The 165,781-nt window shown below is 71.4% G+C and carries 138 protein-coding genes and 5 pseudogenes (1 of these 143 only partly in view); 79 read left to right on the top strand and 64 right to left on the bottom strand.

Annotated elements, in window-relative coordinates; genetic code table 11:
* Nucleotides 1-67: 67 nt before the first annotated feature.
* The 3 genes from ACIREI_RS37975 to tap all read right to left on the bottom strand — a co-directional run bounded on the left by ACIREI_RS37975 (nucleotide 68) and on the right by tap (nucleotide 3,344).
* Nucleotides 68-382, bottom strand: coding sequence for a hypothetical protein (locus ACIREI_RS37975; protein ID WP_403343146.1), 315 nt, complete (start codon nucleotides 380-382; stop codon nucleotides 68-70).
* A 124-nt stretch (nucleotides 383-506) separates the two neighbouring features.
* Nucleotides 507-1,064, bottom strand: coding sequence for a telomere-protecting terminal protein Tpg (gene tpg / locus ACIREI_RS37970; protein ID WP_403343143.1), 558 nt, complete (start codon nucleotides 1,062-1,064; stop codon nucleotides 507-509).
* Between the two features lie 9 nt (nucleotides 1,065-1,073).
* Complete coding sequence (gene tap, locus ACIREI_RS37965; protein ID WP_403343140.1) at nucleotides 1,074-3,344, bottom strand: telomere-associated protein Tap; 2,271 nt, start codon at nucleotides 3,342-3,344, stop codon at nucleotides 1,074-1,076.
* Between the two features lie 234 nt (nucleotides 3,345-3,578).
* On the opposite strand from tap, the pseudogene ACIREI_RS37960 reads away from it, so the two are divergent.
* Nucleotides 3,579-3,899 (top strand): annotated as a pseudogene (locus tag ACIREI_RS37960) (hypothetical protein); the annotation flags it as partial.
* Between the two features lie 10 nt (nucleotides 3,900-3,909).
* Here the strand turns inward: ACIREI_RS37960 and ACIREI_RS37955 are convergent.
* Together ACIREI_RS37955 and ACIREI_RS37950 are read right to left on the bottom strand one after the other, a co-directional pair.
* On the bottom strand, nucleotides 3,910-4,818 hold the full coding sequence (locus ACIREI_RS37955) for a hypothetical protein (protein WP_403343173.1): 909 nt from the start codon (nucleotides 4,816-4,818) through the stop codon (nucleotides 3,910-3,912).
* 322 nt (nucleotides 4,819-5,140) lie between these two features.
* Nucleotides 5,141-5,596: pseudogene (locus ACIREI_RS37950) on the bottom strand (LysR substrate-binding domain-containing protein); the annotation flags it as partial.
* 146 nt (nucleotides 5,597-5,742) lie between these two features.
* Between ACIREI_RS37950 and ACIREI_RS37945 the strand changes: the two are divergent.
* Together ACIREI_RS37945 and ACIREI_RS37940 are read left to right on the top strand one after the other, a co-directional pair.
* Nucleotides 5,743-6,351: pseudogene (locus ACIREI_RS37945) on the top strand (PrpF domain-containing protein).
* A 107-nt stretch (nucleotides 6,352-6,458) separates the two neighbouring features.
* Complete coding sequence (locus ACIREI_RS37940) at nucleotides 6,459-7,712, top strand: SLC13 family permease (protein WP_403343137.1); 1,254 nt, start codon at nucleotides 6,459-6,461, stop codon at nucleotides 7,710-7,712.
* Nucleotides 7,713-8,209: 497 nt separating this feature from the next.
* Here the strand turns inward: ACIREI_RS37940 and ACIREI_RS37935 are convergent, their stop codons facing one another.
* Nucleotides 8,210-9,199 carry a helix-turn-helix transcriptional regulator gene (locus ACIREI_RS37935; protein WP_403343135.1) on the bottom strand — a complete coding sequence of 330 codons (990 nt, stop codon included), beginning with the start codon at nucleotides 9,197-9,199 and terminating at the stop codon, nucleotides 8,210-8,212.
* A 93-nt stretch (nucleotides 9,200-9,292) separates the two neighbouring features.
* Between ACIREI_RS37935 and ACIREI_RS37930 the strand changes: the two genes are divergently transcribed.
* Together ACIREI_RS37930 and ACIREI_RS37925 are read left to right on the top strand one after the other, a co-directional pair.
* Nucleotides 9,293-9,691, top strand: coding sequence for a VOC family protein (locus ACIREI_RS37930; protein WP_403343133.1), 399 nt, complete (start codon nucleotides 9,293-9,295; stop codon nucleotides 9,689-9,691).
* Between the two features lie 369 nt (nucleotides 9,692-10,060).
* Nucleotides 10,061-10,834: a DDE-type integrase/transposase/recombinase gene (locus ACIREI_RS37925; RefSeq protein WP_403343170.1), complete on the top strand. Its 774-nt coding sequence runs from the start codon at nucleotides 10,061-10,063 to the stop codon at nucleotides 10,832-10,834.
* On the opposite strand, the gene ACIREI_RS37920 is transcribed toward ACIREI_RS37925, so the two are convergent.
* Nucleotides 10,729-11,544 carry a phosphotransferase gene (locus ACIREI_RS37920; protein WP_403343130.1) on the bottom strand — a complete coding sequence of 272 codons (816 nt, stop codon included), beginning with the start codon at nucleotides 11,542-11,544 and terminating at the stop codon, nucleotides 10,729-10,731. The genes ACIREI_RS37925 and ACIREI_RS37920 overlap by 106 nt on opposite strands.
* Nucleotides 11,545-11,702: 158 nt before the next feature.
* Between ACIREI_RS37920 and ACIREI_RS37915 the strand changes: the two are divergent.
* A pseudogene (locus ACIREI_RS37915) lies at nucleotides 11,703-12,101 on the top strand (transposase); the annotation flags it as partial.
* A gap of 399 nt (nucleotides 12,102-12,500) precedes the next feature.
* Here ACIREI_RS37915 and ACIREI_RS37910 read toward each other — a convergent pair.
* Nucleotides 12,501-13,073 (bottom strand): IS5 family transposase, encoded by a 573-nt coding sequence (locus ACIREI_RS37910; protein WP_403343127.1) that lies wholly within the window; start codon nucleotides 13,071-13,073, stop codon nucleotides 12,501-12,503.
* A 58-nt stretch (nucleotides 13,074-13,131) separates the two neighbouring features.
* Between ACIREI_RS37910 and ACIREI_RS37905 the strand changes: the two genes are divergently transcribed.
* Nucleotides 13,132-14,028 carry an aminoglycoside phosphotransferase family protein gene (locus ACIREI_RS37905; protein ID WP_403343124.1) on the top strand — a complete coding sequence of 299 codons (897 nt, stop codon included), beginning with the start codon at nucleotides 13,132-13,134 and terminating at the stop codon, nucleotides 14,026-14,028.
* A 380-nt stretch (nucleotides 14,029-14,408) separates the two neighbouring features.
* Here the strand turns inward: ACIREI_RS37905 and ACIREI_RS37900 are convergent, their stop codons facing one another.
* The gene (locus tag ACIREI_RS37900; RefSeq protein WP_403343121.1) at nucleotides 14,409-14,816 is read right to left on the bottom strand and encodes a hypothetical protein; all 408 of its coding nucleotides are present in this window, start codon (nucleotides 14,814-14,816) and stop codon (nucleotides 14,409-14,411) included.
* A 553-nt stretch (nucleotides 14,817-15,369) separates the two neighbouring features.
* On the opposite strand from ACIREI_RS37900, the gene ACIREI_RS37895 reads away from it, so the two are divergent.
* Entirely contained in the window at nucleotides 15,370-16,398 is a 1,029-nt protein-coding gene (locus tag ACIREI_RS37895; protein ID WP_403343118.1) for a DUF6215 domain-containing protein, read from the top strand.
* Between the two features lie 618 nt (nucleotides 16,399-17,016).
* Here the strand turns inward: ACIREI_RS37895 and ACIREI_RS37890 are convergent.
* The 3 genes from ACIREI_RS37890 to ACIREI_RS37880 all read right to left on the bottom strand — a co-directional run bounded on the left by ACIREI_RS37890 (nucleotide 17,017) and on the right by ACIREI_RS37880 (nucleotide 19,426).
* The gene (locus tag ACIREI_RS37890) at nucleotides 17,017-17,601 is read right to left on the bottom strand and encodes a hypothetical protein (RefSeq protein ID WP_403343116.1); all 585 of its coding nucleotides are present in this window, start codon (nucleotides 17,599-17,601) and stop codon (nucleotides 17,017-17,019) included.
* Nucleotides 17,602-17,725: 124 nt separating this feature from the next.
* Entirely contained in the window at nucleotides 17,726-18,484 is a 759-nt protein-coding gene (locus ACIREI_RS37885) for a hypothetical protein (RefSeq protein ID WP_403343113.1), read from the bottom strand.
* A 261-nt stretch (nucleotides 18,485-18,745) separates the two neighbouring features.
* Nucleotides 18,746-19,426, bottom strand: a complete 681-nt coding sequence (locus tag ACIREI_RS37880) for a DUF402 domain-containing protein (protein WP_403343111.1) — start codon at nucleotides 19,424-19,426, stop codon at nucleotides 18,746-18,748.
* A 300-nt stretch (nucleotides 19,427-19,726) separates the two neighbouring features.
* Here ACIREI_RS37880 and ACIREI_RS37875 point away from each other — a divergent pair, with 300 nt between their 5' ends.
* The 4 genes from ACIREI_RS37875 (at nucleotide 19,727) to ACIREI_RS37860 (ending at nucleotide 26,093) form a co-directional block, all read left to right on the top strand.
* The gene (locus tag ACIREI_RS37875) at nucleotides 19,727-22,675 is read left to right on the top strand and encodes a hypothetical protein (RefSeq protein WP_403343108.1); all 2,949 of its coding nucleotides are present in this window, start codon (nucleotides 19,727-19,729) and stop codon (nucleotides 22,673-22,675) included.
* A 260-nt stretch (nucleotides 22,676-22,935) separates the two neighbouring features.
* Complete coding sequence (locus ACIREI_RS37870) at nucleotides 22,936-23,442, top strand: GNAT family N-acetyltransferase (protein WP_403343105.1); 507 nt, start codon at nucleotides 22,936-22,938, stop codon at nucleotides 23,440-23,442.
* A gap of 457 nt (nucleotides 23,443-23,899) precedes the next feature.
* Nucleotides 23,900-25,324, top strand: a complete 1,425-nt coding sequence (locus tag ACIREI_RS37865; RefSeq protein ID WP_403343102.1) for a Gfo/Idh/MocA family protein — start codon at nucleotides 23,900-23,902, stop codon at nucleotides 25,322-25,324.
* Between the two features lie 331 nt (nucleotides 25,325-25,655).
* A complete protein-coding gene (locus ACIREI_RS37860) occupies nucleotides 25,656-26,093 on the top strand; it encodes a subtilase-type protease inhibitor (RefSeq protein ID WP_403343099.1) in 438 nt (145 codons plus the stop codon).
* Nucleotides 26,094-26,191: 98 nt separating this feature from the next.
* Here the strand turns inward: ACIREI_RS37860 and ACIREI_RS37855 are convergent, their stop codons facing one another.
* The gene (locus ACIREI_RS37855; protein WP_403343097.1) at nucleotides 26,192-26,833 is read right to left on the bottom strand and encodes a response regulator; all 642 of its coding nucleotides are present in this window, start codon (nucleotides 26,831-26,833) and stop codon (nucleotides 26,192-26,194) included.
* Nucleotides 26,830-28,047 carry a sensor histidine kinase gene (locus tag ACIREI_RS37850; RefSeq protein WP_403343094.1) on the bottom strand — a complete coding sequence of 406 codons (1,218 nt, stop codon included), beginning with the start codon at nucleotides 28,045-28,047 and terminating at the stop codon, nucleotides 26,830-26,832. Before ACIREI_RS37850 ends, ACIREI_RS37855 begins: the two co-directional genes overlap by 4 nt.
* A gap of 231 nt (nucleotides 28,048-28,278) precedes the next feature.
* On the opposite strand from ACIREI_RS37850, the gene ACIREI_RS37845 reads away from it, so the two are divergent.
* Together ACIREI_RS37845 and ACIREI_RS37840 are read left to right on the top strand one after the other, a co-directional pair.
* Nucleotides 28,279-28,845 (top strand): heme-binding protein, encoded by a 567-nt coding sequence (locus ACIREI_RS37845; RefSeq protein ID WP_403343091.1) that lies wholly within the window; start codon nucleotides 28,279-28,281, stop codon nucleotides 28,843-28,845.
* 790 nt (nucleotides 28,846-29,635) lie between these two features.
* Nucleotides 29,636-30,145, top strand: a complete 510-nt coding sequence (locus ACIREI_RS37840) for a hypothetical protein (protein ID WP_403343088.1) — start codon at nucleotides 29,636-29,638, stop codon at nucleotides 30,143-30,145.
* A 40-nt stretch (nucleotides 30,146-30,185) separates the two neighbouring features.
* Here ACIREI_RS37840 and ACIREI_RS37835 read toward each other — a convergent pair whose 3' ends face one another.
* The 3 genes from ACIREI_RS37835 to ACIREI_RS37825 form a co-directional block, all read right to left on the bottom strand.
* Nucleotides 30,186-31,802: a phospholipase D family protein gene (locus tag ACIREI_RS37835; protein WP_403343086.1), complete on the bottom strand. Its 1,617-nt coding sequence runs from the start codon at nucleotides 31,800-31,802 to the stop codon at nucleotides 30,186-30,188.
* Between the two features lie 124 nt (nucleotides 31,803-31,926).
* The gene (locus ACIREI_RS37830; RefSeq protein ID WP_403343083.1) at nucleotides 31,927-32,487 is read right to left on the bottom strand and encodes a hypothetical protein; all 561 of its coding nucleotides are present in this window, start codon (nucleotides 32,485-32,487) and stop codon (nucleotides 31,927-31,929) included.
* Between the two features lie 375 nt (nucleotides 32,488-32,862).
* The gene (locus ACIREI_RS37825) at nucleotides 32,863-34,218 is read right to left on the bottom strand and encodes an FAD-dependent oxidoreductase (RefSeq protein ID WP_403343167.1); all 1,356 of its coding nucleotides are present in this window, start codon (nucleotides 34,216-34,218) and stop codon (nucleotides 32,863-32,865) included.
* A gap of 305 nt (nucleotides 34,219-34,523) precedes the next feature.
* Here ACIREI_RS37825 and ACIREI_RS37820 point away from each other — a divergent pair, with 305 nt between their 5' ends.
* Together ACIREI_RS37820 and ACIREI_RS37815 are read left to right on the top strand one after the other, a co-directional pair.
* A complete protein-coding gene (locus ACIREI_RS37820; protein ID WP_403343080.1) occupies nucleotides 34,524-35,360 on the top strand; it encodes a DUF1206 domain-containing protein in 837 nt (278 codons plus the stop codon).
* Nucleotides 35,361-35,388: 28 nt separating this feature from the next.
* Nucleotides 35,389-35,823, top strand: a complete 435-nt coding sequence (locus ACIREI_RS37815; protein WP_403343077.1) for a hypothetical protein — start codon at nucleotides 35,389-35,391, stop codon at nucleotides 35,821-35,823.
* A 200-nt stretch (nucleotides 35,824-36,023) separates the two neighbouring features.
* Here the strand turns inward: ACIREI_RS37815 and ACIREI_RS37810 are convergent, their stop codons facing one another.
* On the bottom strand, nucleotides 36,024-36,689 hold the full coding sequence (locus ACIREI_RS37810; RefSeq protein ID WP_403343074.1) for a hypothetical protein: 666 nt from the start codon (nucleotides 36,687-36,689) through the stop codon (nucleotides 36,024-36,026).
* Nucleotides 36,690-36,905: 216 nt separating this feature from the next.
* Between ACIREI_RS37810 and ACIREI_RS37805 the strand changes: the two genes are divergently transcribed.
* The 7 genes from ACIREI_RS37805 to ACIREI_RS37775 all read left to right on the top strand — a co-directional run bounded on the left by ACIREI_RS37805 (nucleotide 36,906) and on the right by ACIREI_RS37775 (nucleotide 44,141).
* Nucleotides 36,906-37,505, top strand: a complete 600-nt coding sequence (locus ACIREI_RS37805) for a 2'-5' RNA ligase family protein (RefSeq protein WP_403343070.1) — start codon at nucleotides 36,906-36,908, stop codon at nucleotides 37,503-37,505.
* Nucleotides 37,506-37,642: 137 nt separating this feature from the next.
* Nucleotides 37,643-38,245, top strand: coding sequence for a DUF6230 family protein (locus ACIREI_RS37800; protein WP_403343067.1), 603 nt, complete (start codon nucleotides 37,643-37,645; stop codon nucleotides 38,243-38,245).
* Entirely contained in the window at nucleotides 38,242-38,631 is a 390-nt protein-coding gene (locus ACIREI_RS37795) for a DUF6114 domain-containing protein (protein WP_403343064.1), read from the top strand. Before ACIREI_RS37800 ends, ACIREI_RS37795 begins: the two co-directional genes overlap by 4 nt.
* A 1-nt stretch (nucleotide 38,632) precedes the next feature.
* Nucleotides 38,633-40,546, top strand: a complete 1,914-nt coding sequence (uppS, locus tag ACIREI_RS37790) for a polyprenyl diphosphate synthase (protein ID WP_403343061.1) — start codon at nucleotides 38,633-38,635, stop codon at nucleotides 40,544-40,546.
* 129 nt (nucleotides 40,547-40,675) lie between these two features.
* Complete coding sequence (locus ACIREI_RS37785; RefSeq protein WP_403343059.1) at nucleotides 40,676-41,803, top strand: hypothetical protein; 1,128 nt, start codon at nucleotides 40,676-40,678, stop codon at nucleotides 41,801-41,803.
* Nucleotides 41,804-42,675: 872 nt separating this feature from the next.
* A complete protein-coding gene (locus ACIREI_RS37780; RefSeq protein WP_403343056.1) occupies nucleotides 42,676-43,365 on the top strand; it encodes a GAF and ANTAR domain-containing protein in 690 nt (229 codons plus the stop codon).
* A gap of 281 nt (nucleotides 43,366-43,646) precedes the next feature.
* Nucleotides 43,647-44,141 (top strand): peptidylprolyl isomerase, encoded by a 495-nt coding sequence (locus tag ACIREI_RS37775; RefSeq protein ID WP_403343053.1) that lies wholly within the window; start codon nucleotides 43,647-43,649, stop codon nucleotides 44,139-44,141.
* Nucleotides 44,142-44,192: 51 nt separating this feature from the next.
* On the opposite strand, the gene ACIREI_RS37770 is transcribed toward ACIREI_RS37775, so the two are convergent.
* Nucleotides 44,193-45,905: an IlvD/Edd family dehydratase gene (locus ACIREI_RS37770; RefSeq protein ID WP_403343050.1), complete on the bottom strand. Its 1,713-nt coding sequence runs from the start codon at nucleotides 45,903-45,905 to the stop codon at nucleotides 44,193-44,195.
* Nucleotides 45,906-46,052: 147 nt separating this feature from the next.
* Here ACIREI_RS37770 and ACIREI_RS37765 point away from each other — a divergent pair, with 147 nt between their 5' ends.
* A complete protein-coding gene (locus ACIREI_RS37765; RefSeq protein ID WP_403343047.1) occupies nucleotides 46,053-47,099 on the top strand; it encodes a zinc-binding dehydrogenase in 1,047 nt (348 codons plus the stop codon).
* On the opposite strand, the gene ACIREI_RS37760 is transcribed toward ACIREI_RS37765, so the two are convergent.
* Genes ACIREI_RS37760 through ACIREI_RS37740 form a run of 5 tightly spaced genes read right to left on the bottom strand, consistent with a single transcriptional unit; the run spans nucleotide 47,066 to nucleotide 51,636 of the window.
* On the bottom strand, nucleotides 47,066-48,808 hold the full coding sequence (locus tag ACIREI_RS37760; protein WP_403343044.1) for a PP2C family protein-serine/threonine phosphatase: 1,743 nt from the start codon (nucleotides 48,806-48,808) through the stop codon (nucleotides 47,066-47,068). The genes ACIREI_RS37765 and ACIREI_RS37760 overlap by 34 nt on opposite strands.
* The gene (locus tag ACIREI_RS37755; RefSeq protein WP_403343041.1) at nucleotides 48,805-49,878 is read right to left on the bottom strand and encodes an ATP-binding SpoIIE family protein phosphatase; all 1,074 of its coding nucleotides are present in this window, start codon (nucleotides 49,876-49,878) and stop codon (nucleotides 48,805-48,807) included. Before ACIREI_RS37755 ends, ACIREI_RS37760 begins: the two co-directional genes overlap by 4 nt.
* Nucleotides 49,878-50,321, bottom strand: a complete 444-nt coding sequence (locus tag ACIREI_RS37750) for an anti-sigma regulatory factor (protein WP_403343038.1) — start codon at nucleotides 50,319-50,321, stop codon at nucleotides 49,878-49,880. The genes ACIREI_RS37755 and ACIREI_RS37750 overlap by 1 nt, the downstream gene beginning before the upstream one ends.
* Nucleotides 50,318-50,740 carry an STAS domain-containing protein gene (locus tag ACIREI_RS37745; protein ID WP_403343036.1) on the bottom strand — a complete coding sequence of 141 codons (423 nt, stop codon included), beginning with the start codon at nucleotides 50,738-50,740 and terminating at the stop codon, nucleotides 50,318-50,320. The genes ACIREI_RS37750 and ACIREI_RS37745 overlap by 4 nt, the downstream gene beginning before the upstream one ends.
* Nucleotides 50,737-51,636, bottom strand: a complete 900-nt coding sequence (locus ACIREI_RS37740) for an STAS domain-containing protein (protein ID WP_403343033.1) — start codon at nucleotides 51,634-51,636, stop codon at nucleotides 50,737-50,739. The genes ACIREI_RS37745 and ACIREI_RS37740 overlap by 4 nt, the downstream gene beginning before the upstream one ends.
* Before the next feature lie 400 nt (nucleotides 51,637-52,036).
* Between ACIREI_RS37740 and ACIREI_RS37735 the strand changes: the two genes are divergently transcribed.
* On the top strand, nucleotides 52,037-52,516 hold the full coding sequence (locus ACIREI_RS37735; protein WP_403343030.1) for a MarR family winged helix-turn-helix transcriptional regulator: 480 nt from the start codon (nucleotides 52,037-52,039) through the stop codon (nucleotides 52,514-52,516).
* Nucleotides 52,517-52,684: 168 nt separating this feature from the next.
* Here ACIREI_RS37735 and ACIREI_RS37730 read toward each other — a convergent pair whose 3' ends face one another.
* Nucleotides 52,685-53,086, bottom strand: a complete 402-nt coding sequence (locus ACIREI_RS37730; RefSeq protein ID WP_403343028.1) for an STAS domain-containing protein — start codon at nucleotides 53,084-53,086, stop codon at nucleotides 52,685-52,687.
* 232 nt (nucleotides 53,087-53,318) lie between these two features.
* On the opposite strand from ACIREI_RS37730, the gene ACIREI_RS37725 reads away from it, so the two are divergent.
* Nucleotides 53,319-53,789, top strand: coding sequence for an ATP-binding protein (locus tag ACIREI_RS37725; RefSeq protein WP_403343026.1), 471 nt, complete (start codon nucleotides 53,319-53,321; stop codon nucleotides 53,787-53,789).
* 64 nt (nucleotides 53,790-53,853) lie between these two features.
* On the opposite strand, the gene ACIREI_RS37720 is transcribed toward ACIREI_RS37725, so the two are convergent.
* Nucleotides 53,854-54,729, bottom strand: coding sequence for an RNA polymerase sigma factor SigF (locus ACIREI_RS37720; RefSeq protein ID WP_403343024.1), 876 nt, complete (start codon nucleotides 54,727-54,729; stop codon nucleotides 53,854-53,856).
* Nucleotides 54,730-55,085: 356 nt separating this feature from the next.
* Between ACIREI_RS37720 and ACIREI_RS37715 the strand changes: the two genes are divergently transcribed.
* From ACIREI_RS37715 to ACIREI_RS37705, 3 genes are all read left to right on the top strand, one after another.
* A complete protein-coding gene (locus tag ACIREI_RS37715) occupies nucleotides 55,086-55,931 on the top strand; it encodes an RNA polymerase sigma factor SigF (protein ID WP_403343021.1) in 846 nt (281 codons plus the stop codon).
* Nucleotides 55,932-55,985: 54 nt separating this feature from the next.
* Nucleotides 55,986-56,357, top strand: coding sequence for a PRC-barrel domain containing protein (locus ACIREI_RS37710; RefSeq protein ID WP_403343018.1), 372 nt, complete (start codon nucleotides 55,986-55,988; stop codon nucleotides 56,355-56,357).
* Nucleotides 56,358-56,517: 160 nt separating this feature from the next.
* Nucleotides 56,518-56,958 carry an ATP-binding protein gene (locus ACIREI_RS37705; RefSeq protein ID WP_403343015.1) on the top strand — a complete coding sequence of 147 codons (441 nt, stop codon included), beginning with the start codon at nucleotides 56,518-56,520 and terminating at the stop codon, nucleotides 56,956-56,958.
* A gap of 87 nt (nucleotides 56,959-57,045) precedes the next feature.
* Here ACIREI_RS37705 and ACIREI_RS37700 read toward each other — a convergent pair whose 3' ends face one another.
* The gene (locus ACIREI_RS37700) at nucleotides 57,046-57,483 is read right to left on the bottom strand and encodes an ATP-binding protein (protein WP_403343012.1); all 438 of its coding nucleotides are present in this window, start codon (nucleotides 57,481-57,483) and stop codon (nucleotides 57,046-57,048) included.
* A gap of 167 nt (nucleotides 57,484-57,650) precedes the next feature.
* A complete protein-coding gene (locus tag ACIREI_RS37695; protein ID WP_403343009.1) occupies nucleotides 57,651-58,112 on the bottom strand; it encodes a hypothetical protein in 462 nt (153 codons plus the stop codon).
* A 181-nt stretch (nucleotides 58,113-58,293) separates the two neighbouring features.
* Here ACIREI_RS37695 and ACIREI_RS37690 point away from each other — a divergent pair, with 181 nt between their 5' ends.
* Nucleotides 58,294-58,623, top strand: coding sequence for an antibiotic biosynthesis monooxygenase family protein (locus ACIREI_RS37690; RefSeq protein ID WP_403343007.1), 330 nt, complete (start codon nucleotides 58,294-58,296; stop codon nucleotides 58,621-58,623).
* 198 nt (nucleotides 58,624-58,821) lie between these two features.
* On the top strand, nucleotides 58,822-59,370 hold the full coding sequence (locus tag ACIREI_RS37685; protein ID WP_403343005.1) for an NUDIX hydrolase: 549 nt from the start codon (nucleotides 58,822-58,824) through the stop codon (nucleotides 59,368-59,370).
* Here the strand turns inward: ACIREI_RS37685 and ACIREI_RS37680 are convergent.
* A complete protein-coding gene (locus tag ACIREI_RS37680; protein WP_403343003.1) occupies nucleotides 59,365-60,180 on the bottom strand; it encodes a DUF817 domain-containing protein in 816 nt (271 codons plus the stop codon). The genes ACIREI_RS37685 and ACIREI_RS37680 overlap by 6 nt on opposite strands.
* A 108-nt stretch (nucleotides 60,181-60,288) precedes the next feature.
* Here ACIREI_RS37680 and ACIREI_RS37675 point away from each other — a divergent pair, with 108 nt between their 5' ends.
* Nucleotides 60,289-61,215, top strand: coding sequence for a GNAT family N-acetyltransferase (locus ACIREI_RS37675; RefSeq protein ID WP_403343001.1), 927 nt, complete (start codon nucleotides 60,289-60,291; stop codon nucleotides 61,213-61,215).
* 12 nt (nucleotides 61,216-61,227) lie between these two features.
* Here the strand turns inward: ACIREI_RS37675 and ACIREI_RS37670 are convergent, their stop codons facing one another.
* Both ACIREI_RS37670 and ACIREI_RS37665 read right to left on the bottom strand, forming a co-directional pair.
* Nucleotides 61,228-61,656: a hypothetical protein gene (locus ACIREI_RS37670; RefSeq protein ID WP_403342999.1), complete on the bottom strand. Its 429-nt coding sequence runs from the start codon at nucleotides 61,654-61,656 to the stop codon at nucleotides 61,228-61,230.
* Nucleotides 61,657-61,754: 98 nt separating this feature from the next.
* Nucleotides 61,755-61,928 carry a hypothetical protein gene (locus ACIREI_RS37665; RefSeq protein ID WP_403342996.1) on the bottom strand — a complete coding sequence of 58 codons (174 nt, stop codon included), beginning with the start codon at nucleotides 61,926-61,928 and terminating at the stop codon, nucleotides 61,755-61,757.
* A gap of 229 nt (nucleotides 61,929-62,157) precedes the next feature.
* On the opposite strand from ACIREI_RS37665, the gene ACIREI_RS37660 reads away from it, so the two are divergent.
* Nucleotides 62,158-63,972: an ABC transporter ATP-binding protein gene (locus ACIREI_RS37660; RefSeq protein WP_403342994.1), complete on the top strand. Its 1,815-nt coding sequence runs from the start codon at nucleotides 62,158-62,160 to the stop codon at nucleotides 63,970-63,972.
* 51 nt (nucleotides 63,973-64,023) lie between these two features.
* On the opposite strand, the gene ACIREI_RS37655 is transcribed toward ACIREI_RS37660, so the two are convergent.
* Complete coding sequence (locus tag ACIREI_RS37655) at nucleotides 64,024-65,706, bottom strand: tetratricopeptide repeat protein (RefSeq protein ID WP_403342991.1); 1,683 nt, start codon at nucleotides 65,704-65,706, stop codon at nucleotides 64,024-64,026.
* A 263-nt stretch (nucleotides 65,707-65,969) separates the two neighbouring features.
* Between ACIREI_RS37655 and ACIREI_RS37650 the strand changes: the two genes are divergently transcribed.
* The 7 genes from ACIREI_RS37650 (at nucleotide 65,970) to ACIREI_RS37620 (ending at nucleotide 77,024) form a co-directional block, all read left to right on the top strand.
* Nucleotides 65,970-68,492 (top strand): SpoIIE family protein phosphatase, encoded by a 2,523-nt coding sequence (locus ACIREI_RS37650; RefSeq protein WP_403342989.1) that lies wholly within the window; start codon nucleotides 65,970-65,972, stop codon nucleotides 68,490-68,492.
* Nucleotides 68,493-68,656: 164 nt separating this feature from the next.
* Nucleotides 68,657-71,434, top strand: a complete 2,778-nt coding sequence (locus tag ACIREI_RS37645; RefSeq protein ID WP_403342986.1) for a SpoIIE family protein phosphatase — start codon at nucleotides 68,657-68,659, stop codon at nucleotides 71,432-71,434.
* Between the two features lie 150 nt (nucleotides 71,435-71,584).
* Nucleotides 71,585-72,403, top strand: a complete 819-nt coding sequence (locus tag ACIREI_RS37640; RefSeq protein WP_403342983.1) for a chitosanase — start codon at nucleotides 71,585-71,587, stop codon at nucleotides 72,401-72,403.
* Between the two features lie 204 nt (nucleotides 72,404-72,607).
* On the top strand, nucleotides 72,608-73,972 hold the full coding sequence (locus ACIREI_RS37635; RefSeq protein ID WP_403342980.1) for an FAD-dependent oxidoreductase: 1,365 nt from the start codon (nucleotides 72,608-72,610) through the stop codon (nucleotides 73,970-73,972).
* Nucleotides 73,973-74,071: 99 nt separating this feature from the next.
* Nucleotides 74,072-75,037, top strand: a complete 966-nt coding sequence (locus ACIREI_RS37630) for a DUF1152 domain-containing protein (protein ID WP_403342977.1) — start codon at nucleotides 74,072-74,074, stop codon at nucleotides 75,035-75,037.
* A gap of 102 nt (nucleotides 75,038-75,139) precedes the next feature.
* Complete coding sequence (locus tag ACIREI_RS37625; RefSeq protein ID WP_403342974.1) at nucleotides 75,140-75,637, top strand: lamin tail domain-containing protein; 498 nt, start codon at nucleotides 75,140-75,142, stop codon at nucleotides 75,635-75,637.
* Nucleotides 75,638-75,860: 223 nt separating this feature from the next.
* Entirely contained in the window at nucleotides 75,861-77,024 is a 1,164-nt protein-coding gene (locus ACIREI_RS37620; protein WP_403342971.1) for a hypothetical protein, read from the top strand.
* On the opposite strand, the gene ACIREI_RS37615 is transcribed toward ACIREI_RS37620, so the two are convergent.
* On the bottom strand, nucleotides 77,021-77,674 hold the full coding sequence (locus tag ACIREI_RS37615) for a 1,4-alpha-glucan branching protein (protein ID WP_403342968.1): 654 nt from the start codon (nucleotides 77,672-77,674) through the stop codon (nucleotides 77,021-77,023). The two genes, ACIREI_RS37620 and ACIREI_RS37615, sit on opposite strands and share 4 nt — an antisense overlap.
* A gap of 167 nt (nucleotides 77,675-77,841) precedes the next feature.
* On the opposite strand from ACIREI_RS37615, the gene ACIREI_RS37610 reads away from it, so the two are divergent.
* The 4 genes from ACIREI_RS37610 (at nucleotide 77,842) to tgmB (ending at nucleotide 80,808) form a co-directional block, all read left to right on the top strand.
* On the top strand, nucleotides 77,842-79,002 hold the full coding sequence (locus ACIREI_RS37610) for a TRM11 family SAM-dependent methyltransferase (protein WP_403342965.1): 1,161 nt from the start codon (nucleotides 77,842-77,844) through the stop codon (nucleotides 79,000-79,002).
* A 209-nt stretch (nucleotides 79,003-79,211) separates the two neighbouring features.
* Nucleotides 79,212-79,508 (top strand): YkvA family protein, encoded by a 297-nt coding sequence (locus tag ACIREI_RS37605; protein WP_403342962.1) that lies wholly within the window; start codon nucleotides 79,212-79,214, stop codon nucleotides 79,506-79,508.
* A 117-nt stretch (nucleotides 79,509-79,625) separates the two neighbouring features.
* On the top strand, nucleotides 79,626-79,817 hold the full coding sequence (tgmA, locus tag ACIREI_RS37600) for a putative ATP-grasp-modified RiPP (RefSeq protein ID WP_301994635.1): 192 nt from the start codon (nucleotides 79,626-79,628) through the stop codon (nucleotides 79,815-79,817).
* Between the two features lie 16 nt (nucleotides 79,818-79,833).
* A complete protein-coding gene (tgmB, locus tag ACIREI_RS37595) occupies nucleotides 79,834-80,808 on the top strand; it encodes an ATP-grasp ribosomal peptide maturase (protein ID WP_403342959.1) in 975 nt (324 codons plus the stop codon).
* A gap of 6 nt (nucleotides 80,809-80,814) precedes the next feature.
* On the opposite strand, the gene ACIREI_RS37590 is transcribed toward tgmB, so the two are convergent.
* Complete coding sequence (locus ACIREI_RS37590; protein WP_403342956.1) at nucleotides 80,815-81,033, bottom strand: hypothetical protein; 219 nt, start codon at nucleotides 81,031-81,033, stop codon at nucleotides 80,815-80,817.
* Between the two features lie 113 nt (nucleotides 81,034-81,146).
* A complete protein-coding gene (locus ACIREI_RS37585) occupies nucleotides 81,147-81,608 on the bottom strand; it encodes a DUF2269 family protein (RefSeq protein ID WP_403342953.1) in 462 nt (153 codons plus the stop codon).
* 157 nt (nucleotides 81,609-81,765) lie between these two features.
* Here ACIREI_RS37585 and ACIREI_RS37580 point away from each other — a divergent pair, with 157 nt between their 5' ends.
* Both ACIREI_RS37580 and ACIREI_RS37575 read left to right on the top strand, forming a co-directional pair.
* On the top strand, nucleotides 81,766-82,728 hold the full coding sequence (locus tag ACIREI_RS37580; protein WP_403342950.1) for a GlxA family transcriptional regulator: 963 nt from the start codon (nucleotides 81,766-81,768) through the stop codon (nucleotides 82,726-82,728).
* A 108-nt stretch (nucleotides 82,729-82,836) separates the two neighbouring features.
* Nucleotides 82,837-83,184, top strand: a complete 348-nt coding sequence (locus tag ACIREI_RS37575) for a hypothetical protein (protein ID WP_403342948.1) — start codon at nucleotides 82,837-82,839, stop codon at nucleotides 83,182-83,184.
* Between the two features lie 13 nt (nucleotides 83,185-83,197).
* Here the strand turns inward: ACIREI_RS37575 and ACIREI_RS37570 are convergent, their stop codons facing one another.
* Genes ACIREI_RS37570 through ACIREI_RS37560 form a run of 3 tightly spaced genes read right to left on the bottom strand, consistent with a single transcriptional unit; the run spans nucleotide 83,198 to nucleotide 95,033 of the window.
* On the bottom strand, nucleotides 83,198-90,526 hold the full coding sequence (locus ACIREI_RS37570) for a MupA/Atu3671 family FMN-dependent luciferase-like monooxygenase (protein ID WP_403342946.1): 7,329 nt from the start codon (nucleotides 90,524-90,526) through the stop codon (nucleotides 83,198-83,200).
* Nucleotides 90,523-93,774: a type I polyketide synthase gene (locus ACIREI_RS37565; RefSeq protein WP_403342943.1), complete on the bottom strand. Its 3,252-nt coding sequence runs from the start codon at nucleotides 93,772-93,774 to the stop codon at nucleotides 90,523-90,525. The genes ACIREI_RS37570 and ACIREI_RS37565 overlap by 4 nt, the downstream gene beginning before the upstream one ends.
* The gene (locus tag ACIREI_RS37560) at nucleotides 93,774-95,033 is read right to left on the bottom strand and encodes an MFS transporter (protein WP_403342940.1); all 1,260 of its coding nucleotides are present in this window, start codon (nucleotides 95,031-95,033) and stop codon (nucleotides 93,774-93,776) included. The genes ACIREI_RS37565 and ACIREI_RS37560 overlap by 1 nt, the downstream gene beginning before the upstream one ends.
* A gap of 443 nt (nucleotides 95,034-95,476) precedes the next feature.
* Here ACIREI_RS37560 and ACIREI_RS37555 point away from each other — a divergent pair, with 443 nt between their 5' ends.
* Nucleotides 95,477-96,247 carry an IclR family transcriptional regulator gene (locus ACIREI_RS37555; RefSeq protein WP_403342937.1) on the top strand — a complete coding sequence of 257 codons (771 nt, stop codon included), beginning with the start codon at nucleotides 95,477-95,479 and terminating at the stop codon, nucleotides 96,245-96,247.
* 134 nt (nucleotides 96,248-96,381) lie between these two features.
* Nucleotides 96,382-97,020, top strand: a complete 639-nt coding sequence (locus ACIREI_RS37550) for a TetR/AcrR family transcriptional regulator (protein ID WP_403342934.1) — start codon at nucleotides 96,382-96,384, stop codon at nucleotides 97,018-97,020.
* Here ACIREI_RS37550 and ACIREI_RS37545 read toward each other — a convergent pair.
* Nucleotides 97,008-97,459, bottom strand: a pseudogene (locus ACIREI_RS37545) (aldehyde dehydrogenase family protein); the annotation flags it as partial. The gene ACIREI_RS37550 and the pseudogene ACIREI_RS37545 sit on opposite strands and share 13 nt — an antisense overlap.
* Nucleotides 97,460-97,466: 7 nt before the next feature.
* On the opposite strand from ACIREI_RS37545, the gene ACIREI_RS37540 reads away from it, so the two are divergent.
* A complete protein-coding gene (locus ACIREI_RS37540; RefSeq protein ID WP_403342931.1) occupies nucleotides 97,467-97,895 on the top strand; it encodes an EthD domain-containing protein in 429 nt (142 codons plus the stop codon).
* A 12-nt stretch (nucleotides 97,896-97,907) separates the two neighbouring features.
* Here the strand turns inward: ACIREI_RS37540 and ACIREI_RS37535 are convergent, their stop codons facing one another.
* Complete coding sequence (locus ACIREI_RS37535) at nucleotides 97,908-100,034, bottom strand: alpha-galactosidase (protein WP_403342928.1); 2,127 nt, start codon at nucleotides 100,032-100,034, stop codon at nucleotides 97,908-97,910.
* A 116-nt stretch (nucleotides 100,035-100,150) separates the two neighbouring features.
* Here ACIREI_RS37535 and ACIREI_RS37530 point away from each other — a divergent pair, with 116 nt between their 5' ends.
* The 5 genes from ACIREI_RS37530 to ACIREI_RS37510 all read left to right on the top strand — a co-directional run bounded on the left by ACIREI_RS37530 (nucleotide 100,151) and on the right by ACIREI_RS37510 (nucleotide 106,948).
* Nucleotides 100,151-101,188 carry a LacI family DNA-binding transcriptional regulator gene (locus tag ACIREI_RS37530; protein WP_403342925.1) on the top strand — a complete coding sequence of 346 codons (1,038 nt, stop codon included), beginning with the start codon at nucleotides 100,151-100,153 and terminating at the stop codon, nucleotides 101,186-101,188.
* A 106-nt stretch (nucleotides 101,189-101,294) separates the two neighbouring features.
* Nucleotides 101,295-102,626: an ABC transporter substrate-binding protein gene (locus ACIREI_RS37525; RefSeq protein ID WP_403342922.1), complete on the top strand. Its 1,332-nt coding sequence runs from the start codon at nucleotides 101,295-101,297 to the stop codon at nucleotides 102,624-102,626.
* A gap of 2 nt (nucleotides 102,627-102,628) precedes the next feature.
* Complete coding sequence (locus tag ACIREI_RS37520; RefSeq protein WP_403342919.1) at nucleotides 102,629-103,549, top strand: carbohydrate ABC transporter permease; 921 nt, start codon at nucleotides 102,629-102,631, stop codon at nucleotides 103,547-103,549.
* Nucleotides 103,546-104,376 carry a carbohydrate ABC transporter permease gene (locus tag ACIREI_RS37515; RefSeq protein WP_403342916.1) on the top strand — a complete coding sequence of 277 codons (831 nt, stop codon included), beginning with the start codon at nucleotides 103,546-103,548 and terminating at the stop codon, nucleotides 104,374-104,376. Before ACIREI_RS37520 ends, ACIREI_RS37515 begins: the two co-directional genes overlap by 4 nt.
* A gap of 100 nt (nucleotides 104,377-104,476) precedes the next feature.
* The gene (locus ACIREI_RS37510; RefSeq protein WP_403342913.1) at nucleotides 104,477-106,948 is read left to right on the top strand and encodes a cellulosome protein; all 2,472 of its coding nucleotides are present in this window, start codon (nucleotides 104,477-104,479) and stop codon (nucleotides 106,946-106,948) included.
* A gap of 74 nt (nucleotides 106,949-107,022) precedes the next feature.
* On the opposite strand, the gene ACIREI_RS37505 is transcribed toward ACIREI_RS37510, so the two are convergent.
* The gene (locus ACIREI_RS37505) at nucleotides 107,023-108,792 is read right to left on the bottom strand and encodes an ABC transporter ATP-binding protein (protein WP_403342910.1); all 1,770 of its coding nucleotides are present in this window, start codon (nucleotides 108,790-108,792) and stop codon (nucleotides 107,023-107,025) included.
* Nucleotides 108,793-108,906: 114 nt separating this feature from the next.
* The gene (locus ACIREI_RS37500; protein ID WP_403342907.1) at nucleotides 108,907-109,764 is read right to left on the bottom strand and encodes an aldo/keto reductase; all 858 of its coding nucleotides are present in this window, start codon (nucleotides 109,762-109,764) and stop codon (nucleotides 108,907-108,909) included.
* A gap of 235 nt (nucleotides 109,765-109,999) precedes the next feature.
* Between ACIREI_RS37500 and ACIREI_RS37495 the strand changes: the two genes are divergently transcribed.
* Entirely contained in the window at nucleotides 110,000-110,887 is an 888-nt protein-coding gene (locus tag ACIREI_RS37495; RefSeq protein WP_403342904.1) for a Gfo/Idh/MocA family protein, read from the top strand.
* A 259-nt stretch (nucleotides 110,888-111,146) separates the two neighbouring features.
* On the opposite strand, the gene ACIREI_RS37490 is transcribed toward ACIREI_RS37495, so the two are convergent.
* Both ACIREI_RS37490 and ACIREI_RS37485 read right to left on the bottom strand, forming a co-directional pair.
* Complete coding sequence (locus ACIREI_RS37490) at nucleotides 111,147-111,473, bottom strand: hypothetical protein (RefSeq protein ID WP_403342901.1); 327 nt, start codon at nucleotides 111,471-111,473, stop codon at nucleotides 111,147-111,149.
* Nucleotides 111,474-111,596: 123 nt separating this feature from the next.
* Nucleotides 111,597-112,502, bottom strand: coding sequence for a GNAT family N-acetyltransferase (locus tag ACIREI_RS37485; RefSeq protein ID WP_403342898.1), 906 nt, complete (start codon nucleotides 112,500-112,502; stop codon nucleotides 111,597-111,599).
* 455 nt (nucleotides 112,503-112,957) lie between these two features.
* Between ACIREI_RS37485 and ACIREI_RS37480 the strand changes: the two genes are divergently transcribed.
* On the top strand, nucleotides 112,958-114,166 hold the full coding sequence (locus ACIREI_RS37480) for a beta-1,3-glucanase family protein (protein WP_403342895.1): 1,209 nt from the start codon (nucleotides 112,958-112,960) through the stop codon (nucleotides 114,164-114,166).
* 207 nt (nucleotides 114,167-114,373) lie between these two features.
* Nucleotides 114,374-114,580, top strand: a complete 207-nt coding sequence (locus ACIREI_RS37475; RefSeq protein ID WP_403343164.1) for a hypothetical protein — start codon at nucleotides 114,374-114,376, stop codon at nucleotides 114,578-114,580.
* Nucleotides 114,581-114,687: 107 nt separating this feature from the next.
* Here ACIREI_RS37475 and ACIREI_RS37470 read toward each other — a convergent pair whose 3' ends face one another.
* A complete protein-coding gene (locus tag ACIREI_RS37470; protein ID WP_403342892.1) occupies nucleotides 114,688-115,824 on the bottom strand; it encodes a sulfite oxidase in 1,137 nt (378 codons plus the stop codon).
* 196 nt (nucleotides 115,825-116,020) lie between these two features.
* Between ACIREI_RS37470 and sthA the strand changes: the two genes are divergently transcribed.
* Complete coding sequence (sthA, locus tag ACIREI_RS37465) at nucleotides 116,021-117,424, top strand: Si-specific NAD(P)(+) transhydrogenase (protein WP_403342889.1); 1,404 nt, start codon at nucleotides 116,021-116,023, stop codon at nucleotides 117,422-117,424.
* Between the two features lie 10 nt (nucleotides 117,425-117,434).
* Here sthA and ACIREI_RS37460 read toward each other — a convergent pair whose 3' ends face one another.
* On the bottom strand, nucleotides 117,435-117,938 hold the full coding sequence (locus ACIREI_RS37460) for a DUF5709 domain-containing protein (RefSeq protein WP_403342886.1): 504 nt from the start codon (nucleotides 117,936-117,938) through the stop codon (nucleotides 117,435-117,437).
* Between the two features lie 310 nt (nucleotides 117,939-118,248).
* On the opposite strand from ACIREI_RS37460, the gene ACIREI_RS37455 reads away from it, so the two are divergent.
* Nucleotides 118,249-119,721 carry an APC family permease gene (locus ACIREI_RS37455; RefSeq protein ID WP_403342884.1) on the top strand — a complete coding sequence of 491 codons (1,473 nt, stop codon included), beginning with the start codon at nucleotides 118,249-118,251 and terminating at the stop codon, nucleotides 119,719-119,721.
* A gap of 11 nt (nucleotides 119,722-119,732) precedes the next feature.
* Nucleotides 119,733-120,704 carry a hypothetical protein gene (locus ACIREI_RS37450; protein WP_403342881.1) on the top strand — a complete coding sequence of 324 codons (972 nt, stop codon included), beginning with the start codon at nucleotides 119,733-119,735 and terminating at the stop codon, nucleotides 120,702-120,704.
* Nucleotides 120,705-120,755: 51 nt separating this feature from the next.
* Here ACIREI_RS37450 and ACIREI_RS37445 read toward each other — a convergent pair whose 3' ends face one another.
* From ACIREI_RS37445 to ACIREI_RS37435, 3 genes are all read right to left on the bottom strand, one after another.
* Nucleotides 120,756-121,904: a HoxN/HupN/NixA family nickel/cobalt transporter gene (locus ACIREI_RS37445; RefSeq protein WP_403342878.1), complete on the bottom strand. Its 1,149-nt coding sequence runs from the start codon at nucleotides 121,902-121,904 to the stop codon at nucleotides 120,756-120,758.
* A 194-nt stretch (nucleotides 121,905-122,098) separates the two neighbouring features.
* Nucleotides 122,099-122,953, bottom strand: a complete 855-nt coding sequence (gene prcB, locus ACIREI_RS37440; protein WP_403342875.1) for a proteasome subunit beta — start codon at nucleotides 122,951-122,953, stop codon at nucleotides 122,099-122,101.
* Between the two features lie 496 nt (nucleotides 122,954-123,449).
* Nucleotides 123,450-124,955, bottom strand: coding sequence for a hypothetical protein (locus ACIREI_RS37435; protein ID WP_403342873.1), 1,506 nt, complete (start codon nucleotides 124,953-124,955; stop codon nucleotides 123,450-123,452).
* Nucleotides 124,956-125,221: 266 nt separating this feature from the next.
* Between ACIREI_RS37435 and ACIREI_RS37430 the strand changes: the two genes are divergently transcribed.
* Both ACIREI_RS37430 and ACIREI_RS37425 read left to right on the top strand, forming a co-directional pair.
* On the top strand, nucleotides 125,222-125,902 hold the full coding sequence (locus ACIREI_RS37430; RefSeq protein WP_403342870.1) for a nucleoside/nucleotide kinase family protein: 681 nt from the start codon (nucleotides 125,222-125,224) through the stop codon (nucleotides 125,900-125,902).
* 2 nt (nucleotides 125,903-125,904) lie between these two features.
* Nucleotides 125,905-126,510, top strand: coding sequence for a hypothetical protein (locus ACIREI_RS37425; RefSeq protein WP_403342867.1), 606 nt, complete (start codon nucleotides 125,905-125,907; stop codon nucleotides 126,508-126,510).
* Between the two features lie 12 nt (nucleotides 126,511-126,522).
* Here the strand turns inward: ACIREI_RS37425 and ACIREI_RS37420 are convergent, their stop codons facing one another.
* From ACIREI_RS37420 to ACIREI_RS37395, 6 genes are all read right to left on the bottom strand, one after another.
* A complete protein-coding gene (locus tag ACIREI_RS37420) occupies nucleotides 126,523-128,355 on the bottom strand; it encodes a hypothetical protein (RefSeq protein ID WP_403342865.1) in 1,833 nt (610 codons plus the stop codon).
* A gap of 68 nt (nucleotides 128,356-128,423) precedes the next feature.
* Nucleotides 128,424-130,142 (bottom strand): hypothetical protein, encoded by a 1,719-nt coding sequence (locus ACIREI_RS37415; RefSeq protein ID WP_403342862.1) that lies wholly within the window; start codon nucleotides 130,140-130,142, stop codon nucleotides 128,424-128,426.
* 2 nt (nucleotides 130,143-130,144) lie between these two features.
* Entirely contained in the window at nucleotides 130,145-131,047 is a 903-nt protein-coding gene (locus ACIREI_RS37410) for a carbohydrate ABC transporter permease (RefSeq protein WP_403342859.1), read from the bottom strand.
* Complete coding sequence (locus tag ACIREI_RS37405) at nucleotides 131,044-131,955, bottom strand: carbohydrate ABC transporter permease (RefSeq protein WP_403342857.1); 912 nt, start codon at nucleotides 131,953-131,955, stop codon at nucleotides 131,044-131,046. Before ACIREI_RS37405 ends, ACIREI_RS37410 begins: the two co-directional genes overlap by 4 nt.
* A gap of 124 nt (nucleotides 131,956-132,079) precedes the next feature.
* On the bottom strand, nucleotides 132,080-133,405 hold the full coding sequence (locus tag ACIREI_RS37400) for an ABC transporter substrate-binding protein (protein ID WP_403342855.1): 1,326 nt from the start codon (nucleotides 133,403-133,405) through the stop codon (nucleotides 132,080-132,082).
* A gap of 274 nt (nucleotides 133,406-133,679) precedes the next feature.
* Complete coding sequence (locus ACIREI_RS37395; protein WP_403342851.1) at nucleotides 133,680-134,801, bottom strand: ROK family transcriptional regulator; 1,122 nt, start codon at nucleotides 134,799-134,801, stop codon at nucleotides 133,680-133,682.
* 427 nt (nucleotides 134,802-135,228) lie between these two features.
* On the opposite strand from ACIREI_RS37395, the gene ACIREI_RS37390 reads away from it, so the two are divergent.
* The 5 genes from ACIREI_RS37390 to ACIREI_RS37370 all read left to right on the top strand — a co-directional run bounded on the left by ACIREI_RS37390 (nucleotide 135,229) and on the right by ACIREI_RS37370 (nucleotide 141,813).
* Nucleotides 135,229-136,128 (top strand): N-acetylglucosamine kinase, encoded by a 900-nt coding sequence (locus ACIREI_RS37390; RefSeq protein WP_403342848.1) that lies wholly within the window; start codon nucleotides 135,229-135,231, stop codon nucleotides 136,126-136,128.
* A gap of 181 nt (nucleotides 136,129-136,309) precedes the next feature.
* Complete coding sequence (locus ACIREI_RS37385; RefSeq protein WP_403342846.1) at nucleotides 136,310-138,247, top strand: phosphatase PAP2 family protein; 1,938 nt, start codon at nucleotides 136,310-136,312, stop codon at nucleotides 138,245-138,247.
* Between the two features lie 94 nt (nucleotides 138,248-138,341).
* Nucleotides 138,342-140,039, top strand: a complete 1,698-nt coding sequence (locus ACIREI_RS37380; protein ID WP_403343161.1) for a phospholipid carrier-dependent glycosyltransferase — start codon at nucleotides 138,342-138,344, stop codon at nucleotides 140,037-140,039.
* Nucleotides 140,040-140,096: 57 nt separating this feature from the next.
* Nucleotides 140,097-141,044: a MurR/RpiR family transcriptional regulator gene (locus tag ACIREI_RS37375; protein WP_403342843.1), complete on the top strand. Its 948-nt coding sequence runs from the start codon at nucleotides 140,097-140,099 to the stop codon at nucleotides 141,042-141,044.
* A gap of 394 nt (nucleotides 141,045-141,438) precedes the next feature.
* Complete coding sequence (locus tag ACIREI_RS37370; protein WP_128436504.1) at nucleotides 141,439-141,813, top strand: hypothetical protein; 375 nt, start codon at nucleotides 141,439-141,441, stop codon at nucleotides 141,811-141,813.
* A gap of 45 nt (nucleotides 141,814-141,858) precedes the next feature.
* Here the strand turns inward: ACIREI_RS37370 and ACIREI_RS37365 are convergent, their stop codons facing one another.
* The gene (locus ACIREI_RS37365) at nucleotides 141,859-142,641 is read right to left on the bottom strand and encodes a cellulose binding domain-containing protein (protein WP_403342841.1); all 783 of its coding nucleotides are present in this window, start codon (nucleotides 142,639-142,641) and stop codon (nucleotides 141,859-141,861) included.
* A 316-nt stretch (nucleotides 142,642-142,957) separates the two neighbouring features.
* On the opposite strand from ACIREI_RS37365, the gene ACIREI_RS37360 reads away from it, so the two are divergent.
* Nucleotides 142,958-145,408, top strand: coding sequence for a polysaccharide lyase 8 family protein (locus tag ACIREI_RS37360; RefSeq protein WP_403342838.1), 2,451 nt, complete (start codon nucleotides 142,958-142,960; stop codon nucleotides 145,406-145,408).
* Between the two features lie 74 nt (nucleotides 145,409-145,482).
* Here ACIREI_RS37360 and ACIREI_RS37355 read toward each other — a convergent pair whose 3' ends face one another.
* The 3 genes from ACIREI_RS37355 to ACIREI_RS37345 form a co-directional block, all read right to left on the bottom strand.
* Complete coding sequence (locus ACIREI_RS37355) at nucleotides 145,483-146,577, bottom strand: substrate-binding domain-containing protein (RefSeq protein WP_403342836.1); 1,095 nt, start codon at nucleotides 146,575-146,577, stop codon at nucleotides 145,483-145,485.
* A gap of 138 nt (nucleotides 146,578-146,715) precedes the next feature.
* A complete protein-coding gene (locus ACIREI_RS37350) occupies nucleotides 146,716-147,936 on the bottom strand; it encodes a helix-turn-helix domain-containing protein (RefSeq protein WP_403342833.1) in 1,221 nt (406 codons plus the stop codon).
* A 31-nt stretch (nucleotides 147,937-147,967) separates the two neighbouring features.
* Nucleotides 147,968-148,156, bottom strand: a complete 189-nt coding sequence (locus ACIREI_RS37345) for a hypothetical protein (protein WP_403342830.1) — start codon at nucleotides 148,154-148,156, stop codon at nucleotides 147,968-147,970.
* Between the two features lie 229 nt (nucleotides 148,157-148,385).
* On the opposite strand from ACIREI_RS37345, the gene ACIREI_RS37340 reads away from it, so the two are divergent.
* The 10 genes from ACIREI_RS37340 to ACIREI_RS37295 all read left to right on the top strand — a co-directional run bounded on the left by ACIREI_RS37340 (nucleotide 148,386) and on the right by ACIREI_RS37295 (nucleotide 160,466).
* Complete coding sequence (locus ACIREI_RS37340) at nucleotides 148,386-149,378, top strand: DUF3068 domain-containing protein (protein WP_403342827.1); 993 nt, start codon at nucleotides 148,386-148,388, stop codon at nucleotides 149,376-149,378.
* A gap of 212 nt (nucleotides 149,379-149,590) precedes the next feature.
* Nucleotides 149,591-150,892, top strand: a complete 1,302-nt coding sequence (locus ACIREI_RS37335) for a glycosyltransferase family 4 protein (protein WP_403342824.1) — start codon at nucleotides 149,591-149,593, stop codon at nucleotides 150,890-150,892.
* A gap of 11 nt (nucleotides 150,893-150,903) precedes the next feature.
* The gene (locus ACIREI_RS37330) at nucleotides 150,904-151,704 is read left to right on the top strand and encodes a class I SAM-dependent methyltransferase (protein WP_403342822.1); all 801 of its coding nucleotides are present in this window, start codon (nucleotides 150,904-150,906) and stop codon (nucleotides 151,702-151,704) included.
* Complete coding sequence (locus tag ACIREI_RS37325; protein WP_403342819.1) at nucleotides 151,701-155,861, top strand: alpha-(1->3)-arabinofuranosyltransferase family protein; 4,161 nt, start codon at nucleotides 151,701-151,703, stop codon at nucleotides 155,859-155,861. The genes ACIREI_RS37330 and ACIREI_RS37325 overlap by 4 nt, the downstream gene beginning before the upstream one ends.
* Nucleotides 155,858-157,237 carry a condensation protein gene (locus ACIREI_RS37320; RefSeq protein ID WP_403342817.1) on the top strand — a complete coding sequence of 460 codons (1,380 nt, stop codon included), beginning with the start codon at nucleotides 155,858-155,860 and terminating at the stop codon, nucleotides 157,235-157,237. The genes ACIREI_RS37325 and ACIREI_RS37320 overlap by 4 nt, the downstream gene beginning before the upstream one ends.
* A complete protein-coding gene (locus ACIREI_RS37315; RefSeq protein ID WP_403342814.1) occupies nucleotides 157,234-157,992 on the top strand; it encodes a class I SAM-dependent methyltransferase in 759 nt (252 codons plus the stop codon). Before ACIREI_RS37320 ends, ACIREI_RS37315 begins: the two co-directional genes overlap by 4 nt.
* 4 nt (nucleotides 157,993-157,996) lie before the next feature.
* Nucleotides 157,997-158,902, top strand: coding sequence for a DMT family transporter (locus ACIREI_RS37310; protein WP_403342812.1), 906 nt, complete (start codon nucleotides 157,997-157,999; stop codon nucleotides 158,900-158,902).
* Entirely contained in the window at nucleotides 158,899-159,111 is a 213-nt protein-coding gene (locus ACIREI_RS37305; protein ID WP_403342809.1) for a Trm112 family protein, read from the top strand. The genes ACIREI_RS37310 and ACIREI_RS37305 overlap by 4 nt, the downstream gene beginning before the upstream one ends.
* Nucleotides 159,112-159,148: 37 nt before the next feature.
* Entirely contained in the window at nucleotides 159,149-159,889 is a 741-nt protein-coding gene (locus ACIREI_RS37300; protein WP_403342806.1) for a TetR family transcriptional regulator, read from the top strand.
* Between the two features lie 160 nt (nucleotides 159,890-160,049).
* On the top strand, nucleotides 160,050-160,466 hold the full coding sequence (locus ACIREI_RS37295) for a Zn-ribbon domain-containing OB-fold protein (RefSeq protein ID WP_403343158.1): 417 nt from the start codon (nucleotides 160,050-160,052) through the stop codon (nucleotides 160,464-160,466).
* 25 nt (nucleotides 160,467-160,491) lie between these two features.
* Here the strand turns inward: ACIREI_RS37295 and ACIREI_RS37290 are convergent, their stop codons facing one another.
* Nucleotides 160,492-160,878 (bottom strand): PPOX class F420-dependent oxidoreductase, encoded by a 387-nt coding sequence (locus ACIREI_RS37290; protein ID WP_403342803.1) that lies wholly within the window; start codon nucleotides 160,876-160,878, stop codon nucleotides 160,492-160,494.
* A 53-nt stretch (nucleotides 160,879-160,931) separates the two neighbouring features.
* Nucleotides 160,932-162,152 carry a MalY/PatB family protein gene (locus tag ACIREI_RS37285; RefSeq protein WP_403342801.1) on the bottom strand — a complete coding sequence of 407 codons (1,221 nt, stop codon included), beginning with the start codon at nucleotides 162,150-162,152 and terminating at the stop codon, nucleotides 160,932-160,934.
* Nucleotides 162,153-162,277: 125 nt separating this feature from the next.
* Here ACIREI_RS37285 and ACIREI_RS37280 point away from each other — a divergent pair, with 125 nt between their 5' ends.
* Nucleotides 162,278-163,663 carry a S1 family peptidase gene (locus ACIREI_RS37280; protein ID WP_403342798.1) on the top strand — a complete coding sequence of 462 codons (1,386 nt, stop codon included), beginning with the start codon at nucleotides 162,278-162,280 and terminating at the stop codon, nucleotides 163,661-163,663.
* 13 nt (nucleotides 163,664-163,676) lie between these two features.
* On the opposite strand, the gene ACIREI_RS37275 is transcribed toward ACIREI_RS37280, so the two are convergent.
* The 3 genes from ACIREI_RS37275 to ACIREI_RS37265 all read right to left on the bottom strand — a co-directional run.
* Nucleotides 163,677-164,636: an EamA family transporter gene (locus tag ACIREI_RS37275; RefSeq protein WP_403342796.1), complete on the bottom strand. Its 960-nt coding sequence runs from the start codon at nucleotides 164,634-164,636 to the stop codon at nucleotides 163,677-163,679.
* A gap of 85 nt (nucleotides 164,637-164,721) precedes the next feature.
* Nucleotides 164,722-164,907, bottom strand: coding sequence for a hypothetical protein (locus ACIREI_RS37270; RefSeq protein WP_403342793.1), 186 nt, complete (start codon nucleotides 164,905-164,907; stop codon nucleotides 164,722-164,724).
* 100 nt (nucleotides 164,908-165,007) lie between these two features.
* On the bottom strand, nucleotides 165,008-165,781 hold the 3' portion of the coding sequence (locus tag ACIREI_RS37265; protein ID WP_403342791.1) for an ROK family protein. 387 nt of this gene lie beyond the right edge of the window; 774 of the gene's 1,161 nt are visible here — the last part of the coding sequence; the start codon falls outside the window, past its right edge; it ends in the stop codon at nucleotides 165,008-165,010.

Here is a 165,781-nt window from a genome sequence, read left to right as displayed (position 1 = left end):
AACCGACGAGACCACCCTGCCCACCGAACTCACCGCATAGCCTCAAAACGAGATCACCGAGTGGCCGTCAATACACCACTTCGGCGGACGTGACCGTGGACAACGCCTCCCTCGTCCACCGATCCACTTCCGCGTCCTGGGACATCTCGCTGAACACCTCATCGATCGTCTGCAGCAAGGGCAACACATCACAACTGAGCTGCCTCTCATCGACCAGTCGCCCCGCGAGAAGGAAGGCATCATCGAAGCCCAGGGCGATCTCGTCTGGCGGCACGTCATACTTGTCCAGCCAAGCCACCTGAGTCGAAGCAGGCGATGCGACGACGACCGCCTCGATCAGTATGCGACGGCGCGCTGAAAGACCAGGACTCTCCACGAACATTGCTCCGTCACACCGGCTCACTCTGATCACCGAGCTGAGCACCGAAGCGGCCAACTGGGATACACAGTGGCCAACTGGCGTGCTCTGTCACACGACGGCCTCCTCACTGCTGTTCGGGGAGGAGCTACAGATCGAACTCAAGATGCTCGATGTCCGTGAAGCGGACCTCCTCCAGCTGGCCGGCGCGGCGGCCGCCGTCCTGGAAGTACACCTCCTTGAGCGCTTCGGCCGCGATCTCCTTGAGCTGCTGCTCGGTGGCGCCGGCCGCCTGGGCGTCGAAGAGGCGGGCGGCGTAGCGGGGCGGCAGGGCGACGGTCAGGTGCCGGATGCGGTCCTGGTCCGTCGACCCGACCGGCGCGGTGTAGCCGAGCCGGGCCCGGGTGTCGATGACGATGCCGCCGGTCGTCGCCGCCTTCTCGCGCGCCTTCGCCCGGATCTGCGGTTGCCAGCGGGCCTTCACCTCTCGCTCCAGGCGCGCGGCGAGGTCCGGGCGGGGCTTTTTGATCTGGTCCTTCACGTACCGCTCCACGGTGCGCTGGGAGATCCGCAGCATCTGGGCGACCGCCTTGGTGGTCTTGAGTTGCTTGACCAGGTAGCGCATCTGCGCGGGCGCGCTCTTGGGCGCCGGGCGGGTGAACGCCTTCTGCACCGCAGCGTCCAGGCCGTCCCCGAACACGCTCATCGCCCTCTCCTACTCTCCGTTGTCGACGTTGGTGACGGTGCCGTCCTTGATGTAGCGGGCGAGGTTGAGGTCTGGGGCGTTGAACCGCTCGCGGACCTCTTCGCCCCACAGCACTTCCTGGGTGCCCTCGTGCTTGACCAGACCGGGGTTGATGCCGAGTTTGAAGCCGCCGGGCAGCGGCTTGCCGTCCCGGTAGGGCAGGAAGTCCAGCGGGCTGGTGCCGTCCACGGCGTAGACGGCGCAGTCGGACAGGATCGCGATCGGGTACTGGCCGGTGAACGCCGCGTGCTTGACGATCTTCCGGTGGAGGTTGATCCGGGTGCGGGAGATGACCGCCGCGCGGATGTCCGGCCGCCACGTCGGACGCGACAGCGCCCGCCATGGCTCGCCCGGCCGCCAGCCCTCGCCCCGGGGCCGCTCGCGCAGCTTGCCCAGGCCGCCCTTGACCGTCGCCTTGATGGCGTCCACGACAATGCCCAGCTGCGGGTCACGCCCGCGCCAGCCGTCCATCGCCGCGAGGAAGTCGGCCGGCGCCATGTCGGCGTGCACGCCGAGGTCGGCCATCGTGGCGAGGTAGGCGTCGCGCAGCCGGTTGTACCAGCCGTCCAGGTAGCGGCCGTTCTCGTACCGGACGTACGCCTCGATCGGCGCGACGTCGTAGCCGAGCTCCACCGCGTAGGCCACGGTGGGCGTGGCGTACCAGGCCGGGCCCTCGGGCCGCTCGCCCTTCGGTGTGAACGGGCTGGGCAGCAGACTCGCGTCCAGGTCCGCCCACTTGTCCTTGCCGGCCTTCACCCTCGACAGGTCGACGTGGGACAGGTCGACCAGCCATGAGCCGGGCAGCTTCGGGTCGAACACCGGCGCCTTGACGTGCGTGGGCGCACCGAGGCCGACGACCAGGCCGTTCGCTCCGGCGGCGAAGGCCATGTTCACGTCGATGCCGACCAGGTGCCGCACGGTGCACTCGGCGTCCGTCATCGGCCGCGCCCAGTCGAAGGCTTCCTCGAACAGCTTCTCCGCCGGTCCGCGGACGTGGAAGCGCGGCAGGTCCTTGAGCAGCGGGTGCCCGTCGGGGGCCTCGCACGGGGCGCAGTCCACCGGGTCCTTGCCCAGCGAGCCGGGGTTGTGCTCGGAGTGCCGCTTGCCATCGGCGCCGGGCTCGGAGGCGCGGGTCGGCGGGTGCAGCGCCGTCATCAGCTCCAGGCCGGTCACGGCGGTGGAACCGCGCGGCGTCATCACCCTCGACGCGTACACGCCCAGGAGCCGGGCGAGTTCCGCCGGCGGAAGCTGGGCCGCCTCGCCCCAGTGCCGGGAGTCGAGCGCGTGCCACGACGGGATGCACAGCTGCACGCAGGCCCGCTCCGAGCCCTGCGCCGGACGGTAGATCCGCGCCCACGGCCCAAGGCCCCTCTTCGTGAGCTTCCACTCCGCGCGCGCCAGCTGCTTGATGACCTTGTGGCCCTCCGGGATCCGCCCGGCGAGGCGCTCCTCCTCGGTGAGGGCGCCGGGGAGTCCGTAGCGCTTCAGGGCGGACTCGGTGAGGACGAGCAGCGGGTCGGCGTCCTTGCCCGGGCCGGACAGCTTCGGCTGCCCGAGAGCGGCCTCCTTCAGCGTCCAGTCGACCAGGGACGGCAGGGACTTGGCGGGCACGTCCAGGACCAGGCCGCCCACGCAATACGCCAGGACCTGACCGTCGTCATCGACGTCGACGACCGCCAGCGGACCGTTGACGAAGCGCGGGTCGGCGCCGGCCGGGGTGTTCGCCGGGGGCGCCTTCCTCGCTACCGCACGGCGCGACGTCGACGACGGCCTGGCAGGGCGTGCCGGACGCGACGCGGCGGCCGGAGCAGCAGAGTTGGGGACAGGACAGGGCTGGGTGTTCTCGGAAACGGCCATGGCCGCAGCCTCGGACGCCGGGCCTGTGGACACAGTCCGTGCTTCCGGCTCCGGGCCGGCCGTGCCCGTGCACCTCTCCGGGGCCGCGACTGTAGCGGCCGTATCCGCGGAGGAGGCATCGGCGTTGGCCGTGGGAGCCGGGTACAGCTTCGCCCATCCGTCCAGCAGATGCTTGTACGCGGCGAGACGCGGTGGGCGGGGCATGGTGCGACCGGTCTCCCAGCCGTTGACGGTCTCCCGTTTCGTCTGCAGCGCGATCGCCACATCCTCCTGAGTCAGACCTGCCGCTTCGCGCAGCCGCTTCCGCTCAACCGGCGGCGGCAGCAGCGGGCCGCGGGCCAGCAGCTCTGCGGCCCGCGCGATCAGTTCCTCTTCCGTGGGCATACGGCGACCTCCTGCACCCACCCTACTGAACGCCACATTGAAAACCACTCTGAATGTAACTTTGAACGTAACTTTTTAGCTCTTCAGCGTGTACGATCACGCTCGCTCTGCGACCTCGTGCCTGGCGGAGGCCAGGGCGCGGCGCCCCATCAGGAGGAACGGTGGGACATGGAGCACCCGGCGGGCCGGTGGTTCTCTCCGGGCAATCGAGCTCTGGAGTGCTGCATCGGCTGAGTGGACCGCTCGAGTGGACGCGAAGGCGTCCTTCGCACCGACCATGGAGTCGGCGCTCCTCGCGGGCGGCGTCGTTCTGTCCAACGAAGGCCGCCTGTTCGGCGGCCTCCACGGCTGGGGACCCGAACGCTGCTGCGGACCCGGGCAGTACAAATCCTCGCCGGTGCCGTCCTGGCCAACCTCGTTGTGGCGCCCCGCCTGCCTCCGCTCCGCCCTCGAGCAGGCGACCAACCAGATGTCTACTTCGGGCACCTACAGTTCTGGAAACCGGACGACCTCGAAACCGCCTTGCAGCAGCGAGACATCCTGTCCGTGCTCTCACACCAGCTCGTCAGCATGAGCAAAATCGCATGGCGCAAGCACCGCTTCGTCCAGCTCTCCTCCTTCCTCCACCGCGACCGGAGGCGGCTTCGTCTTCCTCGCCGGTCTCGCCACCTGGCGAAAGCAAGGGTCCAGGCCTCGGCGTAGGCGACGATGACCGGTACACCGGCGTCAACTGTGCCGGCCCGGTGTGTCCAGCACCGAGCACCGCAACGTTCCAGCCCGCGACGGCGGTCAGCCGGCTCGCGCGCCCGTGGTGTTCCTCGGCGAGGGTGCGGCGCTGGGTGAACCGCACCGGGCGCCACCAGCGCAGCCAGTGTGGGCCGGGCGGGACCTCGTCGAAGGTGCAGGTGGCTTCGACGCGCAATTGGTCCGGGTGCACGGTTTTGGTGAACAGGCACTTCGACAGCTCGATGTTGGCGAGGACCAGACGAGCCGCGCCACCCCACTCAGCGAGGCCACCCGCACCCGCGGCATCGGGCGCGCTGGTAAGTGCCCGTTCTGCCACCGGCCGTCCGCTCGGGAGGGCCAATGGAGCGGCCTCCGAGGCGATCGTGAGGGGGACATGTGCGCCACTCATGCTGACGTTCCCGGCAGGTTTCGATCCCCCGCTCAGCGGCGCCAACTCCGCTGGTTGCAGACAGAGGACGACGCCGTCCAAGCATGATCTGAAAGAGGCGCCCTGGTAGTCGAGATTGATGCGAAGCCTCAACAGCATGCCGAGCTCGGACTCAACCTCGGCCATGTCCTTCCCGGTCAAGTGATCAACCGGATCCCCGCACATGAACCGCGTGTCGATCGTGCGGACCTGATCTCTCAGAACGGCCGTCTCCCGGCCGGGAATGACCAGCCCGGGCGGAGGACCGCTTGCTGCGCCCTGGTCGACGTCGACAATCGTCGACTGGCCGACGGCGGCCATCCACTTGCTCTGGGTGGCGTGGGATCCGGACCGCATAGGCCCGCCGGATGTTCCTCGACGACCAGTGGGAACCGCTGCTTGGGGAGGCAGCTCGTGGCCGCACCGTCAGCCCCGCCGGACCGCCCCGAGCTGGGCCCGGTGCAGGTCTGAGACCGTGAATCGCTGCGCCACCGTGCGCAGGACGCGGGCCATCGCCTGGGCGGGTGGGGTGGCGGGCGTGCCGCGGCGCGGGCGAGGAGGATGCGGCGGGTGGAGCCTGGACGTCGGAGGCGAACGGCAGGAGGCGTACGTCGCTGCGTCGGCTGGTGAGGGCCAGGCGGGGTGCGAGCGCGATGCCGAGACCGGCGGCGACCATGGCCTGCGCCTCCTGGTAGTCGTGCGATGAGTAGGCGATGCGCGGTTCGAATCCCGCCTGGCGGCAGCTTCGGCGCAGGACGTCGGCGACGGGGTGGTTGTCGGCGCGGATGATCCACTCCTGTTCGCCGAGGTCGCCGAGGCGCACGGAGGGATGGGTGCGCAGGGGCGAGTCGGCAGGGACGACCAGCACGGTGGGGTCGTCCAGCAGGTGGGTGAGCGCGAGCGCCGGATCGTCGAGGCGGTTCCATTCGTAGTCCCAGAGCAGCCCCTGCTCCACCTCGCCGGTGTGCAGCATCTCCCTGAGTTGTGCGAGGACTCCGGCGCGTACCTCGATGCGGATGCCGGCGTGACGCCGTCGGAAACGTGTGAGCGCCAGCGGCAGCAGGGACGCGCTCGCCGTGGGGAAGGAACCGAGCCGCAAGGTGCCCTGGTCGAGGGCGGTGAAGGAATCCAAGTCGGCCTGTGCGGCACGGAGTTCCCGGCGGATGGCCTGACCGCGTTCGGCCAGCGCGGCACCCGCCGGGGTGGGGCGGATACCGCGGGGCAGCCGCTCGATGAGGGGCTGCCCTGCCCCTCCCCACCGGCCAAACCGCCCAGGACCTGCGGGTCGGCGCCGCCGAGCCGGTACGCGTGAGCATGGTGACCGCGGGAGCTCCGGTCGTCCTTGTCGACGCCGCCAGTGCCGGGCGTACCGGTGCCGAGTCACTGGAGCGGATGAGCGCGGACGTCCCGTGGCTGCGCACCGTCCGTCATACCGCCGCGCCCCTGATGGGGCTGCTCCAGCCGGGCGAGGAACCGGGTGATGCGGTGCCATAGGTGGGCCTGGTCGGCCCGCCGGTCCCGTACACCACCACCCTCGGTGACTCGGTCGCCGCCGAGGACTACGACGTGTCGGTGCGCGTGCTCAGCATGAACGCCCCGCACCCTGCGATCGGCCTGACCTCTGCCGTCGCCGTCGCAGCGGCCGGGCTGCTGGAGGGGTCCGTGGTCTCCCGGGCCACCGGCGGCCCGACCGACGAGTGGTTGCGCCTCGGCACGCCCGCCGGCGTCGTCGCGGTCCGCTGCATCGATGTGAGGGACGGCCTGCCGCACCGGGTCACCGTGCAGCGCGCGGCCCGTCTGCTCGCCGACGCCCGAATCTACGTACCGGAAGCGGTCAGCTCGCAAGCCGCCTGAGCCGCGACGAACGTCACCTCGGTCAGGCCGGCTCCCAGCCGTCCACACCGGGATAACCTCGCGCCCTCGGGGCGCGCCACCCCGTCCCCACCGCACCAACGACAAAGATGTCTGCTGAAGTGATCTCCATAGGCGCTCTGCTGGTGATGTTCGTGGTCGGCACCGTGCTGCCGATCAACCTGGGCATCCTCGCCTTCGTCGCCACCTTCGCGGTCGGGACCGCCTCGCTCGGCCTCACCGAGGACGAGATCTTCGAGGGGTTCCCGGCCAAGCTCTTCGTCACCATCGTCGGAGTCACCTACCTGTTCTCCGTCGCCCGCCGCAACGGCACCATCGACTGGCTCGTCGCGGCCGGGGTGCGGCTGGTACGCGGCAAAGTCGAGCTCATCCCCTGGGTGCTGTTCCTGGTGGCCGCCCTGCTGACGGCGTTCGGTACGTTCACCCCGGCCGCGGTCGCGATCCTCGCGCCGATCGGCATGAACTTCGCCTACCGCTACAAGCTCAACCCGCTGGTCGTCGGCATGATGGTGATCAGCGGCGGGCACGCGGGCGCGTTCTCCCCGCTGGCCGTCTCCGGTGCGCTGGTGCTCGGCCTCGTCGACAAGACCGATCTGCAGATCTCCGCCGTGGCGCTGTTCAGCGCCAGCTTCGTGATCAACCTGGTGCTCTCGATCCTCACCTACGCCCTGCTCGCCAAGCGTCCCGCCCCGCTGGTCGAGGGCGCCGCGGAGGCGGCCGACGACGAGGACCTCGCCGTCTCCGGCAGGCCCGACCGGCGCCAGTGGCTTACCCTCGCCTGCCTGGTGGCCCTCGTCGTCGGCGCGCTCGGCTTCCACCTGGAGATCGGCTTCCTCGCGCTGGCTGCCGGCGCCCTGCTGGCCCTGGTGGACATGAAGCGGCAGGAGAAGGCCGTGGACGGTGTCAGCTGGTCCACCCTGCTTCTGGTCGCGGGCATGATGACGTACATCGCGATGCTGGAGAAGGCCGGCATCATCGAGGAGATCTCCGAACATGCCGCCAACCTGGGCGCCCCTGTCGTCGTCGCCCTGCTGCTGTGCTTCACCGTGGCCATCACCTCCGCCTTCGCCTCCTCCACCGCGATCCTCACCGCGATCATCCCCATCGCCGTACCGCTGCTGCTCTCCAGCCACCTCAGCGCCGCCGGACTGATCGCCGCGCTCGCCGTCTCCACGACGATCGTCGACACCTCCCCCTTCTCGACCAACGGAGCACTCGTCCTCAGCAACGCCCGCGGGGTGGACACCCGCCGCTTCTACCGCCAAGTCATCGGCTACACCGGCGGAATCGTCGCCCTCGGCCCCGTCGTCGCCTGGGGTGCCCTGGTCCTGCCCTGGTCATAGCGCAAAGACCGACGACGGACAGCGGAGGGCGCGGAGCCGGACCACGCACGGCGCCCTCCGTGCTGATTCTGTGCGCAGGACCAGGGGATACAGACGCAGTCGGCGACGGGCAGCGTGTACCGAAGCGACGCTTTCGGCGCAATGCGGGTAGGCCCTCACCGGGTGGTCAAGCGACCGCCGCTTCCGCATCGGGACCATCACATCCAACCCCACCCGCCGTAACGGGCCGTCCCCGCGCCTCAGCGGCCTCAGACCCGCTCCCAGGTGCCGTCGACGCCCTGCATCCGCAGCCGGTTGTAGACACCCAACTTGTAGGCGATCGCGTCGATTACCTCACGATGGTCCCGCCAGCGGCCACCCCGCTTCGGATGAGGTCCGGGAGCAAGGGTTCAATCCGCGCCCACTGCGCGTCAGTCAACGTGACACCCGGACCAACGACCGACTGATCCAAACGAAACCGCCCAGGTGTGCCGTCTCATGACATTGGTTCCTCGCTGTCAGGCTCGGCGGGCGTAGGACGTGAGGCGATCGGCGAGCGCGATGACGAGGTCGCGTAGTTCATCGGGGCGCTCGATGACGAACGGCCGGTCGAGTGAGGCGAGCACCCGAGGCAACCAGTCGAGCTGCTGCGCCCGTACCTCGACGCGCTGCCAGTGCTCGGCCGCCGGGTCCTGGCCGGCCGCGGGCTCGTGCCCCTCCAGGCTCGCGACGCTGGCGGGGAGGTGCGCGCGGATCTGCTCAACTGTCCCGTGGATCCGCAAGGTCACCTCATGCCGGTACTCGGCCGTGGCGAATCCTGACAACACGCGCTGTGCCGGACCGGGCCCCGCGGGCGCTTCGAATGAGCCGGGCAGGGCCCTCGCGGCGGCGATGCGATCGAGCCGGAAGGTTCGGTCCTCGCCGACCTGGGCGTCCTTGCCCGTCACGTACCACCGGCCCGCATGGGCGACGATCCCGTACGCGTGCAGCGTGCGTTCCCTGCGCCGTCCGTCGCGGTCGGTGTAGCGGATCGAGACCGGTCGGCGGTGGCGCACCGCATCGGCGATGGTGAGCAGGAGCCCGGCGTCCGGCTGGTCCAACTCGCCGGGCTGATCCGTGAAGGCGAGAGCTTCCAGGAGTGTGTCGAACCGGCGGGCGATGTGCTTGGGCAGCACCCGCCGGATCTTCGCTGACGCCGTCTCGTTTGCGGTGCGCTCCGTCGTCGTCAGCCCTGCCCGGCGGCCGGCGACCAGGCCGAGCAGCACGGCCAGCGCCTCGTCGTCGCTGAGCATGAGCGGAGGCAAGCGGTACCCGGGAGCCAGCCGGTACCCGCCGTAGCGGCCGCGCACCGATTCCACGGGCACGTCCAGGTCGATCAGCTGGTCCACATACCGCCGCACAGTGCGCCCTTCGACGCCGAGGCGGTCGGCGAGCTCGGCCACAGTCCGGGTGCCGCCCGACTGCAGCAGCTCCAGGAGTGTCAGCACGCGGCCGGTGGGTCGTGGCATGTTCGCAGCCTAACGCGAATACAGGACCGATTCTGTCCACTATTTCTCCTAGCCTGCGACGTGCACGCCTCCAGCACAGCCAAGGAGATTCCCATGGACTTCGTCTCGATCCGCATCATCACCAGCGACGTCGCACGCCTCGTCGAGTTCTACGAGCGAGCTACAGGGATGCAGGCGATACGGGCCACCGAGGACTTCGCCGAACTCAAGACCGCGGGCGCAACCCTCGCGATCGCTGGCACCCGCACCGTCCCGCTGTTCGCCCCGGGCTCTGCCCGCCCGGCGGCCAACCACAGCGTGATCACCGAGTTCCTCGTCGACGACGTGGACCGCGTTCACCAGAACCTGACCGGCTTCGTCACCGACTTCGTCAACGAGCCCACCACGATGCCCTGGGGGAACCGCTCGCTGTTGTTCCGCGACCCCGACGGCAACCTCGTCAACTTCTTCACTCCCGTCACCCCGGAGGCCATCGAAAAGTTCGCACGCTGACACCACGCACAGCCGCTCACGCGGGAGCCCCGAGATCCCAGGGCTCCCGGTGAAGGCGGCCGCCCAATCCAGGAGCGCCACCAGCAGGGGACATCGGAACGCACCGCTGCCCCCCGAAGGACGTCTGCGCTTGTGCCTGCGGGGCGATGGCTTGCCGCCGACCTGGAGAGGCTGCACGACATCACCCCGGCGCCGGCCACCGTGCACCGAGTCCTCGTCCGGCGAGGGCTCAGCCGTTTGCGCGACCTCGATCCGCCCACCGGCGAGCAACTGCGCGAAGTCTTCCGCTACGAGCACGACCGCGTCGGCGACCTGGCCCACGTCGACGTCAAGAAGCTCGGTCGCATCCCCGCCGGTGGTGGCCGGCGGATGCACGACCGCGGCACCGAAGCCGCACGGGCCTCCAAGCGCACCGGTCCCGGCACCGGGAAGGTCGGCTACACGTACCTGCACACGGCGATCGACGACCACTCCCGGCTCGCCTGCACCGAGGCTATGGACGACGAGAAGGCCGTGCCCACAGCCGCGTTCTGGCATCGTTCCGTCGCGTTCTTCGCCGCCCACGAGATCACGCCGATCCGCCGCGTCCTCACCGACAACGGCTCCTGCTACCGCTCCCGCGCCTGGACCGCTGCCCTGGTCGTGACGGGAACGAAGCACAAGCGCACCAGGCCGTACACGCCGCGGACGAACGGAAAGGTGGAGAGGTTCAACGGGACGCTGGCCCGCGAGTGGGCCTACGTGCGCGACTACGCCTCCGAGCAGGAACGCAGGGCCACGCTCGCGGACTCCTCAACTACTACAACCACGAGCGCCCGCACTCCGCGCTCGGAGGCCGGCCACCCATCAGCCGGACCTCTGGCAGCGACTACCGCATCGTGTTCGACCAGCCACCGAAGCCGCTCGACACGATCCCGCAGCAGCTCACCTTGGAGGATGCCGCGGAACCAACGTCCTGAAGCACCACACCCAGACGTCCCAAAACGACACGTCGTCATTCGAAACAGGCACTCACCTTGTCTTTTAACCTCTGTCCGTCACTCCAGCAGCACTGTCGTGAACCTCTCGTGGTGCGTCACCAGCCATTCCTGCATGCGGTCCCAGCGTTGCCAGCCACCGCGCTCGGCCAGAGCCTGGGTGTAGATGGGGTCCCCGCCGGCCACGCGGTCGGCGACGAAGGCCCGGCAGGACGCGGTGGCCTGTTCGATGACGTCGGGCAGTTCAGCGCGGTCCTGCCGGGAGAGCCCGTAGCCGTCGGCGAGGATCCGCAATCGCGTCGGGGCGTCCAGCCCCGCGGGATAGAGAGCCGTCGCGGATTCGGGATCGTTCATGGGAACCCAGTACCGGGCGGTCATGGCGACATCCCACAGCGGTCGGCCGGGGGCCGCCAGGTCGAAATCGATCAGGCCCACCGCACGACCGTCGCGGAACACGACGTTCTCCAGACACACGTCGTTGTGGCACAGCATCGTTCCGCCCTCGGGGTCGGCCAGGTCCCGGGGCCACTCGACATCTGTATCGACCGGGATGGTCGCGCTGGCCTCGTGCAGGCGCCGCAGCAGGCTTCCCACCGATCTCAGCGAGGTCTGCGTCATCGCCCAGCGCGGAAACGGGGGCAGGGCGACGTCGCCGGGGATGAAGGTCAGCCGTTCGCGACCGTCCGCGGTGAGACCGACCGGCGTGGGAGCCGCGTCGAAGCCGTGCTCTTTGAGCGCGAGGAGGTAGGGGTGGAGGGTGCGCGCGGTGCGCGGGGCCGGGCGTTCCACCAGGGTGCCACGCCGGACGACTGCGCCCGCGTTCACCATGCCGCCGACCAGTGCTTCGTCATCTGTGGCTTCACCCTCAGCTGCCATATCGATCACGGTATCGCCAGGTCGACCGCGTGAGGGGCGTTTCGAAATGTGCTTCGAACTTGGACGTTCACCTGGGCATGCAGCCGGACGCTGGGGGCGGCCCTCGCCTGATCATGTGCTCCGACCAAGGTGCACCGATCAAGACGAAGGTCGCGAGGGTGAGCCTGCTGCCTGACACTGGTCCCGGGGAGGCGTTCGCGCAAGCGTCTCGCTTCCGGGAGGACTTATTCGACTGCCTGACCGCGCGCGGGGACGAACTGTTCGAGCTCGTCGACGCGTTGCTGTGTGCGGACGGGTCGGTGACCTCGCCGGCAGACCTGACGCCGGTGGCCGAGCACCGGCGCGGGCACGGCGCGATGTACGAGGCGTTGAACCGCGGGAGCGTGGACGTGCCCTGGCTGCGGCAGGTGCTGGCCGGCCTGCCGATGCCTCGGGCCGTCGACGGGCGTCTGGTCCTGGCGGTCGACGTCAGCAACCGGCTCCGCCCGGACGCGCCGACCAGCGCGGACCGCCAGCCACAGGAGTTGATCTTCGAGGTCTTCGGGCTCCTCGGCCAGAAGCCGGGCGGCGTTGTCAGGTTGAGCCATGCCTGCCAGCGCTGTCCGGTGGTATCCAGCCCGGTCACGAGAGCGAGGGAACTGTCGGAGATGTCGGCGACACAGGCCGGTGCCCTGCTCCAGTCAACCAGGGCGGGCAGGTCGGCGTCGTCCCATATCCCGGAATCAATCTGGAGCGTCTGCCAGCCGCCCGACCGTGAGTCCCATGGGTGCACGGTTGCCTTGAGTTGTTCTCCCAGGCTGTCGAACACGGGAGCTTCCAGCAGAGGGCGGTCCGTGCGGGCAAAGACCAGGTGACCGGAGAAACCCACGGCAGCTCCTCCTTCGAGATGTTGGGCGCACCTTATGGGCTGCCACTGACAATGCGTATGTGGACAGCATCTGCGCGGTCGGCCGGGCTCACCTGCTCAGACGGCGATATGCGATGAGAGCTGCGGAGATGGCCACGAACGCGAGGAAGGGCTCGGCCTTGCGTTCATAGCGGCGGTGCAGACGTCGGCAGCCGGCCAGCCAGGACACCGCTCTCTCCACCACCCACCGATGCTGCCCCTGCCGCCGGGAGGGCTCGCGGCCCTTGGGGGCGATGCGGTGGCGAATACCGCGCCCGCGAAGCCATCGCCGTAGGTGGCCGTAGTCGTACCTCTTGTTGGCGTGCACCTTCGCAGGCCGTCGGCGTCGCGACCCGCGGCGGGACCGGGTGGGCGGGTTGCCGCGCACGAGCGGCTCAAGGCCCTGGCTGTCGTGCATGTTCGCGCCGGAGATGCCGAGGGAAAGCGGCAGACCGTTCCTGTCGGTGATCAGGTGGATCATCGATCCCAACTTGCCGCGGTCGGTCGGATTCGATCCCGTCAGCGGCCTCCCTCCCCGGCGGCGGCCCCCACCCTGCGGACGTATCACTTCCGTCGGCGGCACCACCCGTCTGCACAGCACCCACAGTTCGTCCGGCACCAGACGCCCAACGAGATCCGTCATGCATGGATCAACGAACTGTCACACCACAAAAAGCGACGTCTCAGTACTGTGACTTCGCATGACCGACACTGAGATCGAGACCACCGCAGACCTGGTCCGCGACCTGCTGGAGGAGCAACATCCAGACCTTGCAGGGCTGGCCATCCGCGAGGTGGCGGGCGGCTGGGGCAACCAAATGTGGCGTCTCGGGGACGAGTTGGCAGTGCGCATGCAGCGCATGGACCCCACCCCGGAGCTCCAGCTCAAGGAGCGGCGTTGGCTACCTGTGCTGGCCCCGCGTCTGCCGCTCCCGGTCCCGACCCCAGTACGGTTCGGTGAACCGTCCGAGCGCTTCCCCAAGCACTGGACCGTGATGACGTGGGTTCCCGGCGAGCCGCTGGACCACGGCTCGATCAGCCGCGGCAACCACGCAGCCGACACGCTGGCGGGCTTCCTCCGGGCACTCCATGTGGAGGCGCCCGCCGAGGCGCCGATCGCTACGGACCGCGGCGCCCATCCCAAGAACTGCACGGACGGCTTCGAGAACTTCTTCCAGGCCGTCGCCCCCGACGACATCGCTGCCGATGTCCGGGCCGTCTGGGACGATGCCGTTGCAGCCCACGCGTGGGAGGGCCCGCGGGTGTGGGTGCACGGTGACCTCCATCCCGCGAACGTCGTCGTCTCGGACGGAACGCTCTCGGGCATCGTCGACTTCGGTGCCATGTTCGCCGGCGATCCGGCGTGGGACCTCGCCGCCGCATGGGTGCTGCTACCCGCGGGCACGGCCTCACGCTTCTTCGACATGTACGCGTATGCCGATGAGGCAGCGATCCGGCGTGCCCGCGGGCTGGCCGCTATGAAGAGCCTCTTCCTGATGCTCATGGGGCAGAACGGGGATCGGGGCCTTCCCGGCGGCAAGCCAAACTGGGGGCCTGCAGGCCGGGCGGCACTTGATCGTGTTCTGACAGGCGTTTGACGCACGCTTCTTTGAACGTGTTATCGATCTTGGTGGAGGGGCATGCGGCATCCCGCCTTCGTGGGTTCATCGATCACCACTTTCGTGGGTACATCGATCACCACGCGTGGTGGGAGTGCCAAGGTCCACGGCCGTCTGCTGCCCGTGGCCCCGATCGAGGCGGCGGAGCCTCTCCTCGGTACCAGCCAGGCTGATCTGGAGACCTTCGACCTCGCCGAGCCGGCCTGCCGTCTCGGCTTGCTGCGGGAGGCGCTCGTGCCGAGCTGTACGAGGCCGTACTGGCCGTCCGCTGGCGGTATTGACTGGGGCATGCTGCGAGGCCGGCAGCGTGAACCTTCCCGGCTTCCCCTCCACCAGCCAGCCCTGCTCCACCAGCCTTTTCAGACGTGCTCTCGCCCCCCTCGACGCGGGGAGGCGAACGCGCTGTCCCAGCCGAGCTCCACGGCCGTCCGTCGGGCATCCGGTCCGTCGGCTTCCGCCTCCGTCACGGCAGCCATGACCGCCTGGTGATCCACCGACAGGTCCTCGGCCCCGCCGCGTTCTCCCGCTGAGACACCGCGCGTCGCGGTCGGAGCGGCTTCACCGCGCCGACCCCACGGCCACCAGGCGGACGCGTTCTCCTCGGCCAGCGCCTCCAGATACTGCTCGAGACCGATCACCCGCCGCCTGATTACCTCTTTCGCGTCCGCCAAGTCCCTCCGCACCCGCCCCAGTTCGGCATCAAGCTTCTCCACCCGCACCGCCGCAGCCTTCCACCGGGCTTCCAGAACCGCCCGCATCGACGGCATCCGCCACCCCTACGACATCCCGACCGGCAACGAGCCGAGACTTCCGCGACAGCGCAATGCCGTGTCTGGCCCATGTCTGGCAGTGCGGATGCTGTCAGCATCCGCTCGCGGCGTCGCAAGCCTGCCGCGGTGGAAGCAGGGATGGTGTGTGAACCCTCAGAGCTGTAGATGAGCTCGCCGACACCGTCCATCGCGGTCTGCGCACGGTGCGATCGGCAAGCCACTCCTGGAGGACCGCGCCGAGTTCCGCGGGCGACCTGGGAGGCTTCCCTGCCCGTGCGCGCCGGGCCCCAGCACTGCCTGGGCTCGTCCGGGCGTGAGCGCCACGGTACGGCCGCGGGCAGCCCCGGCCAGGACGCGGCGTCGGGCGCCATGCGGCCGCAGGACGTATACCGCCCAAGGCCCTGCTGGTTGGCACCGTCGGTGATGAACATGCTGATCAACGATCACATCGGGCCTCCGGCAGCGAGTTTGGCCTCGACAGGCCCTGCACACGCCCGGAACTGTGGCTTCCACCACGGCACATTCGGTCTCGTCCTGATGAGATCACCGGATGCTCGGTTTCCTCCTCCGTCTCCTGCCTTTCTGGGTCCGCGAGCCCCTGCTCATCGCGGTCGGATCCGTTCTCGGCGTACGCATCATGTATCTCGCCGTCCGCGATCACGACCGGGTCGCGGCCGGTCTCGGCGTGGTGTTCCTCCTGCTCACCGCAACACGCGTCTACGCGGTGGTCCGGGCTTTGCGCGCGCGCCGGAAGCCGAGCCCGGCGGCCTCCGCAGACGGGGAGGCCGCCGATGCTGCCGCCGAGGTCCCGGCCCAGGCCCAGGTCCCGGCCCAGGTCCCGGCCGGAGCTGAGGCGCGTCCCCGCGCGAACACTCCGGAGAAGGAGCCCAACGCGTGGGGCCAGGCCATCGCGGCCGTGGCCGTGTTCGGGGCACTCGCGGCCGCGCTGTGGGTGGGCCCACGCGTGATGCCGTCCGAAGACAGCACCCCGCAGCCCGCCTCGTGTTCGGCCGGGGAAGACGAGGAACTGCCGAAGGCCTACAAGGAAACGCCCCGGCCTGTGACCGGTGAAGAGCTGTGCGAGGCGCTCAACCGGCCAGACCTGGCCAAGCTCCTTGGAACGCCGGAAGAGACCGCGACCACCGCTTCCGGCAGCAGCAACACCGCTCCCCTGACTGACGGGAAGGTCGCCCAGCCAGAGGCCAAGGTCGAATTCGGCACCTACACCGTGAATGTCGCGGCCACTTACAACGAGCTGTCGACTGACCAGTACGTGAAGCTGATGAAGTACGGGGATGAGCAGGACGTCAAGACGCTCACGGTTCTCGGCCGGCCCGCGGTCTTCTCCTCGGACCACACCATGAAAATCGAGATAAACCTCGGAGGTAGCGCGTCCGGCGGACCGGTCGAACAAGGCCCCCTGGCCAGGACGCTGACCGTGGCGCTCGACCGTAGGGACCGGGGAGGCTACTACGACATTACTGTGTGGAGCACGTCCGGAGTCCTTCCGGATGACAGCGTTCTCCTCAGCATCGCGGAGAAGCTTCTTCCGACGATCCCCGAACGGGCCGTTCGATGAGACGTCCAGAACTTTGCGGCCGCGAAAGGAATGGTCCGATCGCGCCGGTCGCGCCGCGGAGCACGGCATCAGTCCGGTGACGGGATGCGGGCCGCGATCTCCTTGGCCCGAGGCCCGGTTGCGACGCGTGTTGTCCCAACTCGACCGGACGTCCAAGCAGACGCACTCGCCGTCACGATCGGTTATCGAGCGCGGGCCGGGCTCGATAAGTGTCGTGTCCCGCACTCGCAAACCGAGCACACCGCGCCCCTCACCAGACGGCGAAGCACCCGTGGTGCCTCGACTGACTCGGTCGTGACGGCACGCCCATCGCGGTGGTACCTCACTCCGCGTCAAGTCCCTGAGGCGATCGCCTCAGGTGGGGCGGATGAGTCGCGGCTGTCCCTCGCAGGCGCCGCACGGAACCGACGTCTCGCGGAGTGTGTCGCCACCGACGCCGAGTTCCGGCCGCCGGCGGGCCCATGGCGGCGCGGGTGCGGTGCCGGGTGCCGCGTCTTCGTCCTGTCGGGGTGGTCCACCCTGACCTGGACTGGGAACGTCGTCGCGGCGCACTCGATCCGAGGCTCGGTGAACGGCCGGACGAGGTGCAGGCGGCGTCTGTCCTCGCCGGCCCCGTTCTCAGTCGAACAGCTCGAAGATCTCATTCCAGAACTCGGAGTCTTCGACGTACGAGTCGTGCTCGATCATGCGGTGGCGCAGATCGATGACGGCGGCCGCGCGTACGGCGTCGTCATCCGAGTCCAGGGCGGCACTCGACTCGGCGATCAGCGCGAGGAGCACGGCCAAGTCGGGCAGGGAATCGGCGGCGATCCCCTTCCAACCGGCGCCGTGATCCCATCCGTTGGGGTCGTAGTGGGTAATGCCGCCGTCCGCCGCGTCGAGCATCAGGTGCTGGTCGCCCGCGATGGCCACGGCGAGGGCGAAGTTCTCGGGCGGCGAGTCGTCGTCCGGATACCGGTTTCCGTATATCTCATCGGCGTCAAGCGGCTCCAGCCCGTCCGCGTCCCGCACGTGCCGCGTGTCGATCCCCACGACGTCGAGATGGACCGCGGGAAAGCCGGCCGTGAGCAGGAACTCCTTCGAGCCGGCATGGGTGAGCTCGACCGGGAGAGCGGTCTCGTCCGGTCGCCAGAGCGAGCCTTCACCCAGCCGTTCCTCCAACCAGGCGGCGTCCGGTATCAGCGGTGTGTCGGTGCTCTTCACTGCGTCGTCCCCATGAGTTCCGTGCCGATCGGTCAGTGCCGGCGCCCAGTCAATCGCATGACCGGTCGACGGACGCGCGGGGGTGCGGCGCGCAGGCGGGGGAAGACGGTGGAGTTGTTCCGATTCAGGAGTCAGGACTCCGCTCAGCCTCTGGCGTCGCGCCGGAGTCGGGGTGAACTGGTGAGGCCGCAGGTGGGCCGTCGTCGGAGTGATCGGCCCGGGCGGCGGAGGCGGGCTCAGGTTCTCTTTGGCGTCGGCGGGTGGCACGCCGGTCAGTGATGTCCCGGTAGACCGGCCATAGAGCGGCGAACATGAGGCACAGGCCCCCCACGATCCCGATGACCCACACGCTGAGCACGCTCTTCAACCACTCGGTGGGCGACGGGGGGATGTCCATGCTCAGCGGAGGCAGATGAACCGCGTCCACCACGGTGTTCGTGTCGTTGAGGTAGGCCGTCACCGTCACCACGAGGGTCAGTTTCCCGCTTCCGGTCGGGCGGACCGACCAGCTCCATTCCCTGGTGTCACCGGCGAGTACGACTTGGCGGGTCGCTCCATTGCGTTGACAGGTGACGTTTCCGCTGCAGGTCAGAGTTACGCCGATGTCGGCGTTGACCGGCACCTTCGTGTGCTTCGTGTGCTTCGTGTGCTGCTTGTCGTTCGTGGATCGGGCCCGCTCGACGCCGCCGACGTAGGCGGTGAAGAACTCCGTCTCGCCAACCTCCATCCCCTGCAGCGGGGCGTAGCTGATCTGACCATCCACCAGTGCTTTGCGAGCTTTCCAGACCTGAGCGTCGTACTCCTTGCTACCCGTGCCGCAGGAGGTCAGCAGAAGACCGGCAACGGCCAGGAGAAACATCCACGTCAGTAATCGCAGTCGCATGACTTCCTCGGTTCGGCGCCGTTCTGGCGGGAGACTGCCACGGACGGCCACCAGGCCGTGGACGTTGCCCGGATTCGGCCGAACTTCGGCGCATCCGCACCTCCTCCCTGGGGCGGCACTCCCCCGCTCGCCGCCCTGCAGCCCGCCTCGGCCTGACCCGTGGGAGGCTGATCGGCGGGAACGACGGTGTCGGGTTGCGGGCTCAGCTACGGTGCAGCCTTCGGTCCCCCTGGAGGCAACCGTCAACCGTCCAGCCACGGTTCAGCCCTCTGCCGATGCAACCCCCGTGGTGGCCGGGGCGGTCCGCGGCAGGCGCGGCGGGGGCCAGGACGGCTCCCACTGCCAGGACGCCCAGGTGGCATCGGCGAACGGGCCGGAGCGCTCTTCGAGCATCGCGAGGACCTGGGCACGGGCGGCGTCCACGGCACGATGCTCGGTATCGGTGACGATGCCGAGCCGTCGCACGTGGGCGTACTCGTCCTCGTCCTTCCACCTGATCCCGCTCAGGTCGGGGTCGACGACCAGGTCCACGGTGAGGTCGAAGGTGTCGAACCCGGCCGGCGTGCGGCGGGTGGGGTGCTCGAAGTTCACGTACCAGTTTCGCAGCCCGGCGCTCGTGTAGAAGGCGTTGACGCTGAACCACACTGTCGGCGGCTTCCACAGCAGCAGTTCGGTCTCCTGCCACACGGCGGGCGCCAGCTCCCACTCCCCCGTGGCCATCGCGTCGAACGCCTCGGTGCGCACCGACCGGTCGTCGTCGGCGCGGGCCTTGGCGTACAGTGCGGGCCAGCGGGCCAGCGGGCTTCGGCGCCGGGAGCGCAGGCGGCCACCAGGGCCTCGCCGGTGTTCGGCGATGACGCGCAGGGCCTGTTCGCTCCACACGCGGCCACTGCGGTGCACATCGCGCCGTACGACCGTGTCGCCGGGCTCGAAGGATCGCATCGCACACCTCTTCCTGTCCGAGGCCTGGCTGGGCAAGCCACTGGTCGAAGGGGACTTGCCCAGAAATGGGCGACGGGGTGCGGCCCGTGGGGGTGCGGCCGCGGAGGCGTTGTCGTCCTGCTCATGGTCGCCGCGCGTGCCGAGGGCCTCTGCGCTCTCCGGACGATCCATCCGCAACGCCCCGGCGTTCTGACCGGCCGTAAGAATCCCAACGTCCGGACGGTGCAGGGCGTTTCCGTGTGGGTATCAGCATCGGATCCGGGAGTGCCGGGGCGGGCGGATGCGACGGGGGCGGAGCGAGTGGCCAGAGAGGTATGGAGTGGCAGTGCCGGGATAGAGGCGGCCGACGCGGTGTTCGAGTTGATGAGACGGCTCATCGACAACTTCCGGGACAACCCGCCGGTGACGCCGCTGGTGGTCCTTCAGGCCGGTGAGGAGGACGAAACCGGCACCCTGGACCGTCGGGTCGCGCAGGTCGTGGAGTTCGTCCGTCAGGGCCATCAGCCGCGGGGGCTGATCGCCGCACGGCTGGACGGCGGAGGCGGCGCGGACGCGTACTCCTCGGCGATCGACCTGGTGCGCCAGCTGTGTGAGCACCCCTGGGACAACCAGAACCAGTCGCAGTACAAGGCGTTCGGCTTTCCGCGCTCGCGGCTGTTGCGTGCCATCGAGCAAGCCGCGCCGGAGGTCGGCGGGGACGTGAGCACGGTGTGGTCCGCCGCCCAGCGCCGCGAGCGGCTGATGCGGCGGCTGGCCGAGCTGCGCTGGCGGCCGGGGCGTGATCCGGACGGCACTGATGAGGAGAGGCGCGTCTCGGCGGTCGCGGACACGGTCGGTGCGGTGGTGAACCCGTCCGGTTTCGTGGGCGCGATGTTCATCGCGTGCCTGAGCGTGCTGCTCGGCGAGGGCGGGTGGCAGACGGCTTTGTGGGGTGGGGCCCTGGCGCTGGCGGCGTTCGGTGTGGTGCACCTGCTGGCGCGCAGCGCGCCGCCGCTGCTGTGGCTGCGCCGGGCCAGCAGGTGGTTCGCGACCACCACGTTCCTGGCGCCTTCGAGTGACCGGCCGGCGGCGGCCGAGTGGTCCCGGTGGCGGCCGACGAAGTCCTGGGAGACGATCCGTGGCCGGGCCTTCGCCGTCGCCCAGCAGGTGGTGGCCGCCCAGGCCGGTGATGCGACGGCCCGTCAGTTCCACTTGGAGCTGCGGGTGCTGGCGTTGCTCGAGGACCTCCGCGACAACTTCCGGCCCCGGACGCTGGACCTGCGCCGCCGCAAGCGTACGGTTCCGCCGGTGGTGTATCTGCCCTGCGCCACCGAGGACGACGGTGGCCTGCTGTTGCTGCGGGCGATCAGCAACGTGCGCACCCGTCGCAGCGAGGTGGACCCGCTGCTGGTGCTGGCCGCGATCCCGGCGACGGAGCGGCTGCGGCCGCCGGGGTCCGCGGAACCCGGGCTGCCCGTCGCACCGCGCACCGACGGGCCTGCGCCGGACGATCCGGAGCATGCCTTCGCGGCGGACGCCAGGTACCAGGAGTGGGTGACCGGTCTCAACGTCGGCCAGTCCCCCGGGCGTTCGGCCGCGCTGCCGTGGATCCTGTGGATACCGCTGTCCGCCGAGGAGTTGCGGCGCCGGCACTCCGCGCAGCACTCCACCACCCGGATCCGTCGTACGGCTGCCTGGCTGCTGTGGTCCAGGCCCTGCCTGGCGGTGGTCCTCGCCATCGCCCTGGCCCTGGGTTTCCTGGGCAACCGGTGGATGGCCCAGCGCTACTGCGAGGGTCGGCTGATCGGGTCCAACACGGACTCCGTTCTCGTGGGCGGTGAGTGTGTGGGGGTCGCGACCGGGGACGTACGGCTGGCCGCGGGCAACGGGCTGGAACTGTACGGGGCCGGCAAGGGCGTCACCTTCGACGCCGTCGAGCAGGCGATCAGGGCGGAGAACGCGAAGATCGGCGCCGAGGACAAGTACGTGACGATCGTCTACGCCGGTCCGGTCACCGCGGCGGACGAGGCCGACACTCGCAAGGGGCTCGAGGAGATCACGGGTGTCTACCTCTACCAGCACTACGCCAATGTCAGCACCCACCAGCCGACCAAGATAAGGGTCCTGCTCGCCAACGCCGGCGAGAACATGCTCCAGGTGCTGCCCATGGCCCGGCACATAGCGGAGCTGGCCCGGCGCGATCGGTCGGTCGTCGGTGTCGTCGGCCTGGGGCGCGACACGACGGAGAGCGACGACGCCGTGGAGATCCTCAAGGGTGCGGGCCTGCCCGTGGTGAGCACCACCAACTCCGGCAGCCATCTGGCGCGGGAGCTGTCGAACTGGTTCGGTCTGGCCGCCACCGACGAGGAGGAGGCTGACGCGCTGCTCGTCGTCGCCAGGCAACTCGCCCGGCGCGCGGAGGGCGCCCGGGCCGTGGTGCTGGCCCGCAAGGTCGGCAGCGAGAAGGACTTCTACACGACCGAACAGGCCAGAGTGGGCAAGCAGATGCTGGACCGGGCCGGCTTCAAGCCGCTGCCCTCCCGCTCCTACGGGCTGAGCCCCAACGGCGAACCGGAACTCACCGACCCGGTCGAGGACATCTGCGCGAGTGACCCGGTGCCGAGAGCGCTGTACTTCGCGGGCCGGGTGGAGGACGTGCCCAACCTGATGTCCCAACTGGGCTCCACGCCCGGCTGTTCCGGCCGGCCCATCACCGTGTTCACCGGCGACGACCTGGCCAAGAGCAATTACGACGAGGGCGAGAGTCTGCGCATCCCTCCGGAGGTCACCCTCTACCACTTCGCGCTGGCACCGATGGACCTCGTCGGCGCGGCCGGCTTCTACGAGGACGCCCACGACGTGCTCGGCGACCTGCTCCCTGCGGGCAAGGCGACCGCGCTCGCCGAGCCCGCCCGGCCCTGGGAGGACGCACTGTTCTCCAGCGGCCAGACGGTACTGGCCTACAGCGCGACCGCGGTGCTGTACCGGGCGTCGAAGAACGGCGACGCCCCGCAGACCGCCCCGGAGACCTGGGCCGACCTGCGCTGGCGCCCCAACCCGAACCTGCCGGTCGGCACGGTCAGTTTCGCCGGCAGCCAGCCCTACGCCGACCAGCGGGGACACGCCTACAAGATCGTGCGGGTGACCTACCGCGGCCACAAGGTGCGCTCGGTCACCGTGTGCGGGCGGCCGGCCGGCAGCGACGAACCGCTCTCCGCGCCGCCGGGCCGTGAGGGCGCCGATCCGGACACGGTGTGCCGCGAGGAGTGATTCGGCGTCCGGGGGTGGGGGCGGCGGCCGCGCGGGAGGTATGCGGGAACCCTGTGTATGCTCCTTCCCTGTTCGTGTCGACGGAAGTGCAGAGAACAGGGAGGTGAGGTTGATGACCGCGCTCAAGGCCGCCGTGCACAGTGTCCGGGTCTCCCTCACGTCCCGGGCCGTGGCCTGACTCATCCCGTCCGCCCTCGCCGGGAGCGTGAGCTCGCGGGGCGTCCACACGAACACCACTCCGGAACGGATCCTCATCCATCATGCGCAACTGGATCACGCGTGCTGAGACCAGCGCCGACATCCCCGCCATCCGTGACATCGTCCTGGCCGCGTTCGACACCTCCTTGGAGGCCGACCTCGTCGACGCGCTGAGGGCCGACCCCTCCTGGATCGAGGGCCTGTCCCTCGTCTCCACGGACGAGAACGGCCGCCCCGTCGGCTACGCGCTGCTGACCCGCTGTCACATCGGCGACGCACCGGCCCTGTGCCTGGGCCCGTGCGCCGTCCGGCCCGAGCAGCAGAACAGCGGCGCCGGCTCCGCGGCCGTCCGCGCCGCCCTCTCAGCGGCCAAGGGCATGGGCGAGCGCCACGTCGTCGTCCTGGGGCACCCGACCTACTACCCCCGGTTCGGCTTCACCCGTGCCTCCGCCCACGGCATCGGCCTCACCATCGACGTACCCGACGAGGCCCTCATGGCCCTCACCCTGGACGCCGAGCACCCGCTGCCCAGCGGAACCGTCCGCTACGCCGCACCGTTCGGCATCTGACCCGCCGCGGCGCGGGGCGCGGTACAGCGCGCCCCGCGCTTCGTACACACGGCTGCTCCGCTACTCCGCCCCGGGCTCGAGTGCTCCACGAAGCAGCGCCATGTGACCAGGTTCCTCCGCACAACGGCAACCAGGAGGGCGGTCCCCCAACTCATCCCTTTGCTCGGCGTCTTCGCCTGCGGCCGCCCGCCCGCTTCGGCACAGCGCGAACGAGGACACCGGGCCCCAACCCGCCTTCGTCGAGCCGACGTTGACCGTACGGATTGGCAGGGCGCCGACTCGCCCCCGGACCGGTCCGACAAGCTGCCAGCAGGCCGCTGATGCTCGATCCTGCTCGGAACTGCTTTCTATCGAGCACATATTGACACGCACTCTCCAAGCCCGCAGAGTCATGCCCCGACAGTCCCGACAGTGCCCCGACAGTGATGCAAGCCCCCCATCGAGGAGTGTTGCCGTCATGTCCGAAACACCCGCTGTCTCACGCCGACTGCTCCTGGGCGGAGCCGTCGCCACCGGCGCGCTCGCGGCAGGGATGACCGCCGCGGCACCGGACGCCTTCGCCGCGACCGGACAGGCGCCCAGCCGCCGCCCCGGGCAGAAGTCGATGATCGGCGTGCCGTTCGAGGTCCACAGAACCGTCCGCGTCGGCGTCATCGGCCTGGGCAACCGCGGCGGAGGCATGATCACGGGCTGGGCGGCCGTACCCGGCTGCACCGTGACCGCGGTCTGCGACATCCGCGCCGACCGCGCGCGGCGCGCCGCGGACCGGCTGGTGAGCAAGGGTGAGCCCCGCCCCGCCGAATACGGCGGATCAGCCGACTCCTACGCCCGGATGCTCCAGCGTGACGACATCGACCTGGTGTACGTCGCCACGCCGTGGGAGTTCCACTACGAGCACGGCAGGGCCGCGCTGCTGAGCGGCAGACACGCCGTGGTGGAGCTTCCCGTCGCGACCGAACTCCGTCAGCTCTGGGACCTCGTCGACACCTCCGAGCGCACCCGCAAGCACCTGCTCCTCGCCGAGAACTGCAGCTATGGCCGCAACGAGCTGGCCATGCTGCGGATGGCGCACGCCGGCCTGTTCGGCGACATCACCAACGGCCATGGCGGCTACTGCCACGACCTGCGTGAACTCCTCTTCTCCGACACGTACTACACCGACTCCTGGCGACGGCTGTGGCACACCCGCAGCACCGCGTCCCTGTACCCCATGCACGGGCTGGCCCCGATCGCGGCGGCCATGGACATCAATCGCGGCGACCGGATGACCACCCTGCGCGCCACCGCGACCGCCCCGAGAGGACTGGCCGACTACCGCGAACGCTTCATCCCCCGGGACCACCCGTCCTGGAAGGAGACGTACATCAACGGCGACCTGGTCACCTGCCTCATCGAGACGGAGCGGGGCAGGGTCATCCGGGCCGAGCACGACGTGAGTTCACCGCGGCCGTACAGCAGGATCAACACCCTCGCCGGCAGCCGCGGGATCGTCGAGGACTACGCCGGGCCCGTCCCGACCGGCGCGCGCGTGTATCTCGAACCGGACCACGGCGGCCACACCTGGCGCGACTTCGCCGACTACCGCAAGGAGTTCGACCACTGGCTGTGGCGCAAGGTCGGCGACGACGCCGCGAACAACGGCGGTCACGGCGGCATGGACTACGTCCTGCAGTGGCGTACCGTCCAGCTGATGCGTACCGGGCTGGTGCCCGACATCGACGTGTACGACTCGGCTGCCTGGTGCGCGGCGGTCCCCCTGAGCGCCGCGTCCCTGGCGAGGCAGGGACGCCCGGTCGAGATCCCGGACTTCACCCGCGGAGCCTGGGCCGGCAAACGACCCGGACTCGACTCCAGCCCCACGGACATGCCGCCCCCCGACTGAAGGGCGCCGCGCCGGGGCTCTCGGTCGGCGCGGCACCGGTCGGTGAGTGCGGTCAGACCGAGGCGAGTGAAAACACACTCACAGATTTCAGGCCATTTCATACCCCAGGCACATCGGCCACACCACCGACCGGCGAACGGAATGAACGACCTCTCACCTCCTCGACCATGAGGACCCGTTGGCCATTCACGCCACTGATTGAAATGACAATTGGGTCCGGATTTCAACAGCGGGACAGAATTGGGCTTTAGCGTCCTGAGACGACAGCGACAAGGCGGGTACTTCGAGGCATCGAACACCGCAAACAGAAGGGAGTTGCACCATGCGACCAATGACACGCTGGACAATGACGGGAGTCCTGCTCACCACGGCCCTTGCCGGTCCCCTGAGCATGCCTGCCCACAGCGCGCCCGCCTCGGCGCCCGCCTCGCTGTACGCCCCTTCGGCGCTGGTCATGACCACCGGCCACGGGGAGAAGGCCGCCACCACAGCACCGGAGCGCGCCGTGACGGTGAACTGTGCGTACACCACGTCGGGAACTCACCCCGATCCGCGACAGGCCTGCGCGGATCTGGACCGGGTGAACGGGGACCTCGACCGCTTGGCCACCCTGCGCGGGAATGCGGCGGGACAACCCTGCACCAGGGAATACCGCCCCATTGTCGTCACCGTTGAGGGCGTATGGCGTGGTACACGCATAAACTATGAGCACACCTTCGCCAATCCTTGCATCAAGGAAACTCAGGGCGCTGCGGCATTCGCCTTCTGAGTCATCACGGCAGAGGTAAGGCCGCACATCGACGGGGCGGGGCGCACACTGGCGGGCGGCCCGCCCCTTCCGTATGCGCACTGCACGCGTATCGCAGTTCACGGCAGCAGACGTCGCTCCTTCGCGACCGCCACCGCGCCCGCGCGCGTGTCGACGCCGAGCTTGTCGTAGATGCGCCGCAGGTGGGTCTTGACCGTGGCCTCGCTGATGTACAGGGCGCGGGCGATGTCGCGGTTGCCGATGCCTCGGGCGAGCTGGGCGAGGATGTCGCGTTCGCGGTCGGTGAGGGTGGGGCGGGGGCGGCGCAGGTTGGCCATCACGCGGCCGGCGACCGGTGCCGACAGGGCCGGACGTCCCTCGGCGGCGGCGTGGATCGCGGCGAAGAGCTCGTCGGGGCGTTCGGCCTTGAGCAGGTAGCCGGTGGCGCCCGCCTCGATGGCGCGGGTGATGTCGGCGTCGGTGTCGTAGGTGGTCAGGACCAGCACATGGGCCGAGGAGCCGGGGGTGGAGGTGAGGCGGCGGGTGGTCTCCACGCCGTCGATGCCCTCGCCGAGCTGCAGATCCATCAGCACCACGTCCGGGGTGAGCTTCGCGGTCAGCGCGAGCGCCTCCTCGCCGGTGCCGGCCTCGCCGACGACCTCGATGTCCGGTGCGCTGTCGAGCAGGGCGAGCAGCCCGGCCCGTACGACGGCGTGGTCGTCGCAGACCAGGATGCGCACGGGAGCGCGGTCGGGGGTCATCGGGGCGCCTCCAGGGGGACGGCGGCGGACAGGACGGTGCCCTCGCCGGGAGCGGATTCGACGGTCAGGGTGCCGCCGAGGGCATGTAGCCGGGCTCGCATCGCGGGCAGTCCGTGGCCACGTCGCGCGTCTGCGGAGGCGGGCAGTGCGGTGGGGTCGAAGCCGTGGCCGTCGTCGGTGACGTCCAGGACGACCGCGTCGTCGAGGAGGGTGAGGGTGACGGCGGCGTTGTCGGCGGCGGCGTGTTCACGGACGTTGGCCAAGGCGCCCTGCGCGATGCGCAGCAGGGCGGACTGGACCCGGTCGGGCAGCTCGGGGAGGCGGCCGTCGTCGTCGACGTGGACGCGTACGGCGAGGCGTGCCCCGGAAGCGGAACCGGCCTCGCGTGCGGCCAGGGAGCGCAGCGCCTGAGCGAGGCCGCCGCCGCGGGCGAGGTCGGCGGGGGCCAGGTCGTGCACGAAGCGCCGGGCCTCGGTGAGGTTGTGCTCGGCGACGGACGCGGCGGTGCGGACGTGGGCGCGGGCCTTGTCCGGTTCGGCGTCCCACACCCGGTCCGCCGCCTGGAGCAGCATCCGCTGGCTGGACAGGCCCTGGGCGAGCGTGTCGTGGATCTCCATGGACAGCCGCTGGCGTTCGGCGAGGGTGCCCTCGCGGCGTTCGGCGGCGGCGAGTTCGTGGCGGGTGCGGATCAGGTCGTCGATCAGGGTGCGCTGGCGTGCGGTGTGCCGTTCCATCTGGAGGAACACGGCGGTGGCCAGGGCGGCGACGGCGGGCGGGGCGAGGACCAGGTTGGGGTCGAAGCGGCCCGCGAGCTGCACCTGCGCGGCGACGACGAACACGGTCAGGAGCGCCACGAGTGCGAGGGCCGCGCGCGGTGGCAGTGTGCGCAGGCCGGTGTAGAACAGGGGCACCGCGCACCAGGCGAAGCTGGGGGCGAGCACGACGAGGATCATCCACACCACGACGACCAGCGCCAGCCATGCCGTACGCCGCCGCGTGGGCCGTGGGCCCGGGTCGCCGGTCTTGGGGTCCAGCAGATGCAGCACGGTGAGCACGACGCACAGCGCGATGATCCACGGCGTACGCGGTTCGCCGGGGTGGCGCAGCAGGAAGCGGGTGAGCGCTCCGCCGAGCAGCAGGAAGAACGCCGCGTGCATCACGGCGCCGAGCCACCGGGTGTCCACGGTGTCCGGTTCGTCAGGCCGGTCCCCCATGTGGGTCGCATCCCTTCCGCTCCTAGGCGCTGAACTGGGCAAACACCTCCATTGTGGCCTGGTGCACGGGCCGGGCAGGTCAACCGATCGGATGACACCGGTGTCGTCCGTCTAGCGGCCGGGAGGCAGACGGAACGTCGACCGTCGCGGCCTGCTTCCGCATCGAGGGTGGAGAGCGGACGAAGCGGGGCGGCAACGGGCCGCCCGCCCACCGAAGGAGTCGACCGACCCATGAACCGAGTGCACAAGAACTTCTCCCGCCGTGCCCGCGTCGCCACGGGCGGCGCCGTACTCGCTGTCGTCGCCCTGGCGGGCTTCGGTGCGGTGTCCGCGAATGCCTCGGCGCCCGCCACGGCGTCCGCCGCCGGCTCGGTCGTCGCCCCGGCCCGGGCCACCACCACCTCCACCCATCTGACGACCGACGCCGCCGCCAAGACCGCGCAGGCCGCGCTCGACGCCGCCGAGAAGGAGAACCAGCGCGTCACGGTCGCCGTCGTCGACCGCAACGGCAACACGATCGTCACCCTGCGCGGCGACGGCGCCGGCCCGCAGTCCTACGAGTCGGCCGAGCGCAAGGCGTTCACCGCGGTCGCCTGGAACGCCCCCACCTCCCAGCTGGCCGAGCGCCTGGAGCAGGCGCCCAACCTCAAGGACATCCCTGGGACCCTGTTCCTGGCGGGCGGCGTCCCCGTCACCGCCGACAGGGCGCCGATCGCCGGCATCGGCGTCGCGGGCGCCCCGTCCGGCGCGCTGGACGAGAAGTACGCGCAGGCGGGGGCGGACGCGCTGGCTCGCTAGGGCCTGGTCCGCCGGACAGGCACGAGTCGCAACGGCGTCACGGGCTGCTCATCACTCGTCCTGTCGGCGGGGCGGTTGGCCTCGTGCGAGGGGCGACGACGGCGTGCCCAGGTCAGCCGCTGCCAAGGGCCATGAGGAGGCTCGCGCCACCGAGTCCACCAAGGAGGGCGCCGACATGGTGGGGCGCAGGCGAGGTACAGGCCGTCCTCGGAGCTGTCGGCTCCGCGATCACCGGCCCTGCTACGACCGCCGGCTCCCCTGCCCCTTCGCCGCCGCGCTCACCGCCGCCAAGCCGCTCTCGACCCGGCGGACGTCCTCAAGCCTGCGCGGCGAGCACGGATCAGTCGCGCACCGCCCGTGGCGCCTCCGGGCGGCGCGTCGGCCTGTCGACTCACCGCTCCCCCGCCCGCCCCGAAATACAGGTGCCTGCCGCCGTACGCCTCGACTACGGTGATCAATGTTCAGGTGCGCAGGCTGCGGCTACTTCGCCTCTCAAGCGGGTGACGCGGGTTCGAATCCCGTCGCCGGCGCCATGCCGGTGTCGTCCAGCGGCCCAGGACGCCTTCAGTGCGCCGCCGCCGACCTCGATCTCTGAACACCTACGGCACGAGCCGCCCGCCATGGAAACCGGCGGGCGGCTTCGTCGTTCACGGCCATGGGGCATGGGCGCCCGGCCGCATGGGTCGGCTGGATTCGATCCCGCCGACTGATGTCGATCCCACCGCATACCTCGTGTGACAAGGGGAAACTCGGACCGAGGACCATTGATGACGCGCGGAGGGAGTGCGCAATGAGTCAGGACAGGACGAACTCCTCGGATCTTCCTCAGCCGTTGCGGATCATTGGCTCCGGGCTTCGCCGCCTGCCCGGGGCGGGGCAGGTGAGCAGGGTCGCCGACGGTGCGCTGGATCGGATCGGAACGGTCTCGCCGCGCGGACGGCGGATCGCGGTCTACACCGGAGCCGGGGTCCTCGGCGTGGCCGGCGTGGTGGAATGGCCCCTGGCCCTCACCGGCGCGGCCGTCGCCTGGCTGACCCAGCCGCGCCCCGGCCAGGACGCACCAGGACAGACGGCCCAAGGCGACATGGCGCGGGACAGCGGGCAACGGCCCACTGCGGTCGGGGCCGGCGACGCCCGGTCGGAGTCCCGAGGCCCCGGCGACAGGCTGGCCCCCTCCCACTTCCAGCACGACCACCCTGAACACGGCAGGCACGATCAACCCGCCAAGGTCGGTGACCCCGCCACGACGTCGGCACTCAAGAAGGTCGCGGAAGCCTCCGCACACCACGACGGACGGTAGACATCCGACTCGTCAGCAAACGATCATCCCGCCGCAGCCCTCAGTAGTCGTTGCGACGCCGTAGCCCGAAGGGCCTGCCATCCGGATCGACGAGCAGGCGATGCAAGGGCGTGCAGACCGTCCTGGCCGTACGCGAAAGGCTCGGCGGACGATAGGTGCGCAGGCGCCCGGGGGGCCGGGCGCCGCGGCGGCCGTTGTCGTGCCAGTGGTCCAGTGCGGCAGCGCTCGCCGCGAAGGCCTCGAAGGAATGCACGGGATCGCAGAGGGGGTCCGGCGCGAGTGGGGTGCGCGGTGCTTCCAGGTCCAGGTGCTCGCGCGCGAGTTCCAGACGCAGATTTCTGGCGAAGCGGCGTGCGCCGTCCCCGAGGCCACCGGGGTCGCGCGGGTCGCGGGGATCCGTGGTCTCGTCCAGGACGGCACAGCTGAGTTCGGAGTCGTGGGTCCAGGAGCGGAGGTTGATGTTGTCCGAGCCGACCGAGACCCACACGTCGTCGATCACGCACACCTTGGCGTGGACGTACACCGGTGTCCCGGCGTGGTTCTCCAGCCCGTACACCGCGACGCGCCCACCGCCGGCGCGGCGCAGCCTGTCCAGGGCTGTGATCCGGCCGATCAGGTTGATCGGCCGGGTGAGTCGGCCGTCCTGTTCGGGGACGGAGGGGATGACCGCGATCAGGCGCAGGCCGCGGTTGGCGGTCAGTGCCTCGGCGAAGGATTCCACCACGTGCGGGGACCACAGGTACTGGTCCTCCAGGTAGATCAGGGCCCGTGCCCGCCGCAGCGCCTTGCGGTAGCCGCGCGCGATGCTGCGCTCGCCGTCAGGGGCGAAGTCGTAGCCGCGCAGGAGACGGTTGGGGTAGGTGCGCAGGACCTGGAGGGTGTGTGTGCCGCGGGGTGCGGGGTCGGGTGCCTGGGGTGGCAACGCGTCGGCATCGGTGTCCTCGCCGTGAGCCAGTTCCCGCAGGCGGACGAGCGGGCTGCGGGTGAGCGGCGCGGGGTCGTCCCAGCGCTCGCGGAAGACGGTCTCGATGTCGCCGACGGCCGGCCCGCGTATCGCGAGCTGGATGTCGTGCCACGGTGGGTGCGGTCCGTACGCGGCGGCGAGGGGCAGTGACTGCGGATCGCCGCGGTGCGTCGCGTCGTCATGGCGGTTGTGGCACAGGTCGATACCGCCGACGAACGCGATGTCGAGCTCGGGGCGGTCGGGATGCCGGAGCACGACGAGTTTCTGGTGGTGCGAGCCGCCGGGTCGTACCCGCATGTCCAGCAGGCACTCGCCGCCCGCCGCTTCGACCTCCTCGCCCAGGTGGCGGTTCTCCGCCTCACTGAACTGGAAGCGGTCCAGGTGGGAGCGCCACAGCAGCCCTTTGACGATCACTCCGCGCCCGGCCGCCTCGCCCAGGACGACGCCGATCTCGCTGCCGGGTCCGTCGAGGCGCTCGTCGGGGTCGCCCCGCCAGTCGGTGAACAGGAGCAGGTCTCCTGCGCGCTGCGCTCGAACGGCTCCGAGGAGTTCTGGGAAGTACGTCCCGCCATGGATGAGGGGCCGCACCAGGTTTCCGTGCGACCAAGCCGCTCGATCCGATCGGCGGCTGTCCAGACGTGTGGCGCTGTTGCCGCGTTCGTCCGGGGTCAGCAGCCAGTCGGTGAGTTCCACAGCCCAGGTCCTCCAGACAACATACGCGGGTACCCGGTTCGCGCCTGCTCATCCTGGGCCTCGGAAGCCGAACCTCGATGACCGGCCGCCGACGCACCGGCGGCCGGTCATGCACAACCGCTTCTCAGCCCTGGCCGGCAGTCAGCCGCCACACCGTGAGGTCGAATGCGAAGGCGGTGGAGCAGGACAGCGGAACCCTCTCGCCGAGCACGTCCACCGTGGCCACGGTTCGGAGCGGTGTGTTGGTGCCCTTGGTGATCACGTAGTGGCCTGCGGGGTCCTCGATGACCTCGTGCACGGGCTTCGGCCGTCCCGCGGCCGCGTAGGTGCCGCTGACGACGGCGTCGCCCACCGGCTCGGCCGTGTCGTCCAGTTTCCTGACCGGGATGTCGGCCGCGATCGTTCCGTCGGTGAACAGCGTGGTGTCCTCCGGTCCGTACCCACCGCCGTACTCCCCGTCCGGCGTCTCGACCGACAGGCTGGCGTGCGAGCCGAACGCGGAGTTCTGGTACAGCTCCACCGCGACGGCGATGCCTCCGGATTGCCCGGTGCAGGACAGGGCGTGGCCCTTCTCGATCGTCTTGACCGGCTTGGATCCGCCCTCGGCCGCTGCAGCGGTCTGAGCGACCCCGCCTGCGGCGACCATCCCGGCGCCGATCAGACAGGCCATCGCGACTCGTGTCATGTTCCTCAACTCGGTTCCCCCCTGTGCCCATGTGTGGCGTTTACGCGCGTTGCGGGATCTGAGACACGCCAGACACGTCTTCGGTTGTACTGAACGGGAAAGGCCGCTGCTCGCCGACCATCCAACTCGTCGTCGCAGTACGACTCCTGGAGCTTGCCGACGACCACGCGCAACTGCCGCACGGAGGCGATGTGGGGTACGGCCTCGCTGCCGGGCTCTGTCCGCCTGACTGTCCGGCGCTGCCAGAGGCCGAGTCCGCGGCGGACCGACCTGTGCCGCAGGCCGTGTCGTGCCCAGCCACGGCCTGCGGCACTCCAACCTTCACCGCCCCGCTTGAACTCCGGCGATCATGCGGGCCCTTGGTGTCGGCTTCGCTCAGACTCCCGGTCCCTCCGGTGTCGTCGGCGGCTCGGCAGGAGTCGTTGTCGGCGGGTGGAAGAGGACGGCTCGGGCTACGGGCGGGGCGAACAGGTCGGTGACGGGTGCGGAGAGGGTCAGTACGGAGCGGAAGGCGCGTCCTACGACGGGGTCGCCGGGGGCGCGCTCCTGGACGCGCTGCAGGTACCAGTCGGCAGCGCGGTCCGCGGGTCCGCCGGCCACCGCGTTGCCGGTCGCCCCCGGCATCTTGCGGTCCGCTCCCGCGGAGATGTCCCATGCCGGCCGGGATGCCGCGAGGAGGGCCCGCTGCACGCGCCGCGTCGTGGGGGTCCGCTGGGGATCGGCGAGTGCGTCGCGCAGAGCGACCGCGCTCATCGCGGCGACGGCCATGCCCTGTCCGTAGATCGGGTTGAAGGTGCACAGGGCGTCGCCGGTGGCGACGAATCCCGCCGGGCCGTTGCCGGGCACGTCGTAGCGGCGGCGGACATTGGCGGTGCGTCGGTAGCCGAAGGCCGGCGAGAGCGGTTCGGCCTCGTCCAGCCACCGGTGCAGGAGCGGATGCGGCAGCCTCTTGGTGTACGTCACGAACTCGTCGTCGTCCGTGGGCGGTTCGTCACCGCGCAGCCCCGAGACGATGACGAGATGGCTGCCGTCCTCCAGCGGCAACGCGCCGCCGGCGTGGACCTGGTCGGGGCTCGGGTAGACGTAGTAGCCGACGGTGTGTCCGTCGAGGACGCCGCTCCTGCCGCGGTAGACGCGTGAGGCGTACGCGAGCCCCGTGTCGATGGTCTCCTCGTGCGGCGCCTCGGCCCCGATCGCCGTGAGCCACTGCGGGGCCTTCGTGCCGCTGCCGGAGGCGTCGACGACCAGGTCGGCCTCAAGAGCCCGCTGGTCCCCGCGGGCGTCACCGGAGCGGTCCCGCAGCAGCACGCCCCGCACGCGCGAGGCGTCGCCGAGGAGCCCTACGACATCGGTCCCGTCCACCGCGCTGATCACCGGGTTGGCCAGAACCCGCCGTCGTACCAGTTCCTCGAGCTGTGCGCGGGAACCGGTGTAGATGTGCGTCGTCGCGGGCAGCCGGCGGTACCAGCGGCCGTTCTGCCACAGCACCATGTCCGACGGCATGCCCACCCGCGGCGCCCCCGCCGCCCGTAACTCCGCCAGGAAGCCCGGCAGCAGCGACTCCAGGGCCACCTGTCCGCCCTCCAGCAGGACATGTGGATGCCGGCCCTGCGGTACGCCGGGGCGCGGTTTCGTCCCCTCCGGGAAGCGGTCGCGCTCCACGACGGTCACCCGGTCGGCGTGCCGCGCCAGGACGTGCGCCGCGAGCATCCCCGCGAGGCTCCCGCCCACCACTACCGCGTGCCGACCGCCCCAGCCCTCGCCCACGTCCCAACCGCCCTTTCCTTCGGCAGAGTTCACCCAGCCGCTCCCCTGATCGCCACGGTGTGAGAAGGCACCAGTATCCCGCTCCACAGGACGGGTTGACCGCGTTCCAGCCCTTTTACGCCTCCCGAACACGCCCGCCTGCCACGGGCCCGCCGACCGGCGCCGCGGCTGCCATCGTCGCCGTCCTCCCCGTGTCGTACCGCCTGGCGGGCGGCACAGCCGCGTGTGTGGCGGTCGTGCCGGGGCATTCGGACTGCCGGGAGGTCTACATGGATACGAGTGCGTCGGCATGGACGGGGCGGTTTCGGGCCCGGCGGGTGGCGAGGGGTTCGGTGACCGAGGGGGCGGCTCGGGCGGGGCTCGCCGCCCGGGGTGTGATCTATCTGCTCGTCGGTGCGCTGGCGCTGCAGATCGCCTTCGGCGACACGAACGCGCAGGCCGACCGCGGAGGCGCCTTGGCGGCGCTGGCGCAGAAGCCGTTCGGCGCGGTGCTGCTGTGGGCGCTGGGCATCGGACTCGTCGGTATGGCCTTGTGGCGGTTGTCCGAGGCGCTCTTCGGCTCCGTCGGGCAGGACGGTCGCAGCGCGCGCAAGCGGCTGCTGGCGGCCGTTCGTTTCGCGTTCTACGTCTTCGTCGCCTACTCCGTGCTGTCTTTCGCGGCGAGCCGGAACCACGGCGGCGGATCAAGCGACCAGCAGTCCCGCGATGCCACCGCCCGGGCACTGGAGATTCCCGCCGGTCAGTGGCTGGTGGGCGCGGCCGGTGCCGCCGTCGTCGTGGCCGGCGGCTGGATCGGCGTACGGGCGGTCCTGCGCAAGTACCGCGACAAGCTCAGGCTCGGGCGGATGAGCCACCGGACGCGGCAGCTCGTGGACGTCACCGGGGTGGCCGGCGGCGCCGCCCGCGGGCTGGTGTTCGCCCTGGCCGGCGTCTTCGCCGTCCGCGCGGCCATCGACTACGAACCCGAACAGGCCAAGGGACTGGACGACACCCTGCGCACCTTCGCCGAGACCCCGCTCGGCCCCTGGCTGCTGGTCTGCGTCGCGGCCGGGCTGGTGCTGTTCGGTGTGTTCTCCTTCGCCATGGCCCGCTGGCGGCGGGTCTGAGCGGCGTCCTACGGGGAACACGAAGCGGATGAGTGAATCCGAGATTCCGCATGGCGACGGCCGGCCCGTGGACGTCTACCTGGACCTCCTGCGTATCCGGATGGACACGGACGACTACCGCCTTCTGCTGCGCGTGGTGGAACCAGCACTCCAGGCGATCGAGGAGGAGCGCCTCTCCAGTCTCGACCTCGCGCTCGACACGGGGGACGGCGACGAGCTGCCCCAGGAGGTCCGTGAGGAGGCCGCGCTCGTCATCGCCACCGCCGTCACGGGCCGCCTGGACAACGAGGTGATCGAGATCGATGTGGACGAGACCGGCCCGGTCAGGATCGTCACGGACGCGACCACCGCTTCCGATCCCGTTCGCCTCGGCGAGATCGCCGCATACATCAGGGAACGGCACAGGCAGACGGAGGAGCTGCGGGGCATCGCCGAGGTGAGCGGGCTGCCCACGGACTTCTGAACGGCAGCGGCGGCGGCAACGACGAGGGTCTGCGGGCGTGACCGTGCGTGAGAGACGTACGGTCACTGTGCGGCGTCGGATGCCGCCACCGTGTGCTCGGCCTGGTTCGAGGCAGCCGGGCGTTGTTTCGAGCGTGTGCTCGCACCGCTCCTACGCGCCGGCTGCCCTCGCATGCGTCCGCCTCGTGGACGGGGGCCGGATCAGCGGCCGCGGGTGAAGACCTTGTCCTGGGTGGCGCCGGTGGAGCAGAGCTTCTTCTCGGCTGCGGTCATCTTGCGCGATTCGACCACGACCGCGCTGTGCTTGCCGTCCGTGCCGTTCGGGGCGGGGCCGGTGATCACATCGGGTACGAACCAGTAGTAGTGGCCCCACTTGGGGTCGTCGTAGTGGGTCTGCCAGGTGCCTGATATCCGCTGCATCACCTGGGCGCGGGAGATCCAGCCGACTTCTCCGGGCCGCACGGTGACGGTGAAGGAACTCGTCTCCGTGTGCGAGCTCTGCCAGGTGTAGTTGTACGTCGCGGTCACACTGGCGGTGATGATGCCCTCGATGCCTCCGCCGACGGTGACCGAGCCTCCCACCGAGTGGGAGGAGCCCACGGTGTCCGCCCACGACATCGACTGGGAGGCGGGCGAGGCGGTGCAGTTGTAGAGCAGTTCGGATACCTGGCGGGGCTTACCGACGTAAGCTTCCCCGATCTCCGGGGAGTTGAAGCTGCACTTGCCTTCTCCGGAAGCGCAGTCGGCCATGATCTGCTCCGCGCTGGGCTGCTCCTCTGCCCCAGCGGGCACGGCCGCCGCGATCACGCCGAGGGTGGTCGCCGTCAATGCCAGCGTGCGGGCGCCGTAGCGCAGTGTGCGGTTCATCGTCATCTTTGTTGTCTCTTACCGTACGTGGGGGGGTTGGTGCCCATGAGGCTCACGTAATCGACGGCTGAGCTACACCAAGAACTGGCAAAGTTGTACTTGATTCCAGAACTGATGAACGGTCAATTTTATTGCCAGCGGCTTCAGTTGGGATCGCCCTGGTTCCGTCGGCGAGTCCGCGCACTGCCCGGAAGCCCGATTTGGGACCATGATCAGGTGGACGGAAATCCGGCTTTCGGCGGGACCGAGCCGATGGACGCGCTCGAGGTGGCGCCGACCGCCCGGACCGCGGTGGCGTGGCTGCCGCCACGGGAATTGTGGCCGGCCATTCAGGACATCCGCTGGGAGCACGATCCGCAGGTACGGCGCTGGCCGCCGCATGTGAATCTGCTGTTCGGCTTCGTGCCGGAGGAGGAGTTCGACCGGGCCGTGCCGCTGCTCTCCACCGTCGCGGCGCAGAGCACGCCGTTCACGGCGCGCCTGGCCGGTGTGCGGTACTTCCGGCACCGGCACTACGCGACGGTCTGGCTCGATCCGGCCGCGGCGGACAAGGCGCCATGGGCCCGCCTCCACCGAGAGCTGCGGCTGCGGTTCCCGCTCTGCCAGGGGCGCGGCGGCCGCTTCACCCCGCATCTGTCCCTCGGCCGCAGCCAGGACCCGAAGACCCTGGCGACCGAGTGTGCCGTCCGGCTCGGGACGCTGTCGGCGTCGGTCGAGGAGGTGGTTCTGCTCTCCCGCCGGGGCGACGAGCCCATGCTGCCCCGGGCCGTGATCACCCTGGGCACGGGGGAGGTCCGCGAGCAGGGTACGTACTGAGCGCGTGGCACGACGGCGACCGGAGGCCTTCACCTTCGCCTGCTCCCGCCACGCGGCGACCGGCCGCGGATCCGGAGTCGTATCAGCCGATCGTGGGTTTGCCGGTACTTCGGTCCGGGACGGTCGTTGGGTCGGTCGTGATCGACAACGACTTCCCCGTGATGACCGGCGGCGGGCGGACAAGCCACCGCCGGTTCGCTCTGGCGCTCGCTCCCCTGCTCGTGGGTGCCTCCGTCCTGTTGGCCGGGAGCGCGGCAGGGGCCGTGTCCGTGGCGTTCGCGGGGGAGGTTCCGGTCACCGTGCATGCCGCGCGCGTGTCCGCGTCGGGTGTGTCGGCCTCACCGGCCGCCGCCGGCCGCGGCGGGGTGTTGCCGGCGCTGGCGACACGCGCGGAGCAGGCCACGGTGGAGGATGCCTGCGTCACCTCCACCACCCACCTGCCCGTCGTCGGAGCGGTCACGGCCGTCGTACGTATCGAGCAGGCCTCCGCCACCGGCCTGACGGTTGAGGCGGGCAAGGCCACGGCCCGGTCGGTGAAGCTCTCCGGCGCGAGGTTCAGCACCCCGCGGCTGTCCCTGCGGGAACACACCGGCCTGTTCACCGTCGGCGCGCAGAAGGTCAGGGGCAGCACGGTGACCACGCAGCCGCATGCCTTCACCGCCGGGACGATCACGTCCCGGGGCGTCTCCATCGATGTACGCCGGGGTGCGAGCGGCTGCGCGGCGGGAGCGGCCCGATGAGTACGGTGATGCGGCCTGACCGGCGGTTCGGCCGGCGGGGATGGCGACGGAGCCGCCCGTTCACGGCGGGGCTGCTGTTGGGCCTCGGCGGGCTGGAGTTGATCTGCGTCTCCTGGGTGGGGCTGGGCTTCCTGCGGTTCACCGGCACCGCCGGCGCCGCCTCATGGGCCCTCGGCGTGCTGTTCGTCGTCGCCGGTGTGACGACGTGGCACACCCCGGCCCTGCGCTACTTCTCCGGCGCCCTGGCCGCGGTGCTGTCCCTGGTCAGTCTGGTAGCCGCCAACCTCGGCGGCCTGCTGTTGGGGTTCCTGCTCACCGCCGTCGGCAGTGCCCTGGCCCTGGCCTGGGTCCCCCAGCCGGCCGCGACCGCTGAAGTGGAGGCGTGACATGAGGCCTCCGGCTGTGTCCACCGCCCGGGTCTACGGGCGCAGCGGCATCCACGACGCGGCCCTGCGCCGCGGCTACGAGGCGTGCCGCCGCGCCACCCGAGCGACGGGCGAGATCGAGTACGCCGTCTCACTGCTGCTGCCGCCGCCGTTGCGGACCGCCACCTGGGCTCTGTACGGCGCCGTACGGGCCGTCGACGATCTGGCCGACGCAGCCGATTCGGCCGACAGCACACAAGCCCATGGCAGCCGGAGCGGAACCGGCGGCGACGGGACGGATCCGGGGCGGGCCGGGCGGCTGGAGGCGTGGATCTCGGCGTTCGACGCGGACCTGCGCGACGGTCGCAGCAGCGACCCGGTCCGGCAGGCGCTGATCCACACCATGCTGACCTGGAACCTGCCGCCGGGATTCCTGCACACGGTGTTCGAGGAGCTGCGCCAGGACGTCCACGGGCGGCAGTTCGCCACATGGCAGGAGTGGCGGCACTACAGCAGCCTGGTCAACACCCCGTTCTGGCTGCGCGCGGGCTCACTGCTGCTGCGGGTCGCGGGACTGCCCGCCGAGCCGGAGGCGATCGCCACGGGCGTGCCCGACGCGGCCGTGGCATGGCAGACCGCCGTCGACGGCCTCTACCTCACCGACGCCCTCGTCGACCTCTCCGAGGACCTGGGCCGCGGCCATGTGCCACTGCCGCAGGAAGCCCTGGACGACGTCGGCGTGTCCCGGGCGGACCTGCTGGCCAGGCGCGCCACCCCGGCGTTCGAGGAACTGGTGCGCCGCCTGGCCGACCGGGCCCGCGCATGGCTGGACCGCACCCCGCTGTCACCGGTGCTGCACCCGGCGGTCGGCGTCGCGCTCGGCGCCTACACCGACCTGTACCGGCTGCGCCTGAAGACCGCGGCCGACGCGCCCGCCGCGCTGCTGCACCGTCGCCCGGCCTTGCCGCGGGGCGCCCGGCTGCGCCTGTTGCTGCCTGCCCGGGCGAAGGCCGCGCTGGCCTGGGGGCTGTTCCCCTTCCCCATCCGGACCTGCCCGCCGGACCTCGCGTCGGCAGACGCGACCGAAGCGGCCGGCCGGATCGAGGAGATGCGCTCGGTTGCCGCCCGGCGGCGTCCGGTGGTCCCTCCGACCCCGCACCCGTCCGGCGCCCGCCCGCCCCAGCTGCCCGCCGAGGCGATGCCCCGCCACGTCGCGATCGTGATGGACGGCAACGGCCGCTGGGCCGTCGCCCGCGGCCTGCCGCGCAGCGACGGCCACCGGGCGGGCGCCGACGCGCTGATCGACGTCGTCCACGGTGCCCTGGAGATCGGCCTGGAACACCTGACCGTGTACGCGTTCTCCACCGAGAACTGGAAACGCCCTGCCCACGAACTGCACGCGCTGATGTACGAGATCCCCGAGTGCCTGCGCCGCCTGGCGGACGACGACACGGCACTGGACGTCCGCGTGCGCTGGGCGGGAGTACGCTCCCGCCTGCCGGCCGACGTCGTCGAGACCCTCGTCGAGGCCGAGCGGACCACCCGCCACCACACCGGGCTGACTCTGACCATGTGTGTGAACTACGGCGGCCGCTCCGAGATCACGGCGGCCGCGGCCAAGCTCGCCCAGGAAGCGGTCGCCCGCAGGATCGACCCCGGCTCCGTCTCCGAGCATGCCTTCGCCCGATACCTGCACGTCCCCGAACTGCCCGACGTGGACCTGTTGCTGCGCACCGGCGGCGACCAGCGGACCTCCAACTTCCTTCCCTGGCAGGCCACTTACGCCGAACTGCTGTTCCTGGACACCCCTTGGCCCGAGGTGGACCGCCGCGACCTGTGGCAGGCGATCGAACAGTACGCCCGCCGCAGTCGCCGCTATGGCTCACTCCCCCGCATCCCCGTCCAGCTCTCCACCGCTGGACCTTCGAAGCCATGACGGAACGAGGCTTTGTCACGTGAGTGTCTAGAACTCCGCGGTTCGCTGGTTCACGGTGGTCCCTCCTAGCCCGGCGTTGTCCGGCCTGTCCGGCGTTGTCCGGCCCTATCCACCTGGGGGGATCCAGCAGTGAGACGAAGGCGATTTGTCGCAGGGGCGATCGGCACGTTCTCGGGGACCGCGCTCGGCCCGGCTCCGGCCCGGGCCGACGCGCCGACGCCCCGTACACAAGGCTGGCAGGCCGTGCCGGCGCCCGGCAGCACTCCGGCCGCGCAGCTGCGCCGTATCGCCGCAGCCGGATCCCAACTGGCCTGGGCGGTCGGCGAGGAGGGCCGCGCCGGGTCGACGCAGGGTCGGGCACTGGCCATGCTGTGGAACGGCGCCGCCTGGACCAAGACCGACCTGTCGCACCTGGCCCACACACGGTTGAGCGACGTCGCCGGTGTCTGCTCCACCGCGGCGTGGAGTGTGGGCCAGCCTGCCGGGAGCGGCAGCCCGCTGCTGCGCTGGGACGGGACCACCTGGCGGGAAGCCGCCTTCCCGGGCAAGGGTGAGCCGGACGTTCGGTTGCATGCGGTGGCGGTCGGCCACGACCGGCGGGTGTGGATCTGCGGCAGCCGAGGTGGCGCCGCCCGTCTCCTGCATGGGGATGGGCAACGATGGCAGTGGCTGGATCCGCTGCCCGTCGCGAGCGCGAATCTGTACCGGGTCGTCCTGCGCTCGCCGGGCGAGGTCTGGGTGAGCGGCGACCAGTCGAACGGCGGAGGATGGTCCGGGCTCGTGGCCCGCTGGGACGGAGCGTGGACGGTCCTGCCCCCGGTCGCGGGTCTGCGTCTGGGGATCGCCGATGTCCACTCGGCAGGTCCCGACGACGTGTGGGCGGTGGGCACCGAGGCCGGCGTCGGCGGGCCGCCCGGCCGTCCCGGCAACCCCGCCCTGAGCCACTGGGACGGCACAGCCTGGACGCGAGTGGAAGCGGGCTTCACCATCGGGTCGTTGAGTGGGATCGCCGGCGATGCGCACGGGCGCGCCGCGTGGATATCGGGCTGGAACTACCAGGACCAGAGCCGCAGTACGTACCTCCGCCGGGACAGTGACACCTGGACCGTCGTCCGAGGCCCGGCCGGTACGGTGCCGGCGCCGTACCTCAACGACGTGACGTCGATTCCCGGTACCGCGGGGTTCTGGTCGGCGGGCATGACGAGTCCTGCACCGGCGCCGCCGACCGAGGCGTACACGGAACGCATCGAAGCCTGACACGCCTCCCGGACGCAGCCACGTTCGCGCCCGGCCGGGCGGCAGGGCCTGGCCGCTCGCTCCGGAACGACGGGAGCAGCGGCGCCGGAAGCGGCGCCCGCGTCGAGATGCGCTGCTTCGCCGAGGGCCGGGACGCGGTGTTCGAGGTACGGGACGACGGGCCGGGCCTCGCCACCGGCGCACTCCCCCGGGCCGGCATCCGCATCCGGCGCTCGGAGCGGCACCGGGAGGTACGCGGCAGCGGCCTCGGTCCGGCGACCGCCGAGCAGCCGGTGACCGGCCGGGGCGGAGGCGTCGAGCTCGCGCGGCCGAGCCGCACGGCCTGCGGGTCAGGGTGGTGCTCCCTCGTGCCGAGCATGGGGTGTCCTGTCCGCGAGGGCGTACCCCATGACCTGCCCCGGCGACCGCACCGCGCTGCGCGCCGTCCTCGGTACGGCGTGCACGGGCTGCTCGCGGCCGCTGCGGATCGCGACCGCGCGCGACCGACGGCTTCTACGCGGCCTTCGCCCGGTTGCTCGCCGCACAGGTGACGGCGGCGTGCCGAGGCGAGGGGCGCTGGCCCTGGCCGACATCGCGTGGGCCGCGTACGGCGGCTCGGCACCGTTCAGCCGCCGCATCCCGCTGCGGGCGGCCTGCCGGGTCCACGAGAACTGCGTCGGGGTCAGCCCCGCCGCGCGCAGTTGCCGCAGGCGGCGCCGGCGATGCGGGACAGCGCCGTCGTCGCCCTGCTCTGCTCATCCCCGGCTCCGCGCCCCGGCACCCTCTGCGTTCCGTGGCCCGGCCACCCGGCCGCCCCAGGGGCGGGGTACCCCAGTCCCGCGTGGAATGCTGGGTAGACACCTACCGAGGCGAACCGAGAGGTGGCGAGGGTGATGGACTGGGCTCGGTTCGCGCAGCAGATGGCGTCGATGGCGCGGGATCTGCTGGCGCAGGAGTCGGTCGACGACACCCTGGAGCGGATCACCGGCTCGGCCGTCGACCTGGTGGAAGGCTGCGACGCGGCCGGCATTCTCGTGGTGCACGGCAAGAAGGTGCAGTCGCTGGCGCCCACCGAGGAACTGGTCGTCGACAGCGACCGGCTGCAGGAGCGGCTGCGCGAGGGGCCGTGCTTCGATGCCGCCCGTACCGCGGAGGGTGAGCGGGTGTTCCGTATCAAGGACTTCACCCAGGAGCAGCCGCGCTGGCCCGCCTTCGCCCCCAGGGCCCGCGAACTCGGCGTGGGCAGCATGATGGGCTTCCTGCTGTACACCGAGGACGAGGAACTGGGCGCGTTGAACCTCTACGCCCGCAAGCCCGGCGCCTTCACCGAGGCCGGCGAGCTGGCCGGCTGGCTGCTGGCCTCCCACGCCGCTGTCGCCTTCTCCAGCGCCCGCGCGCACGCCCAGATGGAACACGCCGTCGCCACCCGTCACATGATCGGCGAGGCCATGGGCCTCCTCATGGGCGGCCACGGCCTCACCGAAGAGCAGGCCTTCGACGTGCTGCGCCGCTACTCGCAGGAGAACAACGTCAAACTGCGCGAGGTCGCGCGCCTGCTCTGCGAGCGCGGCACGCTGTCGTGATCACGCCGGGCGGCTCCCCCGGCTCGTGGTCTGAACCAGAGGAGCCTGGCCGGACCAGCCCCCAAGGGGATCGCCGCTGAGCCCGGCCTGACCGCCAAGTCCCCAGCTGCGCGCATTTCACTCGGCCCGGCTCGGGCGCGTCTCGGCCGTCACCCTGCGTATGCGTCGGATCACCGTCACGGGCGCCGTCGCGCAGCCGCTCGGCCCCGCCGAGACGCGGTCGGGTGCCGCCGCGCGCGGCCGATTCGATCTCTGCCCGTCTGTTGTGGAGAATCATGGCCATGAGCGAGAACGTGTTTTTCAAGGTTTCGGCCGGCGGCGAGGACCTCGGCCGCATCGTGTTCCGACTGTTCGACGACGTGGTGCCCAAGACCGCGCGCAACTTCCGTGAGCTGGCGACGGGCCAGCACGGGTTCGGCTACAAGGGTTCGCCCTTCCACCGGGTCATCCCGGAGTTCATGCTGCAGGGCGGTGACTTCACCAACGGCAACGGCACCGGCGGCAAGAGCATCTACGGCGAGAAGTTCGCGGACGAGAACTTCCAGCTCAAGCACGACAGGCCGTTCCTGCTGAGCATGGCCAACGCGGGCCCGGGCACCAACGGCTCGCAGTTCTTCGTCACCACCGTGGTGACGCCCTGGCTGGACGGCAAGCACGTCGTCTTCGGTGAGGTCGTCGAGGGCGAGGACGTCGTCAAGGCGATCGAGGCCCTCGGCAGCCGCTCGGGCGCGACGGCCAAGAAGATCGTCGTCGACGACTGCGGCATCGTCGCCTGACGGCCTTGCGCGGGGGCAGGTCCTGACGGACCTGCCCCGTCGCCGCCGCGGTCAGTGTGATTCGCGGCTCACCTCCGAGCCGCTGGAGCCCACGAGGAAGTCGAGGTCGGCCCCGGTGTCGGCCTGGAGGACGTGGTCGACGTAGAGGCGTTCCCAGCCGCGCCGGGGGTCGGCGAAGCCGTCGACGGTCGCCTTGTCGGGGGTTCTGCGGGCGAGTTCGTCGGGGGGTACGTCGACGTCGATGCGGCGGGCCTCGACGTCCAGGGTGATGAAGTCCCCCGTCCGCACCCGTGCGAGGGCGCCGCCGGCCGCGGCCTCGGGGGCGACGTGCAGGACGACCGTGCCGTACGCCGTGCCGCTCATCCGGCCGTCGCAGACGCGGACCATGTCGCGGACGCCCTGTTCCAGAAGCTTTTTCGGCAGAGGCATGTTGGAGACCTCGGGCATGCCCGGATAGCCCTTGGGGCCGCAGCCGCGCAGCACGAGGACCGAGTCGGCGTCGACGTCCAGGTCCGGGTCGTCGATACGGGCGTGGAAGTCCTCGATGGAGTCGAAGACGACGGCCCGGCCGCGGTGGCGCAGCAGATGCGGGGAGGCCGCGGCCGGTTTGATGAGCGCGCCGTCGGGTGCGAGGTTGCCGCGCAGGACGGCGATGCCGCCCTCGGCGACGAGTGGTTCGGCGCGGGTACGGATGACCTCGGTGTCCCAGATCGGGGCGTCGTCGAGTGCGTCGACCAAGGGTTTGCCGGTGACGGTGAGGGCGTCGGGGTCCAGCAGGTCGCGGACCTCGCGCAGGACGGCGAGCAGGCCTCCGGCGCGGTGGAAGTCCTCCATGAGGAAGCGGCCGGCCGGCTGGAGGTCCACCAGGACCGGCACGCGGGAGCCGATGCGGTCGAAGTCGTCGAGGGTCAGGTCGATGCCGAGGCGGCCCGCGATGGCCAGGAGGTGGACGACGGCGTTGGTCGAGCCGCCGATGGCGGCGAGCGCGACGATCGCGTTGTGGAAGGACGCCCTGGTGAGGATCGAGGCCGGGCGGCGGTCGGCGCTGATCATGTCCACCGCCAGTCGGCCGGTGTGGTGCGCGGCCTGGAGCAGTCGGCTGTCGGGGGCGGGGGTTCCGGCCACGCCGGGGACGACCGTGCCCAGGGCCTCGGCGACCAGGGCCATCGTGGAGGCGGTGCCCATGGTGTTGCAGTGGCCGCGGCTGCGGATCATCGCGGACTCGGAGCGGGTGAACTGCTCCTGCGAGAGCGTGCCGGCCCGGACCTCCTCCGACAGCCGCCACACATCGGTGCCGCAGCCCAGCGGGGTACCTCGGAAGGTGCCGGTGAGCATCGGGCCGCCGGGGACGACGACGGCGGGCAGGTCCACCGACGCGGCGGCCATGAGCAGCGACGGGATCGTCTTGTCGCAGCCGCCCAGCAGGACGACGCCGTCGATGGGGTTGGCCCGCAGCATCTCCTCCGTGGCCATCGCGGCCATGTTGCGCCAGAGCATGGCGGTGGGCCGTACGTTCGTCTCGCCGAGCGACACGACGGGCAGGTCCAGCGGGATGCCGCCCGCCTCGTACACGCCGTCGCGCACCGAGGAGGCGACCTCGTCGAGATGGGCGTTGCACGGGGTCAGGTCCGAGGCGGTGTTGGCGATGGCGATCTGCGGTCGGCCGGTGAAGGCGTCGCCCGGTACGCCTCTGCGCATCCACGCCCGGTGGATGTAGGCGTTGCGGTCCTGTCCCTCGTACCACTGTGCGCTGCGCAGCCTCACCACGGGACCTCTTCCGGCAGTCGGTACGGAGGCCTACAGTCTGGAACGCCATGGAGCATACGCAGACGTACGGCGGATCGACAGCCCGCGTCGAGCCCCACTCCTGACGTGCCCCGCCCTCACCACCCGCTCGGGAGCCGCCGTCTCATGCGTGCCTTCGTCCTGACCGCGCCCGGCGCGTACGAGGTCCAGGACCTCCCGGCGCCGGTGGCGGCACCCGGTGAAGTCGTCGTCGACGTCGAGCGGGTCGGCGTGTGCGGCACCGACATGGAGTTCTTCACCGGCGCCATGGCCTATCTCCACCAAGGACACTCCTCCTACCCGATACAGCTCGGACACGAGTGGGCCGGGCGCGTGGCGGCGGTCGGAGAGGGCGTCGACGGGGGCTGGGTCGGCCGCCGCGTGATGGGGGACACGATGCTCGGCTGCGGCGGTTGCCGCCGCTGTCTGCGGGGCCGTCAGCATGTGTGCGACAAGCGCGAGGAGGTCGGTATCCGCGGAGCGCGGGCCGGCGCCCTCGCGGAACAACTCGCCGTACCGGCGTCGTCGTTGCACGCCCTTCCCGACTCGGTCGACGCCGTGCTCGGTGCGCTCGTGGAGCCGGGCGGCAATGCCCTGCGCGCGGCGCGGGCGGCGGACCTGCGCGCCGGGGACCGTGCTCTCGTGCTGGGGCCCGGGACCATCGGCCTGCTGGTCGCGATGTTCCTGCGGGCGTCGGGGGCGGAGGTCCACCTGCTGGACCGTGCCGGCAACTCGCCCGCGTTCGCCCACGCGTTGGGCTTCGAGCACGTGTGGGACGAGCGCTCCCTCCCGGACCTGCCCTTCGACGCGGTCGTCGACGCCTCGAACGCCGCCCATCTGCCGGGGAGGGCACTGGAGTTGGTCGAACCGTCCGGACGCGTCGTGTACATCGGGCTGGCAGGCGAGCCGAGCAGGGTCGACACCCGAGCCCTCGTGCTGAGGGACGTGACCGCGGTGGGCATCCTGTCCGCCTCTCCCGGCCTGGAGGCCACCATCCGGGCGTACGCGTCCGGAGCGGTCGACCCCAGGCCCCTCGTCGCCGCCACGGTGGGCCTCGACGAGGTCGGCGCGGTACTCGCGGGTGAACGGCCGCGGGGCGCCGGGCCCGGCCCGAAGATCCACGTGGACCCCCGGTCGGGTCAGGACTCCGGTGCCCGCCGCCGGCGCTCGTGATCGTGGACGTGGCACAGCAACAGGCATACGTCGTCGTCGTGTTCGGAGTCGTGCAGCAGGGGGTGCAGGAGCCGGTCGGCCGACGCCTCCAGGTCCTGCGCGAGTTCGGCCGGGCTGAAGCCGCCCAGTTCCTCGGCGAGGCGCTGGATACCGGGGTCGATCCCGCGGGAGCGGCGTTCCACCAGGCCGTCGGTGTACAGGGCCAGCGTGGACCCGGGCGGCAGCGGCACCGTGTGGTCGTGGATCTGCTGTTTCAGCGGGATGCCCAGCATGGCACCGGGTTTGGCGTCCAGGGTGTGCACCTGGCCGTCCGGGGTGCGCAGCACCGGTGGCGGATGGCCGGCGGCGGCCCAGGTGAGCGTGGGGTCGTCGGGGTGGAAGCGGGCGATGACCGCGGTGGCGTAGAGGTCGAGGCGCAGGCGGTGCAGGAACACGTGCAGCCGGGTCAGGAGTTGGCCGGGGCTGCTGCCGTCGACGGCGTAGGCGCGCAGGGCGGTGCGCAGCTGGCTCATCATCACGGCGGCGTGCAGGCCGTGTCCGGTGACGTCGCCGATGACGGTGAGCAGGCTGCCGTCGGGTTGGCGGAAGGCGTCGTACCAGTCGCCGCCGATGTTCAGGCCGCGGGTGGCCGGGAGATAGCGTGCGGCCAGGCTCAGGCCGGGGGTCGTGGGCAGTTCGGTGAGCAGGGCGCGTTGCAGGGTCTCGGCGATGTCGCGGTTGTGCTCGAAGCGCCGGGCGTTCTCCAGGGCGATGCTGGCCCGCCGGGTGAGCTCGATCAGCATGACGGCGTCGTCCGCGTCCCAGCGCTCGTCGGGCGGCGACAGGGTGAGGACGCCCTGCGATGCCCGGCGGGTGAGCAGGGGGATGCACAGCAGGGGTCTGCCGGGGTCGAGGGCCGAGGGGGGCTGGTCGTCGACGCCGGGCAGATTGCCGGGGTGGTCGGCGGCGTACTGCGGTCGGCCGCGGCGGGCCGCGAGGACGGCGGCGGCCGGGTGGGGGCCGCCGCGCAGCGCGTCGTCGACGTCGTCGAACACCCAGACGTCGACGGTGCGCGCGTACCGCGGCACCAGCAGGGCGGGCAGCAGCCGCACGATGGCCTCGTGGTTGAGGGAGGCCGTCAGGGCTGCGCTGGCATCGGCCAGGAAGGTGAGCCGGCCGCGGGCGTTCTCCGCCTCCTTGCGGGCCTTCTGCTCGGCGTCGAAGAGCTCGCGCTGGGCCCGGCCGGCGGCGTCCAGCTCGGCGTGGAGCGCCAGTACGCCCTGGTTGGTCTGGTGGAGTTCCTCACGGTGGAAGGCGACCAGACCCTCCTGCTCGTCGAGCCGCTCCAGGAGCAGGGCCGCGTCCTCGTCGGCGCCGAAGAGGGCTTCTGCCAGTGTCGCCGGGTCGTCGGCGGCATGTTCGGCGACGGAGACGTCGGCGTCCTCGGCGCAGGGGACCGAAGCGCGCCACGGGGGCTGCCGGTCGTCCGGGCGGCGCTTGACCGCGGCCACCTCGACGCTGAAGTCTCCCCCGCCGGGTGCCAGGGTCGCTGCCACGCCGACCCGCCATTCGCCTCCCTTGGTGAGGCACTGCCGTAGCTGTGCGGTGAGGGCGGCCACCAGACGGGTGCGCTCGACGGTGGTCACTCCGCACGCTGCGGCCAGCCGCGCCGTGGCGATGCGGGCCTGCGCGGCGTCGGTGATGGTGCGGACGTGCCAGGTGCGGGTCATGAGGAGGCGTCCGAGGGGCAGGGGCTCAGCACTGCGACGGCGGTGTCGTCGCGTACCGGCCGGGCGGGGCTGCCGGCGTCCCGCACGATCGCAGCGGCGATCACGGCGGGGTCGACGGGCGACCGGTCATGAGCGGCCGGGCCGGGGCTCCAGCGGCTCGGCAGGCCGTCGCTGTGCAGGACCAGGAGGCAGTCGTCCGTCCAGGTCAGCCGCTGTTGCGGCAGGTGCGTGGGGAGGTGGGCGCCGACTATGCCGGGGTGCGAGACCATCCCCTGCCAGCTGTCGCCGCGGCGCAGCCGGGCCCCTGCGTTGCCCACACCGGTGAAGTACAACTTCCCGGCCGTGACGTCGAGTTGGGCCACGGCGACGGCCGCTCCCCTGGTGTCGCGCAGGGCGCCGTGGATCCGCCGCAGCAGGTCCGGCGGTGGCAGGTGCGGCGCGCAGCGCACCGTCTCCACGGCGGCGGAGGAGGCACGGGCCGCCAGGGGGCCGTGGCCGAGGCCGTCGGCGAGCATCAGCGTCACGCGGTCGGCCGTCCGGACGCAGGCCCAGGCGTCGCCGGAGAACTCCGCGCCCGCGAGGGGGATGTTGATCCCGCCGGCGCACACCGGGAGCGGGGCGGGACGCGGGCCGGTGGTGTCGCGCTTCGGGCGCGGAGCGATCCTGGCCAGGACGACCGTGCCCCGTCCGGGTGTGCTGTGCAGGCCGAAGTCGTCGGCCGTGCGCAGGCAGGTGCCGAGGCCCGCGCCGAGGGAGGCGGTGGTCGAGTAGCCGTCGCGCAGCGCCGCGGTGGTGTCGCGTATGCCGGGCCCGTGGTCGACGGCCATGATCTGCACCCTGGCGTTCCTCTCGTCGCCGTAGGCCGGGACGGGCGGTCCCACGAGTTCGAGGAGTATCCGTCCGCCGCCGGCGTGCTTGAGGAGGTTGGTGGCGAGTTCGGTGGCCACGAGTTCGGCGGCGGCGGTCCTGTCCTCGGCGAGCCCGGCACGGCGGGCGGCGGCCCCGGCCGCCACGCGGGCGTCGCGTACGCGGGTGGAGTCGTGCACCGGCACCTCCCAGACGCGCGGCATCAGCGCGCCTCGCGCGGCCGGGGCGGCCCGGCGATCCAGGACGTCACCGTCACCGTGGTGCCGGCGCCGCGGCGGCTGTCGACGGAGAACTCGTGGACCAGGCGCCGGGCGCCGCCCAGGCCCATCCCCAGCCCCTCGCCGGAGGTGTAGCCGTCGGACAGGGCCTGGTCCAGGTCCGCGATGCCGGGGCCCTGGTCGCTGAAGACGAGACGCAGGCCCTGGGTCCCGCCGCGGGTCACCGGGCTGCACTCCATCTGGCCCCCGCCGCCGTGGACGAGGGCGTTGCGGGCCAGCTCGCTGGCCGCGGTGACGAGTTTGGTCTGCTCGACCAGACCGAACCCGAGGTGGGCGGTCATCTGCCGCACATGCTGCCGTACCCGTACCAGATCGAGGTCCGAGTGGATCGGCAGGCAGGCGGAGACACTGCCGGGGCTGTGGGTCACGGGCGCTCCCGGCGTGGGCGCCCGGCGCGCGGCAGGGCCGACACCTCGGCCCCCAGCAGGCGCAGTGCGTCCTCGGTGTTGAGGGCCGTGCACAGTCCCGGCAGGGTCAGGCCGAGTTCCACGAGGGTGATGGCCACCGCCGGGCGCATCCCCGCCACCACGGTCTGGGCGGCCAGCAGCCGGGTCATGGCCGCGACGTCACTGAGCACGCGGCCCATGAAGGAGTCGACGATCTCGACGCCGGAGAGGTCGATGACCACACCGGTGACCGCGCTGTCGGAGACGGTCTCGCCGATGTCCTGCCGGAGTTGTTCCGCCGTGCTGTCGTACAGGTCGCCCTGGAGGGTGACGAGGAGGACCCCGCCGAGCCTGAGTACGGGCACGTGTCCTTCGTTCGGGAAGGTGGACGCGCCGGTCACCGGGGCTCCACGTCCGAGGCGGGGTTGGGCACGATGTGCGCGCCCTGCTCCTGCAGGGCGTAGGCCAGGGCGTCCGCGAGACTGGCGCGGGTGAGTACCGAGCTCAGGTCGATGCCGAGGTGGACGATGGTCTGCGCGATGGCCGGCCGGATCCCGGACACTATGCACTCCGCTCCCATCAGCCGCGCTGCCGCCACGGTCTTCATCAGGTGCTGGGCCACCAGGGAGTCGACGGTCGGCACTCCGGTGATGTCGAGGATCGCGAAGCGGGCGTGCTGTTCGACGACGGCGTCCAGGAGCGTCTCCATCACCACCTGGCTGCGGGCGCTGTCGAGTGTGCCGATCAGGGGTACGGCGACGATGCCTTCCCACAGTTTGATCACCGGCGTGGCGATTTCGAGCAGTTCGAGCCGCTGCCGGTTGATGAGGTCCTCCCCGGCGTTCATCGTCGCCTCCAGCATGACCAGGCGGAGGGTGCCCATCAGCACGGTCAGCGCCGTCGCGCACTTGCGCAGGTGCTCGGCGGGCGCCTCGGAGAGCTCCTCGAGCAGGAGCTCGGTGACGGCCGGGCGCAAGGCGTCCATCTCCGCCGAGATCTGCGCGATGCCGGCGCCGGCGCGGGCCCGGGACTGTGCCGTACGCACCAACTGCTCGCGGACGACCGCGAATCCGTCCGCCTCCGCGTCCTCGACGCGTCCCGAGGCGGCCACCGCGGCCAGCGCCTCCACGACGGTCCGGCCGGCCTCCACCGCCTCGTCCCGGGAGGCGGTGAACACGGTGCGCAGCAGCGCCGCGTCGGCCCAGCGCTGGGCGATCTGCTCCCGGCGCTCCCTCAGGAAGGCCCCGACCTCCTCCGCGGGGTTGGTCTGATCGTCTGCCGCTCGCTGCTCCGGCACGTACTTCCCTCCTCATACGGTGTGCGCCGCCCCGATCCTGCGGGGAGCGCCGGACGACAGGTCAAGGCGCCTGCCGCAGTGACCGGATCGGTTCTCTCGGGGCGGCGCCGGGCACATCGGCCGAGGGCGGCAGGCTGCTGGACACGAGGGCCCGGGCCGGCGTGCGTGCGCCGTGCCGTCCTCTCGAACCTGGCCGACGGGAGTCGTGCCTCGAGTTCAACGGCGGCTGCCACGAATCTGCTCACGATGTCGGATACGCCATTCTCGTCACGGTGACGGCACCGGAGCCGCGCTGTCGGGGAGGCCGTCCATCGGTCCTTGTTGTCCGTATCTAGCGCTCTATGCGTATCGTCCGCACCGGCGGGCTGACAGTGCCCGGGAAGACTGAAAGAGTGGAGGCGTGACTTCCTCCTACTCGCATCCGCGGCCGGACGAGGTGGCGCACAGGGCCTCCGAGGCCGCCGAGTTGCTGGAGGTCCTGTGGGGCCGGGCTTCGACAGCACCGGTGTCCGCCTCCCAGATCCGCGTGCTGTTCGTCCTGGAACACACCGACGGCATCAACCTGCGCATGCTCGCCGAGGCCCTCGGTTCGACGCCGCCGTCGACCAGCCGGCTGTGCGACCGCCTCCAGGCGGTCGGCTTCGTCGAACGCGGGCCCAGCGCCTCCAGCCGCCGCGAGCTGCGACTGCGGCTGAGCCGTCGTGGACGGTCGTTCCTGGCGGGGCTGCGCGGACGCCGCGAAGCCGCTCTGTGGTCCGTGCTGGAGCAGATGCCGGTCGCGAAGCGGACCGCTCTGCTGGAGGGGCTGGAGGCGTTCTGCGCCGCGGCGTCCGCGGAGATCCACGAGGGCGACGAAGCCTCCGGTGTCAGGAGCGCCTGAATCCCACGGGCGACGCGGGCAGTCGTCGTTGCTGACGGCCACGTTCCACACCCCTCCCGCGCTGGACTCGCTCACTCTGTTGCCTCACAGTCACCGTTGTCAAACGACAACTGCCGGCGCCGTGGTCGCGGCTCGCGATCGATGAACTGCCTTCCCTGGAAGCCGTTTTCACCCCTCCTCCGGGGCCGGCGGCTCGGGGTCCGCCGGTCCGGCGTCCGCGGCGGCGAGCGCCTCCTCGGCGCTGCCCACGATGGGGACGGTGATGCTGACACCGGTGAGATCCAGGATCCGCCGGACGGCTGGTGCCGGGGAGATGACGTACACACCGCCCGGAAGCTCCCGCGCCTCCTGATAGGCCCGCAGGATGATGTTCATGCCGGAGGAGTCCATGAAGGGAACGTCGGCGATGTCGAGCAGGAAGTGACGTCGGCCGTGGTGGAGTTGGTTGGCGAGGTGGTGCTGCAACTCGGTCGCTGTATCCATGTCCAGGTCACCCTCGACCGTGAGCAGCACGGCATCTTCACGGGGCACTTCCACCTTGATCGACAAGGGATTCTGGGCAACGGACACAAGTACCTCCCATAGGCGTTGACGATCGGGACGGGTGCCCCGGCGAACGGATTTGATGCATCACGGATCGGCACGTGTGTCCTGCCGATTCGGCGCGTTGTCGACGGGCCGTCGATGCGTTCGCCCACCTACCCCCGAATCTCCCCGGCACACTGCCCGAAGAGCGGTTTGGCGGCCAGTGGACTGGTCACGCGAATAAGGGAACTGCTCGCCTCGGTCAGGGAGCGGAAGGATGAGTGAGAAGTACCGGATCGGCGCCACCAGGAGCCCGGCGGACGCGGGCCGTACGCGCCACGGACCGCTGAGTCCGGCCGAGGCACGCGGAGCCGTGCGGCGGGTCCTGTCCGAACAGGCACGTACGCGCGGCACCACGTGCGGGCCGGACGTACTCTCGGACGCGTTGCTGGTGGCGTCGGAACTGACGACCAACGCGATGCTGCACGGCGGCGGCGTCACCGGCTTCGACGCCGAGGTCGTCGGCCAGAACCTGTACCTGTCCGTCAGTGACCGGGAGCGGCGCCGCCCGGTCACGGTGGACCCGGTCGACCGTCAGGGACGGCACCGCTGTGGGGGCCGCGGCTGGCCGATCGTGTGCAGGCTGTCCCGGAATGTGCTGGTGTCGGATCTTCCGGCCGGCGGCAAGTGCGTCACCGCCGTGATTCCGCTGTCGGCACAGTGCCGGCACCCGGTCGGAGGGGGCTGACCGGGTGCCGGTCGGACGGCCGGGTCGAGTCGAGGTGGGCTGAGGGCGCCTCGGCCAAAACCGCTCAGGCGACCCCGGGCTCCAACAGACCGGCGCGCAGCTGCTTGATGATGCGGCTGATGAGCCGCGAGACGTGCATCTGGGAGACGCCGATGCGGTCGGCGATCTGTGCCTGGGTGAGCTCCTCGACGAAGCGCAGATGGATGATCCGGCGCTCACGCTCGTCCAGACCGGCGATCAGGGGCGCCAACGAGTGGAAGTCCTCGACGAGTTCCAGCGACGGGTCCTCCTCGCCGATGAGGTCGGCCAGGACGGACTCGCCGTTCTCGGCGTCGGAGGTGACGGCCGCGTCGAGGGAGGCGGACTGGTAGCCGTTGGCGGCCTTGCGGGCCTCGATCACCTCTTCCTCGGACAGCGACATCAGCTGTGCGAGCTCGGGGGTGGTCGGCGTGCGGCCCAGCCGGGAGCGGAGTTCCTCCGTCGCCCTGGTCAGCTCCACGCGCGCCTCCTGCAGGCGGCGCGGCACATGGACCGCCCAGCTCGTGTCGCGGAAGAAGCGCTTGATCTCGCCGACGATGTACGGGACGGCGAATGTCGTGAACTCGACCTCCCGGGACACCTCGAAGCGGTCGATGGCCTTGATCAGCCCGATGGTCCCGACCTGGACGACGTCCTCCAGGGAGTCCCCGCGGGCGCGGAAGCGGGACGCGGCGTACCGCACGAGCGACAGGTTGATCTCGATCAACGTGTTGCGTACGTACTGATGTTCGTGCGTGCCCTCTTCCAGCATGGCCAGGCGGTCGAAGAACTGACGCGACAACTCGCGTGCGTCCTGCGGCCTCACCCTCGTCGGATCCTCGATCAGCGGCAGCGCCGCCCCGTCCGTCGTGACCGTCTCCTGTGCCGTGGCCGTTGCCTGCGCCACCGTCACGGCTGCCATGCCGCCCTCCCGATCGCCGGAACCAGTTGCCTTTCCCCGCGTGCCCTTGCTTGCGCGACTCACTCCCCTTCGGTCGCCCGAAACACGGCCCGGTGGCGACTTCTGGCGTGAAGTCGCCCCTGGACGCGGTCGATTCCGGACACGCCGTCCGCAAAAGCCCGCGGCCGGGTCCGGCCCCTTTGCCGATCCTCGTGGGTCCGGGGCAGTTTGCGTGGTCGGTCGTGGGGCATGCGGGACTTCGTGCTTCGGACCAGAGGCGCGCCGGTGCTAGAGGTGTGACCGCTCCGGGGCTTTCGTGCCCCGTGCACCGTTTCCCACGGAGATTCCCTGAGAACGCCGTTCAGGAGCTGTTCCCCATGCTGGTTGAGACGTCCGCTCATGGTTCCGACCTCGCTGCCGCCCGTCCCCGGGTGTCCGCCGGTGGACGCGTCCACGACGACGCCCCCGACACCGCTGCCGACTTCGCCCGCCTGGCCGCTCTGCCCGAAGGGCCCGAGCGGGACGCGGTACGCGACGAACTCACCAAGGCGTGGCTGCCCATGGCCCACCGCATCGCCGGCCGATTCCGCAACCGCGGGGAGTCGCTGGAGGACCTGCGCCAGGTCGCGGCCCTCGGACTGGTCAAGGCGATCGACCGGTTCGAGCCCGGCCGGGGGGCCTTCGAGAGCTATGCCGTGCCCACCATCACCGGAGAGATCAAGCGGCACTTCCGCGACCGGATGTGGGCCCTGCGGGTTCCCCGCCGGGTCCAGGAGCTGCGCAACAAGGTGCGGTTCGCGCGCCGCGACCTCGCCGAGACCGCGAGCGGCTCCACGCCGTCGGTCGCCGAGATCGCCGCCCACGCGGGGCTCACCGAGGAGGAGGTCAACGCGGGGCTGGAGGCTCTGGAGAGCTTCAGCACGCTGTCCCTCGACGCCGAGATGTCCTCGAGCGACGACGGGTTCAGCCTCGCCGACACGATCGGTGCCTGCGACGAGGCGTACGACGTCGTCGTGGACCGGGAGGCGGCGAAGGAGGGGCTACGGCGGCTGCCCGAGCGCGAGCGCGCCATCTTGTACATGCGCTTCTTCGAGGACATGACGCAAAGCCGCATCGCCGAGCGCCTGGGCATCTCCCAGATGCATGTCTCCCGCATCATCAGCCGGTGCTGCGCGCGGGTGCGGGACGAGGCTCTCGCCCCGGGGTCGCAGCCGGAGCGCTGAGGCGGCGGGCCCCCATGACGAAGGAGGCGGCGACGACACGGAGGAGGAAGCGATGTGAGCACCGACAGAATCTGGTCGTATCCTCCCGGCAGCGGCCACCAGGAGGGGCGGACGCTCACGGGGTTCACGGTCGAGGCGACCGACGGGATGGTCGGACATGTGGACCGTCAGGCGGATGACACACCCCTGCGGCACTTGGTCGTCGACACGGGCGCGTGGGTGTTCGGCAGAAGTCTGCTGATACCCGCGGGCATGGTCACCGGCGTCGACATGAAGACCCGGGTGGTCACCGTGGGGTGCACGCGGGCGGAGGCCAAGGCGGCTCCCCGCTTCGAGACCGACCGCGAGACCCTCGATCCCGCGTACTTGTCCGCCGTCGGTGCGTACTACGCCGCTCTGCCCCATGCTTCGGGCGCGAGCGGGTAGCCGAGCCACATGGACGTGGATGGACGACTACGTGGACGGACGACGAGGAGCGGAGACGACAGCGTGCGAGGAGTGAAGTGACACAAGCCGCAGCCCTCTTGGTGTGCGCCCGCGATGCTCGGGACAGGACGAGCATCCCGCGGGCAACGAACGAGCGACCGTGAAGCCGGCGGAGCGCCGCCCGGCCGGGGACAGCGGGACGACGCGCGGCCGGCCGGTCCCGATCACGAGCGCGGCGACGGCACGCAGGTATGTGCGGTCGGTCGTGGACGAGCACTGGCGTGCGCCGTCCGGGCGGGCCAGCGAGAGGGCCGTCATGGACCTCCTGCTCGTCGTGTCGGAACTGGTCACCAACGCCATCCGGCACGGCGGCGGCCTCGCGGGGTTCGACGTGGCCCTGCTTCCCGAGGGGGTGAGGCTGAGCGTGCACGACTACAGCGACGCCGTCCCCTCCGCCGCCTACGGGCCGGGCACCTTGCCCCGATCGCACGAGGGCAGCGGATACGGATGGCCGCTGATCATCCGCCTCTCCCGGGAGATCCTCATCGAGCACCGCCGGGAGGGCGGCAAGACGGTCGGCGTGCTGGTGCCGCTGACGTGAGGGCCCGCACGCGTGTGACGTGAGAGTCCGCTCGCGTGCGGGTCCGCTCGTCGTGCTGCGCGCCACTCACCAGGGCGGGAACGCGTGTCACCAGGGCAGGAACGCGTGTACGTCCTTGCCGTCCGCGCGGACCACCACGCTGACCTGATCGCACAGTGTGTGGATCAGGTACCAGCCGATACCGCCGCCACCGCCCTTGCCGGGCTGGAAGGGACGCGGCGCCGGTGGCGTGGTGCTCGTGTCGCCGAGCGTCACGTGGACACCGTCGAACGCCCTGCGCAGCGTCAGCCGGAACGGCCCCGGGGCGTACTGGATGGCGTTGGCGGCGAGCTCGCTGACGACCAGCAGGATGTCGTCCGGGTACTCGGGCGCCGCCGGCGGTGAGGACCGCGCCAGCCTGGTCAGGAACTCCTCCGCGCACTGGCGGGCTCTCGTCACATCACCGAATCCCCCGTCAAACCCGACCTCCCAGTCCTCGATCTCTTCGGAGGACGGTTTGCCGCCCCCACGCGATTCGGTAGCCATCACACCTTCTTCGGCCCGTTCGCCCGTCGGCCGCGGTGACTCGTCGTGCTGCTTCCACCCCGCTGGTTCCCAGCCAGGGCGCGAGTACTCGTCCTGAATTGGTCGAAGCGGTGGGGCATCACGGACGAAAGCGACGGCAGAGCCTGCTGTGCCGACCGGATCGCGGGTCAGCCGGCGAACACCCTGCCTTCCCTGACCTCGTAGTGCGTGGGCTCCGAGCAGCCGATGGAAGGCGTGATCAGCAGGCTCACGGTGAGCGGAGCGGGGTCCGTGCTCGCGGTGGAGAACTCGCAGACGGCGCCACTGCCCGTCAGCGGGTACCAGAACCACCCGTCGACGTCTCCCACGGTGACCCGGTCGGACTCCTTCCACGCGCCACCGCTCTGTGTGTAGACCTGCAGCCGCACCGAGGCGGCGTACTCGTCCTGCGTCGACCGCAGGGCGGTCAGCGTGATCTTGTAGTCGCCGCCGAGGACGGACGAGGCGATCTGCCGCGTCTGCGGCGCCGCGGCGCCGGCGCCGGCCGCTCCCGCGTCCGCCGCCCCGATGACGGCCGCCGTCAGGACAGTGGCGACTGCGGTCAGAGCGCGACGAGCGCGGTTGCGGTGCTGATTACGGACCAGGCTCATGTGTTCCCCCGTTGGAACGAGATGTGCTGGAAGGTCGGATTGGTTCGTACGGTGGTTGAGACCAGTCAGCTGCCTGGAGGGTTGTACGGCGACACGCGCGGCGACGTGAACTTCGCGCCGGTCGGCGGTGAGACACGAGCCGCTGCGCGTCCGGCCGCGGCCGTGCGGCAGGATGAGCACCATGAGCGTAGTCAAGATCAACGTACTGACCGTTCCCGCCGAGCAGCGCGAGACGCTGGAGAAGCGCTTCGCCTCCCGTGCGCACGCCGTGGAGAGCTCCGACGGGTTCGAGTGGTTCGAACTCCTGCGACCGGTCGAGGGCACCGATACCTACCTCGTGTACACGCGCTGGCGTGACGAGGAGTCCTTCCAGGCCTGGATGGAGGGCCCCATGAAGTCGGCCCACCAGGGCGGCGGCACGGAGGGCGGCGAACGCCCCAAGCCGGCGGCCAGCGGCTCCACCTTGTGGTCCTTCGAGGTCGTACAGCAGGCGGGGCCGAAGAGCGAGTAGCGGCGCAAGGGGGGGCCGTTCGCGAAGCGGTCACGCAGACCGCACCGTGAACGGTCCCCCCGATTCCGCGGTCGGCGGACCGGTGAAGGCCGGCCGGATCGGTGCCGCGGCTGGAGGCCGACCCGGTGCCAGAATGCGGGGATGTCGTCCTCTCCCAGCCTCCCCGTTTCCCCTGACGGATGTCTTCGGGCCCAGCTGATGACCCTGGTCGAGGACATCGACCCTTGGGACGACCTGGAGCGGGCCCACTTGCGTACGGCCGGTGAGTGGCTCTGCAGCGGTGCGCCGGTGTACAGGGTCCGTAAGCCTGACATTCCGGAGACGCACCTCGTGAGCTACTTCGTCGTCCTGGACGACAAGCGCGGGGAACTGCTGCTCGTGGCGCACCGGAAAGCCGGTCTGTGGCTGCCCCCGGGTGGGCACGTGGAGCCGGGCGAGGAACCGTGGGCCGCGGTCGCGCGGGAGTGCCGGGAGGAGCTGGGTATCCCGGCCGTCGCTGCGCAGTTCACGGGCGAACGCCCCCTGTTCCTCACCGTCACCCGGACTCGGGGGCAGGGGGAACACACGGATGTCTCGCTCTGGTACGTGATCAGCGCGGACGCGGAAAGCGTCGTCGCCTGGGACGGCGCGGAGTTCTCGGCGATCCGATGGCTGACTCCCGATCAGGTGCTCGCCGAGGCGCTCGACTCGATGGATCCCCATATGCACCGCTTCACGCGCAAGCTGGTGCGGGCCCGGGCTTCATGACCTCGGCGGCGTGCCGGTGCTCCCGGGCCTGGAGTGCGCTCGGGCGACCATGGCCGCCAGGACGAAGGTGACGCTGATCAGCAGGGACCAGGCGCCGAACTTCTCCACCCCGACGGGCTGCCAGCCATCCAGTTGGTAGGGGTAGCGCCAGGCGCCCAGGTAGGTGGCGAGGTTCTCGGCGACCCAGAGGAAGAAGCCGATCAGGACGAACGACAGCGCGAGCGGCATCCGTCGGCGTACCCCGCGCACCGTGTAGCGCACGGAGGTGCCCGCCGTGACGGCCAGAAGCAGGGCGGCCAGGAGCCAGCGCGCGTCGGGGAGCCAGTGGTGGCTGAAGAAGTTGACGTAGATGGCCGCGGCGACGACGGCCGTCGAGCGCGGGCGGTAGCGGACCAGCTCCAGGTCGAACAGGCGCCAGGCGCGGCAGACGTAGCTGCCGACAGCGGCGTAGAGGAAACCGCCGTACAGCGGCACGCCCGCGAACTTCAGTACGGCCGGTTCCGGATAGCTCCACGAGCCGAGGGACACCTTCACCACCTCGAAGGCCAGGCCGATGACGTGGCAGACGGCGATGACGGCGACGTCCCGGCCGTGCTCCCAGCCGCGCAGCCAGAACAGCAGCGTCAGCAGCACCCCGTAGACGACGAGCAGGTCGTAGCGGGCCACGGGGAGGCCGGGCAGCAGGGTCGATGCCGCCACGCCGGACATCAGGGCGATGGCGAAGGCGCAGGACCGTGTCTGTATCCATGCGAAGTCGAGCAGCTGGCGCAACGACGCGGCCAGCGGGCCTGTGATGCTTGTGGTGACCATGATCCGAAAGACGATCCTGTGGCTTCGTCGGTTGCCGCGCGGCAGGGAAGAGGGTGCGCCGCCGAAAATGCGTTGCGGCCGCGCTCCCCTCCCCCGGACCCTGAGCCCATGTCCTACCTTCTGCGGCCCGCCGGCCTCACCGACGCGACCGCCATCACCGAACTGCTCAACGAGGTCGACCGGATCGAGATAGGCCGGCCCGAGACCGATCTCCATGCCGTCGAGGCCGATCTGAAGCGCCCCGACATCCATCTGGAGCGCGACTCCTGGCTGGCCTTCCACGATGACCGGCTGGTGGCGTACGGCCTGCTGTGGGACGACTCGGGGAGCGAGCGCGTCGACATCGACCACTACGTGCTGCCCGACCACCAGCGCGCGGGGGAACTGATCCTGGACCCGATGCAGGCCCGGGCCCTGGCCAAGGCACGCGAGAACGGTGCGGACAGGGCGGTGGTCCATCTGCACCTCAACACGGAGCCCACGCTCGACACGAGGCTGATCGAGGAGCGGGGCTGGTACGTCGTCCGGCGCTATCACGTGCTGCAGCGGTCGCTGGACGCGGCCGCGGACCTCGTGCCGGAGGTGCCGTCCGGCGTACGGCTGCGGTCGTGCGCCGACGAGGCGGACCGTGCGCGGGTCCATGCGCTGTATCAGTCGAGCTTCGCCGAGCACTTCGACTTCCAGCCGCGTACCTACGATCAGTGGCTGGGAGACGTCGACGCCGATGTGCTCGACTGGTCCCTGGTGTGGATCGTCGGTACCGAGGAGCTGGGGGACGCCGGGTTCCTGCTCGCCCGCGACGACCGGGAGGCGATGGGCTGGATCCGGAGCATCGGTGTGGTGCGAGAAGCGCGTGGTCTGGGTCTGGGTGGCCTGATGCTGCGGAACGCGTTCGCCGCGTTCGCCGGGCGCGGGCGCGAGACGGTGGGGCTCGGCGTGGACACCGCCAACGCGACGGGGGCTCCCGCTCTGTACGCCCGCCATGGGATGGCCGTCCATTACGCCGTGGACACCTGGGAGGCGGTCCTGAAGTGACCGTCTGCGCGGTCACCCCCGCGAACGCCGCCGGCGGGCCCGCCCCTCACGGCGCAGGGCCGCACCCGTGACCAGCGCGCCCAGCCCCTCCCACAGGCCCACGCCGAGGAACGCGGACGGGGCGCGCCCGCTGATCACGGCGAGCGTGAAGACCGTGCAGGTCAGCAGGCGGAAGGGGACGGTCCAGCGGAAGAAGGGCTTGCAGTCGGCGAGTGCGGCCAGCACGTAGTACACGCCCATGTTGAGCGCCGCCATGGAGGACGCGGTCAGAAAGGCCGGCGTGTGGTCCCCTTCCGCGCGCCGGGAGCCCGGTGCGGGGGCGAAGCCCAGGACGGTGAGCAGGGCGTCCGGGGCGATGAGGCCGAGCACGCCCATGAGGGCGGCGAGGACGCCGAACACGGCCATGGTCCAGCCGGACGGGGAGCGGGGCAGGAGTCGCACGAAGTCCTCCGCGGATCAGGGGAGTTGAACCTGAGGCCCCCCTGCATACCGCGCCGGCCCCGGCGCGCAGAACACCGAGACCGGCCGGGACCGTGCGGTCAGCGGGCCCTGACGCCCTGCCGGGCGCTGTTCCTGCGGGCGTTGTTGTACAGGCGCAGCAGATGCTTCGCGACCGCGCACGGCGCGGCGTCGGCATGGCACTGCCGGCAGGTCTGCATGTGGTGTTCGTAGTCGGTACGGGTCTGCTGCAGGGCATCGCCTTGAGACGGCATCGAGGTCCTCGGAATCGACGTCGGTGGGGGGTGGAGGTGGCGGGGCGGTGCCGAACGGACCGTGCCGCGCACCCGACAGAGAAGTTGATCATGTTACTTGTGGTACGGGGAAGTCGCGGCCCCTGAGCCGCACTCATCACCGCCCAGCCGGAAAACGCTTGGACTATGCGGTCGCCGTCGCGGGACACTGCGTACTCACACCATGACTCCACGTAATCACAGGGGTGGGATGGGTACGCCTGAATCGCGCAGGGTCCTGCCGGGCAAACGCTCGGTGCTTCTCGCACTTCGTTACTACGGACGGGAGTTGGCCCGTCTACGGTGGCTGACGGCCCCGGCGATGCTGCTGTCGGCGCTCGGCAACATCGGGATCAACTACATCGCGCCGCTGATCGTCGCCAAGCTCGTCGGCGACATCGCGGGCGACACGGAGGTCACCCTCGGCTCGACGCTGCCGTACGTCCTCGGCTTCGTCGGTGTGCTGCTGTTCGCCGAGACGTTGTGGCGCATCGCTCTGCACTGTCTGAACCGTCTGGACGCCCTGGGCATCGAGCATTTGTACGTGATCGGGATGGACGAGCTGTTCGCCAAGGACGCCGCGTTCTTCCACGACAACTTCGCCGGGTCGCTGACCAAGCGGGTGCTGAGCTTCGCCTCCCGTTTCGAGCAGTTCGTCGACACGCTGACGTTCCAGATCGTGGGCAGTTTCGTGCCGCTGGCGTTCGGGGCGGTGGTGCTGTGGCGCTACGAACCGCTGCTCGTCGTAGGGCTGTTGGCGATGATCGCGGTGACGGCGCTGTGTGTGGTGCCCCTCATCCGGCGCCGTCAGGCGCTGGTCGACGAGCGTGAGGAGGCGATCGCCCGGGTCTCGGGCCATGTCGCCGACAGCCTGATGAACATGGACACGGTGCGGGCGTTCGCCGCCGAGGGGCGCGAGGCCGCCGAGCACCGCTCGCGGGTGGCGGTGTCGCGGGCGCTCACCCTGCGGTCGTGGGACTACGGCAATCTGCGCATCGACACGCTGGTCGCACCGATGTCGGTGCTGACCAACGCGCTGGGCCTGCTGCTCGCGGTCACGCTCGGTGGGGGCGCGCACGGGGTGGAGGCGGTGGTGGTCACCTTCACCTACTACAGCAACGCAACGCGCATCATGTTCGAGTTCAATCAGATCTACCGGCGGCTGGAGAGCTCGATGACGGAGGCCGCGCAGTTCACCGAACTGCTGCTGACACCGCCGACCGTGCTCGATCCGCCGTCGCCCGAGCCGGTGCTGTCCGGGGCCGCCGACGTCCGCTTCGAGAAGGTGACCTTCGCGCACTCCGGCGGTCGGTCACTGTTCGAGGGCCTCGACCTGACCGTGCCCGCCGGGGCGAAGGTCGGCCTCGTGGGCCGCTCCGGCGGCGGCAAGACCACGCTCACCCGGCTGCTGTTGCGGATGACGGACATCGACGGCGGCCGGATCCTGATCGGCGGTCAGGACATCAGCCGGATGCGTCAGGCCGACCTGCGCGGTCTGATCGCCTATGTGCCCCAGGACCCGGCGATGTTCCACCGCACACTGCGGGAGAACATCGCGTTCGCCCGGCCGGACGCCACGGACGCCGAGATCCGCCGCGCGGCAGAGGCGGCGCACGTCACGGAGTTCGTCGACGCGCTGCCGAACGGCTTCGACACCATGGTGGGCGAGCGTGGCATCAAGCTGTCCGGCGGTCAGCGCCAGCGGGTCGCCCTCGCCCGGGCGATCCTGCGCGACGCGCCGATCCTGCTGCTCGACGAGGCGACCAGCGCCCTGGACTCCGAGAGCGAGATCCTCGTCCAGGAGGCGCTGTGGCGGCTGATGGACGGGCGGACGGCGCTCGTGGTGGCGCACCGGCTGAGCACGGTCGCCACCATGGACCGACTCGTCGTCCTCGACCGCGGGCGGATCGTCGAGCAGGGCAGCCACCATGAACTGCTCGCGGCGCAGGGCGCCTACGCCAAGCTCTGGGAGCACCAGTCGGGCGGCTTCCTCGACGACGACCCCGCGCGGGCCGAGTTGTCCTGAGTCGGGGACGGGTCCGGGCGGCGGCGGGCGGCCGCCGCCCGCAGGGGGCCTTCAGTCAGCGCAGCAGCCGTCCTCGACGGCGTCTCGGCCGGTGGTGTCGAGCCGGCAGAAGCAGGACGCCTCGATCGGTACGTCCGCCATCGCGGCCGCCAGACGCAGCTGCTGGGCCACCATCTGTGCCTGCGCGGTCCTGCCCAGGCGCATCAGGCACTCGTACAGGCCGTGCAGGGACCAGACGTTGCCGGGATGCTGCAAGGCGCGAGGGAGCGTGCCGTCGAGGCCGAGGTCGGCCCGGTAGACCGCCTCGGCCTCCTCGACACGCCCCTGTTCGAGGAGGAGGGCGCCGTAGGCGTGCCGGGTGGGCTGCATCCAGCCCCACGGTTCGTCGTAGGGGAGGTTGTCGTCCAGTTCGATGGAGTGTTCCAGGGCGGCGAAGGCGGCGTCGAAGTCGCCCTTGCGGTACTCCAGTTCGCCGTCGAGCATCGCCGAGGCGATCGCGAGGATGTCGGCGCAGGTGTTGTTGAAGAGCATGCGGGTCTCGGGGACGCGGGCGACGGCCTCGTGGAAGAGCCGGCGTTCCGTCTCGGCCTCGGGGACGCGGTGGGTCGAGGAGTACGCGACACCGCGGGCGTAGTGCAGCATCGCGGTCGTCACGCAGTACAGCTCGGGGTCGGTGGGCAGGGGCAGTTCCAGGATGTCGTCCCAGCGGCCGAAGCGGATCAGGGCGTGCACCCGCATGGCGAGGAAGCCCTCCAGCCAGTCGGCCATGGGCGGGCTCGGCACGCGCAGCAGATCCGCCGGGATGGATGCTTCGAGCTGCTCGACGGTCTGGAGGGCGACCTCGCTCTGGCCGAGGAACATCGCGCCGTAGATCTTGAAGTGGTAGTTGTGCGTCCGGTACAGGGTGTAGAAGTTCATGGCTCCGGCCCGGGAGCGGTACTTCTCGTCGGCCTCGATCGCCGCTGTGTTGTCCGAGACGACTCGCCGGTAGTCGCCGCACAGCACCTCCAGGTGCGAGGGCATGTGCAGCAGATGCCCGGCGTCGGGCATGAGGCCGCGCAGCCGGTCCGCGACGCGAAGGGCCGCCTCGGGGGTCGGGGACATCTCCATGAGGTGGATGTACATGTGCACCACGCCCGGGTGGTCGCGTCCCGCGTCGGTGGCGAGGGCATGGTCGAGGACGGCCTTGGCATCGAGCGTGCGGGCGCCCTCGGCCGGTTCGCCGGTCCGCAGGTCCCACAGCTCCCAGGGGGTGAGGTTCATCAGGGCGTCGGCGTACAGGGTGGCGACGTCCGGGTCGTCGGGGGCGAGTGCGTGGACCGCGCGCATGCTGTCGGCGTAGGGGGCGTTCCAGACGGAGCAGTCCGCGACGGCCTCCGCCTGCGGGTAGCGGGCGCGCAGTGCGGCGATCAGGGCCTGTTCGACGGGGGTGGCGGTGCCCGCTTTGGCGTGGGCCAGTTCCACGGCGGCGTGGGTGCGGTCGACGGTGCGGGCCAGGTCCTGGTCGTCGAAGAACTCCCAGGGTTTGTTGTAGTTCGGGCCGAGCGCGTAGGCGATGCCCCAGTGGGCCATGGCGCAGTCGGGGTCGGCCGCGGCAGCGGCCTCGAAACAGGCGACGGCCTCCTCGTGGTGGAAGGCGTACGTCCACAGCAGGCCCCGGTCGAACCAGAGCTGGGCCTGGGCGCGGGAGGTGGTCACGGGGCGGGTGTAGGTGCCGAGGTCGTAGTACTCCATCGTCTGTCTCCTGCCTGTGCTGCGCCCGCCAGGTCGTTCCCGGGGCGGGTCCCGCTCCGACAACGGGGAGGGCTGGTGCCCGGTTGCGGGCGGGTTCGGGCATTTCCGGGGGTGCCTGCCCGCACCGCGGCGAGGCCCCCGGCGGGGGCCCGGTCGGGGAGGCCGCACAGGCCACCTTGCGCCGCCCAGGTGCGGGCAGGGTGCACCGTGGCGCATTCTTGCTGTGTCGCGCGCGTGATGGGCGTACGGACGAGGTAAGGCCGATGACTGGGAGCGCCGAGGGCGCAGAGCGGACGCCCGGCAGGCTGGCGGCGCTGCTGATCGATGCCTCGGCGGAGGCGATCAGCGCGGCCGGCGGCCACGCGGGTGGGGTCTACCTGCGCTCCGGCACGCCCGGACTGCTTCGTCTGGCGGTGCTGGAGGGGCTGCCGGGGCCGCTGTTCCGGCCGTGGTGGCGGCTGCATGCGGACCGGCCGTTTCCCGTCGCGGACGCCTATCGGCTCGGCCTTGAGGTGGTGCTGCCGAACGCCACGGAGACGATGCGCCGCTATCCGCAGTTCGCGGCCGGTCTGCCGTTCCAGTTCGGGTCCCTGCACATCCCCGTGGCGGGCGGGTCGGCCGTGTACGGGGTGCTGACCGTGCTGCGGCCCTCGGCGGCGGACGCCACGGAGCTGCTGCCCGTGCGCGAACGCATGGCCCAGGTGGCCGAGGAGCTGGGGTCGGCGCTGCGGGCGCTGGAGGGCGAGGAGGCGGCGGCGGTGTCCTGGGACGGCGGGCCGCTGTGTGTCCGGCCGCCGTCCGGCCGCCCGCCCACGGGGCACGTCGGACGGTTCGCCTGGGATCCGGCGACGGGCCTGGTGACGATGGACGAGCGGCTGAACGTCGTACTGGAGTCGGGCGCGGGGAAGGCCGACGGCACCGGGGAGGCGTTCGCGGACGCCGTCGCGCCCGGTGACGCGGAGCGGATTCTGGCGGCGCTGCGGGAGGCCGCGAGTGGCCGGCCGCCGGCTCTGCCGCTGTATGTGCGTGCGCCGGACGGTGCGCTGCGGCTGGTCGAGGTCTGGGGGCCGCACGACGAGGCGGCTCCGTTCGGTGCGGCGACAGTGCGGGGCCTCGTGCTCGACCCGGGGCCGGGCGCGGTGGCGGACGCGGCGGCCGATCTGCTGCCGGACGGGGTGTTCTGCCTGGACCGGGTGGGCGTGGTCGTCTACGCGAATCCGCATGCGGCGCGGTTGCTGCGCCGCCCGCGCACCGAGTTGCTGGGCCGCACTCTGTGGGAGGGCGTGCCGTGGCTGAACCAGCCCGCCGTCGAGGATCATCTGCGCGGAGCCCTGCTGTCTCCGGAGCCGGTGCACTTTCATGTCCGCAGACCGTCCGCCCTTGCCCAAGAGCCCGCCGCCTCCGCTGAGGGCGACTTGCTCGCGATGTCCGTCTACCCCGGCCGGGACCTGCTGACGTGCACGCTGCGGCCGGGGCACCCCATGGCGGACGTCCCGGCCGGTCTCCCGGAAGCGCACGGCCCGCCGGAGCCGGCCGGTGCGCCTTCGCTCTCCCCCCTGTACCGCCCGATCGTCCTCGCCATCGCGCTGACGGAAGCGGTCACCGCCCGTCAGGTGTCGGCCGTGGTGATGCGGGAGTTGCTGCCCGCCTTCGGCGGCCGTCGGCTGGCCATCTACCTGCTGCAGGAGCGGCATCTGTACCTGGCCTGGGAGACGGGCTTCCCCAAGGGGTTCCTCGCCCCGTTCGAGGGTGTGGGGCTGGACGAGCGGCTGCCCGGCGTCGAGACGCTGACCAGTGGCCGCCCGCTGTTCTTCGATTCGATGCAGCAGCTCGCCGACGCCTATCCGGGCATCGCGCTGGACGCGACGGAGGGAGCCCGCGCCTTCCTTCCGCTGATCGCCTCCGGGCGTGCGGTCGGCTCGTGCATCCTCGGCTTCGACCGGCCGCGCAGCTTCAGCACCGAGGAGCGCACGGTGCTCACCGCCATGGCCGGGCTGATCGCGCACGCCATGGAGAAGGCACAGCGCTACGAGAGCGAGGCCGCGCTGGCCCGTGGACTGCAGCAGGCGCTGCTCCCCCGGCGGCTGTCGCAGCACCCGCTGGTGGAGACCACCGGGCGGTATCTGCCGGGCACCCAGGGCATGGAGGTGGGCGGCGACTGGTACGACGTCGTCGCCGCCGGGGACGGTCTGGCCCTGGTGATCGGCGATGTGCAGGGGCACGGTGTGCAGGCGGCGGCCACCATGGGCCAGCTGCGCAGCGCCGTGCGGGCCTTCGCCCTCGGCGACCGGCCCCCGGACGAGGTGATGAGCGGCACCAACCGGCTGCTGATCGACCTCGACGCCGGTCTGTTCGCGAGCTGCTGCTACATCCGGCTGGATCCCGCGACCGGCGTCGCCCAGGCGGCCGTCGCCGGGCACCTGCCGCCGCTGCTGCGCCGCCCCGACGGCCGTACGCAGGTCGTCGACCTGCCCGGCGGCGTCGTGCTCGGCGTGGACCCGCAGGCCCAGTATCCGGTGGCGGAGCTGCGGATGGAGCCGGGTGCCGTCCTGGCCCTGTACACGGACGGGCTGGTCGAACGGCCCGGTGTCGACATCGACGACGGCATCAGCGCGCTGCGGGTGGCGCTGGCCAAGGCCGGTGCCCCCGGTACCCGCCGGGGCGGCCGTCTGCTGGCGGGCGTGGCCGACCGGCTCACCGTGACGGCACGGCACACGGCGGACCGCCCCGACGACATCGCGCTGCTGCTCGCCACGCGGCGGGCCACGCCACCGCGCCGCACATGAGGGCGCGCGCGGACGGCACCGGTCCCGTAACCCTGTTGCGGGGGCGGGAGTTGCCCCGGTTCGCCCCGTCACTTCTGTGATCGTGGTGTGAGAGGGACAGCAGGTCCTGTCACGGTCCGTGACGTCTCTCGCCTCCTGCGGCCGGGCAGTGTAGACATGGGCACATGGTCCGACTAACGGGTCGATCCGGGGCCCGGTCGGCCCGTCGTCCGAGCGGTCTGCGCACCCGACGTGCGCCCGACCGCGATTTTGCGGCGCCCGAACGGGGGGTGCCACGCGATCCGCTCGCCGAGGGGCGGCGAAAGGGCCCGCTCGCCGGCGTGCGGTCGGCGCTGGGCGGGCGCAGCCTCGCCGGTCAGGTGTTCCTGCTGCAAGTGGTGATCGTGCTGCTGCTGGTCGTCGCCGCTGTGGTGGCGCTGGTGCTGCAGACGCGGTACGACACCACGCAGGAGGCACGCAACCGCTCCGTGGCGGTGGCCGAGGCGTTCGCGAACGCGCCCGGCACGCGGGAGGCGCTGGACAGCCCGGATCCGACCGCCGTCCTGCAGCCCCGGGCCGAGGCGGCGCGCGAGGCGACCGACGTGGACTTCATCGTCGTCATGAACACCGACGGCGTCCGCTACACCCACCCCAGGCCGGACCGTATCGGCAAGACGTTCGTCGGCACCCTGGAGCCGGCGCTGGCCGGGAAGGTCGTGGTCGAGCAGATCACGGGGACCATCGGTCCGCTCGTGCAGGCGGTGGTGCCCATCAAGGCTCCCGACGGGAAGGTCGTGGGCCTGGTGTCGGCCGGGATCACGACGAAGACCGTGGGCGGTACCGCGGACCGGCAGCTGCCGCTCGTCCTGACCGCCGCGGCGGTGGCGCTCGCCCTGTCCACGGCGGGCACGGCCCTGGTCAGCAAGCGGCTGCTGCGGCAGACGCACGGCCTCGGGCCGGACGAGATGACCCGGATGTACGAGCACCACGACGCGGTCCTGCACGCCGTCCGGGAGGGCGTGATCATCGTCGGCGACGAGGGGCGCCTGCTGCTCGCCAACGACGAGGCGCACCGCCTGCTCGACCTGCCCGAGCACGCCGAGGGACGCCGGGTGCTCGACCTCGGCCTCGCCGCCGACACCGCCGAACTGCTGGACTCGGGCCGGATGGCCACGGACGAGGTGCACCTGGTCAAGGACCGGCTCCTCGCCGTCAACCAGCGCCCCACCCACCTCAGGGGCCGGCCCTCCGGCAGTGTCGCCACGCTCCGCGACTCCACGGAGCTGCGGGCCCTGTCCGGCCGCGCCGAGGAGGCCCGCGAGCGCCTGAACATGCTGTACGACGCCGGTGTGGGCATCGGCACCAGCCTGGATGTCACCCGTACCGCCGAGGAGCTGGCGGAGCTCGCGGTGCCCCGGTTCGCGGACTACGCCACCGTCGACCTGTTCGACGCGGTGCTGGGCGGCGGGCAGCCGGAGGGGATGACCCGGCTGCGGCGCACGGCGTCCAGCGGGATACGCAAGGACGCGCCGCTGTACCCCGTGGGCGAGCGGATCCACCTCGTGGACTCCTCACCGCAGGCCCGCGCGCTCAGCGACGGCCAGGCCGTCGTCGAGCCGCGGCTTCACAAGGCGCCGGGCTGGCGCGCCCAGGACCTGGAGCGGTCGGCGCAGGTCGTGGACTTCGGCATCCACTCACTGATCGCCGTCCCGCTCAGGGCGGGGTCGCTGGTGCTGGGCGTGGTCAGTTTCTGGCGGTCTCAGAAGGGTGAGCCGTTCGACGCCGACGAGGTCGCGCTCGCCGAGGAGCTGGTCGCGCGGGCGGCGGTGTCCATCGACAACGCCCGCCGGTACACGCGCGAGCACAGCATGGCCGTGACCCTCCAGCGCAGCCTGCTGCCCCGCCGCCTGCCCGAGCAGAACGCGCTGGACATCGCCTACCGGTATCTGCCGGCGCAGGCCGGGGTGGGCGGCGACTGGTTCGATGTACTGCCGCTGTCCGGTGCCCGGGTGGCGCTGGTGGTGGGGGACGTCGTCGGCCACGGGCTGCACGCGGCGGCCACGATGGGCCGGCTGCGTACGGCCGTGCACAACTTCTCCGCCCTGGACCTGCCGCCCGACGAGCTGCTCGCGCTCCTCGACGAGCTGGTCGCCCGGATCGACCAGGACGAGACGGAGGAGGGCGACAGCGCTCCGGTGGCCGGCGCGACCTGTCTGTACGCGATCTACGACCCGGTCTCCCGGCGGTGCACGATCGCCCGCGCCGGCCATCCGCCGCCGGCCCTGATCGGACCGGACGGCACCGTCGAGTTCCCCGACGTGCCGGCCGGTCCCCCGCTGGGCCTGGGCGGGCTGCCGTTCGAGACGGCCGAGCTGGAGCTGGCGCAGGACAGCCGGCTGGTGCTCTACACGGACGGGCTCGTGGAGGACCGGGGGCGGGACATCGACGAAGGTCTGGAGCTGCTGCGGGCCGCGCTGGCCGGGGCCGGCCGGTCGCCGGAGGAGACCTGCCGGGCCGTACTGGACGGCCGGCTGCCCGAGCGGCCGAGCGACGACATCGCGCTGATCGTGGCGCGGACGCGGGCGGTCGGCGCCGACCTGGTCGCCGAGTGGCAGGTCCCGTCCGATCCGGCGGCCGTCGCCCAGGTGCGCTCCGATGTGACGGGGACGCTGGAGCGGTGGGGGCTGGAGGAGCTGTCGTTCACCACGGAGCTGATCCTGAGCGAGCTGGTCACCAACGCGATCCGGTACGGCGGTGACCCCATCCGCGTGCGCATGCTGCGCGATCGCACGCTGATCTGCGAGGTCTTCGACGCCAGCAGCACCTCGCCGCATCTGCGCTACGCGGCCATGACGGACGAGGGCGGGCGCGGCCTGTTCCTCGTGGCGCAGCTCGCCGAGCGCTGGGGGACGCGGTATCTGCCCACCGGCAAGGTGATCTGGGCGGAGCAGCCGCTGCCGTAGTCGCCGCGCCTGTTCGGGCGCGCCTTCTTGTGTATTGGTACGAACCTTTGACGCGACGGCTGCCGCTCGCGACCCGCATCTGGTAGGAAACTTTCCTGTCAGTGGCAGTTACGGCCAACTCCCCACCCCCCACCATCACTTGGAGCCGCCGTGAAGCACCCCCCGCAAGCGTCGCGCCGCACACTCCTCGCCCTGATCGGCGCGTCCTTGGCATCGACCCCGCTCCTCACCTCCCCCCGCGCCGCCGCGGTCCACGCCGCGGTGGGACTCGACGACCCGGCGAAGAAGGAGATCGCCATGCGGCTGGTGTCGAGCGCGGAGAACTCCTCGCTCGACTGGAAGGCGCAGTACAAGTACATCGAGGACATCGGCGACGGCCGCGGCTACACGGCCGGCATCATCGGCTTCTGCTCGGGCACGGGCGACATGCTCGACCTCGTCGAGCTGTACGCCGACCGCCGCCCCGGCAACGCCCTCGCCCCGTACCTGCCGGCGCTGCGCCGGGTGAACGGCACCGACTCGCACGACGGGCTCGACCCGCACTTCCCCCGCGACTGGCGCCGGGCCGCGCAGGACCAGGAGTTCCGGCGGGCGCAGGACAACGAACGCGACCGGGTGTACTTCGGTCCGGCCGTGCGGCAGGGCAAGGCGGACGGGCTGCGCGTGCTGGGCCAGTTCGCGTACTACGACGCCATCGTCATGCACGGCGACGGCACCGACCCGACCAGCTTCCGCAACATCCGCAGGCGCGCCCTGAACCGGGCCCGGCCGCCGGCCCAGGGCGGCGACGAAGTCACCTACCTGGACGCCTTCCTGGACGCCCGGGTGTGGGCCATGAAGCAGGAGGAGGCCCACAGCGACACCAGCCGGGTCGACACGGCCCAGCGGGTCTTCCTGCGCAAGGGCAACCTCGACCTCGATCCGCCGCTCGACTGGAAGGTGTACGGGGACAGTTACCACATCGGCTGAGCACCACCCGGCGCCCCGGCACACGGGGCGCCGGACCTCGCCGTACCCGCCCCTCGCCCGGCATGAGAGAGTGACCGGCACGGCCCGGATGCCTCATAAAGTAGATTTATGAGCTCATAGAGCGGACCCGCGTACCGACTTAGGCTTGCCTTAGTTTAGGCTTCCCGACGAGATCGCTTGTCACCGCTCGAAGGGATCCTGATCATGCCCCGCCCCCTGCGGGTAGCCATCGTCGGAGCCGGCCCCGCCGGGATCTACGCCGCCGACGCCCTGCTCAAGTCCGACGTGGCCGCCGAACCCGGCGTGTCCATCGACCTCTTCGAGCGCATGCCGGCGCCGTTCGGCCTGATCCGTTACGGCGTGGCGCCCGACCACCCCCGCATCAAGGGCATCATCACGGCCCTCCACCAGGTGCTCGACAAGCCGCAGATCCGCCTCTTCGGCAACGTCGACTACCCGACCGACCTCAACCTGGACGACCTGCGCGCGTTCTACGACGCCGTGATCTTCTCGACCGGCGCGACGGCCGACCGGGCGCTGCCGATCCCGGGCATCGACCTCGACGGGTCGTACGGCGCCGCGGACTTCGTCTCCTGGTACGACGGCCACCCGGACGTGCCGCGCACCTGGCCGCTTCAGGCCGAGAAGGTCGCGGTGCTCGGCGTCGGCAACGTCGCGCTGGACGTGGCGCGCATCCTCGCCAAGACCGCGGACGAGCTGCTGCCCACGGAGATCCCACCGAACGTCTACGAGGGCCTGAAGGCCAACAAGGCGCTGGAAGTCCACGTCTTCGGCCGTCGTGGCCCGGCGCAGGCGAAGTTCTCCCCGATGGAGCTGCGGGAGCTGGACCACTCCCCCAACATCGAGGTCATCGTCGACCCCGAGGACATCGACTACGACGAGGGCTCGATCGAGACCCGGCGCGGCAACAAGCAGGCCGACATGGTCGCCAAGACCCTGGAGAACTGGGCGATCCGGGACGTCGGCAACCGCCCGCACAAGCTGTTCCTGCACTTCTTCGAGTCGCCCTCGGAGATCCTCGGCGAGGACGGCAAGGTCGTCGGCCTGCGCACCGAGCGCACCGCCCTCGACGGCACCGGCAACGTCAAGGGCACCGGCGAGTTCAAGGACTGGGACGTCACCGCGGTCTACCGCGCCGTCGGCTACCTCTCCGACAAACTCCCCAAGCTGCCCTGGGACATCGACTCGGGCACCGTCCCGGACGAGGGCGGCCGGGTCATACAGGAATCCGGCGAGCACCTGCAGTCGACGTACGTCACCGGCTGGATCCGACGCGGGCCCGTGGGCCTGATCGGCCACACCAAGGGTGACGCCAACGAGACGGTGTCGAACCTGCTGGACGACTTCGCGAACGGCCGTCTGCAGACGCCCGCTTCGCCCGAGCCCGAGGCCGTGGAGACGTTCCTCGCCGAGCGCGAGATCCGCTTCACCACCTGGGAGGGCTGGTACAAGCTCGACGCCGCCGAGAAGGCGCTGGGCGAGCCGCAGGGCCGTGAGCGCGTGAAGATCGTCGAGCGCGAGGACATGCTCCGGGAGAGCGGCGCGTAAGTCGCCCATGCAGACGCCAGAGAGGGCCGGGGTTCGCTCCCCGGCCCTCTCTCGGCTTTCACCCTCTCCGCGGTGATCGCCGCCTGTTAGCGTCCCCCGGTGTTCTCACTTCTCGAACCCCCCTTCTTCACCCGGCTGCGCGATGCGCGGCGGGTGCTCGTCGCCGGCGCCGGCGGCGGTTTCGACGTGTACGCCGGTGTGCCACTGGCCCTCGCACTGCGGGCGGCCGGCAAGGAGGTCCGGCTGGCCAACCTGTCCTTCTCGGATCTGTACGGGCTGGACCTCGATGTGTGGGTGGACCACGACGTCGCGGCGATACGGCCGGACACCGCGGTCCGCGGCGACTACTTTCCCGAGCGGACGCTCGCCACCTGGCTCGCCCGGCACGACCTGCCCGACACGGTGTACGCGTTTCCCCTGACGGGCGTCCAGCCGCTCAGGGCCGCCTACCGCGCGCTCGCCGAGCATCTGGGCGGCGTCGACGCCATCGTCCTGGTGGACGGCGGGACCGACATCCTGATGCGCGGCGACGAGAACGGGCTGGGCACGCCGGAGGAGGACATGGCCAGCCTGGCCGCCGTGGCCGGGCTCGACGAGGTTCCCGTGCGGCTGGTGGCGTGCCTCGGATTCGGGGTGGACTCCTACCACGGGGTCAACCACTCCCTGGTGCTGGAGAACCTCGCCGCGCTGGACCGCGAGGGCGGCTACCTCGGCACGTTCTCGCTGCCGCGCGACAGCCGTGAGGGGCGCCTCTACCTCGACGCCGTGGAGCACGCCCAGCGGTGCACGCCGGACCACCCGAGCATCGTCCAGGGCTCCGTCGCGGCCGCGGTGCGCGGTGACTTCGGCGACGTACGGTTCACCGAACGGACCAGGGACAGCGAGCTGTTCGTCAATCCGCTCATGGCCCTGTACTTCTGTGTGGACGCGCCCGCCCTGGCCCGGCGCAACCTCTATCTCGACCGGCTGGAGGACACCGCGCTCATGCGCCAGATCAGCTCGGTCATCGCGGAGTTCCGTGACGAGCTCCCGCGTCAGCGGTCACCGCGGGCCTACCCGCACTGACGCGCTCCTGTCTCACATTTCGGTGAAGTCACCACGGCACTCGCGTGCACTGCATACACTCCTGATCTTCACAGAAGCTCCATGCAGGGGGGATGTTTCTCCATGGGTATACGCCTTGTCGCCACAACCGCCGTCGCGACCGGCGCGCTCGCCGCGCTGTCCGCCGTACCGGCACAGGCCACCGAGTACTCGTCCGCGCTGAAGATCAAGGGCATCCAGTACGACGCCCCCGGCCGCGACTCCAACAGCTGCTCCACCGGCAACACCGATGAGGAGTACCTGACGATCAAGAACTACTCGTCGAGCACGACGGTGAACCTCAAGGGCTATGTCGTGCGGGACGCCACCAGCACCAACAAGTTCGTGTTCAGCGCGAACCACTATCTGCAGCCCGGTGACTACGTGAAGCTCCGGGGCGGCAACGGCACCGACTCCGACAGCAACAACGTCGTGTACCGCGACAACTGCAACTTCCTGTGGAACAACGACAAGGACACCATCAGGCTGTACAAGCCCTCGGGCGCCGGCGCCGACTCGCACTCGTACACCAAGAGCGGCAGCGACCCGGACGGGAACGGCTACATCACCTACCACGGCTGACCGTTCGCGGGACGCGCGTGAGCAGGACCCGCCCCAATGCGGATGGTGGGCGGGTCCTGCTCACCGAGTCATTGTCATGACCGGACGTGGCGCGGGCCACGAGTGAGCGACGGCCGGACTGTGCGCCTCCTGCACACCCCGTGTGCGGACCCCCGACCGACCGGCATCCATCTGCGGCGACGATACTGGTACGAGTACCTGCCCCCGCCCACAGATGGACCCCATGCCCAGCTCCTCCAGCGCCCGCCCCACGACCCCGCCCTCGGTGTGGTCGGCCCGTGGCCGTCACGCCGGCCCCGCCGCGGAAGACGCACTCCGGCTCAGTCTGCGGCAGCTCAAGGACAGCCGGGTCATAGACGACCATCTGGAGGTGCCCGAGGCCGAGGGCGCCCAGGAGCGGATCTTCGAGGCGCGATGGCGGGTCGCCGAGACGGTGACCGTCCGGGCCCGGCTGACCCTCGAACACGGCTCCGCCGAGGGGCAGGTGTGGACGCTGGTCGCGGAGGCGGAGGCCCCGTGGGACCCGCGATGGCCGTCGCCTGCCGCCATGTTCTGGCCGCAGGAGCCGGACGCGGCCTGGGACCACGATGCGGTCACGGGCCTGCGCTGGACGGACATCAACCCCCTCCCCTCGGACGACAAGGCCGTACGCCGCGTGCTGCGGGACTGCGCGCGCGACGGCTGGAGCATCCATGTCGTCGTCCACGAGGCCATGACCACGGACGAGCGCGGCCGCGTGCCCCTGGCCGGGATGGTGCCGCCGAGCCTGCGGCACCGGGTGGTCGAGCATCGTGCCGCGCCCCATCAACTGCGCGTCGTGAACTGGGCCTTGCGCGACTTCGGGGTGCAGGTGCCGCGCGGTGGTGCCGTGGTGCTGCCCGGGACCGCGGCCTCGTCCGGCTACGACGCCGACGACTTCGCCGTACGCAGTGTCTTCCTCGACGGCTCGGAACCGGCCGAGCTCATCCATGCCGTGACACGGTTCGCCGCGCTGCCGCGCCCGTTGCCGGAGGGCGGCGAGGAGGCCCTCACCGCCCTGCGTGAGGACTGGCGGCTGCTGACGCTGGAGGAGGAGCTCGCCCGCGAGCGCAAGCTCGTGGCGATGTACGCCGAGGCGCTCGATGCGATGACGAAGTCCCGCGACCTGTACCGGGAGGCCGCCGAGCAGGCGCACGCCGCGCTGGAGGCCTACCGGGAGTCCGCCGGGGCCGTGCCCGAGACACGGTCCGAGCCGGACGCCGCCCCGGCGGCCTCGCCCCTCCAGCAGCTGACGCGGACCTTCGAGCGCCTCAAGGTCCCCGCGTGGGCGCGCAGGCCCGGGTCCGGCGCGGACGGTGAGCAGGAGGGCAGGGCCGTCGAGGAGCGGGCGCAGACTTCGGACCGCTAGGGGGTGCGCAGGGCGGCGAACAGCCCGTGGACGCGGGTGCCGTCCGGGAGCTGCCAGGCGCCGCCGACATGTCCGGTGGCGCCTTCCGGAAGGAGCGATGCGGCGTTCGGCGCGGGGCGCAGAACCCGGTGCAGACGGAGGGTCGAGCCGTCCGGTGCGGTCATCCTGGTGCCGTCCGCGTCGTCGGTGGCAGCAGCCGCGATCCGCGTCGGGGCGAGGCCCGCGCCGGCGTAGGAGCGGGTGACCTCCTCGTCGACGGTGTCGGTGATGCTCTGGGCCTGAGCCTGGGCCCGCCCCTCGATCAGGGCCCACAACTGGGCGACCAGTACCGGGTCGTGGCAGCCGTCGTAGGCCCAGCGCTTCCCCAGCACGCCGTGCTCCATGGTCCCGACGAGGGCATGCTCCGCCCCGTCCAGAGGGGCGCCCCGGTAGGTCAGCGGCGCCAGGTAGCTGACCGGCTCGGCGCCGGCGGTGTCGGTGGCCACCATGAACTCGATCCCGACCTCGCCCTCGGGATCGTCGAGCCGGAAACCGCCGGCCTTGGCCAGCTTCGGTTCACCGGCGCCGCCGTACCACGGACGGGAGGGGAGCCAGGAGGTGAGCAGTACCAGCTTGGTCGGCTTGAGCGTGGTGTGGTGAATCAAGGCCATGTCCGCAGGCTCTCACGGAAGTTGACGCGCTGGTACTCTGTTCGATCATGACGTACTTCTTCCCCCTCCGCTAGCCGCTCCGTCGGCACTGCGCGGCTCGACCCGGCGCCGGCGATGCGGGACGGTCCTCCACCGTCCCGGGCTGCGACGTGGGAGAAAACGGCATCATGCGCATGGTGGCGCGGTGCGTACGCGGGCTGGAGCCCGCCCTCGGCACGGAAATTCTGCGGACGGGTTCCGCGACCCTCGACTGGATCGGCCACCGCGAGGTGGGCTTCCGGACCAGTACCGGCACCACCCCTTCCGGTGACGGCGACGACCCGGTGCGGCTGCGGACCGCCGACGACGTCTTCCTGCTCGCCCGCCGCCAGGACGACGTCGGTCCGCACAAGAGCGACCTGGTCGCCCTGGCCGAGCTGGCCGGTGCGGTCGATCTGGAGGGGCTGGCGCGGGAACGCCGGGCCCTCGGTGGGCCGGCCGGGTTCGGCGGGATCGAGATCTCGGCGTCCTTCCTGGGGCGCAGGACGTACAACCGGTACGACATCGAGGACGCCGTCGGCCGGGTCCTGGCCGAGCGGGCGGGCGTGCCGTACCACGCGCGGCGGCACGGCGAGCCCGCACCGCCCGGCCACAGCGGATGGCGGCTGACGCTGGACGGCGACCACGCCACCCTGCTGCTGCGCCTCGGACGGCGCCCGGCCCACCGGCGCGCCTACAAGGACGCGACCGTCGCGGGCACCCTGCACCCGCCCGTCGCCGCCGCCATGGCCCAGGCGGCCGAACTGCGCCCGGGCCAGCGGGTGCTGGATCCGTGCTGTGGCGCGGGAACGCTGCTCATCGAGGCCCATCACACGGTGCCGGGCACCACCCTGCTCGGGTTCGATCTCGACCCGGCCGCGCGGCGGGCGGCACGGCACAACGCCGGGCCGCTCCCGGTCGCCGTCGAGCACGGCGACGCCGGCGCCCTGCCCGTCGCCGATCGCAGTATCGACCGCGTCCTGTGCAACCCGCCCTGGGGCGAACAGGTCGACGCGGGTGGGCGCCTCGCCGGGCACCCGGAGCGATGGTGGCGCGAACTCGCCCGCGTCCTCACCGACGAGGGGCGGGCGATCGTGCTGCTGTCCGAGGCGCGGGGACTGGGCCACGCCCTGCCGCTCGGTCTGGCGCCCGTCCACGTACAGCAACTGAGCCTGTTCGGCAGCCGTCCGCTGCTGGTCCGCCTCGAACGGCAACGCGACCGCGGACGCGCTCGGACCCGGCGGCCGGCGCAGGCCAAGGGCCGCACGCGCCCCCGCGCGGTGCGTACGCCGCCTGCGCAGGAGTCGTAGGCGGCTCGTACTGCGTCCGGCGGGTTGCCTTCAGTGCGCGCGGCGGGCGGTCCCGGCTCCTGCCCAGGCAGGTGCCGGGGCCGGTCGCGCGTCTTTCGTCCTGACGGGTGACGGGGACCGCCAGGTGACCGCCGTCATGCAATGCGCACGCCGCGAGGGGGAATCCGACGAGCAGTGTGTCGCGCGCACCGCCGGCAGGAGGAGGGTCCGTGGAGTCGACCACCACAGTGATCGTCGTCGCCGTGGCCCTCGCGGCCGTAGTGCTCGCCGTGGCCATCGGCGTGCTGGTGCGGCTGGTGCGAACCCGGCGCGTCATGAGGCGTGCCGGGCTGCCGACCGGGCCGCGATGGGTGTTCTGGGGTGCCGTCGCGTACTTCGTGCTGCCCGCCGATCTGGTGCCGGATCCGGTGTATCTGGACGACATCGGCGTGCTCTTGCTGGCACTGCGTACCCTGCGCCGCTCTCCCGAGGCGGGGCCGCCGGACGCCGTTGGTCACAGAAAGTAAGGAAACCAATCACTCGTTCGATTCGTTTAAGTAAGTGGAAACCAAAGGGCGTCTTCGGACCGGAGGACGCCGCTGGGTGACCAAGCTCGATCGGAGCACACCTGTGAGGGAGAGACGATGCAACCGTTCGCGCTCAACTATGCACGGCCGGCAGCGGAGTTGGAGGTCACCGCTCCGTACGTCTACGACTCCGGTCTGCAGTTGAACGTGCTCCGTGACGGGCGGATAGCCGCCCGTGATCATGCTCTGTTGCGGGAGCTGGGGACCACGACGTCCACGGCGGGCTCGAAGACCCACTTCGACGACTGAACGCAGATCGGCGACGATGACCGTCTTGATTCTGACCAGCGAAGAGGACGTGACGGCGGACATGGTGGTCGTGCACCTGAACGCGTCCGGCGTCCCGGTGGTCCGGCTCGACCCCGCCGACCTGACCGGCGGGGTCGCCCTGTCGGGCGAGTATGTGCACGGCGCCTTCCGTGGCCATCTGTCGTCCGCGGGACGGCTGGTGGGCATCGACGGGCTGCGGTCGGTGTGGATGCGCCGGCCGGGGGCCGCGGCGGCCCGGGCGGTCATGCCCTCCGCCTGGCTGGCGGAGGAGGCCGAGCAGGCGCTGTACGGCATGCTGCGCGGGTGTGACGCCCGCTGGATGAACCATCCCGACGCGGCCCGCCGGGCCCGTTACAAGCCGTGGCAGTTGCGGGTGGCCCAGCGCTGCGGGCTGCCCGTGCCGGCCACGTTGATCACAACTTTTCCGCAGGCCGCCCGCGATTTCGCCGATCGCTATCCGGATCTGGTGGTCAAGCCGGTGTCCGGCACGCATCCGCAGGACCCGCCGCGGGCGGTGCCGACCAGCAGGGTGGCCCCGGACGCGGACTTCTCCGCCGTCGCGTTCGGGCCGACCCTGCTCCAACGGCGCGTCGCCAAGCGGGCCGACATCCGTCTCACGGTGGTGGGCGAGCGGCTGCTGGCCGCCCGCCGGACGACCGACCCGGAGGCCGAGGTGGACGTCCGCTTCGACGCGTCGGACGCGCCGTGGCGTCCCGTCGAGGTCGCACCGCGCGTCGCCGAGGCCGTCCGCGCGTACATGCGGGAGGCCGAACTCGCCTACGGGGCTTTCGACTTCGTGGAGGACGCCGACGGGACGTGGTGGTTCCTGGAGTGCAACCAGTCCGGTCAGTTCGGGTTCATAGAGGTGGACACGGGCCAGCCGATCGCCCTCGGCATCGCCGAGTGGCTCGCCCGGCCCGCCTCGTGGCGGCAGTCTCAGGTGAACGGCGCGAGCGCGCAGGTTCCCTGAGCGTGCTCAGAGCTGCGGCGAACCGGGCGGCAGGGCACCGCGCTGCCACGTCGGGGCCGGGGGGCCCGGGCGTCCGGGAGCCGGGGCGTGGCCGCCGGACTGCAGCAGCGGCTGCATGGCGAACTCCACTTCTCTGCTGACGCGTTCGGCCTCCCGGCGCACCTGCAGGGGGATGTCGCCGCGCTCCGCGATGAGCCGGTCGTAAATGGGGGAATCCTGGAACACCCGTCAACGCGCCTTTCATGTCGTGGCCCTGTGTGCATTTGGGCACGGCTGTCGAGTCTAGGCGCCGACGCACACTGAAGTACGAATTCTGCCAGAGCGCTTGACGACCGGGGTCAGGCACCCGTAGTCGAGCCGGGCCGGACGATCATCAGGACGGTGACGGTTGCCCACAGGAGGTTGAAGATGCCGGTGAACATGGCGAGTTGAACGGTCGCCGCGTGCTCGACGGGCTGCTCGGCGCCCAGCCTCTCGAGGAGTTCCTCCTGGCGGGGCAGGACGAAGGCGATGAGGATTCCGGCCGCCGCGGCGGTCAGGGCGATGGACGTGATGAGCCATCCGCTGCCCAGGACGCCCATGGCCAGGGCGGTGGCCAGGCCGAGGACGGGGACCGACACCCCGATGGTGGCGTAGACACGGCAGATGCGGTGCAGGAGCCGGACGGTGCCCACCGCCACCGCCCCGTCCGTCGCCGGGACGCGGCGCGCGGCCGGCGGGAACATGCTGGCCGCGACGGTGACGGGGCCGACGGCGACGATGGCGGCCAGGACGTGAAGGGTGAGGAGGATCTTGGTCACCCGCCCCACGCTAGGGATCGGCCGGGTGATCGGACAGAGGCTGAAACGACAGCTTTCAACGGGTTCTCGCCAGCCGTCCTGCACGCCACTTCAGCCCGTCCCGCCAGGGCCACCTGCACATACACTGGGTGGCGGGAATCCGCCTAGAGTGGCGTTCATGCACACCGTGGCGATCCTGGTTCTCGACAACGTGGTGCCGTTCGACATGGCGACGCCCTTCCAGATGTTCGGCTGGACCCGTCTGCCGGACGGCCGCCGCCCCTACCGGGTCCGGCTGTGCGCCGAGTCGCCGGAGGTGCCCACGGAGGGCTTCGCCCTGCGGATCGACCGCGGGCTCGACGGGCTGGTGGACGCGGACACGGTCATCGTGCCAGGCTGCGACGAGACCGGGCCGCCCTCCGCGCGTGTGGTGGCGGCCCTGCGGGAGGCGGCGCGGGCCGGCACGCGGATCGCCTCGGTGTGCGTGGGCGCCTTCGTGCTGGCCGAGGCCGGGCTGCTGGACGGCCTGCGGGCCACCACGCACTGGATGGCCACAGACGAGCTGGCGCGGCGCTTCCCGCGCGTCCAGGTGGAGCCGGACGTGCTGTACGTCGACAACGGGCAGGTCCTCACCTCCGCCGGGGCCGCCGCCGGACTGGACATGTGCCTGCACATGATCCGGCGGGACCTGGGGTCGGCGGTCGCCGCGCACACCGCGCGCATGGCTGTCGTACCGCTCGAACGGGAGGGCGGGCAGGCGCAGTTCATCGTGCACGAGCACCCGCCCGTACCGCGGGGTTCGGCGCTCGAACCGCTGCTGGAGTGGATCGAGGACAACCTGGCCGGCGAGATCACCCTCACGGCGATGGCGGAGCGGTCGGGAATGAGCGAGCGCACCTTCAGCCGCCGGTTCCGTGAGCAGACCGGCACGACTCCGCTGCAGTGGCTGCTGCGGGCGCGGGTGCGGCGGGCCCAGTATCTGCTGGAGAACAGCGACCACCCGATCGAACGGATCGCACGGCAGGCGGGGTTCGGTTCGCCCACGGCGTTCCGGGAGCGCTTCCGCCGGGTGGTCGGCACCACGCCGCTCGCCTACCGCTCCGCGTTCCAGGGAAAGGCCGCGGTCGGCGCCCAGTCATAACGGGTGACCCACCCTGATCAGTCACGGTGGGAAAAATCACCCGAGTCCACACGGTCCGTCAGCAGTTGGACAAGGGGTATCGATCCTCCCCAAGGACGGTGTACGCCCATGAACTGCTCCAGCCGCCTCCTCTGTGCCCTCTACATCGCCACGAGCGCGGGGCTCGCCTGGACCTCGGTCCTCACCTTCCGATACGGCCCCCTGTGGGGGGCCTGCCTGTTCGCCGCCGCGAGTCTCGTGCCGGTCATCGCCGTCGTACGGGAGACCGTGATCGGCGAACAGCGGCGGTGGCTGCTGGAGCTGATCGCACGGACCGGGCGCACCGGCGACGCCGCCGAGGCGATCGTCCGTGCGGAACTCGACTCGGCGTGCTGCGAGCGCTGGTGGACGAGCCTCGGCAGTCAGCACGACGTGACCTGTCGGCACGGGATGCCGCGCAGCAGCAGCGCCGCGTGAGCGTCCGCGACGGTCAGCGGCCGAGGGCCCGGTCGGCCTCCTCTCGCAGGAGGGCGACGTAGTCGCGGGTCCAGCCCTCGATCGTGGTGCGGTCCCACAGGTCGGCCGAGTACTCCACGAAGCCCTTCAGTTCGTCCCCGGCCGGGACCAGGCCGAAGCTGAGCTCGGTCCGGGCCGCGGCGGGCGCGAGGTCCTCGACGGCCGTGGTCAGTCCGGGCAGTGCCATCTCCGCGTCCAGCGTGCTCTGGTAGGCGAAGCCGACGTCCAGCCGGTCGGGCACGTCGACGCCCGTGCGTTCCCGCAACGCGGGGGCGATCCGGCGCACCGGCAGGGCGTGGTCCATGCACTCCACCGCCGTGCGGGCGACGCGGTCCGTCAACGCGGTGAAGGAACCGGCCGCCGCGTCCCGCACGCGCAGCGCGAAGCCGGTGATCGTGCAGGCCAGCAGGGATTCGAACTCCCGGCGCTCGCGGTTGGCGTAGGAGATGTTGAACATGACGTCGGCCTGTGCGGACTTCTGCGCGAGCATGCGGCCCAGGGCCGCGGCCGTGACCACGAAGGGCGTCGTTCCCCGCTGTCGCGCCAGTCGCTCGACGGCGGCCCGCACCTCGGCCGGCACGGTGAACATCACGGCGCCGCCCCGTCCGCTCGCCCGCTGCGGCCGGGGCCGGTCCAGTGGCAGGCCGACCGTGAACGGCACGCCGTCGAGCTCGCGGAGCCAGAACTCGAGTTTCCGTCCGTCGGCGGCCCCGTCGGCCTGCTCCTGCTGCCAGCGCGCGTACGTCACGGGCTGGCACCGCACGGGCGGCAGGGTGTCGGGTCCGCCCGTGACGGCGGAGCCGTAGAGCGCGGCCAGCTCCTTCAGCAGCAGGCTGACGGACCAGCCGTCGCAGGCGGAGTGGTGCAGGACGAGGAGCAGGACCCAGGTGCTCTCCCCTGTGCGCAGCAGTCGCAGCGCCACCGGGGTTCCGGCGGTGGGGTCGAGGGGTGTCTCGGCGGCCTCGGTACTGGCTTGTTCCAGTGCGGTCTGCCGCTCCCGTGCGGGAAGGGCGGTGAGGTCCTCGACCGGCAGCGGCACCGGTCGGGGCCGTAGCACCTGCTGCTCCCAGCCGTCGCCGTTGCGGGCGAGGCGGGTGCGCAGGCCCTCGTGCCGCTCGACGAGCCGGTTCAGGGCGGTGCGCAGGGACGCAGCGTCCAGGTCACCGGAGAGCGTGATCCGCAGGGCGACGTTGAAGACCTGGGGCAGGAGGTGGTCGGCGTGCACCGAGGCGAAGCGGGACTGCTGCGCGGTGGCGGGCGCCCGGCGCTCCACCGTGCCGGGTCCGTCGTCGGCCTCACCGGCCTCGCCCGCCGTCATCCCGCCCGCCACCGCCGCCAGTTGGGCCGTCATGGCTCGGAGCGTCGGCTCCTGGTAGAAGCCGAGCATCGGGTACTCGGTGCCGAATTCCTCCCGGACCTGATTGACCAGCCGCATCGCGGTGATCGAGTGACCGCCCAGCTCGAAGAAGGAGGCGTCGGCCGCGATGCCGTCGGCGTCGACGCCGAACTCGGCCGCCCACAGCTGCCGTACCCGTCGCTCGACGTCGGTGCGGTCGCCTTCCGCCGCGTGCCCGGCGACCGTGCTCGGCCTGCGTCCGGGTGGTGCGGACGTGACGAGGTCGGGGGCCGGCAGCGCGGATCGGTCCAGCTTGCCGTTGCCCGTCACGGGCAGGGCGGACAGGACCCGCCAGGCGCGCGGCACGAGGTACTCCGGGAGCCGGGCCGCCAGTTCCTCGGCCAGCAGGTCGGCGTACGCCTGCCGGTCGTCGGCCGCCGCGCCGATCGCGTCGGCGGGGACGGCATAGGCCGCGAGGTAGGCCTCACCGCGGTCGTTGCGGCGGGCCAGCACGGCCGCTTCGCGCACGCCGTCCAGAGCGTTGAGCACGCGGGAGACCTCTTCCGGCTCGACCCGGAAGCCACGGATCTTCACCTGGTCGTCGGCCCGGCCGCAGAACTCCAACGTCCCGTCGGCGCTCCAGCGGACGAGATCGCCGGTGCGGTACCTGCGGGCGTCCGGACCGCCGTCCGGGTCCGGCGGGAAGCGCTCCGCGGTGAGTTCGGGGCGGTGCAGATAGCCGCGGGTCACGCCCGGGCCGCCGACGTACAGCTCCCCCACCGTGCCGACGGGCACGGGGTTGCCGGACTCGTCGAGCACGCTCAGCCGTACGTTGTCGACCGGGCGCCCGATCGGGATCGGACGGGCGGGTTCCGGGCTCTGCGCGGACACGGTCTGGGTGGTGCACAGGACGGTGACCTCGGTGGGCCCGTACACGTTCACCGTCTCGTACCGGGCCTCGGGGCGCGGCCGGGTGCGCAGCACGTCTCCGCCGAGCAGCAGGTGGCGCAGCGGCGGCTGGTCGCCCGGCGGAAGCCGCAGCAGTTGTTCTCCCAGGGCGGTGGGGAGGATGGAGAAGGTGACGCGCTGCTCGCCGTACCACCGGGCCAGGGCGAGCGGATCCCTGCGGAGGTCCTCGTCGGCGATGGTGACCGAGGCTCCCGCGGTCAGCGCCGGCCAGATCTCCAGGAGCGAGGCGTCGAAGCTCTGGCTGCACACGACCGCGCTGCGGTCGCCCGGCGTGAGGGTGAAGCGCCGGTGCTGCCACTCGCACAGGTCGACGACGCCGCGGTGGGTCACCACGACGCCCTTGGGGGTGCCGGTGCTGCCCGAGGTGTACAGGACGCAGCACGGGGAGTGGTGGCCGGTGGCGGACGCGGCGCGCGGTGAGGGGTGCGCGGTCGCGTCGGGCGGTACGACGGCCACGCCCGCCGGCAGCTTCAGGGCGGCCGCGTCGTCGTGTGTCGACACCACGATCCGGGCCCCGCACTCGGCGACGACCTGCTCGGCGCGCGCCCGTCCGAGGGACGGATCGAGCGGCACGTAGGCGCGGCCCGCCTTGAGCGCGGCCAGCATGGCGACGACGAGGTCGGCGGAGCGGGGCAGCCATAGGGCCACCTCACCGCCTTCGGGCCGCCGCTCCCGCAGAACAGCGGCCAACTGCTCTGCACGATCGTTCAGTTGACGGTATGTCAGTCGACTGTCGCCGCTGATGACAGCGGTGCGGTCGGGCAGCGCGGCCGCCTGCCGGGCGACGAGGTCGTGGACGGTGGTGTCCGTGATCGGGCGGGCCGGGCCGCGCTGCCAGGACGGCGGTACGGGTTCTCCGTCGGCGGCGGTGTCGGCGCTGGTTGCCGGGGCGAGCCGGGACAGCGGTGTCTCGGGGGCGTCGACCGCTGCCGCGAGCAGGTCCCTGAAGGTGGCGAAGAACCGGTCGACGGTGGCCTCGTCGAACAGGTCGGTGTTGTACTCCAGGTGGCAGCGGATGCCGTGCGGCTGGTCGGTGAAGTAGACCGTGAGATCCGTCAGGGACTTGTCGGGCCCCGCGTCCAGCGGGGTGGCCTCGATGCCGGGCAGTTCGAAGCGGAACGGTTCCGCCCGCTGGAACTCGGCGAACGCCTGGAACACCGGTGTCCGGTCGACCGCCCGGGGCGGTGCGAGCTCGCGCACCACCCTCTCGAAGGGCACGCGCGCGTGGTCGTACGCGTCGAGGGCGACCGTGCGCACCCGGTCCAGCAACGTGCCGAAGGCGGGATCGCCGGACAGGTCGAGGCGCAGCGCGAGCGTGTTCACGAAGAACCCGAGCAGGTGCTCGGCCCGCTCGGGCCGGTCCGAGATCGGGGTGCCGACGACGATGTCCGTCTGCCCGGTGACCCGGTGCAGCATCGCCGCGTACCCGGAGAGCAGGGTCATGAAGAGGGTGCTGCGGCGGGCGCGGCTCAACTCGCGCAGTCGCCGGGAGAGTTCCCGGTCGAGGGTGTGGAAGACGGCCCGGCCGTTGGAGGTCATGGTCGCCGGGCGGGGCCGGTCGGTGGGGAGGGCGAGGACGGGCAGGTCGCCGCCGAGGGTGCGGCGCCAGTGGGCGAGGTCCTCGTCGGCCTCGGGGCTGTTCGCGGCCGCCGCCTGTTCCCTCGCGTGGTCGGCGTAGCTCCAGGTGAGTGCGGGCAGGTCGGGGGCGGTTCCGTCGCGTTCGCTGCGGTAGAGCGCGGAGAGGTCGCGGGCGAGGACGGTGGCGGAGGCCGCGTCGACCACGATGTGGTGGAGGGAGAGCACGAGGACGTGCTCCGCCTCGCCCAGCTGGACCAGTCGGGTGACGAACAGGGGGCCGGTCGCCAGGTCGTAGCGGCGCGCACTCTCGGCCGACAGGACGTCCTGGAGTGTGCGTCGAGGGCTGTCGGTGCCGTCCACGCACGCGAAGTCGGGCTCCGCGAACGCCCGCACGACCTGGCGTGGCCCGTCCCCGGTCTCCCGGAAGACGGTGCGCAGCCCCTCATGACGGGCGACGAGGCCGCGCAGTGCCGCGTGCAGGGCGGGTACGTCGAGGGGGCCGTCCAGGCGGATCGCCTTGACCTCGTTGTAGGCGGTGCGTCCGGGAAGGAGGCGCTCCAGGAACCAGATCCGTTCCTGGCCGGGCGACAAGGGGGCGTCGGCGGGGGCGACGCGTTCGCGGTGGGGCTCAGCCGCCCCGGTCGGCGCACCCGCCGGTTCGGCGGGGGCCGATCCGGCGGCGGGTCCCCGGCGGTAGCGGCGGCGCAGCGCGTCCAGCCGGGGCAGGCCCGCGCGCAGTTCGCCCGCCGCGACACCGAAGTCGACGAGCGCCACGATCTCGTCGGCACCGGCCGCGGTCACCGCGTCCACCACCGGGCGCGCGCTGTCCACGGTGCCGATCAGGGCACGCTGGTCGCAGTAGCGGCCGTAGGCGCGCCGGAACACCGTCTCCAGGTCGTCCTCGCTCAGGGCGGACAGGTCGATGCTGTGCCCGAGGCTGTTGGTGACGCCGCTGAACAGGGACAGGGACGCGCGCATGTACCGGGACAGCGGTTCGTACGCCTCGGTCCGCGCGGTGTCGTGGTCCTCGGCGAGATAGGTGTGCAGCAGGACGGCCACCCGCCCGGCGTCCGGGTCCAGGCCGTGGCGGGCCCGGGTGCGCCGGTAGCGGGCGATGTTCTCCTGGAGCTGTTCGACGGTCTGGGTCATCAGGTTGGTGACGACGCCCAGGTCGTGGCGGGCGGCGAGCTCGTAGGAGGCGGGGTTGCCGACCACGGCGGTGTAGAGGGGCGGGGCGTCCTGCACCGGTCGGGGGAAGAGCCGCAGCTCGGCCTCGCCGTCACCGGTCCTGCGGCGCACGGCGTCCCCGCGCCAGAACTTCCGTACCTCCTGAAGCTGTTCGTACATCAGCTCCTGGTGGCGGCCGAAACGGTCGGGGAAGAAGGCGAAGTCCTTGGCGCTCCAGCCACTGGCGACACCGATGCCGACACGCCCTCCGGAGAGGTTGTCGACCATCGACCACTCCTCGGCGACCCGGATCGGGTCGTGCAGCGGCAGGACCACGGAGCCGGCGTTGAGCCGGATGCGCTCGGTCTCGCGGGACAGCGCGGCGGCGAGCACGGCCGGGTTGGGGAAGAGGCCGCCGAAGGAGTGGAAGTGGCGCTCGGGCATCCACAGCGCATGGAAGCCGTGCCGGTCGGCGAACCGGGCGACGTCCATGAGGAGTTCGTACTGGCCGTCGCGCGGTGAGGACGCGTCCTGGGGGTAGTCGCCGAAGAAGTAGACGCTGAAGTCGGGCGTGCGCGCGCCGGGTTCGCTCGCGGCCCGCGTCCGGGATTCGGTGACGGCGGCGGCGTTCCAGGCCATCGCGGCCACTGGGGCAGGCGTCGGCGCAGGTGATTCCGGTAGCGGCGCAGGTGCTGCCGGTACCGGCGCCGGTCTCGGTGGCGCGGGCCGCCCGTCCGGGAAGAAGCCGGCCGTCCGCAGCTCGCGCAGCGCATCCCGTACGGCGTCCGCCACGAACTCGATGTCGCCGTCCGAGTGGGCGGTGGACAGGAAGAAGTTGCGCCACTCCCAGACGTGCACGCCGCGCAGCATCAGGTGGTGGTAGAGGAGCTCCATGTCGGCGCGGTGCTCGAAGCGGAACTGGGAGCCGAAGTGGCTCATCCGCAGCGGGTACTCCTCGGCCTCGAAGAAGCCGTTGAGCGTCGCGGCCAGTTCGGCGGTGCGCGCGTTGAGGCGTTCCTGCAGGTGCGGGCTGTGCTCCTTGAGGTGGGTCAGTACGGCGCGCGCGGCGACCATCGACACCGGGTGCTGGATGTACGTACCGCCGAAGAAGGTGGTGTCGGCGGGCGGGTAGCTGTCGTCGCCGTAGGACCAGAAGCCGCCGTCGACGCCGTCCATGATGTCGGCGCGGCCGGCGATGGCGCCGATGGGGAAGCCGCCGCCGAGGAGCTTGCCGTAGGTGGCGAGGTCCGGTGTGACGCCGTACAGCTCCTGAGCGCCGCGTGGGGCGGGGCGGAAGCCGGTCAGCATCTCGTCGAAGAGCAGCACGATGCCGTGGCGGCGGGTGAGTTCGCGCAGCCTGCGTACGAACTCGACCGGTTGGAGCGAGGGGTGTCTGCTCTGCACCGGTTCCACGACGACCGCGGCGATGTCGTCGGCGTGCCGGGCGATCGTCTCCAGGGCGGTGTCGCTGCCGTAGTCGAGGACCAGCAGGTCGGAGACTGCGGCCTGCGGGACGCCTCGGGAGACGGGCACGGTGAGCCGGTCGGCGCCGCTGCCCGAGGGGCGGCCGAGGACGTTGTCTGCGTGGCCGTGGTACGCGCCCAGGAAGGTGACGATCTTGTCGCGGCCGGTGGCGGCGCGGGCGAGGCGGATGGCCGCGGAGTTCGCCTCCGTGCCGGAGCCCGCGAACGCCACCCGCTCCAGACCGGTCAGTTCGGCCAGCAGCTCCGCCGCCTCGCCGGTCTCGCTGGTGCGGGGGCCGAGCTGGATGCCTCGGGACAGGTGCTCGCGGACGGCCTCGGTGACGAAGTCGGGTTCGTGGCCGAAGAGGAGGACGCCGAAGCCCATCGTGATGTCGACGTACTCGTTGCCGTCGACGTCCTCCAGCCGCGCCCCGCTCGCCCGCCGGCCCGCGAGGGGGTACAGCATCTCCTTGGTTCCGCTGCGGAAGCCGACGACGGCGCGGCTGTCGGCGAGGACGCGGCGGTAGCGCTGGGCGATCCGCTTGGAGGTCGGGGTTTTGGCGGTGTAGCGGCGTACGAGGTCGTCCAGGTGCTCCTGCTGGGAGCGCGGGGAGGCGTCCCGCACCATGCCGGAGGTCCTCGCCACCGTCACCCGGGGGCCGTGGACGCGCGGCTGTTCCGGGGCCGGGGCGGTGGCGGCGCCCATCTGCTCGGCGATGCGCTGCGAGAGTTCGGTCATCGCCGCCAGGTCCTGGTCCAGTGCGGCGGATATGCCGTTCAGCCCGGTCACTTGGCCACCGTGCCGTTGAGCCGCTCCGTCACCGAGGCCGTCTGGAGGGCGAGCAGTTGGGAGAGCTGGGACATCATCTGCAGCTGTATCTGTGACATCTGCTGGATCTTGTGGGCGAGGTCCTCCAGCTCCTCGCGGGTCGCGTACTCGGGTGCGGAAGCGGATGCGGTGGCGTCAGGGGCGGGCTCGGGAGTGGACGCGGGTGTCGGTGTGGGTGCGGGTTCGGGTGCGGTGACCCTGGGCGACACGGGCGCCGCCGACTCGGCCCGATCCACCGTGGGTTCAGTCGGCGCTGTCCCCGTCGCGTCCGGCATGCGGGCGACGATGAACCGCGCGAGCCGTCGTGGCGTACCCGTCTCCTCGAACAGCTGCCGCATCGTCACCTTGACCTGGTGCGCCTGCTCCAGCTCCCGCAGCACGCTGATCATCTGCAGCGAGTCGGCACCGAGGTCGAAGAAGGACGCGTCCGCGACGATCTCCGACGGATCCTCGCCGAGGTGCCGGGCGGTCGCCTCGACGATGCTGTGGAGTACCCGTGCGACCGCTGCCTCTTGCTGAACCACTTCGGCTTCCTCTCTCGCTGATCTTCCCGTGCTCAGGGCGGTCGGCTCCGGCCCTGTCCAGTAGTCCTTGTGCTGGAATCGGTATCCGGGCAGCGGGATGCGCCTGCCCCCGGTGCCGGCCAGGACCGCCCGCCAGCCGACGTCCGCCCCCGCGCAGTGCAGCCCGGCCGCCGCACCCCAGAGCGAGCCGAGCCCGCTGCCGCGGCGCAGCGACGGCAGCGACCGCACCTCGGGCAGTGCCCTGCGGGCCAGGCCGCTGAGGGTGGTGTGCGGACCGATCTCGAGGAGTGCGTCAGGCCGTTGTGCGCCGATGCCGCGCAACGCCTCGTCGAAACGGACGGGTTCGCGGGTGTGCCGTACGAAGTGGTCGGCGTCCGGGGTCCAGCCGGGCGGGCGGGTCACCCCGTCCAGGGCGCTGACGAAGGGGATGCGCACCGGCCGGAGGTCCACGTCGTCGAGGATCTTGCGGAACTCCTCCAGCATCGGTTCCATCAGGGCGGTGTGGAAGGCGCGGGTCCCCGTCAGCCGCCGCCCCGGTGTGCCGCGCTCGTCCAGCAGGGCGCAGGCCCGGTCCACGGCCTCGACGGACCCGGCGAGCACCTGGGCGCGCTCCCCGTTGGTCACGGCGACCTCCAGGCCGGGCACCTCGGCTGCCAGGGCGAGGGCGCTCCCCCGGTCGAGTGCCGCCGCCGCCATCGCGCCGGGGACGCAACGCCGCTGCATCAGCCGGCCGCGTTCGACGGTGAGGCGCAGTCCGTCGTCGAGCGACAGGGCTCCGGCGGCATGCAGCGCCGCGTACTCTCCGACGCTGTGTCCGGTCACGGCGTACGGTTCGATGCCGAGGTCACACCAGAGCCGGACGAGGGCGCACTGCAGGGCGAACAGTGCGGGCTGCGCGGTGTCGGTGTCGTCGAACGGCCCGGCGAGCAGGGGGTCGCCGGTGAGGGCTCGGTAGTGCTGCTCGCAGGCGTCGAGCACCTCGCGTACGGCGGGGAAGCGCTCGTGGAGGTGGTCGGCCATCCCCGGGTACTGGCTGCCCTGCCCGGTGAACTGGAACGCGACACGCGCGGGCCCCTCCTGCGGTGTCGTGCCCGTGGTGACCGTCGCTCCGGCTGTCCCGGCGAGCCAGGCGTCGAGGGTGTCGGCGAGGGCGGCCGGGGTGGAGCCGCGGGCCGCGAGCCGGTGGCGGCCGTGGGCACGGCCGAGGGCGGCGGTGGTGACGAGGTCCGCCAGGTGGGGTGCGGGTGGCTGCCGTAACCGGTCGCGCAGGGCGCGGACGTTGTCCGCCAGGGCGGCCTCGCTGCTCGCGGAGACCAGGAGCACGTCCGCGGGGGCGACGGCGTCGGTGCGGGGCGCGAGGTCGGGGGCCTGTTCCAGGATCAGGTGGACGTTGGTGCCGCCGACGCCCAGTGAGGTCAGGCCCGCGCGGCGGGGCACGTCGCTCTCGGGCCAGGGCCGGGCGGCCGTGGGTATGTAGAAGGGGCTGTCGTCGAGGTCGAGGCGGGGGTTGGGTTCGCTGAAGTTCGCCATCGGCGGGATGACGCCGTGCCGCAGGACCAGCAGGGTCTTGACGAGGCCGGCCAGTCCGGAGGCCGCGTCCAGATGGCCGATGTTGGCCTTGGTCGAGCCGAGGGCGCAGTAGCCGGTGCGGTCGGTGTCCTCGCGGTAGGCGCCGGCGGCGCCGGCGAACTCGATCGGGTCGCCCTTGAGCGTGCCGGTGCCGTGGGTCTCCAGGTAGCCGATGGTGTCGGCGCCGACGCCGGCCCGCCGCAGGGCCTGCCGGATGGCCGCGCGCTGGCCCTGTGCGCTGGGGGCGGTGAAGGCGGTCTTGTCCGCGCCGTCGTTGTTGACGCCCCAGCCGCGGATGACGCCGTGGATGGTGTCGCCGTCGGCGACGGCCCGGGTCAGCCGCTTCAGGACGACGGCCAGGACGCCCGTGCCGCCCACGGTGCCGTCGGCTCCGGCGTCGAAGGCCCGCAGACGGCCGGACTTGGAGAGGATCGATCCCTTGACGTAGCGGTAGCCCAGGGCCCTCGGCACATGGACGGCGGTGGCACCGACGAGAGCGATGTCGCAGTCGCCCATGAGCAGCGACTGCACGGCCGACTGCACGGCGACCAGGGAACTGGAGCAGCCCGTCTGGATGTTGACGGCGGGGCCGGTGAGGCCGAGCCGGTGGGCGACGCGGGTGGCCGTGAAGTCGGCGTAGTTGCCGACCGTGATCTGCATGCCGGTCATCCAGTCGGTGGCGGGCCGGCTGGGCAGGACGTTGTTGAGGAGGTGGTTCTGCAGGGCGTACAGGTGGTATCCCGCACTGGCGTACACGCCGACGCGGGTGCCGTCGCGTTCGTCCGGATAGCCGGCGTTCTCCAGGGCGTGCTGGGCGCATTCCAGGAACATGCGTTGCTGGGGGTCCGTGAGCCGGGCCTCGCGGGCGCTCATCGCGAAGTGCTGGGCGTCGAAGCCGGCGATGTCGTCGAGCACTCCGGAGGCGCCGACGAAATCCGCCGCCCGGTATTCCTCGGCGGGGACGCCGGCGGCGGCCAGTTCCTCGTGGGTGAATCGGGTGATGCGGTCCGTGCCGTCACGGACGATGCGCCAGAGTTCCTCGGGGGTGTCGGCGCCGGGCAGCCGGAAGGCCATGCCGATGACGGCCGTCCGCGGGTCGGAGTCGCTCGTGGTCATCAGCCGCGTCCCTCCGTCACCGTCGTCCTGTCCTGCCCGGCCGGCTCCTGGGCGCCGGGGTCTCGGGTGCGGCCCCGGCTCAGCAGCAGCAGGAGGAGGGCCGCGCAGAGCACGATCGCGAGGCCGTGGAAGGAGGCCACCACCTGCAGCGGGGAGAACGTCTCCAGCAGGGCGCCGCTGACGAGCATGCCCAGGCCGAAACCGGTGTTCTCGGCCGAGGCGGAGAGCCCGAAGAGGCGGCCGCGCTGTTCGTCGGGGGCGGTCTGCAGCCGCGACACGTAGACGATCTCGGTGAATCCGTCGGCGGCTCCGGCGACGAGCGCGGCGATGACGGCGGGCACGGTGGGCAGCCCGCTGAAGACCACGATGAACCCGGCCGACATCACACAGGCGCCGAGCGCGAACGCCCGCTCCCCCGGTGTGCGCCCGGTCTTCTTGGTGACCCGGCCGATCACCTGCTGGGCGACGATGTTGCCGAGCGCCCAGGTGGCCCAGAACTGGCTGATGAACGTGGCCGGATGGTCGGGGTCCAGGCCGCTGGAGTAGATCGGCAGGGCGACGTTGTGGGACGACGAGCCCAGCCCGTCGACCGCCCGGACGGCGATCATCGCCATCAGCAGCGGAGCCGTGCCCAGCAGCATCCGGGCCGTCCAGCGGGCGGCGCCGGAGGACTTCGCGGTGGCCCCGGCGACGGCGTCCGTGGCCGCCCTGGTGCGTACGGGCAGCAGGAACAGCACCGTCGCGGAGACCAGGAAGGTCGCGGCGTCCAGCGCGAACGCCGCGGAGTAGCCGAGCTGTGCCACCACCACGCCCGACGACGCGAACCCGGCGATCATGGCGAGCGAACGCCCGGTCACCAGCAGCCCGTTGGCGCGTACGCGGTGCTCCGCGCCGACGATCTCCGGGATGCTGCTGCGCAGGGCGACCTGGGACAGCGTCGAGCAGCCGCCGGTGACCACGGCCAGGACGTACAGCAGCCCGGTGCGGGTGCCCTCGGGGGCGAGCAGCAGCGTCAGCAGTGCCACGGCCTGGCACAGGTCGGCGCCGACCATCAGGCGCTTGCGGTCGTGGGCCGAGACGAGACGCCCGCTCACCCAGCCCGACACGACGCTCGTCGCCAGCCGTACGGCCATGAAGAGGCCGGCCGCCAACGCGCTGCCCGTGGCGTCGTAGACGAAGACGTTGAGCGCCACCATGTTCAGGTAGCTGCCGTACGCCGAGATGCCGTTGCCCACGACGAGCAGGCGGAAATGCCTCATGCGCCTTCCTCTGGTCTGCATGAAGGGTGGGAGTGATGTGAGGCCCGGGATGTGCCGCTCGCCGGCTCAGTGGCGGCGCGCGGTCCAGGCGGACGGCAGGTCGTGGTGCGGTCGCCCGTCGCGTCCGCCGCGCGGGAAGCGATGCCGCGGTGCCGCAGGCCCGGTCAACGGCCCCGACCGCTCTCGGTGCGCCGGTGCGCACCGCTGTCGCACGGCCTGTTCCTGCCCCCATTGCCGACCCAGCACAAGAACCATTCCCCCCAGAGGCCACCGGACAGCGGCCATCGGTCCGCCACCCAAGCAGACCCGGACACGGCCGTTCAAGGATCCGAGCAGGTCCAGACTATTTCCGGTCCGGATTTGGCGATTTCGGATCACCCCGCCCGCTCCCGGCTGACCGCACCGATCACCTCCACCTTGCTGTAGCTTCTGCTCCAATTGGGATGTTCGCTACGGACCACCACGGCACGGGCGTGCGCAGTGTGCGGCGGGCGCTGGACATCCTCGGGCTGCTGAGCGAGGAGCGCCCCGTCATCACCCTGCGGGAGATCACCGAGGCGACCGGACTGGCCAAGACGACGGCGCTGCGTCTGGTGCAGACCCTGGAGGAGTGCGGTCTGCTGTGGTCGCACCCGGTCGGCTACACGGCCGGACCCGGCCTGTGGCGCTGGGCCTATCTCGCCCGCAGCCAGTGGGAGGTGCCGCGCGAGACCCGCAAGGTCATGCGCGAACTCGCCGACCGGCTGGGCGAGACAGTCAACATCTTCGTCGCCCGGGATGTGAGCCGTGTCTGCGTCGCGCACGAGGAGAGCCCGCACCCGCTGCGCCATGTCGTCGACGTCGGCGACGAACAGCCCCTGTGGGCCGGCGCCTCGTCCAAGATCCTGCTGCGCGACGCCTCCGACACCCTGCTGCGCCGGGTCGCCGCGTCCTCGCCCCACGGCGAGGAGCACGCCGGCCGGCTGCGCGAGCGGGCCCAGGAGGCCGCGCAACGCGGATATGCGGTCAGCAGCAGCGAGTTCGACGACGGCCTGACCGCCGTCGCCGTCCCGGTGACCAGCCGCACGGGCAAGGTCATCGTCTCCCTCTCCCTGAGCGGCCCCAGCTACCGCTTCCCCTACGAGGCGGTCGAACGCTTCGCCACCGACCTCGCGGAAGCGGCCACGCTCATCTCCGCCCAGGGCTTCAGCCACCCGCTCAACCAGGGCCGCTGAACCCTGGGCCGCCCGGGCGGCTCGTTCCGGGTCGCCCGCCGCTGCCGTAGGGGCCGTTCCAATAGAGTGGACGCATCAGAAGATGATCACTCAACGGTGGTCGACGGCGCCCCGTACGACCGGAGAGGCACCCCATGACCAGGCCGCAGACGGCGCGCAGGAAGCGTGCGAACGGGGTGGAGTCGCGGCAGCGCATCCTGGACGCCGCCGTGGAGATCGCCGGCGAGCGCGGCTACGACGGCACCTCCATCGCGGCCGTCAGCGCCAAGTGCGGGCTGCCGGCCAGCTCGATCTACTGGCACTTCAAGGACAAGGACGACCTGATCGCCGCGGTCATCGAGCGCAGCTTCGAGGCCTGGCTGACGGCCGTCGAGCTGCCGGGCGACGACACCGGTACGCCGCTGGAGCGGGTCACCGCCATGGCCGCGAACGTGGCCAGGTCGCTCGTCGACGCACCCGACTTCCTGCGCCTCGGCCTCATGCTCGCCCTGGAACGGCGCCCCACCGAACCGCGGGGCCGCACGGTGTTCCTCCAGGTCCGCGACATCACCCACCAGAAGATCGCCGAAGTGCTCACCGCCCTGTTCCCGGGCCTGGACGAGGACGCCGTACACACCCTCACCATCTACACCGTCGCCGGCGCCGACGGCCTGTTCGTGCACAGGGAGGTCACCGGCGACGCCGTCGATCTGGTGGCGCTGTTCGAGCTGCACGCGCGGCTCGTCCACGACGCGGCGGCCCGCATGGCGGCGGCGCGCTCTCAGAAGGGGTAGTGCGCCTGCTCGGTGGCGAGCGTGACCCAGCGGATGTGAGAGAAGGACTCCAGGTCCAGCGTCCGCCGAAGCGGCCGTAGCCGGAGGCAGCGAGTCCGCCGAAGGGAGCCTGCGGCTCGTCCCCCACCGGCTGGTCGTTGACGTGCACGATCCCGGTGCGGATACGGCGGGCCACCTTCAGCCCGCGGGTGCCGTTCTCGGTGAGGATGCCGCAACTGAGCCCGTGCTCGGTGTCGTTGGCCGGCGCCACGGCCTCGTCGTCGTCCTTGAAGGGCCGGATGGCGACGACGGGTCCGAAGGCCTCGGTGTGGTGCATCGCCGCGTCCTCCGGCAGATCGGTCAGGACGGTCGCCGGGTGCAGGGCCCCTTCCGGCACACCGCCACCGGTGAGTACGCGCGCGCCTGTGTCGACGGCGTCCGTGACCAGGGCGGGCGCCCTCAACGACATGCCCAGCGCCCCGGCCCTGCCGGCCCGCCCCGTCGCCCTCATGCCGCCACCGGCCGCCGCGGGCGAGGGCGACGGCCGGGCGAAGGTGCTGCACTTCATCCGCGGGCGGGACGGGCTGGACCTGGACGAGTTCACCGAGCGCCGGCAGACCGCCCACGAGAAGACCCTGGCCGACGAGCAGCCGCCGTCACCGCCGTTGCGCGGTTACGTCCAGCACCGCCAAGTGCCGGGAGCCAAGAAGGCGTTGCGCCACTTCGACGGTCGCGAGACACCCCTGTACGACGGAGTCGGCGCCCTGTACTACGACTCCCCGGACGACGCGCTCACCCACTTCCCCGCCTACGAACGCGCGCTGCGGAGCACGCCGCCGGGGCCGGCGGCCTCTACGACCCCTCACGGTCGTTCGTCCTGTACTGCCGGGAGGTGACCATCTTCCCGGTCACGTGAGACGGACCAACAGGACACCGGGCGTGCGCGGCACCGACACCCGCAGTCCGTCCCCGTCCCAGACCGCGGAGCCGGTCGGCGCGGAGGACGGGTGCAGGACCTCCGCGCCGACCTCCCGGCCCGCCAAGTGCCGTACAGGCAGGCGCAGTTCGGACTCGCCGCCGCGCCGCCAGACCGTGAGGTACGAGGTGCGGTCGTCGGGCGTCCGCATCCCTAGGGCCAGCCACTCGTCCGTCCACCCCGGCAGACCCAGCGGCCAGAACGGCACGGCTCGCGCGAGGTCCGGGCGGATCGACTTGTACGTGCTCACCACCTCCCGCACGAGGGCGAGTTGGCGCCGCGACATCCGGTCGAGATGGCCCGACAGATGGATCCGCCCGAGCAGCGCCCCGCCCAGGGTGAAGGCGATCAGGTCGTCGTCGTACTCGGGCTGCGGGTACGCCCAGACGGCGCCCTGCTCGGGCGGTACGGCCGTCGGCGCGGCGGCGGCGATCGGCGGGTAGCGCAGCGGGTCCTGCTGGTCGCTGGTGGACTGGAGCTGGGACACCGCCAGCGTGGCCGCGTCCATCCGCATCCCGCCCGAGGCGCAGTTCTCGATCACCAGCCGCGGATGCCGGTCCAGCACCTCGGAGAGCCAGTCCAGGTAGGCGTGGGCGTGCCCGAGCAGCCCGGCTCCCGGTGCGAGGTCCCCTGGGGCCAGGGTGCCCGGATCGATCACGATGTTGTAGTCCAGCTTGAGGTAGCCCACGCCCCAGTCACCGACGATCCGGTCCACCGTCTTGTCGAGGTGTGCGCGGGCCGCCGGATGGCGCAGGTCGAGCTGGTGGCGGCCCTGCTCGGTGAGGCGTACGCCGTCGCGTTGGAAGAAGGCGTCCGGCGGGAGCGCGGCGGCGACCGGGCTGTGTACGCCGACGACCTCCGGCTCCAGCCACAGCCCGGGCACCATGCCGCGCTCCCGGATGCGGTCCAGGACCGCCCCGATGCCGCCGTCGGGGAAGCGGCGCGTCGAGGGCAGCCACTCGCCGACACTGTCCCACCAGCCGCCGTCCGCCGAGTCGTCGTACCAGCCGGAGTCCACGCAGAAGTACTCCGCGCCCGCCTCGGCCGCCGCGTCGATCAGGGGCAGCAGCTTCTCGGTGGTCGGGTCGCCCATGAGCGTGTTCATGTAGTCGTTGAAGACGACCGGGAGTGCCGTGTGGTCGGGGTGCGGGCGGCGCACGGCGCGGCGGTACGAGGTGAGCGCACCCATGGCCTCGTCGAACCCGGAGCCGACGGCCAGCACCCCCGGCACGGTGGTGAAGTCCGCGCCCGGCGCGAGCCGGACCCGCCACTGATGCTCCGCGTCCGTGGGGCCGTTCAGCGCCAGGTACGTGCCGTGCGCGCGTTCGCCCAGGTCCCAGCGCCAGCCGGCCGGCGACTCGATCTGCCACAGCCAGGTTTGGCCGCTCCCCCGGTCCGTCAGCGCGCCCATCGCCAGGTGACCGTCGGTGGGCCAGCTGCCGCGCCCGGCGAGGACGAGGGCGGCCCGGCTGTCGTGCTGGTGGGCGTCGACGTTGATGTCGGCGACGGTGTCGCGCAGCGGCTCGGCGTACCAACGGCACTCCGCGAGCCAGTCGTTGCGGGCCCGGTGCACGTCGAGGGCGTCCGGTGCGGGCAGGCCGCCGATCAGCAGGCTGCTGACGGACTGGACGACGAGGGGCTCGGGGCCGTCGTTGCGCAGCCGCACGCGGGAACGGAGCACCGGCAGTCCGCTGGGGGACGTCAGCTCGACGAACGCCGTCAACCCGGTGGCCGGGTCGTGGAGCTCGACGGTCAGCCACTCCCCCTCGCCCCGGCTGCCGGTGCGGTGGTCGCGGTACTTCAGGCGCGTTCCGAACGCCGTGCCGGTGAAGCGCGGCCCGGACCAGGCGCTGCCGTGCCCGAAGGCGGTCAGCTCGACGAGCGGGAGGGCGGCCTCCGCGTCGGCGACGCGCACGTCTCCCGGTCGGCCCAGTGCGACGAGCCTCGGTGTTCCGTCACCGGCGAGGGCGAACCGGACCCGCAGCGCCGCGTGCCCCCAGCTGAACTCGTCATGCGGCCGGTGGAAACCCTCCCGCGCCACATCCGCCGTACTGGTCAACGTGCCTTCCCCTCCCGACCCCGCCTGCCCTTACCGCAGGCGGCGGTCGCGTCAGCCGCGTGAATCACTCGTTACGGTCTCTTGACGTTCCTGATGTGACCGGTCACAATCCTGGCATGAATGTGACCGGTCACACAAGGCGCCCGGCGAGCATCAGGGACGTCGCGACCGCCGCCGGCGTCTCGTACCAGACCGTGTCCCGGGTGATCAACGGCCATCCCAGCGTCAAGCCGACCACCCGGGACCGGGTGCTCGCCGCCATCGACGAACTGGGCTTCCGGCGCAATGCCACCGCGCTCGCCCTGGCCAGCGGACGCAGCAGGGCCGTGACCGTGCTCACCGCGAACACCACGCACTACGGCTACGCCTCGATCCTCCAGGGCATCGAGGAGTCCGCCCGTGCGGCTTCCTACGCGGTCGGGATCGGCGTACTGGAATCGGCGGACGACGCCGCCGTCGCCGCCGAGGTGCAGCGGGCGGCGGACGCGGGCGGCGGGCTGATCGTGATCGCCTACGACCCGGCCGGTGTGCGGGCGCTGAGCGCCGTCCCGGCCGAGCTCCCGGTCGTCGGCGTGGTCGAGACCCCGGCGAGCCCGCCCGGTGGCGACCGCCCCTGGGTGTGGACCGACGACCGCGAGGCCGCCTACCAAGCGACCCGCCACCTGCTCTCCCTGGGTCATAAGACGGTGCACTACGTCGCCATCCCGTCCAGCACCCGGCGCACCAGCGCCCGCACCAGCGGCTGGCGTCAGGCCCTGAAGGAGGCCGGGGCGCCCGAACCCCGCCCCGTGCAGGGCAGTTGGGGCCCCGCGGGCGGCCACGCGGCGGGCTTGAAGCTGGCGCGCGACCCGGCCGTCACCGCCATCCTGTGCGGCAACGACGACCTCGCGCTCGGGGTGCTGCGCGCCCTGCACGAGGCCGGCCGTGCCGTCCCCGGCGACGTCAGCGTGGCCGGGTTCGACGACGCCCCGCACTCGGCCTTCCTGACCCCGTCGCTGACGACCGTACGCCTGGACTTCACCGGACTCGGGCGGTCCGCGTTCGCCCTGTTGCACGGGGTGCTGGAGGAGGCCGCGCAGATCGCCCCGCATCCCGTCTCCGTACCGGAGCTGGTGGTCCGGGAGAGTTCGGGGCCGCCCTCCGCCACAGCCTGAGCGCGTCGCACGACTCCTGAAGGCGCCGCTTCGTCCCGAACTCGCCGCACGAGCACCGCTGTTCTGATTCCTGCTTCCTGAACCACCCGTTCGCGAAAGGCACGTGATGAAGACAAGAGCTCTCTCTACCCTGGCGCTGATAGGCGCCCTCGGCCTCGCCGCCACCGCGTGCAGCGATCCGACGGCCGGCTCCTCCGGCGACTCGGGCGCGGACGGGAAGCAGGCCGCCGTCGATCCGACCGCGCGCCTGGACGGCGTGCAGCTGACGATGTGGACGGCGCAGAACACGGTCAACGCCCCCAAGCAGGTCATCGAGGCTTTCGAGAAGGCCACCGGCGCGAAGGTGGAGACCCAGGCGATCCCGGATCTGTACGAGCAGAATGTGCCGACGAAGCTCGCCTCCGGCGACCGCCCGGACCTGATGTTCTGGCAGCCTTCCATCTCCACGCTGCCGTTCATCCAGCCGCAGCAGAACCTCCTCACCCTCGACGGTGAGCCGTGGGAGGCCAAGCTCGGCGACACCGAGAAGTCGCTCGGCATGATCGACGGCAAGCGGTACGCCGCGATCGTCACCAGCCCCGCCATGCTCGGCGTCTACTACAACAAGGACGTCTTCGAGCGGGCCGGGCTGAGCGAGAAGGACTTCCCGAAGTCCTACGACGAGCTGCTGGCGCTCGGCCGGAAGGTCGTCGACAAGACGGACGCGGCCGCCTTCTACGAGGCCGGCGGCGACAAGTGGCCGCTGCAGTGGCAGATGCAGGTCCAGCTCACCGACCTCGACGAGCAGTGGTGGGACGGGCTCAACAAGAACGAGGAGAAGTGGACCGACCCGGTCGTCGTCGGCGCGATCAAGAAGTACAAGGAGAAGCTGCTCGACGCCGGGCTCGCGCAGAAGAACCACCGCACCGGCACCTTCACCGGGCAGGCCGACGCGCTGTGGAAGGGCGAGGCCGGCATGGTCCTCAACGTCACCTCCTTCCAGAGCCAGTTGCAGGCCAAGTACTCCACCGCCGAGATCGACAAGAAGATCGGCTGGTTCCCGGTCGCCAACTCCTCGGCGACCGGCATGTACTCGCCCGACCAGACCAACGGTGTGGTCGCCTTCAAGACCGGTGACGCCAAGCGGCAGAACGCGGCCCGGCAGTTCCTCGCCTTCTGGCTCGGCCCGGACTACGCCGACTACATCAAGGCGATGAAGATCCCGTCCGTGCAGCCGTCCGTGCCCACGCCCGACGGGCTGCCGCAGACGTCCAAGGCCCAGGTCGCGGCCCTGCCCACCGCCATCGGCGTCTTCCAGGCCAAGGCGATCGTCGCCCCGGACACGCACCTCTACCTCGCCGACATGATCTTCGGCAAGAAGAGCCCGCAGCAGGTCGCCCAGGCGATCCAGGACCAGTTCGCGCAGGTGGCCAAGGCTCAGGGCGCGCCCGGGTTCTGACGATGACTCACACGGTCGTACGCGCCGAGCACACGCCGGTGAAGGGCGCGCCGAAGAAGGTGGGGCGGCTGCCGCGCGCCGCCGTCCACCACCCCTGGTGGTTCGCGCTTCCCGCGATCGTCGTCTTCGCGGGCTTCTTCCTGGTACCCAACCTGCTCAACTTCTACTACCCGTTCACCAACTGGTCCTCGTACCACGCGGACATCGCCTTCACCGGCCTGGACAACTTCCGGACGATCGCCGACGACGGCTCGCTGCTCCGCGCGATCCGCACGACCCTGCTGTACGCGCTGCTGGCCGCGCTGTTCCAGAACGGCTTCGGGCTCGGCCTCGCGCTGCTCCTGGAATCCGACAGCCGCTTCAACCGGTTCTTCCGGGCGGTCTTCTTCCTGCCGGTGCTCATCTCGGCGCTCGCCACCGGTTACGTCTTCCAGGCGCTTCTCGACCAGGACGGAGCCGTCAACTCCGTGCTCGGCACGGACATTCCGTGGCTGGGGTCGACGACCTGGACCCTCGTCGTCGTGACCCTCATCCACGGCTGGAAATGGATGGGCCTGTCCATGCTGATCTACCTGGCCGGTCTCAAGGGCATCCCCGGCGACATGCTCGAAGCGGCCCGGATGGACGGCGCCGGACCCTGGCGGACCTTCTGGTCGGTGCGCTGGCCGATGCTCGCGCCGGCCGTCACCTTCAACGTCACCACCGCGCTGATCGGTTCGATGAACACCTTCGACATCGTGCAGGCCACGACCGGCGGCGGACCGGCGGCCTCCACGGAGGTCTTCAACATCTACATGTTCCGGATCTTCGGACAGGGCCTGTACGCCCAGGCCTCAGCGATGAGCCTCGTGCTCTTCCTGGTCGTGGTCGCGGTGGCGATCCCGCTGGTCGTCGGCCTGCGGCGAAGGGAGCAGCTGCTGTGAACCCGTCCGTCGCCTGGCGGTACGGCCGCCCCGCCCTGGTCCTGCTGCTCGCCGGTCTCGCGGTCGGCGTACCGCTGTGGCTGGTCGTCGTCACCTCCGCCAAGCCGCAGGCGGAGGCCATCAAGCCCAACCTCGACCTGCCGCGCACCTGGCAGCCCGCCGACAACTACGCGGACGCCGTCAGCCAGGGCGAGATGCTGCGCGGCTTCTTCAACTCCCTGCTGGTCGTGCTGCCCTCGGTCGTCCTGGTCCTGCTCCTCGGGGCCGGCGCCGCCTGGGTCTTCGCGCGCCGGAAGTCGAAGCTGGTGTCGACGGCGTACGCGCTCTGCATCAGCGGGCTGCTGCTGCCGCCCGCGGTCATCACCATCGTGATGGAGCTGCGGCAGCTGGGCCTGGCGAACAGCCGGCCCGGCATGATCGCCGTCTACACCGGCATGTACCTGTCGACGTCGATCTTCTTCATGACCGGCTTCATCCGTGCCATCCCCCTGGAGTTGGAGGAGGCGGCCCGGATGGACGGGGCGACGCCGTCGCGGATCTTCTGGCGGATCATCCTGCCGCTGCTGCGCCCGGTGATCGCCACCGCGACGATCATGGTGATGCTCTACGCCTGGAGCGATGTCTTCTACGCCTTCTTCGTCCTCGGCGGCGGCGAGCGGGCCACCCTCCCGCTCAACCTCTACCAGGTCGCCAGCGCCCAGCTCTACCTCAACAACTGGCATCTCGTCTTCGCGTACGTCGTGGTGATGAGCCTGCCCATGGTCGCCGTGTTCCTCGTCGGCCAGCGAAAGATCGTGTCCGGAATCACCAGTGGAGCCGTCAAATGACCGGAGGTCCAGCAGAGTGATCACCCCCGACCGCACACGAACCCGTACCCGGTTCCGAGCCAGAACCGCTTTGATATCAGCAGCACTTGGAGCAGCCACCATGGCAGCCACTCTCCCCGCCGCGGGCCCCGCGGCCGCTGCCGACCCGCAGCGCCTCACCGTCGATCTGTCCTCCTCCGAGGGGCCGGTGATGCTCGGCGCCAACGGCGCGCTGTACGGGCTCAGCGACGACGGGGTGCCCAGCGACGCCGCGCTGGAACCCCTGAAGGTCACCAGCATCTCGCAGAAGCCCGAGGGCGGCGCCCAGCACCCCAACGGCGACGCGCTCACCGTCTCGAAGTCGTTCTTCCGCAACGGCGGCGGCGAGATCAACGTGATGATGCAGGACATCTACGCCAAGTGGCCGTACGAGGATCTCGGCATCGACGACTACCTCCCCAAGGTCGACAAGATCGCCAAGGAGGTGGCCGCGGACCCGAACAGCGAGTGGTTCGTCTACATCCCGTTCAACGAGCCCGACCAGATCTGGTACAAGCTCGGCGTCGCCGACCAGGCCCAGTACGAGGCCAACCGGGACCGGTTCTTCAAGGACTGGAAGACGGTGTACCAGCGCATCCGCGCGATCGACCCGGACGCGAGGATCGCGGGCCCGAACGAAGCCGCCTACCACTCCCGCCTGTTGAAGGACTTCCTCGCCTTCGCCAAGCGGGAGAACGTCCTGCCGCAGGTGATGACCTGGCACGAGCTGGGCTCCGGCTCGCTGCGCGACTTCCAGGCGCACTACGACGACTATCGGGGGCTCGAACGCGAGGCGGGCATCGCCCCACTGAAGATCAACATCGACGAGTACGCCAACCGCCGTGACCTGTCCGTGCCGGGGCAACTCGTGCAGTGGGTGTCGATGTTCGAGCGGAACAAGGTGTACGCGAACATGGCGTACTGGGACGCGGCAGGCAACCTCAGCGGGCATGTGGTGCGCTCCAACATCCCCAACGGCGGCTGGTGGCTCTTCCGCTGGTACGCCGGGATGACCGGTGACACGGTCGAGGTGACCCCGCCGCAGCCGAACACGATCGACACCCTTCAGGGCCTGGCTTCGCTGGACACCTCCCGCCGCCAGGCGCAGGTCCTGCTGGGCGGCTCCGCCGGCGACTCCGACGTCGTGGTGCGGGGCGTCGACCGCTCCCTCTTCGGCCGTACGGTCACCGCGACCGTCGCCGAGGCCGCCTGGTCCGGCTACGAGGGGCAGCACGCGACGCCGCGGGTCCTCGCCCGTACGAAGGTGAAGGTGGCGGACGACGGCTCGGTGACCGTGCCGCTGCGCGGCATGCACAAGATGTCCGCCTACCGGATCGTCCTCACCCCCGGCGGCACGGGCACCCCCTCCCCCGCCACCGTCCCGTGGTCGGCGTCGTACGAGGCCGAGTCGGCCGCCATCACCGACGGCAAGGTCTACACCCAGGGCACCGTCGAGAACGCCAACGGCTACGCCGCCTCCGGCACGAAGGACGTCGGCTCCCTCAACCAGGCCACCAGCAAGGTCGACTTCACGGTCACGGTGCCGCGCGAGGGTTCCTACGACCTGGCGATCCTGTACGGCAACCAGTCCGGCACCCCCGCCACGCAGAAGCTGTCCGTCGACGGAGGGGCCCCGGTCACGGTGACCTATCCCTCCACGGAGAACTGGACCTATCGGGCCAAGAAGGACGTCACTCTGCGGCTGTCCGAAGGCACCCATGTCCTCACGCTCGCGAAGGGCGACGCCGAGGTCACCCTCGACCGCGTCGACCTCACCGCCCGCACGGGCGCGGCGGCCGCGTCGTACGAGGCCACGCTGGCGGACATCAGCGGGAAGCCGTCGTACGACTACGCGTCGTCGGCCGGGGTGGGTACCGGCTCGCTCGTCCTGCGCTCCGGGGACAAGGCGGTGTTCGACGTCTACGCCCCGCGTGACGGCTACTACACGGTGGTGCCGCGGGCCTCGGCGCCGGTGCGGCTCGCGCTGCACGGCGAGACGGTGACGGCGGCGCCCGGACGCGCGCTGCGGCTCTACCTGGTGGCGGGAAACAACCGCCTCGCGGTGACGGCGGGGCACGCCTCCGTCCGCTCCCTCGATGTCTCGGGCGACGGTTCGACGTCCGGCATGCTCTCCTACGAGGCCGCCTCGGCCACCCTCGCGGGCGGGGCCGAACTCGTCGACTCGGCGTACGCCTCCACCGGTTCCTACATCGGCAAGCTCGGCAACGGCCCCTCCAGCACGGCGGAGTTCACGGTGCGGGCGCCCAGCTCCGGCCGCTACGTGCTGGTCGTCCACTACGCGCACAACGACCGGCGCGACAACGGCCACGCCTACAACACGGACATCATGTCCCGTACGGCGGACATCACCGTGGGGAACGCGGAGCCCGTGAAGGTGACCTTCAAGAACACCTGGAGTGCGGACGACTACTGGACGCTGGGCGTCCCCGTCGAGCTGAAGAAGGGCGCCAACCACGTGACGTTCGGCAACGCGACGGCGTGGGCGCCGCACATCGACCGCATCGAACTGGGCCGAGTCGTCGACCGGCCGTAGTGCGGCCGTTCCGCCCGCTCCCCCACCGGCCTCGTACCCCCTCGGTACGAGGCCGGGTGCGTGAGGGAGCCTCGTCAGGCGACCTGCCCGCGGTGCAGGGCCGTGTACGCCCCGTCGCGGCGCAGGAGTTCCTCGTGCGTGCCGACCTCCTGTATCCGGCCGTCCCCCATCACCACGATCCGGTCCGCGCCCCGCACGGTGGACAGCCGGTGCGCCACCACGAAGGTGGTACGGCCGTTCAGGAGACGGGCGAGGGCCTGCTGGACCAGCGCCTCCGAGCGGGTGTCCAGGGCCGAGGTCGCCTCGTCGAGGACCAGCACCCTCGGGTCCCGGATCAGGGCCCGGGCGATGGCCAGGCGCTGCCGCTGTCCGCCGGACAGGCGTGCCCCGCGTTCCCCGACCAGGGTGTCCAGGCCCTGCGGCAGCCGGTCCACGAACTCCAGCGCGTTGGCGTCGCGCAACGCCGCGCGCACCCTCTCCTCGTCGGCGTCGTCCATGCCGTAGGCGACGTTCTCGCGGATCGTGCCGTCGAACAGGATGGACTCCTGCGGCACGACCGAGAGGAAGCGGCGGTAGGTGCGCAGGTCGAGGGTGTTCATGTCGGTGCCGTCGATCAGGAGCCGGCCGGAGGTCGGGCGGATGAAGCCGATGACGAGGTTCAGCACCGTGGACTTGCCCGCACCGGACGCGCCGACGAGGGCGATGGTCTCCCCCGGTGCGACGGTGAGGCCGAAGTCCCGTACGGCGGGGCGGCCGCCGTCCTCATAGGCGTACCCGACGGCGTCGAAGGTCACGGCGCCCCGCAGTGAGGTGAGTTCGGCCTTGCCCTCGTTGTCCTCCAGCTCGGGAGCCTGGAGCACCTCGCCGACGGAGCGGACGGACTCCAGGCCCTTGGTGATGACCGGGGCCAGCCCCGCCAACGTGGTCGTGGAGTTGGTCAAGGTGGTCAGGAAGGCGCTCAGCATGACGACGTCGCCGGCCGTCACGCCCCAGACGCCGTAGTACGAGATCAGTGCCGCGCCGGCGAGGACGAGCACGCCGACGACGTTGAGCACCACCCAGGCCAGCGAGCCGAAGCGGCCGTTGACGAGGTCGAGGCGCATGCCCGAGGTCAGCAGCCGGTGCAGGGTGCCGTCCATGCGGCGCAGCGCCTTGCCCTCCAGGCCGTGGGCGCGGGTGACCGGGATGAGGCGGGTCATCTCCGTGACCCGGGACGACAGGGTCTCGACCTCGTGGCGGAAGTGCTCGTTGTGGGTGCGCAGGCGCGCCCGAAGGCGGGCCACGACGAGTGCGGCGGCGGGCACGACGACGAGGAACACGGGCACGAACTCCGGTGTGCGTACGGCGATGATGACGAGTCCGCCGATGAGCACGGTGCCCGCGCCGAGCCCCGTCTCGGCGGTCTGCTGCACCATCTGCTCGACCGCCTCCACGTCACGCACGACCTTGGCCTGCAGCACACCGGCGCTGACCCGCGAGTGGTATCCGATGGAGAGCTGCTGCATGCGCGTGCACAGCGCGGAACGCAGGCTGGTGCCCATCCGGCGCACGCTGCCGTACAGCAGGCGTACGTACAGCACGTGCAGGGGGTAGTTGACCAGCAGGATGAGCATGATGACGCCGGTGCTCAGCCAGAGCCGGCTGATCGGCTGGTGCTGGACGACGGTGTCGATGATGGACGCGGTGATCAACGGCAGCAGCCAGACCGGGCTGTGCTTGACCGTGAAGACGCCGACCGCCGCCGCGAGACGGTGGCGGTCGGCGCGGAACAGATAGGCGAGGGTGCGTACGGGATGTTCGCCGCGGTAGCGGTGGTCGAGCGGTCTCTCGTGTGACGACGCCATCGGCGTTGTCCTTCCCAAGGTGCTGGACGAAGAGCGTGCAGAGGAACAGCAAGCGCTTTCCCATCCCGCCCGGGAGACTACACACGCGGTCGGCCACCGATTCCCGAAAGAGTTTCAGACCGCGTCCAGCTCCGCGAGTTCCCCGGGGCCGAGCACGAGGTCGGTCGCGGCGAGCGAGTCCAGGATCGTCTCCGGCCGGCTCGACCCCGGGATCGGGACGACGGCCGGCGACTTGGCGAGCATCCAGGCCAGGCACACGCGCTGCGGGCTCACCCCGTACGCTTCGGCGGCCCGCGCGAACGGGGCGTAGGCGGAGCCCAGTTCGCGCGCCCGGGAGATGCCGCCGAGCGGACTCCAGGGCAGGAACGCGATGCCGAGTTCGTCGCACAGGCGCAGCTCCGGCTCGCTGGTGCGGAACGCCGGGGAGAACTGGTTCTGCACGGAGACCAGCCTGCCGCCCAGGATGTCGTTCGCCTGCTTGATCTGGTCCGGGTTCGCGTTGGAGATCCCGGCCATGCGGATCTTGCCCTCGTCGAGCAGTTCCCGTACGGCGCCGACGGACTCGGCGTACGGCACCCTCGGGTCGGGCCGGTGGAACTGGTAGAGCCCGATGGCCTCCACGCCGAGCCGGCGCAGCGAGGCCTCACAGGCCTCCTTGAGGTGCCGGGGGCTGCCGTCCAGGGTCCAACTGCCGTCGCCGGGGCGCAGATGACCGCCCTTCGTGGCGACCAGGACGTCCTTGCCCAAGTCGTGGGAGGCGAGCGCCTTGGCGATCAGGGTCTCGTTGTGACCGACCTCGTCGGCGTCCCGGTGGTAGGCGTCCGCGGTGTCGATCAGGGTCACGCCGGCGTCGAGCGCGGTGTGGATCGTGGCGAGGGAACGTGCCTCGTCCGGGCGTCCCTCGATGGACATGGGCATCGCGCCCAGTCCGATCGCGCTGACCTCGACGTCACCGATGCGGCGGGTGTGCATGGGGCCGTGACCTCTTTTCGGCTGTCGCGCGGGAAACGATGCGGGAACGGCACTCGGTGCCGGACCGACACCAGCCTGGTCGTACGGCCGCGGAAGGTCCAATAGAAGAAGGAGAACGCATTCAGCGACGGCACCACTGAATCTCCGGTGCCGAGATGGGCCACCTGCCCCCTTGCGCGGCCTCCCGGTCGGTGTGACACGCTCACCCTCGACCGGCACGGTGAAAGGCGGCGGCATGCGCATCGGACTGCTCGGCACCGGACCGTGGGCCCGGATCGCCTACGCTCCCGCCCTGAGCCGACACAGCGAACTGGACTTCGCGGGGGTGTGGGGCCGCCGTGCGGCCGCGGCGAAGGAGTTGGCCGACAGCTACGGGGTGCCTGCCTACGACGACGTGGACGCGCTGTTCGCCGACGTGGACGCCGTCGCCGTCGCCCTGCCGCCGGCCGTCCAGGCCGACCTGGCGGTGCGGGCCGCGCGGGCGGGCTGTCATCTGCTGCTGGACAAGCCGCTCGCGCTGACGGTCCAGGAGGGGCGGGCGGTCGTCGAGGCCGTCGAGGGCGCCGGTGTGGCCTCGGTCGTGTTCTTCACTGCCCGTTTCCAGTCGGAGACCGAGGCGTGGATCACCGAACAGGCGGCCGTGGAGGGGTGGTTCACGGGGCGGGCACAGTGGCTCGGCGCCGTGTTCAGCGGTGACGGCAGCCCGTTCGCGGCCTCGCCGTGGCGGCGGGAGAAGGGCGCGCTGTGGGACGTGGGTCCCCACGCCCTGTCCGTGCTGCTGCCGGTGCTGGGTGACGCCCGGCGCGTGACGGCGGCCGCGCAGGGGCCCGGCGACACCGTCCATCTGGTCCTCGAGCACGTCAGCGGCGCGTCGAGCACGTTGGCCCTGAGCCTCACGGCGCCGCCCGCCGCAGCAGGAGCGGCGGTGGAGCTGCGGGGCGAGGCCGGAGTGACGCTGCTTCCGGAGAGCGCCGACAGCGCGGTGTCCGCCCTGATCCGAGCCGGGGACGCCCTGCTGGCCGCCTCCCGCACCGGGCGCGCGCACGGGTGCGACGCGGCGTTCGCTCTGCGGGTCACAGAGATTCTGGCGGCGGCCGAAGCACTGTTGAACGGCGGTGCGTGACGGCGCGGTTGAACTGGTCCAGGAGGTTGTAGCCGCCCGGTACCCCGATGCTCCGGGCACTGCCCCAGCGGCCTTCTCTCGGCGACCGGTGCGGCAACCTCGCGCCGATGCCGTCGGATTCGCCGCCCTCCGGTCGCGGTCCTCACGGCGAGGGCCGCGATCATTCCCCGAGGAACCGAGTCGAGCACCGTAGGCGATCTCGGTGCGGGTCGAAGCCGGACGACGCCCCGGGTCTTCGGCGTGCCCGGTCGCAGCGCGCCTACTCTTCGAACGGCTCGTCGCTCCACCGGAACCAGGCCCTGTCCCCCTCGATGTGCAGCAGGAACTCGGCGACCGGGCCGTCCGGCGAGGACAGTGAGACGCGTCTTCGGATCTCGTCGTAGGCCGCCTCCCAGGCCTCCCAGACCTCGTCGTAGTCCCGCTCCAGCAAGGCCAGTTCACGGGCGAACACGTCGCGCACCGCGTCGTACCCCGGCCCGGGCGTGAAGCGTCCCGACAGCCACGGGAAGTCGGCCTCGTCGATCAGGATCTCCCCGACCTGCTCGTCGCCGCTGCGGACCTGCCAGATGCCGCCGTCGAACCCCATGCCGCCTCCGTCGCCCGCTGTCGATCACACCGTCGACCAGCATGCCACCCGGCACTGACAGGCGGCCCGGACCGCAGAAGGCCCGGGCCGCCCGCCCTGCATGACTACCGCCGTGCCCCGGTGCTACGCCTCGCTACGCCTGGCCGCTGCCTGGAAGTTGATGCGCTCGCTGACGACGGGGAAGCCCGCCTTGGCGAAGTTCGCGGCCATGGGGAAGTTCCCCTGGTCCGTCGCTCCGGTGACGGCCTCGGCCCCCTGTTCGACGAGGAAGTGGGTGCACTCGGCGAGGAGGTCGTAGGCGTAGCCGCGGCCGCGCTGTTCCGGGACGACTCCGATGAAACCGATGGTCGGGCCGGAGGGGTTGTGCGCCGGGATGTGGATGCCGGCGAGGTCGCCGTCCGGGGTGTGCGCGAGCTGCCACCACTGGCGCGGGGACGGGCACCAGTGGAAGAAGTCCAGCTCTTCCTGGGCGGCCTGGTCGAGGCCGCCCTCCTCGATGGCCCGCCGCGCGTGGGCGTCGAGGGTGACGGAGTGGATGCGGCGCAGCGCGTCGAAGAAGACCGCGTCGTCGGGTTCGGCGCTGAAGCGCAGGCGCCCGGGCCGCTCGGGCAGGCCGCGCTCGGGGGTCCAGCGGTACAGGAAGCGTTCCACCAGGAGTTCGTATCCGGCGGCACGTGCGGCGCCGAAGCGGGCCTCGGCGGCGGCCTTCAGGCCGGGCTCGTCCCGCCAGCCGCCGGGCAGGTTGATCTCGAGTTCGACCTGCCAGGGGGCGGAGCGCAGGAGTTCGGCGCCGGCCTCCTCCTCGCCCTCGGCCACGTCGAACCAGTTGATGTTGATGGGCTCCGAGTCGTCGGGGCCGCCCCACCAGGCGCCGCGAGCGACCACCGCGCCGTCGCGCAGGGCGACGCGTTTCCACTCGGGGCGGAACCGGGTGCGCCGGTGGCCCTCACGGGCATTGAGCGGGTCGGGGTGTGCGTCGAAGAGATGGGCGTCGCTCGCGGAGAGCGCGCGGATGACCGGATCGGTCACGGATTCCTCCGGGATAAAGGCTGTTCGGAGCGCTCCCGGTCAGATCAGACGAGCCACGCCGGGGCAGCGGAAAAGGGAGCGCTGGAAAGGTGTGAACCGCACGGCACTCGCCTCCTTCCGTCCGTCTCAGGGCGTGGAGCCACACGGTACGTGATCTTCCTCGGGGTCGTCCACAGGTTTTCCGCCAAGCTGCGGAGAGCGCTCTCAACCCGTTGTGCGACTTAAGTGGGCCTTAGGAGAGGGTTAAGCAGTCGTGGTCGTTCCGTGGCCTTTCAAGTCCCCGCAGCTGAGCGGGTTTTGGGCACGATGCAGAGCCATTGGCCGATGCGGCCGTCGTGCGTAGCATCGGGTCCCGTAGGTAGCGGTGACCCTGATTCGAGAGCGCTCTCAAACCGAGCGTCCGTCCCGCCGCCGCAGCCCAAGTACCCCCACAAGTACTCCGGGAGACCCCCCACATGACTTCCCGCCATCAACGCCCTCTCGGTCGTCGCAGGCTTCTCCTCGCCCTCGGCGGCACGGCGGTGGCCGTCCCCGCCGTCGCCGCCGTGGCCCCGTACGCCCTCGCGGATACGACCGCGGACGGCGTCACGCCCGCCGCGGCCGGCCCCCTGCCGCTGACGGTCGTCAATGACAGCGGCTCCTTCGGCAACGCCAACGTCCACGTCTACATCGTCGGCAACCAGGACGGCAGGCAGGTGCGGGTCACACCCGACGGCACCCTCGCGCCGATCGCGCTGTCGGACAACGGCCCCGACGGCTTCACCGACTACGCCATCAGCCTGGCCGGCAGCGGCGAGACCCGGCTGTCCCTCCCCCACATGTCCGGGCGGATCTATGTGTCGCTCGGCCAGAAGCTCAAGTTCAAGGCCGTCACCGACGGCAACGGAAACGCCGCGCTGCAGTACCCGGCGGGCTGGGTGACGTCGGACCCCAACTACCCGGTGCTGCACGATTGTGCCGAGTTCACGTACAACGCCGCCGGAATGTTCTGCAACACCACCATGGTCGACATGTTCAGCGTGCCACTGAGCATTCGGCTGACCGGCGCCAAGGACCAGACGACGGGCAGGCTGCGGGCCGGCGGGCGGGCGGCCGCGTTCGCCGCGGTGCGCCAGGTCGAGGAGTTCGCGCGGCTCGTCGTGGACGACACGCGCGTCATCGCCCCGGGGCACGGCCTGGACGCCGGTCTGTTCGCCCGGGACTACTTCGCCCCGTACATCGACGAGGTGTGGAGCACGTACACCGGGCGGGACCTGACCGTCACCACCAACGCGGGCACGTTCACGGGGCGGGTGCGCGGCGGACGGTTCACCTTCGACGGGCCGGCCCAGGTGTCCTTCGCGAAGCCGTCGACGCGGGACGTGCTGTTCTGCGACGGCAGTCTCGCCGCCCCCAACGACGGCACGACCGGGCCCGTCGCCGCCGTACTCGGGGCCGGGTTCAACCGCTCGACGCTGATCAGCCACCCGGCCCAGCCGACGACCGACGCCGCCGCCTTCTACCGGACCGCCCTGACCAACCACTACGCCAAGGCGATGCACACGGCGACCGAGGACGGCAAGGCGTACGGCTTCGCCTTCGACGATGTGGCCGACTTCGCCTCGTACATCCAGGACACCGCGCCGACGGGGATCACGCTGACGCTCACGCCCTTCGAGGGCTGACGCGGCCCGCGGAGGTGCCCGGTCGGGCCCGGTCGGTTTCAGCGCGGGAGCGGAGAGGTACCCCGGGTGTCCAGGGGCCGACCGGTGCGCAGCGGATCCATCACGGCGTCTCCGGATGCAGGGTCCGCTCCGGCGTTGAATGGTGATAGCAGACCCGATGACCGCACCGGGCCCGAAGTAGTGATCCGGATCCGAGGAGCAGAGATGATGCCGACGTCCCAGCCCGAAGCGTCCGGGCCGTCCAGGGAGCGCACCACCCCGGACGACCTGCTCCACGCCCGCACCGGCACCGAAGTGTCCCCCGAGGACATCGTGCTTGCCTCAGGCAAGGACATCACCCCGCGCAACCTGGAATGGGCCAGGCGCAAGCTGGAGGCAGAGGGCCCGTCCGCCCTCGACAAGCTGCTGCCCTAGCCGAGACGGCCACGATCCGCGCGGGTCGCCCCCGGGTGCGGGCCGGCACCCGGGGCGGCCCTGTGCGCCCGCCGCGCTGCCGCTGCCCCTGCCCTGCCCTGCCGGCGTCACCCTCCCGCGTCCGCGTCCTCCTGCGGACAGAGCACCGGCACCCGCTGCACGAGGTTGTTCGCGAAGCCCCCGCGGTTCCAGGGCGGGACCAGTGGCTGGGTGTGGCCCCCGGCATCGGTGGCCCGGGCGCTCAGCACGTGTACGCCCGGCGTCGCCGTCCAGCCGTACCGCCAGCGGCGCCACGCCCACCGGTGACCGGTGTCCGGCTCCAGGCCGGCCTCCTGCCAGCTGCGTCCCGCGTCCGTGCTGACCTCGACGTGTGCCACCGGCGCGCGGCCCGACCAGGCACGTCCCTCCAGGGTCACCCGGCCGGGCCGGACCACGCGGGAACGGGACATGAAGTCGGGGAAGCCCGGCGGGACGAGCAGGGCGCGAGGGGCGATGCGGGTCACAGGTTCGCCCTCGTCCTCGGGGTTCCGGCGCAGCCGATAGGCCACGGCCTGCTGGAACCCCGTGAAGGGCACGTCGGTGACGGTCACCTCGCGCAGCCACTTCACCTGTGCCATGCCGTACCAGCCGGGCACGACCAGCCGTAGCGGGCGGCCGTGCTGCGGGGGCAGCGGGGCACCGTTCATGGCGTACGCGACGAGCACCTCGGGATCGCTGCCCGTGGCGACGTCCACGGGCAGGGCCCGCTGGTAGTCCTGCTCGACGCCGCGCTCGACTCCGTGGTCGGCGCCCGTGAAGACCACGTCGACCGCGTCGGCCCCGACTCCGGTCTCGGCGAGCAGCAGGCGCAGCGGTACGCCCGTCCACTCGGCGGTGCCCACCGCCTCGACCAGCCAGGGCTGGCTCACCGGCCGGGGCGTCAGCAGGGCCCGGCCATTGCCCGCGCACTCCAGCGTGACCCGAGTGGTGACCTGCGGAAACGTCCGGAGGTCGGCGAGGCTCAGGCGCACCGGGCGGCGGACGCGGCCGCCGAGAGTCAGCTGCCAGGGGGCGTCGTCGGGGACGTACGGGATGTCGTAGTGGGTCAGGACGTAGTGCAGGCCCGGCGGGGTGAGGTCGTAGCGCAGGGCTTCGAGCGGCAGGCCGTGGTTGCGGGTCGCGAGCGCCAGTTCGTCCCGGCCGATGCCCTCCTCGGGGGCGGCCAGCCTGGCCGGTGCGCTCACGTCGGCGAGTCGATGCCCCATACCCGCATTATCGACCCATACGCGCATGTCGTACCGGGCCGTCGTGACCGATGCCAGCAGTCCCGGCCGGGGCCCGGTCGCTCCGGCATCGGCAGGCCACCGGCACAACTCCCCCTTCTCCCCTGTCACTTCACCCTGGCAATGGTTTCGGGCTCACCCTTCCGAAAGGGGTCTCGCGGCTGTCAGACTCCTGAGGGTGCCCGACTTCGACATGCTCGTCATCGGATCCGGACCGGGTGGCCAGAAGGCCGCCATCGCCGCGGCCAAGCTGGGCCGCCGGGTCGCCGTCGTCGACCGCCCCGACATGGTCGGCGGCGTCTCCATCCACACCGGGACCATCCCCTCCAAGACGCTGCGCGAGGCGGTGCTGTACCTGACCGGCCTCACCCAGCGCGATCTGTACGGCCAGAGCTACCGGCTCAAGGAGGACATCACCGTCGCCGACCTGACGGCCCGCACCCAGCACGTGGTCGGCCGTGAGGTGGACGTCATCCGCAGCCAGCTCGCCCGCAACCACGTCGCCCTCTACGCGGGGACGGGGCGGTTCGTCGACCCGCACACCGTCGCTCTGCGCGAGGTCACCGGGCACGAGCGGCTGCTGACCGCCGAGCACATCGTCATCGCCACCGGCACCCGGCCCGCGCGGCCGAGCAGTGTGGAGTTCGACGGGCGGACGATCATGGACTCGGACAACGTGCTGGCGCTGGAGCGGGTGCCGCGTTCCATGGTCATCGTGGGTGCCGGTGTCATCGGCATGGAGTACGCGTCGATGTTCGCCGCGCTCGGCAGCAAGATCACTGTGGTGGAGAAGCGCGCGGGGATGCTCGACATGTGCGACGTCGAGGTGATCGAGTCGCTCAAGTACCACCTGCGGGACCTCGCCGTGACGTTCCGCTTCGGGGAGACCGTGGCCGCGGTGGAGCGGCACGCACGCGGGACGCTGACCGTACTGGAGAGCGGCAAGAAGATCCCCGCCGACGCGGTGATGTACTCGGCGGGCCGGCAGGGGCTCACCGACGGGCTGGACCTGGACAAGGCCGGGCTGACCGCGGACCCGCGCGGCCGGATCACGGTCGACGAGCACTACCGCACCGAGGTGCCGCACATCTACGCCGTCGGCGACGTCATCGGCTTCCCGGCGCTGGCCGCGACCTCGATGGAGCAGGGGCGGGCCGCGGCGTACCACGCCTTCGGGGAGCCGGTCGGCCGGATGCACAACCTCCAGCCGATCGGGATCTACACCATCCCCGAGATCAGCTTCGTGGGGCGGACCGAGGACCAGCTCACCGAGGACCGGGTGCCGTTCGAGGTGGGTATCTCCCGTTACCGGGAGCTGGCCCGCGGGCAGATCATCGGCGACTCGCACGGCATGCTGAAGCTGCTGGTCTCGCCCGAGGACCGCACGCTGCTCGGTGTGCACTGCTTCGGTACGGGGGCGACGGAGCTGATCCACATCGGGCAGTCGGTGATGGGGTGCGGGGGGACGGTCGACTATCTGGTCGACGCGGTGTTCAACTACCCGACGCTCGCGGAGTCGTACAAGGTCGCCGCCCTGGACGCCACGAACCGGCTGCGCCAGATCGACCGGATCGGGGAGTGAGCCCTTCGCTTCAGCTGCCCTGGCCGCCCTCCGGCAGGCGGGCGTCGTCCTCGACCACGTGCATCGCGGCCTCCTCCGCGCCGGCGGCTCCGCCGTCGACGCCTTGGTCGAAGGCGATCTCCTCCTTCGTGGTGTCGGGTCCGGTGCCCTCGTCCGGGGCGAGCAAGCGGCCCGCGCGGTCGGCGCCCGCCTCGGGGTCGACGGGCTCGCCCTCGCCGCCCGGCAGGTCGCCCACACCGTCACCGGCGGGCTCGGACACCTCGGGGACCTCCTGGGTGAGCCGCTCGTCGAGGGTCTCGCCCTCGTGCTGCTCGGCGGCCGTGGTGCCGTGCTTGGTGACCCCGAGCGGCTTCTCCGGCGGGGAGTAGCCCTCGTCGAGGGTGTCGTCGTAGGTCCGCTCGTCGACGGCGTCCTGCAGGTCGAGCGGCGCCGCGTCCTGCTGTTCCTCGTTGCCGCCGGTGGGCTGGTAGGCGTCGTCCGCCATCGGCTCGGAGGGCGTGTGTTCGGTGTCCATGGCTGCCTCCCTCACGGGCGCATCTCGGTTGTTTCCGCTCTGTGCCTGTCCGGAACGCGTTTCCCGTTGTGTGCTCTCCAACCCCGGAAGATCTCACGGCTCTTGAAGCATCAATCGGTAGGGCTATCATCACTCGCACACACGGCGTGACCGTACGGCGACGCACCGACGTGCCGTATCCGCCACCCCTTTGTGCCGCCCCTGCCCCGAGGTCATCCCCTCACCGGTTCGTGGCGTTGTACCACCCCACCCCCCATACGCCGTCGGGGCCGTCACCCTCGCGTCGTGCACAACTGAAAGCAGCGCATCCATGAGCAACAGCAGGGGCAGAGGGCTGCAGGCCAATGTCCTCGGTACGTTCGACACGGTGGTGATGGCGGTCGCGGGCAGCGCCCCGGCGTACTCGATCGCCGCGACCACGGCGGTCCTCGTCGGCACGGTGGGCCTGGCCAGCCCGGCCGCGCTGCTGTACTGCGCGATACCGATGCTGGGCATCGCCCTCGCCTTCAGTTATCTCAGCCGGATCGACGTGAACGCGGGCGCCAGTTACTCCTGGGTCGGGCGTACGCTGCACCCCTTCCTGGGGTTCATCAGCGGGTGGGCGCTGGTGATCTCGGCGACCATCTTCATGGTGGCGGGTTCCCTGCCGGCCGGGTCGATGACGCTGGCCCTCTTCGACGAGGAACTCGCGGAGAACACCGCGCTGTCGACGCTGGTCGGCGCCGGCTGGTTCCTGATCATGCTGTTCGTGGTGCTGGGCGGCGCCCGCCTCACCGTCCGGGCGCAGCTGGTGATGTCCGGCGTCGAGCTCGCCATCCTGGCCCTGTTCGCCGTACTGGCCCTCTTCCACTCGGGAAGCGCCCGGGCCTTCGACTGGTCCTGGCTCGGCTTCGGGCAGTTCGACGGAGTGAGCGGATTCGCCTCCGGGGCGCTGATCGCCGCGTTCTACTACTGGGGCTGGGACGTCACCAGCAACCTCAGTGAGGAGACTCGCAACAGCCGCCGTACGACGGGCCTCGCCGGGCTCATCGGGGTCGGCATCGTGTTCCTGCTGTTCGAGGTGTTCACGATCGCCGTGAACGTCATCCTCTCCTCGAAGCAGATCCAGGACAACGACGCCAACGTGCTGGCCGTGCTCGGGGAGGAGGTGTGGCCGGGCTGGGGCGGCAAGTTGCTGATCGTGGCGGTGATGCTGTCCACCATCGCCACCTTGGAGACCACGCTGATCCAGGTCACGCGCTCGCTGTTCGCGATGGGCCGGGACCGGACGATGCCGTCCGCGCTGGGCCGTGTGCACCGCCGGTGGAACACGCCGTGGGTGGCGATCGCGGTGGTCGGCGTCGTGGCGCTGGCCATGTTCATCGCCGCCAACTCCCTGGGCACGGTGGGCGACATCCTCTCCGACGCGATCTCGGCCATGGGCCTGCAGATCGCCGTCTACTACGGGCTGACGGGTCTCGCGGTCGTCGTCGCCTACCGCAGGATGCTGCTGAAGTCGGTGGGCAACTTCGTGCTCGGCGGTCTGTGGCCGCTGTTCGGGGCGCTGTTCATGTTCTGGATCTTCGTCGAGTCGCTGGGCGAGCTGAGCAGGTCCGCGATCGCGATCGGCATCGGCGGTCTCGCGGCCGGGCTGGTCCCGATGCTCTGGTACTGGCGGCAGGGCAGCGACTACTACCGGCCGGCCAAGCTGGACGCCGCGCGGACCGTCGAGGCCGACTACGTCCCGGCCGGCGCCGGCGGCACGAACTCCCTTGTCCACGAGGGTCTTCCCACCGACTTCTGAGGGGACCCACCATGCCGAGAGGCACCTCGAAACGCGATCTCACTCCCGACTTCGACCCCGACTGCGGGGACGCGCCCCTCACCTGCGCGCGCCAGGACATCGTCATCGGCCGCTGGCAGGGGCTGCGGGAGCTGCTGCGGGTCACCGGCCCCGACTGGCTGGTGCGCGGGCACCGGGTCCGGCTGCTCGCCCAGGCCTGTGCGGGCAGTTCGACGGTGGAGTCGTGGCTGGCCGCCGAGCCGCACAGCGCCGACGCGCTGGTGCTGCGGGCGGCGACGGAGACGGCCCGGGCGTTCCATCTGGCCATCACCGCGGGCCGGGGCGTACCGATCGACCAGCAGCGCATCGACACCGCGGTGCTGTCCTGCCTCAGGGCCGCCGACGCCTGCCCGGACGATCCGACGCCGTGGATCTCGCTGATCTCCGTCGCCCGGCTGTATCCGTCGGGCGTACGGCGGCAGGAACTGGGGCACTGGTGGGACGAGTTGCACCAGCGCGACCCGTACAGCGTGGAGGGCCACCTCCAGGTCCTGCACTACTACTCCTCGCGCTGGCACGGCACCCACGGCCAGATGTACGACTTCGCCCGTGACGCGGCCGGCGTCGCCCCGCCCGGCTGCGCGCTGCCGGTGCTCGTGCAGTACGCCCGGGTCGAGGAGTTCCGCTACGCCCTGGACGCGGCCAAGGGGCAGCATGCCTCCGTGGGACTCGGCCAGCACTGGAGTCACGACGGCGCCGTCAGTGACGTACGCCGTACCTGGGAGCGCTGGATCAGGGGCCGCACCGACGACGGCGTGGCCCCCGGCGAGCTTCGTGACCTCAACTACCTGACGCACGCGGCGTGTTACGCGGGTGCCCACGACATCGCCGCACCCTTGTTCCGGATGCTGGGGCGCCGTGCCACGCGGGCTCCGTGGGTGTACCTCGGCGATCCGGAGAAGCAGTTCGTGCGGTGGCGGGGAGAGATGGTGCTGCGCGGGTGACCGGAGCGGGTCGATCCGGTCCGGCTCCGCCTCGGGCGATCCGCCCCGCTCTCAAGGCGATTCGGCGCGCGGACCGGCCGCCCACCTCTCCTCGATCCGGCCGATCCGCCACACCAGGAGGGCGACGATCCAGGTCACCGCGAACAGCCCTACGACGACGAAGCCGGCCGTGTTGAGGTCGAGGCCGGTGATCCAGGTCCAGAACGGGCCGTGCAGGTCGAAGCGGTCGGCGAGGAGGGCGAGGAGTTCGACCGTGCCGATGAGCAGGGCGACCGCGACGGACAGGCCCGTGACGGTGAGGTTGTAGTAGACCTTGCGGACCGGCTGGGAGAACGCCCAGCCGTAGGCGAAGTTCATGAACGTGCCGTCGATGGTGTCCAGGAGCGACATGCCGGCGGCGAAGAGGACGGGCAGGCAGAGGATCGCGTACCAGGGCAGACCGGAGGCGGCGCCCGAACCGGCCAGGACCAGCAGGGCGACCTCGGTCGCGGTGTCGAAGCCGAGACCGAAGAGCAGGCCGAGCGGATACATGTGCCAGGGCTTGGTGACAGACTTCGTGACCCGGCCGAGGAGCCGGTTCATGAAGCCGCGCTTGTTGAGCTGCTCTTCCAGGGCCGCCTCGTCGTAGCGGCCCGAGCGCATCCGGCGGAACACCTTCCAGATGCCGGCGAGGGCGACCAGGTTGATCGCCGCGATCAGATAGAGAAAGGCCCCGGAGACCGTCGTACCGATCAGGCCGGTGATGTCGTGGAGGCGGGCGTTGTCGTCGCGGACCGGTCCGGCCAGGCTCTTCACGCCGAGGGAGAGCACAAGCGCCAGAGCCATGACGACGCTGGAGTGGCCGAGCGAGAACCAGAAGCCGACCGACAGCGGCCGTTGCCTCTCCCCCATCAGCTTGCGGGTGGTGTTGTCGATCGCCGCGATGTGGTCGGCGTCGAAGGCGTGCCGCAGGCCGAGCGTGTACGCGGTGACGCCGATGCCGATGCCGAAGGACTGCGCACCGATGCTGTAGTGCTCGGGCGCCACGACGGCGACGAGGGTGAACCAGCCGATGACGTGCAGGGCCAGCACGAACGCGGCCATGGCCCCGACCCTGCCCCACTCCTGCCGCGTCATGGAGGTATGGACGCGGTGCCAGGCCGCGCGCTGTGCGGGGGCCGTGGCGGGGAGGGTCGGAGTGGAGTCAGGGGCAGCCGTCATCGGGGAGGAGTGACCTTCTTGTGGAGGGCGGCTGCGCTGTACAGCCTGCAGCCATCCTCCAGTACTTGCAAATCATGTGCAGTAAAGGCCGTGGCAGTTCTTGGCCATGGATGCCACAGCGCTTGGCCATGGCGAGGGAAAGCGGGGCGGGAAGCGGGAAAGAGGGAGGACGCGGAGGTCGGAGTGACGGGCCGTCAGGGGGCGGCGTTCGGGCCGTCCGGACGGCTGCGGCGCTGCTCCACGATCTCGCGGCTCAGTTCCTCGGTCTCGGACTCGGGCAGCCGCTCGAAGCCGTCCTCCGTGATCACCGAGACGATGGGGAAGATCCGGCGGTTGATGTCCGGTCCGCCGGTCGCGGAGTCGTCGTCCGCCGCGTCGTACAGCGCGTGCAGCGCGGCCAGGGCCGCCTCACGCCGGGACATCCCCGGACGGTACAGCTTCTTCAGGGCGCCGCGGGCGTACGGTGATCCGGAGCCCTCGGCATGGAAGTCGTGCTTCTCGTACGCTCCGCCGACCACCTCGAAGTCGAAGATGCGTCCTCGCGCGCCCTCGGGGGCCCCGAAGTCGTAGCCGACGAGGAGCGGGACGACGGCGAGGCCCTGCATGGCCTGGCCGAGGTTCTGGCGGATCATGGTCGCGAGCCGGGTCGCCTTCGCCTTGAGGGTCATCGGGATGCCCTCGATCTTCTCGAAGTGCTTCAGCTCGACCTGATAGAGCTTCACCATGTCCAGCGCGAGTCCGACGGTGCCGGCGAAGGCGACCGCGGTGTAGTCGTCCGCGGGGTGGACCTTCTCCAGGTCGCGCTGGGCGATGAGGTTGCCCATGGTGGCCCTGCGGTCGCCGGCGATCAGCACGCCGTCGCGGTAGGTGAGGGCCAGCACCGTGGTGCCGTGCGGGAAGCGGTCGGCCGGGGCGCGGACACCGTCGGGGAAGGGGCGGCGCATGGGCAGCAGGGCGGGGCGGTGGGCGGCCAGGAACTCGGTGAAGGACGAGGTCCCCGGAGTGAAGAACTCCTCCCCCAGCCGCCCGTCGTGCTCACTGCTCGCCATCACGCTCCCCCTCCTCCACCCGACCGCGGACCGGCCGCCACCCGGACTCCTACCTGAACCGACCGCCCGGGAAACGCCATTGGCGCGCACAGCGTCGGGGAGCCGAGAAGGCCGGGTGTGCGCAGCAGGCCGGCCACGATGCCGACGGCGCCGACCGAGCCGGCGGGAGGGCGCCGCCCGGAGGACGGCGATCAGCACGCCGCAAGGCAGCGTCACGACGGCCGACGAACCGCCCCACCGGGCGGCCGTCCTCGCGGGTCGGGCGTGGACGGCTCCCATGTGCGTCCGGGCCGGCCGGCAGGACGGCAGTCGGGGGAGCATCGCGTCCCGCTGGGCGAGCGGCCGGGACGGCCGCGTCGTCAGGGTGGCCGAGGCGGCCGTCGGCGCCCGGACCCGGCCGACGACGGGGAGTCGGACCGCGCCGGTCTCCCGCACCGGGCGGATGTGCACCGGTAGGCACGTCCCTGCCGGGGCGTGGCCAGGACCGGGTCCGACGTCACCTCGGCCCGCCCGCGCCCGGCGTAGGAGCGATGCGGACCTCCAGGCCGTCGAGGCGGTGGAGCTGCCAGTCGCGGGCGTATCGGGGCGGCTTGCCGCCGGGAGCGGTGAGGGCGCCGACCGGGACGCTGCGGGCGGTCCGCAGGATGTCGGCCTCGGTGGTGTTCTCGTTGTGGCCCTGGGTCGCCCCGGAGGAGCAGCCCGTGTAGTAGCCGACCGGAATGGCCTCGTGCCCGGTGAGCAGACAGGGCGGGCGTACGCCGAGGCGATGGAGTTCGGCGGCGGAGCGGGCCCAGGCCTCGCGGCCGGCGGTCGTACGGTTCACGGTGCGGTGCAGGACGGCGTACTGCACGGCCAGATGTCCGGCCAGCCCGAGCGCGACCACCGCGGCGACGGCCGGACGCCACCGGCCCGACGGCGTGATGACGAGGTCGAGCAGGGCGTCCGCGACGGGGATGGCGAGGAGGGCGTAGGCGGGCAGGAGGAAGCGGGGTGCCGCGTATCCGATGAGGAACAGGTAGGGGAGGGCGGCCGTCGCGGCGCAGAGCAGCGGGACCAGGGTGCGGGTGGTGCGTACGCCGCGGATCGCGACCGCCAGGCCGTAGGCGGCGAGCAGGGGGAGCACGAACCACCAGACGTAGACGACCGGGTGGGGCATCTCGCCGTTGCACGGCCGGCACAGGGCGCTTCCGGCGAGGCTGCGCATCTGGTCGTCGACGGCGAAGTTCCAGCCGAGGTCGCCCTGGATGCGGGAGGCCTCGTTCAGCCGTTCGCGCAGGCCGCCGTAGCTGAGGTACGCCTCGATCACCCACTGCACGCCACCGGCCGCCAGGCCCGCCACGAGCGCGGCCCCGAGCCGCCAGTGCCGTGCCACCAGAGCGAGGACGAGCAGCGGCAGCGTGACCCACACGGCGTCGGTGGGCCGCATCCAGGCCATCAGCGCGGCACCGGCCACCACGCCCCACAGGGCCCGCCGGTCGAGGTGGCGCAGGCGGTCCGCGCGGGTGCGCAGGAAGCAGCCGACGCAGAGCAGGGCGCCGAACGCGACCCAGAGGTTGGGCATGGCCTGCGGGCCGTAGAAGAGGGTCACCCACAGGGTGGCGAAGAAGGCGCCCGCGCCGGCCAGGACGCGGGCCGGGAACAGTCCGCGCCAGGCGCGCAGGGCGAGGTACAGGCCGAGTCCGGACAGGATGGCGAGAAAGATGCGCAGCAGTGTCGTGGACGACGACCAGGAGGCGATGGGCCACACCAGCAGCGAGACGCCACGCGCGCGTGGCGCGCTGAAGAAGGCGGCCGGTGCCTCGGTGCCGACCTGGCTGACGTACACCACCTCGTCCCAGCCGAGGCCCATCGAGGGCCGTACGAGGAGGAGTTGGGCGAGGCTGAAGAGGCCCGCCACGGCGGCGAGCAGGCCGTCACCGCCCGACCGCCACGACCTGTTGGCCACGAGCGCGTCGTCGCGCCACCCCGTACTCACGAGCATGGGCTTCGTGCCGTGGGCCATCGTCCGCCCCTCCTCCTACGCGTCGTAGGGCTTTCTGAAAACCCCACAGCCGGGCGAGTTGGGCAGCGAGGAACCGAAGAAACACCAAAAACACGAACAAACTAACCCGTAGGGAACAGGTGTGCAGCGCGATCTTCGGCCATGTGCCTGACGCGATCCGGCCAACCGCGCCTCGTCCAACGGGCGCCTGCGCGCAGCGACTCCCTCGCCAGGAGTCTTCGTGTACGGCCGGAAGTGACCGCCGACCGGGTGACACACTCTGCTGTGTGGCCCTGACCTTCGACGATCTTCTCACGCGTGCCCGCTCCCTCCCCCGCGACGGCCGCCGTGCCGTCCTCGGCATCGCGGGCAGCCCCGGTGCGGGCAAGACGACGCTCGCCGAGCATCTGGTGCGGCAGCTGAACGGTGCCGGGAAACCCTGGGTCGCGCATGTGCCGATGGACGGCTTCCACCTCGCCGACGTCGAGCTGGACCGGCTGGGGCGCCGGGACCGCAAGGGTGCGCCCGACACGTTCGACGCGGCGGGGTACGCGGCGCTGCTGCGCCGCCTGCACGACGAGGCCGGCCGCGACACCGTGTACGCCCCCGGCTTCGAGCGGGTCCTGGAGCAGCCGATCGCGGGTGCCGTTCCCGTGGAGCCGACGACCCGGCTGGTGGTGACCGAGGGCAACTATCTGCTGCTGGAGACGGGCGCGTGGGCGCGGGTGCGGCCGCAGCTGGACGAGGTGTGGTTCTGCGAGCTCGACGAACCGGAGCGGATCCGGCGGCTCGTCACCCGGCACGAGGAGTTCGGCAAGCCGCACGAGCAGGCGGTGGCGTGGGTGCTGGGCTCGGACCAGCGCAACGCGGAGCTGGTCGCCGCGACCCGGGACAGGGCGGACCTGGTGGTGCCGGACACGGCGCTGCCCGTCCCGCAGCGGCCGTCGGCGGCCGGGGCGGGCGGCTGACCGTGGGACTGGACATCACGGTTCTGGCGGTGGACTGGGGCCGGCTGGAGGCCACGCCCGAGGGCCGGCGACTGGAGGTCTTGGAGGAAGCCGCTTATCCCGACGTCGAGTTGGACTGGGACGCGGAACCGGAGAAGGGGTGGGTGTGCCCGGCCGCACCGCTCCTGCATTGGATCGCCCGTTACGAGTTCCACTGCACCAGCGGCTCGTACAAGCCGCACTTCTGGGCCGGGCAGGCCTGGGAGGACGTGCGGGGCTTCGCCGGACCCCGGCTCCAGGAGGGGCTCGACGGATTTCTGCGGGACCTGTTCTGGCACGACGACCCGGTGCCCCCGCCACTCGACGGGCTCGTCCATGACCCCGGCGATCCACGGCGGCCGGGCCTGCTCGTCGCCTGCCCGCCGAAGACGGTCTCGGCGCTGGCCGCCCGCTGGGCCGTGGTCGACCCGCTGCTGGAGGGACTGCGGGAGGCGTACGACGTCCATGCCGCACGTCCGGGCGGATGGATCGAGGACTTCGACGGCTTCGCCGTGCTGCTCCGCGAGTGGGCGGTGGTCGTCCGCGAAGCCGAGCAGCGCGGGTGGGGGCTGCTCGGCCTGCCGTGGTGAGTGGGTGCGCCCCTAGGACGCCGTGAGCGTGAGCTCGGGCTCCCCGTGACTGTCGCCCGCCGCCTCGCCGATCAGGGCGGTGAACGCCTCGGTGCGGACCGTCAGCCATGAACCGTCGTGTGAGAAGGAGGGCGCGAACGGGCCCGTCGGTCCGTAGCGTACGGCGAAGACGTGCAGGCCCTCCGGGGCGCCGGGGGCCGGTTCGGCCTCCAGGGCCGTGGAGCTGACGAGGTGGCTCCAGCCCTCGTCGGGGTTGCCGTAGCCGCGGGGGTCGGCCGCCAGGGCGAAGGCCGCCTGTTCCTGGGTCAGGTCCGCGCGGGCGTCGAAGTGGTCCACGCCGTCGGACTGCGGGTGCGTCAGACGGAGTTCACCGGCCGCCGTGACCTCGCCGTCGGCGGTCCTGCGTACGCGCTCGCCGTCGTCGGCGGCGTACGGCAGACCGGCGAGCAGATACGGCGATCCGGGGAGCCGTTCCACCGCGACGGTCGTCCACAGGCTGGTGCCGTCGGTGACGTACAGGGACCGGACGTGGCGCAGGACATGGTCGCGGCCGACGACCGGCTTGGTGACCAGCTTCGCCGTCAGGCCGTCGGCGTCGACGTCGCGGACGCGGACCTCGCCCATCGGACGGCAGAGCAGGAAGCCGTCCGTCACCGGGCCGAAGCCGTGCTGCCGGTTGACTGCCGCGGCGAGGTAGTAGGTGCCCGCGGCCTCGACCAGCGACGGGGTCATCCGGTCGTCGAAAGCCACCGAGACCGTCCCCGCGCGCAGTTGGTGACGGGCGGGAGCGGTGGACGGTGTGCGGTGCCAGCGGGTCGCGTCCTGGATCTGCCAGACCAGCATCCACGCGAAGTGCCCGTCGACCGAGCCGTCCGCCTTGACCGCGTGCCGTCCCCAGCGGGTGTCGCCCCGGTAGCGGCCGAGGTCGGAGCCGATCCGGGCACTGAAGTAGCGCAGGCCCAGGACCGACTCGAAGCCGCTGTGCTGCTCGCTGTAGCGCGGTCCGCCGTTGTCGAAGCCGCCGCCGGTCAGGCGGGCGTCGATGTAGCGGGCCAGCGCGTCACCGTCCTCGGCGAAGATGTCCTCGCCGCTGATCCGGTGGGCCTGGGCGAGGAAGGACAGGGAGATCGGGCCGTAGTTGTTGTCGTAGGCGCCGCCGTGCTCGGGCGGCAGCAGTGCGCCGCGGTCCGCGACACGGTGGGCGCGGATCTCGTCGACGTACAGGGCGATCGCGTGCGAACGCACCGGCTCGGCCTGCTCCGGCGGGAGGTGGCGGGCCAGCATCAGTCCGCCGACGACGCAGCCGATGGCCTGGTTGCCGGCCTCCTGCGGGTTGAAGAAGGTCGCCTCGGTCAGCCAGCGCCAGTAGCCGTGCGCCATCTCGACGAGTTCGGCGCGCTGCCGGTCCTCGACGAGGCCATCCGCCAGGTCGAGGACGTCGACCGCCTGGAGCAGCGCCCACACCGTGCTCGGCCAGTCGCCGATGGGGTGGGCGCCGGAGGCGAGGGTGTAACGGGCGTACGGCAAACCGGAGTTGCGGGCCTTCAGGTTCGGGTAGCCGGGGTTGTCCTCGGTGTACACCCGCTCGCGCAGATGGAAGGCGAGGCTGCGGCGCACCGCCTCCGGCAAGCGCGGGTCCTTGCCGCGCTGCCAGGCGAGCGCCAGCAGAGAGGTGATGCCGAGCGAGGTGTCGCCGATGTCGTCGACGCAGTCGGGGTGTTCGAGGTTGCCCTCGGGCGTGATCCGCTCCAGGGCCTGCTCGACGACGTCGGCGAGGACCGCGTCGTACGCCTCGGGGCTGTCCGGGAGGTTGTGCAACGGGCCGAGCTGGCGCGGGAGATGCATGGGAGGGGGCGTGGGGCGCACGGGATCAGTCCTTCATGCCTGGGTGGCCGGGGCGTGGTTCGTCAGGATCACACGGCGGGTGCGGGCCGGTCGGCACGCAGTGCGACGGTCAGGATCTGCGGGCCGTGGCCGGCGAGGTAGACGCGGTTCCCGGTCGTCGCGTCGGTGCCGCCCGTCACGGTGTGGTCCTGACCCGGGTCGTAGCGCAGTATGTCGGTCCGGTCCGGCCCGGCGAGCGGTTCCCCCGTCTCGACGCGGACCTCGACCCGGATCTCGTCATCGCCGACCCGGTACGTCATCGGCCCGGTCGTCAGGCACCAGCGTCCGTCGCCGAGCGGTACGGCGCCTCGAGGCTCGCCGCCCGGCCGGAAGGTCAGTTCGAGGGCCCAGGGCACCGGTGGGCCGCTGATGTCGATCCGCAGGTCGGCTCCGTCCTCCCGCAGGTCGACCTCGACTCGGGTCGTGTGACAGACCTCGTCCTGAGGGCGGTCCGGGAAGGCCATCGCCGCGGAGAAGCGGCCCTCGTCCACCAGACGGTAGGCGCCGTCGCCGCGCCTGTGGTCCTTCGGGAGCGGCTGGTAGTAGGCGGTTGTGAGGCTCTGGGTGAGCCGGTACCGGTGGTCGGCGAGCCGTTCCATGTCGGCGGCGCGGAACGGGCCCAGGTCGAAGAAGCCGCGCGAGAGGCGGACCGCGTCGAGGACGGCGTCCCCGGCGAACAGGCGCAGGAAGGTGGGGTTGCAGGCGAGACCCGAGCGGATGCGCCGGTGCTCGGGCACGTCGGAGCCGCCGTACACCACGGTGTGCGCGGTGGCCGAGGCGTGGTGCGCGAGGCGTGCGGTGCCGAGGTACCGCTCGCGCGGGAGCTTCTCCGCTTGCGGGGACGGCAGTTCGCGGCTCAGGTCCGGGGTGAGGAGGGTCTGGGCGAGCAGGTCGGGGTCGTCGATGCCGACTGCGGCCGCCAGCCGTGCCGCCCGGGCGAAGTCGCCCCGGCCGGTGCGGATCGCGAGGAGCCGGTAGTGCGGCAGGTAGGGCCACAGGGCGAACGTGAGCTTCTGGTCCTGCCGTCGCGAGTGGAGGGTCTCCACCGTGCCGTCCGGTCGGATCAGGTCCAAGGTGGTGGCGAGGTTGCGTTCGACGGCCGCCGACAGGTCGGTCCGGCCGAGCACCTCGGCCAGCAGGAGCAGCGCCGGGTTGGTCACGATGGACGCGTAGACGGCGCTGCGTTCCGAGTACAGGCCGTCCGTGTCGATGTCGACGCCCTCGGCGAGCCACTCCTCGACGCGGTCGAGGAGTCGGTCGTCGGGGAAGGACCGGTGCAGCCGGGCGAGGGCCGCGCTCAGCTCCCAGCGGTGGTTCGGGGTGTGCACGCCACCGGTCAGGAGACTGGGGGTGGCGGCGCCGGCGATCTCGGCGAGCCGGGCCGTCACCTCGGCCAGTTCCGGTCCCGCGGCGGCGGCGAGGACGTACGCGTCGCACACGTCGTTGACGGTGAACGCGGAGTCCGGCGGTGACTGGACGTTGTCGCCGCCCGCGAAGAGGCCGGAGGGCGTCTGCACGGCCCGCAGGGCGCGCAGGTGGGTCATCGCGGCGACGACGGCCGGTCCGCTGCCGTGCAGTGCCGAGTCCGGGGAACGGTATGCCGCGACCAGGGTCTTCACCCGCCGCGCCAGACCACGGTGCGGCACACCGGCGGGTTCCTCGTCGGGACGGGCCGCGAGCGGAGCGGCCGTCCGGTCGGCGGCGCGGGCCGCCGACCGGACGAACTCGTGGTCGAGCGGGACGGGCAAGGTCAGTCCTTCAGTCCGGCGTTGATGTCGGCGTTCATGACGTAACGCTGGAACACCAGGAAGACGACGATCAGCGGAATCATGGAGATGACCGATCCGCCGAGCACCACCGACCAGTTGATGTTCTGCGCGCCGACGAGGCTCTGGATGCCGATCTGCACGGTGAACTTCTCGGGGTCGTTGAGCATCAGCAGCGGCCAGATGTAGTCGTTCCACCGCCACTGGAACGACAGGATGGCGAGCGTCAGCATGATGGGCCGGGAGATCGGCACCATGATCCTCAGGAAGATCGACAGCTCACGCGCCCCGTCGATGCGGGCGGCCTCGATGAGCTCGTCGGGGACCGTCAGGAAGAACTGGCGGAACATGAAGCAGCCGGTCGCGGTGAGCACGGCCGGGAGGATGATGCCGGCGAGCGAGTTGAAGAGGCCGAGGTCGCGGACGACCAGGAACTGCGGGGCGAGCATGACCTCGGACGGCAGCATCGTGGTGGCCAGGATGCCGACGAAGAAGACCTTGAGCCACTTGTTGTCGTACTTGGCCAGCGCGTAGCCCGTACAGCAGCTGACTCCCACCGTGAGGATCGTCGCGATCACGCACACGATGGTGGTGTTGACGAAGTACTGGGAGAAGTTGGCGCTGTCCCACGCCGTCTTGTAACCCGACACGGTGGGGTTCTGCGGGAACAGCGTCAGCGGAAGGGAGAACAGGTCTCCGGCCGGCTTGAAGGAGCTGAGGACGAACCACAGCACCGGCACCGCGTAGATGGCCGCCAGGACCCACAGCAGGGTCGTCGCGGAAACCGCGCGCCGGAAGTCACCGCTGCGTCCACTGCGGGACCGCTTCTTGGGGACGGACCGTACGGAACCGGCGTCGGCCTTGCGCGGCATGTCTGTGGTTGTCATCGGTTCTCCACCCGCCGGTTGACCATCATCTGGACGATCGCGACGACCATCAGGATGAGCATGAGCACGAACGACGCGGCGCTCGCGTAGCCGATCTGGCCCGACTTGAACCCCGTCTGGTAGATGTACTGGACCAGCAGGTTGTTCGACGTTCCGGGTCCGCCGTTGTTGAGGGAGGCGAACAGCGGGTACTCCTTCATGCCGTGGATCGTGTTGAGCAGGATCACGATGAAGGACGTGGGCGCGATGCTCGGCAGGGTGATGCTGATGAACTGGCGCCACGGACCGGCGCCGTCGAGCGCGGCCGCCTCGTAGTACGACGTCGGTACGTTCTTGATCGCCGCGATGAACAGCAGCATGGAGAAGCCCGTCCAGGCCCAGGACGCCGCCACCACGACCACCAGCAGGGACAGGTCCGCGTTCGACTGCCACGGCACGGCGCTTCCGCCGACCTTCTCGATGAGGTAGTTGACCAGTCCGAAGTTCTCACCGAACAGCCACCGCCACAGGACACCCACGACGATGGGCGACAGCAGCCACGGGATGAAGAAGAAGACGCGGGCGACCGACATGCCCTTGGCGTGCTTGCTCACCAGCACGTTGGCGATGAGCAGCGAGAACACGAAGTTCAGCGGCACGAAGAGCACGGTGTAGAGCAGCGTCCGGGTCAGCGCGTCGTAGAAGGCGGAGTCCCCGGCCAGGTTGTTGTAGTTGTCCAGCCCGACGAACTGGAACGCCCCTACGCCCGTGTAGTTCGTGAAGGAGTAGACGAGCCCGATCACCGCCGGCCAGAGGAAGAACAGCGCGAAGAGTACGACGTTGGCCGAGATGAGGACGAGCGGCGCAAGGGTGTACTTACTGCGTCTCCTGGGCGGGCTCGCGGTCACGTCCGAGGCGCGTTTGGTCATCTTCCTGACTCCGTGCTGGTGGATTGGGTTCCTGTGGGCTCGGGCCGTGAGCCCCGGCATCGGGTGGGCCCCGAGGCCGGGCGGCGGGGTCTCGGCCCCGCCGCCCGGGCCTGCCGGCCTACGGTCAGCCGCCGACCTGCTGGTTGTAGCCGTCCACGATGTTCTGCAGGGCCTTGTCGGCCGACTGCTGGCCGTTGATCGCCTTGCCGAGCTCCGTCTTGGTCGGGTCCTCGGTGAGGCTCTTGCCCTTCAGCACCCAGTTCGTCTGCGCGCTGTTGAAGTAGCCGGAGATCGGGGCGTAGAGCGGGATCGACTCGTTGTAGAGCTTGAACGCCGCCTGCGCCGCCTCGGACTTGAAGGGGTACTTCGGGTTCAGACCGCTCTCCACCGGCAGGAACCCGGACGCCTCGCACAGCGCCTGGTAGTGGGCCGGCTCGTACAGCCAGGACAGGAACTCCGTCGCGGCCTTCGCCGCGTCGGCGTTGTTGTTGAAGCCCACCGTCATGCCGCCGCTGTTGACGTCACTGGCCTGCACCGGCTGGGCGGGGGTCGGGACGCTCGCCCACTCGAACTTCTTGATGCTCTCCGAGAAGGCGGCGACCTGCCACACGCCGGACCAGTAGGCGACCACGTCACCGCTCTGGAACATGGCGGACGGGTCGGCGCCGCTGGTCCACACCGACTTCGGCATGGTCTTGTCGTCGTTCCATCCGACGAAGGTGTTCACGGCCTTCTTGGTCGCCGCGTCCACCGAGAACTTGCCGGAGGAGTCCGCGTGGACGTACTTCCCGCCCATCTCGTACACCATGGCGCGCAGTCGCGACGGCGACTGGTCGAAGGTCAGGGAGTACTTGGCGTCGGTCTTCTCCCGGACCTCGTTGGCCGCCTTGATGAACTCGGTCCAGGTCCAGGTCTTCGAGGGCGAGGTCGGGTAGGAGACGCCGGCCTTCTCGAAGAGCGACTTGTTGATGAACATGCCGGACGCGGTGATGTCCGAGGGGATGGACAGCACCTTCCCGGACGAGTCCTTGGCGACGAAGTTGCCGTTGATCTTGTTGCTCTTGTTGTTGGCGATGGAGCTGAGGTCGATCAGCTTGTTCGACCAGATCGGGTCCAGCTTCGGCACCGCCGCCACGTCGGGCAGGGAGTTCGCCTGCGCGGCGTTGCGCAGCTTCGCGTCGTAGCCGTCGTAGGGGATGTTGACGAGCTTGACCGCGACGCCGGTCTCCTTCTTGTACTGCGCCACCATCTTCTTCCAGCCCGCGTCCTGCCCCGGAACCGTGGAGATCCAGAACGTCAGCGACTTGGAGGTTCCGCCCGAGCTGGACCCGGACCCCCCGCAGGCGGAGAGCAGAAGGGCACCTGCCGTGGCCACGGCAGCGAGGGGAACCAGGCGGCGCATACCGCCGCGGCCGAGTCGGCGGGAGCGCCGCACACCCACAGTGGTCATCTTCGATCCCATTTCGTGGTAGGGGACGGAGCACGGCGCCGACCGAGGCGGCACGGGTGCATTTTGCAGAAAATTTCGCTTTCTGGGGGCGCGGCCTCGCCCGGCCGCGTCGCCTTGACGGGTGGAGTCCCCGGCCATGAGGGCCGTCGTCGCACAAGCACGCCCTCGTGCGGCTGCCGTACTTCGCGTACGGGCGGGAGGCTCACCCGGAGTCGGCGTCCCGGCCGACTCAGAAAGCGCTTGTCCGGACATTGGCAGATCGAGTCGGAAGCCGTCAATCCTTCGACCCCCCGGCGTCGGTCACGGTTTGGACTCCTCGGGAAACCGCGAGCCGGGAAGCGCCCACGACCGTGCCGAGGTCCCCGACCGTGCTGCTGACCACTTCGGTGGGCCAGCTCAGCCGGTCGAGTTCGGCCCGCACACCGGGCAGTACCTGCGGGTCCGCGCCGGTGCTGCCGCCGAGCACGATCAGCCCCGGGTCCAGTACGGCGGTCACGGCGGCGGCGAGACGGCCGATGTCCGCGGCGTGGCGGCCGATCACGGCGCGGGCCGCGCCCCGGCCCTCTCCGGCCAGGGCGAAGAGCTGCTCGGCGGTGCGCGGGCAGGGCCCGTCCTCGTCCGGCCAGGCCTCGGCCGCGCGCCGCAGGAGCGAGCGTGCGCCGATGTACTCCTCCAGGGCCTCGCGGCGCGGCTCCCGGCCGTCGTCCCAGGGGTAGGGCAGCCGGGCCAGCTCACCGGCGGCGCCGTTGGCCCCGCGCAGCACCTGCCCGCCGACCACGATGCCGAGGCCGATACCGACGCCGATGCGCAGGTAGCCGAAGGTGCGCCGGCCGCGCGCGGCGCCCTCGTGCAGTTCGGCGAGCGCGGCGCAGTTGACGTTGTTCTCGAGGTGGACGGGAACGCCCGGCGGCAGGGCGACGGCCATGGCGTCGAAGACGGGGCCGGCCTTGGCCGTGGCGGGGCGCATGCGGGCGCCCTCCTTCTCGCGTGCGGTGACGTCACCGACGGCGACGACGACGGTGCGCAGCGGTGCGTCGACGGGCAGCGCGACGAGCGCCTCGCGCACCACGTCGGCTGCCTCCTCCCGGGTCCCGGTGGCCTGGGCGAGCAGGGTGCCGTCCAGGGCGCAGCCGCGCACCCGGGTCAGGGCGGGGCCCAGGTCGACGGCGAGCACGGCCCCGGCGGCCGGCCCGAGACCGTAGACGGCGGCGGAACGGCCCGTGCCTCCGGAGGCGGTGCCGGAGTGGGCGGCCAGCCGGGCGCTCTCCAGCTCCGCGACGGCGGAGGACACGGTGGGCTTGGACAGGCCCGCCAGGCTCGCGAGCTGCGGCCGGGTCGCGCTGCCGGCCGCAGCCAGCACGGCGAACACCGCACGCGCGCTCTCGCTCAGGTCCATGCTCTCCCCAGGTGATGCGGCGGCGGCCGGGCACCGCCGGAGAAGTCCGGGCGCGCTCCCGCACCGCCCGGCACGCGGTCTCGCCGGACCGGCCGTGGCCCTGGTGGCTCGCCCCCGGTCTCACCTTCGTTCGGCCAGGGGCCCCCACCGGGACCCTCGTCCGCACGCCGAGAGCACCACCGGACGACACGGGAACGCACCCGGACTTCCCTGGCTCGCCAAGGGCCGCCAAGGTCGTTCGGCATCGGGTTTCCGCGCCTCTTGACGCGCACCCTACTTCGTTAGTTAACTTCCTAACGAAGTACACGGTACTCGCCTGCCGTGTTCCGCACGAGGCCCGTCCCGGGGCTTCCCGATCTCACCACTTCCGTTCCCGAGCACGGTTCGCCCGCCGTCATCGCGCTGCGCACACGACGAAAGAGGACCCGTGCAGGAGACGACGCCACTCGTGGTCGGCATCGACGTGGGCGGGACCAAGACGCATCTCCGGGCCTGTACCGGGGACGCCCTGGTCGCCGACCACGTCCGGACGAGCAGCGGCTGGCGACCCCACGACCCCGTGGCCGCCGCCGGCTGGCTGGCCGCGCTGGTCGCCGACGCCCTGCCCACGGGCGCCCGCCCGTCCGCGCTGGCACTGGGCGGGCACGCCTGTGAGACCCCCCGCCAGTGCGACCAGATCCGCACCGCGCTCCAACTCCACTTCGACGCGCCCGCGTCGGTGGTGGGCGATGCCGAACTGCTCGTTCCCGCCGCCGGGTTGGACAAGGGGGTCGGTCTGGTCGCCGGCACCGGTTCCGTCGCGGTCGGCCGGCTGCCCGACGGCACCCCGGTCCAGGTCGGCGGCTGGGGCGCGGTCCTCGGTGACGAGGGCGGCTCGGCCGGTCTCGTCCGCGAGGCCGCGCGGGCCGTATGGGCGGCACACGACCACGGCGAGGAGCCCGACGCACTGGCGCACGGGCTCCTCGACGCGTTCGGGGTCGCCGAAGTGCCCGCACTCGGCGCGGCGTTGGAGAGTGCCAAGGACGTCTCCGCGGAGTGGGGCCGGCACGCGCCGGTCGTGTTCGCGGCCGCCGAGGCCGGTTCACCGCTGGCCCGTGCGGTGATCGACGAGGGCGGCCGGTCGCTGGCCGCGCTCGTCGGGCAACTCGCCGCCCGCGGAGTCGCCGTGGACGACGTCGTGGTCGCCGGCAGCACCATCCTCGCCCAGTCGGTCCTGTACGACGCCTTCGCCTCCGCGCTCGCCGACGGAGTGCCGGGGGCCAGGCCGCGGCCCCTGCGGGTGCCGCCGGTCTTGGGCGCGGTGTCACTCGCCCGTTCACTCGTGTGACACCTGCCGGACGCCGGGCCATCCCGAGTCCGACACAACTCGCCCGTAGATCTTCGCTCGTACGACTCGATCGCCTCATGTGCCGCGCACGGCTCCGCCGGCCTCCTGCGCACCCTTCGGTCGAGTCGGTCCATTCCATCTCCCCGGCCGTACGGCCGAAGAACTCCAGAGAGGCAGACGTATGCCGTCACCCGCCGGGCACCACTCCCCCGCTTCGGTCCGTGGACTCGCCGTGAACCGAAGGGGTTTCCTCAAGACGTCCCTGGGCGCCTCGGCCGGTGTGCTGGCCGCGCCCACCCTCGCCACCTGGCTGACCGCCACGGACGCCAAGGCCGCCACGAACGCCCTCGCGTTCGTCGACGACTACAAGACGAACGTCGTCGCGAACCAGACCCCCGAGACCAACGCGGTGGTCCGGATCCTCGGCGGCTTCGCGCAGGTCTGGAAGACCGGCGACGCCTGGAACACCGGCATACCGCTGATGCCCGAGGTGCTGCGCGCCAACATGCGCTACTGCGCCCGCGTCACCGCCGCGCGCACGGACGCGCAGGCCAAGGAAGCGTTCATCGTCGACCGCCAGCACCAGAGCTACTCGGTGATCACCGGGCTCGGCCCGCTGGCCGAGTTGTACAAGTCGGGCGCCAAGGCGGTCACCTCGATCACCAGCGCGCCGGACGGCACCCCCGCCGGGAAGATCAGCGACACCCTGCCCGCCGACGCCCCGGCCGGTTCCGCGATCGGCGCCGGTTCGTACGACTCGGAGCTCGGCAAGGTGGCCAGGCTGGTCGACACCGTGCGCGGCCCCTTCGCCTCAGGCAACCCGGCCAAGTTCGCCTTCCAGTACCCGCGTCCGTGGCGGATGAACGAGGACAGCGAGGTCGTCGACACCGGCAAGAAGGACGAGTTCGGCTTCCCCGTCTACGACTCGGAGGTGGTCGTCGCCCCGCAGCTGCTGCGGCAGCGCGCCGAGAACCCGGCCGAGGACGGCGGCTTCCCCAGCGGGCACACCAACGCCCTGCACCTGGCGGCCCTGGCGTATGCCTACGCCGTGCCCGAGCGTTTCCAGGAGATGGTGACCTGCGCCTTCGCCCTCAGCCACACCCGCATCGTGGCGGGCATGCACTCCACGGTCGACGTCCTCGGCGGCCGCGTCATGGCCACCGCCCTGACCGCCGCCGCCCTCACCGACCCGGCCAACGCCGAACTCAAGGCCGCCGCGCGGGCCCAGGCCCTGGCGTACTTCGAGGAGCGGACCGGCACGACGGCCGACACCCTGTACGCGTACGCTCACTCGGCCGGCACCGGCACCGACCCGTACGCCGACCGCGCGACCAACGCCCGCACGGTCAGGCCCAAGCTGACGTATGTGCTGACCCGGGACGGCCGCGACGAGCCCCTGACGGTGCCGAAGGGCGCCGAGGTGCTGCTGGAGACGCGCCAGCCGTACCTGACCGCGGCCCAGCGCCGCGAGGTGCTGCGCACGACCGCGCTGCCCGCCGGGTACGTCCTGCTGGACGGCTTCGAGCAGTGGGGCCGGCTGAACCTGTTCGCGGCGGCGGACGGTTACGGCGCCTTCGACTCCGACGTGACCGTCACGCTCGACCGGGCGGCCGGCGGCTTCGGCGCGGCGGACAGCTGGCGCAACGACATCGCCGGCGACGGCGGCCTGACCAAGCGCGGCACCGGCACGCTCACCCTGACGGGCCACAACCGGTACCACGGCGGCACCATGGTGGAGGGCGGCGTCCTCGTCGCCGCGTCGCCCAACGCCCTCGGGCAGGGCGACGTACGGGTGGTGGGCGGCACGCTCCGCGCGGACAAGGTCCTGCGCGTGCGCGGCACGTACGTCCAGCAGGGCGACACGACCCTGGAGTTGCTGGTCCGCAAGGACCACGGTCCCGCCCTCGAGGTGTCCCGCCGGGTCCAGCTGGGCCGGGGCAGCGTGCTGTCGCTGCGCCTGGACGCCGAACGCCCGCCGGTCGCCGGGACCACCGTTCCCGTCATCGAGGCCTCGCAGCTGCGGGGCCGGTTCGACCGGGTGGAGCTGAACTCCGACACGCTGCGAGCCGTACCCGTGTACACGGCGGATGGTCTGTCGGTACGACTCCTGAAGCGGTAACGCCGTCTCCCGGCAGGAGCTGATGCAGAGTAGGCCCATGGGCCGGCTCCGGATCAGCTCCCGCCGCCGCGGGGGCGACGCCGCCGCGGAGCGGATGATGGCGCTCGAACAGCACTCGGCCCCGGCCTCGGTCGGGGCTCCGGAGGCGCTCCCCTGCGCGCGGCCCTCGGGGGCGTCGCGCAGGCGGTGGCTCGTGCCGCTCCTCGTCGTCGTGCTGCTCGGTCAGATGGCCGTCGCGATGGTGACCACGGCTGTGCAGCAGACGCCGACCATCGACGAGCCCGTGTACGTGGGTACGGCGGCCGAGTATCTGCATGAGCGCCGCCTGCGCCACAACCCCGAGCATCCGCCGCTGGGGAAGCTGGTCATCGCTGTCGGGGTGGCGCTGGCCGATCCGCATGTCGACGGGTCCTTCGCCGGTGGCCAGGGCCGGCTGGGGCGGCATCTGCTGTACGAGTCCGGCAACGATCCGTGGCAGCTGATGCTGTTCGCCCGACTGCCCGTGATCGTGTTGACGCTTCTGTTCGGATTGATCGTCTTCGCCTTCGCCCGTGAACTCGTGGGCGTGCTGGGCGGTTTGACCGCGCTCGGTCTGTACGCCTTCTCCCCCGACGTCATCGCGCACGGCTCACTGGCCACCCTGGACGTGCCCGCCGCCGGGTTCGTGCTGACGTCGGCGTGGCTTTTGTGGCGGGCCCGCGGACGGCCTCGCCTGTTCCTGCCTGCGGCCGGCCTGGCGCTGGGCGCGGCCCTGGCCACGAAGATGAGCACCCTGGCGGCGGTTCCGGTGCTGCTGGGGCTCGCCGCCCTGTCGGTTCGGTGCGCACAGCCGGCCGCGGAGCCGACGGCCTCGGAGCCGCTGCGCGGGAAGCTCGCGCGGGCGGTCGCGGCTGCGGGTGTCGTGGCGCTGACCGCGGTCGCCGTCGTATGGGTGTCGTATCTGGTGGTCGACTCACGGCTGCGCTGGTCGCCGCAGCAGCACGTCCCCGATGTGCACGGACTGCGGGGGCTGGTCGTCGAGCTGCTGCCGTTCCCGGAGGCGTACCGGGACGGGATGCGCATCCAGTTCGGCTTCGAGAACCACCCGTGGGAGGGCTTCCTGTTCGGGCGGCTCTACACCGGGTCGCTCTGGTACTACCTGCCGGCCGCGCTGCTGGTGAAGACGCCGCTCGGCATGCTCGCGCTGTGGGCGGCGGGTGCCGTCGCGGTCGTGACGGTACGACGGCTGCGGCCCGCGGCGCCGTATCTGCTCATCCCGACGGCCGTACTCCTGGCCGCCGCGATGACCGGCTCGCGGGACTTCGGTACGCGGTACGCCGTGTTCGTGCCGATGTTCCTGGCGGTGGCGGCGGGCTGTGTGCTCGCGGTGCGGTGGCGGTGGGCGCCGGTCGCGGTGGGGGCGCTGGCGTTGTTCGTCGCGGTCAGCTCGGTGCGGACGTACCCCTACTATCTGCCGTACTCCAACGAGGCGTTCGGCGGTCCGGAGAAGACTCGTCTGCGGTTGCACGACTCCAACGTGGACTGGGGCCAGGACCTCGGCAGGCTCGCGGACCGGCTGCGGGAGCGGTACCGGGGCGAGCGGATCTGGCTCGTGTACAAGGGCAGCGGGGTGCCGTCCTTCTACGGCGTCCACGGCACCGATCCGCGTGAGGTGCCCGTGCGCGAAGTCCGCGGGCTGCTGGTCGTGTCGGACTCCTCGGTGGCCAAGGCGACCGGGCGGCTGGCCGAACTGATCGACAGCAGTCGTCCGATCGATACGGTCGGTCATTCGATCACAATCTATCGCCGGTGAGCGTGGACTTTCGGAGCGGCCCTGGTCACCACGTTGTGTGAGCTATGTTGAAGCACTGTGGAAGACAAAGGAGGCGCCTCCCTGCCATCGCCGCAGCAGGCACGCGCACAGGCATCCGCGATCACCTCGGGCAAGAGCGCTCCGGAAGTGGAAGCGTCCCCGACTTCCCAGCTCAGGACCCTCTTCGACCATCCCCGGCTCTCCCCCGGGCAGCGGCGCATCGCCCAGTATCTGATCGAGCACATCACCGAGGCCGCGTTCCTTTCGATCACCGATCTGGCGGAACGGGTCGGCGTGAGCCAGCCCTCGGTGACGCGTTTCGCCGCGGCGGTCGGCTTCAGCGGTTACCCCGCGCTACGGGAGAAGCTCCAGTCGATCGCCCTGGGCACCCTCGCCAAGGGCCCGGAGGCCGCCGAGGAGAACGGCGCCAACGAACTGCAGTCCGCGGTGGACGCCGAGATCGAGAACCTGGAGAACCTGCGGCGCGACTTCGCCGACCCCGACCAGGTGATCGACGTCGGCCGCAAACTGTCGCAGTCGACCCCGTTGACCATCCTCGGGCTGCGCATCTCGGCCTCCCTCGCCGAGTACTTCGCCTACGCGGCACGCCGCATCCACCCGGACGTGCGGCTGGTGACGCGGGGCGGCAGCGTCGCCTACGACGCGCTGCTCCAGTCGCGCGAGGCCGGCGGCACCTGGGTGCTGGCGTTCTCCATGCCCCGGCACGCCCAGGAGACGCTCACCGCCCTACGGGTCGCGCGCAGCGCCGGGCTCAAGGTCGCCCTGGTCACCGACCTGGCGCTCGGGCCGGTGGCCGACACGGCCGACGTCGTCTTCGCCACCGGCACCGGCTCCCGCCTGGTCTTCGACTCCTACGCCGCGCCCGGCGTGATGGCCTCCGCCCTGCTGCAGGCCATGACCGACGCCGACCCGGAGCGGACCCAGGCGCGGCTCGAGGACTACGAGCAGATCTCCGACCAGCACCAGTTCTTCCTCCGGGACTGATCCCTCCTTCGCCGAGCCCGGCGTCTCGGGCCACTCCCCACTCCGGACAAACCGCACAGCAGGGGCACCATTCACCCCAAATCGCGCATGAATGTTTTCATGCTCCTTGCAAAGCGGACGGCATATATAAATACTTCACACGCATCATCCGCCCGCAGAAAGCAGCCGGTCCGCTCATGCGCACGTCACCCCATCCGCCGTGCGAACGCCGTCTGCCACTCCGGGCTCCTCAGCGAACAGCCGCAGCCGCCGTCTCCTACCCGCGTCGGCGCTCGGGCTGTTCGGTCGGGCATCGCCTGCGCGAGCGCCCGTGGCGGCGGCCCCGGTCATCCCCTAGGCCGGGGCCGCCCCGACCCCGTCGGACACCCTCAACGACGCCGCACACCCGGAAGCGATGACCATGACTCTGACGACCACGCGCATCAGCTCGGACTGGCCGTGCCAGGTCAAGACCCCCGGTTCCTACGACTGGGAGCGCTCGGCGGCCAAGTGGCTGCGCGAGCTGGTGCCGGCCCGCTACGCCAGCTATCCGGCCCTGATCCGCCACCCCGTCCTGCTCGCCCGCCATGCGCAGATCCAGGTCCAGAACGAGATCCGGGTCGCCCGCACCGCACTGCAGACCGCACGGGCCGACCTGCCCGCGCTCGGCATGCCCGAGTCGGTCATCGAGCACACCATCAAGCTGTACGCGGCGGAGGTCATGCAGCTTCAGCACATCGCCCGCAGCGTGCGCGCGGTGTCCCAGGCACTGATCGACCACGGGCGCTGACCGGCCCCGCGCACCGGCCGAGCGCTCTCGAGGTCGCGCCGGACGTCAGGGCGCGTCGTTCGTCGCCGCGCAGGTGACCTTCGCCGAGGGGGCACCGGTCGAGGCCGAGGCGTCGGCGAGGAAACCGAACCTGACGCTCCCACCGGGCTCCAGCCTCCCGTTCCATGACGCGTTGGCGACCGTGGCCGTGCCGTCCCGGGCCGTGGTGAGGGTGCCGTCCCAGACCTGGGTCAGGCGTGCGCCGTCGGCCGGTACGACCGTCGCGGTCCAGCCGGAGACGGCGGAGTCGGGCGCGTTGGTCACGGTCACCTCGCCCTGGTAGCCGCCCTGCCAGCTGTTGACGGTCCGGAAGGACGCGGTGCAGACGGCAGGCCCCCCGGGGGCACCGGCGCCGGATCCGCCCGGGCCGGTCTCGGTGGGCGCGGACGATGGCGAGGCGGTCGCGGACGGAGGCGTGTCGCCGGCCGACGCTCCGTCGCCGCGGCCGGAGAGCAGCAGCGCCCCACCGAAACCGATGACCGCCGCTGCCGTCACGGCGACCGCGACGGCGGCGCGGCGGAATCCGGGGCCGGAGACGGCCGGGTCCAAGCGGGCTCCGCTGCCGCGCGGTGCGATCCACGTGTCCGCGGCGAGGGGCGGGAGTTCCTGTGTCGCGTCGTCGGCGCCGGGCAGGGCGCCGGGGACGGCCACCGTCTCGTAGCCGTTGCGGTCCTGCTCCAACTCCTTGAACAGCTCCGCCAGGGCATCGGTACGGCGTGGCCGCAGGACCCGGATCGGTTCCAGGGCCGGCTCTTCGTCGGACTGCTCGGCGTCGGGCCGTGTGGACACGCCGCTCTCCTTCCGTCCCGTCTTCACGGGCTTCACCATTCCCCGAGGAGTGATACGGGGCTGCCGTCCCGGCGGTTCAGCGGGCGTGAGTGAGTGACAGCGGGCGCGAGTGGGTGACCGTGGGTGTGCCGGGCGGTCGTTGCGATTTCAACTCGGCGATTCACCCCGGGTGGTTCACCCGGCGATTCACCCAGCGATTCACCCAGGCGAGTCATCTCTCCGAGTCACGCGCCGAGACGCACCGAAAGCGATCGAAACGTTCAAGTCGGTATCAACTGTTGAGCGTTTGAACGTTCCCCTGCTAGAAAGCGCCGTCATGACGACTCGTTGGTCACGCCGCGGCTTTCTCGCCGCAAGTACCGGCACCGCTGTCGCGCTCGGCCTGCCCGTTCAGGCGAGCGCCGCGCCTCCTTCCGCCGTAACGGCCGTGGAGGCGGACGAGTTCGCGACCCTGCGGCAGAAGTGGCGCACGCTCGTCCTGGGCGAGGGGTTCAGCCCCACGTCCGAACCGTTCAAGAGCCGGCTCGCCGAACTGGGCAGCAGCGCAGGCCAGTTGCGGGCCTCGATGGCTCCGGCGGCCGGTTCCCTGTGGCCGGACCTGGTGTACGCCGACCCGGAGCCCGACACCGATCAGGAGTCGTACGGCTACTCCGGCAACATGAACGCCAGTTACAGCCGGCTCGCCACGCTCGCCCAGGCGTACTGCCAACAGGGCACGGGACTGACGGGCGACACCGGGCTCAAGGACGCGATCCTCACCGGGCTGGACCACCTCCACTCCGAGGTCTACAACGCGGGCCGGACCCGGTACGGCAACTGGTACAGCTGGCAGATCGGCGCCCCGCAGGCGCTGCTGGACGTCTGTGTGCTGATGTACGAGCACCTGTCGGCGGGGCGGATCGCCGACTACCTCGCGGCGGTCGACCATTTCGTGCCCGACTCGGCGGTCGCCGCCTACACCGGAACCAGCACCGGGGCCAACCGCGTCGACCTGTGCCGGGTACTGGCGCTGCGCGGGATCGTCGGTGCGAACCCCGCGAAGGTCGCCCTGGCGCGGGACGCCCTCTCCCCCGTCTTCCCGTACGTCACCAGCGGGGACGGGCTCTACGCGGACGGGTCGTTCGTCCAGCACACCACCGTGCCGTACACGGGCTCGTACGGATCGGTCCTGCTCGGCGGGCTCGGGATGCTGTTCGCGCTGCTGGCGGGGTCGAGCTGGGAGGTCACCGACGCGAACCGGCAGATCGTGTTCGACGCGGTCGAGAAGGCGTGGGCGCCCTTCCTCTACAACGGGCTGGTGATGGACGGCGTGGCCGGCCGGGCGATCAGCCGGGGGCTGTCCGCGTCCGCGTCCGGCACGAATCAGGTCCAGCAGAACGATCACGTGCGTGGTCATCCGATCCTCGCGTCGATCGTTCTGCTCGGTCAGGGCGCGAGTGCGACGGAGAACGCTCGCTGGCGCGGTCTGGTCAAGGGGTGGCTGCAGCGTGACTACTACAGCCCGCCGATGAGCAATCGGTCGATCGGTCTCACGGCCCTGGCCCGCCTCAAGTCGGTCCTGGACGACACATCGATCACTGCGATCGCCGAGCCGACCGGCCACCGCCTGTTCACCAACATGGCCCGGGCCACGCACCGCAGACCCGGCTGGGCGGTCTCCCTGAGCATGGCCGACCGTCGGATCACGTACTACGAGACCGGCAACGGCGAGAATCTGCGCGGCTGGCACACCGGTTCCGGAATGCTCTACTGGTGGGGCGACACCTTCGGCAACGGCCAGTACAGCGACGCTTTCTGGCCCACCGTCGACCCGTACCGGCTGCCGGGCACCACCGTCTCGCGCAAGGTTCTCGCCGACGCGGCCGGCGGTGACTGGGGTGCGCCGCTGCCCGATGTGAACTGGGTGGGCGGGGCCACGGACGGTCAGCGGGCGGCGATCGGCCAGTACCTCAAGGGCCTGCAGTCCACACTGAACGCGAAGAAGTCGTGGTTCTTCCTGGACGACACGGTCGTCTGCCTCGGCGCCGGCATCAGATGCACCGACGGCACGACCGTCGAGACGACGGTCGAGAACCGTAACCTGGGTCCCACCGGCGGTGCCCCCTTCCTCGTGGACGGCATCACCAAGCCCGCCATCTCCCCCTGGTCGGAGACCCTCACCGGCGCCACCTGGGCCCACATCGGCGGGCACGGCGGCTATGTGTTCCCCGGCGGCGCGACCGTCAAGGCACTTCGGCAGGCGCGGGACGGCCGGTGGAGCGACATCAACAAGGGCGGGTCCACGACGGCGCTGAACCGCAAGTACCTGACGATGTACGTCGACCACGGCACGAACCCGACGGCCGGCACCTACGTCTACCTCCTCATGCCCGGTGCGACGGCTGCCCGGACCCAGGCCCGCGCCGCCGCCACGACCTGGCTGACCGTCCTCGCCAACACCAACGACCGCCAGGGCGTGGCCGTTCCCTCACTGGGCTTCACCGGCGTCAACTTCTGGCTCGGCGGCACGGCCGGACCGCTCGTCGCGAGCAGTCCGTGCTCCGTGATGATCAGCGAGAGGTCCGACGGTACGGCGGTGATCTGCGTGAGCGATCCGATGCGGATGCAGACGAGCCTGACGCTCACCTGGAACCGCGCCGTATCGGCGGTGATCTCCAAACCGGCCACCGTGACCGCGGCGACGACCGGCGCCTCACTGAAGCTCACCTTCTCGGACCTGAGCACGACGAAGGGTGTCACGCAGAGGATCACCGTCCGGCTGGGGTGAGCGGACGGGCCCCGCGTCACGGCCTCGCCGACCGCACATGTTCGCATGGAACGATCAAAACAATCATCGATCGCTCATTCAGTGACCGGTTGTTCACCGCCGCAGGAAGAACGGACCCTCAACTCCGGGAGCAGGTCGAGGTGTTGGCGCGGCCCCGGCTCGCGTCCGTTTCGGCGTTCCGCCAGGCGTTCCAGCAGGAGCTTGGCGGACAGTTCCCCCACCGCGCGGGTCGGGGGAGCGACGGCGGTGAGCGGTACGTCGGAGAGGCCGGCCACCTCGTCCTCGTAGGCGATCAGCGCGAGGTCGTCCGGGACCCGGATGCCGCACGCCTGCAGCCGCGGCACCAGCACGATCGCGTCCTCGTCGCTGTGCACCAGCGCGGCGGTGACGCGCCGCTTCTTCACCCCCTCGACGAGGTAGTCGACGCCTGCCTCGTAGTCCCCGTGTTCGCGCACGGTCGGGGCGCCCTTGTCCACGTCGAGGCCCAGGGCCCGCACGGCCGCCTGGTAGCCGGCGGTGATCTGGGTGGCGTGCGGGCCTTCCTGGAGGACGGCGGTGATCTTGCGGTGTCCGAGGCTCGCGAAGTGGCCTACGGCGACGGCGGCGCCGTGGGCGCGGTCGGTGCGCACCCGGTCGAGCACCGCGGCGGGGTTTCCGGGCGGGGCCAGGCGCTCGACCAGGACGGCGGGCACGTCGTGCTCCAGCAGCCACTTCTCCTGGCCGTTCTCGGGGACTCCGCCGAACCAGCTGGGCGCGGCGAGCAGTCCCTGCGCGCCGCCGGACAGGAGGTGTTCGGCCTGGACGGGGTCCTCGGCGTCGACGTATCCGGAGACCCCCAGGACCAGGCGACCGCCTTGTGCCGCGACGGCCTCGCGGGCGCCGCGGACGATGTCCGCGAAGATGTAGTTGGTCGTCGGGACGATCATTCCGATCACCACGCCCTCGGCGCCCTCCGGCCGCTCCCCCGCCTCGACGGCCGTCTCCCCCGGCCACACCACCGCACCGTGCAGCCGCTGCACCCGGCCCTGCGCGGCGAGCGCCTCCACGTCCCGCCTCAGAGTGACCACCGACACGCCGAGTTCGGCGGCGAGTTCGGAGACCCGGAGGCTGCCCCGATCCCGGACGAGTTCGAGTACCCGCTCATGACGCTGGTCGACGTGCAGTCGCATCGGTTCCCCCTGGGGCAACGGTCGTACGATCCACGGGCACACGCGAAGCGTGATCCCGAGCTGCACACTCTACGCCCACGATCCACTCCCACAATCGTATCGATCGTTTACGATCAATACGATCACCAAGGCGCTCACTCAGGCACTCGGGTCGGTCAGCTCCCCGCGCAACCGGCGTGTCCGCAGGACCAGTTCGAGCTCGAAGCGGCGGTCGGCGTCGTCCAGGTCCTCGCCCCAAAGGTCCCGGATCTGCCGCAGTCGGTTGCGCACCGTCTGGGGATGGACGCCGAGCCGGGCGGCCACCTCGGGCGCGCCGCCCTGCGTCTCCAGCCAGGCGAGGAGCGTCTCGGCCAGGCGGCGGGCCTGTTCCGGTCCGGCCTCGGCCAGCTGGGCCAGCCGGCGGCGCGCGAGGTCGTCGATCAGCTTTTCGGCGGGGAGCAGCACGAGAGCCTCGGCGTGTTCGCTGCAGCGCAGGAGCCGGCCCTGCGGCAGCAGGCCGTCCTGGATCATCCGCGTGGCCGCCGCCGCCCAGTGCAGTGAGGTGGCCGCCTGTGTCACGGGTACGGCGGGGCCGATGGCTCCGGACCAGCCGCCCATGGCGCGGTGCAGCCGCTCGACGCGGCCGGGTGCGTCGGGGTCCGCCAGCACCAGCCGGGGCTGCTCGCCGTCCATGTCCAGGAGGACCTCGTCGCCCAGGGCGGGTGTGACGAGTTGCTGGGCGGGGCGGAGCAGGACGGCCACGGCGACCTCGGCGGGCAGCGGCCAGTCGACGGCGGCGGCGCGTTCGGCGAGGGCGTCGGACGGGTCGGTGCGGTGTTCGGTGAGCAGGAGGTCGACCAGCAGGCGCTGACGACGGATCCGCTCCCCCGCCTGGCCGGCGGCGACCTCGGCGTAACCGCGCACGGAATGGGACACGAGCTCGTCGAGGTACTCGAAGGCGGACTCGGCGAGTTCGTACATCGCCGGTGGCGGAATCTCGACGTTCTGCCCGATCTCGGCGAGGCTGCGCCAGGCGAGCCGTACGTTCAGCCGGTAGATCGCCTGGAGCGAGTCGAGCCGACGCCCCTTGTGTGCCTGATTGCGCCCGAACTCCCGGAATACTTCGGCGAGTTCGCGGGGTCGTTCGATGTCGGTGGTCAGCTGCGCCACGAAGCTCTCCAGTGCGAGCCGGATCGCCAGGAGTGCCTTCGGCACGCCCATGTCGTCGGTCGTCAGCTCCAGGTTCGGGAACTCCTGGCGCATGGTCCGCAGGATGTCCCCCGCGATGTCCGGCACCTGCTCCATGGCCAGGTCGGCGAACCGCCGTACCTGTTCCGGGGGCACCTTGTGCCAGGCGGGGGGCGCGGGCACGGGCACCATCTCCTAGCGATCAGCGATCAGCGATCAGCGATCAGCGGTCGGCGGTCGGCGTGCGTGGCGCGGGAACCGACCGGTCGCCCACCGGATCGGGGAAGGTGACCAGCGGGACATTCGGCTGCTCGGGAGCGGCGGTCAGGGCGGTGACGAGGCCGAAGGCGGCACCCGCGGCCAAGGCGGCGGAGAGTGCGCACGTCAGGAGGGCGGCGACGATTCTGGACATGGGGGCGAGGAGCCTCTCGGTCGATGAGGTTGTCACCCAGCGTTCCGGCCCGGTCCGGCACGATCAGTATTAAGTCAGTGTTGACACCGGGTCAATAGCGGCTTAATTTCGCCGGTCATAACTACTTACTCCCCGGTAGGCCAGATTCGCCCCGGGTGCCCCGGACTGTTCCGCGCCCCGTCGCACAGGTCAACAGTCTGCATCTTTCCGCTGCCACCGGAGTGCCCCCATGCGCCGTACAGCTTCCGTTCTGCCGTTGATTCTGCTCGGTCTGGGCGTCTTCACGCTGGTTCTCGGCCAGCTGCTCGACCGGTACGTGGAGCCACGGGTCAAGCGCACGCCGGTGGACGTCGCGACGGACTCGGTCCTCACCGGGACCGGCAGCTATTTCGACACCGGTGCCCTGCAGACCGTGCACGGGAAGCGGATCACGATCACCCGCCGGATCGTCGGCGACGTGGCCGCCGCCGAGCGCACCGGGAACGCGGTGTGGAACGTCTCCACGCAGATCGACACCCCGACCACGCTGCCGCTTCGGGACCCGCGCAGATCGTTTCAGTGGACCACCGAGCGCTGGGTCACGGACCGGCGCTCCAACCTGCCGGTGCACTGCTGCGGCGAGCAGCCGTCGTTCCGGGGCGACGCCTATCTGAAGTTCCCGTTCGACGTGCAAAAGCGCACCTACCAGTGGTGGGACGGCGTGCTGGGCGGGGCCGTACCGCTGAAGTTCTCCGGGACCGAGAAGGTGCTCGGACACGAGGGCTACCGGTTCACCGGCGCCGTGGCGCCCAGGCGGACGGGCGTCACCCGTGAGGTGCCCGGATCGCTGGTGGGACGGCCGAAGCAGCGGCAGGTGGCGGCCGAGCAGTGGTACGCCAACGCCGGGATCGAGCTGGTGGTGGAGCAGCGCACCGGCCGGATCATGAACGCCCGTCTCGCGCCGAGGATCACGCTCCGGGCTCCCGGCGCCTCGTCCGACGCCGTCACGCTGCTGGCGAGCGACCGGGTGGAGTTCACCGAGGCGACCCGGCGCACCCAGGTGGCTCAGACCGCGCGCGACAGCCGGCGACTGGAGGTCCTGGGCGAGACCGCGCCCACGCTCGCCACCGTCGCGGGCGGTGTGCTCATGGCTGCCGGAGTGGCGTTCCTGGTCGGGGGACGGCGGCGCCGAGCCGTGCAGGAGGACTCACAGAGTGTCGACAGGACTCACACAGGTGACTGATCCGGAGGCCCAAGCAGGGACAAATTGTCACCTGCGTGCGTAGTCAGATCGAACGCCGAATCCGAAAACTGGCGTTACCAGCCAGTAAATCCGCGTTCTCCCGGAACCGGCCCAACCGTCACCCTCCGTCCCCGCCCGGCGTGTCTCCCCCGGACGCCCGGCTCCGCACCCCCCGCATCCCCACCCCCCGCATCCGACGAGTTGGAGCAACGATGCCCCAGCACGCTTCCTCCCTGGTTCCCGGCCAGGAGAAGATCGCCCCCGCTCATCCCCGCACCTCTCATCCCCGCGCCGCCGGCCGCCGTACTCCCGGCGCCGACGTCACCGCCTCCGGCTCGTCCCCGTTTCCGCGCCGGATCGTCTTCCTCGCCCGCCGCGACCTGGACAACCCCGCCGCCGGCGGCTCCGAACTCCTCGTCGACCGTGTCGCCGACGGCCTCACCGCCGCGGGCCACCAGGTCACGCTGCTGTGCGGCGGCCCGGCCGCGTACCGCGACTACCGCGTGGTCTCGGCGGGCGGCGACGCCGGTCACTTCCTGCGCGCCAAGCGGGCGTTCGCCCGTCAGGTCGGCGACTGCGACCTCCTGGTGGAGGTGTGCAACGGCATGCCGTACCTGGCTCCGCTCTGGCACAAGGGGCCGACCCTGTGCCTGGTGAACCATGTGCACACCGACCTGTGGGACATGCGCTACCCGGGCCCCATGGCCCGGTTCGGCCGCAGGCTGGAGCACTGGGCGCTGGCCGGCCCGCACCGCGACAGCCTCACGGTCGCCGTGTCCGACTCCACCGCCGCGGCCCTGCGCGCCATCGGTGTTCCGCCGGACCGGATCAGGGTGGTGCACAACGGCGTCGACGCCCCCGGTCCGTTGCTGCCCAAGGCCTCCGAGCCGCTGTTCGTCGCGGTCGGGCGGCTGGTCGAGTACAAGCGGATCGATCTGCTGCTGCGGCTGTGGGAGCGGGTGCGTCCGGTCACCGGCGGGCGGCTCGTCATCGTCGGTGACGGCCCCGAGCGGGAGCGGCTTCAGACGATGGCCGGGCCGGACGTGGTGTTCACCGGCCGGGTCTCGGAGGCGGAGAAGCACCGGCTGCTGTGCCAGGCGTGGCTGCTGCTGCATCCGTCGCTGGTGGAGGGCTGGGGCCTGGTGGTCACCGAGGCCGCCGCGCGCGGCACCCCGGCCGTCGGCTTCGACATACCCGGGCTGCGGGACTCCGTCGTGGACGGCGTGACGGGCGTGCTGGCCGGGGGCGAGAGCTCCTTCGCAGCCGCCTGGTGCACCCTCGCGCTCAGCCCGGAGCGCCGTAGGGTCATGGGCCGTGCCGCCGAGGCGCGTGCCGGGAACTTCCGGTGGAGCAGCACCGTCCGCCAGTTCCGTGAGGTGGCCACGGAGGCCTGGCGCACGGTACGGCCCGCGCCGGGCGGCTCGCCCATGGCACCCGGCGTGCCCCTCCCCCGCATCGCGCCCGGTCCGAGCGTCTCCTCGGCGGCCGTTGCCGAGCTTCCCGACGGCGCGTGAGGTGACCGCACATGACTGAGGTCACCGAACGTCCCCTCAAGGACCCCTCCCTGCGCCGGTCGCTCACCCTGTTCCGCGCCTTCATGCGGGAACAGACCGACCCCGGCCACTGCTACTCGCTGCTGGCGCGTGACGCCGTCGCCCAGGTGGCACGCCACACCGACCTGCGGGGCCGGCTCGTCCTCGACATCGGCGGCGGCCCCGGCCACTTCACCGAGGAGTTCCGCCGCCGCGGCGCCCACGGCTACCTCTTCGAGCCCGACCTCGGCGAGTTGGCCTCGCGCGGTCGCCCGCCGGAGGGCTCGGTGGTCGCCGACGGCTATCTGCTGCCGGTACCCGACGGTGTCGCGGACGTGTGCTTCTCCTCGAACGTCCTGGAGCACGTGGCCGACCCGGAGACCTTCCTCAGCGAGATGGTCCGGGTGACCCGGCCGGGCGGGCTGATCTACCTGTCGTTCACCAACTGGCTCTCCCCGTGGGGCGGTCACGAGACGGCGCCCTGGCACTACCTCGGAGCGCACCGGGCCCGCGAGCGATACCGGCGCCGGACCGGCCGCGAGGCCAAGCACACCGTCGGCGAGAACCTCTTCCCCGTCCACGTCGGCCCCACCCTGCGGCAGGTGCGCGGACGCGACGACGTGCGCGTCGTCTCGGCCCGGTCCCGCTACTGGCCCTTCCTCCCGGGCGTCGTCGCCCGGATCCCCGGACTGAGAGAGATCGCGACCTGGAATCTCCTGCTGATCCTGCGCCGCACCGGATCCGAGGCGTCGCCCGTCGGCAGCCAGGCACGTTCCAGCGAGGCACCTTCATGAGCACCACCGTCCAGGCTCCCGCACATGCCGCCCCCGCACCCCCGCCGACGGCCCCGGCCGTGCAACGGCGCGGTCGACGCCTGCTGTTCGGGTTCTGGGCGGCCGTGCTGGCGGCCTTCCTCTCGGTGTCCCCGGGAAGGATGACCTTCGAGACGAAGCTCGGTGTGGCCGCCGATCCGCTGAGGTTCCTCGGCGACCTGGGTCAGCTGTGGCACGACCGGGCGGGCTTCGGCGGCATATCCGACCAGTACGTCGGCTACGCCTTCCCGATGCTGCCGTACTACGCCCTGACGGACCTGCTGCACGTGCCGGTGTGGCCGGCCGAGCGGCTGTGGCTGTCGATCGTCGTGACCACGGCGTTCTGGGGTGCCCTGCGGCTGGCCGAGCGACTGGGCGTGGGTTCGTCCGGGACCCGGCTGCTCGGCGCGGTGGCGTACGCGCTGTGGCCCACGTTCACCGTCGTCGTCGGCTCGACGTCCGCCGCCGCGCTGCCGGGTGCCCTGCTGCCCTGGGTGCTGCTGCCCCTGACCTCCACGACGCTGAGCCCGCGCATCGCCGCCGCCCGCTCCGCCCTGCTCATCCCCTGCATGGGCGGGGTCAACGCCGCCTCGACTCTGGCCTCGCTGCTGCCGGTCGGCCTGTATCTGCTCAGCCGCCCGAAGGGCCGCCGGCGCCGTGCCCTGCTCGCCTGGTGGCTGCCCGGTGTGGTGCTGGCGACCGCCTGGTGGACGGTGCCGCTGCTCCTTCTGCGTTTCTACGGCGAGGACTTCATGCCGTACGTCGAGCAGGCGGACACCACCACGGCCACCATGTCGGCCACCGAACTGCTGCGCGGCGCGGGCAACTGGGTGGCGTATCTCCACTTCGGTGAGGCGTGGCTGCCGGCGGGCTGGACCGTGGCCGCGTCCGTCGTCACCGTGCTCGGCTCGGCGTTCGCCGCCGCCCTGGGCCTGGCGGGTCTGGCCCGCCGGGACGTGCCCGAGCGGCGCTGGCTGCTGCTGACCGTGCTGGCCGTCGCACTGATCGCCCTCGCCGGATACGGCGGCTCCCTCGGCGCGCCCTTCCACGAGACGGTGCAGGGGTGGCTCGACGGTCCGCTCAGGCCGTTCCGCAACATCTACAAGTTCCAGCCGGGGCTCGCCCTCGCGCTCGCCCTGGGCCTCGCGCACCTGACAGGGGTGCTCGCCGAGCGCCGGGGCACCCGGGCGTCGCGCTCGCGCCGCCACCTTCCGGTGGTCGCCGCGCTGCTCGTGCTGCCGGGCCTCGCGTGGCCGTACGTGAACGGCGGCATCCTCCAGCCGGGCGCGTTCACCAAGCTGCCCTCGCACTGGGAGCAGGCCGCCGACTGGCTGGACGAGCACGCGGGGGACAGCCGGGCCCTCGTCGTACCGGCCACCGCGCACGGCACCTACACCTGGGGCTCCCCGATCGACCAGCCCTTCGACGTGCTGGCGAAGACCCGGTGGGCGCAGCGTGACTTCGTGCCGTTCGGCACCGCGGGTTCGCGCCGGGCGCTGGACGCGGTCGAGCAGGCGCTGATGTCGGGGGGTGAAGTGCCGGGCCTGAAGGCGTACTTGGCGCGGGCCGGGCTGCACGAGGTGGTCGTGCGCAACGACCTCGACCCCGACCAGATCGGTTACGTACCGCCGCAGACGGTGCGGCGGACCCTGGAGGCCTCCGGCTACCGCAAGGCCGCCGGCTTCGGCCCGCTCGTGACCGCCGGACGCATCCCCGCCGGCACTCCGGTCCAGGTGCAGGGCCTCTACCCGCGCCTCCAGGCGGTCGAGATCTACGAACCCGAGGGTGCCGCCGACCGGCCGGGGCTCGTCGGCGTCGACGCTGCCGCCGACACGGCCGTGGTGAGCGGCGGTCCCGAGGCGCTGCTCCAGCTCTCCGCCGACCCGGCGCTGCGCGACCGGCCCGCCGTACTGGCGGGGGACGCCCACCCCGGCGTCGACACGCCGGCGGTCAAGGCCGAGGCCGACGGGATGCGCCGCGCCGACACCCGCTTCGGCCTGGTCAACTCCAACACCTCGTACACCTATACCGCCACCGAGCGGAATCCTTCCGGCAGTCTCCAGGACCCGGGCGAGCAGCCGAAGCAGATCCTGCCCACGCAGGGCGCAGGGCATCAGACGACGGCCGTCCTGCGCGGTGCGGCGTCGGTGACCGCGTCCAGCAGCGGCAACTGGCTGTTCCAACTGCCGCAGTACGACCCGGTGAACGCCTTCGACGGCGATCCCGGGACCGCGTGGGCAGAAGGCAGCCCGGGTGAGCCGGCCGGCCAGTGGCTGCGCGTCGACTTCACTGCGCCGACCGACATCCCGGCGTCTCTCCGGCTGACCCCGCTGCCCACGGACGCCACGCGGCCCGCTCCCACCCGGGTGCGGATCGAGACGGACCGGGGTGCGGTCGACAGCACGCTGCGGCCGGACGGTGAGCGGCAGTCGGTTCGCGCACCCGAGGGCCGCGCGCAGTGGCTGAAGATCGAGATCCTGGACGCCGAGTCGGCGCGCCCCGGGCTGTCCGGCGCCGGATTCTCCGAGGTGACCGTGGAGGGGGTGAAGGTGACCCGGCTGCTGGCCCTGCCGTCCGACGCCGAGCGCGTCCAAGCCGACGCGCAGGTGTACTCGCTGCACCGCGGCACCGACCCGGGCGGGCTCGCTCCTGCCTCCACGGAAGCGGGACTGCACCGGCAGTTCCACACCCGCAAGGACACCGGCGCGTACGACGTGTCGGCCCGGGCGGTGGCCGTGCCCGGTGACGCGCTGGACCGACTGCTGGACCGCGTCGCGCCGCAACAACGGCAGCGGATCACCGTGTCCGCCGACTCCACCAGCCGCAGCGGCCTCGCGCTCGGCGCGCGCAACCTGGTGGACGGCGACCTGACGACGGCCTGGATCGCCGGGGACCGGCCCGTGATCCATCTGAGCTGGCGGGGCAGGAAGAAGATCGACGAGATCGTCCTCGGTGCGGCGGGCGGCCTGTCCTCCCGCCCCGAGCAGGTGCGGATCAGCTCGCCGCACGGCACGGCGACAGCCGACGTGGACTCCGACGGGCTCGCGCGGTTCGACGCGATCACCACCGACCGCCTCGACATCACGGTCACCAAGACCGCACCGCTGACCCTCTACAACCCCGTCGCCGACGAACGGCTCCAACTGCCCGTGGGCCTCAGCGAGGTGTACCTTCCTGCGCTCGCCGATCTGCGTGTACGGCAGCCCGCGCCCGACGCCCGCTTCTCGCTCCCGTGCGGACAGGGCCCGGCGCTCGACGTCGACGGCACGCTCCACCCGACGCAGGCGTCCGGGCTGGTCCGCGACCTGACGGAGCGTCGGCCCGTGAAGGTGGAGCTCTGCGCGAGCGGCGAGGCCAAGGGCGGCAGCGTGGAGCTGGCCTTCGGCAGGCACCGTGTGGCGGCCGGTGACACCGGACCGCTCGCGATCACGGACGTCACGCTGTCCCGGGGCGAGCCGCGTGCCGTCTCCGCCGCGGCGGCCCGCGAGGTCACCGTGCGGAAGTGGACCGGCGACAGCCGGACGGTCTCCGTGTCCGCCGGGTCGGGCGAGGCGTCGTACCTGCGGACCTACGAGAATCTCAACGACGGCTGGAAGGCCACGCTGAACGGCGAGGAGCTCACGCCGGTCCGGCTCGACGGCTGGCAGCAGGCCTGGCTGATCCCGGCCGGGCAGTCCGGCACCGTGCATCTGGAGTACGAGCCCGCGGGGCTGTACCGGACCGCGCTGATCGGCGGGGCGGTCGGTGTCGCCGCGCTCGTGGCGCTCGCCTTCGTGGGTCGGCGGCGCTCCGCTGGAACTCCGGCCGGGCACATGGGAGTTGCCCCCGCGCCGGGGCTGCTCCTCGGGACAGTGGCGCTGACCGCCGTCGTGGCGCTGGTGGCGGGACCGCTCGCCCTGGTGGTCCCGGCGCTCGCGCTGGTCGCCCGGCTGCGGCCCGGCGCCCTGGTCCCGGTCGCCGCGGTGGCCATGGCCGGGGCGGGGATCGCCGCGGCGACGGGGGCGGGCGCGCCGGTATCCACAGATCGCGGGGCCTTCGGTGCCCTCGCTCAAATGCTGGCGGTCGTGGCCCTGTCCGCGGCGGTCGTGACGATCGGCCCGGGCAGGGCGGGGAGCGGCGAGAGAGGCGGTGAGCGATGACCGCGCCGGCGAGCGATTCCCTCACCGGGCGTGGCAGAGGCACGGTTTCGGCGCGGCTGGCGTTCCCGGTCGTCGACGAGGTGTCCCGGCACTGCCTCAGCGACGACGAGCCGGAGACCGTCCACATCGAGGTCCATCTGCCCGGCCGGCCGGACGCGCGGCGGTTGTGGGAGGCGTTCCGCCGGGCGCTGCTCGTCCACTCCCGGGTCCTCGTACGTCAGGCGCCGCACCGCTGGTACCGGCGGTCCTACGAGTGGGAGCTGACCGGCGCGCCGGACGTGGACCCGGTGAGTTTCGCCGGGCCGGGGCCCGATGCCCTGGCCCGGGCCCGCGCCCGGTCGCTCGCGCTGTGCCCGCCGCTGTCCGAGTCGCCGCCGGTGCGCCTGGAGGTGGTCGCCCTGGACGCCGTACGGTCCGTCCTGCTGCTCACCCTCCACCACACCGCACTCGACGCGCCGTCCGGGTTGCGGGTGCTCGCCACGACGGCCGCCCTCTATGCCGGGGACGGCGCGCTCCGCGGAGGGGAGGGCACGGCCACGCCACCGACCGCGCCCGTGCGCCGAGCGCCCGCCGGACGGCACAGGGGCGGCCGTACGCGAGGCGCCCGGCCCGCACGGCTGGCCCCCGACACCGCTGCCCGGCCCGGGCGAGCGAGTGCCGCGGCGAACGGCATGCTCCTGCTGGACCTGCCCCTGCCGTCACCGGACCCGGCCGCTGAGTGGACCGTCAACGACCGACTCCTGGTCGCCGCCTCCCTGATGGTGAGCCGCTGGAACCGGTCGCACGGCAGACCCGGCCGCCCGGTACGGATCACCATGCCCGTGGACGACCGTTCCCGCGACCTGGCGATGCCCCTGGGGAACGGGACCCGGCTCGCCGAGGTGCCGATGACGCCCGAGGACCGGTCCGACGCACCGCGGCTCCTGGCAGCGTGTCCCGATCCGGCGGCCGTGACCCGGTTGCTGCACACCACCGCCCGGCGCACCCGCGCCCTGAAGTCGCAGGCGAGCACACCGCTCGGGCCGGGCGCGGCCCTGCTGACGGCCCCGCTCCTGCCCGTCGGGGTGCGCGGCGCGCTCACGCGTGGGATGCGTCGGGCCGTCGCCCCATGGGCCTCGACCCTGCTGCTCAGCAACATCGGGCGGGTGCCGTATCCGCTGGACTTCGGCGAGGCGGGGCGGGCCAGTGCCGTGTGGTTCTCCGCGCCCGCCCGCATGCCGCGCGGACTGAGCCTGACGGCGGCCTCCACCGGCGGACGGCTGCACATGACGCTGCGCTGGTCGCGCGACCTCCTCGACCACACGGCGGGCGCCGCCCTGGCCCGTCTCTTCGAGGACTGCCTCTTGCTGACGTACGGCCCTCGGAGCACGCCATGACCACATCACCGCCGTCCCCGACCACCACGGCTCCCGCACCGGGACTTCGGGACTTCTACGAGGACCCGGCCGTACCGGTCGCCTCCGGGGAGGACCGCAGCCTGCGGCAGGCGCGGATGCTGGCCCGCGCGCTCGGTCCGGTAGGACCGGGCCGCCCGCCCGCCACCGTGCTCGACGTGGGGTGCGGGGACGGATCGGCGGCGGCCGTCGCCTCGCGTGTCCTGGACGGGCACCGGATCGTGGGCGTCGACTGGTCGCAGGACGCGCTGCGCCGGGCCGCGCGGCGGCTGCCCGGCGTGGTGCGCGGCCAACTGTCCGACGGTGGGCTTCCGTTCGCGTCCGGCAGTGCGGACGCGGTGCTGTTCAGCGAGGTGGTCGAGCACCTCGTCGACCCCGACGGCGCCCTCGACGAGCTGCGCCGGGTGCTGCGGCCGGGCGGCCATCTGATGCTCTCCACGCCGAACCTCGCCGCCTGGTACAACCGGGCACTGCTGCTCGGCGGGGTCCAGCCCGTCTTCTCGGAGGTGAGCCTGCGCCGCGTCCACGGCAGGCCGGGCAGCCAAGTGGTGGGCCATCTGCGGCTGTTCACGGCGCGGGCGCTACGGGAGTTCGTGACCGCGTCCGGCTTCGAGGTCGTACGGCTTCAGGGGGCTCCCTTCCACGGGGTTCCGCGTCCGCTGCGCCCGCTCGACCGGCTGGCCTGCCGGCTGCCGTCGCTCTCCTCGATCCTCCTCGTGCACGCCAGGCGGAGGTAGCGCCGTGGTCTGGGGAGTGCTCGCGGCGCTGCTGGCGAACGTCCTCTACAGCACCGGGTTCGTGCTGGAGAAGCGGGCGTTGGCCGGGCTGCCGCCGCTGCGCGCCGCACGGCCGGGCCGGGCGCTGCGGCTGCTCGCGGGCAGCCCGCTGTGGATCGGCGGCGCGCTGGCCCTGGCCCTGGGCTTCACCGCGCAGCTGGCCGTCTACCGGGTGCTGCCGATCGCGGCGGCGCAAGGGCTGTTCGTCTCCGGGCTGGTGCTGCTGCTCCTGCTCTCCTCGGTCGTGCTGGGCGAGCGCCTGACGGCCGCGGAGCTGCGGGGCCTGGCCGTCATCGGGCTGGCGCTGCTGATGACGGTGGCGTCGCTGCACGACAGCACCGAGCCGATCGCCCGCACCGCTGCGACCGGCACCCTGCTCGCCCTGTGCGTACCGGCACTCGCCCTCGGCCTGTGGCTGTACGGCACGGTCGAACGGCGGGCCCGGCGGCGCCATCGGACGCCGCCGACGGGTGTGGGGTACGCCGTGGCGATCGGGCTGCTGTACGGGGTGAGCTCGCTCGCGGTCAAGGGCGTCTCGGGCCGGCTGACCACCGCCGGGCTCGGCGACGCCGTACCGGCCCTGCTCGCCTCCCCCTACCCCTACCTCCTGCTCGTCACCGGGGCCTTCGGCCTCGTGCTGTCGCAGAGCGCCCTGCAGCGTTGCCGGGCCTCGCTGATCGTGCCCGTGTGCACCACCGTCACCTGCGTGTTCAGCGTGGCGAGCGGCACGGTCGCGTTCGGCGAGCCGCTCCCGCAGGACCCGCTGCGGCTGGCCCTGCGCCTGGGTGGCACCGCGCTCGCCCTGGCCGTCGTCCTCACCCTGCCGCGTCACGACGCGCACCGCCCCGCCTCCGGAGGGAACCGCTCATGAAGCCCGACGACCCGCTGCTGAAGATCCTGGTCTGTCCCCTCGACAAGGGCCCGCTGATCCTGGACGGACCCGGCTCCGCGCTCTACAACCCCCGTCTGCGCCGCCGCTATCCCGTGATCGACGGCATCCCCCAACTGCTGCCCGACTCGGGCGAACCGGCGACGGACGAGGAACTGGCTGCACTCAGTACCCTGCCAGCAGCGCACTGAGTGCCATGGGCCTCGCTCTGGTGCTACGTTCCCGTCCATGAGCACCAGCAGCGCGTCGCCCGGCCGCGACGAGAAGACGGAGGCCGGGGCGGCGAAGCCCCCGATGCGGGAAGCGCTGGTCGCGGCCGCTTTCCAGCTGTTCCTGGAGCGGGGCTACGAGCAGACGACCGTCGACGACATCGTGGCGCTGGCCGGCGTCGGACGGCGGTCGTTCTTCCGCTACTTCCCGTCGAAGGAGGACGTGGTCTTCCCCGACCACGAGCGGTGCCTGGCCGACATGACGGCCTTCCTCGCCGCGAGCGGCGAGGAGCACGAGCCGGTGCGCCGGGTGTGCGACGCGGCCCGGCTGGTGCTGCGCATGTACGCGGAGAACCCGACCTTCTCGGTGCAGCGCTACCGGCTCACCAAGCAGGTGCCGGGGCTGCGCGCCTACGAGCTGTCGGTGGTGTGGCGCTACGAGCGCGCCCTGGCCGAGTATCTGCGGCAGCGCTTCGCCGGCCGGCGCGACGGGACCCTGCAGGCCGATGTGATCGCCGCCGCCGTGGTCGCGGCGCACAACAACGCGCTGCGCTCCTGGCTGCGCTCGGACGGCCAGGGCGACGCGAGCGCCGCGGTGGACCACGCCCTGGGGTATGTGCAGACCGCCTTCGGCGCCGCCCCTCCCCCGCGCCCCGCCGACGGCGAGCAGCCCGAGGACGTGGTCGTCGTCGTGTCCCGGCGCGGCGCCCCGCTGTGGCGGGTGGTCCAGGAGATCGAGGCCACGCTCGGGCGCGGCTGATCCGAAATCCCGCACAGTTTTAGGGTACGGAGTGCCTTTACGTGTGGCACTGAGTGCCATACTCTGGGCGCCGTGCACGGTGGCACGGTGAACCGCGCACGTGCGTGCACGGGTGTCCCGCGCACGTGGGATTCCGGCCGAGCGCAGGGAGTTGACCAGCGTGTACCACCACTCAGGAAGCGTTGTTGCTCGTCAGACCGCCGGTTCCGCGACCGGCGTACTCGACGCCGCGGCCCCGGGCACGGAGGCCGTCCTCTTCCAGCGCTGCACCTGGTGCGGCACCGCGATGTACCACCGGCTGCTGTGTCCGGTCTGCCAGGGCAGTGACCTGCGCACGGAGCGCAGCGAGGGCGTGGGGACGGTGCGCCACTCGACGGTGGTCCACCGCAACACCCCCGCCGCGCGCAATGTGTCGCTCGTCGAGATGGCCGAGGGGTTCGTCGTGCGCGGCCGGGTCATGGGCCCGCCCATCGGCATCCACAGCGGGGACCGGGTCCGGCTGTCCACGGCGAAGGACCCGGTCCGGGGCGAGCCGGTGTTCCAGCTGATCGACGAGCCCTACCGGGCCTGGACCTGAGCTCTCCGCGACGTAGGCCGGAAGGTCAGGGCGTCAGCGTGATGCGTATGCCGACCGTGCCGTCGGCACCACGGCGCAGCCGGCTGCCGAGCAGTGTGAGGCGGCCGGTGATCCCGTACTTGCGGGCGATGAGCCGGCGGTAGCGGGCGCTGGTCGCCTCGTCGCAGATCTCGGCCGTGGCGGGGACCTGGTCGCCGGTGGGCCTGCCGCGCAGGTCGCAGGGGCCGACGAGGACGTCGCCGCGGGCGCGGATGCGCTTGACCTTCCAGGAGTCGGCGACCGTCCACACACCGAGTGCGTCGGCGTCACGCACCACCCAGACCGGCGTGGCGACACCGGTGCCGTTCTTGCGGTAGCTGGTGATGAGCAGGTACTTGCCCGCGCCGAGCTGCTCCAGCGACGTGTCGTCCATGGCGGGAAGTGTAGGCAGGGGCGGTCGCGGTGCCGACCGGCGCCCCCACCCCCCTACCGTCCCTCTCCATGCCCCCGGCCCGTGCCGTCCCGGTCGAGTGCCGCCGCCATCCGCCGTACGCCCTCCCTGATCAGCTCCGGCGACGTCGCCAGGTTCATCCGTACGTGCCCGGCTCCTCCGGTGCCGAACGGGATCCCCGAGTTGAGCGCCACCCGGCCGCGGCGCAGGAAGACGTCGGCCGGGTCGGCACCGTCGCCGAGGCCAAGGGCGCGGCAGTCGAGCCAGGCGAGGTAGGTGGCCTCGCCCGGGCGGTAGGTGATCGCCGGGAGGTGCTCGGCCAGGAGGCCGGCGAGCAGGCGCCGGTTGTCGTCGAGGGCGGACAGCAGGGCGTCGAGCCAGCCGGTGCCGTCGCGCAGGGCGGCGGTGTGGGCTATGACGCCGAGGTGGCTGGGCCCATGACTGACCTCTTCGGGCATACGGGCCAGGTCGGCGGCGGCCGCGGGGCCGGCGACGGCCAGGGCCGCCTTGAGACCGGCCAGGTTCCACGCCTTCGACGCCGACATCAGCGACAGCCCCCGCTCGCCGCCCGGGACGCTCAGGTACGGCACGAACCCGGCACCGCTCGCGGTGATCGGTGCGTGTATCTCGTCGGCGACGACGCGCACGCCATGGCGGTCGGCGAGGGCGGCCACGGCGGCCAGTTCGTCGGCGGTGTGCAGGGTGCCGGTCGGGTTGTGGGGGCTGCACAGCAGGTAGGCGGCGCGCCGGCCGGTGGCGACCGCCCGGCGGAACGTTTCATCAAGAGCGTCGGGATCGATGCGCAGATCCGCCCCCAGCGGGGCCTCGATCACCCGCCGGTCCATGTGCTCGACGAACTGGTAGAACGGCGGATACACGGGTGGGTTCACGACGACCGAATCGCCCGGCCCGGTGACCAGTTTGAGCATTTCGACCACACCGAGCATCACGTCCGGCACGATCGCCGTCCGCTCCACGGCCAGCCCGTCCCAGCCCCACCGCTTGGCCGCGAATCCGGCCAGCGCCTCGGCGTAGCCGGTGCCCGCCGGGTAGCCGGTGTCGCCGAGTGCGAGGGCGTCGGTGAGCGCGCGGAGGACGGGTTCGGCGAGCGGTACGTCCATCTCTGCCACCCACAGCGGCAGCACGTCGTCGGGGTAGGCGCGCCACTTCACGCTCGTACGGCGCCGGAGCCGGTCGAGGGTGAGTGCGCGAAAGGGGTTCGGTTCACCGGACGTCACGTGCGGGATCCTGGTCATGGGGCCCAAAGATAGACGGCGTGCGGTGAACGCGGGCGGGCCGGGCCGCGTATGGAGAGAGGGTGCTCAACTCCGGGAGGGCCCCGCGGCGTTGCCGCCGCGCTGTACTGGTTCGGGAGCCATGCATGAGGCACGCACGACGACGTCTCGTCCGGCGAGTGACACGGCTGGCGGCCGTCGGCGGACTCCTCCTCGGAGGAACGATGGTCACACACGCCGTGGCGAGCGAACCCCCCGACGGCTCCACCGGCCCGCGCACCTACGCCGCTTCGCCCGCCGGCACCGGCACCGGCACCGATCTGGTCTCCCGCCTGGGCTCTTCGCGGACGGCGGGCACTTGGATCGGGTCCGACGGCAAGCCGGTCGTCGCGGTCACCGACGAGGAGGCAGCCGCCGAGGTCCGGCAGGCCGGTGCCGAGGCGAAGATGGTCGACCACAGCATGGAGGAGCTGAAGTCGGCCACATCGACGCTGCGTTCGGCTCCCCGAGTGGCCGGCACGGCGTGGGTCATGGACTACCGGTCCAACGAGGTGGTCGTGCGGGGCGACAGCACCGTCTCGGCCGACGACTGGTCCCGGATGACCAAGCTCGCCGACGGCATGGGCGACTTCGTCCGCATGGAGCGCACCGAGGGCACGTTCACCACGCGGCTCAACGGCGCGCTGCCGCTGCTGTCGACCGCCGGGCGCTGTTCGGCCGGCTTCAACGTCACCGACGGGGAGCGCGACTTCATCCTCACGGCCGGGCACTGCGGGCCGGACGGTTCCGTGTGGTTCGCCGACAACCGGGGCACCCAGCAGATCGGCCGGACCGTCAAGCAGAACTTCCCCGGCGCCGACTACTCCCTGGTGGAGTACGCGAGCGGGGAGGCGGGCGCCGGCGCGGAGGTCGTGTCCATCGGGGACGGCAAGGGTGTGCGGATCACGGGCCTGGCCGATCCGGCTGTGGGGCAGCGGGTGTTCCGCAGCGGCAGCACCAGTGGACTGCGCGACGGCGAGGTGACCGCGGTCAACGCGACGGTCAACTACCCGGAGGGCACGGTCACGGGACTGATCGAGACGAACGTGTGCGCCGAACCCGGGGACAGCGGTGGCCCGATGTTCTCCGAGGGGATCGCTCTGGGCGTGACGTCGGGCGGCAGCGGCGACTGCAACGCGGGCGGTACGACCTTCTTCCAGCCGGTGACGAAGGCGCTGGACTCGCTCGGCATGAAGCTGATCGTCGCGGCGCCGAGCGGCGCCGGACAGCCGAGCGGCTCCCCCGCTCCGACGCCGTCCGCGTCGGCCACGCAGAGCGCGATCGCGCCCGATGCGGCGTCGCCCGGCTCGTCGACCCCGATCATCAACGTCGATGCGTCGACCCTGCTGTCCCGGCTCGCGGACCCGAAGAACGTCGGGCCCGGGCTGCTGGTCATCGCGGGGAGCATGGTCGCGCTGGTGGCGACCCGGTTCATCCGCGCCGAGCAGGATCGCAAGGCGTACCGGCGCTACTACTCGGCGACCTGGAGCTGACGAGGCCGGCTCGTCAGCCCAGGGTCAGCAGGACGGTGGCCGCCGCCGCGCCGGCCAGCCCGATCGCCCGTCGCCCGGTGAGGGGTTCGCGCAGCAGGACGAAGCCCAGGACGACGGGCAGTGCCGGATAGAGAGAGGCGAGGACCACCGCGACCGCCAGCAACTCCCGCTGGGCGGCGAGCAGATAGAGGATGAGGCCGAGCGCGGCTCCCGCTCCGACCAGCAGCGCCTGGACGCATCGCCGTGCCGGCAGCCGCAGCTCGCGGCGGTGCCGGGCGGCGACCGGCAGCAGCACGAGTACGGCGGCGACGCGGCCCGCGGCGACCGGCCACAGCCCGCTCGACGCGTCGGCCTGGCCGAGCGCGAGGTACTGCACGGCGACACCGGCGCTGGCGAGCAGCCCGTCGCTCACCCCGCGGGCCGGCCCAGGCCGAAGGTTGCTCTCGGTGCGCTGCGGGCGCCGGGCACTCCCGGCGTCGAGGCCGGTCGCGGCTTTACCGACCGCCTCCTTGCGATGTCCTTCCTCCTTGCGATGCCCTTCGCCGCCGCTCGGCCGCGGCCCGCCCCGGTCGTCCGCGACGAGCCACAGCGCGGGCACGGTGACCACGAAGCCGGTCCAGGCCAGGACCCCGGGCCGGTCACCGAGCAGGAGCACCCCGCACAGCACGGACAGGGCGACGGAGGTGACGGCGCTCACAGGAACGACGGTGCTCATCGCGCCCCGGCTCAGGCCCCGGTTGAGGAAGTGCATCGCCGCCCCGCTGCCGACGCCGGACAGCGCTCCCCACAGAAGATCCGCCGGGCGCAGGGCACCGGCGGGGACGAGGAGGGCGGCGGCGAGGGCGAGGAGCAGCCCGCCGAGCTGGCCGAGGAGGGTGACGGCGGTGAAGTGGACGCGCCTGGAGAGCATGCCGCCGGTGAAGTCGACGATGCCGTAGAGGACGGCCGAGGTCAGTGCGAGTAAGGCACCCATCGGGTCAGGAGTGCCCGCGGAGGGGGTTCCGATGCCGGGCGAGGCGCGCCGAGGACGGTGCCCGGGCTGCCGCTGAGGCCGGCGCTCAGGCCGCCTTCGCCGGCTGCGGGGCCGCGGCGGCCCACTCCAGGACGAGGCGCTGGTACTCCTCGCGCTCCTCGACGCTCAGTGTCCCGCCCGCCCGGCGCCACAGCGCCCGGATCTCCTCGTTGACCTCGTCAGCCGAGCGATCGGAGGCGAATTCAACAGTGGTGGACATGGTGTGAAGCATACGGCTCCCGAGGTGAAGGCACTGTGAGTAAGCTCGCACAATCCGGACATATTGGACCGTGTTGCTGATCACGTCCATCTGTCCACGCAGATCGAGGAGTTCAGGCGTCCGCCGCACCGAGCACCAGCACCTGGATCGCCAGAACGGCGGCACCACGCGCCCAGTCGTGAAAGTCGGACACCTTGGTCTCCAGGACGATGGGGGCGGCCAGGGGGTGCCGTTGAGCGCGGATGGCCTCCGTCACAGCCTCGCGGGCGACATCCATGAGGCCCACCCCCTCTCCGGCGAGCAGGATCTTCTGCGGCAGCACGAAGTTGCCGATCTGGGCGACCAGGGTGCCGAGGGCTTGGGCCGCCTCCTCGATGACGCGGGCGGGCATGGGTGCGCCCGCCGCGGCGAGTTCGAGGATCTCCTCGTAGGTGTGGTCACGGCCGGTGGCGGCCTGCACCTGGTAGCGGATGTTGGGGATGGTCAGCAGGGAGACGGCGCTGCCGCGTTCCCCGTCGGGGGTGAGCGGACCGTTGGGGTTCACGATCCAGTGCCGCCCGAAGCCCCGGTCCTCCTCGGCGTACGGCACCCGCTTGCCGCCCAGGACCAGCCCGTAGCCGATGCCTGCGCCGATGGTGAGGACGACGAAGCGGTCGAGACCGCGTCCGGCGCCGAACCAGGTCTCCGCCTCGACGAGGGCGGCCACGTCGTTCTCCACGACGACCGGCAGTCCCGTGCGTTCCTCGACCAGTTCGGCGAGCGGGACGTCGCTCCAGTGCAGGAACGGGGACTCCCCGACCACGGCCCGGTCCTCGACGAGACCGCCCACGCCGATGCCGATGCCGGCGAGCCGGGGGTGCCTGACGGCGAGTTCATCGGCCATCTC

Source organism: Streptomyces sp. NPDC093591 (assembly GCF_044764885.1).
In the GTDB taxonomy this organism is placed as follows: domain Bacteria; phylum Actinomycetota; class Actinomycetes; order Streptomycetales; family Streptomycetaceae; genus Streptomyces.
Note: the sequence above shows the minus strand (reverse complement) of the source record. Positions and strands in the feature narration are given on the sequence as shown.

What these genes read in the sequence shown, in the direction of transcription:
- ACIREI_RS37975 (WP_403343146.1), bottom strand. Translation starts at nt 382, where the DNA reads ATGTTCGTGGAGAGTCCTGGTCTTTCAGCGCGCCGTCGCATACTGATC.
- tpg (WP_403343143.1), bottom strand. Translation starts at nt 1,064, where the DNA reads ATGAGCGTGTTCGGGGACGGCCTGGACGCTGCGGTGCAGAAGGCGTTC.
- tap (WP_403343140.1), bottom strand. Translation starts at nt 3,344, where the DNA reads ATGCCCACGGAAGAGGAACTGATCGCGCGGGCCGCAGAGCTGCTGGCC.
- ACIREI_RS37955 (WP_403343173.1), bottom strand. Translation starts at nt 4,818, where the DNA reads ATGGCCGCCGTCGGCCAGTCGACGATTGTCGACGTCGACCAGGGCGCA.
- ACIREI_RS37940 (WP_403343137.1), top strand. Translation starts at nt 6,459, where the DNA reads ATGTCTGCTGAAGTGATCTCCATAGGCGCTCTGCTGGTGATGTTCGTG.
- ACIREI_RS37935 (WP_403343135.1), bottom strand. Translation starts at nt 9,199, where the DNA reads ATGCCACGACCCACCGGCCGCGTGCTGACACTCCTGGAGCTGCTGCAG.
- ACIREI_RS37930 (WP_403343133.1), top strand. Translation starts at nt 9,293, where the DNA reads ATGGACTTCGTCTCGATCCGCATCATCACCAGCGACGTCGCACGCCTC.
- ACIREI_RS37925 (WP_403343170.1), top strand. Translation starts at nt 10,061, where the DNA reads ATGCACGACCGCGGCACCGAAGCCGCACGGGCCTCCAAGCGCACCGGT.
- ACIREI_RS37920 (WP_403343130.1), bottom strand. Translation starts at nt 11,544, where the DNA reads ATGGCAGCTGAGGGTGAAGCCACAGATGACGAAGCACTGGTCGGCGGC.
- ACIREI_RS37910 (WP_403343127.1), bottom strand. Translation starts at nt 13,073, where the DNA reads ATGACGGATCTCGTTGGGCGTCTGGTGCCGGACGAACTGTGGGTGCTG.
- ACIREI_RS37905 (WP_403343124.1), top strand. Translation starts at nt 13,132, where the DNA reads ATGACCGACACTGAGATCGAGACCACCGCAGACCTGGTCCGCGACCTG.
- ACIREI_RS37900 (WP_403343121.1), bottom strand. Translation starts at nt 14,816, where the DNA reads ATGCCGTCGATGCGGGCGGTTCTGGAAGCCCGGTGGAAGGCTGCGGCG.
- ACIREI_RS37895 (WP_403343118.1), top strand. Translation starts at nt 15,370, where the DNA reads ATGCTCGGTTTCCTCCTCCGTCTCCTGCCTTTCTGGGTCCGCGAGCCC.
- ACIREI_RS37885 (WP_403343113.1), bottom strand. Translation starts at nt 18,484, where the DNA reads ATGCGACTGCGATTACTGACGTGGATGTTTCTCCTGGCCGTTGCCGGT.
- ACIREI_RS37880 (WP_403343111.1), bottom strand. Translation starts at nt 19,426, where the DNA reads ATGCGATCCTTCGAGCCCGGCGACACGGTCGTACGGCGCGATGTGCAC.
- ACIREI_RS37870 (WP_403343105.1), top strand. Translation starts at nt 22,936, where the DNA reads ATGCGCAACTGGATCACGCGTGCTGAGACCAGCGCCGACATCCCCGCC.
- ACIREI_RS37865 (WP_403343102.1), top strand. Translation starts at nt 23,900, where the DNA reads ATGTCCGAAACACCCGCTGTCTCACGCCGACTGCTCCTGGGCGGAGCC.
- ACIREI_RS37860 (WP_403343099.1), top strand. Translation starts at nt 25,656, where the DNA reads ATGACACGCTGGACAATGACGGGAGTCCTGCTCACCACGGCCCTTGCC.
- ACIREI_RS37855 (WP_403343097.1), bottom strand. Translation starts at nt 26,833, where the DNA reads ATGACCCCCGACCGCGCTCCCGTGCGCATCCTGGTCTGCGACGACCAC.
- ACIREI_RS37850 (WP_403343094.1), bottom strand. Translation starts at nt 28,047, where the DNA reads ATGGGGGACCGGCCTGACGAACCGGACACCGTGGACACCCGGTGGCTC.
- ACIREI_RS37845 (WP_403343091.1), top strand. Translation starts at nt 28,279, where the DNA reads ATGAACCGAGTGCACAAGAACTTCTCCCGCCGTGCCCGCGTCGCCACG.
- ACIREI_RS37840 (WP_403343088.1), top strand. Translation starts at nt 29,636, where the DNA reads ATGAGTCAGGACAGGACGAACTCCTCGGATCTTCCTCAGCCGTTGCGG.
- ACIREI_RS37830 (WP_403343083.1), bottom strand. Translation starts at nt 32,487, where the DNA reads ATGACACGAGTCGCGATGGCCTGTCTGATCGGCGCCGGGATGGTCGCC.
- ACIREI_RS37820 (WP_403343080.1), top strand. Translation starts at nt 34,524, where the DNA reads ATGGATACGAGTGCGTCGGCATGGACGGGGCGGTTTCGGGCCCGGCGG.
- ACIREI_RS37815 (WP_403343077.1), top strand. Translation starts at nt 35,389, where the DNA reads ATGAGTGAATCCGAGATTCCGCATGGCGACGGCCGGCCCGTGGACGTC.
- ACIREI_RS37810 (WP_403343074.1), bottom strand. Translation starts at nt 36,689, where the DNA reads ATGAACCGCACACTGCGCTACGGCGCCCGCACGCTGGCATTGACGGCG.
- ACIREI_RS37795 (WP_403343064.1), top strand. Translation starts at nt 38,242, where the DNA reads ATGAGTACGGTGATGCGGCCTGACCGGCGGTTCGGCCGGCGGGGATGG.
- uppS (WP_403343061.1), top strand. Translation starts at nt 38,633, where the DNA reads ATGAGGCCTCCGGCTGTGTCCACCGCCCGGGTCTACGGGCGCAGCGGC.
- ACIREI_RS37780 (WP_403343056.1), top strand. Translation starts at nt 42,676, where the DNA reads ATGGACTGGGCTCGGTTCGCGCAGCAGATGGCGTCGATGGCGCGGGAT.
- ACIREI_RS37775 (WP_403343053.1), top strand. Translation starts at nt 43,647, where the DNA reads ATGAGCGAGAACGTGTTTTTCAAGGTTTCGGCCGGCGGCGAGGACCTC.
- ACIREI_RS37765 (WP_403343047.1), top strand. Translation starts at nt 46,053, where the DNA reads ATGCGTGCCTTCGTCCTGACCGCGCCCGGCGCGTACGAGGTCCAGGAC.
- ACIREI_RS37760 (WP_403343044.1), bottom strand. Translation starts at nt 48,808, where the DNA reads ATGACCCGCACCTGGCACGTCCGCACCATCACCGACGCCGCGCAGGCC.
- ACIREI_RS37755 (WP_403343041.1), bottom strand. Translation starts at nt 49,878, where the DNA reads ATGCCGCGCGTCTGGGAGGTGCCGGTGCACGACTCCACCCGCGTACGC.
- ACIREI_RS37725 (WP_403343026.1), top strand. Translation starts at nt 53,319, where the DNA reads ATGAGTGAGAAGTACCGGATCGGCGCCACCAGGAGCCCGGCGGACGCG.
- ACIREI_RS37720 (WP_403343024.1), bottom strand. Translation starts at nt 54,729, where the DNA reads ATGGCAGCCGTGACGGTGGCGCAGGCAACGGCCACGGCACAGGAGACG.
- ACIREI_RS37715 (WP_403343021.1), top strand. Translation starts at nt 55,086, where the DNA reads ATGCTGGTTGAGACGTCCGCTCATGGTTCCGACCTCGCTGCCGCCCGT.
- ACIREI_RS37700 (WP_403343012.1), bottom strand. Translation starts at nt 57,483, where the DNA reads ATGGCTACCGAATCGCGTGGGGGCGGCAAACCGTCCTCCGAAGAGATC.
- ACIREI_RS37695 (WP_403343009.1), bottom strand. Translation starts at nt 58,112, where the DNA reads ATGAGCCTGGTCCGTAATCAGCACCGCAACCGCGCTCGTCGCGCTCTG.
- ACIREI_RS37690 (WP_403343007.1), top strand. Translation starts at nt 58,294, where the DNA reads ATGAGCGTAGTCAAGATCAACGTACTGACCGTTCCCGCCGAGCAGCGC.
- ACIREI_RS37685 (WP_403343005.1), top strand. Translation starts at nt 58,822, where the DNA reads ATGACCCTGGTCGAGGACATCGACCCTTGGGACGACCTGGAGCGGGCC.
- ACIREI_RS37680 (WP_403343003.1), bottom strand. Translation starts at nt 60,180, where the DNA reads ATGGTCACCACAAGCATCACAGGCCCGCTGGCCGCGTCGTTGCGCCAG.
- ACIREI_RS37675 (WP_403343001.1), top strand. Translation starts at nt 60,289, where the DNA reads ATGTCCTACCTTCTGCGGCCCGCCGGCCTCACCGACGCGACCGCCATC.
- ACIREI_RS37665 (WP_403342996.1), bottom strand. Translation starts at nt 61,928, where the DNA reads ATGCCGTCTCAAGGCGATGCCCTGCAGCAGACCCGTACCGACTACGAA.
- ACIREI_RS37660 (WP_403342994.1), top strand. Translation starts at nt 62,158, where the DNA reads ATGGGTACGCCTGAATCGCGCAGGGTCCTGCCGGGCAAACGCTCGGTG.
- ACIREI_RS37655 (WP_403342991.1), bottom strand. Translation starts at nt 65,706, where the DNA reads ATGGAGTACTACGACCTCGGCACCTACACCCGCCCCGTGACCACCTCC.
- ACIREI_RS37650 (WP_403342989.1), top strand. Translation starts at nt 65,970, where the DNA reads ATGACTGGGAGCGCCGAGGGCGCAGAGCGGACGCCCGGCAGGCTGGCG.
- ACIREI_RS37645 (WP_403342986.1), top strand. Translation starts at nt 68,657, where the DNA reads ATGGTCCGACTAACGGGTCGATCCGGGGCCCGGTCGGCCCGTCGTCCG.
- ACIREI_RS37635 (WP_403342980.1), top strand. Translation starts at nt 72,608, where the DNA reads ATGCCCCGCCCCCTGCGGGTAGCCATCGTCGGAGCCGGCCCCGCCGGG.
- ACIREI_RS37625 (WP_403342974.1), top strand. Translation starts at nt 75,140, where the DNA reads ATGGGTATACGCCTTGTCGCCACAACCGCCGTCGCGACCGGCGCGCTC.
- ACIREI_RS37620 (WP_403342971.1), top strand. Translation starts at nt 75,861, where the DNA reads ATGCCCAGCTCCTCCAGCGCCCGCCCCACGACCCCGCCCTCGGTGTGG.
- ACIREI_RS37615 (WP_403342968.1), bottom strand. Translation starts at nt 77,674, where the DNA reads ATGGCCTTGATTCACCACACCACGCTCAAGCCGACCAAGCTGGTACTG.
- ACIREI_RS37610 (WP_403342965.1), top strand. Translation starts at nt 77,842, where the DNA reads ATGCGCATGGTGGCGCGGTGCGTACGCGGGCTGGAGCCCGCCCTCGGC.
- tgmA (WP_301994635.1), top strand. Translation starts at nt 79,626, where the DNA reads ATGCAACCGTTCGCGCTCAACTATGCACGGCCGGCAGCGGAGTTGGAG.
- tgmB (WP_403342959.1), top strand. Translation starts at nt 79,834, where the DNA reads ATGACCGTCTTGATTCTGACCAGCGAAGAGGACGTGACGGCGGACATG.
- ACIREI_RS37580 (WP_403342950.1), top strand. Translation starts at nt 81,766, where the DNA reads ATGCACACCGTGGCGATCCTGGTTCTCGACAACGTGGTGCCGTTCGAC.
- ACIREI_RS37575 (WP_403342948.1), top strand. Translation starts at nt 82,837, where the DNA reads ATGAACTGCTCCAGCCGCCTCCTCTGTGCCCTCTACATCGCCACGAGC.
- ACIREI_RS37565 (WP_403342943.1), bottom strand. Translation starts at nt 93,774, where the DNA reads ATGACCACGAGCGACTCCGACCCGCGGACGGCCGTCATCGGCATGGCC.
- ACIREI_RS37560 (WP_403342940.1), bottom strand. Translation starts at nt 95,033, where the DNA reads ATGAGGCATTTCCGCCTGCTCGTCGTGGGCAACGGCATCTCGGCGTAC.
- ACIREI_RS37555 (WP_403342937.1), top strand. Translation starts at nt 95,477, where the DNA reads ATGTTCGCTACGGACCACCACGGCACGGGCGTGCGCAGTGTGCGGCGG.
- ACIREI_RS37550 (WP_403342934.1), top strand. Translation starts at nt 96,382, where the DNA reads ATGACCAGGCCGCAGACGGCGCGCAGGAAGCGTGCGAACGGGGTGGAG.
- ACIREI_RS37540 (WP_403342931.1), top strand. Translation starts at nt 97,467, where the DNA reads ATGCCCAGCGCCCCGGCCCTGCCGGCCCGCCCCGTCGCCCTCATGCCG.
- ACIREI_RS37530 (WP_403342925.1), top strand. Translation starts at nt 100,151, where the DNA reads ATGAATGTGACCGGTCACACAAGGCGCCCGGCGAGCATCAGGGACGTC.
- ACIREI_RS37525 (WP_403342922.1), top strand. Translation starts at nt 101,295, where the DNA reads ATGAAGACAAGAGCTCTCTCTACCCTGGCGCTGATAGGCGCCCTCGGC.
- ACIREI_RS37520 (WP_403342919.1), top strand. Translation starts at nt 102,629, where the DNA reads ATGACTCACACGGTCGTACGCGCCGAGCACACGCCGGTGAAGGGCGCG.
- ACIREI_RS37510 (WP_403342913.1), top strand. Translation starts at nt 104,477, where the DNA reads ATGGCAGCCACTCTCCCCGCCGCGGGCCCCGCGGCCGCTGCCGACCCG.
- ACIREI_RS37505 (WP_403342910.1), bottom strand. Translation starts at nt 108,792, where the DNA reads ATGGCGTCGTCACACGAGAGACCGCTCGACCACCGCTACCGCGGCGAA.
- ACIREI_RS37500 (WP_403342907.1), bottom strand. Translation starts at nt 109,764, where the DNA reads ATGCACACCCGCCGCATCGGTGACGTCGAGGTCAGCGCGATCGGACTG.
- ACIREI_RS37495 (WP_403342904.1), top strand. Translation starts at nt 110,000, where the DNA reads ATGCGCATCGGACTGCTCGGCACCGGACCGTGGGCCCGGATCGCCTAC.
- ACIREI_RS37490 (WP_403342901.1), bottom strand. Translation starts at nt 111,473, where the DNA reads ATGGGGTTCGACGGCGGCATCTGGCAGGTCCGCAGCGGCGACGAGCAG.
- ACIREI_RS37480 (WP_403342895.1), top strand. Translation starts at nt 112,958, where the DNA reads ATGACTTCCCGCCATCAACGCCCTCTCGGTCGTCGCAGGCTTCTCCTC.
- ACIREI_RS37475 (WP_403343164.1), top strand. Translation starts at nt 114,374, where the DNA reads ATGCCGACGTCCCAGCCCGAAGCGTCCGGGCCGTCCAGGGAGCGCACC.
- ACIREI_RS37470 (WP_403342892.1), bottom strand. Translation starts at nt 115,824, where the DNA reads ATGGGGCATCGACTCGCCGACGTGAGCGCACCGGCCAGGCTGGCCGCC.
- ACIREI_RS37460 (WP_403342886.1), bottom strand. Translation starts at nt 117,938, where the DNA reads ATGGACACCGAACACACGCCCTCCGAGCCGATGGCGGACGACGCCTAC.
- ACIREI_RS37455 (WP_403342884.1), top strand. Translation starts at nt 118,249, where the DNA reads ATGAGCAACAGCAGGGGCAGAGGGCTGCAGGCCAATGTCCTCGGTACG.
- ACIREI_RS37450 (WP_403342881.1), top strand. Translation starts at nt 119,733, where the DNA reads ATGCCGAGAGGCACCTCGAAACGCGATCTCACTCCCGACTTCGACCCC.
- ACIREI_RS37445 (WP_403342878.1), bottom strand. Translation starts at nt 121,904, where the DNA reads ATGACGGCTGCCCCTGACTCCACTCCGACCCTCCCCGCCACGGCCCCC.
- prcB (WP_403342875.1), bottom strand. Translation starts at nt 122,953, where the DNA reads ATGGCGAGCAGTGAGCACGACGGGCGGCTGGGGGAGGAGTTCTTCACT.
- ACIREI_RS37435 (WP_403342873.1), bottom strand. Translation starts at nt 124,955, where the DNA reads ATGGCCCACGGCACGAAGCCCATGCTCGTGAGTACGGGGTGGCGCGAC.
- ACIREI_RS37420 (WP_403342865.1), bottom strand. Translation starts at nt 128,355, where the DNA reads ATGCATCTCCCGCGCCAGCTCGGCCCGTTGCACAACCTCCCGGACAGC.
- ACIREI_RS37410 (WP_403342859.1), bottom strand. Translation starts at nt 131,047, where the DNA reads ATGACAACCACAGACATGCCGCGCAAGGCCGACGCCGGTTCCGTACGG.
- ACIREI_RS37405 (WP_403342857.1), bottom strand. Translation starts at nt 131,955, where the DNA reads ATGACCAAACGCGCCTCGGACGTGACCGCGAGCCCGCCCAGGAGACGC.
- ACIREI_RS37400 (WP_403342855.1), bottom strand. Translation starts at nt 133,405, where the DNA reads ATGACCACTGTGGGTGTGCGGCGCTCCCGCCGACTCGGCCGCGGCGGT.
- ACIREI_RS37395 (WP_403342851.1), bottom strand. Translation starts at nt 134,801, where the DNA reads ATGGACCTGAGCGAGAGCGCGCGTGCGGTGTTCGCCGTGCTGGCTGCG.
- ACIREI_RS37385 (WP_403342846.1), top strand. Translation starts at nt 136,310, where the DNA reads ATGCCGTCACCCGCCGGGCACCACTCCCCCGCTTCGGTCCGTGGACTC.
- ACIREI_RS37380 (WP_403343161.1), top strand. Translation starts at nt 138,342, where the DNA reads ATGATGGCGCTCGAACAGCACTCGGCCCCGGCCTCGGTCGGGGCTCCG.
- ACIREI_RS37370 (WP_128436504.1), top strand. Translation starts at nt 141,439, where the DNA reads ATGACCATGACTCTGACGACCACGCGCATCAGCTCGGACTGGCCGTGC.
- ACIREI_RS37360 (WP_403342838.1), top strand. Translation starts at nt 142,958, where the DNA reads ATGACGACTCGTTGGTCACGCCGCGGCTTTCTCGCCGCAAGTACCGGC.
- ACIREI_RS37355 (WP_403342836.1), bottom strand. Translation starts at nt 146,577, where the DNA reads ATGCGACTGCACGTCGACCAGCGTCATGAGCGGGTACTCGAACTCGTC.
- ACIREI_RS37350 (WP_403342833.1), bottom strand. Translation starts at nt 147,936, where the DNA reads ATGGTGCCCGTGCCCGCGCCCCCCGCCTGGCACAAGGTGCCCCCGGAA.
- ACIREI_RS37345 (WP_403342830.1), bottom strand. Translation starts at nt 148,156, where the DNA reads ATGTCCAGAATCGTCGCCGCCCTCCTGACGTGCGCACTCTCCGCCGCC.
- ACIREI_RS37340 (WP_403342827.1), top strand. Translation starts at nt 148,386, where the DNA reads ATGCGCCGTACAGCTTCCGTTCTGCCGTTGATTCTGCTCGGTCTGGGC.
- ACIREI_RS37335 (WP_403342824.1), top strand. Translation starts at nt 149,591, where the DNA reads ATGCCCCAGCACGCTTCCTCCCTGGTTCCCGGCCAGGAGAAGATCGCC.
- ACIREI_RS37330 (WP_403342822.1), top strand. Translation starts at nt 150,904, where the DNA reads ATGACTGAGGTCACCGAACGTCCCCTCAAGGACCCCTCCCTGCGCCGG.
- ACIREI_RS37325 (WP_403342819.1), top strand. Translation starts at nt 151,701, where the DNA reads ATGAGCACCACCGTCCAGGCTCCCGCACATGCCGCCCCCGCACCCCCG.
- ACIREI_RS37320 (WP_403342817.1), top strand. Translation starts at nt 155,858, where the DNA reads ATGACCGCGCCGGCGAGCGATTCCCTCACCGGGCGTGGCAGAGGCACG.
- ACIREI_RS37315 (WP_403342814.1), top strand. Translation starts at nt 157,234, where the DNA reads ATGACCACATCACCGCCGTCCCCGACCACCACGGCTCCCGCACCGGGA.
- ACIREI_RS37305 (WP_403342809.1), top strand. Translation starts at nt 158,899, where the DNA reads ATGAAGCCCGACGACCCGCTGCTGAAGATCCTGGTCTGTCCCCTCGAC.
- ACIREI_RS37300 (WP_403342806.1), top strand. Translation starts at nt 159,149, where the DNA reads ATGAGCACCAGCAGCGCGTCGCCCGGCCGCGACGAGAAGACGGAGGCC.
- ACIREI_RS37290 (WP_403342803.1), bottom strand. Translation starts at nt 160,878, where the DNA reads ATGGACGACACGTCGCTGGAGCAGCTCGGCGCGGGCAAGTACCTGCTC.
- ACIREI_RS37285 (WP_403342801.1), bottom strand. Translation starts at nt 162,152, where the DNA reads ATGACCAGGATCCCGCACGTGACGTCCGGTGAACCGAACCCCTTTCGC.
- ACIREI_RS37280 (WP_403342798.1), top strand. Translation starts at nt 162,278, where the DNA reads ATGAGGCACGCACGACGACGTCTCGTCCGGCGAGTGACACGGCTGGCG.
- ACIREI_RS37275 (WP_403342796.1), bottom strand. Translation starts at nt 164,636, where the DNA reads ATGGGTGCCTTACTCGCACTGACCTCGGCCGTCCTCTACGGCATCGTC.
- ACIREI_RS37270 (WP_403342793.1), bottom strand. Translation starts at nt 164,907, where the DNA reads ATGCTTCACACCATGTCCACCACTGTTGAATTCGCCTCCGATCGCTCG.